Genomic DNA, 230,686 nt, shown 5'->3' with positions numbered 1-230,686 from the left:
TCTCGGCGACGTTGACAACGTCGATGGCGACCAGAGGGGTCTCTTCGAGAGGGGCGACGAAGTGGTCTCTCGAGCGCGGGGCGTCGGAGCCGAGCGCTTCGGGTGTGTCGATGATGTTATTTGACATAGCGGATCCTTGGGTCGAGCAGGCCGTACAGCAGGTCCACGACGAGGTTGACGACGAGGTAGATCAGCACCATCACGGTGACGAATGACACCACCGTGGGCCCCTCACCCCTGATGATGGCCTGATAGAGCGTATTGCCGACGCCCGGAACGTTGAAGATACCCTCGGTGACTGTCGCACCGACCAACAGGACTCCGAAGTCGGTGGCGAGGTACGTGACGACAGGAATCAGCGAGTTGCGCAGAATGTGCACCGGGATGATGCGCCGACGCCCGAGCCCCTTGCCGTACGCCGTGCGCACGAAATCGAGGCTCGACGTCTCGATCACCGATGATCGGGTCAGCCTGATGATCTGCGCAAAGCTGATGCTCGCCAGCACGATCGCGGGCAGGATGAGGTCGGCCAGCGGCGCATCGGGCCTGACCGTGGTTCGGGCCCAGCCCAGCTGGACCCCGAAGACGAACTGCGCGACGAAGGCGATGACGAAGATCGGCAGCGAGATCAGGATGAGACTGATCACCAGCGAGGAGTTGTCGAAGAGCTTGCCCTTGCGGAGGCCGGAGACCAGACCGACGAAGATTCCGGCGATGGTCTCGATGAGAAGGGCGATGATCGCCAGCCGGATAGTCACGGGGAAGGTTCGTGCGAGCACCTGGCTCACGGGTTCACCCGAGAACGAGATGCCGAAATTGCCCTGGAAGATGCCTGCGATGTAGCGGAAGTACTGGACCAGGAAGGGATCGTCGAGGTGGTACTGGGCGCGGAGCTGGGCGACGACGGCAGGGTTCGGGGTCTTGTCCCCGAAGAGTGCGACGATGGGGTCGCCCGGCATGGCGAAGACCATGAAGTAGATGAGGAACGTCGTTCCCAGAAAGACGGGTATCGCCTGCAGAACGCGGCGGAAGATGTAACCTGCCATAGCCTAACTGGCCTGGGCTTCGGGTTGGATGCGCATAGGGAGAAGTTGACCTTACTGTGACGGGCCACGGGCTTTCGAACAGGCTACTCGTTCGAAACCCCGCGGCCGGCATAACTGTCGGAATCACACTGCAGGGGCGGCAGCTCCTCGCCACCGCCCCTGCAGATGTCTGGGCTGGTGTTAGCCCTTGGTGATTTCGTAGTACAGCGGTACCGAGTTCCAGCCGAAGTGCACGTTCGACACTGCGGTGCTGAAGCCACCGGTCACGTTGGAGTACCACAGCGGGATTGCGGGCAGGTCCTTGAACAGGATGGTCTGGGCGTCCTGGTAGTCCTTGTTCGCTGTAGCGCTGTCGGTCTCCTGCGAGCCCTTGGCCAGGAGCGCGTCGAACGCGGGGTTCGAGTAGTCTCCGTCGTTCGAGCCGGCGTTGGTCGCGTAGATCGGGCCGAGGAAGTTGAACAGGCCGGGGTAGTCGGCCTGCCATCCGGTGCGGAACGCGGTCTGGATCGTGCGGTCGGTGATGGCCGTACGAACCTGCTTGAACGTCGGTGACGGTGCGCCCGAGGCGTCGATACCGAGGTTGTTCTTCAGGTTGTTCGAGACAGCGTCGACCCAGCCCTGGTGGCCACCGTCTGCGTTGTACGCGATCTGGAAGGTGCCGGTCCACGGTGAGATGGCGTCAGCCTCTGCCCACAGCTTCTTGGCGTCGTCGACGTTGTACTTCAGAACGTCTGAGCCCGAGATCGAGTCCGACCATCCGTCGATGACCGGCGACGTGAAGTCACTGGCCGGCGTGCGGGTGTCTTCGAAGATCACCTTGGTGATGGTCGCGCGGTCGATCGCCTCTGAGATCGCCTGGCGACGAAGCTGGCCTTCCTGGCCGCTGAAGTGAGCCAGGCGATCCGGAATGGTGAAGGACTGGAAGATCGCGGCCGGCTGGTTGACCGCACGGTCACCGAGGTCGGTCTTGTAGGTGGCGTACGCGCTGTCGGGGATCTGGTCGATCACGTCGACGTTGTTCGCCTGCAGGTCGGCGTACGCCGCGTCAGCAGTCGGGTAGAACGTGATGGTCAGGCCACCGTTCAGCGGCTTGCGGCCACCCGTGTAGTCAGGGTTCGACACGAGGTCGATCTTGACGTTGTGCTGCCAGGCGCCGGTCGAAGCCAGCTTGTACGGGCCGTTTCCGATCGGGTTCTCGCCGAATGCCTTCAGATCGGTGAACGCAACGCTCGGCAGCGGCATGAACGCCGTGTAGCCGAGGCGGAGCGGGAAGTCCGAGTGAGGCGCGGTCAGGGTGACCGTGAAGGAGGTGTCGTCGATCTTCTTCAGACCGGTGAGGGGTGAGTCTGCGTCGTAGCTGAAGCCCTCGATGTCTTCGAAGAAGTAGCTGTTCAGCTGCGCGTTGCTGAGGAGCGCGCCGTACTGCCAGGCATTGATGAAGGAGTCAGATGTGACGGCCTCACCGTTCGTGAACTTCTCGTTCGGCTTGAGCTTGATCGTGAAGGTGGTGGAGTCGGTCGTCGTGATGGAATCGGCGACATCGTTCTGCGGAGCGCCCTTCTCGTCGTAGTAGACGAGTCCAGCGAAGATGTTGTCCGTGATCTTGCCGCCACCGGTCTCGTTGGTGTTGGTCGGGATCAGCGGGTTCTGCGGCTCTGAGCCGTTCGTGGTGATGATCGCTGACGTGTTGGCACTCGCGGTGGGCGTGCTGCTGCCCCCGCTTGCGCATCCGGTGAGCACGAGCGCGCTGGCTGCTGCCAGAGCGACGACGCCCACTCCAATACGACTGATTCTCAAGGTTTCCTCCTGTGCAAACTGGGAATTTCGAACCTCGGCTCGTGGCCGAAGTCTCGAATCGAATGTGTCGCTCACGACGCGTGTGAAAGCCTCGCAAATCGGGCACGCTGAGGTGATCGGCGCGCTCGATGACTACCGAGTACCCTAAAAGGGGTAGAGCGAAGAACCAAATGCGTGTGAAAAAAGTTACATACTAGAAACTAAAATCACCGGATTGTTGTGCTCTTTGCACAATCTCTGCGAATTCATAGGTTTCAACGCAAGAAAGCGGCGGCATGAATCAAGCCCCTTCACCCGCCCAATCGGCCGACGAAGAGCCTCTCTCCGGTCGCGCCAGGTGGTGGTGGGAGATCGCCCTGGTACTGGGCGTTTCTCTCGGTTCCTCAGCCGTTTACTCGATAATCCAGATCATCGACCTGTCAACTCGGTCGACCCCGCTCGGCTCCCAGACCGCAACGATCAACAACAGCCTCAACGACCGTTCGGGGTTCGACCTGGCCTACCAGCTTGTCGGAATAGCGTTTGCAATCGTTCCTGTTCTGCTCGCCTTCTATCTGCTGCGGCAATCCGCCGTCAACCCGTTCATCCGCCTCGGATTCACGCGGAGCGAACCACTCAGAGACAGCGGGCGAGCACTGTTCCTGCTCCTCCTGATCGCGGTGCCGGGCCTCGCCTTCTACTTCCTCGGCCGGGCGATCGGAATAACGGTCGATGTGAAACCGGATGCCCTGAGTGACTACTGGTGGACCGTTCCCGTTCTCGTGTTGTCGGCGCTGCGCGCAGCGCTCACCGAAGAGCTGATCGTCGTCGGCTTTCTCTACGAGAGACTCCGCAGAATCGGCTGGGGCACCTGGCCGATCATCCTGGTCTCGGCAGCCCTTCGCGGCAGCTACCACCTCTACCAGGGCATCGGGCCGTTCATCGGCAACGTCGTGATGGGCGTCGTCTTCGGCTGGTTCTACACGCGCTGGGGCCGAACGGTGCCCTTGGTGATCACCCATTGGATTCTCGACATCGCGTCATTCGTCGGCTACGCCTGGGCCGTGTCGACTTTTCCCGGTCTGTTCGGCATCACGAAGTAGTCGCGTCACTGCGCGCCACCGGCGGGTCACTGACGGGTCAGTGACGGGTCAGTGACGTGTCAATAGACGCCTCGAGTGGGTGGGCGCCTGCGGGGCGCACGGCGAGCCAGTACCGCGCGGATGATCAACCCCACGATGCCGAGCCCGACCACCACCGCCGCTCCCACCAGCAGCAACGTCATCGTGTCACCGCTGATCCCGCGGGTCGACGGTGCGGCAGGAGCTGCCGAAGCCGTCTCGGTGAAGACGGGAACGGGCGGTGCGCTGGTGTGCGGCGACGCCACGGTGATGGTGATCACCGCCGTTGCGACTTCGTTCGCTCGCGAGGTGGCGAACGAGCAGAGCACCCCTGTCGTGCCGAGGGGAAACACCGCACCAGACGCCACCGGCTCCCCGGCGATTCCGCAGCCGACGAGAGAGAGACCCGTGGGAAGGGCCGGTTCGAACGACGCGGCCGCCCCGGTGCTGCCCGTGGCATCGACGTCGAGATGACCGGGCACGATGCCGGCGCCGGTGAAGTCCGCACCGACCACCCTTGCACCGGTGAAATCCGAGCCGGTGAGGGTCGCACCAGAGAATGTGGAAGCCTGCACGTCGGCACTCTTCAGGTTCGCACCCGTGAGATCGGCGCCGTCGAAATCGGACTGCGCCAGATGCTCGCCGCTCAAGTCAGCGCCCGCACACCTGCTGCCGCCAGCAACCGGGCCGTCGACGCTGCGGTTGATGACGCAGGAGCCGCTGGTGAACGCCTGGGCGCTGACAGCCGGCACGGCGAATACCGAGAAACCGCACACCGCAAAGGCGACCAGGGCCAGCACCCCGATCGCCCAGGCTGAGCGAGTCGAACCATTCATCTTTCGATCGTACTGTAGTGAGCCTGACTCGCTTTCGAGCACAGGACCCTGCTACCGAGCCGACACCCGCCTACTCGAATGCTTCAGGCGGCGGGCACGCACAGAACAGGTTGCGGTCGCCGTACGCCTGGTCGATGCGGCGCACCGGTGGCCAGTATTTGTGCCTGGCCTGGCCTGAAACCGGGAATACAGCTCGTTCACGCGAATAGGCGTGCGCCCACTCGCCCGTCGCGATGGCTGCCGCGGTGTGCGGAGCGTGCACCAGCGGGTTGTCGTCGACTGTCCACTCCCCTGCAGCCACGGCGTCGGCTTCGGCCTTGATGGCGATCATGGCGTCGATGAAACGGTCGATCTCCGGCAGGTCCTCGCTCTCGGTCGGTTCGACCATGAGCGTTCCGGCGACGGGAAAACTCATCGTCGGCGCGTGGAACCCGTAGTCGATGAGCCTCTTGGCCACATCGTCGACGGTGATCCCGGTGGCGTCGCGAAGGGGCCTCAAGTCGAGAATGCACTCGTGGGCGACCAGACCGTTCTCCCCGGCGTAGAGCACCGGAAAGTGATCACGCAGCCTGGCCGCCACGTAGTTGGCCGCGAGAACCGCAGCCTCGGTCGCCTTCTTCAGGCCGTCTGAACCCATCATCCGCACGTAGGCCCAGCTGATCGGCAGGATGCTCGAACTGCCGTACGGCGCAGCCGAGACCGCCCCGCCCCCGTGTTCGACGACGCCGCCGCCCGCCGTGGGATGCTCGTTCTTCTGGGCGAAGGCGTGGCCGGGTAGGAACGGTGCGAGGTGCGCTTTCGCAGCCACCGGCCCCACACCCGGCCCTCCTCCTCCGTGGGGGATGCAGAAGGTCTTGTGCAGATTCAAGTGCGACACATCTCCGCCGAACTCGCCGAAGCGAGCGAATCCGAGAACGGCATTGAGATTTGCACCGTCGACGTAGACCTGGCCGCCGGCTTCATGCACCGAGCGGCATATGTCCACGACATCGTGTTCGTAGACACCATGCGTCGAGGGATAGGTGATCATCAGGGCCGCAAGAGTGTCCGCATGACTGGCGATCTTCGCGCGCAGATCGTCGAGATCGACGTTGCCGAGCTCGTCACAGGCCACGACGACGACTGACATTCCCGCGAGTACCGCAGAGGCCGCATTTGTGCCGTGGGCGCTCGAAGGAATGAGGCATATCGTTCGACCGAGGTCACCCCGCGAGCGGTGATAACCGCGGATAGCCAGCAGTCCCGCAAGCTCGCCCTGGCTGCCGGCATTGGGCTGCAACGAGACCGAGTCGTACCCCGTCACCTCGGTCAGCCATGATTCGAGCTGGTCGATGAGCGAGAGATATCCTTCGGCATCTGCTCGGGGAGCAAACGGGTGGAGCCCTGCGAACTCTGGCCAGCTGACGGCCTCCATCTCGGTGACGGCGTTGAGCTTCATGGTGCACGACCCGAGCGGGATCATCCCCCTGTCGAGCGCGTAGTCATCGTCGGCGAGTCTCTTCAGGTATCGCATCATGCTGGTCTCCGAGCGATGCGAGTTGAAGACCGGGTGCGTGAGAAAATCGCTGGTCCGTTCGAGTTCGGCGGGGAGACTCGGCACAACCTCGGTGTACTCGGCGTGGCCGCGGGGAACGGCATCGAAGATTCTCGAAACGGCCTTCAGATCGACCCGCGAAGTGGTCTCATCGACCGACAGTCCCAGAGTGTCGTCGTCAACGACGTCGAACAGGTAACCCTGCTGGTGCGCGGTCGCCGCGATCGCGTGTGCCCGCCCGGCGACCCTGACACGAATCGTGTCGAAGAAGTCGTCGTGAAGGAGTTCGTAGCCTGCTGCGCGCAATCGGGTCGCGAGGCTTCGCGCCGAATCGTTCACCTCGGTTGCGATCGCGCGGAGCCCGTCGGGGCCGTGGTAGACCGCGTACATCCCCGCCATCACGGCGAGCAGCACCTGGGCTGTGCAGATGTTCGACGTCGCCTTCTCCCGGCGGATGTGCTGCTCCCTCGCCTGGAGGCTGAGCCGGTAGGCGCGATTTCCGTCTGCGTCGACGCTGACGCCGACCAATCGGCCGGGCAGCTGGCGCTCCAGGCCCTTGCGAACCGCCATGTAGCCGGCATGTGGACCGCCGAAACCCATCGGCACACCGAAACGCTGGCTCGTTCCGATGGCGACATCGGCTCCGAGCTCACCCGGCGAGGCCAGCAGTGTCAGGGCGAGCAGGTCGGCGGCGACCACCGCAAGAGCACCACCTGTGTGAGCGTGTTCGATGAGCGCGGCAGGGTTGAAGATGCGACCGGAGGCACCCGGGTACTGCACGAAGAGCCCGAACGCCTCTGGCAGCCCGGATGGCTCTGCCGTCGCCAATTCGATCTCGACGAGTTCGATACCCACGGCATCGGCCCGCGACGCCAGCAACGCCTTGGTCTGCGGAAACGAGTCTGCATCGACGATGAAGACCCGCGATGTCGACTTGCTGGCGCGGCGCGCGAGGAGCATGCTCTCGACCACGGCCGTGCCTTCGTCGAGCATCGAGGCGTTGGAGGTCTGGAGCCCGGTGAGTTCGGAGACCACCGTCTGGAAGTTGATGAGCGCTTCGAGCCGACCCTGCGAGATCTCAGGCTGGTACGGCGTGTAGGCGGTGTACCAGCTCGGGTTCTCAAAGACATTGCGCTTGATCACGGCCGGAGTGATCGTGTCGTAATACCCGAGCCCGATCATCGATCGGTTGACGGTGTTCAGCGAGGCAAGTGCGCGAAGTTCGGCGATCGTCTCACGTTCAGACGCGGGCAAAGGGATGACCGACTGTTCGCCCACATCAGCCGCGTGGATCGACGTCGGCACTGCGGCTTCGACCAGGCGGGTGACTGACTCATACCCGAGCAGGTCGAGCATGTGCGCCTGGGCCGAAGCGGTCGTACCGATGTGGCGATCGAGAAAAGGAAGGCTCATCAGGCAGAGGCTCCATCGTCGCCGGTCAGTGCCTGGTAGTCGGCGTAGCTCAGCAGCTCAGGCAGTTCGGTGAACTCCACCCGGATCAGCCAGCCCTCTCCGAAGGGGTCACTGTTCACGAGCTCCGGAGATTCCTCCACGGCGGAGTTCTTCTCCAGCACCACACCCGTCAGGGGGGCGAAGAGCTCCCCGACCGACTTGGTCGACTCGATCTCGCCGACGACAGCTCCATCGGCGATGGCAGAACCCTCGTCGGGCAGGTCGACGTACACGACATCGCCGAGCTTCTCGGCCGCGTACGCGGTGATGCCGATGGTGGCTCTGGTTGAGACGCCGTCTGCCGCAGCATCCAGACGCACCCATTCGTGCTCGGCGGTGAATTTGAGGTCCGAGTAGTCGGTCATGATCAGTCTCTCTTTCGGCGGTAGAAGGGCAGAGCGGTTACGGTGAGCGGCAATCGGGTGCCTCGCACATCGACCGAGAGCTCAGTGCCCTGCGCAGAGAACTGCGGGTCGAGGTAGGCCATGGCAACGGGAAACCCGAGCGTGGGCGAGAGCACACCGCTCGTGATCACACCGATGGGAGTGGTCGATTCCGTTGTTTCGAAGAGTTCATAGTCGGCGCGGGCGGCGCGCTTGCCAGCACCCCGGAGGCCGACCAGGACTCGAGCAGGATCCATCTCGCCGGCTCCCTGGTCGGCGGACTCACTGATCGCTTCGAGAGCTGCACGGCCGACGAAGTCCTCTTTGGCGAAGTTGACCACGCGCCCCAGGCCGGCCTGCGCTGGCCTGGTTGCCCGGCCCAGTTCGTGACCGTAGAGCGGCATGCCCGCCTCCAGGCGCAGGGTGTCGCGAGCGGCAAGCCCGGCGGGCACGAGGCCGAGGGGCACGCCCGCCTCTACGACGGCGTTCCAGAGCGCTTCGGCGCTGGCCACGTCGACGTAGAGTTCGAACCCGTCTTCGCCGGTGTAACCGGTTCGTGCGACGAGCAGCGGCTTGTTCGCGTAGCGGGCTGGGCGACACCAGTAGTACTTCAGGGAATCGAGCGGATGATCATCCACCGTGTCTGCATCGAATTCGATGCCCGCCGTGGCCTTCACGATCTCGCGCGCGGCAGGGCCCTGCACGGCGATGAGCGCAAGTTGGTCGCTCACGTCGCTGACCAGGACATCGAAGCCCGCGGCTCGTTTGAGCAGGGCGCCGACCGCAACAGCGTGGTTGCCGGCGTTGGCGACCACGAGGAATTCCGTTTCGCCCGTGCGGTAGGCGACGACATCGTCTATGATCCCGCCGTCGTGATCGAGCAGCAGGCTGTACTTCGCCTGCCCGACAGCGGTCGCTGAGAGCAACCCGGCGAGAGCGAAGTCGAGAAAAGCTGCAGCATCGGGCCCGGCGACACTGATCTCTGCCATGTGCGAGAGATCGAAGATGCCCGCTGCGGTTCTCACGGCACGGTGTTCGGCGAGGTCGCTGGTGTAGCGCACCGGCATCTGCCAGCCGGCGAAGTCGGTGAACGAGGCACCGGCAGCGAGGTGAACGGCATTGAGCGGCGAGAAGACGGGCTCGGGGCCTTCGTCACGAGCAGGGCCTTCGTCACGAGCGGGATTTTCGACACCAACGGGGGCTTCGGTCATGAGTTCTCCTGTTCATTTCCTGTGCGCCTGCGACGCTTCTGCGCGCTCAGGCAAAGAGGTCACGGGGCTCGGATGAACCCCGCAGACACTCCCCCTCTGTCATGGTGCCTGAGAGTTTCACCAGTGCCCTGGGTAAGGAGGGAGCTGATTTTCACCGTGGGCGAGCTCCCGCGCCGTTTGAGGTGCTGCGTTTTCAACAGCGGAGCCGCAACAGGGTGAGAGCTTCTTTTCAGAGTGGCCAGTTCGACGCGGTACACGGACCTGAGAGATTATCGGAGAGAATTGCTCCTTCGGTGCCCGGCACGACTGGTGCCCGGCTCTCCCGCGTCGACCTAATGGCCGGCAGTATTCAGTTGTGAAGCATTCAGATGCGAAATATTGAGACAACGCCTCGACGACAAATGGTGCTGCGGCCAGTTTAGCGGCCAGCCGCGAGGAGAACCTACGACCTGTTGTCGCCGTTGCCGTGTGTCGTATCGCCTCGCGTGTCGCCGGGAGCGTCAACTCCGGCATCGACTCGGCGTCGACGCATGGCGAACACGAGAACCGCCGAGAGCGCGCTGAGGCCACCGATACCCAGCACGATCGCCAGTGGCAGCGCAACATTCGACTGACTGCTCGAGTCCGCCTGGGCGACGCCGAGAACGGTCATGGTCGGCTCTGGAGTGGCTGCAGGTGAATCAGTCGAACCGGAGCCGGAGGATGCCGGTGACTGCGATGACATTGGTTCCGGTGTAGCCGCCTGGGCGAGAGTGGGTTCGGTCGTCGAGGGCTCACCCGACCACGCGTCATCGCACTCGGGCGCTGACGGGAATCCTGGCGCCGCTACGGTGACGCTGCTGGGCTGCCAGGTGAAGGTGTACGACCCAGAGACCGGATGCCCGTCAGAGGACGCCACCTGCCACGCAACCGTGTACTCCCCCGCTTCGCCGAGGGCAACGCCCGTCGACACAACGCTGCCGGCAACGACCACACAGCCGGATTCGTGGTGGTCGCCGTCGGCATCGGTCACCTGCACCGCGAAACCACCGAGCGACGAGTCGAGGGTGAGAAGCTCGTCACTGAAGGTCAGCACAACGGTGTCGAGGTGCTTCGAGACGATCTCTCCCGCGGAGGGGGACGACGTCTCGAGAACATCGTGGGCCAGGGCCAGCGGCGCGGAGCCTGCTCCGATGGCGACAGCGGCGAAAACGAGACCGGTCAGGAATCCGAGTGCGAGCCGACGCCGGGAAGCAGGGGAAGAAGTTCGCACTCCCCAACGATAACCGTCGCTCCGCTTGGGCCGAACGCGCTGCCCCAGATGCTCAGGTGACTGGCGGCTACGACGCGCGTGACCGTCCGAGCGCGCCACAGGCTGGAGTGACGCGCCGCCCTAGACCTTCACGATCATCTTGCCGATGTTGTCGCCGCGCATCATTCCGGTGAAGGCGTCGAAGGCGTGATCGATGCCATTGACGATCGTCTCGTCGAAGACGATCCTGCCCTCGGTGAGCCACGTCGTCATGTCGACAGCGAATTGCGGGGCGAAGTGACCGTAGTTCGTCATGGTGAAGCCCGTGATGGTCAGCCCTCGGGTCACGATGTTGCCCAGGAACCGCACACCCTTCTCCTCACCGGAGGAGTTGTAGGCGGAGATCGCGCCGCACACGGCAATGCGACCGCCGTCGTTCATCGAATTCAGGGCCGCCTCGAGGTGCTCGCCACCCACGTTGTCGAAATACACGTCGACACCGTCGGGGGCGGCCTTCTCCAGCTGGCCGATGACGTCGCCGTCCTTGTAGTTGAACGCTGCATCGAACCCGTACTTCTCGGTGAGCAGAGCCACCTTCTCCGGGGAGCCCGCGCTGCCGATGACGCGAGAGGCACCCTTCAGTCGGGCGATCTGCCCGACCATCGTGCCGACCCCGCCGGCCGCCCCCGAGACGAAGACGACGTCGCCCTCACGGATCTTCGCAATCTGCGTGAGACCGACCCACGCCGTGATGCCCGTGATCCCGAGAACACTCAGGTAGAGCGAAAGCGGCACGCCGGGAATGCGCGGTGCCGGGCGAAATGCCGACGCCGGGCCCTGGGCCACGTCGCGCCAGCCGAACTGGTGTTGCACTGTGTCGCCGACCGCGAGGGCCTCGGTGCGCGATTCGACGACGTGGCCCACAGCGGCACCCGTCATCGCTTCGCCGAGCGGAAACGGCGGCACGTAGGAGCGGCCTTCGTTCATGCGGCCCCGCATGTAGGGGTCGACCGAGAGGAACTTGTTTGCGACGCGAACCTCGCCCTCTGCCAACGCGGGCAACTCGATCGTCACTTTCTCGACGTTTGCAGAGGTGGGCTCGCCGCTCGGGCGGGAAACCAGGTTCCACTGTGTGCTGTGGGCTGGAGAGGTACTGGTTTCATAAGACATGCGAAGGCTCCTTGACGTGATGGGGATCGACGGGATGGTCGTTATTTTCCGAGTGCCGCGATGATCTGCTCTGCTGCTGCAGCAGACGACGCGGGATTCTGCCCGGTGTAGAGATTGCGGTCGACGACGACGTGCGAGCCGAACGGTTCCGCTGCCTTCGAGTAGATCGCCCCGTTCGACACGAGCCTGGTCTCGACGAGCCACGGGGCCACCTCTGCCAGGCCGTTCAGTTCTTCTTCGGCGTCAGAGAAGCCGGTCATCCGGTAGCCCGTGAAGGGCCACGAGCCATCGGCCGCGACTGCCGCGAACAGGGCGGCAGGTGCGTGGCAGAGCACACCGAGGGGGCGACCGGACGCCAGCGCCTCCGTCAGGATGCGACCGGAATCGGCATCAACAGAGAGATCTTCCATCGGGCCGTGGCCGCCGGGGTAGAACACGACGTCGAAGTCAGCCACGGTGACGTCGGTGAGCGGCACCGGCGACTTCAGCTCGGTGGAGATCGAGTCGAGGTACGCCTGAAGTTCAGTCACCCGCTCCTCGCTGCCCACGCCGCGCACGCTCAGGCTGTTCTGGTCGAACGTGGGGGCGACGCCGCCCGGGGTGGCAATGGTGATGTCGTAACGGGCTTCAGTGAAGAGCCTGTGGGGCTCAACCAGTTCTTCGGCCCAGACACCTGTGGGGTATTTGTCGCCGGTTGAAAGCGTCCAGTGATCGGACGCAGAGAGAACGATGAGTACAGAAGTCATGAAGGTGCCTCCAGCTTGATCACGAATGCGTGGCCGTCGAAATAAACGAACCACTTGGTTTGATTTTAGAAGAGAGCTAAGATCTTGTCAAACCAAATAGTTCGATTCACACCGATTACACGGAGGCGCGGGCACCCCGATGAGCGAACTCTCAACACGCCGTGAACAGCTTCGTGGTCGCGACACCCGAGAGCGTGTTCTTCTCGCCGCTGCTGCGGAGTTCACGGAGTACGGCGTCGCCGGCGCCCGAATCAACCGGATCGCCGAGCTCGCGCGCGCCAGCAAGGAACGCATCTACGCCTGGTTCGGCGACAAGGACCAGCTGTTCGACCAGGTCATGCAGCAGGCTCTGGATGACCTGTCGACCGTCGTTCCGATCGACACCGACCTCGTGGGCTACACCGTTCGTTTGCACGACTATTTCGCCGAGCATCCGCGTTCGCAGCGCGTCGCCGTGTGGGCGTGGATCCACGACTCCGGGCACCCTGACGACGTCTCGGCCCGTCGCACGGAGACCTACCAGCACAAGCTCGACGTGATCCGTCAAGCACAGGCGCTGGGGCTCGCCGACCCCGACTGGAACCCGGCCATCCTGCTCGGGCTGCTGCTGAGCACCGCCACCTCGTGGCTGATGGCCCCGGCCGAGATCCACGCCATCACAGACGGAGGCGACGACCCCGCGGCACGCCGCGCCGACGTCGAACGCGCCGCCGCGCAGCTGGTGCGGCCCCGCTAGCGGTACTGCTGGCCGCTGATGGTGCTGGAATCACTCCCTGAAATCGACCCGGAGCTCCTCTGCGGCCCGGTTCAGACGCTTGTCCCGCGTCCACAGCGAGGCTCCCGGAGTCAGGGCGACAGAGGCAAGCAGATGCACGTCGACCAGACTCAACCCCTTGCCGTGCAGGGAGAATCTCTCCACAAAGTCAAGGACCTCATCGTGCTCAGCGCACGCACTCAGCGGAAGATTCCGGAGCAAGCCCAGGAAGGTATCTCGATTGCGAATCGTACCCAGAGCAAGCTCACCGACAATCATTGGGTGCTGCACAACGGCAGTGCGACGCAACAGATGCAGAAGCTGTTCCTGCGGGCGATGCAGATGGTCGATCCAGATGGAGGTGTCTACGAGAATCACGACGAGACGACTTCAGGGAGCGGACCGGTCACGCCGTCCCGGAGTCGCCTCGGGGTCGCTGCCCCCGAGAAGCGCCAGCCTGCGCGCACTCTCGCGCTCGATGAGCGCTTCAAGCCCCTCCCGCACGAGCAGGGACTTCTCCGTCGTACCGGTCAATCGTCTGGCCCTGTCTAGCAGATCATCGTCGAGCGTGATTGTCGTTCTCATGAGTCGGCCTCCTGCATCAATTATGCAACCAAATGATGCCGAATTCTATGCGTACGCGGTCTTCTAACGCGCGGTCATCTAACGGGCGGTCATCTAACGGGCGGTCGTCTCACTGGCGGTCGTCTAACGAGCGGTCGTCTAACGAGCGGTCGTCTAACGAGCGGTCGTTAGACGGGCGGAGAGGACGCAGAATTCGTTGCCCTCCGGGTCGGCGAGAACGACCCAGCTTTGCTCACCCTGGCCGATGTCGAGCCGGGTTGCGCCCAGCCCGACGAGACGCCCGACCTCTGCAGCCTGGTCGTCGGGCACGAAGTCGAGGTGCAGGCGGTTCTTGACCGACTTCTGCTCGGGAACGTTCAGGAACAGCAGCGTCGGCTTCGAACCGTCGGGGTTCTGCAGCTCGACCCCGTCTTCGTCTTCATCGACGACCTCCCAGCCCAGCGCTTCAGCCCACCACTTCGACAGCGACGAAAAGTCTCGGCAGTCGACGATCAGTTCTTCCCATGAAAGTGTCATGGGAAAACGCTACGCCAGACCCCCGACAACAGTCACGCGCTCGACTCGGCCGTGTCGTCGATGGTCACGCTACGCGCAGGTCGATCTCGCCCGGAGCAGCCGCGTCAGACCCGAACACCAGGTAGCGGTTCGCGATCTTCTCGGTGAAGAACCGGTCGTGGCTGACCACGACGACGGCGCCCGGAAAGTGCTGGATCGCGCGCTCCATCACCTGGGTGCTTGCGAGGTCGAGGTGGTTCGTCGGCTCGTCGAGCAGCAGAACTGATGCACCCGAGAGAAGGCACTGGGCCATGGCGACTCGGGCGCGCTGGCCACCGGAGAGGCTTCCGATGCGCTGCTTGAGGTCGGCCTCCGAGAACTGGAACATCGACAGGAAGCGGCCGACCGACTTTCGCGTGGCGGTGAGCGCGAGGCTGTCGGGCAATGCATTGACTGCATGGGTGACGGTGTCGGTGTCGTCGAGTTCGGCGAGCATCCGGTTGTAAGAGACGACGGCCACGCCCTTGGGCCAGTCGACCGTTCCCGCATCGGCACGCTCTTCGCCGATGAGCACGCGCAGCAGGGTACTCTTGCCGCTGCCGTTGGAGCCCAGCACGACGATGCGGTTGCCGCGGCGGATCTCGAGCGTGAGGCCGTCGAAGAGCACCTTGTCGCCGTAGGACTTGTTGAGCGACTCGACCCGGCACAGCACGTCTTTCACGTGCAGACCGCCGTAGATCTCGGTGATAATCTGGTCGACGGGCCGGGGCGTACGGGCCTTCTTGATGGTCGAGAGCTGCTTGCCGAGGCTGCGGCTGGCGTTCTTCGCGGCCTCCCGCCGGTCGGAGATACCCTCTGACTCGAATGCGAGCAGTTCCGACTCGTGCACGAACTGCTGCTCGAGAGTCTTCAGCCTGAATTGCTTCTGGATGACGTACTCGTCGAAGTTGCCCGGGTACTCGTGCAGGTGGAAGTTCTCAAGCTCGATGATGCGGGTGACGACCGAGTCGAGGAACGTTCGATCGTGCGAGACGACGATGGCCGCGCCGCGGAAGTCGCGGAACCAACTTTCGAGCCACTCAACCCCGGCCACGTCGAGAAAGTTCGTGGGCTCGTCGAGCAGCAGCACGTCGGGCTTCTCGAGCACGATCTTCGCCAGCGCAGCCCGGTTGCGCCAGCCGCCAGAGAGGTCGTCGATGGGGCAGCTTCGGTGCGCCTCATCGAAACCCAGCGTCGAGAGAGCCGTGTCGATGTGTCGCTGGTAGTCCCAGCCATCCAGTCGCTCCATCTCCTCGAAGAGCGCTGCCTGGCGTTCGATGAGCGCGTCGAGCGCCGGGCTCGCCGACGAGTCGAGTGCGACTGCGGCATCGATATCGGCAAGCTCCGCCTCGATGTCATGGATGCCCGTGAAGAGGCCCTCGAGAACCTCCGTGATCGACTGCTCGCCATCGAGTTCCGAGAACTGGGAGAAGTAACCGAGTCTCAGGCCCGGTTCCAGCGTGACGGTACCGGAGTCAGGAGACACCTGCTCGAGGATGAGCTTGAGGAGCGTCGACTTACCCGAACCGTTGCGCCCGATCATCCCGACCCTGTCGCGCGGTTCGAGGCGGAAGAATGCCTCGCGGAGCACGGGTGTGCGCTCGAAGCTCACGCTGACGTCGTTCAGCCGTACGAGACTCATGGGCCGCCGATCTGTGGGGTGTGCGGCGCGAAAACGGCCTCCGTCAGGATACGCGGATGCGCTCTGGTTCGCGTGCCCACGCCGCCGCGCTCACACCATCGTGCGTCGCTTCGCAGTTCAGCAGCCTGTGCCGACCTGCTCGGAATCGACCGGCCAACGGATGTCGAGCACATCGCCCGGCTGCACGTTCAGCGGGTCTGAGCACGGGAAGTTCACTCTGACCACGTCATTGGTCTGCAGGTAGAACCGCGACGCGATCGCCAGCACCTGGTCGTAGGTAGCGACGACGTAGCGATACTCGTAGTCATTCACCTTCGTCGCCCGGCCCTTGGCGAACTCCTGTGGGCCTGTGTCGTCGACCACCGGCGTGTAGGCGGTGTTGCCGCCGTCTGTCTGGCCGCCCATCGCATTCGGCGCAGTCAGGGGCGGCGGCGGGGGCGGTGGCGGCGGTGTGGGGGTGGGGGTGGGAGTCCACGGCGGCGTATAGACGGTGACGGGCACGCGGGTGGGGAGCGTGGCATCGGGGGGTGAGAGATCAAGGCTCGCCGAGCATCCGGCAGCCGAGGCCAGTACGAGTACGGCCAGCAGCGATGCACGCGCACTCCGGGCGAGGTGCGCTCTGCTCAGGATGATCGGCATCCGTCCATCGTGCCCCGGCGCCCGCTTCGGCGCAGTCCCCTTTTGTGCCGACACTCCCGAGGCTCCGGGATGATCGGTGCGGAATTTCTGCTACCTAGTATTGCCAACTACCGGTACCTAGTGATACTTTTTACTGGTAGTCAGCATCGCTGAGTAGGAGACGGTGGTGCACCAGCATCGTCAGAAATCAAGAGCAGAACGAGAGGAAGACACATGCCAACAGCACCGGCCATCAGCGTGAAGGGCATCGAGAAATCCTTCGGGGACCTGCAGGTTCTGCGCGGCGTCGACTTCGACGTGGCCTCCGGGAGCATCTTCGCGCTGCACTCTCGCCGAACTCAGGGCGCTGCTGCCCGCCTCGACAGTCGAATACGTCGAGAAGCAGCCGTCCCTCGAAGAGGTGTTTCTCGCACTCGTCGGGGAGACGGCCGAGGCCGGGGGCGCACAGAACGACCAGCACGCAGACGGTTCACACGCCCCCGAAGGAAGGTAAACCCGATGACCACACACATTCTCGGCGACACCGGTGCCCTAGGCAACTGACCATGTGGATCGACAAACTCATCGGCGACCTCGGCGACAAGAAGAGCTATCTGGAATACAAGGCACGCGTGAAGCGGCTTCCTGCCGGGTATCGCGAAGCTGCCAAGGCGCTCGAGCGATACCTGATGTACATGGGTCCGAGCGATGACGGCAAGGCGCTCATCGCGATGCTCGATGATCTGGCCGAACTCTTCGAGCAGGCCGTTGCCGACGGAACGCCCATTCGCACGCTCGTCGGGGACGACCCCGCCGAATTCGCGGAGACCTTCCTCGAGAACTATGCCGGGGGCAGCTGGATCCGCAAGGAGCGCGCGCGGCTCGCCGAATCCATCAACAGCGCGGTCGCCGAAAAGGCCAGCTAGAGCTCCCAGAGGGCAGATATCGGGAGGCCGTAGAGGCCCGGGGCGTACTGACACCCCTGGTCTGCCGTGTTGAGAACGACACCCCCGATGAATCTGGAGCCTGCTTTGGCGGCAAGGGCCTGAAGCCCTGCGAAGTGATCAGATTTGAACGTCTTCGACGCCTTGACCTCAATGCCAAAAATCGTGCCATGGGCGAATTCGATGATGGCGTCAACCTCCAAACCATTTCGGTCTCGATAGTGAAAGAGTTCGAACTCCTCATCGCTCCACCCGGACTGCTTGATGAGTTCGCTAACCGCGAACGCTTCGATCAGACCACCAAGCTGATCCCCACCAACCACTGATGACAGCTGGGACTCCGATAGCCGTCCGAGCCGGAGCGCCAAGGCCGAATCGGAGATGAACGCCTTCGCACGGCCGACTTCTCGCTTTGTGAGGTTCGGGGTCCAGGGCGGCAGAGTCTCCACCAGAAACAGGGCTTCGACGAGATCGAAGTACCCGCTGATCGTCGAAGGTGGGATGTTAGCCTGCGTCGCAATGCGCGCCTTCACGAGTTCGCCCGCCTGGTTTGCCGCTATGAGCCGCAAGACTGAACGAAGCCGCTCCGGTTGTGTGTTCCGTCGAATTTCTGCAGCTTATCCCGCAGTTTCGCTGCCTCTAACTCGCAGGTTCGCTGCCACTAACTCGCAGATTCGCTGACCCCAACTCGTTGATTCGCTGATTCAAACTCGCAGGTTCGCTGGGTCAGAGGCGTGACCCCCGGCAGACAGACGTCTCAGTGCTCGCCCTTGATCACGAAGTACGAGCCGCGAATCGTTCCCGCTAATTTCGACTTCTGGCGGGCGAACTTGAACCGCGATTCCAGCTCTTCAGGGATCTCCATGCCGTCGGAGAGCTTGAAGCCGACCGCTCGCTTGCCCCCGTCTTCGACGCTGTACATCACGTTTATCGACAAGCCGGATTCGTAGAAGACGTACGCCATGCGAATGCCCTCCACTTCGAAGGAAGTCACCTCGAGTGGGCGAGAACCGATGACGATGTCACGCTCGTCGTTCAGGATGCCCGTCACCCACTCGAGCGTCGCAGGATCGTCATCAACCGAGGTGACCTCGAACACGTGGTCGTACTTGTTCTTGAAGTACCGTGCCTCGTTAGCGCGCAGGCCCGCAAGGGTGTCGGCGAACGGAGACGTCTCCAGCCCGACGGTTGAGACATTCTGGAAATCGACGACGTACGGCATGGTTCCTCCTGGTGTGCAACGCTGGCACCCCACGGTAGCGCGATCGCGACCACCGTCGCTTCTCCAAAGCTGCTCCGCTGAGCCACAGATGCTCGCTGAGCCAGAGATGCCTGGTCAGCCAGAGCGAGGGTCAAGCCACGTTACCGGCGGACTCGACCCAGCTGCGAACCCACGATGAGAAAGAACGCACCGAGACCGACGGCAAAGGCGCTCACGCCGAAGGCGAGCACCGAAGTCATCAGCGATGTACGAAGTGCTGCCCCCGTCGACAGCGACGAACTCTGTTTGCGCAGCTCGGTCTCCTCGGCACTGCCGGCCTCGACGCCCCGCAAGGCCTCACTGATGTCGGCGAAAGTGCGCCCGCCTGCACCACGCTCGGCGTTGCTCTTGATGACGAGCGCCTCGACGTAGGCGGTTGCCGGGCCCTTCACCGGTTTGCCCTTGAACCTGGGTGCGTTGCCGGGAACCGTGATCTTCTCATCGCTGAGCTGCTTGGAGACGGTGAGCCAGGCACTCGCGCCGACGGAAACGAACACCGAACCCGCAACGAGGGCAAGACCTCCGACGCGGCGAAGAGCAGAGGCAGTGGGCAGAGTCGTCATTGATCATCCTTTCGTAAAGCAGAACGCTTGAGACTACCCTGCCGCACTGGGTCCCTCAGTGAAACTCGACTCTGCCACGGGTGCGATTTCGTGATTCCCTCGAATATCGAGTGAGCGCACGTACCTGAGTCCGGAAAGGGCTGCGCGCGATCGCGGCGAAGACGCAACGATGCCGGCCTCCCTCGGAGACCGGCATCGTTTGGTGCGGAAGAACGAGCCCTAGAACTGGTTCATCGTGTTGTTCTCGCCGCCGGCCTTGAGGGCCGAATCGCCGGCGAAGTACTCCTTGTGGTTGTCACCGATGTCGGATCCGGCCATGTTCTGGTGCTTCACTGTGGCGATTCCCTCACGGATCTCGCGGCGCTGCACGCCCTTGACGTAGGCGAGCATGCCCTGGTCGGCGAAGTAGCCCTTGGCCAGGTCATCCGTCGACAGCGCAGCCGTGTGGTACGTGGGCAGCGTGATCAGGTGGTGGAAGATACCGGCCTGTGCCGAGCTGTCGCGCTGGAAGGTGCGGATGCTCTCATCGGCAACCAGCGCCAGTTCGGTGTCGTCGTACTCGACGCCCATGAGCTTGCTGCGGTCGTACGCCGAGACGTCTTTGCCCTCTTCGACGAAGGCGTCATAGGCCTGCTGGCGGAAGCTGGTGGTCCAGTTGAAAGACGGGCTGTTGTTGTAGACCAGCTTGGCGTTCGGGATGACCTTGCGAACCTCGTTCATCATTCCGGCGATCTGAGCGATGTGCGGCTTCTCCGTCTCGATCCACAGCAGGTCGGCACCGTTCTGCAGCGAGGTGATGCTGTCGAGCACGCAACGCTCCTCACCGGTTCCCTCTCTGAACTGGAAGAGGTTGCTGGGCAGTCGTTTCGGGCGCACGAGCTTGCCGTCACGCTTGATGACGACGTCGCCATCGCTGAGCCCCGCCTCGGGGATCTCCTCAACGTCGAGGAACGAATTGTACTGGTCGCCGAGGTCGCCGGGCGTGCGGCTCACAGCGAGCTTCTGCGTGAGGCCGGCGCCGAGCGAGTCGGTGCGCGAGACGATCACGCCGTTGTCGATGCCGAGTTCGAGGAACGCGTAACGCACCGCGTTGATCTTGGCGATGAAGTCCTCGTGGGGAACCGTGACCTTGCCGTCCTGGTGACCACACTGCTTCTCGTCGGAGACCTGGTTCTCTATCTGGAGGGCGCAGGCGCCTGCCTCGATCATCTTCTTGGCCAGCAGGTACGTGGCCTCCGGGTTACCGAAGCCAGCGTCGATGTCGGCGATGATCGGCACGACGTGGGTCTCGTAGTTGTCGATCTGCGCCTGGATGAGCTCGCTCGAGGTCTCGTCGCCCGCGGCGCGGGCGGCATCCAGTCTCGTGAAAAGCAGGTCGAGCTCACGGGCGTCGGCCTGGCGAAGGAACGTGTAGAGCTCCTCGATGAGCGCCGGGACGGCCGTCTTCTCATGCATGGACTGGTCAGGGAGAGGCCCGAATTCCGAACGCAGCGCAGCAACCATCCAGCCCGACAGGTAGAGGTAACGCTTGTTGGTGGTCTTGAGGTGCTTCTTGATCGAGATGAGCTTCTGCTGGCCGATGAAGCCGTGCCAGACGCCGAGCGACTGGGTGTAGACAGACGAATCAGCGTCGTACTCCGCCATGTCCTTGCGCATGATGTCCGCGGTGTACTGGGCGATCTGGAGGCCCGTGCGGAAGCGGTTCTGTGAGCGCATGCGGGCGACCGACTCGGGGCTGATGGCATCCCAGCTGCTGCCGGCTTCCTGCTTCAGCGCTTCGATCGCTTCGATGTCGTCCTGGTAGGCGGTCATGTTTCGTCCTTCGTTATGAGTGGGGCTGCGCTGTGTAGTGGCTTCAGCGCATATGACCACTCTGGGCAAAGAACACCCACCCATCAGGAGAATTCAGGGTTGAAGTTTCGCGGTACTTCTGCCGCATAGAAGAAACGCGATTCTTCTACTCAGAGAAGAAATAGCACTTGCGAGAAATCGCGAAGACGGGGATGGCGAGAACGTCATCCGTGACGGACATCAATTCAGATCGCGACATGGACCTCGACCGGGTCATTCTCGATCATGCGCCCTTCGGAGCCTCATCTCTCGCATGACCAGGAGTGTCACCGCAGCCACGTCGAGGACGATCAACGCACATCCCAACCAAACCCAGAATCGACCCAATGCGCATATTGCGATGATGGAAAAAACAACCACCACGGCCGAAGCCCAGCTGACCGGTGTCCAGAGGGGATCCCATACGAAAGCCTTCGCGCGGCCCGGCACGCCGTCGCCGGTGTTCATACGTTGAAGCGGAACTCCACCACGTTCCGACTCACCGTGACACGCTCGGGACGGCGATGATCTCCACCTTCACGCCCAGGGCCTCGTAGGTCTGTCTGGCCCGCGCATCGCGCGTCACAAGCACCGCTTCATGCTCCCGGGCCGCCAGCGCAACGAGACCGTCGTACGTTGCTCCACCCGAAACGCCGTTCCGCGCGAGTTCGCGATGGGACGTGCTCGTGGCTTCTGCGGAGAGCACGAAATGCTCGGGAAAGTTGTCGTCGATGAGCAGAACGGCGTCAGCGGGATCGACCCGCGAATCTCCCGGGAGGCGAGTCAGAACCGAGTAGGTCTCGACGAGGGCGTGTCCGCTGAGTCCAAGCACTCGGCCAGCGGCCCATGCAGAGACGACGTCGTGAGCGTCGTGTGCCTTCACCAGGAGCGGCACAGAGACACTTGTGTCAAGCGCGTAACGTGGCTGTGGATTCACCTTCGCCCGGAATCGATCAGTGCGAAAAGAACATCGTCTGAAACAGAGGTCTCTGAACTGGCCACCAGACGCCCGTCTTCACCCCGCTCCAACCGCGCAGTCCGCCCGCCCGGCGTCACCTGCAGCCCTCCACCATAGGGCGACACGTCTACTTTCGAACCCGGGCCAAGACCCAAGGCATCACGAAGGCTCTTCGGTAGAAGGAGTCTGCCGCCAGAATCAATCGTCGCTTCCATGGGAATAGCTTACCAATTGAGTCCCATATGTCCGGTGAATCTGAAATAAATGGCTCTCGCGTCAAACCATCGGTGCTTCGGGCCCGGAACAACTGCGGGCCGAGATGGCTACAAGTTGAAGCGGAACTCCACCTCGTTACGCCAAAGTTAGGCATTTGTGACCAAACGTGCCGCCGTGTACCTGCGTCAATCTAAGTCCGATCAGACAGGTGACGGCCCTGACCGTCAGCTTGAGCGTACTCGGCAGCTGGCGGACCACCGGGGGTGGACGGTGGCCGGGACCTACGTCGATGACGGTGTGAGCGCTTCCAAGGCACGCGGCGCTGGGACAGCCTGGGATCGCATGCTTGGAGACGCCAGAGGCGGGCTGATCGACGTGGTGATCGGGGTGGACCTCGACCGCCTGCTCCGCTCGACGCGCGACCTGAACACGCTAATCGACGCCGGGCTGCAAGTAGTCACGGTCGATGGCGAGATTGACCTGTCCACCGCTGACGGCGAGTTCCGCGCAACGATGCTCGCAGGCATCGCCAGGTTCGAGGTCCGACGCAAGGGCGAGCGCCAGACCCGCGCCAACACTCAGCGCGCCGCCAAGGGTGGAGTCCCCAAGGGTGTACGCCTGACCGGTTACACGACTAATGGCTCCGTCATCCCGCACGAGACGCGTCTCGTCCGGTCGCTTTTCGATGGGTTCTCCACGGGGTTGACGCTGCGCACGTTGGCGCGAGACCACGGGACCCCGACGCCCTCGCTGTCGGCACACATGACGCCCTCATCCGTGCGCACGATCCTGACCAATCCACGTTACGCAGGGCGGCGCGTGTACAAGGGTGAAGTCGTGGGCAAAGGTGATTGGAAGCCAATCGTGTCGGAAGAGTTGTTCGACAGCGTTGCGCGCCGTCTGGCGGACCCAGCTCGCAAGTCAAACCGCACCGGCTCCACGGCACGCAAGCACCTGGGCACGTCGCTCTTCCGTTGCGGTGAATGCGGTGACCACCCGACTGTGCGCACGGCTGGCTCGGGCGGGCGGTACTGGTGCCAGGTGTGCAGCATGGTGCGGACGATGACCCCCGTGGATGAGTTTGTGCTCCGGTTAGCGGAAGCCCGCCTAACTCAGCCGGATGCGCTTGCCGCGCTCACACCGGATGTCGAGACCGACCCGCTGCGAAACGAGCACGCCACGCTCGCCCAGCGCAAGGCTGACCTAGCTGGCCTCGTGGCCGACGGCACTCTGTCTCGCGCTGATGTGAAGGAAGCCGGCGACCGATTGAACGCGCGCCTGGCAGAGATCGACCGCCTGCTGCAAGCTGCTGACAGCCCCGTGGCCCTACTGAGCGAGGACGAGCAGTGGGCTGGCTTGGGCGCGCTGAACCTCGATCGGCAGCGAGCACTTATTGAGACCCTGATGACTGTCTGTCTACTACGCGCACCACGGGGCAGGAAGACGTTCGACCCCGATACGGTGTCCGTTACCTGGAAGGGTTAGTCGTGCACGACAACTGTGTCTGCAATCTTCGTCGCGACCTCTTCGGTGCTAACTAGGCTGGCAGGCACGCGGCTAGTGTGAGCGGCATGGAATGCATGGTGGACCGTTGCTGCGCAGCGCCGACTAGCCCCAGCGGGGACGAGCACTCGCCCGTGAACCATGACCTCGATCAACGCTACTCGCGTGGGAGCCGGTTTCCGGTGTCGAGGCGGAATGCATTCGCTCGGGCAAGTGATCTTCCAATGGGTGTGATGTAGTACCCATTTTCAGCGTTCCGATCCCACCAATCAGCGACAAGGCCAAAATTCGATAACGCACGAATTCGAGTCATCAGTTCTGCTCGCGCCGCGTCGTCCTGCTGACCCAAACCAAATTCCGACGCCGCTCGACTCATCACCGTCTGCACATATGCGTCCGGCTTGCCAGCGGCGCGAAGCACCTTCTCGAGCTCAACGACGCTCGTAACTCCGGTTCGGAAGTACCCCTGCTTCAACTCGTGAGGCACGACCAACACTGGCCAAGGTTCCTCAGCTAGCTCAGCGCCGACGAACTGGGGTATCGCCTCGGCAGTGACACCCGGAGCAATGTAGCCAACGAGTTGCTCGCCGTAGAACTGCTCCATCGTTTTCATTCCTCCAAGGGTGTTGCGGCGGACGGCGTTCAGCGCGTCCAGATGGTCAAGCCAATCTGTACCTTCGGGCAGGGGTCCATCGATGAGCGACGCGAAGATCGAGTCGAGGAGCTGGAGGCCCTGACCGACCACGGACCCCGTAGGCGTCCACTGCGCGACCGCATTGCAAACGGTTAGAGCCCGGAGGGCCTCGGCGTCCACGCGATCGACAATGTCGATTGCGCCGTCGATCCCAACGATGCGTGGGCGCTCGCGCGGGTTCTTTGCTCGATCGGTTAGCAACGCCGCCAGCATGTCATAGTCAGACGGGCGCTCGCTGGATGCCGCACCTTCCTGGGCCTTTCGGTACGAGCGGATAAAGGCGGGGTCCGCGAATGAATCGAGCGCGTCAGCATTGGATAGGTTCTTGATGACGCGTTGGTCAAGTTCTTCAACCCGAGCTTCCAGTATTTGGTGCGACTCGACCGCGAACTCCTCGACGACACGTCGAGCCGTGGCGATAGAAATCTCTTGCGCGCGCTCCTCGGTGATACCCACGTTGACTATGTAGTCGCCTGCGATCTGAACCTGTTTAGAGCCCTGTCCGCCCTTCTGGCTTTGCTCAGCCGTCATCTCGTGTTCCCTTTTGCATCGCGCCCGACCTGCACCTGCGTTGCACTGTTGCCAGCGTGCTGCTTCTGCTTCACCGTTGAACGCTTAGACATGATGCGCCACGTGACGGTGCTGCCCGCAGTACCCCCGAGAAGCAAGCCGATGATCATGGTGCCCAGCCCGTCAAAGAACCAGTCCACGAATCCCTCACTCCCGGGCGCCCTTCGCCCTCGCATCAGAATAGACGATCGCTCACGTGTGCCCGCTCAGCACGCAAGCGTAGGGTCGGAATCAGGATCACCGGTGCCTACCAACAAGGCGCGAGTTGGGCTCATCGAGCCGGGGGCGCGCCCTTGCTTCCTGTGGGTTTGTCGTATGTCGGCCATAAGCTGATTCATTACATGCCCGAAGGAGATCGCCGTGAAGCTCGTTGCCGTCACCGTTAAGAATTTCCGCAACTTTGTCGAAGCTCAGCGCGTTGAGATCGAGGAGGATGTGACGGTCTTGGTCGGCAAGAACGAGTCTGGCAAGACCACAGTTCTGAAAGCTCTCCACAGGCTGAATCCAGCCAACGGCGATAGTCGCAAGTTCGACCTGGTGACTGAATACCCCCGTTGGCGACTCGCGAAGGACCGACGAAACGACGACAACCTGTCCGCGACGTACCCCGTCGTCGCGGAGTTCACTCCCGAACACGATAAATGACTTTCACCTCGAGGCATGCGCGCTTCGCACCCGGCACGACCGCGGAGCGAGGCGGCTAGACGTTGAAGCTGAACTTTGTAGGCATCTAAGGCCGTAGCTGGCAATGCCTGACATTGCCTAGATTTCGCGGAACTGTCGCACTACCAGTCATTGCCATTGCTGGTCTAATGCGGGCGTACTGACGAATTTCTGACGAATCAACTATTCGACGGCAATCTACCCTCGTGCGAAGCATTGATCTTCTCCCGCAGTGCGAAACGGTTGCGTCTAGCATTGACGTTCTTAGCCCTGAACTGGGAAAGAAGATCCGACAGGAGGATGTAGCGGGCCCCGTCGTCGGGGATGCCCGGCATGCCCTGCTTCAGCCGCCGGTGGACCGCATGCGTGAACGGTTCACCCGTGCTTGCGCTGCACGCATGTTGAGGTACTTATCATCTTCCACAGGGAACCTCGCTCTCTGAAACGACTCTACACAAAGACAGCGAAATACGGTCCAGGTTCTTACTACACGCTCCCGCTCAGAATCATCTGCTTCATCCGGCCGTAGCAGCAGCCACACAGGCATCCGAACCGAGCCTGCGCGAGAAGGCAGCCCCTGCACTCATCGGCGGGCTCGTGGTCGGTGACTGCCGGCCGCGAACGGGATGGTTCCTTTTCGCCTCTACTGTCAGAGCATGGACCCACAACGCACTCTGCTTATTCTGCTGACGCTTGCTTCAGCACTGCTACCGCTAATCGGCCTAGTAGGGCTTTACCGCTCGGCGATGGCACAGCGCAAAGAGTATGACGCAGCAGCACCAAAATCCGGTGAGCACAACGCGATGACGATCGGGCAATTCAACGTCCTCGCCCAATCACAACATAGAGCGGTGGTGGAGCGACCCTTCGCTGCGAAAAGAGATCTCGTCTTGATCGGCGGCGGAATCGGACTAGCGGCCGCCGCGAGTATCTGGTCGTTGTTTGTATGATCGCCTCGTGACAGGGCCAGCCAACAAGTATCCAGCCCGCGAGGTCGGATCGAGTTTGATCGACTTCGTTGAGGCAAGCTTCGCGCTGTGCAAGGACATCCTTTTAGCCCCACCCTCGCCCGGCACTGAGGCCGAGAAGCAACTCGGCGCACAGTCTTCTCTCGCCGGACAGTGGGCGGGCTCCGCGCCGGTCCGAGAAGCGCAATACTCGGCCATTATGGCCATCGTGGCAGGTCTCGACCACGCAGACGTTTTCGCTCACGCCTTGCATGACGATATTGGCTCACTGGCATTAGCGACCGTGCAGCGCGGCGCCCTCGAGTCATTCGCGCGGGCCCACTGGATGCTCACTGCCGCAAATGAAACCGAGCTGGTACTGCGCTGGGCCTCCATGACCCTGAGCGAGATAGAAATCCATATGAGGCACTATGACGGCGCACAGTTCTACGTGAACGGAAAGCTAGCCACCGGGGAATCCATTGCCGCGATGGTCGGAAGGTACATTCAGAGCCTCACGGAGCGGGGTAAACGAGCCGACTATAAGCCGACACTGATCGCGCAGGAGTACGGCTCTCTGCTCGGCCCCGACGGTGTGCAGGTCTACTCCAGACTCTCGGCCATCGCGCATGCTCAGTCGTTCGGTATCGGCCAGATGCTTACCAGCACTAAAACCGAAACTGGCGGCACGCTTGAGATAGTCCTATCAGATCGGGACGCTCGCGAGTACGCCGAAGGGGTCTTCTCCATGACGCTCACGATCATCGACGAGCTCTGCGTCTACTACGGATGTTCACCGGCGCTCCATGACCCTTGGGTGGCACAACATGCACGCACGCTCGACACGATCACGAGAGCGCAGCAGCGACCGCCTTCCTCACCGAGAAGATCACAATAATCAGGTCACGGTGGGGCCAGGGTGGGTGCCAGTGTCGGTACGATTCGAGTCATGCAGTCACTAGAACAGATCCGCGCGATGAGTGACGACGAAGTGATCGCCCTCTACAACAGCATCGCACCGAGCACGAGTCCGGGTGTTTCTTTCTGGGCTGACGAGCTCGAGCGTCGATCACGTGAGCGCGCTACGGCAGCGAATACTCTGCTCGCCGCCGAGAGCCACCGATTGGCAAGGCGCAGCTACCGACTCACCTGGATCAGCTCCGGCACCTCGATCATCGCGCTGGTCGTCGCAATCATCGCGATCGTCACGGGCAAATAGCCCGAACCGCCACCGGGCACGAAGCCGACGAGCAGCAATTCGCAGTGCGAATCAGCGTCATTTCGATTTGGCGTGAGCGCGAATTCGCACAGAGAGAGAAAACTGCCACCCACCGGCGGGCTTGGCAGTCAATGCGGTTTGGGGGGTCACCCCCGGGGCCTGTTTGCCCGAAGGAATACAACGTCGTCATGGCCATGGGCATCCCTCTGATCGACTCGATAATCGTGCAGGTCGTAGACGACGGTGTGAAGGTGACTTTCCTCCTGGGGGGTCCTTCGATGCCATCGAGTGGATCGGTTACCGCTACGGTGTTGCGGTGCGCGGCCCGCTCGATGGCATCAGCAAGGAGTTCGCTGTTCGATTCGGTGTCTCAGATGAGCCGGCTCTGCAGGTGTGGGATCCGAGGGGGCAGGCGAACTATCGGGGTGCGGAGAAGATAGAGGCCTGCCCGGGCAACGTGACCGTGTTCTTTCGGGACGCCTCGCTGCACATAAAGCCAGGCGGACGGCTCACGGGCTTCTGCACCGTCGATGGGGTCGACTACAGCGGTGATATCGCGGTCACCTTGTTGCCTCCCGCGTGAGCTTATCTCAGACGGCATAAGACAGACGAAGAATGCCCCCAGCAGCCCGTCATGGCGGGTACTGGGGGCACGACTGTGGGGCAGCAGTGAATCTACTGTGGCATGGCCAGGTAGAGCGGTACGACGGGCGGCACGGGTCGCCCTGCGAGCAGGTCACGTACCTCTGCGGGTGTGTTGAGGCGGAGCCCGGTGGATGCCACAATGAGCCAGCCGATGCCCGCTGCAGGTTGGCGGCCGAGGTGGAACCGACCGTCGAATCCGCAGTTGCCTGCTGCTGCGAAGCAGATCGTGTAGTCGAAGATGATGTTCGGGTTGAAGGTGGGATCCTGACCGCGAGCGCTGAGCGACTCGAGCATGGTCGGTCAGTCGTTCAGAAGCCCGCTGAGGTTGATGCGGACGGTCGCGACTGATTCGAGGACGCTGATCTTCTGGCGGATCTCGCGCCAGATGGTGTGCGCCTCGAGGTCGTCGAGGTTGATGATGTCGGCCGCGGTAGTGTTCGCGGTGATGCCGAACGCCTGAGCGCCTCGCATGAGCACTGAAGCAGCCTCGTCGAACGAGCGACAATGATTTTTCGTCGATGCCGCCGTTGCGGAGCTGCAGAGTGGCCTATGTAGCGGCCTGTAGGCCGACGACCTCGCGGGCCTGCTGGTGGGCCGTAGCCGTTGCCGATCGCTGACGCTCGGTGCACGGCGACGTCCTGGGCGTAGGTGAGCACGATCGCGGCCGGCTGCGACATCTCGACGGTGCAGCACACGCTCGGGCACAGCACCCCCACCGTCAAACTGAACACCTACACGCACCTGTGGCCCGAGGCTGAGGACCGCACCAGGGCCGCGGCTGAAGGGCTAATGGCGCAGGTTTTCGATCCTGCTGAGAATGTGTGAGGAATGAAAATGCACTATCCGCGTAGATAAAGGGCTAGAGGAGCCAGCTAGACGTTGAAGCGGAACTCCACCACGTCGCCATCGTGCATCACGTATTCTTTGCCCTCGATGCGCACCTTGCCGCGGGCCTTGGCCTCTGCCATGGTGCCAGCCTCGACCAGGTCGTCGAACGAGACGATCTCGGCCTTGATGAAGCCCTTCTGGAAGTCGGTGTGGATGACTCCGGCGGCCTGCGGGGCCGTCCAGCCCTTGCCGATGGTCCAGGCACGGGTCTCTTTCGGGCCCGCCGTCAGGTAGGTCTGAAGGCCCAGGGTATCGAAGCCAATGCGGGCGAGCTGGTCGAGGCCGCTCTCCTCCTGGCCGGTCGACGCGAGGAGCTCAGCGGCGTCTTCGGGCTCGAGGTCGATGAGCTCAGATTCGAGTTTCGCGTCGAGGAAGATCGCCTTTGCGGGAGCAACCAAAGCGGCGAGCTCGGCGAGCCTGGCCTGGTCGGCGAGCACCGACTCGTCGATGTTGAACACGTAGATGAACGGCTTGGCGGTGAGAAGGCCGAGCTCTCGGATGGGCTCGAGGTCGATCTTCGAGTCGCTGGACAGCGGCTTGCCGGAGTCGAGAATCGCATGTGCGGCCTGCGCAGTCTGCAGCACGATCGGCTCGATGCGCTTCGTCTTGACCTCTTTCTCGTACCGGGCGAGCGCCTTCTCGAGGGTCTGCATGTCGGCCAGAATGAGCTCGGTGTTGATCGTCTCGAGGTCGCTCGCGGCGTCGACCTTGCCGTCGACGTGCACCACGTCGGGGTCGATGAACCCGCGCACGACCTGCGCGATCGCGTCGGCCTCGCGGATGTTCGCGAGGAACTTGTTGCCGAGGCCCTCCCCGACGCTTGCGCCCTTGACGATGCCGGCGATGTCGACGAACGACACCGGCGCTGGCAGCAGCTTCTCGCTGCCGTAGATCTTCGCGAGCTCGGCGAGCCGGGCATCCGGCAGGTTCACCACACCCACGTTCGGCTCGATGGTTGCGAACGGGTAGTTCGCCGCCAGCACCTGGTTCTTGGTGAGTGCATTGAACAGGGTGGACTTGCCCACATTGGGCAGCCCGACGATTGCGATAGTTAGAGCCACGGGGGTCTATCGTACCCGGGTCTGCCACGTGAGGCCGGTGCGCCGAGAAGAGCCAGGTAGACCGGCCTCGCTTCGACGCACGGGCCTCACGAACCGAGGCGATGGATGCCCGGGGGTCAGTTCTGCGGAAAACCGAGGTTGATGCCGCCGTGGCTGGGGTCGAGCCAGCGCGAGGTAATGGCCTTCTGGCGCGTGAAGAAGTGGAACCCGTCGGGGCCGTACGCCTTGCTGTCGCCGAAGATGGAGTCCTTGAAGCCGCCGAACGAGTAGTAGGCCACGGGCACCGGGATAGGCACGTTGATACCGATCATGCCGACTTCGACCTCGTTCTGGAAGCGACGTGCCGCTCCCCCGTCGTTGGTGAAGATCGCCGTGCCGTTGCCATAACGCGAGGCGTTGATGAGCTCGAGGCCCGCGTCGTAGGAGGGCACGCGAACGATCGACAGCACCGGGCCGAAGATCTCGTCTGTGTAGACACGCGACGACGTCGAGACGTTGTCGATCAGCGTCGGGCCGAGCCAGAAGCCGTCCGCATCACCATCGACGTCGATGCCGCGACCGTCGACGACAACCGTGGCGCCGTCTTCTGTGGCGATGTCGATGTAGGAGGCGACCTTGTCACGGTGCACCTCAGTGACAAGCGGCCCCATGTCGCACGAGCGTCGGCCGTCGCCCACCGTGAGGCCAGCAACGCGGGAGACGATCTTCGAGATGAGCTGGTCGGCCACAGGCTCGACAGCAACGACGACGGAGATCGCCATGCAGCGCTCTCCGGCCGAGCCGAACCCAGCATTCACGGCCGCGTCGGCTGCCAGGTCGAGGTCGGCGTCGGGCAGCACGAGCATGTGGTTCTTCGCGCCTCCCAGGGCCTGCACCCGCTTGCCGTGCTTCGTCGCCGTCTCGTACACGTACTGGGCGATCGGCGTCGAACCCACGAACGAGATCGACTTCACATCGGGGCTCGTGAGCAGGCCATCCACTGCCTCCTTGTCACCGTGCAAGACGTTCAGCACACCGTCGGGAAGGCCGGCTTCGGCGAAGAGTGCTGCGAGCCAGTTCGCCGACGACGGGTCTTTCTCACTCGGCTTCAGCACGACGGTGTTGCCGGCAGCGATGGCGATCGGGAAGAACCACAGCGGCACCATCGCCGGAAAGTTGAAGGGACTGATGACCCCGACAACACCGAGGGGCTGGCGCGTCGAATACACATCGACACCGGTACTCACGTTCTCGGAGTACTCGCCCTTGATGAGATGCGGGAACCCCGTCGCGAATTCGACGACCTCGAGGCCGCGGGTGATCTCGCCAGCAGCGTCGCTCAGCACCTTTCCGTGCTCCTCGGTGAGGATTTCGGCCAGCTCGCCGCGCCGTGCCGCCAGCAACTCGCGAAAGGTGAAGAGGATCTGCTGGCGCTTGGCCATCGAGGTGTCGCGCCAGGCCGGAAAGGCGGCTTTGGCCGAGGCGATGGCGGCGGCGATCTCTGAGGCATCGGCGAGGGCGACGCTCTTGGTCTGCACGCCCTTCGCCGGGTCGAAGACGGGTGCGGTGCGGCCACTGTTGCTGACGTGCTCCTGGCCGTCGATCCAGTGGTTGACGACGGGCAGGGGTGAAGTGACGTCTGACATGGTTCCTGATTCCTGGTTGAAGCGGTGCGGAGAGAAGCAGTTCGGAGATGTGAAGCGGTACGGATGAGTCGTGAGTGTCTGTGCGGCATCGCACACACGATCACAGGCTGGGCGGTGAACAATTCGTTCACCAACCCTATTGCGTGAACATTTCCAATGGATGATCGCGGCAGGCCGAGCCCGAATCACGCCAGTGTCGGGCCCCCCTGCGAGACTGGGGCGCATGGAGATCATCGTCACCCTCATCATCGGTCTGGTGGTCGGCCTCGCGCTCGGTTCGCTCGTCGGCTGGCTGCTGCGATCGCGTCGCGATGCCGCGTCAGGAGGCGGCGACGCCGCCGGTGCGGAGGCCCGCTTCGCCGAACTGGCCGACCTCAAGAGCCGCAGCGCTGCCGCAGAGGCAACCGCTGCCGCCCTGCGTGAGCAGATCGGCGCTGCCCGCGAACAGCTGGTCGAGGCGCGGGCCCAGACAGACGCGCAGCTTCTCGAGGCGCGAGCCCGGGTGATCGAGATGCGCGAACAGAGCGACGGCCAGCTCGTGCAGGCCCGCGAGCAGCACGAGAACACGCTGCTCTCGACCCGCGAGCAGTTCGCCGAGCGGCTCCGTCAGCAGGAGGCCCTGTTCCGCGAGCAGCTCTCCACGCAGGACGCACAGTACCGCGAGCAGATCCTCCAGCAGGAGGAGAGGCTCACCGAATTCCAGGCACGGCTTCACGATGTGCAGCAGGCCGAAGCCGAACGGGTCAAGGCCGACGGCAAGGTGCTGGTCGCACTGAGCCCTGTGCAGGAGAGCCTGCGGCTCGTTCAGGCGAAGGTCACAGAGCTCGAAGAACAGCGCCGGCAGCAGCACGGCGAACTGAGCCAGCAGCTGAAGTCTGCCACGGAGTCTGAGGAGCGTCTCCGCAACACGGCTGAGTCCCTCGCCTCTGCGCTCCGTTCGAACAGCACCCGAGGTGTCTGGGGCGAGACACAGTTGCGCAACGTCGTCGAGGCAGCGGGCCTGCTCGACCGGGTCGACTTCGAGACACAATCGAGTCTTACGAGCGACAACGGCGCGGGTCGACCCGACATGGTGGTACACCTGCCCGGCGGGAAGAACATCGCTGTCGACGCCAAGGTGCCGTTCAACGCCTACCTCGAGGCGAGCCAGATTCCTGCAACGGCGACCGGCGCCGAGGGCGCACGCCGCACTGAACTCCTGAAAGCGCACGTCAAGGCGGTGCGCGACCACATCACCACACTCGGCACAAAAGGCTATTGGGCTGGCCTCGACGCTTCTCCCGAGCTGGTGGTGGCGTTCATCCCCAGCGAGTCGCTCATCTCCACCGCCATGGAGGCCGACCCCAGCATCATGGACTTCGCGTTCAGCAAGCGGGTGGCACTGGTGTCACCGGTCACCCTGTGGTCGCTTCTGAAGACGGTGGCCTTCAGCTGGCAGCAAGATGTGCTCACACATGAGGCGAAGACCCTGTTCGACCTGAGCAAGGAGCTCTACTCGCGCCTGGCCGTCACGGCCACCCACATCGACAAGCTGGGAAGCACCCTCGATCGAACCGTGAAGCACTACAACGCGTTCATCGGTTCGTTCGAGCGCAACGTCTACTCCACGGCCCGCAAACTCAGCTCGCTCGACGAATCGATCGTGCTGAAGCCGCTCGAACCTGTCGAAGAGAATGCCCGCAGCCTCACCGCGCCGGAGCTGGTCGCCCAGCTCGAACTCGAAGACGACCTCGGCAGCGTCGGCGACATGTCAGAGCAGCCCCGCCTCATCTAGAGTCCTGGCGCTCAGAGCCACTTGTCCACTAGGTGGTCCGCCGTGATGCGACGGATGGTTCCCGAGTGCGAGCGCAGAACGATGCTCTCGGTGCGGATGATCGGGCCCAGGCGACGCACACCCTTCACCAGTCCGCCATCGGTGACACCCGTGGCGACGAAGAAGGTGTTGTCACTGGAGACGAGCTCGTCGGCTTCGTACACGTGGTCCATCTTGAGCCCGGCATCGATGCCGCGCTGGCGTTCCTCGTCGGAGCCCGGCTTGAGAATCCCCTGGATGAACCCGCCCAGGGCCTTGATCGCACAGGCCGTCACAATACCTTCGGGGCTGCCGCCGATGCCGACGCACATGTCGGTGCGGGTCTCGTAGCGGGCCGCGTTGATGCCACCCGCCACGTCGCCATCGAGCATCAGACGCGTGCCTGCACCAGCCGCCCGAATCTCCTCGATCAACTGCGCGTGACGAGGGCGGTCGAGCACAGCGATCTTCATCTCAGAGACGTCCTTGCCCTTCGCTTTCGCAAGAGCACGGATGTTCTCACCGATGGGCTTGCGAATGTCGATGACGCCGACACCCTCCGGGCCAGTGACGATCTTGTCCATGTAGAAGACGGTCGACGCATCGAGCATGGTGCCGCGATCGGCGACCGCCATCACCGAGATCGCATTCGGGCGCCCTGCAGCCGTGAGGCTCGTGCCGTCGATCGGGTCGACAGCGATGTCACAGGCCGGGCCGCGCCCGTTGCCGACGTGCTCGCCGTTGAACAGCATCGGCGCCTTGTCTTTCTCGCCCTCACCGATGACGACGACCCCGTCGAAGTTCACCGTTCCGAGCAGGAGCCGCATAGCATCCACCGCAGCGCCATCGGCAGCCAGCTTGTCGCCCTTGCCGATGTAGGGCCAGGCGCGAATCGCAGCGGCCTCTGTCGCACGGACGAGTTCGAGTGCGAGGTTACGGTCGGGGTGTTCGAGGTAGAGAGAGGGTGCTTCGGTGGTCACGATGAGTCCTTCTTCTTCAGTGGAGGGCTGTGGCGCACTCAGAGCGGGCGCCGGTCTGCTGTCTCTTACAGTACCGGTGGGGCACCCCCGCACGCGGGTCGCCGGTCTGCCTCGCTATGCTGGAAACCGACATCTGCCCGAAGGAGACTCATGCCCATCGCAACGCCCGATCAGTACGCTGAAATGCTCGACAAGGCCAAGACGAAGGGGTTCGCCTACCCGGCTGTGAACGTTTCGTCGTCCCAGACGCTGAACGCCGTGCTGCAGGGGCTCTCCGACGCCGGTTCCGACGGCATCATCCAGGTCACCACGGGCGGGTCTGACTACCTGGCCGGGCAGAAGGCCCAGGCCGCATCGGGAAGTGCCCGCGCAACCGGCGCACTCGCCTTCGCAGCCTTCGCGCACGAAGTCGCCAAGAACTACCCCATCACCGTGGCCCTGCACACCGACCACTGCCCGAAGAACGCACTCGACACCTTCGTGCTGCCCCTCATCGCTGCGTCTGAGGCCGAGGTCAAGGCAGGCCGCAACCCGATCTTCCAGTCCCACATGTGGGATGGCTCGGCTGTTCCTCTCGACGAGAACCTCGCCATCGCGCAGGACATGATCAAACGAACCGCCGCCATCAATGCCATTCTCGAGGTCGAGATCGGTGTTGTCGGCGGCGAAGAAGACGGCGTCAGCCACGACATCAACGAGCACCTGTACACCAGCGTGTCGGATGCCCTGGCCACCGTCGAGGCGCTCGGACTCGGTGAGAACGGACGGTACATGGCCGCGCTCACGTTCGGCAACGTGCACGGCGTCTACAAGCCCGGCAACGTCAAGCTGCGCCCGGAGCTCCTCAAGGAGATCCAGGACGGCGTCTACGCGAAGTACGCTTCGGTTCTCGGCGACAACACCAAGCCGTTCGACCTCGTCTTCCACGGTGGTTCCGGCTCCACCGATGCGGAGATCTCAGAGGCGGTCGCGAACGGTGTCATCAAGATGAACATCGACACCGACACCCAGTACGCGTTCACCCGCTCGATCGCCGACACGATGTTCCGCAACTACGACGGCGTGCTGAAGGTCGACGGCGAGGTGGGCAACAAGAAGGTCTACGACCCGCGCGCCTGGGGCAAGACTGCCGAGACCGCCATGGCGGCTCGCGTGATCGAGGCCACCCAACAACTGGGGTCTGCCGGCCATTCCGGTAACTGACGTGATCGCAGGGCCGGGCACCGGGCGAAGCCAGAGTGGCGAGTGACGTGGTAGACGAGAGGCCCAAGCCGAAGTACGGCGAGCTGGCTCCAGAAGGCTGGAGCTGGCAACCTCCCGCGCCACCACCGGGGTCGGATTCCAGTCAGGGACCCACGTCTTCCGACGGCGGGGCCGACTCCCGGCACGCTCAGCCCGGTCCGCACGCACCGCCCCCTGTTCCGTCGGGATCTCGCGATCCCTACGGCGCAACGTCTGCACCCGCTGGAGCACCACGACCGATACGCGCCGTTGATCTTTCGGTGACCAGCCTGCTGTTGTTCTTCGGGCTGCTCTTCTCGGCGAGCATGATTCCCGCGCTCTTCGATTTCAACACCGTGCTGATCCAGGCGGCCACAGCACAGGGCTACACCGCTTTTGCGCCGTCAGCCGCCGCAAACACGATGGGCATCGTCGCTGGTGTGGTGACGATCGTTCTGCAGCTCGTTTCGATCGTGGTCTCTGTTCGGCGCCTTTCTCGGCGAAAGCTCGCGTTTCCCGTGCCGATCCTTGTCGGCGTGGTGACGTTCGCCCTGTGGGTTGGAGCTATCACCTTCGCGTTCTTCAACGATCCCTCGTTCGTGCAGCAGATCACGGCACGGTGAACTGAAGAGTCCCGATCATCTGGTGCCACCACCTCGGCGAGTGATCGATCAGCCAGGTCGGGCTGTTCGTCTCACGCGCCGCGAAGGGCCTTGAGCCTGCTGAGGATCTCCGGAGCGGACCGGTCGACGATCGCGCCGCCGACACGAATTCCGATGACCGCGAGTGCCAGCCCCAGACAGATTCCGACCAGCAGGGCGAGCCAGCCCAGCAGGGCAGACCCGAAGACGATCGACGAGACGCCGAGCGCTGCCTCGGGAATGGTGAGCAACAGGAGGATTCCCCAGGTCGCAAACGAACTGAGTGCCGTTGTGAATCCGGCACCGGGAGCCGATTTGAAGGGGTTGTCACCCGATGCCGGCACCGGGATGATGATCCGCGCGCTCGTCACCGCCGTGAGCCCGATCCCCGAGAAGACGGCGCCCAGCGCCATTCCAGCGAGCGCCGGCAACAGCGGCCACGAGTTAGTGATCGCCACCGAACCGACGGTGAGCACGACGACGAAGGGAACAGAGACGATCGCGAGCGCTACGGCACGGCCGAGCCGATCATCCACCCCTCTGACGCCGTCGGCGACGTGGGTTGAAAAGGCGGTGCCGTCGTACGACAGGTCGGCGTAGGTTGCCAGTGACAGCAGGAAGGCGACAATCGGCCCCGTTGCATTGAAAAGAACGAACGACCCCATGTTGTTCGAGTAGAAGTACAGCAGCACGGGAATAAGGGGCACGACGATCAGCTGGCGCGCGTACCGCGGGTCGCGCACCCAGTAGCTGAGGGAGCGGGCAGCGACGGCACCCGCCGGCGTGGCGGGCAGAAGACCGAAGAAGCCGATCTTGCCCCGCGCTACCCGCTTGCCCGAACTCACCGGCGGTGTCTCCAGCGCGGTGGCCAGGCTTCTCGACCAGATGAGCGCCAGGGCGGCGAGCGTGGCGAGTGCGATCAGGAACTTGACCGCGGCGACGCCGAAGTCACCGACGGCAACGTCGGCGGGAACCGACCAGGCCGCGCCGAGGGGCGTCCAGCCCAGGATCCGGGCAAGGCCAGGCAGTGCATCCGTCGACTTTGCCACACCCCGCGCAATGCCGAAGCTGATCGGCCCGAGCAGAATCAGCGGAATGAAGACCAGGATGCCCGAGATCTCCCTGAATCGTCGCTTGGATGCGAGACTGACGCTGAGGGCCGTCACCATGCGTGACCCGACGACGCAGGTGAGTACGGCGATCACCGCGCAAACCACGGCTGCCACGGCAGCGAGCGGTGACCTGAACCACGTGGCCGTCGTCGCGAGCGCGGCGATCGACGTGATGATTCCGGGAACCCCGAGCACACCGGCCAGAGCCAGCCCGATGAGCAGTGTGCGCCTCGGTATCGGGTACTGGGCCAGCTTGGCCGGTTCGAGGGTCTGGTCGACGCCGACGGCGACGAGCGGCACAGCAATCCAGCCGAGCACGAGCGCAGAGCCAGCCAGCACGATGATCGTCGAAGCGAGTTCGACGGGCGCGAAGGCCAGCGCGACCAGGCCGAAGACGACGAAGGCGAGCACACCCAGCCCGTAGATGGCGCCGATGATGACGGCAACCAGTTGCCAGGTGCTGCGTTTGAGGGTGTTCGCGAGAACGCGGAACCTCAACCTCAGGAGTGTCGCAACCACTCGGGGCCTTCGGTGTGGTTGCGACCGCCGACGAGTTCGACAAAACGGTCTTCGAGCGACGAGTCGCCGCGGACATCGTCGACGGTGCCCGAAGCGAGAACCCGGCCCGCCTGGATCACGGCGACGTGGTCGCACATGCGTTGCACCAGGTCCATGACGTGGCTCGAGACGATCACCGTTCCGCCACCGGCGACGTAGTCGGTGAGAATGTCACGGATGTTCGCGGCAGACACCGGGTCGACCGATTCGAACGGTTCATCGAGCACCAGCAGTCGCGGCGCGTGCACGAGCGCACAGGCCAGGGCGATCTTCTTCGTCATTCCAGCCGAATAGTCCACGACCGGTGTGCCCGCCGCGCCTTCGAGGTCGAGAATTCGCAACAGGTCCCCGACCCGCTCGGCAACAGTCTCCCGCGTCATGCCGAAGAGCAGCCCGTTGTAGGTGACCAGCTGTTCGCCGGTGAGCCTGTCGAAGAGTTTCACGCCGTCGGAGAGGTTGCCGATCAGGTGTTTCGCCTCGAGCGGTTTCTGCCACATGTCGACGCCGAGAACAATGGCCTTCCCTGCATCGGGTCGCAGGAGGCCGGTGGCCATCGACAGCGACGTCGTCTTGCCCGCACCGTTGGGCCCGACGAGACCGTAGAACGAACCGACCGGAACAGTCAGGCTCAGGTTGTCGACAGCGAGCTTGTCGCCGAACGATCTACTGAGCCCACGCAGTTCGAGCGCGGCTGGTCGTGACTCCACTGGCACGCGATCACCCCTCCCCGGTTGTTGCCAGCCATCGTACGTCGGCTGACTGCCTGATGCCTCAGCTGCGGTTTCGCTGGCGCGTCTGGGCGACTGGCCCCGGATCAGCTGCGGTTTCGGCCACCGAGCGCACGATCATCCGTCTTGCCTGCGGAATCGTGTCGCAGTTCTTTCGGCAGCGAGAAGATCAGGTCTTCCTCGGCCGTCTGCACGGTCTCGATCTCGCCATAACCAGCACCGGCGAGGTCGTCGAGAAGCTCCTGCACGAGCACTTCAGGCACGGATGCTCCTGATGTCACCCCGACCGTGTTGACACCGTCGAGCCACTCCTGCTTCACTTCGTGCGCGTAGTCCACCCGGTAGGCAGCCCTTGCCCCGTACTCCAGCGCAACCTCAACGAGCCGCACGGAGTTCGACGAATTCGCCGAACCCACAACGATGACCAGGTCGCTGTCTTTGGCGACCTTCTTGATGGCCACCTGGCGGTTCTGGGTGGCGTAGCAGATGTCATCCGACGGCGGATCCTGGAGGTTCGGGAAGCGCGCACGGAGCCGTCTCACGGTCTCCATGGTCTCGTCGACCGAAAGCGTGGTCTGGGAGAGCCACACCACCCTGTCGGGGTCACGTACCACGATCGTGTCTGCCTCATCCGGGCTGCCGACGAGGGTCGTGTGCTCAGGGGCTTCACCGGCGGTACCCTCGACCTCTTCGTGGCCCGCGTGCCCGATGAGCAGGATCTCGAAGTCGTCCCTGGCGAACCGCACAGCCTCACGATGCACCTTGGTGACAAGGGGGCAGGTCGCGTCGATGGCGAGCAGATTGCGATCTGCGGCACCCTGGACGACGGCAGGCGACACTCCGTGCGCACTGAAGACCACATGAGACCCGGGTGGCACTTCGTCGACCTCCTCGACGAAGATGGCACCGAGTTTCTCGAGGGTGGAGACGACATGCACATTGTGCACGATCTGCTTGCGCACGTAGACGGGTGCGCCGTACCGTTCCAACGCCTTCTCGACGGCGACCACGGCCCTGTCTACTCCTGCACAGTACCCGCGCGGGGCAGCGAGCAGCACCTTCTTCTGGCCGTTGACGGGGGTATCCTTTAGCCTGTTGCGAACGCCGGGAATTCTCGGCATCGGCAGGCTGACGGTTGTGTTGCTCACCTGACGATTCTACGTGCCGGAGGTGCGCCCATGACCGATACCGCTGCAGCCCAGGGCTCCGCACCCACGTTTGAGAACCCGTGGCCGGTTGCACTCTTCTCCAGCAAGATCAAGGGCTACATCGATCGTCTCGGCACAGCATGGGTGGAGGGCGAGATCACGCAGTGGGGGGTCAGCGGCGGCAACGTCTACGGCAAACTCAAAGACACGAGCGAAGACGCGACGATCGGCTTCACCATCTGGTCGTCTGTGCGGGGCAAGATCCCGGCCGATCTGAAGCAGGGTGACCGCGTCATCGCGCTCGTCAAGCCGAACTACTGGCTGAAGGGCGGCACTCTCTCGATGCAGGTCTTCGAGATGCGGCACGTCGGCCTCGGCGACCTGCTCGAACGCCTCGAACGCCTGCGCCGCCAGCTGGCTTCAGAGGGTCTCTTCGATGCGTCACGAAAGAAACGCCTGCCCTTCCTGCCCGGTTGCATCGGCCTCATCACCGGTAAAGACAGCGACGCCGAGAAAGACGTGCTGCGCAACGCCCAGCTGCGGTGGCCGTCGGTCGCATTCAAGGTCGTCCACGCGGCAGTCCAGGGAGACCGGGTGCCGCGCGAGGTCACCGCTGCGCTGCTCGAGCTCGACGCAGACACCGACGTCGACGTCATCATCGTGGCCAGGGGCGGCGGCGACTTCCAGAACCTTCTCGGGTTCAGCGACGAGGGCGTGTTGAGGGCCGCGGCCGCGTGTTCCACACCGATCGTCAGCGCGATCGGGCATGAGGCTGACCGGCCACTCCTCGACGAGATCGCCGACCTGCGGGCATCCACACCCACCGACGCCGCGAAACGCGTCGTGCCCGACGTCTCAGAAGAGCTGAACAAGGTCGAGCAGGCCCGAGCCCGACTGAGCCTGCGCGTGACGGCCTTCGTGCGGTCGGAGATCGACCGGATCGAACAGGTGCGCTCGCGACCGGTTCTCACGAATACCTCGTGGATCATCGACTCCCGAAGCGAAGACCTCACCCGGTATGTCGCTCGAGGGGTCGAACTGCTGAACCGCACTCTCGAGAGAGCCAGCACGACTACGAGCGAGCTCAGCTCCCGGCTTCGAACGCTCTCGCCGCAGAGCACGCTCGACCGTGGTTATGCCATCGTGCAGTCCGAGAACGGCGGAGTTGTCAGACGAGCGACGGATGCCCCGCGGGGCTCGTCCCTCACAATCACCCTGTCTGCCGATGTACTCACAGCCCGCTCCGAGGGTCCGTCGGCCCCCGGCACTCGCCGGTAAGATTGGGCTCATGGCACAGTCACCAGCAACCGGTTCCTCGCCGACAGAAGCAGGCGCTGGGAACGGCGTGGCAGGGCTCAGCTACGAGCAGGCGCGCGACGAACTGGTCCAAGTCGTCAACGAACTCGAGCGCGGCGCGGCCACCCTCGAGCAGTCGCTCGAGCTCTGGGAACGCGGCGAAGCGCTCGCTGCCCGCTGCGAGGAGTGGCTGATCGGGGCAAAGACCCGACTGGATCGGGCGCGGGCCGCACAGAACCAGCAGGCACAGGGCGAATCCGCCAGGGCCGCGGAGTAGGTGCAGTCGGAGTGACGTCTGAGGCGATTCCCCCGCGCGGCAATTCCGCGCACGGCAAGACCCCGCGCGGGCAGAAACCACCGCGCGTCGTCGCCGAATTGGGCCGACCGGAGACCCTCGAAGAGACGCAGGCCCGAAAGGCCGAACAGTCGCGCAAGTACCGGGCGAACAAGACCATCAACAACCTGTGGTTGTCGATCCTGGTCTGTGTGGGCCTCGTGATCGTGATCGTGTTGCTCGTGCCGCGAGACGACTCGTCACACCTCCCCTCGGTCGACTTCCGCTCGGTCGCTTCGAGCGCGCAGGCGGCCTTCCCGGTTCCGGTTGCGGTTCCTGACGTGCCGGCGACATGGACTTCCAACGCCGCAGAGATCCGCACAGGCACCGACAATGTCGTCTCCTGGTACGTGGGGCTCATCACTCCGGCCAACAACTACGTCGGCCTCACCCAGGGCGTCAACGCCACAGACGGGTGGTTCGCCGACCAGGTGAAGGACTCCGCGGCTTCATCGACGACGACCATCGACGGCATCCAATGGACGGTCTACGACAACAGAAAGACAGCGAAAGACGTGGGAAACGTGAAATACGCACTGACGACCCAATCCGGAGCAACGACGTACCTCGTCTTCGGAGATGCCAGCGATTCCGAGATCGCCCAGGTGGCAGCTTCGATCAGCTCCAATGTCAGAGTGCAGCCTGAAACGATTCAATCCACGACGGCGGTGACGGCCAAGTGAGCATCTTCGACCCGAACACCACCTCGACGCCGTCCCAGGTCTGGGCCGAGATGGTCGAGGGCAATGAACGGTTCGTCTCCGGTGAGCCCGAGCATCCACGGCAGGATGTCGACCGGCGCAACCAGATCGCCGCAGCACAGACGCCGCGAGCGGCGCTCTTCGGGTGCAGCGACTCCAGGCTGGCCGCTGAGATCATCTTCGACAAGGGGCTCGGCGACCTGTTCGTGGTTCGCAACGCGGGCCAGGTGATCTCCGACTCCGTCGTCGGGAGCCTCGAGTACGCCGTCGGAGTGCTCGGGGTGCAGCTCATCGTTGTTCTCGGCCACGACGAATGCGGTGCAGTGCTCGCCGCCATCGCCTCGCAGGACCCGGAGACTCCTCCTCTGCCGCCGCACATCGCCAACCTGATCGACAAGATCGTGCCCGCGGTGCGGCTCGTCGCCTCGAAGGCAGCTGCCGATCATCCGGGTGACGCCCCCCTGTCCCTGGCAGACGTCGATGCCCATGAGGTGGGAAAGTACCACTTGCGCGACACCGTGGCCGAACTTCTCGAGACATCGGAGATGATCTCTGACGCCATCGCTGCGGGGCGGTTGGCGATCGTCGGGGCCAACTACCGGCTTGCCGAAGGGCGCGCGGTTCCCGACCTCGTCATCGGGTCGGTCTTCTGACCGACGCACCGCCAACCAAGAGACCTACCGAACACACCGAACACACCACCGCCGCGCAGTAGCGCCGGCGGAACGACGAAAGGAAGACCACGAAGTGGTGGAGAACACTGAGAACGCTCAGTTCCGGATCGAGCACGACACGATGGGCGAGGTGCGGGTTCCCGCAGCCGCCCTCTACGGCGCGCAGACCCAGCGAGCCGTCGAGAACTTCCCGGTTTCGGGCAGCGTGCTCGAACCGGCCCAGATCGCGGCACTGGCGCGCATCAAGAAGGCCGCCGCCCTGGCGAATGCCGAACTCGGCGTGCTCGACGTGGCCATCGCGGGGGCAATCGCGGCGGCAGCCGACGACGTCGTCTCCGGCGGTTATGCCGAGCAGTTCCCGATCGACATCTACCAGACCGGTAGCGGCACGTCGACGAACATGAACATGAACGAGGTGCTCGCAACGCTCGCGACGACCCGCCTGGGTTCGAAGGTTCACCCGAACGACCACGTCAACGCGTCCCAGTCGTCCAACGACGTCTTCCCGACCTCCGTGCACGTGGCAGTGACTGCCGCGCTCATCCACGACCTGATTCCTTCGCTGCACCACCTGGCCGAGTCGCTCGAGGTCAAGGCTGCACTGTGGGCCACCGCGGTCAAAGCCGGGCGCACCCACCTCATGGACGCGACCCCGGTCACCCTGGGCCAGGAGTTCGGCGGATACGCTGCGCAGATCCGACTCGGGATCGAACGGGTGGAAGGCACCTTGAAGCACGTCGCGGAGGTTCCCCTGGGCGGCACCGCCGTCGGAACCGGAATCAACACTCCAGCGGGTTTTCCACAACTGGTCATCCGCCTTCTCGCCGACGAGACCGGGCTGCCGATCACGGAAGCCCGCAACCACTTCGAGGCGCAGGGCGCGCGAGACTCCCTGGTTGAAGCATCCGGAGCCCTCCGAGTTCTTGCGGTCAGCCTGACGAAGATCTGCAACGACCTGCGCTGGATGGGCTCCGGCCCGAACACCGGCCTGGGCGAGCTCCACATTCCCGACCTCCAGCCCGGTTCCTCGATCATGCCGGGCAAGGTCAATCCGGTCATCCCCGAAGCCGTTCTGATGGTGTGCTCGCGTGTCATCGGCAACGACGCCTCCATCGCCTGGTCAGGAGCTTCGGGTGCATTCGAGCTCAACGTCGCTATCCCGGTGATGGGAACGGCGTTGCTCGAGTCGATCAGACTGCTGTCGAGCTCGTCCACCCTTCTCGCCGACAAGACTGTCGACGGGCTGCAGGCCAACCTCGAGAGGGCGCGCGCGCTCGCCGAATCGTCTCCGTCGATCGTCACACCGCTCAATCGCATCATCGGCTACGAGGCGGCGGCCAAGATCGCCAAGCACTCGGTCGCACAGGGGCTCACGGTGCGTGACGCCGTCATCGACCTGGGGTTCGTCGAGCGGGGAGAGGTCACCCTGGAACAACTCGACTCCGCCCTCGATGTCCTGTCGATGACACGGCCGCCGGAGGCTCGCTGACGAGAGATCGTCAACCAGCGGCAGACGGACCGCAGCGGCGGACGGGATTCAGCGAGCGAGAAGCGCTGAGCAGAACAAGGTGAGCAGGACGAAGTGAGCGAAACGAAGTGAGCGAGAAGAACTGGGCGGGCAACGTCACGTACCGTGCCGGCAAGCTTCGTCGACCTCGCTCGCTCGATGAACTGCAGGAGGTCGTCGGGCGAGCGACGACCCTCAGTGCGCTCGGTTCCCGGCATTCCTTCAACAGGATCGCCGACACCGCCGGCGAGCTCGTCTCACTGGACCGTCTCGAGCGCCCGATCGACATCGACTCAGAGACGATGACCGTGCGGGTCGGCGGCGGTGTGAAGTACGGGGTTGTCGGGCAGTACCTGCAGCAACAGGGGTATGCGCTCGCCAACCTCGCTTCCCTCCCCCACATCTCCGTGGCCGGGGCCATCGCGACGGCAACCCATGGCTCGGGAGACCTCAACCAGAACCTCTCGGCGGGCGTCAGGTCCATGCAGCTCGTTCAGGCCGACGGATCGCTTGTCGAGGTGGCACCGGGAGACGAGGACTTCGACGGCTATGCCGTGGCGCTGGGCGCCCTCGGCGTGGTCACAGAGGTCTCACTGGCGATTGTGCCCACCTTCGATGTCGCCACGAGTGTGTTCGAGCGGTTGCCGTGGCCGGTTCTCCTCGAGAATTTCGACGACGTCACACGGTCGGCCTACAGCGTGAGCCTCTTCACCCGATGGTCGGCCGACACCGTCGACCAGGCCTGGCTCAAGAGCAGGGTCGGTCGACGCGCCGACATCAATACCGTTGCGCAGACGACCGAAACGTTCTTCGGCGCGACACCGGCCAGGACCCGCTTGCACCCGCTTCCGGGTGTGTCGGCCGCTGCCTGCACCGAACAGCAGGGAATCCCCGGTCCCTGGGTCGACCGGTTGCCGCATTTCCGGCTCGACTTCACCCCGAGCAACGGCGACGAACTCCAGTCGGAGTTCCTGGTCGAGCGCCGACACGCCGTCGAGGCCTTCGAGGCCCTTCGGGCCTTGGGCGACCGGATTGACCCCGTGCTGCAGATCTCGGAGATCCGCACGGTCGCAGCCGACACGTTCTGGCTGAGCAGTGCCGGCGACAGGGAGAGCGTCGCACTGCATTTCACGTGGAAACCCCTGCAAACAGAGGTCGAGGACCTCCTGGTCGACCTCGAACGAGCCTTGGCTCCCTTCGACGCCCGGCCGCACTGGGGCAAGGTCTTCACTGCCCAGGCAAACAGCATCGCTCCGCTCTACGCGCACCTGCCAGACTTCGTGTCCCTGGCAGACCGTGTCGACCCCAACCAGAAGTTCCGCACCGATTTTCTGCGCGAGCGCGTCTTCGGGTTCTGAATCACGCTGACCCTCAGGCCCCCTGAACCACGGCGGACTGAATCACGGCGAACTGAACCACGGCGACCCAGAACCCCGTTAGAAGTGCTGGGCCGAACGGCAGCGTACGCCGAGATGACACCCGCATCGAAACGATCGCTCCACCACCAGCCACGGCGCAGGCAACACAAGCGGCGAGCAGGAGAGAAGCGGGTACCCGCCCGGGCGGCAATAGTGCCAGTGCGCCGGCGAGCAGCCCTGACAGCTTCACATCGCCCATGCCGATGACGCCGATCATCCGCAGCACCAGAAAGAGCGCCAGCGCCCCACAGCACGTCGTAACAGGCCCTCAGGGCGGCTGCGACTGTGTACGGCCCACGAGAGCGACGGCCAGAACGAGATAGCCCGGCATCACGAAGACATTCGGCAGTCGACGCCAGCGACAGTCTGACACGACCAGGGGCACGCTCACCACGACTAGGTAGGCGATCATCGCCCACCCTGACACAACACCGAAAACGATCATGCCGGTACGGTACGCCGTACTCAGGGTGCCGACCGGAAGTTATCCACAGCCCACTGACCCGCGGCGCTGTGGCATCCCTCAGACCAGATCTAAAGCGCGAGAGTCGGATCAGGCCCAGCCAGACCGGCTGCACCTTCAGACCCAGCCAGACCGCCTGAACCGTCCAGACGCGCCAGGCTCGTGCAATTCATGAAACGCGCCAAACGCGCCAAACATGCCAGACGCGCCGGCATGACCCAGCGCGTCTGGCACGCCTGTCAGGCGAGTTCGTTCGACTCCAGCATCTCGGTGACCAAGGCCGCGATCGCCGATCGCTCCGACCGCGTCAGTGTGATGTGCCCGAAGAGTGGGTGCCCCTTCAGCGTCTCGATCACCGAAGCGACCCCGTCATGCCGCCCGACACGCAGGTTGTCCCGCTGGGCGACATCGTGGGTGAGCACGACCCGCGAATTCGATCCGATACGCGAGAGAACAGTGAGCAGCACGTTGCGTTCGAGCGACTGAGCCTCGTCGACGATCACGAAGGCATCGTGAAGCGACCGGCCACGGATGTGCGTCAGCGGCAGCACCTCGAGAATGCCGCGCTCGACCACCTCATCGAGCACGTTCTGCGACACGAGTGAACCGAGCGTGTCGAACACCGCCTGCGCCCACGGGTTCATCTTCTCGGAGGCGTCGCCTGGCAGAAAGCCGAGTTCCTGGCCGCCGACTGCGTACAGCGGCCTGAACACCATGATCTTGCGGTGCTGTTGCTTCTCCAGTACCGCTTCAAGACCCGCACACAGGGCGAGAGCGGACTTCCCCGTACCGGCTCTGCCTCCCAGTGAGATGATCCCGACCTCAGGGTCGAGCAGCATGTCGATGGCAACGCGCTGCTCGGCCGATCGCCCGTGCAGGCCGAAGACATCACGATCGCCTCGAACCAGCTGGAAGCTGTGCTTGCCGGTCACCCGCCCGAGGGCAGAGCCCCGGTCTGAATGGATGACCAGCCCGGTGTTGATCGGCATCTTCTCGACGAGCGGGGTCTCCATACGCTCGTTCTCGTAGAGCTTGGACATGTCTGCTGCACTGAGCGTGATGTCGTCGAGCCCGGTCCAGCCGGAGTCGACGGCCAGCTCTGCACGGTACTCCTCGGCCGCAAGCCCAATCGAGGCGGCCTTGACCCTCAGCGGCAGATCTTTCGACACGACAGTCACGTCGAGCCCGTCGTTCGACAGGTTGAGCGCAACAGCGAGAATCCGCGAGTCGTTGTCCTGCAACTGGAGGCCGGACGGCAGCACCGACATGTTGGAGTGATTCAGCTCGACACGCAGGCTGCCCCCGGCATCGCCCACGGCGATCGGAAAGTCGAGTCGCTCATGGAGCACCCTCAGCTCATCGAGATTGCGCAGGGCCTGGCGCGCGAAATATCCGATCTCCGGGTCGTTTCGTTTCGACTCGAGCTCGGAGATGACCACCACAGGCAACACGACCGGATGCTCGGCGAACCGGAAGATGGCCTTCGGGTCAGACAACAAGACCGAGGTATCTAACACGTAGGTACGCTCGGTCTGGGCAGTGCGGGTCGAGGTGGACGTTTGAGTTTTCTGATCGGGCACAAGTACTCCAACCCCGGGCGGCGAAGCTCGCGCCCGGATCTCTTCCGGCGAAGCGGCCCCCTGGTCTCTTTCAAGACCCGGCTGGTATCGAAACGTACTTATGTGGCCGCTTCGATCAGGTGCCATACCTGATGACTACACGCTACGACCCTGGCGCCGATGCCCGGTTACGACACGCATCTTCGAAGATTAACGTTCTGTTACAGGGAGAACGACAGGATGAGTCCAGCTCAGCCGCCGAAACGCCGATGCCGTCTCGAGTAGTCGCGCAGCGCCCGCAGGAAGTCCACCTGGCGGATGTCGGGACCCAACGCCTCCATGAAGTAGAACTCGCTGTGTGCACTCTGCCAGAGCATGAAGTCGCTGAGTCTCTGCTCGCCCGAGGTTCGGATGACCAGGTCGGGGTCCGGCTGGCCGCTCGTGTACAGGTGCGCACCGATGAGGTCTTCGTCGAGGTTCGCCGCCAGGTCGTCGAGGCTGTCACCGGCCTCCTGGTGAGCTCGGATGATGCTGAGCATCGCATCCGCTATCTCCGTGCGCCCCCCGTACCCCACTGCGAGATTCACGTGCAGCCCCGTGTTGCCCGAGCTCTGCGTTTCGGCGTTCTCGAGCGCCTCGACGAGCCTCCCTGGCAGCCCGTCGTTGCTGCCGACATGCTTGATCCGCCAGTCACGGTAGTCCGACAGCTCATCCGCGAGTTGCGCGATGATCTCGATCAACTCGCTGAGTTCCTCTTCGCTGCGACTCTTCAGATTGTCGGTCGAAAGCAGGTACAGCGTGGCAACCGAGATACCGAGGTCGTCACACCATTCCAGGAACTCGACGACCTTCGCTGCCCCTGCCCGATGCCCATGCGCGGCCGTGGCGAGAAAATTCTGCTTGGCCCACCGCCGGTTGCCATCGATGATCATGGCGACGTGGTGCGGTAGTTCTCCCTCGTCGAGTTCGCGTCGAAGCCGCTTCTGGTAGAGCCCGTAGAGCAGCCCACGACCCGGGGAGTTCTGCCTGTTTCGCACGAGGCTACGCTACCGTCAGCGGAGACAAACTCCCAGCGGGGCCCTCAGGGCACCCCGATAGTCTGGCTGTATGCCAGATCAACCGGATGCTCCGCTCGCCGACCTCGAAGCTGAAGATCCGGGCGCTCCCATCCCCCACCTCCCGTTGCTCGAGGCAGCCGATGCCGATCATCCCGATGCCGACGCGCCCACCATCGTCACCGGATCTGCGCAACCGAGCGATGCAGAGGTGAAGCCGACATGGCGGGGCTGGATCCACGCCGTCACCTTCCCGCTCGCCATCGCGGCAGGCATTGTGCTCGTCACCGTGGCCCAGGGCTCGGCAGCGAAGACCAGCAGCGCGGTCTTCGCTCTCACCAGCCTGCTGCTCTTCGGCAACTCCGCCCTCTACCACCGGTTCAACTGGAAGCTGAAGACCAAACGGATTCTCAAGAGGATCGACCACGCGAACATCTTCCTGTTGATCGCCGGCACCTACACGCCGATCGCGGCACTCGCTCTCCCGACGGCCCAGGGCACGCTGCTACTCGTGCTGATCTGGGTGGCGGCCGTGCTGGGCATCGGGTTCCGCGTGTTCTGGATCGACGCCCCGCGCTGGCTCTACACGCCGCTGTACGTGCTCATGGGGGGCTCTGCCCTGTTCTTCACCGGCCAGATCTATGCCGCCAACCCTGCGACGATGATCCTCGTGCTGGTCGGCGGCCTGAGCTACACCATCGGCGCCGTGATCTACGGATTCAAGCGCCCCAACCCGGTGCCGGGAGTCTTCGGTTTCCACGAGATCTTCCACGCGCTGACACTGGTCGCGTTCGCCTGCCACTGGGTGGCCATCCTGCTCATCGCGGTGAACCCGCCGTACAACGCCTAGAACCCTGAAAGCCAGAGCCTAGAACCCTGAGAGCCAGAGTCAGACGGGTCTAACCCTTCTTCGGGCCGGGCAGGGAGCCACCGCCCGTGCTGCCGTTCCTGCCACCGCCCTTGCCCTTGCGCTGGGCTCCTGCGGCTGCGGCCGCCTCTTCGGCGTCGAGCTTCTCCTTCACCTGCTGTTTGAGATTGACGCGCCGGATGCGCCGGACCATGTCGATGATGAGAAGTACGGCGCCGACCGCCACGAAAAGGGTGATCACGAACCCGATCGTGCCGGGCGTCACCGTGTCGGGGTTGAACGTGGGGCTGGGCGAGGGCGTGCTGTCGTCTGCCAGAAACCCCAGCAGCGCGAGACCGATGTGCGTCACTCGGAAGCCCCACCCGTTTCGACGATCCCGGCGAAGAGGTCGGACTCGTACTCCTCCGCACCCGCGGGCACGGCCACCTTCGAGTCGACCAGCTGGTAGTCCTCGGTGGGCCAGGCCTTCTGCTGCAGGTCGATCGGCCAGAAGAAGAAAGCACTGTCGGGCGGCACCTGGCTCGCGTGGGCCAGCAGGGCCTCGTCGCGAACCTCGAAGTACTCACCCGCGGGCACCCTGGTGGTTGCGAGGTACGGGCTCTCGGTCATCCATCGCCTCATCTGCGTGAAGGACTCGAGCAGGGGGCTCTCGGGGTCGGTCTCGACAAGCAGGGTGTGGATCGATTGCATGCGCTGGTAGCTGAAGATGCGGTCATAGTAGAGCTTCGAGACCTGCCAGGGTGCGCCCAGCTCCGGATGCTGTGAGCCATCGGCCGCGACCCGGTAAGCCCGCATCGACACCTCGTGGCATCGGATGTGGTCGGGGTGCGGATACCCGCCGTTCTCGTCATACGTCAGCAGAACGTGCGGCCGGAACTCGCGGATGAGCTTCACCAGCGGAAGAACGCTGATCTCGACGTCGATTGCCGCAAAGGCGTTCGCGGGCAGTGGGTCGCCCTCGTCGGGGAGGCCGGAGTCGGCGTAACCGAGCCAGCGGTGCTGGAACCCGATCGCGGCCTGTGCGGCCTGCATCTCGTGGCGGCGAAGGCCAGCGATGTCGCGTTCGGCCCACGAGCGTGCCTCGAGCTGCTCGTTGAGAATGCTGCCGCGCTCGCCGCTCGTGCAGCTGACCACCATGACCTCGGCGCCGCGGTTCAGGTAGTAGGCATACGTTGCCGCACCCTTGCTCGATTCGTCATCGGGATGGGCGTGCACGGCCATGAGGCGAAGGGCCACGTGTTTCAACTCCTCAGCTGAGCGAACTACCCTAGTGATAGAGGTTGCGCGAAATGGGTTGGGCTGGATTCGGTCGGAGCGCAGAAGTTCTGCACTGACCCAGACTAATCGTTCGTTCGCAGCTCCCCGTTTCGAACAGGAAGACCCCGATACACCGGTGAGCGAAGACGAACTGAGCGAAGACGGGCCATTTGCCGCCTCATCAGAAGCCCTGGCCCCGTCGTCGACGCGCGCGCCCGCGTCGGACACCCGCGCAGAACGCTACGGGAGCACGCCGACGGCGAGACGCACGGGCCGGATCATCGCCCTCGCCTTCGGGGCAGCCGTGGTGGTGGTGATCGGCTCCTGGGTGGTCTGGGCCGGGCTCGATGGAGCGCGATCCACAGTGAACACACAGGACAAGGCGCACACCGTCGTGGATGATCGGCGCGTCGACGTGACGTTCGTCGTCGGGCGCGATCCGGGTGCGGCGGTGACCTGCGCCGTCGAGGCCCAGAATGAGGCACACGCGGTCGTCGGGTGGAAACTCGTCGATGTGCCCGCGTCGAAGCAACGCGACGAGCAGATCACCACTACTGTATTGACCACCGAGGGCGCAGTCACCGGTTTGGTCGACAGTTGTTGGCTGACATAGAATCTTCTCTTCACCCGGGCACGATGACGAGGCCCGGCCTGCTCGAAGCACCACAACACGAAACGTCGAATCCACGCTTCTGACCGGGAACCACAGACGGAACCACGGTCGAAGCCACGCCCCAAACAAGGGAGTTCCCATGGCCGATGAGACCCAGGTCAGCTGGCTCACGCAGGAAGCCTACGACCGTCTTGCGAACGAGCTCGAATACGCCTCGACGACGGGTCGCCAGGAGATCACCGACAAGATCCAGTCCGCCCGCGAAGAGGGCGACCTGAAGGAGAACAGCGGCTACCACGCCGCGAAAGACGAGCAGGGCAAGCAGGAGGCGCGAATCCGCTTTCTGACGAACCTGCTGAAGACCGCTCAGGTGAGCGCAGCGCCGGAGAGCCACGGCGTCGTCGTGCCCGGTACCGTCATCACCGCGATCATCGCCGGCGACGAGAGCGTGTTCCTGCTCGGCAGCCGCGAGATCGCCGGCCAGTCAGACCTCGACGTCTACTCGGAGAAGAGCCCGCTCGGCACCGCGATCATGGGCCTCGCTGTCGGCGATTCCACGACGTACGAGGCCCCGAACGGCCGTGCCATCACCGTGAAGGTCACTGCGGTCGAGAACTACACCGGCTGAACCAACTCCGACCACGCTCGCAACGCTGGTTGACTAGCTCCGCAGGGGCGTATCGAAACCCCCACGCAGACCGGTTTCGATACGGCCCCCTCCGCGGGCCTACTCAACCAGCGGTGAGCCGTGGCGGGTCAGTCCGTGTCGAGGCGCGGGTCGTAGCCCGCGTCGCGGAGCTTCTGCACGACCTGGGCCCGATGCTCGGGGCCACGCGTCTCGACGCTGAGTTCGAGTTCGACCTGGCTGAGCTGCAGCCCGCGGCCGTGCCTGGTGTGCAAGACCTCGATGACGTTCGCATTCGCTTCGGCGACGATCTCGGCCGTGCGGGCGAGTTGACCCGGGCGGTCAGGCAGCATGATCTTCAGCTTGAGGTACCGGTCCGACGCGGCCAGGCCATGACTGATGACCCTCTGCATGAGCAAGGGGTCGATGTTCCCACCCGACAGAATGACGACCGTCTTGCCCGTGCCGGTGACCTCCCCGGCGAGTATGGCAGCTACGCCCACCGCACCGGCCGGCTCCACCACAAGCTTCGCGCGCTCGAGCAGAACAAGAATGGCCCTGGCAATGTCGGCCTCGCTCACGGTGACGACCTCGTCGACGAGCTCACGGATGATCTCGAAGTTCAGAAGGCCCGGCTTGGCGACGGCGATCCCGTCGGCGATCGTCGCCGAGGTGCGGATCTCGGTCACGACGCCATTGGCCAACGAGACGGGGTACGCGGCAGCATTCGCCGCCTGCACACCGATCACCCGGATGCTGCGACCCTCGAGTGCCGCACGCTGCTTGAGCGCGCTGGCGACACCGGAGATCAGCCCACCACCACCGATCGGCACGATGATCGTGTCGAGGTCGGGTGCCTGGTCGAAGATCTCGAGCCCGAGGGTGCCCTGACCTGTGATGACATCCGGATGATCGAACGGAGGTATCAGCACGGCCCCTGTCGCCGCGGCATACTCGGCCGCCGCCTGCAGTGGCTCCTCCACGGTCGAGCCGCGCAGCAGCACGTCGGCCCCGTAGTCGCGCGTTGCCTGGAGCTTCGGCAGAGCGACGCCGAGCGGCATGAAGATCGTCGCCTTGATACCCAGCTCTCTCGCCGCGAAGGCAACACCCTGGGCGTGGTTCCCGGCGGAGGCAGCGACCACTCCCCTGGACTTCTCCTCGTCGCTCAGGCGAGACATCCGGTAGTACGCACCACGGATCTTGTACGAGCCCGTGCGCTGCAGGTTCTCGAGCTTCAGAAGAACATCGGAGCCGAGCACCTCGGCCAGGAACCGCGACGTCTCCATCGGGGTGGGTTGGGCCACTCGGGCCACCACGGTACGCGCAGCCTCGATGTCGGCCAGGGGAGGTATGGCTCGAACTGCCGGGGCTGTGGTTTCAGGCATCGGGTATCGGTTCTCTCGGTTCGGGTTTTTCTCGCCAGAGGCCGCTTGCTATGTACTTGATCATCACGTTCAGAACGGCGATGAACGGCACAGCAAAGAAGGCACCGGGGATACCAGCGATAATACTTCCCCCGGCGACCGCGAGCACGACGGCCAGCGGGTGGACCTTGACCGCGGTGCCCATGACGAGCGGCTGGAGCACGTGTCCCTCGATCTGCTGCACCAGCAGCAACACGCCCAGCATGATGAGAGCCACGACCCAGCCGTTGTAGATGAGGGCGATGAACACGGCCAGGGCCCCCGTCAGCACCGCACCGACCACAGGAATGAACGAACCGAGGAAGACCAGGACGGCGATGGGGATGGCCAAAGGAACCTGGAGGATCAGCGCGCCGAGACCGATGCCGACGGCATCGACGAATGCCACGAGGATCTGCACCCTGATGAAGCTCCGGAGGGTGTTCCAGCCCGACTTGCCGGCGCCGTCGACCGCGGCCCTGGCCCGCTTCGGAAAGACCCTGACGAGCCAGTTCCAGATGCCGGCGCCGTCGATGAGAATGAAGATCGTCGAGAACAACACCAGCAGTACTCCGGTCAGCACGTGGCCGACAGTCGTTCCGAGACTCAGTGCCCCACTGACGAGGGCAGAGCTGTCTGCTTGCAGCGCAGCCCAGGCCTGGCCGACGTAACCACTGATCTGGTCGTCAGAGAGCTGCAACGGTCCGTGCTTCAGCCAGTCGAGGAACGCATCGTACGACGCCGTGCTCTGCGTCTTGAGATCACCGTACCCGGAAGAGATCTGCGTGGCCACTAGAAACGCAAGCGCTCCGATAACGATGAACACCGTGAGCAGCGGCACGACGATGGCGAGCCACTTGGGCCACCCGTGCCGCACGAGAAAGTTCTTGAACGGCACCAATAGCGCCGAGAGGATGACCGCAACCAGCAACGGGATGACCACCAGACTGAACTGCGCGACAACGTACAGAAGCACAGCGAGAGCACCGGCGATGACGAGAATCCGCCACGCCCAGGCGCCCGCGATCTGCATTCCGGGCGGAACCGATCCGCTGGTTGAGGCGACAGACGTGGCCACCTGTGCCAGCGGTGCCAGTGACGATTCGGAGCTCTGACCCGTGCGCCGCACCGACGATCTCCTTCTCACGAAGAAACCAGAACGAGGCCGCAGATCGCCAGAGTTAGACATGCCTTCATTCTAGACAGCGGCACTGCACTCTCCCCGTGGCACCACCCCACAGGCCCCGCTGCGGCGTCAGGGGTGGCGGCTAGGCTCGCAGAGTGGTAACGACAGTCTCAGCGCCCCTCGCGCGGCGTATCGCCCTCGCGGCCCAGGGGTTCGGTGAGCCCGTTCGGGCAGCGAACAGCGTGCCGGCCACTGCGCCAGGCCTTCGCCGGTTGGCCCCGCTGGTCTCGAAACTCGGCCTCCTGCAGATCGACTCCGTGAACGTCTTCGAGCGAAGTCACTACCTGCCCGCCTTCTCCAGACTCGGGGTCTACGACAAGACCGAGCTCGACCGCCTGACCTCCGGCCCGCGAATGATCGAGTACTGGGCCCACGAGGCGTCGTTCATCCCCGTCACGACGCTGCCGCTGCTGACCTGGCGCATGCACGACTTTCGCGCAAAGAGCATCGCAGACGCCGACTCGTGGGCGAATGCGAACCCGAAGATGATCTCCTGGCTCCTGGCCGAGCTCGCCGAGAAGGGCCCCCAGCCGGCAAGCGCGATCGAGCACGAGTCCAACCGCCGCAACGGCCCCTGGTGGGGCTGGTCCGATGTGAAGGTGGGGCTTGAAACCCTGTTCCGCTGGGGCGACGTGGTCGCTGCAGGGAGGACCCGCTTCGAGCGCAACTACGGGTTGCCAGAACAGGTGCTGCCCCTCGAGATCCGAGACGCTGAAATCAGCCGGCCCGACGCGATCCGCGAACTGGTCTCCCTCTCGGCCAGGGCACACGGCATCGGCACCCTGGCCGACCTCGCCGACTACTTCCGGTTGAAGACGGCGGATGCCCTGCCCGCCATCCGCGGGCTCGAAGACTCCGGCGAGCTCCTACCGGTCTCGGTCGACGGCTGGGGCAAACCGGCCTGGCTCCACCGCGACGCGCGCCTCCCCCGGCGCATCACCGCGGCTGCCCTCCTCACCCCCTTCGACCCCGTCGTGTGGTTTCGCCCCCGCGCCGAGCGGCTCTTCGACTTTCACTACCGCATCGAGATCTACACCCCCGAACCGAAACGGGTCTTCGGTTACTACGTTATGCCGATCGTGCTCGACGACCGCATCGTGGGCAGGCTCGACCTCAAGAACGACCGCCAGGCCGGTGTGCTCCGCGTGCAGGCTGCCTGGGCAGAACCGCACCCGCCCGCCGACGCGCCCGCGCGCATCGCAGCGACACTGCGCGAGACGGCCCGCTGGCAGGGCCTCCCAGACATCACGGTCGCTCCGCGCGGAAACTTCGCTGCCGCCCTCACCGCCACCGTCGCCGCCGAGCTCCGTCAATCCTGAATCACGCAGGCAGCCAGACAGCCTCGCCACCAGATTCACGCCGCCCGTGAATCAGTCCCACGGGATTTATGGAGAGCGGCACAGCCGCGAGCCGCGAAGCGGCCATTTGCTCAGAACGAGCCGCCCATTTTCTGCAGGCGTTCGATGCGCTCGGGGATGGGCGGGTGCGTTGCGAACAGCTTCGCCATGAAACCGGGTTTCAGCGGGTCAGCGATCCACATGTGCGCCATGCTGGTCGACTGCTTCTGCATGGGCCTGCCATAGGCCTCGAGCTTGGCGAGAGCACTGGCGAGTGCCTCGGGGTGGCGGGTGGTCATCGCACTGGTTGCGTCAGCGAGGTACTCCCTCTGGCGAGATACGGCAAGCTGCACGACGGTGGCGATGATCGGAGCGATGATGGCGGCGACGAGCCCGAGCACCAGGATCAGCGGGTTGTTCCCGTTGTTGTTGCGCCCGAAAAATGCCATGCGCAAGAACATGTCGGCAATGATTCCGACGGCCACCACTAGGCCGTAGACGATCAGCGAGACGCGGATGTCGTAGTTCTGCACGTGACCCATCTCGTGGGCCATGACCCCTTCGAGTTCGGAGTCGGTCATGATGTCAAGGAGGCCCGTGGTCACGGCGACGACAGAGTGCTTCGGGTCGCGACCCGTCGCAAACGCATTCGGCGCCGGGTCGTTGATGATGTACACCTTCGGCATCTGCATGCCCGTGGTGATGGCGATGTTCTCGACCGTGCGCCAGAGCCTCGGGTTGTCTGACTTCTGGATCTCGATGGCACCGCTGGAGATCACCGCCTGGGAGGCCGCGAAGAAGTACTGGATGACCGCGAACACGATTGCGCCGACCAGGATGAACACCGTGAGGCTCACACTCCGATAGAGCGCGCCAGCCAGGTATCCGAGACCACCGATGATGAGAACGAACAGCACCAGGATGATGACGGTATTGCGCTTGTTCTGCGCTATCGCCTTGTACATGCGTTATCGCCTCAGTGCTTGATCAGTTTGTGCTCGGGGTTGTTGCGTTCAGGCCGCCCGGCGAGCGGGGGGTCGTCAGAACTGCACGCGCGGCGGCTCTGCGATGGCGGCCAGGTCGGCCACCTCAAAGAAGTCGCGGGCGGTGAAGCCGAGGCGCTTGGCGAAGACGTTGTTGGGGAACACCTTGATCTTGGTGTTCAGCTCGCGAACCCCGCCGTTGTAAAAGCGACGCGAAGCCTGCACCTTGTCTTCAGTGTCGACCAGTTCGGCCTGCAGCTGGAGGAAGTTCTGGCTGGCCTGGAGCTGTGGGTAAGCCTCAGCCACGGCGAAGATGCTCTTGAGGGCGGTCTGCATGTGGTTCTCGGCAACGGAGGCCTCTGCCGGCCCCTGCGCACTGAGCGTCTCTGCCCGAGCCTTGGTGACGGCCTCGAACACACCCTTTTCATGCGCTGCGTAGCCCTTCACCGTCTCGATGAGGTTCGGCAGCAGGTCGGCCCTGCGCTTGAGCTGCACGGTGATGTCGCTCCACGCCTCGTCGACGCGAACGTTCAGCGTGACCAGCGAGTTGTATGTCGCCCAGAGGTAGATGCCGATGATGACGACAAGTACCACGACAACGATCAGTGCAATTAGCCATCCCATGCCACCACTATAACTTCTGGGCGTGAATCATCCAGCCGAAACGTGGCAAGCTCCCAGCGTGCGGGCAGGCTGGGCTACAAGCGTGACTCCAATACTGACCGAAGCCATCCGAATGAACTCTTCGGAGTGCGGTCGAGGGTCGTGAAGTCGACGTGAACAAGACCGAATCGCTGGCTGAACCCCGCCGCCCACTCGAAATTGTCCAGCAGCGACCACACGTAGTATCCGCGCAGTTCCACGCCCTCTGCCGAACCTCCGACCGAGGTCGCCGCGAGCGCAGAGGCGATGTGGTTCGAGAGGTAGTCGATGCGGGCGTGGTCGGCGATCTGGGCGACGCCGGTTCGGGCGTCCAGTACCACCGCATCGCGGGAGCTCATGCCGCCTTCGGTGATGAACACCGGGGGCAGGGTGTCGCCATAGCGTTCGGCCAGTTCTGCCAGCGCGACAGCGAGGAACTCGGGAGCATTCGGCCACCTGAACCCGGTTGACTCGAACTCCGGCCAGGCTCCCAGGTGAAAGGGCAGCGAGGTCATCGCCGAGGCATCTCCGTCAGGCGACCCAACGCCCCCCGGCCCCGAGGCGATGCGGGTCGGGAAGTAGTAGTTGACCCCGTAGAAATCGAGCGGCTGGTGGATGATCGCCAGATCTGCTTCGTCGGCCTCGACCAGCGGCCGCAGCAGCCGGGCGAACTCGTCGGCCACCACCGGGTACGTACCGCGAAGCACGGCGTCCCCGAACATGTGGTTGTGCAGCACGTCGAACAGTCCGGCGAAGGCGACGTCATCGTCAGAACTGGTCACCGGCTGCACCGGCGAGTAGACGTTCGAGATGCCGATTCCGCCCGAGACGCCGGCAGCACGCAGCGCCTGGACGGCGAGACCGTGACCCAGCAGCTGGTTGTGCCCGGCGGCCACCGCGTCGAAGAGCAACGTGGTTCCGGGGGCGTGGATGCCGAGGGCGTAGCCGTTCAACATCACGGTCGCCGGTTCGTTGATCGTGACCCAGTTGGCAATGCGGTCGCCGAAGACCTCGCCGACCTCGTAGGCATAGTCGCCGAAGCGGTGCGCCGTGTCGCGGTTCAACCAGCTGCCACGCAGTTCCACCGGCGTGTCCCAGTGGAACAGGGTCGCCATCGGGCTGATGCCGGCCGCGAGCAGTTCGTCGAGCAGGCGGTCGTAGAACGCGACACCCTCGCGGTTCAGGGAGCCGGAGCCGCGGGGCTGAAGCCTCGGCCAGCCGAACGAGAAGCGGTAGGAGTCGATGCCGAGATCGGCCATCAGGGCGACATCTTCGCTCAGCCTGCCGTAGTGGTCTGCTGCCACGTCGGCATTCGCACCACCCAGGATACGACCGGGCTGGGCGGTGAAGTCGTCCCACACCGAGAGCTCACGCCCACCCTCATGCACGGCCCCCTCGATCTGGAAGGCGCTCGTCGCGACACCCACGACGAAGCGGGGAGGGAGCAGGCCGGCGAACGATTCGGCTTCGGCGCTCGACTGGTCGAGATCACGGGTGCGGCTCTGGGAGGAACGGCCGCTTGAGACACGGCCGTTCAGGCCCGCGGCGCGGTCACGGGTTCGGCGGGGATCGCCCTGCCGGGCATCCGGGCGCCCTGTACCTGACCCACCTGAACCTGACCCGCCTGGACCTGCGGCACCTGCTGAACCCGCATCGGTGCCGCTCACGCGCCCAGCACACGATCGAGGTAGGTGTTCGTGAAGAGCCGTTCGGGATCGAGCTGGTCACGCAGGGCGCAGAACTGCCCGAAGTGCGGGTAGACCTCGCCCAACGAGGCAGCATCACGGTAGTGCACTTTGCCCCAGTGCGGCCGGCCGCTGTGCGCCATCATGATCTCCTCGACTGCCCGAAAGTACTCCGCGGGGTTGTCGCGATAGAAACGGTGCACTGCAATGTACCCCGTGTCGCGGCCCGATGCGGTCGACAGCCACAGGTCATCACTGGCAGCGAAGCGCACTTCGACGGGAAACGAGATGCGCCAGCCGCGCCGTTCGATGAGCTCGTCGATCTCGCGCAGGGCGGCGGGTACATCCGCGGCAGGGATCGCGTACTCCATCTCGACGAAGCGAACCGTCCGTCGGGTGGCGAAGACCCGCGCCGAATGATCGGTGAATTCGCGTGTGCCCGTCAGCTTCTCGGCGAGACGATTGACCCTCGGGATGACCGCGGGAAACCGGGTTCCGGCCGTGCACGTTGCCCGGAACACCTGGTTGGCGACCAGTTCGTCGTCGAGAAGCCGTTTGAGCGGCGGCAGCGGGCGCCGCTCGGCTGACCCGGGCAACCGCGTGTTCGTCTTCGTGAGGGCCGTGCTCGTGTGCGGGAACCAGTAGAACTCGAAGTGGTCGGTGGCGGCGACACGAGCAGCCAGCGAGTCGAGCACGTCGGCGAGCGGTTCGGCCTTCTCGACCGCGTGCAGCACGAACGCCGGCACACACTGGAGCGTCACCTCGACAAGCACACCCAGGCTGCCGAGCCCGAGTGCCACAGCGGGCAGGAGCTCGGCGTTCTCTGTCTCGTTCACGACGAGCAGCGAGCCGTCCCCGATGACCAGCGCCGCACCCACGACCTGGGTGGCAATACCGCCGAACCGCGCGCCCGTGCCGTGGGTTCCGGTCGAGATGGCCCCGCTGATCGTCTGCCGGTCGATGTCGCCCAGGTTGGTCATCGCCAGGCCGAACGGCTGCAGCAGCGCCGGGATCCGGTGAAGGTTCGTACCCGCGCCGAGAGTCACACGCAGTCGTGCCGTATCGATGGAGACCAGCCCCGAAATCGCCGAGAGGTCGAGTTGAACGCCGGGGGCGACAGCGATACCGGTGAAGCTGTGGCCGGCCCCAACGGGCTTGATCGTGAGGCCGGAGCGCCCAGACGCGATGACTGCGCGCTGGACCGCGCCCACGCTGGCCGGTCGCTCCACCCGCAGCGGGGTGACCTGCTCGGTTCGGCCCCAGTTGCGCCACTTCGCGCCCGTGGCACTCACAGGAAGGCCTTCCCCTCGCCGCGATAGCTCGGCAACTCGGCGACAACCTGGCTGTGTTCGCCGGCGCGACCCTCTCCATCGGTACGCGTGTCGTCGACCAGGGCAAAGGAGTTGACGTGCTCTGAGAGCTCCCCTGATTTGGTGTGCCGCAACCACACACGATCGCCGATCTGAAGCGCCTCCGCGGCGGCACCGGAGAGCGGCGTCTGCACCTCCCCGGCCATCTCGCGGGCCTGCATTTCGAGGCCCAGCGGCCACGCGATCTCGGGCAGGCGATCGGGCTGCGAAGGTCCGGAGGCGATCCAGCCGCCACCCAGGAGTGTCGCCATCGCCGGGGTCGGCTTGCGCACGACCGACAGCGCAAAGGCCGCGGCCGGAGCCGGCCGGAACCGCGAGTAGGTGTCGAACAGGTGCCCACCGAACAACCCGCTGCCGGCGGCGATCTCGGTGACCGATTCGTCGACGGATGTGCTCTCGAGCGACCCCGTTCCCCCGCCGTTCACGAATTCGAGGTCGGCGACCTCACGCACCGCCTCGACGACCGCGCCCCGCCTGTCGGCAAGTTCCGCGATCGATCGGTGCTGCATCCAGTCGAGCACCCTGGCCCGGGCCGGGTTGCCGCGCGGGCGGTTGCCGACGCCCGCGATCTGCGCCTCGTACCCCATCAGGCCCACCAGCGTGAAACCCGGCCTCGCGGCGATCGCCTGCGCGAGCACCCGGGCCTGGCCCACGGTGAAGACCGGCGAGCGCCACACGCCGATGTGTCCCAGTGCCCTGGTGACGAACGAGGTGTCGAGTTCGATACAGACCCGGATGCTCGCCCTGCCCGTCGGCGGCACAACGCTGTCGACCAGATCGAGCTGCGCCACGTCGTCGATCATCAGCGTGACGCGGGAGGCCAGCCGATCATCCGCCGCCAACTGCGCGATGGCGGCACGGTCGACGCTCGGATACCCGACGACGACGTCGTCGATCGTCTCGGCCAGCCACAGTGCTTCGGGCAAGGTGTAGGCCAGAACGCCGGAATAGCCGGGCAGCGCGAGCACCGCGTCGAGCACCTCACGTACCCGGACGGACTTGCTGGCGACGCGGATGGGTTTGCCGTTCGCGCGGTCGAGCATGGAGAAGGCGTTGTACGAGAGCGCAGCAAGGCTGAGGGCGGCCAGCGGAGTGTCGAGGTGAGCCGTGGCCGCGCTGAGCCCGCCCCAGTACTTCGCGGGTTCGAGCCAGGGCTGGTCACCAGACCGGACAAGGGAGAGGGGCATCAGCGAACCGATTTCACTCGGGCGACGGCAAGAGCACCGGCGAAGGCGAACAGGGCGGAGAGAACGAACAGTGCGGCGAAACCGCCGAAGAGAGCGACGACCCCGGCACCCAGCAGAGGCGAAAGCGCCTGGGGCACAGCGGTGGCGATGTTCATGATTCCGAGGTCTTTGCCGCGGGTCACGGGGTCGGGCAGAACCTGGGTGGCGAGGGCCTGGTCGACGGCGAGGAAGCAGCCGTAGCCCAGGCCGAGCATCCCTGCTGCCACCATGGCCGCCGGCAGCGAGGGCACAAAAGCGAGGATGAGGGCAGCGACTCCCTGTACCGCGGAGGCGACGAAGACGAAGCCGCGCCGGTTCTCTAGCCGGTCGGAGAGGGCTCCCGCGCCCAGGGCTGCAAGAATCACGAACACCATGTAGATGAGAGTGAGTACGACGAGATCATCCTGGGCAGAACCGTCGTTCAGGCCGAACATCAGAAAGTACAGCAGCAGAGTGGTGCCCAGAGCGTTGCCGAAGTTGACCAGGATGCGGCTGAGCAGCGTCCAGCCGAAGTCGGGGAACCGTTTCGGGCTGATCCAGAAGCCGTCGACGAACTCACGGGCGGTGACGCGGGCTCGATCGGCACGCGGCAACACGGCATCGGGCATCCAGAGACAGAACGGGAGCACGAGCAGCACCAGCGCCACGGCCACGGCCAGGTACCCGGAGAACTGCGAGACGAAGAGTGTCGTGACGAGCACCAGCCCGAGGATGATGCCGATCGCTTGGGGTGCAGAGAGCCAGCCTGAGACGTAGCCGCGCTGGTTGATCGGCACCTGGTCGGAGATCGTCGCCGTGAGAGAGGCGGTCAGCACGCAGAAGCCGATGATGGCGAGCGTCCAGAAGACTCCGATACCCAGCAGCGACTCCTGGAGTCCGAGGAGCACGAGCGACGCGGCGAACAACACGGTGCCGCCGGCGATCCACGGGCGGCGGCGGCCGAACCGGGACGAGGTTCGGTCAGAGAGGGCGCCGGTCAGGGGGAAGACCAGGAGTGCTGCGACTCCGGCGATGCCGGAAATGATGCCGAACGCCACGACGCTGTCGACCCAGTACGAGGTGTGCAGCTGGTTCTCCACCTGAAGCGGCAGCAGAAGCTGGATCGGCGTGAGCTGCGCCATCCAGATGCCGAGCCAGGCTGCTGCGAACAGGGCGATCCACCCGCCGCCGACCCGTCTGGTCGGTTCGGTGAAGAGCCCGGTTATGGTGGCGTCGCTGAAGACTGAGTCGGGAGTCTGTGAACCCTCGCTCATGCTGCAACCGCCAACGCACCGAGTGAATCCGCGGCGAAATCGATGATGGCCAGGGCCGCAGCATCATCGCGGTTGACCAGCCAATTGAGGGTGAGACCGTCAGTGAGTACCACCAGAAAGGTCGCCAGTTCGGCAGTCGGCCTGGCCCAGGACAGTCCGGTGGAGCGAGCGGCCACATCGAGGGCCGATTCGGCGAGCGCGTAATACCGGTCGTACTGCGCCCGTGCGAGCGGTTCGAGCTCGGGCGATCGCATGGCGTATTGCGTGAGTTCGAACATTGCCTTCTCTCTGAGCGGATCGGCTTTCACCACGTCGAAGTACTGGATCAGCCCTTGGCGAATCGTGTCTCTCATCGAGACACCCTCAGGCTGAACAGCAGACAGAACCGCCTCCTCACCCTGGATGACGCGGCTGACCAGCTCCGCGATCAACTGGTCGCGCGATTCGAAGGCGTAGTGAAAACTCGCCAGCGATACTCCGGCCTCTGCCACGATGGCGCGGGTCGTGGCCCCCGTGACCCCGAGCCGGGCGATCACGGCGAGAGCAGCGTCAAGGAGGAGCTCGCGGCGTTCACTCACAGCAAGTCGGCCCACCAGATCACCTCTCCCCCGGGCAAGTGGGTCAGTTGACCCAGTTGACAGATTATGACCCACAGCGACTGTGTTGTCCACTGTTGGTTCCACGACGTGGTTCAGCGTCGCCCCGTGCAGAGCGGGTGCCCCATAGTCGATGCAACCGCATGGGTCTTTGACATTGACGGCATTACCTTGCTAAATGGAAGAACGTGACTGTTCTGAAATCAAGCACCGAGGGGCTGGCACCGGTTGTACCGGGGGCCGCTCGTTCGCGAGTCCAGATGCTCGCAGCACCGCTTCTCGCCATCACTCTCACGCTCGGCTTCACGCTTGCATTCACGATCGTCGGGGCCTCGCAACCCGCGACGGCGGCGACGGCCAGCCCGACACCGAGCCCCACTCCGAGTTCGTCCTTCTCGCCAACGTCAGCATCGACTCCCTCGCCCTCAGGGGCCCCCTCGCCGACACCCTCCCCGACCCAACCGCCCATTCAGAGCCCAGCGCTGTCGTCGCCGCGATCGGGTGCGCTTCTGGGCGGCCCGACCACAATCGAAGGCACTGCAGAGCCCCGAAGCAGCATCCAGGTGAGCAGCAGCACGCAGAGTGACCCACTCTGCATCAGCACTGCCTCGACCGCCGGCAACTGGAGCTGTGCGGCCCCGACCCTTCCCAGCGGACCGAACATCACGATTCGCGTCGTGCAACTGGTTCCGGGTTACGACAACTCCAGCGATGCTGTAACGGTGAACGTGCTGAATGCGCCGACCATCGCGTCCGGCTCCGGCACATCGCAGACGACCGGGTTCGGTACCGTCAGGGGCACGGCCTACCCCGGTGCGACTGTGACCGCCTCAGCTGGCTCGTACTCCTGCTCGTACGTCGCCGATGCCCTGGGTGGGTGGTCGTGCAACCTCGGTACCGACATTCCCAGCGGAACCCTCACCGCCCGGGCGACCCAGTCCACGTCGTTCAGTGGCACAGACTCCGACCCGAGTGCCGCGCTCACCCTGCAGGTCGATTCGGATGCTCCCGCTGTGCCCGTCGTACTGACTCCGGCCGCGGGTGCAACGGTACAGGCGAACAACGCCACCTTCACCGGCACCGGGGAGGGCGGTGCACTGGTCACCGTTTTCGCCGGCCCCTTCGCCGCCTGCACGGCCACAGTCCTGAATACGAGCTGGTCGTGCACCTCGACGGGCGTGCCTGTCGGCAGCTCTGCCGTCTCTGCACTGCAGCAGGATGCAGCGGGTAATGTCGGGCCGGAGAGCGCTGGCCACAGCGTGGTCTTCGCCGCGTCGACACCGTCGGCCACCCCCGGTGACGCCCAGACGGGCACCACTCCCACAGCGACGGCCCCCGGTTCGGCGGGAACTCCGCCGTCTTCCGGATCTGCGAGTCCTGGCGGCCCTGTTCCCGGCGCCTCGACAGCACCGGGAAGCACCAACCCCTCCAACGGAGGATCAGGCTCGGGATCGGGCAGCAGCTCATCTCCGGCGCCCGCCACACCCGGTGCAGGAGTGCCGGGCCCGGGTAGCGCCGCGCCGCCGCGTGGCGATGCGCGTCAGAATTCGGGCAACTGGGCCGCTTCCACCCCGTTCAGCTCGGCCGTTTCGCCCGTCTTCTCGGCGTCTTCTCCCGTGAACTGGTGGCTTGGATTGGTGCTCGCGATTCTGCTGATCGTGTGTGTCGCGGCCCCGGCGAGGCTGGTGTTCGGAGCCATCTCGCACTCCCGGACCAGTGGCCGCCTGGACAGCGATGGAGCGTCGCGCGGTAGTGACGCATCGCCCACCGGTGATGCGCCACATGACCGCCGTGGTCGTCTTGGCCTCACCGGCCGCAATCGCCCGCGAGACGGATTCGACACGGCTCCCGATCTCACTCTGAATCCCTGGATCCTTGCTGGTGCCGCCATCGTCGCCTCGGCGGCCATCGGCATGCTTTCCGGTCCCGTCGAGAGCCAGCCGGCGTACCTCCGCCTCCTGGCCGCCATGTGTGTCGCCAGCGCTGTGGTGAACATCGTCTCGGCGGTCATACCGAACCTGCTGGCTCGCCCTCTGTTCGGTACTCGCACGAGAATCAGCGACGGGATCGCCTTTGCTCCCCGCTATCTGCTGATTGCGGCCGCGGCGAGCCTGGTGTCCCGGCTTCTGAATCTCGAACCCGCTTTTCTGTTCGGTCTGGTGGTGACCGTCAGTGCAACGGGGTCACTGGGCACCCGAATGCGAGGCCAGCGCGGTCTTCTTCACATCGGTACCCTCCTGGTTCTGGGCTCAGTGGCCTGGGCAGTGGTCAGCCTGCTCCATCCCGATGCAGCTCTGATGACAGCCACCGCCACCGCCACCGCCACCACAACTACAGGCACAGCCGCAGCCGCCGCCACGACCGCAGGTGGAGCCTTCGTCGCCGAGGTCCTCAACACCATCGTGCTTGGTTCCTTCGGCGCTGCCGCAGTCATGGTTCTGCCGTTCGGCGGCCTGAGCGGGCGATCCTTGCTCGCCTGGTCCAAGCCGGTCTGGCTGGCGACGACGCTCACCACGGTGACGGTGTTCGGTGTGCTGCTCGCGACGAATCTGGAGCACCTCGCCCACCTCCCCGCCGCCGTCGGCCTGGTGCTCACCACGATCGGCTTCGCGGCGGTGAGCGTGTCGGTGTGGGCCTGGCTGAAGTTCATAGCACCGGCCCTGAAATAGGCGGCGAACCGCCTAAGGGCCCTGGCGAGGCGACCTCAGGCCCTGGCGCCCTGAATCCTCAGCCCTGGTCAGCCAGGGCCGAGCGCGCGAACGTCGCCCTCACGTCGAATTTCTCCGGTTTCCGCCGCGGGCATCTGCAGAACACGGCGCCATTGCGTCTCCGGCAGCTGGGCGCCTTCAACTACTGGTGGCTCGCGCACGCGGTCCAGGCACGCGTCGATGCGTTCGACCGCACCGGCGACGGCGAATGGCTGCACCTGGCTGAGGCCACCTACCGCAGACTGGTCCAGCGCAATCACGGGCGCCTGTTCAACGACTACTTCGATGACATGAGCTGGCTGGCGCTGGCCTCCCTGCGACTTCATGCGGCAACGGGGACACAGGGGTACCTCGACGATGCCCAGGAGCTCTGGCGCCACATCGACGGTTGGGGGTTCAACGCCACCTTCGGTCGCAGCGTCGGGTGGAGACGGCAACAACCCGACTACAAGAACGCACCGACCAACGGCAGCTTCGCTCTGGTTTCTGCCGGCTTGTTCCGGGTCACCGGCGATTCCGCCTACGCCACAACGGCCGATGACCTCTGTGGCTGGATCGAGTCTCGCCTGGTCGACCCACGAACCGGAATCGTCTTCGACGGGCTGGGCCGCACGGGTGACCAGACCGTCGACTCCGACTGGCGGTTCTCCTACAACCAGGGCCTGTACCTCGGGCTGCTGGTGGACTCTGCGGAACGACACCACAACCCCGGGCTTCTGAAGCGCGCCGTTCTCACCGCCGTGTCGACGATCGACCTCCTTGCTCCGAGTGGCGTGTTCGCCCTCGAGACGACGAGGCCGCGCGAACGCCGCGGAGGCGACGCCGGCTTGTTCAAGGGCATCTTCTTCCGTCATCTCGCCACGCTCGTCTCCCAGCTGGATCCCGCTGACCCCGATGCCCGGATGCTCGCGGTCTTCCTTCAGCAGAACGCTGAAGATCTCTGGCAGAACCTCTCGCCGACGCTCCTCTCCGGCGACGACTGGCAGAAACCGCCGGGCCGCACCACCTATCTCTCCACCCAGTTGAGTGCGGTGATCACCCTCGAGGCTGCGGCACGTCTCGAGCAGGAAGGCTGGTGACTGCGTCGATCACCGTGCGCCTGAGGATCGCTGTGGACAGAATCCGGGAATGACCGGCCACCGGCAGCTGGATGTTCTTCGCACCTGCCAACTCGCTGCCTTCTGGCACGTTCTGGTCGAAGGTGCCGAAGATCGAGACGATACGGGAATTGACCTCGGCCTCGCCGCTGAGGAACGTGACGGTCAGGTCGGCCGGGTCGAACTCCCTGATGCTCGGTATTCGCACGAGCCTGCCCCACACCGAACCGGAGAACGGCGTGTTGACGGCAACCAGGCCAGCAACACGGTGCTGCGGGTCACCCCTCATCATCAGGTATTTGCCGATCAGACCGCCTTTACTGTGGGCGACAATCACAACGTCGCTCAGGTCTTCGTCTTCGAGGAACTGCGCAACTCCGCTCGCCGTTTCGGCAATCGGATCGGTGTTCCGCCCCAGTTCCGGCAAGAAATACACGGGATGCCCGGCGCTCTTCAGGCCCGCACCGACACCGTACAGCGCGTGCCACCTCTCGAACACACCGGGGACCAGGACGATGGGCCTGGGCCTGTCAAATCGAATGGGCCCCCCAGATCGGATCGGCCCCTCGGGTTGCTTCGGTGACTCAGTGCCGTCGACCTTTCCAACCGCTTCGAAGGTGGTCGGAGTGCGGAACAGGCCGCGAAACTCGTCGATGACGTCATAGGCGTAGTCGAGCATCCAGAAGCCCGCTTTGGCCGCACGTCTCACGCGGTGACTTCCAGCCCCGGAACCTCGCCGATGGTCAGCAGCGCACCAGCGTAGGCGTCGGCGGGATCGGTGGCGCTGAAGGCCGCGAGCTGGCTGTCGACAAGGGTCTCGACGACATAGGAATCGGGCACGAAGGGGTGGGCCCCTTCATCGGCCGGGGCATCCGCCGACGAGCTGTCGACCCTGCGGAGGCACCGGAAGGCGGAGGCGAGCAGCGCCCGGAGCTGATGTTCTGCAGGCAACCAGAGAGCGTCGTCCAGCGCCACCGAGTCCAGGGCCCACTCCGTGGTGCCGTTGAAGCCCAGAACGGTGCCCGTTGAGAATTCCTGGGCCTCTATCGTCATGTCGCTGACGGTGAAGACATCGCCTTCGAAACCCGGGCGCTCGATGACGAACCGGTCTCCCGCAGTCGGTTGCCAGCGGAGGCCGGCGACCCGCAGTGCGCGGGCAAGCTGTGGGGAGATCATCCGTCAATTATTGCCCTTTCGTAACCGTATTGACACGGGCTGTATGTTGATCTGGTGGAAGACCAACGGCGCACCCCGGGATCACAGACTTCACTTCGTGAAGCCAACCGGGCTCGAATCGTCGACGCCATCAAGAAGCACGGGGGCCTGACGCAGGTCGAACTCGCGGGTGCCACCGGGCTCTCGCCTGCCACCGTTTCAAACATCGTCAAGGAGCTCTCGGCCTCGGGTCTGCTGCACACGGCACCGAGCACACGCAGCGGCCGCCGGGCCCAGCACGTGACCCTGGCGCACTCGATCGGCTTGTTCGTGGGTGTTCACTTCTCCACCAGGCACATGCGGATCGCGCTGGCCGATGCAGCGCACACCGTCGTCGCCGAGCATCACATGCCACTGGCCAAAGACCACCGCGCCGACAACGAACTCGACAAGACCACCCTTCTGCTTTCAGACATGCTCGAATCGGTCGACGCCTCGATGCAAGAGGTGCTGGGGGTCGGCATAGCGGTGCCTGCTCCGATGGATGTCGAGACGGGAACGACTGCGCGCAGCGGAATCATGCGCGGCTGGGACGGCGTCGCCGTGGCTGAGGTGATGGAACGCCGGCTGAAGCGGCCGGTTTTCGTCGACAACGCCGCGAACCTGAGCGCCCTGGCCGAATTCCGCCTCGGTGCCGCGCGGGGTAAGCGCAATTCGGTCACGCTCGACATCGGTGACGGGATCGGGGCCGGCCTGATTCTGAACGGTGCCGTCTTCCGGGGGCACAACGGGACGGCCGGGGAGTTCGGCCACACCACAATTCTCGAGAACGGACCCCTCTGCCGTTGCGGAAACCGGGGCTGCCTCGAAGCGATCGCCGGCGGCCCGGCAATCCTCGAGAGACTGAGGGATGACCTGGGTGCGCTGAAGCTCAACGACATCGTCGTTCGGGCAATGGCGGGTGAAACACTGTCGATGCGGGCAATCTCAGACGCCGGGCGGCACATCGGCGTCGCCGCAGCGAATCTCTGCAACCTCCTCGACCCCGAACGGATCGTCGTCGGAGGCGAACTGGCCCGAGCTGGCGAGCTCCTCCTCGGGCCCCTCCGCCATGCCGTCGAGCGCTCGATCATCGTCGGGCCGGAGCTGATGCCCGAAATCGTCCAAGGCCAGCTGGGCGCCCGCGCGGCGACGCTGGGAGCGGCCGTGTTCGCCGTCGACCAGGTGTCGATCATGGCCGAAGAAAGGAGTGCTTAAGTTGTTATCTAATCCTTGTCTTCAAGACTTGACGACAAGGTTGAATAGTGCCAAGCTCGCTCCAGTCGCCAAAGAGGGCGACCAAAACGGGAGGTTCCTCAATGAAGATCGCCACCACGAGAGCGGTCATAGCCACTGCCGCGCTCCTGCTCGCAGCCGGTTCGCTCACAGCATGTTCGAACGGTTCATCCAACAGTTCAGGCGCATCGACCGCCAACGCCTCGAGCGCGAAAATCGGTCTGCTTCTTCCTGACTCTGTCACCGCTCGGTACGAAAGTGCCGACAAGCCGTACTTCGAGGCGAAGGGCAAATCACTCTGCCCCGATTGCACGGTGCTGTACTCCAACGCCGACGGCGACGCCGCGAAGCAGCAGCAACAGGCTGAATCGATGCTCACCCAGGGTGTCAGCGTGCTGGTACTCGACCCGTTCGACGGCGAAGCAGCCGCTTCGATCGTCAGCGAGGCCAAGGCCAAGAACGTGCCGGTCATCTCCTACGACCGCCTCATCAACAGCCCCGACATCTCCTTCTACATCTCGTTCGACAACGAGAAGGTCGGCGAGCTCCAGGGCCAGGCCCTGGTCGACAAGCTGAAGAAGGACGGCGTTCCCGCCGGTTCCGGCATCCTGATGGTCAACGGTTCACCGACCGACAACAACGCCACTCTGTTCAAGAAGGGCGCACACTCGATCATCGACCCGTCGGGCTACAAGGTTCTCGCCGAGTTCGACACACCCGGGTGGGACCCGGCCAAGGCCCAGGACTGGGTTGCAGGCCAGATCACGCAGTTCGGTTCACAGATCACCGGTCTCTACGCGGCCAACGACGGCACCGCAGGTGGCGCCATCGCGTCGCTGAAGGCAGCCAACGTCAGCCCGCTTCCCCCGGTGACCGGACAGGACGCCGAGCTCGCCGGCATCCAGCGCATTCTTGCCGGCGACCAGTACATGACGGTCTACAAGGCACTCAAGCCCGAAGCAGAGCAGGCTGCAACGCTCGCTGTGTCGCTGGCCAAGGGTGAGACCGTCAAGGCCACGTCGACCACCAAGACGGCAGGTGGAGCGGAGATCCCCTCGTTCCTGCTCGTTCCGGCCGCCGTCACCGTTGACAAGATCCAGAGCACCGTCGTTGCTGACGGCTTCTACACCGTCGCGCAGATCTGCACCGCAGACTACGCAGCGGCCTGTGCTGCCAACGGCATCAAGTAGGTGAACAAACCCGGTCGGGGTGTGTACATGCACCCCGACCGGGTCTACTTTTGCGTCAAGGCTCGATCGCACAACCAGCGAACAGCTTCACCGCAGTTCACTTGACAAGAGTTCACTTCATCGCAGTCCAGCTTCACCGCAGTCCAGCTTCACCGCAGTTCACTGCATTCTGTTCACCGCACTTCAAAGGAGAAATCGTGACGATGAATTCTGCCGTCGCCGAACCGCGAGGCACCACGCGAGAGCCCGTTCTCTCGCTCAAGGGAGTGTCGAAGGGATTTGGTGCCGTCCGCGCATTGACAGACATCAATCTCGACATCTACCCCGGCGAAGTCGTCGCCATCGTCGGCGACAACGGCGCGGGCAAATCCACGCTCGTCAAGATCCTCGCCGGGGTGCACCCGCAGGATTCAGGAACCATCTCGTTCGACGGAGTCGAGGTGAGCATCCAGACCCCCACCGCTTCGCGCGCACTCGGCATTGCCACGGTCTTCCAGGATCTCGCCCTCTGCGACAACCTCGACGTCGTGTCGAACCTCTTTCTCGGCCGCGAGATCACCCGCGGCCCGTCACTCGATGAAGAAGAGATGGAACAACGCGCGTGGAGCCTGCTTCGCCAGCTCTCCGCGAAGATCCCCTCGGTGCGGATCGCCGTCGCCTCTCTCTCTGGCGGGCAACGGCAGACCGTGGCCATAGCGAGATCCCTCATCGGTGAGCCCAGCGTGGTCATCCTCGACGAACCGACCGCTGCGCTCGGTGTCGCCCAGACCGCCGAAGTACTGAACCTGGTGGAACGCCTGCGTGAACGGGGGCTCGGTGTTCTGCTGATCAGCCACAACATGGCCGATGTGCAGGCCGTCGCCGACCGCGTGGTCGTGCTTCGCCTTGGACGCAACAATGGTGACTTCCATGTTGCCGACGTGAGTTACGAAGAAATCATCTCGGCGATCACGGGTGCCACAGACAACGTGGTGACCCGGCGTGCCAGTGCCCACGCAAGCGCGGCCCCAGCTTCGCCCCCCGAATCGGCATCTGCTCCCTCTGCTGCTGCCCATGCAGCCGTTGCACCGAGCGAGGGCCGCTTGACCGAGCCCCTGCCTGACAACTCAACCGGTATCGACGAGGAGATCGACTGATCATGACTACCACACCCTCTTCTTCAGAGACTCCGATTTCAACGGAGACTCCGGCCGAGCGCGCCACCGACCTGCAGGACGAACGCCTAGTTCGAACCGAGGGCATCGGCGGCGCCGTGCTCGCCTTCCGCCAGCGCGTGCGGGGCGGCGACCTCGGTTCACTCCCTGTCGTCATCGGCCTGGTCGTCATCTGCGTGATCTTCCAGGTTCTGAACCCGAACTTCCTGTCGTCGAACAACCTCGTCAACCTCACGCTCCAGTGTGCGGCAGTGGGTACGATCTCCATCGGTATCGTGCTGGTGCTGCTGCTCGGCCAGATCGACCTCTCCGTCGGTTCTGTCAGCGGGCTGGCTGCCGCCATCCTCGGCGTCGGCCTCACGCAGCTGAAGTGGCCTGTCGCCCTGGCCATCATCGTTGCGCTCATCGTCGGTGCGGCGATCGGCTACCTCTACGGATTGCTCTTCACGCGATTCGGCGTACCGAGCTTCGTGATCACCCTGGCCGGTCTTCTCGCCTTCCTCGGGCTGCAGCTGAAGGTCCTCGGCCCGAACGGCTCGATCAACCTGCCGTACGATTCGTGGATCGTGCAGTTCGCGCAGGCGACGTTCCTGCCGCCGTGGGCCGCGTACGCCCTGTCGGTCATCGCCGCCGGAGCCCTGTTCTTCTCGGACTGGAACCGGGCACGTCGTCGCAAGAAGGCAGGCCTCTCGACCGGTGCCGTCTCGGTGATGCTCATCAAGGCCGTGGCCCTGCTGATCGTGCTGCTGCTCGCCGTCGCGTACCTCGCCACCGACCGCGGACTCGGTGCCATGTTCCTGCTGTTCGTGCTGCTGGTCATCATGATGAACTACTTCCTCACCAGAACCCGTTGGGGTCGCTCGGTGTTCGCAGTCGGTGGTTCGGTGGAGGCCGCCCGTCGAGCAGGTATCAGGGTCAACCGCGTCTACATCACCGTGTTCATCCTGTGCTCGAGCTTCGCGGCCCTCGGTGGCCTCCTCGCCGCAGCACGACTGACCAGCGCCAGCCTCTCGAGCGGCGGTGGTGACACCAACCTGAACGCCATAGCGGCGGCCGTCATCGGTGGAACGAGCCTCTTCGGCGGCCGCGGTTCTGCCTGGTCAGCACTGCTGGGTATTCTCGTGATCCAGTCGATCTCCAGCGGACTCACGCTGCTGAACCTCGACTCGTCCATCCGCTACATGATCACAGGCGCGGTGCTGCTGCTGGCCGTGATCATCGACTCCCTGTCGCGTCGCTCACGCGCCAGCCACGGCCAGGCATAACCGCTCCCCGGAGCCTTCCCGGAACGGAGTCAGCGACGAGCGGGTGGTGTGCTCACTCCACCCGCTCGTCGACAATTCCCACGAATCCGGAGCCGATGCCGTCATACTCACGCCTCGAGAACCCGGCAGCCAGCACCGGCAGCTCAGCGATGTCGTGGTAATCGCAGCTCAGGTAGGTGAAGGCCGGCCACCATTTCTTGGGCCTGGCGGCCTCGGTGAAGCCGCAGACCGTGCACACCAGCTGTACCCAGACGGGCTTCTTCCCGGTGCGATTGGCGCGCGACTGCACCAGCCACGGTGGCGGCGAGGCGTCGATGGCCTCGAAGTCCGCCTCGCTCATGCGCGCGGGCAATCCGTGGCGGTGGGCCATCTCGAGCGGAATATCGAGCCTCAGTGCTGCTTCTCGGCGAGTGATCATCGCCCACAACGATAGCCCCGAATGTAGCCTTGACTGGCAGGCGCAATCTCTGGGCCTCCGGGAGGACCGCATGTCAGACCCGACCTCAGACCCGACGAAGGTCACGAACCAACCCTCGCTGACGACGTCGACCGGGCGAATCTGGCTCGTGCTCGGTGGCCTGTTCGCCGGCATCGCCGGGGTGATGCTCTTCTCGCTGCGGTCGTTCTCGCCACCAGGGCTGGCCCTGTGGGCGCTCGTCGCCGTCGTTCTGTTGTACGTGGGCATGATCATCGTGCAATTGGTCACCCAACGCGGCAGGTTCAGGCTCGGGATGCTCGCGGGCCTCATGATCGTCATGGCCGTCGTCTCCCTACTGAGCGTCGTGGTCATCGCAGCAAGCCAGGTGCCGGCAGCCCGCTAGCATTGCGCAGCCCGTCAGCATTGCGCAGGCACAATCGGGGCGCTCCCAGCCTGTCGCCAGCTTGCTCATAGCTCCTGCCGTCAGACTCGGTCCATGCGCAAAATCGCCCTTCTTGCTGCGGCAACGGCCGTCGCTCTCGCACTGGCCGGCTGCTCGTCGTCGACCGCATCATCCAGTTCTTCCGGGACGTGCACGCTCACCGCCCCCGGCCCGAATTCGGCGGCGGTCACGGTCTCCGGTGCGCTCGACGCCCTCCCCACCACCGCCTTCACCACACCGCTCTCGACCACCAGCACGGAGCGCACGGTTGCAACAGTCGGAACCGGTGAGAAGGTCACTGACGGATCAGTAGCCACCGTGGACTTCACGCTCTACAACGGGGTCACCGGCGCTCAACTCTTCACGACGACCGACGCCGAGGTCGGGCCCCAGTCGGTCACCGTCGATGCAGCGAAGTTCCTCCCCGGGCTGGTCAAGGCCGTCTCCTGTGCCACCGTCGGCTCGCGCATCGTCGCGGTCGTTCCCCCGGCCGATGCCTGGGGTGCAAATGGCAACTCCACGCTGGGCGTTGCAGCGGCAGACACGGTGGTCTTCGTGATCGACGTGAAGTCCGTGGCGGCCGCATCGACCTCCACCCCGTCGCCGAGCTCCACACTCGATCCCAACATGCCGACCAAGGCGACCGGGGCGGCCCAGCCTGCACCAGAGGGATTCCCCACGGTGACCCTCGCCGATGACGGCACACCCACGGTGACGATTCCCACAACGCCCGCCCCGACGGCCCTCCAGATCGCCCTGCTCAAGAAGGGTGACGGCGAAACGGTCGCCGACGGTGACAGCGTCACCGTGCAGTACCAGGGAGTGATCTGGTCCACCGGCAAAGTCTTCGACCAGAGCTGGGGAAGCGGCCCGACCTCGTTCGCGACGGGGCAGGTCATCAAGGGATTCGCCGCAGCGCTCGTCGGCAACACGGTCGGCTCCCAGGTCATCGTCGTCATTCCGCCCGACCAGGGTTACGGAACTGCGGGCAACAGCACCGCGGGCATCAGCGGCACAGACGACCTCGTCTTCGTGGTCGACATCCTGGCAACGACCCACGCCTGAGGAGCCCACACAGTCGGTCTTCAGAACGAGAGTGACGGCTCGTCGTCGACAGACAGTGTGAGCACGGCCTGTTCGAAGAGTTCGTTCTGCTCGATGAGACGTTCGAGATCCCGGATGCGCGGGGCGATTCGTTCTTCGGAATCGTTGCCGACGAGATCGACAGCAGCGACAAGCAGCAGTCGCCCCGGCCCGACGAATTCCAGATGGAGGTACGTCACCCGGGCGATTTCCGGTCGCGCCAGCAGGAACTCGCCCGATCGGGCGACCAGTCGCTCTGGCGGGGTGAAACCGACCAGGTAACGCCTGTTCTGGTTGATCAGCCCGATGGCGACCACAGCGAGCAGAATGCCGATCAGGATCGATCCGATCGCGTCGAACGCCGGGTCGCCCGTCACCTGGTGGGCGAAGATTCCGCAGAATGCAATGAAGAGACCGAGGAGCGCCGCAGAATCCTCAGCGATCACCGCACGAAGCGTCGGATCGGAGCCACGAAGCACATAGTCGATGGGCTCGCGGCCGTAGCTGCTGGCCGTGCGCCGAGCCTTGAGCACCGACATCAGCAGCGAACCGCCCTCGAGTACGCCTGAGAGGCCCAACACCACATAGGCGATACCGAAATCCGTGACCGGGTCCGGGTCGAACAGCGACTGGACCCCGTGCATCACGGAGATCACCGCTCCCACCGTGAACACTCCGACAGCGGCGAGGAGCGACCAGACATAGGCCTCGCGGCCGAAGCCGAGTGGATGCCCGGCATCCTTGTTTTTCACCGAGCGCCGATCTGCAATGAGCAGGAAGATCTCGTTGCCCCCATCGGCCCAGGAGTGAGCAGCCTCGGCGACCAGGGACGCGGATCCGATGAGAAGGGCTGCAGCCGACTTGGCGAGCGCCACCAGGATGTTCGCGGCGAAGGCGATGACAACGATCATCCGGGCTCCCCCACCTCTTCAGATGCCCACGACTGTAGAGCTTCTCCTGCGCGCCCCAGCCTGCACGCCCCAGCCTACGGCGCCTCGCGCATCCGGTTGCCCTCTGGTACTCACACAGTGCTGTGGTGGCCCCGTGGTCGACCCCGTGCCGTCTGAGGCAGAGAATGGAGGAGTACGCAACGCTTCTCGAGAGGAAATCTGCTGTGGCTGCTCACTACGACGTCGTCATTCTTGGTGCTGGGCCCGGCGGGTACGTCGCGGCCGTTCGAGCTTCGCAACTGGGGCTGAAAGTGGCTGTCGTCGAACAGAAGTACTGGGGTGGGGTGTGCCTGAACGTGGGGTGCGTGCCGGCCAAGACCCTGTTGCGCAACGCCGAATTGGCCCACATCTTCACCAAAGAGGCCGATACCTTCGGAATCAGGGGCGACGTCACCTTCGACTACGGCGTCGCCTACGACCGCAGCCGCAAGGTCGCTGACGGCCGCGCCAAGGGCGTGCACTACCTGATGAAGAAGAACGGAGTCACCGAATACGACGGACGCGGTTCCTTCGCAGACGCGCGCACGCTCGACGTTGCCCTGACAAAGGGCGGGAGCGAACGGCTGACCTTCGACAACGCCATCATCGCTACAGGGTCCACCGTGCGGCTCCTGCCCGGAGTCGAACTCAGCGACAACGTCGTCACCTACGAGAGCCTGATTCTCGACCGCGAGCTGCCGAAGTCACTCGCCATCGTCGGCGGCGGCGCCATCGGCGTCGAGTTCGCCTACGTGATGGCGAACTATGGCGTCGACGTCACCGTCATCGAGTTCCTGCCCCGCGCCCTCCCCAACGAAGACGTCGACGTCTCCAAGGAGGTCGAGCGCAACTTCAAGAAGCTCGGAGTGCCAATCCTCACCTCGACCAGAGTCGAGAGCGTCGTCGACAACGGACTGGTGAACGGCAGCCCATCGGTCACCGTCAGCTATACCGACAAGAACGGAGTCGCCGGCTCGGTAGACGCAGAACGCGTTCTCATGTCGATCGGTTTCGCGGCCAACGTGACCGGATACGGGCTCGAGAACACCGGGGCCGAACTCACCGACCGGGGCGCCATCGCCGTCGACGACTTCATGCACACGAGCGTCGCGGGCATCTACGCCATCGGGGATGTGACAGCCAAGCTGCAACTCGCGCACGTCGCCGAGGCACAGGGCGTCGTCGCTGCCGAGACGATCGCCGGGGCCGAGACGATGTCACTCGGCGACTACCGCATGATGCCGCGGGCCACCTTCTGCCAGCCCCAGGTGGCGAGCTTCGGCCTCACGGAGCAGCAGGCTCGCGACGAGGGCTACGACGTACGCGTCGCGACGTTCCCGATGACGGCGAACGCCAAGGCCCACGCGCTTGGTGAGCCGAGCGGTTTTGTGAAGCTGGTCTCCGACGCGAAGTACGGCGAGTTGCTCGGCGGCCACCTCGTCGGGCACGATGTCTCCGAGCTTCTGCCCGAGCTGACGCTTGCGCAGAAGTGGGACCTGACGGCCTACGAACTGGCCCGCAACGTGCACACGCACCCGACCCTCAGCGAATCGATGCAAGATGCCTTCCACGGTCTGATCGGGCACATGATCAACATGTAGCTGTCAGGGTCGCTTCCTGCGCGCTGTCCACAGCAGATACCCGCTCAGGATGCTCGCCAGACCGACCCCGGCACCCATCAGTGGCCGTTCCCAGGCCTGCCAGCGTTGCCGATCGGTCGCGGCGAATTCGCCGACTCCCCTGATCAGGGCCGCAGCGATCACCCCGGCGACCAGTCTGTTGCCGATCACTTCGGCCCTGCCCACCAGTGGTTCGAGTTCCTTCGCACGCAGGTGCACCTCGAAGCCCGTGGTGTCGACGACGTCGAGCAGCGAGCGCAGACGGTCGGGCAGCTCGGCCCCGAGCTCCGCGACGCTCAGTCCCGCTTTACCCAGGTTCTTCACCACGGCCTTCAATGAGTACTTCTCTGCGAGGAGTTTCTGCGTGTACGGGCGCAGCGCCTCGCTGAGGGTGAATGCCGGGTCGAGCGTGACACCCATTCCCTCGACCATCACGAGCATCTTGACCAGCAGCGCGATCTCCTGCCGCAACTGCAGGTGGTTGTTCCGCAGAACCGCGACGAGTTCCGAGACAAGCGGGCCGATGTGCAGTTCACTGAGCGACAGATTGTGGTACTTGGCGAGAAAGCGCGTCAGATCGCCTTTCAATCGCACTCGGTCGACGTTCTCCTGACTGACGGAGAGGTTGACGACGGCGGTCGAGATCCTGCCGGCGTCGTTTCTGCCGAAGGCGAGCAGCAATGCCACAAGCCTGTCGCGAAGATCATCGTCGATCTCTCCGACCATGCCGAAGTCGATCAGGCCGATGGTGCCGTCGGGTTCGACGAACATGTTGCCAGGGTGCGGGTCGGCGTGAAAGAACCCGTCCTCGAGGATCATCTGGGCCACGGCGTCGACCGCCCGGTTGGCGAGCGCCCTCCTGTCGATCCCCGCCGCGTCGAGGGCTGCGACATCGTCGATGCGGATGCCCGTGACCCTCTCGATCGTGAGAACCCGCGACGTGGTCGTCTCCCAGCGGATCGCCGGAATGTGGATGCCCGGATTGCTGGCGAAGTTCTCGGCGAACCGTTCCGCGTTGTGGCCCTCGTGAAGGTAGTCGAGCTCGAATCGCAGCGACGTCGAGAACTCGTCGGTGATTCCCACGATGTTGAAGTCCGAGGCAGCGCTCCAGTGTCGGGAGGCCTGGACGGCAAGATTCTGCATGATCTCCAGGTCTTCGTTGACCTGGGCCACGATACCGGGTCTCCTGACCTTCACCACGAGAGCCATGCCGTCTTTCATCGTGGCGGCGTGCGCCTGGCCGATCGAGGCACTCGCCAGCGGTCGCGAAGTGAACGACGCGAAGACCTTCTCAGCAGGGTCGCCGAGTTCCTGTTCGATGGCATCACGGACCTCTTTCTCGGGCACGGGCCGCGCGCTGTCTTGAAGCTTCTGGAGCTCGGCGACATACGCCGGTGGCAGCAGGTCTGACCGGGTCGAGAGCAACTGGCCGAGTTTGACGAACGTCGGCCCCAGTTCCTCGAATGCCAGGCGAAGCTGCTGCGGACCCGTGTTCACATCGGTGCGACCCCCGGCGTGGGTGACCAGATTGGCCAGCTCGAACCTGTCCAGCCCGCTGGCCCCGAGAATGAACCCGAACCCGTGGCGGGCCAGAACTGCGGCGATCTGCCGGTAACGCTCGATGTGCGATGCAATTGCCACAGACCGGTGTCCTCCATCGTTGTCGAATTCACCCCTCCGTACGGGGGCTGCCACTTTCACAGTATCGGGCTGGAGGGCTGCTGCAGTAGATTGGGTTCTCAGCCTCCCGCGGTAGACCCCAGACCCTGGTTTCCAGACGAGTTCGACGAATCGAGCCCGAATGCCAACCAGTACTCGCATCGATGTGAACATCGCCGACCGTTCGCTTCGTCATCGCGGCGCCCCCGGACCAGGGGCCGGCACCGGTCTCGACACTGGCGCTCAAGCTGGCACTGGCACTGGCACTGGCACTGGCACTCACGGTGGCATGGCTACCCGTCTGGGTCCGAATGAGAGCCCGACGAGTTCGGTGCAGGGCCGACACTGGGCCTTCGGTGAGGTGTCGGTCAGTGACCTCGAGCTGGCCCCCGGCCGCGTCAACCCGTCGCTCCTCGACGCCACCTCGCGCATCCGCTCCCGCCTGAGCGTGATCTTCCTGCGAGCGGGCGACTTCACTGTGGAGTACGCGGAACGGCAGCTGCGGTTCATCGATGGGTCGGCAGCGTATCTGGCCGAACCGACGCATGTCGAAGCCTGGTCGGCTGTGACGAGCCACGTCACGATCGTGTCGCTGCCCCGGCAGATGCTGCAGTTTCGACCTGATTCTCGAAGTCGCGGTTCTCACGCTCCCGATTTTCACACTCACACTGCTCCTGCGCCGACGTTCCCGGCGCACGACTTCGGGGCGTTTGCGTACTCGGCGACGGTCAAGTCTCCGACCCTGTCGTTCGTGGTCGCTCTGATGGACGTCGTCAACGAGCACTCCATTCCTGCGGAACCCACGGCAACCGTGCTCACCCAGCTGGTCGGCGGGCTCTTCGAAGACGACGAGCGATCTGACACACCGGCGCGGGTCTCCGACCTGGGATTGCGCGCCCATGCCGAATCACTGATCGCTCTGGGTTCCGCCCGGCCGAGCTTCAACTCACGTTCCGTTGCCAGCCAGCTCGCTCTCACGCTCGCCCAGCTCGAAGCAGGTTTTCGGCGCACCGGAGCGAGAACATCCCCCGCCGACGCGATTCGCGATCGCCGCGCCATGATGGCGATGCTGGGCATGCAGTCCCCGGGCGATTCACCGATGACCCCGGAATCAGCGGCCCTGCACGCGGGATTCTCCAACGTTCGCGATCTGCAGCGCGCGATCAAGACTGCGTACGGCACCACCGTGAAGGAGATTCTGCTGGGCCAGGTGCCCGGCGAAGAGTAATCTTCCAGTCAGAGGTGTCGCCATGAGTCCACTCAGCGCCGAACGAGGCAGTACCGAATCAACTCGCGCAGCCGTGATCGTCGTCGGGGTGTTCCCCGGGCAACCTGACACGATCATCCACCAGGCCGCAGCCTTCGCCAACCGCTTCGCCGCAGCATTGGTCTGTGTGCACGTGGAGGTCGACCGCTACATCGTGCAGAGAAACGCCGACGGCACGGTGTATTCGGCGACAACCGACCCCGATCTCGCCGAAGACCGGGCGCCCGAGTTCCCTGCACGACTGCGCGCCCACCTCGCCTCCCTGCTCGACCCCACCGAGGTTCGCTGGCGCACGATGGTCTCTGCGGGTGACCCGGCCGATGCGCTCAGCCACATCGCAGAGGCGGTGGACGCTGTGGCTATCGTCGTCGGAACACACCGCCCCACCGCCCGCTCCTCCATCTCAGAGTTCTTCAACGGTTCGGTGGCGATCCACCTCGCTCACCGGCAGCGCCGCCCGATCATCGTGATTCCGACCGGGGACGGTGGCCAGGCGACGTTGAACGACCTCACGAGTGACTTTCGACCCTAGCGCCGCCGTCACATCCAGCGGAGTATGAAGTCATGCCGACCCAGGAACCATCCCCCCAGCTGTCCCCTCCCGAAGTCGGGGAGCCAGCGCATCGACCTCTCTTCGTCGTCGGCGTCGACGGCTCGCCCTCTTCGGTGAAGGCGCTGCGACACGCCGTGACCCTCGGTCAATTCCAGAACGCCCTGGTTCGAGCGGTGACCGTCTGGTCGTACCCGAACTCGTACACCCCCCTCCCGACCACCTGGTCGCCCGAAGACGACGCCCGAGAGATCCTCGCTGAGGTCACAGCGTCGGTGTTCGGCGATTCTGTACCGGAATGGTTCGAGCAGAAGACCCACGAAGGCACACCCGCTCGAGTGCTCATCGACGAGAGCGCGAACGCCGACATGATCGTCGTCGGCAGCAGGGGCCACGGCGGGTTCGCAGGGCTGTTGCTCGGTTCGGTGAGTTCGCAGTGCGCCGAGCATGCCGGATGCCCCGTGCTCGTCGTCCACGGAACCGACACGGTCTGACGACGAATGTGACCGTCACCCTGCGTGAAGCCGCTGGGCGTTCATCCGCCGAGATATGTGCAGAGGTCAGCGGGAGTGGGAGTGCCGAGTCGGGGCTCTCGTCAACCGAGGCCGCAACTCGGCTGCGGATGATCGGGCCCAATGCTGTGCGAACCCACAAGGCTCGTGCGTGGCCCCTGTTGTGGCAGCAGCTCCGGAGCCCCATTCTCATCCTGCTGTTCGTCACCGCAGCTGTGTCGCTGTTCCTCGGGGACGCGGCGAACTCCATCATCATCGGTGTGATTCTCGTCGTCAGCGTCGGGCTCGGGTTCGTCAACGAGTTCCGGGCACAGCTCACAGCCGACTCGCTGCACGACAAGGTCAGGCACACAGTCATCACTGTGCGAGACGGGCATGCACGACAGACCGACGTGGTCGACCTGGTTCCGGGTGATGTGGTGCGTGTCTCGGTCGGCACCGTCGTGCCTGCCGACATGCGACTGCTCACCAGCAAGGACCTCCTCTCCGACGAGAGCATCCTGACCGGCGAATCGCTGCCCGTAGCGAAAGACCCGGCGCCGGTTTCCGGCGACAGGGGAATCGAAGACCTTACATCGTGCCTGTTGATGGGAACGATCATCCAATCGGGCAGTGGCACGGGCGTCGTGATCGCGACCGGCGGAAACGCTGAATTCGGCAAGATCGCGCTCGGGCTCGGCACCCGTGCGCCCGTGACCGAATTCCAGAAGGGCCTCAGCCGGTTCTCTGTGCTGTTGCTTCAGGTCGCGATCGTGCTCACGACGTTCATCTTCATCGCCAACGTTCTGCTGCAGCGCCCGATCATCGAATCGCTGCTCTTCTCCCTGGCGATCGCCGTTGGCATCACGCCCCAGCTTCTGCCGGCTGTGGTGAGTACGAGCCTCGCCACGGGCTCGCGCATGCTCATCCGCAGGAAAGTACTGGTCAAGCGCCTCGTGTGCATCGAAGACCTGGGAGACATGGATCTGCTCGTGACCGACAAGACGGGCACACTGACCGAAGGCACGATCAGCTTCATCGAGGCGCTCAGCGTCGATGAGACCATCACATCGAAGGAACTGGTCGAGCTCGGCCTGTTGTCCACGGAGGTGGTGGGGCCCACGTTCGCCAACCACACAGGGGTCGGCGGCGAAGCACTGCTCACGGATCCGAACCTCATCGACGTCGTAGGGCTGAACTCGCTCGACGCGGCCCTGTGGCTTGCACCGGATGCCCGGGGCAGCGTGACAGGTGCGTTCACCCGCCTCGACCTCCTGCCCTTCGATCACGAGCGCCGAATGGTCAGTGCGCTCGTCGTGGGGCCCGCTGGCACACCCGGTGGCACACCCGGTGGCACAACGCGGATCGTGTCGAAGGGTTCGCCCGAAGACGTTCTGCGGCACTGCACGAAGGTGCCTGCCGGAGCGCAGGCCCTACTCGATGCCCAGTACAGCCAGGGGGCACGGGTCATCGCCGTTGCACAGAGGGATGCTCCCGGACTCGCGAGTGTCGATGCCGACGACGAGCACGACCTCACGCTGTCGGGCTTTCTCACGTTTCGTGACAAACCCAAAGCGGATGCCCGAGCTTCGCTCGAGCGGTTGGCGATGCTCGGAATCCAGGTGAAGATCGCGACCGGTGACAACGCGATCGTGGCCGAGAAGGTGTGCGCCGATCTCGGGCTCATCACCACCTACAGAAATTCAGGCAACAGAAATTCAGGCGACAACACTGCGGGCATCACCAGTGCGAGTACCACCACGGCAGGCACCATCACTGCGGGCACCACCACTGCAGGCACCACGCTTCTCGGTGAAGACATCGACGCCCTCAGCGATGCAGAGCTCGGCGAAGCCGCCCTGAAGGCGACCATCTTCGCCCGCGTCTCACCCGAACAGAAGGCCCGCATCATCGCCCAGCTCCGGCACCGCGGGCGTTCGGTCGCGTTCCTCGGCGATGGGGTCAACGATGCCCTGGCGCTTCACCAGGCTGATGTCGGCATCTCAGTCGAGACCGCCGCAGACGTCGCAAAGGATGCCGCCGACGTACTTCTGCTCGACAAGGACCTCGGGGTCCTCGCCGACGGGGTGATGGAGGGGCGACGGATCTTCGCGAACACGATCAAGTACGTCCTCATGGGCACCTCGAGCAATTTCGGCAACATGTTCAGCGCAGCAACCGCCTCTGTCGTTCTCCCCTTCCTGCCGATGCTGCCCGGCCAGATCCTGCTCAACAACCTGCTCTACGATTCGGGCCAGCTGGCCATCCCCACCGACCACGTCGACACGGAGCAGCTGCTTTCTCCTTCGCACTGGAACATCGCGTACATCCGGCGCTTCATGCTGCTGTTCGGGCCGATCAGTTCGCTGTTCGACTTCGCGACCTTCGCCCTCATGCTTTTCGTCTTCAATGCCTCCGAAGGCGAATTCCGTGCCGGGTGGTTCATCGAATCGATTGCGACGCAGACGCTGATCATTTTCGCGATCCGCACGCGCAGGGTCCCGTTCCTGCGGAGCCGACCCTCCGTCGCCCTGGTAGCCGCTTCGCTCGGCGTTGTCGCGCTGGGCGTCTGGCTACCGTTCTCCCCGTTCGCAGAGTTCCTCGGATTCGACACCCTGCCCGCCCCGTTCTTTCTCGCACTGCTCGGGATGATCGTCATCTACCTGTTCTTCGTCGAACTGGCCAAGCTCTGGTTCTTCTCCCGGGCCGCCCAGCAGTCGCCAGAGAGGGCATTGCGAGCACCGCGCCAACACGCCCACCCGTCCAGGATCTCCCGCCGCGCGGCACGCTTCACCTCGCGATCGCCCCGGTACTCCTCGAGAAAGCACGATATGATGACTTTATAAAGTCACACATTTACAACGCCGGACCCAGATCTTTCACACCCAGACCCGTAACACGCAGACCCGTAACACGCAGACCCATTCGAACCCAGACTCGTAACACCCAGACCTATTCAAACCCAGACCCCGTTTGAGGAAGCTCGCCACCATGTCAACCTTCTCCGCCACCGATCGCCCGCTCTATGAAGTGAAGGCGAACCTGTTCAAGGGGCTCGCTCACCCCGTTCGCATCCGAGTTCTCGAGGTGCTCCAAACCTCGCCCCACGTGTCCGTCGCGGCACTTCTGGCCGACACCGGCCTCGAAGCCTCCCATCTCTCCCAGCATCTCTCCGTGCTGAGGCGCCACAACCTCGTGGTCGCCGAGAGGCGTGCCAGCCAGGTGTTCTACAGCCTCGCGTACCCCCAGGTCAGCGATCTGCTGTCGATCGCGAAATCGTTGCTCGTCGAAGTACTGCAGAGCACCCAGCGACAACTCGCCGAGACGGTCAATGAAGAAGCAACTCGTTGAGATGCAAGTGACTGAGCTGAAAGCGACCGAGATGAAGATCGTGAGATGCAAGCCGTGAAGTACATCCGAACGCTCCTGCCGAGCTGGAGCGACTATCGCTCCGTCCGTCGCACGTGGCGCGGTGACCTGGTCGCGGGCATCACCGTCGGTATCGTGGCGTTGCCGCTGGCCCTCGCCTTTGGCGTGAGCTCCGGCGCGGGAGCCGGGGCGGGCCTCGTGACCGCTATTGTGGCCGGTGTCATCGCCGCCGTGTTCGGTGGCTCGAACATCCAGGTCTCTGGCCCGACCGGTGCAATGGTGGTCGTACTCGGCCCGATTGTCGTCTCGCACGGGGTGGGCGCAGTTGCGGTTGTGGCCCTCATGGCTGGTGTCGTGGTGCTCATCGCCGGGGCACTCAAACTGGGACGGGTGGTCTCGTACATTCCGTGGCCCGTGATCGAAGGCTTCACCCTCGGCATCGCCGTGATCATCTTTCTTCAGCAGGTACCCGCTGCCCTTGGAGCCAAGGCAGGGCCGAGCAGCAACGCGTTCGTCTCCGCCTTCGAGTCACTGCAGACGGTCAACCCGGCGACTCTGGGCTACTCGCTCGCGGCAGTCGCGATCGTCGCAGCGATCATGGTGATCGCCCCGCGCATCCATCGCCAACTGCCTGGCTCACTCATCGCGATCGTGATCGTGTCGGTCATCGCCGGCGTCGCGGCACTGCCGCTTGTTCGCATCGGGGTGCTGCCGAGTTCACTGCCCGTTCCGGGGCTGCCGAGCATCGACCCCACACAGCTCGGCGGGCTCGTCGGCCCGGCCCTCACCGTCGCCGCCCTCGCGGCCATCGAATCGCTGCTCTCTGCGCGGGTTGCGGCGTCGATCTCCGACACCGGCCCGTACGACGCCGACCGGGAACTCGTCGGCCAGGGGCTGGCCTCGATTGCCTCGGGATTCTTCGGAGGTATGCCCGCCACCGGGGCGATCGCCCGAACGGCGGTCAACGTGCGCTCCGGCGGCAAGACGCGGCTCGCAGCGATCTTACACGCCCTCGTTCTGTTGGCCGTCGTCTCGCTGGCTACGGGGGTCGTTTCCCAGATTCCGCTTGCCGCCCTCTCCGGCGTGCTGATGGTGACCGCCACGCGGATGGTCTCGATCAGCACGATGCGCAGCGTGCTCACCTCGACACGCTCCGATGCGGTGGTGTTCATCATCACAGCACTGATCACCGTCTCGTTCGACCTCATCATCGCCGTGGGTATCGGCATAGCGGTCGCTGCCTTCTTCGCCCTCCGGATGCTGGCGCAATCCGGAGGCGTGCATCGCGAAGAGCTGCCACCCCCCTCGCTTCCCGGCGACGAGCGCATCGCCCTGTTCCGCCTCGATGGTGCGCTGTTCTTCGGCGCAGCCGACCGGATGCTCGAACGGGTCAATGCCATCACCAACGTCACCGTGGTGATCATTCGCATGTCCCAGCTGCAGGTGCTCGACGCAACGGGTGCCCGCGTGATCGCAGAGATGGTTCACGCGCTCGAAAGCCGCGGGATCACCGTTCTGATCAAGGGCATCCAGCCGCAACACCTGAAACTCGCCACGCAGGTCGGCGTCATCAGTTCGCTGAGGCACCAGAATCACCTGTTCAACGACATCGACTCCGCCGTTGCCCACGCACGGGATCACGTCAATCGGGCCGCAGCCAGCCAGGTCGATCATCCGGTGCGCTAGAATTGGTACCCCCTAGGGGTATTCAATCCTCTTGATCCAGAAAGTGAAGGAGCTGTTCATGAGCGACATCCAGAACACCATCGACTCGATCACCGCCTCTGGATCGAATGAGACGCCAGCAGAGCACCACTTCGACGTCACCGGGATGACCTGCGCGCACTGCGTTGCCAGCGTGACGGAGGAGGTCTCCGAATTGCCCGGTGTGACGAACGTGACGGTCGAGTTGCACCCCGGAGAGGTTTCGCGGGTTGTCGTGGCAACCGGTACCCCCGTCTCCTCAGACGCCATCTCCCGCGCTATCGCCGAGGCCGGATATGCAGCGATTGTCAGCTCCTGATGATGCCTGAGCTTGGAGCCACCACAGGCGTCGCCGCTGGAGTCGCCGCAGGAGTCAGTGCGGGTGTCAGGGCGGGAGACAGGGCGGGAGACGTCGTGACACCAGACACACACACGACAGACGTCAGCCTCGACATCGCAGGGATGACGTGCGCCTCGTGTGCGACACGCATCGAACGCAAACTCAACCGCATCGACGGCGTCGAGGCGAGCGTGAACTACGCCACCGAGAAGGCTCGGGTGCACGCTCAGGGCGTGGAGACGTCGGCACTGATCGCGACGCTGATCACAGCTGTGCGCGACGCAGGCTACACGGCGACGGTGCCGGCACCTCCTCCGGCCGCGCGAACCCCCCGCCCCTTGGCTGATTCTCGCGAAGACTCTGGCGGCGAAGGCCCCGGCAGCGACGTCTCCGGCGGCGCTTCGGGCAGCGCTCCAGGCAGCGCTCCAGGAAGCGAAGATCTTCCAACACCGCGCGACCAGGCAACAGAGGAACTGCGTCACCGCCTCATCGTCTCGACCGCACTGACCGTGCCGGTGGTGCTGCTCTCGATGATCCCGATCCTGCAGTTCACCAACTGGCAGTGGCTCGCGCTCACACTCGCCGCGCCCGTCGTCGTGTGGGGCGCCTGGCCGTTCCACCGCGCCGCGCTCCTCAACGCCCGCCACGGTGCATCCTCGATGGACACGCTCGTGAGCGTCGGTGTGACGGCCGCGTTCGGGTGGTCTCTGTACGCGCTCTTCTTCGGCACGGCTGGCATGCCCGGCATGCACATGACCTTCACCCTGCTGCCCGGCGCGATTGGTGGGGCGGATTCTGGCATGGGTAGTGGCCCGTCTGAGATCTACCTCGAAGTGTGCTCGGCCGTGACTGTGTTCCTCCTGGCCGGCCGATACATGGAAGCCAGGGCGAAGAAACAATCGGGTGCAGCACTTCGCGCCCTGCTCGAACTGGGTGCCAAAGATGCGAACCTGCTCCGCGATGGCGTTGAGACTCGAGTTCCCGCAGCGTCGCTGATGGTGGGTGATACGATCGTCGTTCGCCCGGGCGAGAAGATCGCCGCTGACGGCCGCATCACGAGCGGCTCCAGCGCTGTCGACCTGAGTATGCTCACCGGCGAATCGGCCGCAGAGGACGTCGCGGTCGGCGACCGGGTCGTCGGCGCCACGGTCAACGTCGGTGGTCAGCTGGTGGTCGAAGTGACGCGAGTGGGTGCCGACACCGAGCTCGCGCGCATCGGTCGACTCGTCGAAGATGCCCAGACGGGGAAGGCGGATGCCCAGCGACTGGCTGACCGTGTCTCTGCCGTGTTCGTCCCGGTCGTCTTCGGCCTCGCTGTGGCGACCTTCGTGGGCTGGCTGCTCTTCGGCGGCACGCTGACTCTCGCCTTCACGGCGGCCGTCGCGACACTGATCATCGCCTGCCCGTGCGCCCTGGGACTGGCAACGCCGACAGCTCTGCTCGTCGGCACCGGTCGCGCGTCTCAGCTCGGCATTCTCATCCGTGGACCGCAGGTCCTCGAGCAGACGCGCACGATCGACACCATCGTTCTCGACAAGACGGGCACGATCACCACCGGGAAGATGGGGGTCACCTTCGTGACGCCCAGCGCCGGTACCTCGCGGGTAGAACTGCTGCGCAACGCCGCCGCCGTCGAACTCGGCTCAGAGCATCCTGTCGGCAGGGCCATCGTCGAGTACTCTGCTGCTGAAGACACAGCTGGTGGAGACACGGCTGCTGAAGACACGGCTGCTGAAGACACTGCGGGTGGAAACACCTCTGCTGGAGACACGTCGGCAATGACAGGTGGCGCACCAGAATCGTTCCTGTCAACACCCGGCCAGGGAGTCCAGGCGGTCGTCGGCGACACGCTGGTTCTGGCCGGCAAGGCAGGCTGGTTGACCGAGTCGTGGGCCATCGCGCTGCCCGCTGACGCTGCCGCAGCAATCAGCGACGCTGAATCGTCGGGCGTGACGGTCACCGCAGTCGCCTGGGATGGTGAGCTTCGCGGGATCATCGGCGTGCGTGACACCGTCAAACTGTCGAGCGCCGAAGCAATTCGTCGGTTCGGCGCGCTGGGCCTGCGCCCGGTGCTTCTGACCGGTGACAATGCCGGAGCCGCGGCTGCCGTTGCCGCCGAAGTGGGCATAACCGACGTCCACGCCGGTGTCACCCCGCAAGAGAAGCTGGCTGTGATCCGGCAGCTGCAATCAGACGGCCGAGTGGTGGCGATGGTCGGTGACGGCGTGAACGACGCTGCCGCACTCGCTGCCAGTGACCTGGGTATCGCGATGGGCGCCGGAACTGACGCGGCCATCGCCGCCAGTGACATCACCGTTGTGAGCGGGGACCTCCTGGTGGTCGGTGACGCAGTGCGGCTCGCCAGGCGCACGCTGGCCATCATCAAAGGCAATCTCTTCTGGGCCTTCGCCTACAACGTGGCCGCGATACCGCTGGCCATGCTGGGCCTGCTGAACCCCCTGCTGGCCGGCGCCGCCATGGCCTTCTCGTCCGTGTTCGTGGTGACCAACAGCCTGCGGCTGCGACGATTCGCCCCCTTGCCGAAACCCAGTGCCGAAACCCGTGGTCGACCAACACTGAGCGGCGCCTCACACGAGTAGGCTCACCCGGGTAGGCTCACAGCCATGACGACTCTCGACGGTGCTGTGGTTCTCGTGGTCGGGGCATCGGGTGGACTGGGTTCACGGCTCGCGTCGCGTCTCACCGCGGCCGGTGCAGTCGTGGTTCGCGGAGCGCGGAACCCACAGACACTAGCCGGACCAGACGCCTATCTCGCCGACCTCACTTCTCCCGGGGCCGCGGCAGCCCTCCTTCTCGCAGCCGAACAGGCGCACCCCGAGCATCTCGACGGCATCGTGATTGCAGCCGGAGCCGTGGCGTTCGGGCCGATCGGCGAACTGGCAGACGACACCCTCGACGAGCTCTTCGCGATCAACACTGCAGCTCCCATTCGTCTCATCCGCGGCGCAATCCCCCGGCTGGCGCAGTCAGCCGCAGCCGGTCGCAAACCGTTCATCGTCACGATCAGCGGCATCGTCGCCGAATCCCCCACGGCAGGAATGGCCGCGTACTCTGCGTCGAAAGCAGCGTTGGCTGCGTTTGTCCAGGCGGCGTCTCGCGAGTTGCGGCGGTCGGGCATCCGGGTCATCGACGCCAGGCCCGGGCACACGGAGACGGGCCTTGCCGGGCATCCGATCGCGGGCAGCGCGCCGGCGTTCGCACCGGGCCTGGATGCTGACACCGTCGCGGAGCGCATCATCACGGCGATCGTCGGAGACGAGAAAGACCTGCCGAGCACCGCATTCTGAGCGGTTTGGTTCGGGCCACAGCCCTAGTAGAGGTTCACAGCGCCCTTCACGCGGAGAGTCAGTGTGCGGCCGGGCCGGAACTCGCGCGCCTCGGCGGTGGCGAGCGTCACGGCTATCGTCAGGGCACCCGACGCGCCTGCACCGCCTGTGGATGCACCGCCTGTGGATGCACCGCCTGCGCGTGCATAACCTATCAGGGTACCGCCCGCATAAGTCTGAGGCCCCTGAGGTGCCGTTTCGGCAGCAAGTCGCAGAATGAGCTCCACATTGTCACCCGCGTAGTGCGCTGCGACGATGATGGCGTTCGGTGAGACGGTGTCGAAGTGCGCGGTCAGTTGACTCGGCCTGATCAACGCGCGAGCCGCACGATCCGTTCCCGCCCGGTGATCGTGCCGCACCGGTAATTCGCCGAGCGCACACGACACAACCCCTCGGCTTGGACTTGCGCTTGCACTCGCACCCGCACCCGCACCCGCACCCGCACCCGCACTTTCGCGTACCGTGCAGGGCAGAAGGACGGCCTCGCCGAGGAACATCGCCGTCTCCGCTGTCACCGGGCTGTCGAAGACATCGACCGGGGCTCCGGCCTGCACAATCGTTCCGCCCGAGATGACGGCAATCTGCTGGCCGAACGACAGCGCCTCCTCCTGGTCGTGCGTCACAAGGATGGTCGTGACCGCGCTGGCCTCCAAAGCGGCGATGACGGCCTGCCGAGTCTGGGCCCGAAGTCCCGTGTCGAGGGCACTGAACGGCTCATCGAGCAGGATCACCGAGGGCGAAGGAGCGAGCGCCCTCGCCAGAGCGACCCGCTGCTGCTGGCCGCCGGAGATCTCATGCGGATACCTGCTGAGCAGCGCGGCGTCGAGGGCGACCAACTCTGCTACCTCGCGGATACGATCGCGTGCAGAGGTACCTCGAGTCCCGCGATCAGTTCGGCCAGCGCGGGCGGCTCGATCAGGGTGGGCAGCACGATCAGGGTGGGCAGCGCGACCAGCGTGCGCCAGCCCGAAACTGATGTTCTGCTGCACGGTGAGGTGCGGAAAGAGGGCGCCATCCTGCGCCACATAGCCCACACCCCGGCGATGAGCGGCAACGAACGTCGAGGCGCGAGCCCCAGAAGCTGCGGATCCGCCAGCACCAGCTCCAGTACGACCGGCATCAGCACCAGCAACAGCACCAGCACGACCAGCGCCCTCAGCAGCACCTGTACCGGCACCATCCACACCTGAACCAGCAGCAGCAGAGACGACGGTGTCACCGAGGGCGATCTGGCCAGCATCCACCCGGTCGAAGCCCGCGATCAGGCGAAGGAGCGTGCTCTTACCACTGCCCGAGGCGCCGACGACCGCCGTGCGCGAACCTGCATCGACGGTGAGCGAGAGGTCGCGCAACACCCAATTGCCGCCGAGCGACTTGGAGACACCCGAGATGGTTAGTGAGGTCAACGGCGGGCACGCTTTCGGGATTGGGCGAACAGAATGGCCACGGCGGGCAGGGAGAGCACGATCAGCAGCACAGCATACGGGGCGGCATCAGCGTAGGCGACGGCCGAGGTCGCCGACCAGAACTGTGTCGCCAGCGTTCGTGTTCCGTTCGGTGCCAGCAGGAGTGTGGCCGTCAGCTCGTTGGCGGCCCCGAGCGCGACGAGAGCAGCCCCCGCACCGACCGCAGGTGCGATGAGCGGCAGCGTGACGCGAACGCGAGCCATCAACGGCGAGCTGCCGAGTGAACGCGCAGCCTCCTCGAGGGCAACAGGCGCCTGTGCGATGCCCGCCCGAAGGCTGACCAGGGCACGAGGCAGAAAGATGATGACATAGGCGAGCATCACGGTGAACGGGGTCTGGTAGAGCGCCGGCACCAGCCTGATCGTCACTGTGACGAGCGCGAGGGCGATGATGATCGCCGGAAGGCTGCTCGCCACATACGTCGCCCCCTCGAGAAGTCGCGACCCCCGGCTCGGGTGGCGCACCGAGAGCCACGCCACGGGCAACGCGAGCACAACCGTTGCGATCGCTCCCCCACCGGCGAGCACGACGGTCTGGATGATCGCCCCCGGCAACTCGCGCTGACCCCACGCATCGCCCACACTGAGCCACCTGGCAAGACTCGCCAGGGGCACTCCCAGCGCCAGGATCGCAAGAAGTACGAGTGCTACCAGGGCCACCGGCGCTGACCTCCCGAGCGCCAGCAGCGGGGCAGGGTGCGACGCGCCCGAACCCACACGAGCGTAGCGGGCACGACCCCTGGTCGAGGCTTCGACGACGAGCAGAACAAGGCACAAGACGGCGAGCACTCCTCCGAGCGCACTGGCCGCCGGACCGGCGAACGTCGACCGGTACTGCACCACGATGGCGGTGGTGAAGGTGTCGAAGCGGATGAGAGCGAAGGCCCCGTACTCCGAGAGCAGGTGCAGGGCGACAATGAGTCCCCCGCCCCAGATCGCCAGGCGCAACTGCGGGAGCACAACACTCGTGAAGACCCGCCACGAGCCGAGGCCGAGAGAGCGGGCCGACTCCTCCAGTGCCGGGTCGAGCCCCCTGAGAGTGGCCGCCGCCGGGAGGTAGACGAGGGGGTAATACGCCAGCGTCGCGATCAGGAGGCCGCCGCCGAGCCCGCCGATCGACGGCACAGCGCTCACCCAGCCGTAACTGCTCACGAAGGCGGGAATAGCCAGCGGAAGGGCCAGAAGCACTGCCCACACCCTCCTGCCGGGAAGCGTCGTTCGCTCGACCAGCCACGCACCACCCACACCGAGAGTGATGCAGAGCGGAACCCCGAGCAGCACCAGCAGTACGGAGTTCACGAGCAACTCGCCGACCTTGGGCCGAAAGACGAGCGGTGCCAGAGTCGGCCAGCCCACCTGGAACACGATCGAGATCACGTAGGCAACCGGCACCAGCATGATGGAGGCAATCACACACACGAGCGCGACGAGCAGTACCGGGGGTCGCTGACTGGAGCTTCTACCCGATGGTGGATGATCGCCGCGCTGCATTTCGGGCAACCCCCGGCCGATCGACGCTCGTAGTCGACAACAAGACCTCTCTTTGGTGCCCGTTCACTCTAGGGCTTCGCTGTACGAAACCAACTGCATGACCCAGAGACTGAGCCCAGCTAGATGAGCCCAGCCTTGGTCATCAGGTCGGTCACGTCTGAACTGTTCAGTTTCGAGGGGTCGATGGTCGGAGCATCCAGAGTCTCAAGCGCAGGCAGCGCAGGGTTCGGTGTCACGTCGCTGCCCACCGGGTACTCGAAACTCGTGCCGGTCTGCAGGATACCCTGGCCGGTCTTGCCGGTGATGAACTTCAGGAACGCCTGTGCTGCAGCCTGGTTCTTGCTCGATGCGAGCACTCCGCCGCCCGAAACGCTGACGAAGGCCCCGGGGTCGGCGTTCTTGAAGTAGTACAGCTTCGTGTTGGCGCTGTTCTCCTTGGTGCCGGCCTGGTCGATGAACCAGTAGTAGTGGTAGATCACTCCGAGCGGTACCTCACCGGCATTGACGGCCTTCATCACGGTGCTGTTGCCCTTGTACTCGCTGACGTTCTGCTTCATCGCTGTGAGCCACGCGAGGGTGGCGTCTGAGCCCTTCTCCGCCAGGAGTGCCGAGACGATCGCCTGGAAGTCGGCGCCGCTCGGCGACGCGGCCCAGCGACCCTTCCAGGAGGGGTCGGCGAGGTCGAGCAGCGACGTCGGCAGCTCGGCCTCGGTGATGAGCGAGGGGTTGTAGACGACAACGGTGGATCGAGCCGCGATTCCCGTCCACTTGCCCGTCGACGGCTGGTAGGCCGCCGGCACTTGCGCCAAGGTGGCCGCATCGACCGGAGCGAACAGCCCCGCGTTCTCTACGAGTGACATCGACGGCGAGTTCTCGGTCAGGAAGACATCAGCTGGTGACGCAGCACCTTCAGCGACGATCTGGTTGCCGAGTTCGGAATCATCGCCGTTCCGAAGCGTGATCGTGACGCCGGTCTCCGTGGTGAACTCATCGGCCCACGCTTGCGTGAGCTCCTCGTGCTGCGCGTTGTACACGGTGAGGTTCGTGCCAGAAAGGTCACCCGCTGCGCCGCTGGACCCGGCACTGGAGCCCGTCGACCCAGTGGTGCCTGCGCACCCCGAAAGAACAATCGTCAGAGCCAGCCCCCCGGCTCCAGCGGCGATGGCAGACAGGGGTAGGCGTTTCATGAGATCCTCTGGTTCGGGCCGCTTGTTGGGGCGACTCTGGTATGAGGTAAGCCTAACCTAAGCCACAATTGGAACCCAAGCGCTCAGGATGACCGGGGCCGGGATGCCCAGACAACTCACACTCCCGCCTGACCCGCCGGACCCGCCAGACTCCTGCCTGACTCCCGTCGCACTCCTTGATTCACACTAGAGTTGCGCGTGTGTTGCTCTGGTTCGAAAGGCACCCCCGCATCGCCGACGCGGCAATAGCCCTCGGCGCCCTCGTGATGCTCGGCGCGGCAGACCTGATTCGCGGCGGGGTCTCGGCGTTGCTCACAACCATCATCTTCGCACTGTCCGCGTTCTTCTGGCGAAGGATGCCCGGGCTCGGTCTTGCGGTGGCATGGGTCGGCGCTCTCGTGCAGATCTCCACCGTGGACGGCCTGCTGGCAGGCGACCTGCTCATTCTCGCCGCGGTGTTCGCAACCGGCCTCGCACAGAATCCCGCTGTCCGCTGGGCCGGACTCGCCTCGAGTGTGCTGGGTGGGGCGATTGCTGGAGCTCGCCTGGTGCTCTTCGCCCCCAGCGACCGCGCACCGATTCTCGACGACCCGTTCTACCGCGGCGTGTACTTCGTTCTCGCCAGCGCTGTGATCGCGGCCGCTCTTGCCCTGTTCTGGGCGCTGGGAGTTCTGGTCCGCAACCGCCGGGCCCAGTCGCAACAGCGCGCCGATCGCCAACGCGAGCGGATCCTCAGCGAAGCCCGGCTGGCCCAGGAGCGCGAGCGGGCCCTCCTGAGTCGCGAGATGCACGACCTCGTCGGCCACGCCCTCGCTGTCGTCATAGCCCAGTCCGATGGTGCCCGCTACGCGAAGGCGACAGACCCACACGCCGAGACGACCGCTCTGGCAACGATCAATCGGGCGGCGCGCGCGGCACTCGACGACGTCCACGAACTCCTCACCGTGCTGCGCGAACCCGGCGACGGCGCTCGGATGAATTCGAAGATCGCGGACCTCGACCTCCTCGTCTCGACTGTGCAGCAAGCGGGGCTCGACGTCGTCGTCACCGAGTCCGGTGCACGAGTACCGCTCTCCGCAGCCCACGAATTGGCATTGTTTCGTGTGTTGCAGGAATCCCTGACCAACGCCTTGAAACATGGTGGCCGAGGGACCCACGTCGACGTCACTCTCGACTGGCAGAGCGAGAGCATACGATTCGGTGTGCTCACTACGGAGTCGTCGCGCCCCACGTCGCATCCCACGACCGCAAACCCAGGGAACGAGCTCGGGGTCGAGGCCGAGGCCGAAAACACAACGGAACACAGGGCCGGTCACGGCTTGATCGGAATGAAGGAACGCATGCGACTACTCGACGGTTCGGTGACCGCAGTGCCCCGCACCGACCTCCCCGGATTTCAGGTCGTTGCCGTCCTGCCGTATCGGTCGAACGTATTTTCGACGCCTGGGGACGCCGGATGATCGCCCCCATCATTCGCGTCGGGCTCGCCGACGACCAACCGCTGTTCCGGGCCGGCATCGCCATGGTGATCAACTCGCAACCCGACCTCCGCGTGATGTGGGAAGCGTCAGATGGCTCCGAAGCCATCGCACTCATTGAACGCGAGCCGGTCGACATCGTCTTGATGGATCTCGAGATGCCGAGAATGGGTGGAATCGAAGCCATCCACGAAGCGTCCAGTGCATTCGATCGTGCTCGCGCGCATCCCGCTCACCCGCCTCTCCCCCGCTTCATCGTGCTGACCACTTTCGATCTCGACGACAAGACCTTTGAAGCGATCGACGCCGGAGCGAGCGGTTTTCTCCTCAAATCGACGGAACCCGAGTTCTTGCTGGCCGCCATCCGCACCGTGCATTCTGGCAACGCCGTGCTCGCGCCGAGCGCAACCGCCAACCTCGTACGACGGTTTGCCTCGCCTCGACACGTCGACCGAGACGAGGCCCTCACCTTGCTCACTCCCCGGGAGAAGGACCTGTTCGATCTCGTCGCCGCAGGCCTGAGCAACTCGGAGATCGCATCATCCCTCCATCTGAGTGAAGCAACAGTCAAGACGCACGTGAGCCGAATTCTGGGCAAGCTCGAACTCCGAGACCGCGTTCAGCTGGTGATCTTCGCGTACCACAACGGCCTCGTCTGAGCCGGCGGCGCGAATCGTCGCAAGCACAGATCGTCACAAGATCGTTTGGCTAGCGGAATCATCACATCGATGTACGGCAATCTTCCTCACTCCGACTGATTCGTGAGCGGGCAGCGTTCCCTAGCGTGGAAACATCACGTCATCCCGCAATGCCCCACCCCATACATGCCGGCCCACATCTGCGCCGCCCCACACCTGCCGGCCCACTCTGAGGAGACACACGCACATGAGCGAATCCCCGATTCCCACACACCGGTCGACACCAACCCCGGCCATCGCAGCGAGAGACATCGCAGCCAGAGACATCGCGGCGAGAGCCGTCGGCGTCAGCAAGATCTACGGAACCGGCGAAAGCCAGACCCGCGCCCTCGACAACATCGATCTCGACATCGAGGCGGGCTCCCTCACCGCCATCATGGGCCCGAGCGGTTCGGGCAAATCGACCCTGATGCATGTCTTCGCCGGGCTCGACTCCCCCACCCACGGCCGAATCAGCATCGGCGACACCGACATCACCGACCTCGACGACAACGCACTCACCCTGCTTCGCCGGCGAAGCCTCGGCTTCGTCTTCCAGGCCTTCAACCTCGTGCCCACTCTCTCGGTCATGAGCAATGTCACCCTCCCGTTCGAACTCGACGGCCGTCGCCCGAGCGCACTCGAACTCGCCTGGGTGCGTGAGCTGCTCGGCAGGCTCGGCATCGGGATGCTCGAGAGCCGTCGCCCGCATGAGCTCTCCGGCGGCCAGCAACAGCGCGTAGCGATCGCCCGCGCCTTGGCCATGCGCCCCCAGCTGGTCTTCGCCGATGAGCCGACCGGAAACCTCGACTCGAAGTCGAGCCGCGAAGTCCTGGGCCTGCTCAGAGACCTGACACGGGAATACCAGCAGACCGTCGTGCTCGTGACGCACGATCCCGTGGCAGCCTCGCACGCCGACCGAGTGATCTTCATCGCCGACGGGTCGATCGCCCACGATGTGCGCAGCGTGGATCTCGGCGCTGAACCCGCGAAAGCTCTCTCCGACATCATCCTGAACCTCGAGGTGAGCGCATGATCGCCCTCGCGTCCCGTGAGCTCTGGAACGGCGGGAAGCAGCACACCTCGAGCCTGCTCGTCGCCTTCATCACCTCGGTATTCGCGACGATGATGATCGAAATGGACATCGTGCTCCGCGTGCAGTCGGTCGGCGGCCAGTTCATCAAACACGGCTACGTGGTGCTCCTGCTCGACGTTCTCGACGTGCTCTTCTTCTTTGTCGCCGTGTTCGTCGCGTGCATTGTCACTGCGAACACCTTCGGCATCATCATGGCGGGCCGCGCCAGGCACATCGCGCTGATGAGGCTTCTCGGGGCCTCGGCAAGCACATTGCGCGGCGCGATCGCGATCGAAGGGGCCGTCGTGGGCTTCGTCGGCGCTGCCCTCGGCCTTGTGGTCGGGCTGCTCGTCACCCAGATCAGCTACGGAGCTCTCGTCACATCGGGCACCTTCGTCAACACGCCCATCAGCACGCTGTCTCCTCTGCTCGTCGCACCGGTTATCGTCGGCCTCGTGAGCACGACTGGCGCTGCCTGGTTCGGTTCGCGCAAGATTCTCGGCGTCTCGCCCATCGAGGCGACCGGTGCGACCCAGGAACCCCGAATCGTGATCGTCTCAGAGATACCCAGGCGACTCCGAACCCTCATCATCGTCAGCTTCTTTGGAGGAATCGCTCTCCTCATCGCAGGCGTCGCCATCGGGCTGAAGACGCCATTCGGCCTGCTCGTCGCGGCGCCCGGCGGTGCCCTCAGCTTCGTCGGATTCGTGCTCGGTTCGACCTTCTTCATTCCGGTCCTCCTGAAAGCGGCCGGGCGACTCACCGGCTCCTCAACCCCGAGCGTTCTTGCGAGCGCCAACGCCCTCCGATACCCCGCACGGTCGGCCCGGTCGACCATCGGTCTCGTCATCGGCGTCACCCTCGTCACTATGTTCTCGGTTGCCGGCCAGTCGTTCCTCGCCCAGACCGGCCCTGTCGCGGCTGGAGCCGATGCCGCAGACGCCGATGGAGATCGCGCCTTTCTGCAACTCACCATGGGCATCCTGACCGTTCTGATCGGGTTCTCGCTCGTGATCGCCGCAATCGGGCTCGTCAACTCGTTGTCGCTCAGCGTCATCCAGCGCCGTCGCGAGATCGGGCTCCTGCGAGCGCTCGGGTTCACGAAGCAGCAGGTTCGGATGATGATCCTCGCCGAGAGCATCCAGTTGACCGTCGTCGGCGGAGCGACGGGACTTGTTCTGGGCACCGTGTACGGCTGGGCAGGCGCACTCGCCGCAATTTCCAGCAACCACCACATCGGCGGGTTCTTCTGGCCGACTATTCCCGCGTGGATCATCCTCAGCATCGTGGCCGGCGCAATCGTTCTCGCGATCGTGTCGTCTGCAGTTCCGGCGCGCTCAGCGGTGCGGGTCTCCCCGGTGAGGGCACTCGCGATCGAATGAATACATGACCGCTCAAGCCCACGAGTTACTGGAAATGTGGGGCTTCGCAACTGGCAGTTCACGCGATCGGTTTCACGTCTACGGACCAGCGCCAACCCGGCTTCAAGACCAATCTCCCGATATCTCCCCCGGTCATGTTCAGAACCTCGGCCTGTCCATTCGGGAATTCTCGAACTTCGTCCGCCGAGGTGAATGAGCGATGCTCAACGGTGGTCATGATTGACCCACTAGATGCGGTGCAGTGACGGTCTGGGAAAGGCAGATGGTGTTTCCTTCGCTGTCTTTGAACCAGGCAGCGCGCTCGGTTCCGACGAGAGCGACTCCGTCTTCGGTCTTGAGTCCGGGGAAGTCATACTCTTCGAACGCGACACCGCGTGACCGGAGCTCGGCCATATCCTGGTCAAGCTGGCTGGATGACAGACCCATCTGCGTGCTGGTCGCTGTACCTGCGGACGGCGTCTCATAGAGCTGGAAAAGGTACCCCGACGGCCCCGAGTACGAGAGCATCCCGGGTTTCTCCATGGTTGGCTCGAGACCCAGAATGTCCCGGTAGAACTTACGCGCGCGCTCCAGATCATGGACTGGTAGAACGGTGTAGATCGAAAGTTGACCCAACATGGCGTGCCTCACATCCCGATTCTGGGCCGCCGCACTCGGTCGACGGCGACCTCGTGCCGACATTATAGCTCTGGGTTCACCAATTGACCAAGGATTTAGCGATCGTCATGGCCAGCGATTCCGTCCACGAGCGATGAAGGCATAGAGTCGGAGAAATGGACTGGCTTGCCGAGCTGTTACCCACGATCGTCGCCGTGGCAACTCTCGCATCCCTGGCTGTGGCGGTACTTTCCGTCGCGCAGGTTCCGCGGGCGACTGCGCCGATCAGGGCCATCCTGCGCGGTGCGCTCCAACTCGCCGCCCTGAGCGTCGTACTCAGCGGCATCATCGCCAATCCCGTGTGGGTCGCGCTCGGACTCGTCATCATGTTCTTCGCCGCGGTGCTCACGGCTTCGCGGCGCATTGCTGCGAACAGCATTCACGCAAGCAACATCCACACAAGCAGCATCCAGACAAGCACCATCCAGACAGGCAGCATCAGCGCGAACCATCAGCAAGTCGTGTCGGTCGCCATCGCCATGCTCACCGGCAACATCGTGGTGCTTGTGATCGTCTTCGCGACGGGTGCCATCGAGTTCTCGCCACGGTACGCCCTGGCGATCGGCGGAATCGTCATCGGCAACACCATGAGCATCGCCTCGCTCAGCGGCCGCGGCTTTCACACCTCGGTGCGCGATCATTGGGATGAGGTCGAAGGCTGGCTCGCCCTCGGTGCCCGGCCCATCGAGTCGACCCGCCAGTTGGCCCGAACAGCGATCTACTCGGCCCTGGTGCCCACGATCGACCAGACACGGACCACGGGAATCGTCGTGCTGCCCGGCGCATTCGTCGGAGCGATCTTCGGGGGCGCCTCACCGCTTGAGGCCGGCCGATTTCAGATCGTCGTGCTGGCGGGCATCCTCGCCGCGGGAACCCTCACCTCCGTCATATTGCTGCGGCTGATCGGCGCCGTGGCACTGAAACCCGAAGCCGAGACATTCGGACGCCGCGGAACAGTCGACTGAATCACGCAGTCATGCTCCGACGGCATGCCCACAGCTCGGGCAGAAGTGTGCGTCAGGCTTGTTCTTCGCGCCGCAGTTGGAGCAGTACATGAATTCGGAAACCGCCGTGTTCGACTCCGCCGTGTTCGACTCGGCCGTGATCGACTCCGCCGGAAGCGGAGAGCCGGGCGACTCGTCAGTTCGAGCATCCGTTGGGTTGGGTTTGAAGCCGACGGCGGTTGCAGAATTCGATGCGTCAGAGGAGGGGGCCACAGCTGGGACCTGCGGTGCCGCAGGCAAGGGTTCGGCAAGTGTAGGGTACACAGCAGTCGTCGGAGCCATTGCGGGCGCAGCCTGATACGTGGCAGGCGGTGCGGGCTCAGTGGCATACGCACCCGTTGGCGCTGCAGCATATGCTGTCGCGGCAGGCGGGTAGTGAGCCGGTTGCTGGGCGCCCGCACCTGTGAAGTCGGTACCGGTGACGCCTGAGGGCGACGCTGCAGCGTTCCTGCGCCGCCGACCGCGGAGGAGCACGAGGAGCACGACGACCACGAGAACAATGACGAGCACTATGACTGCCCCGACGATCAGCCAGATTACCCACCCGTTTGTGTTTTCCTGCGGGTACGCGGCGATGGCCTTGCTCTGATACTGCTGGGCTATGGCGTTGCTCGGTTGACGCGTGACAACATTCCCGAGGTCCGTCGCCGCGGCGTGGTACTGGCCGTTGAAGTACTCGTTCAGGCCCTTGCGGTAGCTCTGGTCGATATCGCTCAGGGTGTTCTTGACCCCGTTTCTGGCCAGCATCGCGGCAATCGTGTCTTGCGCCGTGGCGAAGTTCAGTTGCTGCGTGTCGTTCGACGGGCCGAAGCTGACCGTTCCGACGACGTCACCCTGGCCGTTGACCACGGGGCCACCGCTCATACCCGGGCTCATCGTGATACCGATCTGCGTGAATGGCCCTCCTGCGGTCTGCTGCCGGCCGCTCACTTCACCCTTGGAGAACGTGGGTTGCGGATTGCCACTCACGAGCGCTGTGACATTGCCGGGGTACCCGATCGCGTTGACCGTCTGCCCCGTCGTCGGCTGGTTCGCGGAGACCAGAAGTACAGGCAGCGGTGAAGTGGTGTCGATCTTGAAGAGGGCGGTGTCACCCTGGCTTATTGGCCGATCGTCCACCAGCACACCCGCGTAGCCGGCGGCATTGCTGCCGGTGATACTGATGGCCGGGTAGACCTGCATCGCAAGCTCGGGCGATGAACCGGTTGTCTGGCCCTCCACCGGCCAGTTGGCCTCGGCACCACCACTGATGAACGAAGTGACATCGGCGTCGGTGATCGTGCCCTTCGCCACCTCGTTGGCCAGGAACTGGTCGACAATCGCCGACTTTCCTTCGGCCACATCTGCACAATGGCCTGCAGTCACAATGTAACCGTCGGGGCTAGCCACAAATCCGCTGCAACTGAAGCCCGCGTCTATCTGGTCAGACCACGAGTACGATCCATCCGCCGTGGGATAGTTCACAAACCCCGTCCACGTTCCGCTGAGGTAGACGGTTCCGGCATCGCCGATCGCGGCGATCTGTTCCTGGGGCAGATCAGTGCCCGTATCGGCGCTGGCCGTAGCCACTCCGGTCCCGAGCAATACAGTCACTGTGATCAGACCCCCCACGAGAAAACCCGCCACGGGCCTGGAACTTTCTGCTGGTCGCCTGCCGTGCCAGCGACGCACACCACGATCACCCCGTGATGGTACTGAAATCTGTGCGGAACCCGTCTGGGACATGATTTGTCCTCATCCCCACCATCCAAGCTCTGACGACGACAGAGTCGGATGGCAGATGGTCCTCGGCGTCGCGGATACGATCAGTGGCGCCACAGTACCAACATGCTGGCAGTCGCGGAATCCCCCATTGGGGGAAAAGGCTGGCTTCCAACCATCGCCGTGACCATCGCTTTCGCTTCCGCTTTCGCTTTCGCTTTCGCCCAGCGACATATATCGTTGAGTATCGTTCGTCGTCCAGCCCGTCGTTTCCGGATGCCCGGTGAACGATCTTCAATTGGTTCGAAAAGGAGCTCATCATGACTGGTTCGTTCACGTCAGGCAGATTCGTCGGCGCCATCAACACCGACGGCGTGTGGGAGGCGATGGAACAGTTGCGCACGACATTCGACAAGCGCGTAGGAACACGCGTCGGTCGGGGCGACGTTCGCGAGGCAGTGCTGGCGCTGCTAGCGGAACAGCCGATGCACGGCTACCAGATCATCCATGAAATCGAGGAGCGCAGCGGCGGCCGCTGGAAGCCGAGCGCTGGTTCGGTGTATCCCACACTCCAGTTGCTGTCAGACGAGGGTCTCATCGAGGCAACTGAGTCGAACGGCCGCAAGACGTACACACTTACCGACGCTGGCCGCGAGAAAGTCGCCGCCAGCGATTCGACGACGTTCGGAGCGAACGAATCGACCGAGTCGAAAGACGGCCACCGGTTCACGGCTTTGCCCAAAGCTGGCGTCGAACTCGCACAGGCTGCAGCACAGGTGGGGCGCACGGGTTCACCTGAGCAGGTCAAACAAGCGGTGGCGGTACTGGAAGATGCGCGCCGACGGCTCTACGCGATCCTCGCCCAGGATTGACGGGGGTGCCGCCTGATAGTCAGGACCTGAAACATTCGATTCCCGGTGCCCGTGCAGGTCGCGCTCGCTACAGGCGCATATTGCGGTTCGCAGGCTGGAACCTCGCTGTCACGTGGTGGTACGAACTATTCCTCCCCCGCATCGGACTCACCAGCATCGCCGAGCGCACGCGGTCGAAACGCATGCGCCGTTTCGCGCAGCGGTTCCACGTGCTCGCTGTAGACCTTGGCGGGTTGATGATCAAGGTCGGGCAATTCATGTCCTCTCGACTCGATGTGCTGCCTCCGGAGATCACGAAGGAACTCGAGGGCCTACAAGACGAAGTACCACCTGTTCCGTTCTTGGCTATCCGCGCGCTCGCTGAGGCGGAGCTTGGCGTGTCGCTGGATCGTGCCTTCGCAATGGTCGACGAGACCCCGGTCGCCGCAGCGTCGCTCGGGCAGGCCCACCGGGCGATTCTCGGCCCACTCGATTCCGCCGACACCGGACTCCGCGGCGTCGTTCTGAAAGTGCAGCGCCCCGGAATCGACACCATCATCGAAGTCGACCTGGCGGCACTCCGCAGGGTCGGCGGGTGGCTCAACCATGTCCGACTCATTTCTGACCGGGTCGATATGCCCGCACTGGTCGAGGAGTTCGCGCAGACGAGCCTCGAGGAGATCGACTACCTGCACGAGGCCACGAGCTCCGAGCGTTTCGCCGCGGACTTCGAAGGCGACGATCGGGTGAGCGTGCCCGCAGTCGTCTGGGAACGCACCACACGGCGCGTCCTCACACTGGAAGACGTCACTGCGATTAAGATCACCGATACCGATGCCCTGATCGCGGCCGGCATCGACCCCGCAGAAGTGGCTCCCGTCTTCGCTGCGGTCATGTTCGACCAGCTGTTCACAAATGGGTTCTTCCACGCCGACCCTCACCCAGGTAACATCTTCGTCACGCCTGTGGACAAGACGGTGAATATCCCCGCAAACTCTCCTGCAGACTCACCTGCTAGTTCACCCGCAGACTTACCTGCAAGTTCTCCTGCAGGTGCCCCCGCAGCTGGCTTTCGCCCGTGGAAACTGACCTTCATCGACTTCGGCATGATGGGCGAGGTTCCGAGCAACACGCGAAGCGGCCTGCGAAAGATGCTGATTGCCGCGGCGTCCCGCGACGGCAAGGGCCTGGTGGATGCCGTCCGTGACGTGGGTGTGCTTCTCCCCTCCGCCGATACCACCGAGCTCGAGAAGGCGATGACCCAGCTCTTCGCCCGCTTCGGCGGCATGGGATTCGCCGAACTGCGCGAAGTGGATCCGCGGGAGTTCCGCGCCTTCGCCGAACAATTCAGCGACGTCGTTCGAACGCTGCCGGTCCAGCTTCCGGAGAACTTCCTGCTGATCATCCGGGCGATGTCGCTGGTCTCCGGCGTCTGCAGCGCGCTCAACCCCGCATTCAACCTCTGGGACTCCGTCGAGCCCTACGCCGCGAAGCTTCTGCGCGACGAAGGCGGAAACGTCGTGAAGGATTTCGCGAAGCAGGCCCTCGAGACCGCCGGAATCGCAGTACGCCTCCCGAAACGGCTCGACTCCCTCATCACCCGCTTCGAAGACGGCACCGTGGCAGTTTCGAGCCCTGCGCTCGAGAAGCGCGTCGCTCGATTGGAGCGCACGGCTCGAAGGCTGATCTCAGCACTGTTGTTCGGTGCTCTCGTGATCGCCGGAGCCGTGCTCCACGCCAGCGACGCGGTACTCGGTACCGTGCTCCTGGTCGGGTCGATCATCCCGCTGCTGCATGCCCTGCTCGCAGGTCGACGCGAACGCTGACGCCGTCATTCCTTAGCCATCGCTCCTCATCTGCCGAAGTCACACGGTTGCGGATGCAGAGCTGCGGAGCCAGAGTTGAGGAGACAGTGACGGGACGAGGAGACAGTGACAGGATGAGGAGACAGTGACAGAAGCAGCGTCAGAAGCAGTGAAGGGCCCGGCGAGCTACTTTCCGTCGATCGAGAAGAAGTACGGGCATCCGATGCAGTACTGGTTCGATCTGGTGGAACACGCTCCTGCTTCCAAACACATGGAGATCGTCACGTGGCTCAAGACCGAACACGGCATGGGACACGGGCACGCCAATGCCGTCGTCGGCTACGTCAGGTCGTTGCCTGGGAGTGAACCTCGGAGCGGGTGACACTTGATCTCTCCCCCACGCGCCGGAGTACCATTCAGTGAAATGCTGCCGAACCGCGTCCTCTGACGGCGTCCACAAGGATCGGGAGGACTTCCAGCGAAGGAGTGCTCATGGCCGGTCGATTCGTCTACTGGATGAATGTCTCGCTCGATCTCTTCATCGACAGTAAGACAGGCGAACACAACGACCTCGAAGGCCCCAAGTGGGTTCGTCTGAGCGAACAGTTGCACCTCGAGTTCAACTCCCGTGCCCGCGCTCTTTCGATGATGGTGCAGGGCCGGGTCGTCTACGAGATGATGGATCCGTTCTGGCCCGATGCGCGCACAGACGAATCGCTTCCTGCCTACGCCCGTGAATTCGGCGAAATCTGGACAAGTATGCCCAAAGTGCTCGTCTCGCGCACCCGTACGACGGCTGGGCACAACACTCGCATCATCGGCGGGGTTGGCGGCGTCGGTGCCGGTAACGGTGATGGCGACAGTCGCGGTGGCGGTGCCGGTGCCGGTGATGGCGCTGGTGGCGAGAGTGGTCCCGGCGTGGCCGGCAACGCGATCGCACAGCTCGCCGAGCTGCGTCAGCAGACGGAGGGAGACATCGGCATTGGCGGAGCGACTCTCGCGACGCAACTGCTGCAGGCCAACCTTCTCGATGAGTTGCTGCTTTTCACTCACCCGGTTGTTCTGGGAGTCGGCAGGCCGCTCTTCGACACGCTGGACCAGCCCCTCGCCGAACCCCTCCAGCTCGACCTCCTCGAACAGCGCAGTTTCGACCTCGGCGTGACGATGCATCGTTACGCAATTCGCAGAGTCTGATGCCTGGAATAGGCTGACAGACCCCAGTGAAGCCGACCGCCCCGCTCGGCTGGGTCGGCAACACAATGATCAGGCGGGAGGTACGGGCATTGCCGCTACTCCGCCCGGTCATCGAAGGCCTGGGCCAATCTGGTTCGGGACTTCGTCACGGGCATCCACCGACGATGCTTTGGGTCAATCCAGGGTGGTGCCTTGAGATGGGGCACGCCCGCGTGCATTCGGATCTCCCACCCCGAGTGATCGATGGTTCGGTGATGAAACCAGCACAACAACACGCCGTTGTCGGTGTGTGTCGGCCCTCCGTCGGCAAATTCGTCGACATGGTGGATCTCGCACCACGAAGCGGGCACCCGGCAGCCCGGAATCACGCAGCCGCCGTCACGAAGAGTGATTGCGCGACGCTGCCGGCCGTCGAAACACCGTTGCTCGGCACCCAAGCGGACTATGCGACCCTCGTCTGAAAGCACGACACGCTGCACACCACCGGAACACACCAGCTGGCGAACGGTACGGCCTGACACCGGGACGTCACTGCCTTCGATCCACCCAACCCCGGCGCCAGTTACGAGGTCGGACTCGCGAACACTGACCACAACGGACGCCGGTGCCCCGCCGATCGACGGGGTGTCTGCTGAGCGACTCGCACTGTCGAGGATCGAGAGGAAAACATCGTGTTGTTTCTGAACTCGCGACCTGTCGTCGGCAACAACAGTAAATTCTCCTGCTGCGATGGATTCTGCGTCTGCAGTATTGGCATCTGCTGTGTCGGCAGCATCAGTTGTATCAACACCCGTGGCAGCGACACCCGTGGCAGCGGCACATGCGGAATCGGCTGTCACTGCGTCGGTCGTCACTGCGTCGGTCGTCACTGCGTCGGTCGGGAAAGCGACCGCACTCGTCACAGGAGACAGATAGGCGTCGAACATTCTCTGCAACCGAGCAGCGGCCTCGGGCAGTAACACTCCGGAGAGCGGCACACCCGCAAAAGTCGCTCGACCCAGTTTGAGCGACCGATGGCACATAGCGCGCTCTTCGTCGGGTTCGACACCGTCGGGATCGATGACCAGGCGCCACACCGCAGCCTGCAACCGGAGATCATCGGCCATAGCCGGCACCGGACACTCCACGCTCGACCCGAGCGCTGCTGCCACCAACTCAACCTCGGCAGCATCGACGGCAATCTGATCTGCTCGCAACGAAGGAACAGACAGCCCATTCACGATGACGCTGGCAGCATCAAGGCAGACGTCGGCATTCTCAAGCGCTGAACCGAGGATCGAAAACCGGGCAGGCAAGGTCTGACCGGTCATCGATATCGCCGGCCGTACAGCCTCGCCCACCCGAACAAGCCTGGTTGCTGTCGCGGAGGACACACGGGTGATGCGCTGCAGCAGCTCGGCGGCGTTTCTGCACCCCTTACGTGCACTCAGGCGTTCGCCACCCAGTTGCGGGCGCGACCGATCGCCGATCTCCCCGGCGAGAGCGACCTCGATGGAATCGCAAGCCTGTCTGACCTCGGCCGCTGCCGCTGCAACACGCAGCAGTTCGTCATCGGCCAACGACACTACCGTCAACGACACCGCAGTCAGCGACCCTGCATTCGACGACCCTGCATTCAGCGACCCTGCATTCAGCGACCCCGGAGCAAGAGACCCTGCAGCAGGTGACCCCGCAGTCGACGAACCCGCAGTCGACGAACCGGCACTGAGACTCTCGCGACAGCGCCTCAGCAGCACGCAGGCGGCTTCGAGATCAGCGGTCAGCTGCTCTTCTCGCCTGTATGAATGAGGTTCGTTCATGAATCAATTTTCGCACATATGTTCGAGTAATTCTCACCATGTCGGCCCTTTTTCTGAATCTGTGGAGAACTTCGGCCCGACCTCCACTGTGCACTGGTGGCATGATCGTGCGATGAGCGATGTCGAAGTCACGCGCCTGGTCCGCGGCGATGAGGCACGTGCCGCGCGCACGTTCGCGATGATGGCCGCCGTGTTCGAAGAACCCAGCGATCCACTCGAGGATTCCTACCTCAACAACCTTCTGCGAAGTGATTCCTTCTGGGCAATCGCCGCATTCCTGGGCTCCGACGTGATCGGCGGCCTCACTGCTCACACGGTTCCCCTGACGCGAACTGCCCAGTCCGAGGTGTTCGTCTACGACCTGGCCGTGCACCACGAACACCGGCGACAGGGCATCGCAGCACGCTTGCTACACGAATTGCGCGTGACGGCAGCCCTCGAAGGCATTTACGACATCTTCGTCGTGGCCGACAACGACGATGTGGGCGCCCTCGACTTCTACCGGACACAGGAGGGCACAGGCACGCCCGTCACAATGTTCAGCTTTACAGAACCGCGAGCATCCTGAGCCCGTTGCTTCAGCCGCGCGAGCGCTCAGCCGCATCGCGCAGCAACCTCCCTCCCCCACCGCGACAGCAATACCAGCCTCCAGCATCCACCACATCCAGCACATCCAGCATCAGCAGCAGCCACCCCCTGCCATCTGCCATCGGCAGCCGACCACCGCAGCCAACCGCCGCAGCAAGCCACAGCCACCATTCGGACTACACCGCTAGCGTCGCAGTATGAAACGCGGCCCGATCGTCCCTGAGGTACCGAACCCCGGCCAGGAGTCCGTCTGGGACTACCCGCGGCCGCCCCGAGTCGAACCCTCCACCGAGCGAATCGTCATCGTCTTTGGCGGAGAGACGATCGTCGACACGACTGATTCGGTTCGTGTGCTCGAAACCAGCCATCCGCCCGTCTACTACCTGCCGAGGGTTGCGTTTCGCCCAGGTTCCCTGTCGGATGCCCGTGGCCAGTCATTCTGCGAGTTCAAGGGTCTGGCCGGGTACCTGTCGGTGCACGGTGGTTCGCAGACTGCCCCGAACGCGGCCTGGTACTACCCCGACCCAGCGCCGGGCTACGAGTCGCTCGCCAGCCGGGTCGCTGTGTACCCTTCGGCTATGCAGGAGTGCACCGTCGACGGCGAGGTCGTGACCAGCCAGGATGGTGACTTCTACGGCGGCTGGATCACCTCCCGCGTCGTCGGCCCGTTCAAGGGAGCACCGGGCACCCTCGGCTGGTAGTAAACCCCCAACCCGGAATCCTTCGACGATCGTGGCAGCCTGCGCCGAATCGCCCACTCCCGAAGATCGTGCATCGGGAACCGCCCTACCCTATTCGGACACTATAGGTATATGGGGGCAAGCGAATCAGACGAGCGGCAGGTGCTCGAGCGCGTGAACGCGGGCGACGCCGACGCATTCGGGGTGCTCTTCGACCTGCATCACGATCGCGTGTTCCGTCACGCCCTGCGCCTGACCGCCTCGGTGCACGATGCTGAAGATGTGACCGCGGTCGTCTTCCTCGAGGCATGGCGGCGGCGGGATTCGATGCGAGTGACCGACGGTTCGATCATCCCGTGGCTGCTGGTGACGACCAACTTCGTGTTCCGTAACTTCAGCCGATCATCCCGCCGCTACCGTGTCGCTCTCGAACACCTCCCGCTCCCTCAGGACACGCCCGATGACGCCGACGCGATCGACGAGCGACTCGATCTGGATGCCCGTCGGGCCGCTCTCAGACAGGCCCTCGCCCAGCTCCCCCGCCGCGACCAGGACGTCATCACACTGTGCCTCCTCGAAGAGCTCAGCACCGCTGAGGCCGCCGCGGCGCTGGGCATCGCCCAAGGAACAGTGAAGTCTCGCCTTTCCCGCGCCCGGGCACGGCTGACGGCACTCGTGCACGAACCAGCCACCACTCCGACGGGAGGAGAACGATGAACGACGAACCGACTTTCGACCCGAGGCGCAAGAGTGCGATTCGCGAGCTGGTCGTGACGACGGCTCGGGCATCGACTTCGGCATCGACTTCGACGTCGCGACAGGCCCGCGGCAAGCGCGTCGCCGTGATCGCGGCCTTGGTCGTGCTGGCGGTCAGCCTTTCAGGCGGTGTCGCCTACGCGCTCGGCACCGGTCTGTTCGCGCCGAACCCGGTTGTCAGTGCTGCGCCGACGACCAGTGAAACTCCGACGCCTGCCTCGGCCACGCCGAGTCCGATATTCACGCCGACCTCTACGTCGTCTACGCCCATCGTCGATGCCGCCGATCCCAGCACGTGGATCATCGGTTTCGATGGCGTCGGCCCGGTGAAGCTCGGGTCGACTCTCGAGAAACAACGCCGGACACTCCCCGCGTTCACCGACATCACCGATCCGTTGTGCGTCGGCGGATATCTGGAACTCCAGGCACTCACCGGCTTCGGACTCCTTTTTGTGAGCGGGGTTGATCAACCGACCAGTACTGCAGCAATCACATTCGCCACCGGCGGCACAAGGGTCACCGACAATCGGTCGACCACGCCAAAGACGACCGCGGGGATCGGCATCGATTCGACGAAAGAGGAACTGCTCGCGGCCTACCCGGGAATCGAGAAGACAGGGACGTACCAGAGCGACGACTACCCCTTTTACGGTCTCACCGATGGCAAAGGCGGGTGGATCGTCTTCGGCCTCCTCGACGACAAGGTCATCAGGATCCAAGTGGCCAACGAAGCGGTTATGCCTATCGAGAACGGCAGCGTGAAGACGATGCCCTCCGAGCGCTGCCCGGCCTGAGCCAACCCGAGCATCCCGCTCACCAGCGCTCCCCCAAAAAGCCCGATCGCTCAAACAGAAGGCCCTACATCCCCGCAGAAAAGGGGAAGTAGGGCCTTCGAGCCGAGTACCCCCAGAGGGACTCGAACCCTCACTGTGTCGATTTTAAGTCGACTGCCTCTGCCGATTGGGCTATGGGGGCAACCTGTGAAGGCTACTCTTTCGAGACGGCTCCACCAACGGCGACAGGCGCTCCGGCGGGTGCAGGATGCCCGGCAGGAGCAGCGGCGACCGCGGGCCGGGGGCGCGAGGCGAACTCTTCGAACGCCGCGCGCGGGTGAACGCGGGCTTCGAACGAGACGATGTCTCGGCCGAGGAAGAAGTTGTTCACCCAGCCCCAGATGACGCGGAACTTGCGCTCCCAGCTCGGCATGGCCAGGCCGTGGTACCCACGGTGCATGAACCAGGCCGGAAGGCCGGTGATGCCGATCTTGCCGGACTGGAAGGCACCGACACCGAGTCCGAGGCCGGCGACGGCGCCCGCGTTCTTGTGGAAGTAGTCCTTGACGTCTTCGCCACGCAGTTCGGCGACGAGGTTCTTCGCGAGCTGCTTGCCCTGGCGCACGGCGTGCTGGGCGTTCGGCACGCAGAAGCCACCGACTCCTCCGCCGGAGAGGTCGGGCACGGCTGAGACGTCACCAGCACCCCACGCATCGGCGACTACACCGTCATCGTTGATGACACGGAGGTCGGGCTGCAGGCGCAGGCGACCACGCTCTTCGATCGGGAGGTCGGTGTTCTTGAGCATGGGGCTGGCCATGACGCCGGCAGTCCAGACGATCAGATCGGATTCGAAGCTGTCACCGGTCGAGAGTTCGATGACCCCGCCGACGGCCGACTTGAGCTGCGTCTCGAGGTGGATCTCTGCGCCACGCTCTGCAAGATTCTGGATGACCCAGCCCGCCGTCTTCAGCGAGACCTCGGGCATGATTCGGCCCATTGCCTCGATCAGGTGGAAGTGCGTGTCTTCGAACGCGAGCTCGGGATACTTGTCGAGCAGTGCGCTGGCGAAGGAACGCATCTCTGCGAAGATCTCGATGCCGGCGAAGCCGCCACCGACGACGACGAACGTGAGCAGACGGTCGCGCTCGGGGCCTTCTGGCAGCTGCGAGGCCTTGTCGAAGTTGGTGAGGATGCGGTCACGAATGGCCGTGGCCTCTTCGATGGTCTTGAGGCCGATCGCCTCATCGGCAACACCCGGGATCGGGAAAGTGCGCGAAACGGAGCCGGCGGTGACGACGATCGTGTCGTATTCGAGTTCGTACGGCTCGCCGGCATTCGGGACGACGGTCACGACCTTGTCGGCGTGGGTGATCTTCTCGACCTTGCCCGCGATGATCTTCGTCTTCTTCAAATGACGACGGAGCGAGACGACGGCATGACGCGGCTCGATCGACCCGGATGCGACCTCGGGTAGGAAGGGCTGGTACGTCATATAGGGAAGCGGGTCGACAATCGTGACCTCGGCTTCGCCGGAACGCAGCGACTTCTCGAGCTTCCAGGCGGTATAGAAACCGGCGTAGCCGCCGCCGACGATCAGGATTTTGGGCACAGTAAAGGATCTCCTCAGTGAAGGTTCAGCCATTAGGCTACTACCTCCGCAGCGTGCGCCGGGACGGTTGGGAAGGGGTGCAGCTGCGGAGCTGTTCATTGGCCCGCACTGGCCTCTCTATACAGAATACTCCATGCATTGGCATATAAGCGGAGACCAGTCGCTTTTTGCCAACGCGAGGTCGCCGATCGGGTTGACTCCGGGGCCTGCGGCGAGCGCGTGGGCGGCGAGGGCGTGCAGGCATTTGACTCGTACCGGCATGCCCCCTGCGGAGATTCCAGCGATCTCATCGACCACCGCGATACTCTCGCGATTGGCGATGTACTGCTCATGTGCGGCCTGGTACTGGGAACGAATCTCATCGTCGGTCGCAAGGAGGTCCTGCAGCACGGGCATCACCTGAGTGGCCTCGAGGCCGGACATCGCCGCCGTCGCCGCGGGGTGGCTCAGGTAGTACAAGGTCGGAAACGGCGTGTTGTCATCGAGCCGTGGTGCTGTCGCCACCACCGTCGGCGCACCGCACACGCACCGCGCGGCGATCCCGAGCACATTGCGGGCCGGGCGCCCGAGCTGGGCCGAGACCGTAGCGATGTCTTTTGTGCTGGCCGGGTCGAAAGGAGGTGTTGTCATTTGGATGTTCCGTTGTTAGTACCCGTGTCAGCGCCGACGCTCGCGCCGAGTTGCTCGGGAGTCTGGTTGCTCAGCCCGGCGGTCATTCCTGACGCGAACAGTGACGCCAGCCAGTTTGTGTCGGTCGACTGGATGCTCGTACTCACCGGTGCCGCGGCCGCACCGCCCGTCGTGGTCGTGTCGTTCAGAATGAGAAAGCTCGTTTCTCCCGGCATGACGAAATACAGGCGATCACGGGCCAGCGCGCGAACATAGGCCGGGTCGCTCCATCTCGCGACGTCGGCGTTCAGCTCGGTGTTCTTCACCTGCGCCTGCTGGACCTGGCTCTGCAGGTCGGCGATCTGCTGCCGCTGCTCGAAGAAGGCACGCGCTCCGGGAGCCACGACGACGACGAACAGCACAAGCACGATGAGCATGAGTACGGTGAATCCAGATAACCGGATGCTGCGCAACCAGTTCGTCGAACCGGCCACACTGGCGGCCCCGGAAGTCACTCTGGTTGACGCGCCAGCGGTACTGGTGCCAGGGCCGCTTGAGGCACCGGTGACGCCCCTTGTCTTTCGCGGCTTGCCGGCGGCGGGCGAGGTGGACCGCGCTCCGAGAATGGGGGGCCGCATTGTGTGTACCTCGCTTTCGCTGGTTGAGTAACAGGTTTCGCCGCTACTCAACCAGCGACATCAACTACCGATATGAACTACCGATATCGACTACCGATTTCAGCTGCGGGTTTCAGCCCTTGAAACGCGGGAACGCCGAGCGACCCGCGTACACGGCACCCTCAGCAAGCTCTTCTTCGATCCTCAACAGTTGATTGTACTTAGCGACCCGCTCGCTTCTGGCAGGCGCACCGGTCTTGATCTGACCCGAGTTGGTGGCGACCGCGAGGTCTGCGATCGTGGTGTCTTCAGTCTCGCCCGAGCGGTGCGACATCATCGTGGTGTAACCCGAACGCTGCGCGAGCGAGACGGCATCGAGGGTCTCGGTGAGCGTGCCGATCTGGTTGACCTTGACGAGCATCGAGTTGCCTGCGCCGAGCGAGATGCCCTTGGCCAGGCGAATGGGGTTCGTGACGAAGAGGTCGTCGCCGACGATCTGGACCTTGCCGCCAATGGAGGCTGTGAGGTGCTGGTAGCCCTCCCAGTCGTCTTCTTCGAGCGGGTCTTCGATCGAGACGAGCGGGTAGTTTGCCAGCAGGCCTTCGAAGTACGCGCTCAGTTCGACGGCGCTGGTGGCCTTGCCCTCGAACTGGTAGGCACCGTCGCGGTAGAACTCGCTCGCTGCGACATCCATCGCCAGGGCGATGTCTTTTCCGGGGGTGAAGCCGGCCTTGGTGATGGCTTCGAGAATGAGGTCGAGCGCGGCAGCGTTACTCGAGAGGTTCGGCGCGAAGCCACCCTCGTCACCGAGGCCGGTCGACAGGCCCTTGGCACTCATGAGCGACTTGAGGGCGTGGTAGGTCTCGACTCCCCAGCGGAGGGATTCGGCGAACGAGTCTGCACCGATCGGAGCGATCATGAACTCCTGGATGTCGACGTTCGAGTCGGCGTGCGAGCCACCGTTGATGATGTTCATCATCGGAACGGGAAGCACGTGGGCGTTCGGACCACCGACGTACCGGAACAGCGGCAGGTCGGCGGAGTCTGCTGCAGCGCGTGCGACCGCGAGGGAGACACCCAGGATGGCGTTCGCGCCCAGGCGGCTCTTGTTCTCGGTGCCGTCGAGAGCGATCATGGCGCCGTCGACGAGGCGCTGGTCGCTCGCCTCGAAGCCCTCGAGGGCCGGGCCGAGCTCGTCGATGACAGCATCGACGGCCTTCAGGACACCCTTGCCGAGGTAGCGGCTCTTGTCGCCGTCGCGCAGTTCGTAGGCCTCAAAGGCTCCGGTGGAGGCACCGGACGGAACGGCAGCGCGGGATACCACGCCGTCGTCGAGCAGAACCTCGACCTCGATGGTCGGGTTTCCGCGCGAGTCAAGAATCTCGCGGGCGCCTACGGCTTCGATCAATGCCACTGGATAGTCTCCTTGGGTTGGTGAGAACGAACGGGTCACGATGGCGGACGACGAGGGATTCGATCATCCGCGGCCTAGTCTAACGAACCGCCGCAAACCACCGGGGTCGCAGGCGCCCGACGCTGTGCAGAGCCGGGGCGGGGGGCCGAATGTGAGGGAGGGCAGCACAGGCCGTCTGCGGGGAACGAGGTGGTGAAGTGTCGACGCGAAGTGTCTACGCAAAGTGTCGATGCAAAGTGCCTACGCTGCGAGTTCCTGTACCCCGATGCGATCGCCGATGAGGTCGGTGGCCTCGGCGAGCACGCCGAGTTCGCGGGTGGTCAGGTCGGCGAACAGCGGTTCGAGAGCGGCGCCGAGGCGGTAGCGCCAGTCGTTCAACGCATTCTGGCCCTTGGGAGCGATGGCGATCTGCCAGGCCCTGGCGTCAGAGCTGTCAGCGATGCGTTTGATCCACTCCACCTCGTTGAGGTTTGCAACGATCTTGGTCATCGTGGGCTGGCTCACGCGGCTGGCCAGAGCCAGCTCGCCGATGCGCATCGGGCCTGCCGAGGTGAGGACGCTGAGCGTTCGCCACGCTGCCGGTGAGGTAGATTCTCCTGTGGCCTGGGCTGCAAGACGGGTGAGGCGGTGGGTGACCGTGACGAGGTCACCGAGAAGCGTGCTGAGTTCGGGTGTGGTGAGTTCGGGTGTGCTGAGATCGAATTGGTTGTTCACTTAAGTAATTGTATAGCCGAACTAAGTAACATCGCCATTCGAGGCTGATTTGGCCGAGCTGATTTGGCCGAAACGTCCTCAGATCGCCTTCACGTCGAGGTCTTCCACGGAGTGCGTCCCAGCCCCGACGAACGCAAACGAGGTGTACCCGCCCGCGGCCGCACGATCGAGCTGCGCCTTAGTATTCTTGATGCGCCGCTCGAGCCTGACCCGAGTGCCTGCCGCGACGAGCTGGGACTTGAGGCCCACGAGCTGGGCGGCCGACGCTTCGGAGTCGTGGAGGAGCAGCAGGGCATCCGTCACCCCCGCGTCTTCGGCCTGCAGCAGGTCGACGATGCGCTCGAAGCCGATCGAGAAGCCGCACGCAGCAACGTCGGTGCCGAGAAAACGGCCGATCATGCCGTCGTAACGCCCGCCTCCGCCGAGGGAGAAGGCGAAGTCGGGGTGGGCGATCTCGAAGATCGTGCCGGTGTAGTAGCCCATTCCGCGCACCAGGAACGGGTCGAACTGCAGTTTCGACGGGTCGACAGAGTCGGCGAGGCTCGCGAGGTCAGCGATGAGGGCCTCGTCGACACCCGAGGGCAGCGCTTTGGTGATGGCCCGTACGCCGAAGGGGTTGAACTCGCGCGTCTGGATGCGGTGGAAGAACGCGTCGAGGGCGTCGACGGCCGCCGGGGTCGCCCCGCGCTCGCGCAGTTCGGCGACAACCCCGCCTTGACCGATCTTGTCGAGCTTGTCGACGGTGATCAAGACCTGTGGATGCTCGGCAGCAGCAAACCCGAACACCTCGAGCATCGCGGTGAGCAGCCGGCGGTCGTTGATGCGGATGGTGCAGTTCTCGAGCCCGAGTGCGTCGAGCGTGGCGAGCGTGGCCGTGATGATCTCCGCCTCGGCCAGGAGGGTCGGCTCGCCGATGATGTCGATGTCGCACTGCACGAACTGGCGGTACCGGCCCTTCTGCGGCCGTTCTGCGCGCCAGACGGGTGCGATCTGGATGGCGCGGAACACGGCGGGGAGTTCGGCGCGGTGGCTCGCGTAGAACCGGGCGAGCGGCACAGTGAGGTCGAAACGCAGGCCGAGGTCGGCGAGCTGCTGGGCGTCGTCGGCCGCGGCGGCCGCTTCGATGGCGGCCGTGGGAATGGCCCGTTTGAGCACGCTGAAGCTGAGCTTCTCGTTGTCGCCACCGAGGCCGGAGTGCAGGCGCTCGATGTCCTCCATCACCGGGGTCTCGATCTCGTCGAAACCATGGGTGGTGTACGAGCGGCGGATGATACCGAGCGCGCGCTCCCTGGCCGCCTTCTCGGCGGGCAGGAAGTCGCGCATGCCGCGCGGCGGGGTGATTGCGTGGGCCATGCGCTCAATTCTGCCAGCCCGCGAGCGCGGCACCCGCCGTGCAGGCCGCGCGCCCCGCGGCAGCCGAGGGGACTTCGGGCGGAGCACGTCGAATGCGCAGCCGCCTACGCTGCCACCGTGGCCCAGCTCCGCCCGAAGTCCCGTTGGATGGCGATCAGGGAGAGCAGGTGAAGGAGCACCGGGCCCGAGGTGTTGCTCCCGGGGCAGTGGGCGAGTCGAGACGCGCGGCCGATCGAGCGCCTGCTGCGGCTGCCGCGGCACCTGGGCCCGGGAGGTCAGTCTGAGGCGGGGAGACCCACGATGCCCGCGTCGAAACGATCGTTCGGGGCTGCGGAGGTTCGGGCATCCGATTCGGCCTCACGGATCTCGTCCTGCAGGCCGCGGAGAGTCGAGCGCAGGGCGCGTTCGGCATCGAGCCCCTGCGATTTCGCCGATGCGACGATGGCGAGCAGCAGCGGCCCGAGTTCGTCTTCGGTCGACATCGGGATGATCGGCGGCGCCGCCTCGTCGAGCACGCCGATCTTGTGGGCCTTGCCGAGCAGCTTGTCGGCGAGGGCGAGCGAGGGCATTCCGAGCGGGATTCCGTCGAGAACGCTGGTGCGACCGGGTTTCTCGACGGCTTTGAGGTCGTCCCAGATCGCGACCACTGCGTCGGCGGTCTCGGCCACCGTGTCGCCGAAGACGTGGGGGTGCCGGCCGACCATCTTCACGGTCATGTGGGCCGCGACATCCTGGATGTCGAACTCCTCTCCCGGAGTCTGGGCGGCGAGGTCGGCGTGGAAGACGACCTGGTAGAGCACGTCGCCGAGTTCTTCGAGGAGGTCTTCGCGAGTGCCCGACTCGATGGCGTCGACGAGTTCGTGGGTCTCCTCGACGAGGTATTTCACGAGCGACTCGTGCGTCTGCTCGGCGTCCCACGGGCATCCACCCGGTGCGCGCAGCCGGGCCGTCACGGCGATCAGTTCGTCGAGTTTCGACGGCGCGTCGGGCTGGGCCGGCTGCGATGCATCCGAGGACTGCGCGTCATTCTCGGCGTCTGGGTCGTTCACGGCGTCGGCGTCATTCACGGCTTCTGGCGCATTCGAGGCATTCGTCGGGTTCGAGAAAAGTGGAGTGGTCACTGCGGTTCACCCATCGATCGGTGTGGCATCGCCCCGAAGCCCGGGGTGAGGTGCGCGCCGGTCAGTGGCGTGCCCCCTTTCGATAGACTGTAATCGGTGCGCCGGGAAGTCTGGTCGGCAAGAGCTATCAGCCACGGTTGAAGCGGGGCTCGCTCGTGCAGAGCGAGAATTTCGCCACGGCCCGACGACAGGACACCCCCAGCCATGAGCATCTTCCGATCAGAACGCAACTCGGCGGGGCTTCTGCTCGCTGCCGCAGCCCTCGGCCTCATTCTCGCCAATACGAAGGCGGGTGCCGGCCTGCTCGAGGCGAACGACGCACACATCGGGTTCCCGACCTTGGGGCTCGACCTCTCGACGGGCCACTGGATCAGCGACGGCCTGCTCGTCATCTTCTTCTTCATCGTGGCCGTCGAGTTGAAGTACGAACTCGTCGCGGGTTCGCTCAACTCACCGACGAAGGCGATCCTGCCGGCCATCGCCGCGCTCGGCGGGGTCGTTGTGCCCGCGGGCATCTACCTGCTCCTCAACGCCGGGGGCCCGTATCTCGGCGGCTGGCCCATCCCCACAGCCACGGACATCGCCTTCGCGCTCGGCGTGCTGGCGATCTTCGGCAGAGCGCTTCCGACGAAAGTGCGGGTGTTCCTGCTCGCGTTGGCTGTGCTCGATGACCTCGTCGCCATCCTGATCATCGCTTTCTTCTTCACGACCTCGCTCAACCTGCTGGCCCTGGGCGGTGCCATTCTCGGGGTCGTCGTGTTCGGCGCCCTCAGCCAGCTCCTGAGTGGTCGGCTCCTGGGCCGGATGCTCGGCACTGCCCCGACCGGTGCGCTGAAGGTGATCCTCTGCGCTTTCATGGTCCTCGTCGCCATCCTCACCTGGGACTTCATGTACCAGTCCGGAGTGCACGCCACGATCGCCGGGGTCGCACTCGGCCTCGTCATGGCGAGAAAGCCCGGCGCTTCGGCCGCGCACGCCCTGCAACCCTGGTCGAACGCCGTCGTACTGCCATTGTTTGCGTTCTCGGCGGCGTTGGTTGCGATTCCCTCCGTCGGCATCGCCGAGCTCAGCCCGGCGTTCTGGGGCGTTCTGGTCGCACTGCCGGTGGGCAAGCTGCTCGGCATCACCCTGGCCGGGTGGATCGGGGCGCGGACGGTCGGGCGATCATCCGATGCGTCGTCGTTGCTCTCGCTGAAAGACCTGGTCATGGTCGGTGGCCTCGGCGGCATCGGCTTCACCGTCTCGCTGCTGATGAACGAACTGGCCTTCGCCGGGGTGCATGAGGTCGCCGACGAGGGAACCATCGCCGTGCTGCTCGGCTCAGGCGTCTCAATTGTGGCCGCTGCCATTCTGGTGAGTATGCGCTCACGGGCATACAAACGCGAGCGCGTTGCCGGCCGCACGACCGCACTCGTCGAGTAGTCCAGCCAGCGGCGTGGAGGCACCCCCGAGCTGTCCGACCCGCCGTAGAGGGTAGCGTGAACGAGTGACCGTGCCGCTGAGACCCTTCCGAGCATCCGGCGACAGCAGGGCACCCGGTGGCCTCACAACGCTGTGGCCGGTCGGCATCGTGGTCATCGGGCGCGCCTGCCAGGAGATCGGGGCGTCGTTCGCGGTCGTGCTGTTCCCCCTCGTGGGGGCACTCGGCATGGTGGGGCTTCGCCTGGGGTTCTCGGCGATCATCCTGCTCGTCGTGTGTCGCCCGAAGCTGCGCGGCCACACCGGGCGCGACTGGATGATCGTGGTCGCCTACGGCGTGGTGCTTGCGGGCATGAACATGCTCTTCTACCAGGCCCTCGACCGCCTGCCGCTGGGCACGACGGTCACGATCGAGGTGCTCGGCCCGCTCGTGCTGTCGGTGGTCGTCGCACGGCGGGCCTCTGCGTGGCTCTGGGCGGTGCTCGCGTTCGCCGGGGTCGCCCTGCTCAGCCAGGGTGGGGCTGGCACCCTCGACCCGGTCGGCGTCGCGTTCGCGGCGGGTGCCGGGGCGCTGTGGTCCGGATACATCCTGTTGTCTGCGCGGGCCGGGCAGCGGTTCGCCCAGCTCGATGGCATCGCCATCGCTATGACTGTCGGCGCGATCGTGTCGCTGCCCTTCGGCATCGTGTCGACGGGAGTCGCTCTGTTCCAGCCGACCGCGCTGCTGCTCGGGCTCGCGGTCGCGGTGCTCTCGTCGACCATCCCCTACGCGTTCGAACTGCTCGCGCTGCGGCGCCTGCCAGAGGCGACGTTCTCCATCCTGATGAGCCTCGCGCCTGCGATTGCCGCGCTGGCCGGCCTGGTCATCCTCGGGCAGGCCTTGAGCTGGGTGGAGGCCGTCGCGATCGCGCTCGTCATCGCGGCGAGTATCGGTGCGGTGCGCTCGGCCGCCCGGTTCGCCCGCCGCCCCAGTCCCGTTCCCGCCGAACCCCTCCCCTAGGCAGCCGTCACCTGGGCAGCCGCCCCCTCAGCCACTCTCGCCGGCCCCACTCCCCCGTGCGCCACTCCCGCCGGCCCCATTCCCCCGTGCGCTGCTCCGCCGTGAGGGCTGATTCCCGCTGCGGCGCCCGACACTCTGCCAGCGGCGGGTATCCACGGAACAGTCCCTGCGCTCCGTCGCGTGCACGGTGCACGTGCCCTCGAGTGTGGACTGTTCCGTCGAGGCGCGTTCCGCCGAACAGTGCCAGACGATGGCCGCAGTGTGGGCGGGCCCAGTCGACGATGAGATCAGTCGACGGTGGGATCAGTCGACGGTGGGGTCAGTCGAGGGTCAGTCGGCGCAGCGTCAGTCGCCGGCGGGAGCCGTGACTGCAGAAGCCGGTGCAGCGGCCGGGGTCGCCGGTGGCGGGAAGATCGCCGCGAGCAGGCTCTCGACCCAGGCGATGAGGTCGGCGTCAGGCAAGGGATGCCCGTTCACGACCGGCATCGGAACGCTCACGGCAGCAGCCGACGCCAGGTATTTCGCGTTGGGGTACATGCGCTTCAGCCGCACCTGGATCGAGTCGGCCAGGTTCGCCGGGGCGACTCGCAGGTTCGACCCCATCGCGACGACCTCGCTGAGCCCCGTGCGCTGGGCCAGGCGGCGCAGTTTCGACACGGTGATGAGGTTCGTGACCTGCTCCGGCGGCTCGCCGTAGCGGTCGATGAGCTCCTCGAGCACCTGGTCGATCTGGCCGTCGGCCGCAGCCGGCGACGAGGCGGTCGACAGCTTCTGGTAGGCCTCCAGACGCAGGCGCTCGCTGTCGACGTACTCCTCGGGGATGTGCGCGTCGACGGGCAGTTCGAGCCGGAGTTCGGTCTGGCCCTCTGCGACATCACCCCGGAAGGTCGAGACGGCTTCGCCGATCATCCGGAGATAGAGGTCGAAGCCGACACCGGCGATGTGGCCGGACTGCTCGCCGCCGAGCAGGTTGCCGGCGCCGCGGATCTCGAGGTCTTTGAGCGCGACCTGCATGCCGGAGCCGAGTTCATTGTTCGCTGCGATGGTCGAGAGCCGGTCGTGCGCCGTCTCGCTGAGGGGTTTGTTCTCGTCGTAGAGGAAGTAGGCGTAGGCCCGCTCACGCCCGCGACCGACCCGCCCCCGGAGCTGGTGCAACTGCGAGAGCCCGTACTTGTCGGCACGGTCGATGATGAGCGTGTTGGCGTTCGGGATGTCGAGGCCGGTCTCGATGATGGTGGTCGAGACGAGAACGTCGAACTTGCGCTCCCAGAAGTCCACGATGACCTGTTCGAGCACGTGCTCAGGCAGTTGGCCGTGTGCAACGGCGATGCGGGCATCCGGAACCAGCTCGGCGATATGCGCGGCGACCCGGTTGATCGATGAGACCCGGTTGTGAACGAAGAAGATCTGGCCTTCGCGCAGCATCTCGCGGTGGATGGCGGCCGCGATCTGCTTGTCGGAGTTCGGCCCGACGTAGGTCAGGATCGGGTGCCGGTCTTCGGGCGGGGTGGCGAGGGTCGACATCTCCCGGATGCCCGTGACCGCCATCTCGAGAGTGCGAGGGATCGGCGTGGCACTCATCGAGAGGATGTCGACGTTGGTCTTGAGCTTCTTCAGTTTCTCTTTGTGTTCGACACCGAAACGCTGCTCTTCGTCGATAATCACGAGCCCCAGGTCTTTGAAGACCATGGATTCGGTGAGGATGCGGTGGGTGCCGATCACCATGTCGATTGTGCCGTCTGCGAGGCCCTTGATGGTCTCGCGGGCCTCCTTCTCGGACTGGAATCGGGAGAGGGCGCGGGTGTGCACGGGGAAGCCCGCGAAGCGTTCGCTGAAGGTCTCGAGGTGCTGGCGGACAAGCAGGGTGGTCGGCACGAGCATCGCAACCTGCTTACCCTCCTGGATGGCCTTGAACGCGGCGCGCACGGCGACCTCGGTCTTGCCGAAGCCGACGTCGCCGGCGAGCAGGCGGTCCATGGGGATGGGCCGCTCCATGTCGGCCTTGACCTCGTCGATCGTGGTGAGCTGGTCGGGGGTCTCGGCGAACGGGAACGCCTCTTCGAGCTCGCGCTGCCAGGGTGTGTCAGGCCCGAACGCGTAGCCCTTCGACGCCATGCGCGCCGAGTACAGCTTCACCAGTTCGACGGCGATATCGCGAACGGCCTTGCGCGCCTTCGACTTGGCCGCCGACCAGTCACTGCCACCCATCTTCGAGAGCGCGGGCGCTTCTCCCCCGACGTAGCGGGTGAGCAGGTCGAGCTGGTCGGTGGGTACGTAGAGCTTGTCGCCGGGGTACCCGCGCTTGGACGGCGCGTACTCGATGAGCAGGTATTCACGCGTGGTCTTCACGGGGTTGCGGCCACCGCTGGAGACCTCGCGCTGGGTGAGCTCGATGAACCGGCCGATGCCGTGCGTCTGGTGCACGACCACGTCGCCGGTCTTCAGCTGCAGGGGGTCGACGACGTTCTTACGGCGGGTGGCCAGCTTCTTGACCTGGCGCGCGTCATACCCCGCACTGCGGCCGTAGAACTCGTTCTCGCTGATGAGTGCGAGCTTGGTCTCCGGCAGCTCGAAGCCGCTCTCGACGGTGGCCTTGACGAGGTAGGCGATGCCGGGCTCCACGTCGGACGGGAACTCGTCGACGATACGCGCCGGCAACTCGTGTTCGCCCAGCACGTCGGCCGCACGCTCGACGAGGCCCGAGCCGCCCGCGACGACGGCGACGCTCCAGCCGTCACGGAGGCGCGCCGCAACGTGCTCGAGGGCACCGTCGACGTTGCCCTGGAAGCTGGGTACAGCATCCGCCGCGATTCTCACGTAGTGGGAGTCGGCATCGACGATGGCCTGCAGGTGCTCGTCAATGGATGATGTACCGCTGTCGAATGTCGAGAGGGTCCACCACGGGCGGCCAGGGCCGGCGGCATCACGCAGCGCGTTGAGGGTGATGAACTCGCCCGAGGCCAGGTCGATCGGAGCTTCGGCTCCGGCGGTGGCGGCGTTCCACGCGGCGGAGAGGAACTCGCGGTTGGTCTCGGTGAGGCTCACCGCGCGGCTGGCCACGCGCTCGGGGGCGATGACGGCGATCGCCGCGCCCTTCGGCAGGTAGTGGGTAACGGTGACCAGGCGATCGAGGAGGGCGGGCGCGAGGCTCTCCATACCCTCGACCGGGATGCCCTGGCCGATCTTCTCGAGCATGCCGGCGAGGCTCGGAAACTCGTGCTGCATCTCACGGGCACGCTGTTTCACGCCCTCGCTGAGCAGCAGTTCGCGGCTCGGCGGCAGACTCACCTCGGCAAGCGAGAGCTCGAGTGAGCGCTGGTCGGCAACCGAGAAGGCGCGGATCTCCTCGATCTCGTCGCCGAAGAAGTCGACCCTGACCGGATGCTCCGAGACGGCCGGGAACACGTCGAGAATGCCGCCGCGCACGGCGAACTCGCCCCGGCGGGTGACCATGTCGACGCGGGAGTACGCCAGTTCGACGAGCCCGGTGGTGAGCTGGGCGAGGTCGTAGCCACGCCCTCCCTTGACCAGGAGTATGGGTTTCTGGTCGGTGAGGTTGTCGGCGAGCGGCTGCAGTGCAGCGCGCACGGAGGCGACGACGATGAGCGGGCGTGGTCGTGCGGGCCCAGCCGATGGAGCAGCACCCGCCTTTCTGGCGCCCTTCGCCCGCGAAGGAGCTTGTGCCGGCTCTTCGGCCTGCGCAGGCACGCCCGCCGCATCGGCCGCCTTGGTTTGAGCATCCCATTCGGCGAGCTTTCGCAGCGCGGCGATGCGCTTGCCGACGATCTCGGCGCTCGGGCTCAGCCGCTCGTGCGGCAGCGTCTCCCACGCAGGGAACTCGAGCACATCGGCGCCGGGAGCGAGCGAATCCAGGCTCGCACGGAGACTCTCGGAATCGCGGCCCGTTGCCGTGACGACAAACAGTACCTGCGGGAGTTCGTTCTCTGCCCGCCTGCCCAGCAGTGCGGCCAGCAGCGGCGCCCGAAGCCCGTCTGTGAGCGAGAAATCAGCGTCACGGCCGGCCTGCGCGAGGGCGTTGTCGAACGTCGAGGCGCGCGAAAGCGCAGCGATCAAGCCCTGAAGTATCACCGCACAAGTCTACGGTCCCCCTCCGACACTCGCCCTCCGCTCCCCATTCCGACGATTGGTGGACAGGGGACAAGCTCAGGCCGGCGGCGGCGCGTGGTAACGCTGCTGGGCGGCGGTGAGCCCGTCGGCGGCGATCAACTCGACCGCGTCGGCCGCGTCGGCGAGGATGTTCGGCAGAACCCCGCGCTCCGTCGACGTGAAATCGCGCAGCACGAAGTCGGCGGCACTCTGGCGACCGGGAGGACGCCCCACCCCGACCCGCACCCGTGCGAAGTCGCCCGTGCCGGTCGCAGCCGCGATGTCCCGAATGCCGTTGTGGCCGCCGTGCCCCCCGCCGAACTTCAGCCTGAGGGTATCGAACGGGATGTCGAGCTCGTCGTGCACCACGATCAACTGCGACGGTGGCAGGGAGAAGTAGGCGAGCAGGGCGGCGACGGGCCCACCGGAGTTGTTCATGTAGCTGTTCGGCTTCGCGAGCACGAAGCGCGGCCCTCCCGGAATCATCCGGCCCTCCGCTACGCGCGCATTCGTGCGCGCGACGGCCTTGAATGATGAAGAGAGGCGCATAGCCAGCTCGTCGAGCACCATCTGGCCCACATTGTGCCGGTTGCCGGCATACTCCGGCCCCGGGTTGCCGAGTCCGACCACCAGCCACTGGTCGTCACTTGCCACCACGATCACCGAACCCTTCTGCTCCCGCACACTACCCCCCGGCACACTATCCCTCGGCACACTACACATCTGATGGGCACGCGGTGAGGGTGCACTGCGCATCAGGCCGCACAACACAAACGTGCCGTGGCGATCGAGGCCGCCACGGCACGTTTGAATAAAGCTGCGAATCTACGAGATCAGGCGGGCGTCGGAGCGTCGGACGTCGAGGCGTCTCCGGCCGAGAGGCTGTCGCCCAGGTCCTGCTCTTCAGGGATCGAGACAGCCACGATCAGCTGGTCCTCGTCGCCGATGAGAACAGCACCCTCGGGCAGTGCGATGTCCTTGGCGAGGATCTGGGTGCCGGCCTCGGCACCTTCGATGTTCACGATGACGCGCGTCGGGATGTTCGTGGCCAGCACCTCGAGCAGCAGCGAGAAGGTGTCGAGGTCGGCGGTGGCGCCGGAGACAGGCTCACCTTCGACGTGCACGGCGACCTCGACCTGAACGCGCTCGCCCTTTCGGACGACGATGAGGTCGAGGTGCTCGATGATCTGGCGTACGGGGTCCTTCTGGACATCCTTCACGAGGGCGAGCGTCTCTTTGCCCTCGATGTCGAGCTCGATCAGAGCGTTCGACTTACGGATGAGCAGGAACACCTCGTGGCCCGGCAGGCTCACGTGCTGCGGTTCAGCACCGTGGCCGTAGATCACTGCGGGAATCTTGCCGGCGGCGCGGAGCTTGCGTGCCGCACCCTTGCCGAATGAGTTGCGGGTCTCCGCAACGATCTTGTTGTCGTCAGCCATGATTTTTCTCCTCACGGGTCGGTATGCCTCGGGAGCACACACCCGCGTAAATTGTGTGGGTTGGGAATTTTCAACTCGAACGCGCCTGAATCGGTGAAGACTCAGAGGAGACACGTGAGGAAAGACGTAAAGCCTCGTCCACCGCGTCGATTACGGATGCCCGGCAGACGTTCGCCGAAGATGACGTCGATCTGGCAGCGGCATCCCTCGCCGAAGTTCAGTGTGTGAGTCTACACGCCAGGCCGCCGCGGCGCGACCTCGCGCGTCGCCTCAGGCACGTAAGGAGATCAACCAGGCGTCGAGGCCCATGCTCGCCGCGTAGAGCACAGCGAGAATGACGTAACCGATGACGTTGCGGCGCGTGCCGACGCCGGGCTTGTGCCACCAGTCGAACACCCTGAAGATCCAGGGAGCCACGAACCAGCCCAGCAATTGCGTGCTCACCACGTTGCCGATGAAGAGGCTCGCCCAGAACGGTACCCCGTTCGCCTCGAGCAGCGGCGCGCCGATGAAGTACCCCCAGAGAAACACGATCGGGTACAGCACCAGAAGCACGAGCAGGTTGTCTTTGAAGATCGTGGCGCGGCTCTGCCGGCCAGCACCCCAGAAGTCGAAGCCGTAACTCGACCGGCTCACCCGCATCTGCGAGTTGAATGCCTCCCCCTCCTTCACCAGCTTCGTGCGCACCGACGATGTCTCCCAGGCCGTGAGGCTCGCGTCGCTGTCGAAACTCAGGATGACCGTCCAGTCGTCCTGCACACCCGGGGTCGGCCGCTCGACCTTGTGCCCGAGAAATCCGGGGAAACTGGCTTCAGCGGCCGAGATCCTGCGCTGCCAACTGAGGAACGCCGTCTCGTCGGCCGGCTCGACATGGCTCGTCACGATGAGCGAGGCGGCGCGAGGAGCCTGGTTCTCCGACTCGGTGACGAGGTGGATGTCCTCGTGCCCCACGAAGTGGTCTTTGATCTCCTCGAACAGGGCCGTGCGCTCGGGGCTCTGCAGCCAGCGCCGCGCGGAGTCGGCGTTCACGAAGCGCTGCACCAGCACCCAGTCCACCTGCGTGGGCGGCGAGGGTTCGATCACCCGCCGGTCGATGAACCCGGGCCATGCGGCCAGCACCGCGCCCAGCTTCTTCTGCCACGCCCGGTAGGTCTCGTCGCTTCCGGGCAGAACGCGGCGTTCGATGATGAGCGAGACGACGGGCCCCGTGGACAGCTCGCCCGACGGCTCTGTTGCGGGCACCGGCGCAGGCCCCGTTCCCGCGGACACGAGTTACAGGGCCGGGTCGAAGTGACGGGCAAAGGTCGATGCGACAGCATCCGCTCGCTGGTACGCCTTCTCGCCCATGACCCAGGTCTCGGCGACGGCACGCTCGTCGCCCACGATCATGACGCCGAACAGCATGTTCGCGGCGTCATCCACGGTCACCGGGTCCCCGCCGTCGGCGATGAGCTCGGCATGCCAGTCGGAACCGGGAGGGCCCGCCTTCCAGTCGAGGGCGACGAAGTCGGCCTCCTTTCCGATGTCGAAGCTGCCGACCTTGTCGTCGATGTAGAGACCCTCTGCTCCGCCCAGGGTGATCGAGTAGAACGCCCGGAAGGCCGACAGTTTGTTGCGCTCGGACTCGGCCGCGTTCATCCGTGACGGGTCGATACTGCCGTCGAGAACGGTGTTGTTGATCATGCCCACCTTGTAGGCGCCGTCGAGAACCGCGAGCATGCCGAAGCGGTTGCCGCCGCCCATGTCGGTGCCGAACGACATGCGAACGCGCATGTCGGGGTCTGTCGCCTTGCCCAGGCGAAAGAGCCCACTGCCGAGGAACAGGTTGGAGTGCGGGCAGAAGGTCACTGACGCGTCGGAGTCGTGAATGCGCTTGAACTCGTCGTCGGAGAGCCACACCGCGTGGCCGCCGCTGAACTTCGGGCCGACGAGGTTGTACTTCTCATAAACGCCGAGGTAGTCGTCGCACTCGGGGTGCAGCGCCAGCACGCCGCGGATCTCGTGTGGGTTCTCTGAGATGTGCGTGTTGACCCAGACATCCGGATGCTCGGCCTTCAGTTGCTCGCACTTCTGCATCTGTTCGGGGCTCGACCCGAAGGCGAACCTCGGGGTCACCGCGTAGAGGTTGCGGCCGACGTTGTGGTATTTCTCGATGAGCGCCGTGCTGTTGGAGTAGAAGCTCTCCGGGGTGTCGGCGAAATAGTCTGGCGCGTTCTGGTCGATGCCCGTGAGACCGGAGATGACACGCATGTTGCGCCGGGTGGCCTCCTCGAAGAACTCTTCGGTGCAGACCGGAGCCGTGCTGGTGAACGCCTGCACCGTGGTCGTGCCCGAGGCGAGGATGTTGTCGAAGAAGCGCACAGCGCCGTCCCTGGCGTACTCACGGTCGGCATAGCGGGCCTCTTCGGGGAACACCCATTTCTGAAGCCACGGCAGCAATTGCAGGCCGAAGGCACCGAGCACGCGGGTCTGCGGAAAATGGATGTGCCCGTCGATGAAACCGGGCGTGATGATGCGGTGCTCGATGTGTGTGGTGGACACATCGGGGTACAACGGGCCCACCTCGTCGAAGTCGCCGAACGCGACGATGATGCCATCGTCGATGACAAGTAGTCCGTCGGAGACGAAGCGTGCCGACGACTCTTCGTCACCGACGTGCTTCCAGGGGTCGTCGGTGAAGTCGAAGAACGTTCCCCTGATGGCCTTTGTCGTCACTGGTCTGCCTCTCGTCATGAGCCCGCGCTGGTGTCAGCTAAGGGTACTGGTCAAACCGCTACGCTTGAAAGGGCACAAATCTGGAGGAAGAATATGGCTGAATCAAGCGTCGCAACCGCAAACATCGGGGTCGTCGGGCTTGCTGTGATGGGCTCGAACCTGGCACGCAACCTGGCCAGCCGGGAGGGCAACACCGTGGCGGTGTACAACCGCTCACCGGAACGTACGACCCTTCTCGTCGACGAGCATCCTGAGGCCGGTTTTGTGGCCAGCGAGAAGATCGAGGATTTCGTCGCCTCGCTCCAGAAGCCGCGCACCGCCATCATCATGGTGCAGGCCGGCAAGGGCACCGACGCGGTCATCTCCCAGCTCGCCGATCTCTTCGAAGAGGGCGACATCATCGTCGACGGCGGCAACGCGCTGTTCACCGACACGATCCGCCGCGAAGAGGCCGTGACTGCAAAGGGAATCCACTTCGTGGGCACCGGCATCTCGGGAGGTGAAGAAGGAGCCCTCAAGGGCCCCAGCATCATGCCCGGCGGCTCGGTCGAGTCGTACAAGACCCTCGGGCCCATTCTGCAGTCGATTGCGGCCATCGCCGAGGGCGAGCCGTGTGTCACCCACGTGGGCACCGGCGGCGCGGGCCACTTCGTCAAGATGATCCACAACGGCATCGAGTACGCCGACATGCAGCTCATCGCCGAATCGTACGACCTGCTGACCAAGATCGGCGGCCTCACCCCCGCTGCCGCGGCAGAGGTCTTCACCGAATGGAACTCGGGCGACCTCGAGTCGTACCTCATCGAGATCACCGCTGAGGTCCTGAAGCAGGTCGACGCCAAGACGGGCAAGCCGTTCGTCGACATCGTGCTCGACCAGGCCGGCTCCAAGGGAACCGGCGTCTGGACCGTGCAGAACGCACTCGACCTGGGCGTACCCGTCGGCGGCATCGCCGAAGCCGTTTTCGCCCGCGCCGTTTCGAGTCACCCCGAGCAGCGTGAGGCGGCGCAGGCCGTCATCACCTCCCGCCCGACGCCGGTCGAGGTCGGCGACTCGTTTTCCGACGACGTGAATGCCGCCCTCTACGCCTCGAAGGTCGTCGCCTACGCTCAGGGTTTCGACGCGATCATCGCCGGGGCCGAGAAGTACGGCTGGGAGATCAACAAGGGCAACATCGCGAAGATCTGGCGAGGTGGGTGCATCATCCGTGCGCAGTTCCTCAACCGGATCGTCGAGGCGTACGACAAGAACCCCGGGCTCAAGACCCTGCTCGCCGACCCGTACTTCGCCTCTGCTGTGGCGAACGGCGAAGCGGCCTGGCGTCGGATCGTGTCGACGGCGGCCCTCTCGGGCATCCCCGTTCCCGGGTTCTCGTCGGCACTCAGCTACTACGACTCGCTCGCTTCGAAGCGCCTGCCGGCGTCTCTCGTGCAGGCCCAGCGCGACTTCTTCGGAGCGCACACCTACAAGCGCGTCGACCTGCCGGGCACGTTCCACACACTCTGGTCGGGTGACCGCACCGAGATCGAATCCGAGGGCAGCTCGCACTAGGGTTCGACTCACCGACAATCTGGCAGCGCCCGCTGCACTCGACGCCCCGCTTCCCGTCTCGATGGGCAGCGGGGCGTCGTGCGTGGCGCGTCTGCGCAGCACTGCCGTGCGAAATCGTTATTCGCCAGACTTCGATGTCCCATTCGCGCGGCGCATACTGTGATGATGACGAGCGCAACACCTGGCGACCGGGCCCACCTCGACGTGGGTCGCCCCATGAGTGGCACGTGGGCATGGCGTGCGGGTGACAGGAGACGGCAGAAGCGCGCATGAGCGAGTACTACGACGAACCCGAACTCGCCGGGTACGAGCCACACGAGCGGCCACTGCGGAGCGCTCGCACAGTGCACCTGATGAGGGCTGCCGTGATCGTGGGGATCGTCGCGCTGGTTCTGCCGGGCATCCTGACCACCTACAGCCTCGCGAAGGCGACGGCCGAAGCAGCGTGTGCAGCGAGCGTGGCCTCGCTCTCACCGAGCGCGCGCGGGTCGAAGGCGAAGTTCGAGCTGTTCGGCCCGGGCGGCGTGGGCTGGCAGTGCTACACCGTGGGCGCCTATGGCGGCGACAAGAAGCCCGTCGCGCCGCTGGGGTTGATCCCGTCGTTCCCGACGCAGACGGTGCCCAGCGTCACCAGTTGACAGGCATCAGCTGACCGGCAGCAGCTGACGGTCAGCGGCCGACAGTCAGCGGCCGAGGCGCGACTTGACCTCGATGAGCGACGGGTTGGTCGCGCTCGATCCGTCGGGAAACAGCACAGTCGGAACGGTCTGGTTGCCGCCGTTCAAGGCTTCGACCAGGGCTGCGGTGCCCTCGACCTCTTCGATGTTGACCTCGGTGTAGGCGATGCCGTCTTTGGTCAGCTGGGTCTTCAGACGGTTGCAATAGCCGCACCACGATGTGGAGAACATGGTGATGGTGTCGGCAGCAGGGAGAAATTCGGCGGTGGCGGTCATGATGGGGTCAACCCTGTTATGAGCGTGAATATTTCCGTTCGCGGCTTACCAGCTGAGGTCACGCGTCGCCGTCGAACATCGAGGTCACAGAACCGTCGTCGAAGACCTCGTGGATGGCGCGGGCCAGCAGCGGGGCGATCGGCAGCACCGTGAGCGTGGGGAACCGCTTCTCTTCGGCGATCGGCAGCGTGTCGGTGACGACGACCGCGTCGATGAAGTCGGACTGCAGAATCTCCGATGCGGGGTCGGAGAACACGGCGTGGGTCGCGGCGACGATGACACCCTTGGCTCCGGCGTCTTTGAGGGCCTCCGAGGCTGCGACAATCGTTCTACCCGTGTCGATCAGGTCATCGACGAGCAGGCACCAGCGGCCGCTCACGTCACCGACGATCTCGTGAACAGAGACGTGGTTGGGTACCAGGGGGTCGCGACGCTTGTGGATGATCGCCAGAGGTGTGCCGAGCTTGTCAGACCAGACATCGGCCACCCGTACGCGGCCCATGTCGGGCGAGACGACGGTGAGCTGGCTGAGGTCGAATGTCTCACGGATGTGCTGCATGAGCACCGGCATGGCGAAGAGGTGGTCGACCGGGCCGTCGAAGAAGCCCTGGATCTGTGGGGCGTGCAGGTCGACCGACATGATGCGGTCGGCTCCAGCGGCCTTGAACAGGTCGGCGACGAGGCGCGCCGAGATCGGCTCGCGGCCGCGGTGCTTCTTGTCCTGGCGGGCGTAAGGGTAGAACGGGGCCACGACGGTGATGCGTTTGGCTGAGGCACGCTTCAGCGCATCCACCATGATGAGCTGCTCCATCAACCACTCGTTGATCGGAGTGGAGTGCGACTGGATGACGAACACGTCAGATCCCCGCACACTGCCGTTGAAGCGAACGTACAGTTCACCGTTGGCGAAGGTGTGGCTTGTCGTGCTGATCAGACCCGTACCGAGTTCGAGGGCGATTGCCTCGGCGAGTTCCGGGTGTGCCCGGCCACTTGCCAGTACGAGGTGTTTCTCGCCGTTCGACGTGATCTCAGCCACTTAGTCTCCGATTTTCTCAGCGTCGGGCGCTGAATCTGTTGGATTGATACCTGCGGGAGGGGAGGCGATGATCGCCGGGCCGGAACCGGATTGCTCCGCCGCCTGGGCAGCGACGTCGGCAGCGCTGCCGGCGCGATGTTCCGCCACCCATCCTTCGAGGTTTCGCTGTGGAGCAACGTTCATAGCCAGCGATCCGGCTGGCACATTCTTGCGAATGACCGTGCCTGCACCGCTGTACGCTCCGTCGCCAATTCTAACCGGGGCCACGAAGACGTTGTGCGACCCGATGCGCACGTGGGCACCGACCTCTGTCTCACTCTTCACGACGCCGTTGTAGTTGGCGAAGATCGCGCCGGCCCCGATGTTGGTGCCGACACCGATGTGTGCGTCGCCCACGTACGACAGGTGCGGCACCTTGCTTCCCTCGCCGATCTGGGCATTCTTCGTCTCGACGAAGGTGCCGATCTTGCCGTTGTCACCCAGGATCGTGTTGGGTCGAAGGTACGCGAACGGGCCGACGGATGCCCCGGCCCCGATCACCGAGAGCGTGGCGTCAGTGCGTTTCACGATCGCACCCTCGCCGACCTCGCAGTCGACGAGAGTCGTGTCGGGGCCCACGATCGCACCACGGGCAATCGTGGTGGCGCCGCGGATCTGCGTGCCCGGCAGCAGGGTGACATCGGGTTCGAAGGTCGACTTGAGGTCGATCCACGTCGTGGCCGGGTCTTGAACGGTGACGCCCGCCAATTGCCAGGTGCGAACGATGATCGCGTTCATCTTCGCCGCGGCCTCGCTCAGCTGTGCACGGTCGTTGATGCCGGCGACCAGCCAGGAGTCGGCAACAGGCAACACGTTGACCTCGGAACCGGCCTTTCGCAGAAGCTCGACGACGTCGGTGAGGTACTTCTCACCCTGGGCATTGTGAAGCGTGAGTTTCGGCAGGAGATCACGAAGTTCTGCGACACCGAAGAGGTACACCCCGGCATTGATCTCCGAGATCGCAAGCTCACTCGGCGAGGCATCGCGGTGTTCGACGATGCGGTCGACCCTGCCGGCACCATCTCCCTCTGACGCCGACCTGAGGATCCGCCCGTAACCGGAGGCGTCTTCGAGAAACGCAGAGAGCAGCGTCGCCGACGCGCCGGAACGCCTGTGTTCGGCAACCAGCCCGGAGAGTGTCTGGACATCGAGCATCGGGGTGTCGCCATTGATCACGAGCACGTCGCCAGCGAACCCGGCCGGCAACGCGAGAACGGCCAGTTCGACGGCACGGCCGGTGCCGGGAACGTCGTCCTGGTCGACGACGAGGCCATCTGGCAGCTCGTCGACGATGACGGACACGAGCTGATCACGTTCGTGCCGCACGACCGCGACGGTGTACGCAGCATCCAGCTCCCTGGCCGTGGCGAGCACGTGACTGACGATCGGAATTCCCGCCAGTGTATGCAGGAGCTTGGGCGTCTCCGATTTCATGCGGGTTCCCTGGCCTGCGGCCAGGATGATGATCGCGAGCGTGGAGTCGGTCACGTGTTTCTCCCTGTCTCCTGAGCGGCACTGCTGCAGCCCGTATGGCAAAATACTGCTCCGCCTCCAGGATTCGAACCTAGTCCTAACAGCTCCAAAGGCTGTCGTGCTGCCGTTACACCAAGGCGGATCACACGAAACCCTGGGCCGCGTGCAGTAAACAAGTCTGCCAGAGCTTCGGGGGTCGCGCGTCGCACAAACGGAATCTGCACACACAGATTCGAGGAGTTGACCACCAGCTGTCGACCGCGCGGACGGCATTCCGGCTCCCGCACGGCGCCCCGGTGGTCAAGGCGCAGCCAAGAAGATGCCAAGAACTTGGATAATGGAATATGCCCGAATCGGAATCTGCAGACTCAGTCGACCTCATCGTTGGCGCGTGGCAGCGGGAACGGCCCGATCTGGACTTCGAGCCCCTCCAGGTGCTGTCGCGGGTGTGGCGGCTTTCCCGCAACCTCGATCGTGCCAGGCGCGCCTCATTCGGTACGAGCGATCTCGACTCCTGGGAGTTCGATGTGCTCTCGGCGCTCCGCCGGGCGGGTTCGCCCTACCAGCTCAGCCCCAAGGCGCTGCTCGAGGAGACTCTCGTATCGTCGGGCACGATGACGAACCGCATCGATCGGCTTGTGGCACGAGGGTTGGTCGAACGTCGCACCTCGCCCCACGACGGCCGGGGCATCCTCGTCACCATGACGACAGACGGCCTCGCCCGGGTCGACGCCGCGATCGCCGTGCTGGTCACCTCTGAGTCGACGCTCCTTTCTGGTCTGAGCAGACCAGAGCAGGAGCGCCTCGCCGGGTTGCTGAGAAAACTGAGTACAACGCTCGAACTCTGAGTCGGCAGTACTGGGCCGGCAAACGCTGGGCCGGCGAACCCTGGGCCAGCAGACCCTGGGCCAGCCAGCCCTGGCCCAGCCAGCTCTAAGCCAACAGTTCCGACAACTCGAGCCAGCGCAGCTCCAGGTCGCTGAGCGTGTTCTGCACCCCGTCGAGCTCAGCAGAGAGAGCGGCGAGCCCCGGATAGTCGCCCTGGTCGTGACTGGCCATGCGCTCGTGGATCTGGGCGACCTGAGTGCCGTACTTCTCCAGTCGACGGTTCACCGAGGCGAGTTCCTTCTGTGCCGAGCGCAGTTCGGCCCCACCGAGGGCCGGCTTCGCGGTCGCCGCGCCGGGTGAGCCTGTCTTCGGGGCCTCACTGCTCGACCCGCGCGAGGTATTGCGCTGCTGCAGCGCACGGACCTCGAGGTACTGGTCGACGCCGCGAGGCAGATGGATGAGTCCGCCCTCGATCACCGCGTACTGGTTGTCGGTGACGCGCTCCAGCAGGTACCGGTCGTGCGAGACGACGAGCAGTGTGCCGGGGAACGTGTCGAGCAGATCCTCGATCGCAGCAAGCATGTCGGTGTCGAGATCGTTGGTGGGCTCATCCAGAATCAGCACGTTGGGCTCGCTCAGCAGAATGAGCAGCAACTGCAGGCGGCGCTTCTGGCCGCCGGAGAGGTCTTTCACGGGAGTCGACAGCTGGGCGCTGGAGAAACCGACCCGCTCGAGCATCTGGCTGGGCGTCATCTCCTTGCCACCGCTGACGTAGGTGCTGCGCTGCCGACCGATGACCTCGCTCACCCGGTCGTTCAGAATCTCGTCGAGCTCGAAGAGTTGCTGGGTGAGAGTGGCGACCTTGATGGTCTTGCCCCGCTTCACCCGGCCCGTCGTGGGTTGCAGAGTGCCGGAGACGAGGCTCAGCAGGGTGCTCTTGCCCACTCCGTTCACGCCCAGGATGCCCGTGCGCTCGCCCGGCGCGATCCGCCAGGTCACATCGTGCAGCACCCGTTTCTCGCCCGCGTTGCCGTTGTAGACGACAGAGATGTTCTCGAGGTCGACGACGTCTTTGCCGAGGCGCTGCATGGCCATCGAGGCGAGCGAGATCGAGTTGCGTGCCGGGGGTTCGTTCTCGATCAGCGCGTTGGCCGCCTCGATGCGGAACTTCGGCTTCGCCGTACGGGCGGGGGCTCCGCGGCGAAGCCAGGCCAGCTCCTTCTTCATGAGGTTCTGGCGCTTGCCCTCCATCGTTGCGGCCATCGTGTCGCGTTCGACGCGCTGCAGGATGTACGCGGCGTAGCCGCCCTCGAACGGCTCGACTAAGCGATCGTGCACCTCCCAGGTCGCCGTGCAGATCTCGTCGAGGAACCACCGGTCGTGCGTCACGACCACGAGCCCACCGGAGTTCGCCGACCAGCGTCGGTTGAGGTGACCGGCGAGCCACGCAATGCCCTCGACGTCGAGGTGGTTCGTCGGTTCGTCGAGGAAGATGATGTCGTGGTCGCCGATGAGCAGGGCCGCGAGCGCCACCCGGCGACGCTGCCCGCCGGAGAGGTCGGCCACGCTGGATTCCCACGGGATGTCGCTGACGAGGCCTGCGATGACGCCGCGAACGATGGGGTCACCCGCCCAGACGTGCTCGTCGATGTCACCGACGATCGACCGGCCCACGCTCAGGGAGTCGTCGAGGGTGTCTGACTGGTCGAGCATGGCGAGGGTGACGCCGTTACGACGAGTGACACGCCCTGAATCTGGCTCGAGCGTGCCGGCCAGGAGCTGCAGGAGGGTCGACTTGCCGTCGCCGTTGCGCCCGACGATACCGACGCGGTCGCCTTCGTTGATGCCCAGTGTCACGTCGTCGAAGATCACGCGGGTCGGAAATTCGAGGTGGAGGGACTCGGCCCCCAGTAGATGTGCCATTACTCAAGTTGACCACAGGTTCGGCTGGACGTTCACCGGAGGCCGGTGCAAGGGGCCCCGTCAGGCCCGAAAGAGTGCGCAGAGAGCGGGGCAGTGATCGAGCAGCGAGCGGACAGTGAGGAGCAGCCAGGGTGCGCACAGAGGGTGCGTGGCCGAGGCCGTGTGGTTCAGCCTGCCTCGGCGCCGTTGACGACCCGGGCTCCGTGCACGGGGCCGGTCGCTCGCACGACCTTGTGACGGGCCGAGCTGAGGGCATACTGCAGGTCGAGAGCACTGTCGGAATCCGCAGCGAGGAAGGCGACGGTCGGGCCAGAACCCGAGACGATTCCCGCGAGGGCGCCACTGGCTTCACCGAGTTCCAGCACAGCGGCCAGTTGGGGCGCCAGGTGAAGCGCTGGCGCCTGCAGGTCGTTGTGCATCGATTCGGCGAGCATGTGTGGGTCGCCGGCGCGCAGGGCCTGAAGCACGTCGGCGTCGACGGAGGGCTGGGTCTGGGCCGGAAAGATGTCTTGTGCGTGACGGTCGCGGTGCCGGTCGAGTTCGCGGTACACGTCGGGCGTGCTCGAACCGAATTCTGCCAGGGCGAGAACCCACTGGAACTGGCCCTTCGCCAGCGCAGGGCTCAGCTGGTCGCCGCGGCCGGTGCCGATAGCCGTACCGCCGGTGAAGGCAAAGGGCACGTCGGCGCCGAGCCGGGCAGCGAGGGTGACGAGCTCTTCGCGACCCAGCTCTGTGCCCCAGAGGGTGTCGCAGGCGAGGAGGGTGGCAGCAGCATCCGCCGACCCACCGCCCATTCCGCCGGCGATGGGAACGTTCTTGGCGATCTCGAGGCGCACGCCGCCCCGGAATCCCGCCTTGTGCGCCAGCATTCTGGCGGCCCGGATGGCGAGGTTCGATCCGTCGGTGGTGAGCGTGGAGGTGTCGATGCTGCCGGTGAACGACACCGAGAAGTCGTCAGCGGGATAGGCGCGCACGTCTTCGTATAGCGACACCGCCTGGTAGGCCGTGGCGACATCGTGATAGCCGTCTTCCATGACAGCGCCCACCTTGAGGAAGACGTTGATCTTGCCGGGTGCCCTGACATGGATCGCCTGGGAGCCCGCGTTCGCCGTCATAGATTTAACCTAGCTCACTGCCAGCGTGTGTCATTCCGCTCACGGTCAGGTGCTCGTGCTGGTGCTGCTCGGGGCCTGCAGCGCTCGGGTTGCGCTCACTCCAGCGCGGCGCGGGTCTCGGCGATGGCGAGAAAGTCACGCACGGTCAGCTGTTCGCCGCGCGCTGTCGGGTCGAGGCCCGCGACGGTGATGATCTCCGACGCCGACTGCGCACTGCCGAACAACCCGGACAGCGCCTGGCGCAGCATCTTGCGGCGCTGCTGGAACGCGGCATCCACGATCTCGAATGTCGAGAGACGCAGCTCTTCACTGGCAAGGCTGGTGGGAGATCGCTCGAATGCGACCAGGATCGAGTCGACGTTGGGCACCGGCCAGAACACCTGCCGACTGACCTGCCCCGCAGTGCGCCAGGTGCCATACCACGCGGCTTTGACACTCGGGCCACCGTAGATCTTCGACCCGGGTTCTGCGGCGATACGAAGGCCTACTTCGGCCTGCACCATGACGACGCCGGAGAGAATGCTCCAGAAGTGCTCGAGAAAGTGCAGCAGCACAGGCACGGAGACGTTGTACGGCAGGTTGGCGACGAGCCGTGTCGGGGCGCCGGGCAGGCTCTGGATGCGCAGGGCATCATCACGGATGACGGTGAGCTTCGCATCGGGCTGCAGCAGGCTGACGGTCAGAGGCAGCTGTTCGGCGAGCCGCTTGTCGATTTCGACCGCGATCACCTCCGCGCCCATCTCGAGGATTCCGAGCGTGAGGGAGCCGAGACCGGGCCCGACCTCCACCACCGTCTCGCCCGGTTGCACCCCAGCGATGCGGACGATGCGGCGCACGGTGTTGCCGTCGATGACGAAGTTCTGGCCGAGCTTCTTGGTCGGTGTCAGGTTCAGCAACCCGGCAAGGTCGCGGATCTCGGCGGGGCCCAGCAGCGCCGCCTTCTCATCGGCCATCACGCGTCCAGAGCGGGGAGAACGACGGGCTCCGCGTCCCACGAGCCGTAGACGAGTTCGGTGTTCGAGGAGATCTGCGCTGCCAGCATCGAGGAATCGGTACCGAGGTGCTCGGCCATCGCCCGGAGCGTGTACGGAAGCAGGTATGGCGCGTTCGGCCGGCCCCGGTTCGGCATCGGCGTCAGGAAGGGCGCATCGGTTTCGACGAGCAACAGCGACCGCGGGCAGACTTCGAGGGCTTCGCGCAGGTTGGCGGCGTTCTTGAACGTCACGGTGCCGGCGAACGACATGTACCAGCCGTTCTCGGCGCAGATGCGGGCCAGCTCGGCGTCACCCGAGAAGCAGTGGAAGACCGTGCGCTCCGGTGCGCCCACGCGCTTCAGCGTCGCGATGACCTCGCTGTGGGCATCCCGGTCGTGGATCTGCATCGCGAGGTTGTTCTCTTTGGCGATTTCGATGTGGGCTTCGAACGAACGATACTGCGCAGCGATGGCCGTGTCACCAGATGTTCGGAAGAAGTCGAGCCCGGTCTCACCGATCGCGGCCACCCTGGGCCGCGTGGCGAGTTCGGCGATGACCGCCAGTGCGTCGTCGAGGCCGCCAGCGAGGTCGTACACGGGAGCCTCGTTCGGGTGCAGGGCGACGGCCGCGAGCATCCGTGGCTCCCTGAGCGCTTGTTCGGCCGACCACCGAGAGGTCTCGACGTCGCCGCCCACCTGCACGACGCCTCGCACGCCGACACTGGATGCCCGGTCGAGGTGTTCGCGATACGAGAGCGGATGGTCGCCTGGGCCCACGCTCGCCGGTTCCGACGCGCCGGGGACCGGCGTGGCGGCCGAGCGAGTGGGGACACTGATCTCGAGGTGCGTGTGGTTGTCGTAGACCGGAACGGTGAGGGCCTGCGGCAGCGGTGGGTACGTCAGGTCGCGGCCGGGTGACGCGTCGCGCTGGCGGATGTACGGGGAGTCGCCGGTCATGGCGCGGTGGCAGGGGCAGGCTTTGCAGCAGCAGGAGTTGCAGCAACAGGAGTTACAGCAACAGGAGTTGCAGCAACACTGGCACCGGCTGGCGCAGTGGCAGGGCCGTCTGCGCCTTCGATGTTCTCGATCCGGGGGAAGAGCGGCTCCAGCGGCCAAACCTTGCCGTCGGTCTCCCAGTGGTAGGCCGTGCGGATGGGTACCGCTGTGATCTCGCCGACGCCGCCGAGCGACTGCCAGAGCTTTGCCGTCGCTTCGGGAATGACCGGGGAGAGCAGCACCGCCAGTGTGCCGAGCCCGCGCACGGCCGTGAACAGCACCGTCTGCAACCGGTCGGCCAGTTCGGGCTTCTTGGCCAGCGCCCACGGCTCCTGGCTGGTGATGTATCCGTTGAGCTCGTCGACGAGCTCCCAGATCGCCGAGAGGGCCTCGTGGATGGCCAGGCGTTCAATGGCTGCGTCGGCCTCATCGACCACGCGTCGCTCGACGGTGCGCACGCGCTCGTCAGCGCCCTCGGAGATTCCGGGATTCGGGATGTCGCCGTCGAAGTACCTCGTGACCATGGCGATCACCCTCGATGCGAGGTTGCCGAAGCCGTTGGCCAGCTCGGCCTGGTACCGGGCAGAGAGGTCTTCCCAACTGAACGAGCCGTCCTGGCCGAAGTTGATGGCGCTCATGAAGTAGTAGCGGAACGCGTCGGAGCCGAAGGTGTCGGTGATCTGGTTCGGAGCGATTCCGGTCAGCTTCGACTTCGACATCTTCTCGCCCCCCACCAGCAGCCAGCCGTGGCCGAAGACCTGCTTGGGAACGGCGAGCCCCGCCGCGAGCAGCATGGCGGGCCAGATGACGGCGTGGAACCGGGCGATGTCTTTACCGACGATGTGGGTCGCCGGCCAGAGCGAAGCGAACTTCTCCTCGTCGGAGCCGTAACCCGCGGCCGTGATGTAGTTCAGCAGCGCGTCGAACCAGACGTAGACGACGTGGCTGTCGTCCCACGGTACCTTCACGCCCCAGTCGAACGTCTGACGGCTGATCGAGAGGTCGGTCAGCCCGCGCTTCACAAACGCCACGATCTCGTTGCGCACGCTCTCGGGCTGGATGAAGTCGGGATTCGACTCGTAGAGATCGAGCAGCGGCTGGGTGAAGTCGCTCATGCGAAAGAAGTAGTTGCGCTCCTGCAGCAGTTCGACCGGGATCGAGTGGATGGCACAGACCTGCTGGCCCTCGTAGGGGCCGGTGCCGTCGAGCAGGTCGCCGGGCTGCTTGTACTCCTCGCAGCCCACACAGTAGGCACCCTCGTAGTCGCCCGTGTAGATGTAACCGGCGTCGAAGAGCCGCTGCAGGAAGAGCTGCACGTTGACCTCGTGCCGGGCATCCGTCGTTCTGATGAAGTCGTCGTTCGAGATGTCGATCGTCTTGAGCAGGGGCTGCCACGCTGTTTCGACCAGGCGGTCGGCCCACTCCTTGGGCGAGACGCCGTTCGCCGTCGCCGTGCGCAGGATCTTCTGGCCGTGCTCGTCGGTGCCGGTCAGGAACCACGTCGGGTCGCCGGCCTGCCGGTGCCAGCGCGCGAGCACATCAGACGCCACCTCGGTGTACGCGTGACCGATATGGGGCACGTCATTGACATAGAAGATGGGCGTAGTGATATAGAACGAGGAGCCGTCAGACATAAGGTTCATCTTAAGCGGTCGAGCCACGGGCCGCCGCCGTGTTACCGAACTGTGGGCAGGGACCAATCGACTCGTCCTGTGCACGATGAGCTTGCGCGCGGCCACCACCGGGTGAACTGCATATGCATCTCAGCGCCGGGACTGCAACGCCGCTTCGTAGAGGTCGCGCTTGCTGAGCCCGGTCGCCTCGGCAATGGCGGCCGCAGCATCCTTGAGCCGGGTCCCGTCGGCCACCAATTCGAGCACCTGCGCGACACCGGTCGCCAGGTTGACCTCGAGCGGCTCAGCTCCGGCGACGACGAGCACGATCTCGCCTTTCACACCGGCCTCCGCCCACGGCACCAGCGAGGCCGCTCCCCCGCGCTTGACCTCTTCATAGAGTTTGGTCAGCTCACGGCAGACAGCTACCCGTCGCTCGTCTCCCAGAACGCTGGCGATGTCTACCAGTGATGCGGCCAGTCTGTTGGGCGACTCGAAGAAGACCATCGTCCGGTGTTCGCGTACCAGGTCGCCCAACGCGCCGAGCCGATCACCCTGCTTTCGTGGCAGGAATCCCTCGAAGGTGAACCGGTCGGTCGGTAGCCCGGAGATCGCGAGCGCCGAGACAACCGCTGACGGGCCCGGGATGATCGTCACGCCGACGCCCGCCGCAACCGCGGCCTGCACGAGGTGGAAGCCGGGGTCGGAGACGGTCGGCATTCCGGCATCGCTCATGACGACGAGGTCGGCCTCACGGGCCGCTTCAACCAGCTCGGCCGCCTTCTCGCGTTCGTTGTGGTCGTGCAGGGCCAGCAGCCGGGGCCGGTTCTGGATTCCGAGGGCACGCAGCAGTTTCGCTGTTACTCGCGTGTCTTCGCACGCGACCGTCTCCGCTGCCTCCAGCGTCTCGATGAGGCGCGCCGACGCATCCTTCAGGTTGCCGATGGGCGTCGCCGCGAGGATGATCATCTACCCAGTCTGCCCGACACACCCCCTCCCCGGCACTTCGGTCGCCCGACACCCCGCCTGCCAGAGACACCGGCTGCCAGAGACATCGGTGTCGGGCGCGGAGTCGACAACAGCAACTCCACAGAACAGTCCACGCGGGGGGGCACGTGCAGTGTGCACGCCACGACCCGTGTGGACTGTTCCGTGGCGGCGGTTCGGGCACGCGGGCCTCTCTCCGCAGGCACAGGATGCCCGTGGGCTGAACAGGCTCGCGGCTCGCGGTGGGTAGCATGGGGCGGGTGAGCCTTGCGACCGACTCAGAACCGCCCGCGCCGGCCGGCATCGACGCGCCAGCGCACGCCGAAGCCCACTCTGCCGGACACCACGCTGCCGAACCCCGCGGCAGCAGGCTCGACGCCTGGTGGGGTCGCCTACTCAGCACGCCGGGCAGACAACGAGCGTGGCGCTGGGGTGGACCGCTCGCCGTGACCCTGCTGGGCGCGATCCTGCGGCTCTGGAACCTGGCCGACCCGCACAGCCTCGTCTTCGACGAGACCTTCTATGTGAAAGACGCCTGGTCGCTGCTGCACCTCGGTTTCGAGGGCGCTTGGCCGTCGGGTGCCGACACCTCGTTCAATGCCGGCGACGTGAACACGTACACCAACACCGGCTCGTATGTGGTGCACCCGCCGCTCGGCAAGTGGATCATCGCGCTCGGCATGGCGGTCTTCGGCGCCGAGAACAGCTTCGGCTGGCGCATCTCGGTCGCCGTGTGCGGAATTCTCGCGGTTCTGCTCATCGCAATGATCGGCACGAAACTCTTCAAGTCGACGCTCCTCGGTACCATCGCCGGGTTCCTGTTCGCGATCGACGGGCATGCCATCGTGATGAGCCGGGTGGGGCTGCTCGACGGCATCCTGATGCTCTTCCTCCTGCTCGGGTTCGGGGCCATTCTCCTCGACCGCGAGTGGCACCTGCGACGGCTGACCGAGTGGATGGTCGCACGCGAAGCCGAAGGCCGGGAACCGACCTGGGGCCCGACGCTCTGGTGGCGACCCTGGCTCATGGCGGCCGCGGTTGCCTTCGGGCTTGCCAGCGCTGTCAAGTGGTCCGGCCTGTTCTTCCTCATCGGCTTCGGGCTCTACTCGGTGCTGGTCGATGCACTGGCCCGCCGCCGGGTGGGCCTGCCGTTCTGGATCAGCGCGGCCATCCTGAAACAGGGCGTCGCCAACGTCGTGCTGATGGTTCCGCTCTATCTGGCGAGCTACCTCGTCACCTGGATCGGATGGTTCACAACGGCGGGCGGGTACTACCGCAACTGGGCGCAGACCGACGGTCAGCCGTGGACGGGGACACTCAGCTGGGTGCCGCTGGTCATCCAGAACTTCTGGCACTTCGAAGTCTCGGTCTACAACTTCAACGTGAACGAGCACGACCCGCACCCCTACGCGTCGAACCCACTCACGTGGCTGTTCATGATCCGGCCGACGCAGATGTACGTGAACACCACCACGGGCGGCACCGGCGGCTGCGGCGAAGACACCTGTTACGCGAACATCACCTCGGTCGGCAATGCGGCGATCTGGTGGGCCGCGACCGCGGCGATGTTCTACCTCGTCTACCGGCTGATCCGCAAGCGCGAGTGGCAGGTGGGGCTCATCCTGATGGGCATGGTCGTCGGGTACCTGCCTTGGCTGATGTACATCAACCGCACGATCTTCCAGTTCTACACGATCGCGTTCGAGCCGTACATGATCCTCGGGCTCACCTTCGTGATCGGGCTCGCACTCGGTTCCCGTGACGACCCGCGGCGAAAACGCACGGCCGCCTTGATTGTGGTCGCGGCCTATCTGATACTCGCCTCACTGGTGACGGTGTTCTTCTACCCGGTGTGGACGGCGCAGCCGATTCCCGGCTGGCTGCTCACACTGCACTACTGGCTGCCTTCGTGGCGGTAGCAGGCCCCGTGCCGGTGGCTGGGCCGCAGAGCAGGTCGCCCCGCTGGCTGGCTGGCATACTGGTCGCCGGGGTCGCGGCAGCGGCAGCATTCGGGTTGCACAGTCTTTTTCCGGCCGTACCGCTGCTGACCGCTGCGGTGGGTCTAGGCATGGTCGTCGGCCAGATCCCGGCAAGCCAGCGGATGCTCGACACCACGCTGAAGCCGGGAATTGCCCTCTCGGCCCGCCGTCTGCTGCGCCTCGGAATCGTGCTGCTCGGCCTGAAGCTGTCGCTCGTCGACATCGCGGGGCTCGGCTGGCCGACCATCGTGGTGATCGTGCTGATCGTCGGCATCACGTTCGCCGCGACCCTGGGTCTCGGAAAGCTGCTTCGCCTGCCTGGTACGCAGCCCATTCTGATTGCCGCCGGGTTCTCCATCTGCGGAGCCTCCGCCATCGGCGCGATGAGTGCCGTGACGCGCAGTAAAGACGAAGACCAGGCCACCCCCGTCGCCCTGGTGACGCTCTGCGGCACGCTGGCGATCTTCATACTGCCCGTCCTGCGCATTCCGCTCGGGATGAGCCCCGAAGACTTCGGGCTCTGGGTCGGCCTGAGCGTGCACGACGTCGGCCAGGTCGTCGCGACCGCCCAGATCGCAGGGCCGGCGGCTCTCGCGGCGGCCGTGGTCGTGAAGCTCACCCGCGTGCTCACCCTCGCGCCGATGGTCGCCATCGTCGGGCTGGTCGAGCGTGGCCGAGACAGGAGGGCCGACAGGCGCGCACTCGCTCTCGACGCCGATGCTGTACCCGTCGTCCGAGCTAGACGCCCTCCCATCGTGCCGCTCTTCATCGCAGGGTTCCTGTTGGCCGTGCTGATCCGCACCTTCGTGCCCCTGCCCGACGCGGTGCTATCGGCGGCCGACTCCCTTCAGACCACCCTGCTGGCGATGGCGTTGTTCGCACTGGGGTCGAACATCCGTTTCGCCGCCCTCGCCCGCACCGGATGGCGTGCGCTGATCGTCGGCCTGGCCTCGTGGGCGTTCATCGCGGGCCTTTCACTGGCGGCAGTGTACCTGCTGCGCTGAATTCACTTGCTTGTGTGACGTGAGGCGTGGGGGTTTCGATACGCTGCGCTACTCAGCCAGCGACACCTCCGCAACTCCACCGCCGGTGCGCTACTCAAGCAGCGACCGGGAGGCACTCGCTGGCTGAGTAGCACGCAGTGCGTATCGAAACCCGCCGGCGTCAATGCGAGACGCTCGACTCCTCGCGGGCGACCCAGGCCGCCACGAGTTCGCGCTTCAGGACCTTGCCCGAGGGCCCGAGCGGCAAGACCTCGACGATCTCGAGATGACGCGGGTACTTGTAGGCCGCAACGTCGTCGCGCACGAACTCGAGCAGTTCGTCGACGGTGGCCCGGGCATCCGCCACCAGCACCACCGATGCCACGATCTCCTGGCCGTGGGTCTCGTGCGGAACGCCGTAGACAGCGACCATCTGGATCTCGGGGTGCCTGGCCAGAACTTCTTCGACCTCACGCGGGTAGACGTTGTAGCCGTTTCGCAGGATCATGTCTTTGGTGCGGTCGACGATCGTGAGGTACCCGTCATCGTCTTTGCGCCCGAGGTCGCCGGTGCGGAACCAGCCGTCGACCATCACCTTCGCCGTGTCTTCGGGCCGGTTGTGGTAGCCGTTCATGAGGTTGTGGCCACGGATAACCAGCTCACCGAGCTCGCCGGCGGGCAGCAGCACGATCCGGTCGTCGACCTCGGCGTCGGCGATCTCGACGTCGACACCCCAGATCGGCGTGCCGATCGTTCCGGGTCGCGGAGGCACCCCGACCATGTTGAAGGTCGCGACCGGAGACGTCTCGGTGAGCCCGTAGCCCTCGTGGATCTCGGTGCCGAACTGCTCACGGAACCGGTCGATGACGGCGACCGGGATGGCGGCGCCCCCCGAGATGCCGTAGCGCAGCGGTGGCCGGTCGGTGCTGCGGGAGGCGGCGTCGAGTAGGGCGATGTACATCGTCGGCACACCCATGAAGATCGTGCACTTCTGCTCGTTCATCACCTGGAGCGCAGTGTCGCCTGTGAACTTCGGCACCATGACGAGCGTCGCCCCTGCCCGGAAGACGGTGTTCATGGTGCAGGTCTGGCCGAAGGTGTGGAACAGGGGAAGTGCCCCGAGAACGCGGTCGTCTGCCCGCATGTCGAAGGTGGTCAGCAGCGAGACGTTCACCTGCTCGACGAGAGCCAGGTGTGAACCTTCCGCCCCCTTCGGCGTGCCAGTGGTGCCGCTGGTGTACAGGATCGTGGCCGTGTCGAACGGGTCACGCTGCACGTAGGTCTCGATCGGCACGGATGCCCGAGCTTCGTCTTCGAGGCGCGCAGGCAACTCGGGGCTGGCCTCCGGCAGCAGCACGGAGATGACGGGCACGCCTGCGAGTGTCGCTCCCTTCGCGCCCTCACCCAGCAGAGGAGCAGCACAGACGAGCAGCTGGGCTCCGCTGTCGCGCAAGACGTACTCGATCTCCTTCGCCTTCAGGAGCGCGTGGATCGGCACCACGACACCGCCGAGGGCGAGCACGGCGTAGTAGACACGAGGGAAGTCGGCCACGTTCGGTATGAGCATGGCGACGGGTGTGCCCGGCCCGACCCCGCGGTCGCGGAGGGCGCCGGCGTATTGGCGGGTCTGTTGCCAGAGCTCGGCATAGGTGGTCTCGGTCGGCCCGACGACCAAAGCGACGTTCGTGGGCATTCTGCGTGCCGTCTCGACAAGGATCGAGGCAACGGAAACGGTGGCAAAACCTGCGCTCATCTGAGGGCTTCCTTCGGTCGTCATTGACTTTCGATCAGTGTAATCGCCGTGGCTGTGCAGAGGCAGGGACTTGACTCCTACGGCTCAGGCGCGCCACAGCAGAGATTTGTTACCGTTCAAGTCTGGAGCCGCTCGAATCCCGCCATGCCTCTACTACCGTTGAGCCATGGTCTTGCAGCGTGTCTGACGCCACGCACGCGCTCGGCTGTCGCTGCGAAGTGTTACGTCAGAATTCCTTGCGCCACAGATGTTCGCCATGCCTCTACTACCGTTGAGCCATGGCAGATCGCGAATACGGCTTCAGAACTCGGGCAATCCACGCAGGCAACATTCCTGACGCGGTGACGGGTGCGCGGGCCCTGCCCATCTACCAGACCTCGGCCTTTGTGTTCGACGACACCGAAGACGCCGCGGCCCGGTTCGCGCTGCAGAAGTACGGCAACATCTACAGCCGGCTCGCGAACCCCACGGTGGCCTCGTTCGAGGAGCGGGTAGCCAGCCTCGAGGGCGGCCTCGGTGCAGTGGCCACTGCCAGCGGCCTCGCGGCGCAGTACATCACCTTCGCCTCGCTCGTCGGCACCGGCGACCACATCGTCTCGTCGGCCAACCTCTACGGCGGCAGCATCACCCAGCTCGACGTGACTCTGCGCCGCTTCGGGGTCGACACCACCTTCGTGAAGAGTTCTGACCCCGCCGACTACGCGGCGGCGATCACCGACAAGACCAAGTTGATCTTCGCCGAGACCGTTGCGAACCCCTCGGGCGAGGTCGCCGACATCGAAGGCCTCGCCGACGTCGCTCACGCGCACGGCATTCCCCTCATCATCGACTCGACCATCGCCACGCCCTACCTCAACCGCCCCATAGAGTGGGGTGCCGACATCGTCATCCACTCAGCCACGAAGTTCTTGGGCGGCCACGGTACGACGCTCGGTGGCGTCGTCGTCGAGAGCGGCCGCTTCGACTGGCACAGCGAGAAGTTCCCTCTGTTCGGCGAGCCAGTTCCGAGCTACGGCGGCCTGCAGTGGTCGGGCAACTTCGGTGAGTACGCCTTCCTCACCCGCCTTCGGGCAGAGCAGCTCCGTGACATCGGGCCGTCCCTCGCCCCGCATTCGGCGTTCCTGCTCGCCCAGGGTGTCGAGACGCTCCCGTTCCGCATGCAGGCGCACGTCGACAACGCGCGGATCGTCGCTGAGTGGCTCGACGCCGACCCCCGCGTCGAGTTCGTCAACTGGGCAGGCCTGCCCGGGCATCCACACTACGAACGCGGCCTCAAGTATCTGCCCAAGGGCCCCGGCTCAGTCTTCAGCTTCGGCGTCAAGGGCGGCCGGGCGGCGGGCAAGACCTTCATCGAGTCGGTCGACCTGGCCAGCCACCTCGCAAACATCGGGGACGCCAAGACGCTGGTGATCCACCCCGCCTCCACCACGCACGCGCAGCTCACGGAGCTACAACTGCTCGAGGCGGGTGTTCTGCCCGGAATCGTGCGCCTGAGTGTCGGAATAGAAGACCCCGAAGACATTGTTTATGACCTTGACCAGGCTTTGGCCCAAGCAACGGAAGGCAAGTGATGACTGTCACCGACACCGCAACTGCTGCCGGCACTGACGCGGGCCCCAGCTCCGACGCGGGCACCGGCGCAGACGCAGGCACCATCACTGCCCAGTTCGCGAACGGCCTCACCTGCGACGTGCCGTCGAGTTCACCGCTTGCGAAGCTGCTGAAGTCGCAGCGAACCTGGGTCGGGCCCACGGCCAAAGAGCGCCTCCAGATTCTGCGCAGAGCGAAGTCGATCGCCATCGTCGGCGCCTCACCGAACGCTGCCCGTTCGAGCTACTTCGTGGGCACCTACCTTCTGCAGTCGAGCGACTACCGGGTCTACTTCGTCAACCCGAACGCCAGCGAGATCCTGGGGCAGAAGGCCTACCCCGACCTCGCCTCTCTGCCAGAGGTTCCCGACATCGTCGACGTCTTCCGCAAGGCGAGCGACATTCCCTCGGTCATCGACGACGTGCTTACCAGCGGCGCGAAGACCATCTGGATCCAGCTCGGCATCTGGAACCAGGATGCCGCCCTCTACGGTGAGAGCAAAGGCCTGACCGTCGTGATGGACCGCTGCATCAAGGTCGAACACGCCCGGTTCAACGGCGGCCTGCACCTGCTCGGCTTCGACACCGGCCAGATCACGGCCCGTAAGAGCCTGCGCTGACAGCACCCGGACGCGGCTGATGGCTCTGTGAAGCTGTGAGGCACTCTTCCGACGCGCCGAGGTAGCGCCTTCCGGACAGCGTGTGATATTCCGCTCACGTGGTGCTCGAAGCGCGCGAGCGCGCCACTGTGAACAGGTCGTTACGGACTTGTGACTTTCTGTTGCAACGCACAGCCACCCGAGCCCATGGGCAGCTAGCGTTGAAGACGTGACCTTCCCAGCCGCACCGACACAGACCCTCCCGGGCAGTGGCTCCCCCATCGTGGCGACCCCGACTGTGTCGACGCAGTGGCTCTGCGATCACCTGGGTGGCGAATCGCTGGTCGTGCTCGACGCCAGCGTTCTCTCGGCACAGGGGCCCGGTGGGTTGCCCCTGTGGCTCAGCGGCCGAGGCGACTTCCTGGATGCGGGCCACATTCCCTCAGCGGAGTTCGCCGACCTGATCGATGACTTCTCCGACCCCGGCGCTCCTTTCGCGTTCACAAAGCCCACTGCTGCCCAGTTCGAAACCGCTGCGGCGACAGTCGGCGTGCGGGCGTCTTCACGGGTTGTCGTCTACGACAGCGGGCGTGGGCAGTGGGCAGCCCGAGTCTGGTGGCTGTTCCGCTCGTTCGGCTTCGACAACATCTCCGTGCTCGACGGCGGCTTCACCAAGTGGACGGCCGAAGACCGCCCCACCGCGACCGGCTTCGCAGAACCTGTGCCGGCACCACCTGTTCTGACCGAGCCTGCGCCGGCAGAGTTCAGGGCGAGGGAGCTGCCCGGGTTCTGGGTCGACAAGACCCTCGTCGAATCCATTGTCAGTCGGCAGACGGATGCCCTACTGATCTGCGCCGTGTCACCCCGTGAATTCGAGGGTCACACCGGCAACTGCTCTCGGCTCGGGCACATCCCGGGCAGCTCGAGCCTGCCGTCCGCGCAGGTCATCAACAGCGAGACCAACACTCTTCTGAAGCCTGATGCACTCCGTGCGGTCTTCGCTCCGGTGCTGGCAGGGCGAAGCACTCCGATGCAGTCGATCGTCGTCTATTGCGCAGGAGGAATTGCCGCAGCGCTCGACGCGCTCGCACTCGCCGTCATCGGCGAGACGAGTGTCGCCCTCTACGACGGATCACTGAACGAGTGGGCCGACGACCCCAAGGCGGTGCTCGTCTAGAGTCCTCCGCTCGCCGGGCATGTGGTGTTCGATCAGCACTACGCTTTCGAGCGGATCCTCGCGTCCGTCAGGTTGGTCGCGCTCGCTCAGCGACCCGCGCGTGCCCGATCGGTCGCCGCGAGCTTCGCCATGATCTCCAGAGCCGCTCCGAATCCGATCGGGCGCTGCAGGGCATCCTCGGCCACGGAGGCGAGCGACTGGCGGACCGCCTCGATGTAACGACCCTCACCTGTTGCGAAGTAGAGCGCACAGGCCGCACTCGACACGGCGGAAAGTCCCGACGGGTAGGCACCCTCGGAGACATCACCCTCGATCAGGAGCCCGTGCGCGGCGAGCACCGGGTCGCCGGCACCGGGCGCGATGAACGGAAGCCGGCGCTCAGCCGTGGCTCCCACTGCCTTTCCCTTTCCCTCTCCCGCTCGCGCCGAAGGTGCCTCACTCATCGTGCTGTCGACCAGCTCGCGGCCGACCCGCAGGTACCTCTCATTACCCAGAACAGACCCGAGCTGGAGCAGGGCGTCGGCGAACATCCCGTAATCCTCGAGGATCGCCGGCGCGGCAGAAAGCTGGCTGCCCAGCGAAGCCCGCGCGAGGGTTCCATCGGCGCGCAGATGGTGATCGAGCACATAGTCCGCGGCCAACGCCGCAGCACTCAGCCACTGGTGATTGCCCAAAGCCGCGCCCGCGTGCGTGAGGGCCGAGATGGCGAGTCCGTTCCACCCGGTCAGCACCTTGAGGTCGAGCTTCGGCGGAGTCTCCCCCGACCGTGCTTCGGCGTCGAGTGCGTAGTAGCCGCCCTCGCTCTGCTGACCGGCGACAACGCTTTCAGAGTCCTGCGCCGAGGCGAACCCTCCGCCGTCGATCTGCATCGTCGTGAGCAGGAACGATGCGATGCCTGCTGCTGCATCGGCAGCCCTCTGCCCAGGCGACCTGCTTTCGCCGCCCGGGCCCCCGGCCTTCTGCGCAGCCGTCGTGTACGCGTCGAGCAGCAGCGCGTTGTCGTACAGCATGCGCTCGTAGTGCGGCTCGCTCCAGTCGGAGGCCGTCGCGTAGCGGAAGAAGCCACCCTCGACCGGGTCGCGGAGCGGAGAGGCCGCCATGGCCTTGAGGGCGCGGTCGGCGAGCGGGGCATCCATCGCCTGCAGGAACTTCAGCACCGGTGCAACCGGGAACTTCGGAGCACCCCCGAAGCCACCATGAATGGCGTCTTCGTAGGCGTCGAGCTCGAAGACGACCTGCGCCAACTGGGCGGGGGTGGGGAGGGCTTCGCCAGTGCCCGAGGCGGTCTCGCCGTCTTCATGGCCCTCATCGTGCTCGGCATTCTCGGCATGCTCGGCATGCTCGGTATTCTCGCTGTGCTCACCGTTCGCCGCCGCGGCGAGCGCTTCGGTGAGCTGCCGTGCGGTCGACTCGACTTCTTCGCGTCGGTTGGCCCAGGCATCCGCCACGGCGCCGAGCACCTGCCCGAACGAGGGGTTGCCCTGCACCGGGACCGGTGGCGAATACGTGCCGGCGAAGAACGGCTTCGCGTCGGGCGTGACGAACACGTTCAGCGGCCAGCCGAGGTTCTGAGTGAATGCCCCTGCAGCTGCGAGGTACACCGCGTCGACCTCCGGATGCTCTTCCCGGTCGACCTTCACAGCGACGAACCCGCGATTCAGCACGTCCGCGAGGTGTGGGTCACTGAAACTCTCGCGTGCCATCACGTGGCACCAGTGGCACGTGGAGTACCCGATCGACACGAGCACCGGCACGTCGCGCCGGGCGGCCTCGGCGAATGCGGGCTCACCCCACGGGTACCAGTCAACAGGGTTTTCAGCGTGCGAACGGAGGTACGGGCTGATCGCGTCGCCCAGTCGATTGGCCATCAGGCAAGCCTACGCGTGGCTTCGGCCTGGCGGGCGGCTCGCGCACGCGCGAGCGCCCCGCTGCGCTCCGAGCTGACGCGACACGCCCCACCCCGGGCATCCACAGGGCGTGTCGCGTCCGCACGATGCCTTCTGTATTCGCACGCGCAGGATGCCCGGCCAGCCGTAGACTGGAGCGCTGATGAATGCCGAGTCGATCTATTTCCCGCCCGAGCTGCCCGTCAGCCAGTTGCGCGAGGAGATCGCACGCACGATCGCCGCGAACCAGGTCGTGATCGTTGCCGGCGAGACCGGCTCCGGCAAGACGACCCAGCTGCCGAAGATCTGCCTGACGCTTGGCAGAACGAGCATCGGGCACACACAGCCCCGGCGCATCGCGGCACGCACGATCGCCGAACGCATCGCGGAGGAACTCGGTCAGGAGGTCGGCGACCGCGTGGGCTACCAGGTGCGCTTCACCGACACGGTGGGGCCGAACACGCAGATCAAGCTGATGACCGACGGCATTCTGCTGAACGAGATCCACCGCGACCGACTGCTGACCAAGTACGACACGATCATCATCGATGAGGCGCACGAGCGCAGCCTCACCATCGACTTCCTGCTGGGGTACCTGCGCCAATTGCTGCCCAAGCGCCCTGACCTCAAGGTGATCGTCACCTCGGCCACCATCGACCCCGGTAGTTTCTCGCGGCACTTCGGCGGGGCGCCGATCATCGAAGTGTCTGGGCGCACCTACCCGGTCGAGGTTCGCTATCGCCCACTCGTCGCCGACGGGGAGAGGGGCGACGACGTCGATGACGACAGCGATGATGACAGTGACGATGGCAGCGACGACTCCGGGGCAACCCCTGCACGGCGCACGGCGAACGGCGGCAGCAACACGCGTTCGGGCGGGGCCCCGAATGGCAGAACCGCGCCGCGGCCGGCAGTGAATCGCGACCCTCTCGACGCTGTGAACGAAGCCCTCGACGAGCTCGCCCGCGAGGGTGACGGCGACGTGCTGGTGTTCTTCTCCGGCGAGAACGAGATCCGGGATGCTGAAGAGGCCATCCGCGGGCGCCTCAACTCGGGTGGGGGTGGGGCTCTCGGTGCGGCGACCGAGGTTCTGCCGTTGTATGGCCGGCTGTCGTCGGCCGACCAGCACAAGGTCTTTCAGAAGTCGTCGGCCCCGGGCATCCGTCGCCGCATCGTGCTCGCGACCAACGTCGCGGAGACGAGCCTCACGGTGCCCGGAATCAAGTACGTCATCGACACGGGCACGGCCCGCATCAGTCGCTACAGTGTGCGATCGAAGGTGCAGCGGCTGCCGATCGAGGCCATCTCGCAGGCGTCAGCGAACCAGCGCGCGGGCCGGAGTGGGCGCACCAGCGACGGCATCTGCATCAGGCTCTATTCCGAGGAGGACTATCTGGCGAGGCCTGAGTTCACCGAGCCGGAGATTCTGCGCACCAACCTGGCCGCCGTCATCCTGCAGATGATCTCGCTGGGCCTTGGCGACATTGCGAGCTTTCCGTTTCTGCAGCCGCCGGATTCGCGCGGCATCAAAGACGGCCTGGACCTGCTGAGCGAACTGGGAGCGATAAATTCTCCGAGCGACGCGAAGCGCGGCACCGCGAACGCAGTGCCGACACTCACCCGCGTCGGCCGCGACCTCTCACGCATGCCGATCGAGCCGCGGTTCGCCCGCATGGTCATCGAGTCGAAGAACCACGGTACGAGCCGCGAAGTCATGATCATCGTGTCGGGCTTAACGGTCCAGGATCCGCGCGAACGCCCGCTCGAACGCCGCCAGCGGGCCGACGAGCTGCACGCCCGGTTCACCGACGTCACCAGCGACTTCCTCTCGCTGCTCAACCTCTGGAACTACCTCGAGGAGAAACAGCGCGAGCTCTCCTCCAGCGCCTTCCGCCGGCTCTGCAAGGCCGAACACCTCAACTACGTGCGGGTGCGCGAGTGGCAGGATGTCTTCCGGCAGCTGCGCCAGCTCAGCAAACCGCTGAACCTCACGCTCGGCGATCCCTCGGTCAACCCCGACGGCATCCACCGTTCGATTCTCTCCGGCCTGCTCTCGCACATCGGCTTGAAAGATGCGGCGAAGAAGGACTATGTCGGCGCGCGTCAGACCCGGTTCAGCATCTTCCCCGGGTCTGCCCTGGCGAAGAAGCAGCCCAATTCGGTGATGAGCGCAGAGCTGGTCGAGACCAGCCGCCTGTTCGCGCGCATGAACGCGACGATCGACCCGGCGTGGGCAGAGGCGCTCGCTGGCGATCTCTGCAAGCGCACGTACTCCGAGCCGCACTGGGAGAAGAAGCAGGGCGCCGTTGTCGCGTACGAGCGGGTCACCCTCTACGGCGTGCCCATCGTTCCCAAGCGCCGGGTGCAGTTCTCGCGGGTCGACCCCGCTTACGCGCGAGAGCTGTTCATCCGCCACGCCCTCGTCGAGGGCGACTGGGAGTCGCAGCACGCCTTCGACCGCGACAACCGGCGCTTCCGTTCCGAACTCGCCGAGATCGAGGAGCGCAGCCGCCGCCGCGATCTGCTGCTCGACGACGAGGCCGTGTTCGAGTTCTACGACGCGAGAGTTCCCCGCGAGGTGAACACCGCCCGCAGTTTCGACGGTTGGTGGAAGAAGGCGAAGTACGACACGCCAGAGCTGCTGACGATGACGCTCACCTCGCTGGTTCCCGAAGGCGCGCCCGAGATCGACGAGGCGAAGTTCCCGGCGACCTGGCAGCAGGGCGACCAGCAGCTCGCTCTCTCGTACCGCTTCGAACCGGGCACCGAAGACGACGGCGTGAGTGTCACCGTTCCGCTCACCCTGCTACCCCGTCTCGAGCCCTCTGGCTTCGAATCGCAGGTGCCGGGGTTTCGCGACGAACTCGTGACCGCGCTCATCCGGTCGCTGCCCAAGAATCTCCGCAAGAACTTCGTGCCGGCGACCGACTGGGCGAAGAAGCTGCTGCTCGAGCTGCCGGGGTACGACGGGGCCAGCGCTGGATCAGAGGTTTCAGCAGGCTCAGCCTCGTTCGTCGCCGCGCTGGCCGCGGTCATGTCGCGACTCGCCTACACACCCGTCACGGCAGCCGACTTCGACCTCACGCGCATTCCTTCCCACCTCTCGGTCTCCTTCCGGGTGGTGGATGATCGGGGCAAGACGCTCGCGGCCTCGAAAGACCTCGGCTCGTTGCAGAGCCGGTTCAAGGGGGCCGCCCGCGAGAGCGTGGCCCGGGCATCCGGCGCCGTCGCGAGTTCGATCGAACGCCGCGGCATCACCACCTGGGACTTCGACGAGCTGCCGCAGCACCTCGACACGAAACAGCCGGGCAGTGTCATCCGCGCCTACCCGGCGATCGTCGATGAGAAGACCTCGGTGGCGATCCGACTGGTGACGACGCCGGCCGAAGCCGCACGGCTCACCCCGGCCGGCGTTCGGAGGCTGTTGCTGCTGGGAGTGGCCTCCCCCGTCTCCTACGTTCGCGAGCACCTCAGCCAAAACGAGAAACTGGTTCTGGCGACAAGCCCGTACCCCAGCATCCAGGCGCTCTTCGACGACTGCTTGCTCGCGGCGGCCGACCACGTGCTGCAGGCTGCACACCCAGACGGCCGGGTCTTCACGCGCGCCGAATTCGAAGCCGCACGCGACACCCTCTCGTCGAGCATCATCGACCTCATGTACCAGACGGTCGCCACCGTCGCCACGAGCCTCACGAAGGCCAGGGACGCCGAGCGCGCCCTCAAGAAGGTCACCAGCGTGACGCTGCTGCCCGCCCTCGCCGACGCTCGGAGCCAGCTCGGAAACCTCGTCTTCGCCGGATTCATCGCCTCGATGGGCATCGACCAGCTGCGCAACCTGCCGCGTTACCTCACCGGGATCGAGCAGCGCCTGCAGAAGCTGCCCGACGCTCCCGCACGCGACCGGGCGTGGATGACGGAGGCCCAGAATGCGACCGCACGCTATGAGTCCGCCGGTGGTGTGCTGCCGCTCCCTCTCGACGCCTGGCTGACCATCGGGGCTCCGGTGGTGAAGGCGCGATGGATGATCGAAGAACTCCGTATCAGCCTCTTCGCCCAGTCGCTCGGCACAGCCGAGCCTGTCTCGCTGCAACGGATAGTGAAGCTCTTGGGAACATGAAGCGACGCTTCAGAATCACCGGACGGGCGTAACCGTCCAACCGGTACACTTAACTGCTTGTGAGCACTTATTCGAGCCTTCTGAAAACCCGCGGCGTGGGGCGCATCATGGCCGCCCAGCTCGTCGCCCGGTTTCCGTTCGGCATGCTCTCGCTCGCCTTCCTGCTGCACATCGAGCACGTTCACAACTCCTACGGCTCGGCCGGGCTGGTGCTCGCCGCGCTATCGATCGGCCAGGCCATCGCCGGGCCTCTCACCAGCAGGCTGATGGGCCGCTGGGGAATGCGGCCGGTGATCTCGGGCACGATCGCGGTCTGCGCCGTGGCGATCACCTCGATCGCCCTCATTCCGATGACGATCCCGGTCACCATGGTCGTCGCACTGGTCGCCGGCCTGACCATGCCGCCGATCCAGCCGGCCGTTCGCACCATCTATCCCAAGATGGTCAACTCGCGCCAGCTCACCCCGCTCTTCTCGCTCGATGCCTCCGCCCAGGAGATCATCTGGGTCGTGGGCCCGGTGATCACGACGTTCGCCGCGACGCAGATCAGCACGGTCGCAGGCATCCTTCTCGCCGTGGCGTTCCTCGTCGGCGGGGGTGCCTGGTTCCTCGCGAGCCCCGAGCTCGGGCGAGTACGCATCCCGCGCAGTCGGCGCCGAATCGGCGCCGTGCTGGCGAAACCCTCCGTGCTGCTCGCAACAGTCGTGGGGTTCCTGCTCGTCGCCGCGTGCGCCTCCATCGAGGCTGGCGTCGTGTCGACCTTCGGCCACGACGGCCCGCAGGCCGGCATCGTTCTCGCCGTCTTCGCCATCGGCTCGCTCGTGGGCGGGCTCGCGCTCGGTCACGTTCCGATCGGCCCGTGGGCGCTCGCCCGGCGCATGTTCATCGTCTTCGCAGGAACGGCTGTTGCTGCGTTCTCGCTGAACATCTGGTGGCTCTCGATCTTTCTCTTCCTCGCCGGAGTGGGCATCGCGCCGGCCCTCGCAGTGATGTTCTCGATCGTCTCCTCGAGCGTGCGCTTCAGTGAAACCGCCGAGGCCTACGGCTGGGTCGGCACCGGCCAGCTCATCGGTGCGGCGCTCGGTTCGGCCGTCGCGGGGTTCCTCATCGACTCACAGGGGCCGACAGGGGCGTTCATCGCCGCCGCCGCCCTCGCGCTGGCCGGCTTCGCCGTTCCCCTTCTGGGTAAACGCTGGCACCCCGACCTCCGGGGCAAGGACGCGAGCCCGATCCCCGACACCGAGCCGATCGAGACGGTCACCAGCTGAGGTCAGTCAGCGAGACGACGATCGGGCGCGGCCTGGTCAACACGTCCGGGCCGGATAATTGAAGGATGACACCCACGCCTTCTGTGCCCCGCATTCCGCTGAACGACGGTTCGAGCATCCCGCAGCTCGGCCTCGGGGTCTACAAGGCCACCGACGCAGAGACGATCGATGCCATCGCGGTCGCGTTCGAGCACGGGTACCGGCACATCGACACGGCGACACTCTATGACAACGAGAAGGGCGTCGGCGAGGCCGTCAAGCGCAGTTCACTGCCCCGCGGCGAACTCTTCATCACGACCAAGGTCTTCAACGACCAGCAGGGCTACGACCAGGCCCGACGGTCGTTCGACGCGAGCCTCGAACGCCTGCAGCTCGACTACGTCGACCTCTTTCTCATCCACTGGCCGGCTCCAAGGCAAGACCTCTACGTCGAGACCTGGCGCGCACTCGAGAAGATCCAGGCCGACGGTCTGGCCCGCTCGATCGGCGTCTCGAACTTTCACCCGCACCACCTCGAGAGGCTCGCGGCAGAAACAAGCGTTGTGCCGAGCATCAATCAAGTGGAGCTGCACCCGTGGCTCCCCCAGGCCGAGACACGGGCCTACGACGACGCGCACTCGATCGCGACAGAGGCCTGGTCGCCTCTCGCGCGTGGCCGGATTCTCGACAACCCGGTTCTCGACGCCATCGCGGCGAAGCACGGAAAGTCGCCGGCCCAGGTCGTGATCCGCTGGCACCTGCAGCTCGGCAACGTGGTGATCCCCAAGTCGGTGACGCCCTCGCGAATCGCGGCGAACATCGACGTCTTCGACTTCGTGCTCGACGCCGAAGACCTGGCCGCGATCGGCACTCTCAACAGCGGCGAGCGCACCGGCAAGGACCCCGACGACTTCGACTGAACAGCGTTTCCTGCACTGACTTATGGAGCGCCTGCGTCACCAGCGCGAGTGGATGCCCGCCCGGAAGTGCCGGTCGTAGATCTCCTTCACACCGGCGTCGAAGGCAGCTCCGAGGTGCCCGACCGAACCCGCTGCTGCGTTGTTCACGGCCTGGGCCGGGTTCCGCGCGCCAGGAATGACGCTGCTCACACCCGCCTGCTGGGCAACCCACGCGAGTGCGGCGGTGGCAGGGCTCATACCTGCCGGCACCAGGTGCGCGAATTCCTGGGCAGCAGCCAGGCCGGTTTCGTAGTCGACGCCCGAGAATGTCTCCCCCACGTCGAACGCACTGCCGTCGCGGTTGTAGTTGCGGTGGTCGTTCGCCGCGAACGTCGTGGCGGCCGTGTATTTTCCGCTCAACATGCCTGATGCCAACGGCACCCGGGCGATGATCCCGACCCCTGCGGCCGCGGCGGCTGGCAGCACTTCGTCGAGAGGCTTCAGCCGAAAGGCGTTCAGAATGATCTGGATGGTCGCGGTGCCCGGCCGAGCGATCGCATCGAGCGCCTGTGAGGCCGTCTCGACGCTGAAACCATAGTTCGAGATGACCTCGTCAGACACCAGGGTCTCGAGGGCGTCATAGACCTCGTCACTCCGGAACACCTCAGAGGGCGGGCAGTGCAGCTGCACGAGGTCGAGCGTCTCGACACCGAGGTTGCGCCTGGATCGGTCTGTCCACTCGCGAAAGTTCTCGAGCACGTAGTTCTCGGTCAACTGCTCCTTCCGTCGGCCCATCTTCGTGGCGACGGTGATCGAATGCCCCGGATGCGCGGCGAGATACGTGCCGATCAGCTGCTCACTGCGGCCATCGCCGTAGACATCTGCAGTGTCGAAGAAGGTCACGCCGGAGTCGACGGCCGCATCGAGAACCGCCAGGGCATCCGCTTCGTTCACCTCGCCCCAGTCTGCGCCGAGTTGCCAGGTGCCGAGGCCGATGACCGAGACGGTGCGGTGGGTTCTGCCGAGTTCGCGGTATTCCATGGAGAAAGACTATGCCTCTGCGCGTCTGCTGGCACGCGCGCGTAACGACCGCATCACGAGCCGGTGAACATCGCATAACCATCCACCGTTTCACACCGACATCACAGCAGTCAGTCAATACAGTTGCCCCATGAATCGAAGAATTCTCGCGATCGCCACTGCCGCCACTCTGACTGCTCTCGCACTCAGTGGATGCTCGGCTCTGTCCGGCTCGAACTCGTCGGGGTCATCCGGCAGCTCTGGTTCCTCGGGTACATCGGGCACAGAGGCAGGGCCCGCGATTGTGGCGCCCGGCGCCGGGTCTGCAGACAGCGCAGCGGGCGGCAGTGCACCCGGCAACGCACTCACGCTTCCGAGCACCCAGGTGATCACCACCGGCTCCATCACACTCATCGCCGACGACCCGGCAGCTACGGCAGACCAAGCCGTTACGATCGTCGAAGCCGCAGGCGGCCACGTGGACAACCGGAGTGAATCGCAGGGCAACTCCGGCGGCCCGGGCATCATCATGCCGCTCGATTCGGTCGACCCGATGGGAACCGTTCAGGGAAAATCGTCTTCGATGAGTGAAGGCCAGGCGGGTGCGCGGGCCGATCTGACGCTTCGAATCCCCAACGCACAGGTCACCGAGGTTGTCGACGCGCTGAAGAAGCTCGGCACGGTCGGCTCGGTCTCGATCTCCTCCACCGACGTCACCACGCAGGTCGCCGATGTCAAGGCGCGAATAACCGCGCTGCAGACCTCCGTCGACCGCCTGCTCGACCTCCTGACAAAGGCGACGACAACGACCGACCTCATCGCACTCGAGTCCGCTCTCTCCCAGCGGCAGGCCGAGCTCGACGGATTGAAGGCCCAGAGCTCAGCCCTGGCCGACCAGGTCCAGTACGCCTCTGTCACTCTCACGATCACCAGCCACAGCGTGCTTGCAACGGGAGCACCGAACGACTTCTGGGGCGGACTGGCCGCAGGCTGGTCATCGCTGGTCGCGGGTGTCGCCGGCGGGCTCGTTGTGCTCGGCATCGCACTGCCGTGGCTTCTGGTGATGGCCCTGGTGGCCGCGATAGTGCTGCTGGTCATCCGGTTCGCCCGTCGCCGCTCACGCACAACGACGAACTGAGGCGCCCAACCCGTTCGGGAATCTTCGGAGCCTTGCCAGTGTTGGCAGTCTCGTAGGCACACGCAGGGCTGATAACCACAGCCACTCAGTGCAGTGCCCCGCAGGGAGACATACATGAGCAAGATCTACGTAGAAATCGAGAACGAGTACGGCGAACTCGCCCGGTACAAGCACCACCTGAACGGTCGCGGGTTCATCTCGGCGACGTCGGCAGTGCACCCGACCGCGTACATCGAATCGTCGGCGTTCGTCGAGCCCGACGCGCAAATCGGCCAGGGCGCCTGGATCGGCGCCGGCAGCTGGATCGATCGCGGTGCCGTCATCGGCGCAGGAGTCTTCATCGGCGCCAACGTTCACGTCGGGCAGGATGCCCGGATCGGCCGTGGCTCGAAGATCGGCAGCCACACCCGAATCGGCGACCGCGTCGTCGTCGCCGACAGCTCACTCGTGGCGCACGACAGCGTCCTTGCCGATGACACCCAGCTCCCGAGTTCGCCGGCAGGGCGCGGCAGTGCCAGCCGGAACGTGGGCCGGGACACCGGGTTCGCCAAGGCCGCATAACAAGCGGGCACAGCCCGGCAATTCGTCGCGCGTGAGCTTATGCTGATCACCATGCGATTGCTCTTTGTGATTCTGCGGGTGATTGTGGCCCTTGCCATCGGTGCCGCCATCATCGCCCAGCTCGCCAAGACGGTGTCGATCGCCTTCGACGCGAACCCGGCCAGCGTGGGCTTCGTCGTTGTCAACTTCTTCAGCTTCTTCACGGTCGACTCGAACGCGGCGAGCGTCGTGGTGCTGCTCGTCGGCGCCGTGCTGGCGATCAGGCAGGGAGGGCTCGGTGGCGGCTCGGGCTATTCAGACCCGCTGCTCTACACGACTGTTCGCGCCTCCGTCGTCACGTACATGGTGACCACAGGGATCGTCTACAACCTGCTGCTTCGAGGCATCGCGCTTCCGCAGGGAACGACCGTGGCGTGGTCGAACGAGATCCTGCACGTGGTCGGCCCGATCTACCTGCTGCTCGACTGGCTGTTCGCCCCGGGTCGGGTACCGCTCGACTGGAAGCGCCTGTGGGCGATCATCGCGTTCCCCGTGGCGTGGGTCGCCTACACGCTCGTACGGGGGCCCCTCGCAATCGACCAGGCGACAGGCAAGCAGTGGTACCCGTACCCGTTCCTCAACCCGACGACCTCGGCGGGAGGGTACGCGTCGGTCGCCTTCTACGTCGTGTTGATCGCCGTGGTGATCAGTGCGATCGGAGCAGGCGCCATCTGGGTGTCGCGCAGGCAAACCAGACACGCACCAGTGGCAAAGTAGTTAGAATAGAGCAAGTATCAGGTCGGAGAGCAGACACAAGCGAGCAATGTTAGGGTCTAAAAATGCCTGAATCCAGCGCTGAACCGGTCGCCGCCACACTGCCGATCTCTCGTGACGACGTGGCCGAACGCCTGACCCTGGTTGTCAGCCGGCTGAGCCGGCGCATCCGCCCGGTCGGTGATGAACTGAGCCACGGGCTTCTGTCGGCCCTGTCGAGCGTGAAGAACTCCGGCCCGTTGCGTCCGAGCGATCTGGCCCGACTCGAGAATGTTGCTGCACCCACGATGACCCGGATTGTCGCTGACCTCGAGCAGCGTGGACTCATCGAACGCACCGCAGACCCCGTCGACGGCCGTTCGTTCCTGCTGCGCGCAACGGCCAGCGGCCTCGGCACCGTTGCCGAAGCCCGATCCTCGCGGACCGAACGCGTCGTCGCCATGCTTTCTGAGCAGAGTGACAGTGCCATCGAAACGATCGCCGCCGCACTCCCCGCGCTCGAAGCTGCGGCTGCAGGGCGTAACTGACAGGCCCACCTGTCGGTCTCTTGCTCTGCATGGATCGCTGGTGCGCGCGCGCCAGCAGAACGCGTAGGACTGCTGGATCGCCTTGTGTCAGTCGACGATCTCGCCTGTCATCGGGTCGGCATTCCACCCGCTGAAACCGTCATTTCCCCGCTCCAACGGCTCGATGAGCGTCGCGTCTGCGCTGTCGAGGGTGCGCGAATTGTTGACCCGGCGATCGACAGGGTAGGTTGTGATCGTCGACGCGACCGCCGTCGAACTCCGGTCGAGCAGGTCGAGAATCGCCCCCTGACCGGCACTGTTCGCCTCGATCTTTCGCGGGTCGAGCCACGAGTCCCACACGTCAGGCGTCAGGAAGACCGGCATGCGGTCGTGCACCTCTCCCGAAGCATCGCGGGCCTCCCTCGTGATGATCGTGAAGGTCACCGCCCACTCGTCGCCGACCTTTCGCGCACTGTAGAGCCCGGCGGCCGCGAGCAGACGACCAGCACTGGTGGGCTCCGCCGTGGCACCGGCACCAGCACCGGCACCGGCGTGAATGAAGTAGGGCTGCTTGCCGTCAGCGACTGCCTGCCATTCGTAGTACCCCGTCATCGGCACAAGGCAGCGGCTCGAGGCGAACGCGCTGCGGAACATGCCGTTCGTCGCCACCGACTCCAGCCGCGCGTTGATCGGTGCGGGCCCACCCGGTTTCGCCCAGGCCGGCTTGAGTCCCCACGCCGCGATCTCGATCTCACGGTAACCGCCGTCATCCTCACTGCGTGAAGCCCCAGCGCCTGAAGCATCTCTGCCAGAAGCAGAATCACCAGCAGCAGAATCACCAGGCCTCGATCCCTTGCGCTGCCGGATGATCGGCGCGACATCGGTCGGAGCCACACTGTAGCTCGGCCGCCAGTCCTCGGCGCGCCCACCCCTGGCAACAAACTCCAGAATGAGGTCGTCGGTCTCCTTGTTCATCGCAAATCTGCCGCACATGGGTGGCCATGCTACTCCGAACCGGAGCGGCATGGCCGGACTCTAGCTCGCGGCCCGCAGCCAGGCCGCACGCTGCAGGGCGAGAATCCGCACGACCGACTCGTCGATCTGGGCTTCATCGATCTGACCCGACTGCACAGCGGCGATGATCGCAGCCACCGACGGCGCCATGTCGATCGCGCTGTTGTAGAGCAGTATGTCGTTGCCTGCAGCAACCGCCCGCACGGCGTTCGCCGCCTGGTCGGAGTATGCAGGGTCACCTGAATCCTGCAGCATGAGCATGTCGTCAGTGATGGCGACTCCCGTGAACCCGAGCTCTCCGCGCAGAATCTCGTGCCAGCGCACTGAGAGAGAAGCGGGGGCCGAGTCGACGGCGGTGTAGGCGAGGTGCCCGAACATCACCAGCGGAGCACCCGCGGCGATCCCGCTTCGAAAGGGCGGGGCATCCTGCGACTGCCACTGGGCGAACGAAATGCCAGTCGACGGGATGCTCGTGTGCGAGTCCGCCGCCGTCTCGCCGTGGCCCGGAAAGTGCTTGAGCGTCGCGAACACCGAACCGTTCTGCGCAGCGACCGACGCGCCGACACGGTCACTGGCCGACGCAGGGTCAGTACCCAGCACACGATCGAAGATGAACGAGCCCGGGTCAGAAGTCACATCGGCCACAGTGCCGAAATTGACGGAGATCCCCGACCGTTCCAGAAGCGCAGCACGCTGGGTGAACGCATCTGTGGTCGCTGCTACCGGCAGGGATTTTAGGCGATCGGCGCCGGCGAAGCCGTCTTCTGGAAGACGGGTGACGTCGCCACCCTCTTCATCGACGGCGATGAGCGGCTTCAGACCCGTCGCGAAACCCAGGCCGGCGAGCTGGCCCAAGAGTGCGGCGGCCGTTGCCGGAATGTTCGAGCCGAGAAGCAGGAGCCCGCCTGGGCGATTTCCTGCGAGATACGCCTGCATGGGCGCAGGATCGGTACCCGGCAACTGCACCATGAACAGAGTCGAGACCTTGTCTGCCAGGCTCATCGATCGCATGCGGGTATCGGCATACAAGCGGTCGAGTTGCTCGGGCGTCGCCGCGGAGGTGGCCTCCCGAGCGGCTCGGCCCGACGATGCGGTGGCTGAAGAGTCCCCCGCAGCAGGAACGACAGCGGTGGCCGCCGGTGATGTGGTGGGTGACACTGCCGCGGTTGACACTGTCGTTGTTGACCCTGTCGTTGTTGACACTGTCGTTGTTGAAACTGTCGTCGACGAACTCGTCGAACACCCGGCGAGCACCAGGAGCCCACAGATGGCGACCGGAACAGCAGCACGCCTCAACACAGCAGCACGCCGCAACACAGAAGCACACCGCAACACAGACCTGCCCAACACACACCCACGAAACACAGACTTGCCCAACACACACCCCCAAAACACAGACGCGCGCGAGCCAGTCTCGTGCCAGCCGGGTCTGCCGATCATCCGCTGCTTTCTGCCTCACGATGCCGCGCCGAGAGTTCGAGGTAGGTCTCAGCGTTGTGCCGGATGCCCTGCTGCTCTTCGGTCGTGAGCTCGCGCCTGACCTTGCCCGGTACGCCCGCGACGAGAGAGCCGGGCGGAATGACGGTTCCCTCGAGGATGAGCGCACCGGCGGCGATCAGTGACCCCTCACCGATGACGGCCCCGTTCAGCACGGTGGCGTTCATGCCGATGAGGCAGTTGTCGGCGACAGTGCAGCCGTGCAGTACCGCTCCGTGACCCACGCTGACGCCGGCACCGATCGTCGTGGCAAAACCGGGGTCACCGTGCACGACCACGTTGTCCTGCAGGTTGCTGCCCTCGCCGAGGCTGATGCCAGAACGGTCGGCGCGCACCACCGTGCCGTAGAAGATGCTCGAGCGTGCTGCAGCCGTGAACTGACCGATCACGGTCGCGTTCGGGGCGGCCCAGGCAGAAGCGTCGATGACCGGGGTGTGACCTGCGAAGGTGATGATATTCATGAGACCGGGCCTAACCATGCATTGGCGACGGTCGAGTGCGCTGACTCGCCGTCGGAGGGGTGAAAGATTCCCGCGACGACATCGCGGTACAGCCGGCCGAGCTCACTCGACGACGCCATCGTAGACCCGCCAGACACCCGGAGCGCCTGGTCGACCACGAACCGGGCGTTCTCGGTTGCTCGAACTTTCAGGCCGACGAGCCGCGGAAACCACTGGCGACCATGATCGGCAAGCGAATCGACGTCACGCGCGAGCGCATCGATCTGCGGGTAGATCCCGTCTTGCGCAATCGCGGCGTCGGCGACCTTCCAGCGAATGTCAGGGTCGGAGGCGTAGCTGCGGCCGTCGTTCTTCATCGACGTTCGCCGATGGGCTGCCTCGACAGCAAGGGCCAATGCCCTCTCACCGATACCGGTGTACACGGCGGCCAGCAGAATCTCGAAATTGGCGAAGATCGCGAAGATCAGCGGGTCGGCACTCGGCCCGGCCGGAAGCATTCGTACCACGCGCGTCGCCGGCACGAAGGCACCGTCGAGAATGGTGGTCGAGCTCTGTGTCGCGCGCATGCCGAGCGCGTCCCAGTCGTCGACGATCTCGTAACCGGGGGTGTCGCGCGTGATGAAACCGTGCACGAGCATCGGATGCCCGGGGTCGGAGTCGTCGAGCCCGAAGATACCGAGCCGCGTCCACGCCGGCGAGAGTGAGGTGAAGATCTTGCGGCCGAAGTAGCGGTAGCCGCCGTCTGCCTGCGGCTCGGCCCTCGTCGTCGACCCGAACAGCACCAGGTCGTTGCCCGCCTCGCTGTTGCCGAAGGCGAAGAGTTCCCCGTGGGCGGCCTCGTCGAGCACGAAGGCGAGCGAGTCGTCACCCCGATCGAGCAGGGTCTTCGCGACGCCTGTCCAGACCAGGTGCATGTTGATCGCCAACGCGGTCGCAGGTGCAGCTGTGGCCAGCCTGGTCTGCTCCTTCGCCACCTGCTCGAGCCCGAAGCCCAAGCCACCACGCTCGATGGGCGTGAACATGCGGAGGTAGCCGGCCTCGCGCAACTCGTCGAGGTCGTCGAAGAAGAAGCTGTTGCTCGCGTCGTACCCGGCCGCACGCGACCGGATCCGTTCGATCAGCTCGTCACTGAGAATACTCACCCGCCAAGACTACGGCGTGCACTCCGTGCGCTGGCCCGGTGGGTGGCACCCTGAACGAGGGTTCGTCGGCGAAGATAGGACCATGTCACTGCCGATCGAAGACTATGCACTCATCAGCGACTGCCACACAGCAGCCCTCGTCGGGCGAGACGGCAGCATCGACTGGCTGTGCCTGCCCCGCTACGACTCCCCCTCCACGTTCGGTGCCCTGCTGGGCGACGAGAGCCACGGGCGGTGGATGATCGCCCCCACCGACCCGTCGGCGCACTCCCGGCGTGAATACCTCGGCAACACCTTCATTCTCAGCACCATCTGGACGACCCCCACCGGGGTGGTGGAGGTCACCGACTTCATGCCCCACGGCGACCGGAGGGCCGACCTTGTGCGCCGCGTGAAGGGCATTGCCGGCAGCGTCGAGATGACCGTCGACCTGCGCATCCGATTCGCGTATGCCACGGCGATACCGTGGGTGCGCCAGGTGGAGGAGCCTCGTGCCGAGGGCCGGGGTACTGACGCGCGCGGCACTGACGCTGCTAGCACTGACGCCGATAGCACTTCCACCACCACCGGCCCTCGCGCAACACGCTCGCTGCTGGCCGTTGCCGGCCCGGACGCCCTTCTGTTTCGAGGAGCAGAACTGAGCCCGAAGGGCCACTCGCACCGCCGGGACTACACCGTACGGGAGGGTGAAACGGTCGACATGGTCATGACCTGGTACCCCTCACACCGGCCGATTCCGAAGCCCGTCGATGTCGACAAGGTGCTGGCTGAGACGGCTGCCTGGTGGGAGGACTGGGGCACGAACAGCACGAGCAACGGGGCCTACTCCTCAGCGGTGGTGCGCTCGTTGCTGGTCCTGCGGGCCCTCACCCACGAAGACACCGGTGGAATCGTTGCCGCAGCAACGACGTCGCTTCCCGAGGCCTTCGGGGGCGAACGCAACTGGGACTACCGCTATGTCTGGTTGCGGGACGCCTCCCTCACTCTCATGGTGCTTCTCGACCACGGCTTCATCGAGGAGGCGAGCGGCTGGCGGCAGTGGCTGTTGCGCGCGATCGCCGGGGACCCCGCCGATGTGCAGATCATGTACGGCCTGCAGGGTGAGCGTTACCTGCCGGAACACACCATTCCTAGCCTGCCCGGCTACCAGGGTGCCTCACCCGTTCGGGTCGGAAACGGGGCAGTGAGCCAGTACCAGGCCGATGTCATCGGCGAGGTCATGGTGGGCCTGCACCAGTCGCGCGTACACACCGTTCGCGAGACGAACGAGGCCTGGGCGCTCCAACGCGCACTGCTCGGGTTCGTCGAAACCAATCTCGATCGAGCAGACAGTGGTATCTGGGAGATCCGTGGTGCCAACCAGTTCTTCACCCACTCCCGAGTGATGATCTGGGCGGCGCTCGACCGAGGTGTGCGAGGCGTCGAGGAGTTCGGGTTGCGTGGCCCTGTCGAGACCTGGCGCCGCCTGAGGGAGCAGGTTCGATCCGAGATCGAGAGCAAGGGCGTCGACGCGGCAACGGGCGCATACACGCAGGTATTCGGAGGCACTGAGGTCGACGCCTCGCTGCTGCAGCTCGCGCAGGTCGAATACTGCGCCTACGACGACCCTCGCATGTTGGCGACAGTGGCAGTGATCGAGAAGACGCTGCTGCGGGACGGGCTCCTGATGCGGTACCGCACAGAGACCGGTGTCGACGGGCTGCCTGCCGGCGAGCATCCATTTCTGGCGTGCTCGTTCTGGCTCGTCGAGCAGTACGCCCGGTCGGGCAGGGTCGATGACGCGACGGCCCTCATGGACCGACTGCTCGCCCTGCGCAACGACGTGGGCCTGCTCTCGGAGGAGTACGACGTCACCGGCCACCGGCAGGCCGGAAACACCCCCCAGGCACTCTCGCACCTCGCGCTCGTGCGGGCCGCCGACGCTCTCACCTGGGCGAGCGCGGCGGGCGCCTTGAACAGGCGCTCGCTCTAAGCGCGGCGCGTCTCCCGCGGCGGGCGCCTTGAACAGGCGCTCGCTCTAAGCGCGGCGCGTCTCCCGCGGCGGGCGCCTTGAACAGGCGCTCGCTCTAAGCGCGGCGCGTCAACCAACACCCACGCCGGTTGAGTAGCCCACAGACGAATCGGCTCGGCGCAGCGTCAGGGCTTCTTGTACTCCTCGCCCGTCTCGGGGTCGACGGCCGTGGCACCCGGCGGCAGGTTGAACAGGTCGGGTGCGATCACAACCGGCCGATCGCCGGAGTCTGGCAGGCCGAGCCTCGCGACGAAACCGTCTGTGGTGGCGAGAACGAGGTCATCTGATCGCTTCTCGAGCGTGAGGCCACGGAAGAAGTCGGGCGAACGCGCCCACCAGACGATCATGACGACCACGCCGATCAGCATGGCCCCGATTCCCACAACTGCCACCGCACCGATGCCGAAGATCGTCACGTTGTCGCCGTTGTCATCGGCGAGCCACTCGGGCTGCGCATAGTTGTACAGGCCGAAGACGAACACGGCGGCGAGCATCAGCCCACCGAGCAGCGGCACCACGCCACGCATGATGAAGTTGCGGAACGAGGTCGTGAGCGTCTTGCGGTAGAACCAGACGCAGGCGAAACCGGTGAGCCCGTAGTAGAACGCGATCATGAGGCCGACCGAGCCGATCAGGGCCGACAGTAGTGAGGGGCTGATGAAGGTGAAGATCAAGTAGAAGACGACCGAGATGATTCCCATGGCGACCGTCGCCCAGGTCGGGGTGAGGAACTTCGGATGGATGCGCGCGAACTTCTGCGGGATGGCCTTGTAGGCGGCCATCGAGAGAGCGGTGCGGGCCGTCGGCAGAATCGTGGTCTGCGTCGACGCGGCGGCCGAGGTCAGGATCGAGGCCGCCAGCAGCAGCATCATGATGTGGCCGAGCACGCTGTCGCCGAAGAGCTGGGCGCCGATCGCGCTGAAGACGTCGCTGGCATTGTCAGGGTTGCCGAGGCCCACGCCATCGGTGCCGACGCCCGCGAAAGCGACCGATGCGGTCGAGACGATGGCGTAGGTCGCGAGCAGCAGCAGGGTCGAGATGACGGCCGCGCGGCCCGGCGTCTTGCCCGGGTCATCGCTCTCCTCGTTGCAGGCGACCGCCGTGTCCCAGCCCCAGTAGATGAAGATCGCCACGAGCATCGCCGGCGCGATCACGGTCCCGAAGTCGAGCCCCGTCGGCAGGAACCAGTCGAGCTGCGGAACCAGGGAGTACGACTCCGCGTTACCGGAGTAGACCCGAACGAGTGCGACAACGGCGAAGACGACCAGGATGATCACCTCGAAGCCGAGCAGGAAGTACTGCAACCGGGCGGAGACCTCGATGCCGCGGTAACAGATGTAGGTCATGATGGCGATCCACGCGACACCGACCACCGTCGACCAGAAGACGTCGTTGGACAGGTCGGCAACTCCGGTGAGCCCGAGGTCACCGAGGAACGTGAACGAGTACGACCCCGCGATCTGGGCGAGGTTCGCCATCACGATCACGTCGGCAGCGATGATGCCCCAGCCGCCGAGCCAGCCGGTCTTCGGGCCGAAGGCCCGTGCGGCCCAGGTGAAGGTCGTGCCGCAGTCGGGTTCCGCCTTGTTGAGTTCCTGGTATGAGACGGCAATCAGGTACATCGGCACGAACGCCAGCAGAACGATGGCCGGGGCCTTCACTCCCGCGAGGAGCGCCCCGCCGCTGGCGATGATGAACCCGAGGCTGGCCGCGAGGCTGTACGCCGGGGCCGTCGACGCCATGCCGACGACGATGCTCGAGACCAGCCCGAGTGAACCTGTCTTCAGGCCCTTCTCACCGGCTCCGGCGCCGGTACCCGGGCCTCCCCCTGGATTTCCCCCTGAGCCCGCCCCCGAACCACCCTGTGCTGAAACCGCAGTCATTGTCATTCCGCCGTTCTCGTGAGGAGTCGCGCCCTGCCACTGCTGCATCCGGATCCTGTTTGTGCCAGGGCCCGATTCTTCAATGCCAGCTGCTTAACGGCTCAGTTATTCCCCCGAGAGTAGTGGTAAACCCGCCAACAGCGACAGAGGCAGGAACACGGCTCGCCGATCATCCGCTGTACTCGCCTGAGCACTGATGGCCCGGATGATCGCCCGCACGGCCTCGACCAGCTCCGCTCGCTCGTCTGCGCCGGTCTCGCCAGCACCCTGACGGGCGAACTGTTCGCGCTCAACGGCCGTCAGTAAGGCGGCAACTGGCTCGTGGGGCATGCGGTAGACCGCCGCCAGGCGATTCGCGAAGGCACGTGCCGTCTCGGAGTGCGACACCTCCATACGGTAGTCACTCGCCGTGTCGCACACCTCGCTCCAGCCCAGCGACGCCGGGTTCGGGGCTCGCATCATCGCTGACAGCCGCCGGCGGCGCCTCAGTCTCCGCACGGTCGCAGGAGCAAGGGCAGCAAGTGCAACGACGAGCGTCACGGCCAGGGCGATCAGCCACGCGCGCCCCTGCGATTGCGCCTGGGCCTGGGCCTCGATCACCGGGTTCGAGGCCGTGTCCTTCTCCGCGACGGGCTTCGGCGTCGTCGGAGTCAGGGCACTGCCAGCGCTGTCACGGGCGGGCGAACCGGCCCCGGTGATCGCGTAGCTGGGCAACGAATAGTCGGGCGGCACGATCCCGAGCCCGGGCGTCGGTTCGAAGGCCAACCACCCGATGCCCTCGAACCACAGTTCCGGCCAGGCGTGCAACTGGTCGCTGAAGACCTGGAAGGTCGACGTGCCGTCGGCGTTGTGCTCACTCGCCTGGCCGGGGTGGTAGCCGATGGCGATGCGTGACGGGATTCCGAGGGTGCGCGCCATCACCGCCATGGCCGACGCGAAATGGATGCAGTAGCCGCTCTTCGCCGAGAGAAAAGTCGCCACCGCGGCGAAGTTTCCTCCGTCGTAGTGACCTTCGACCGGTGCGGTCACCGAGTACTGGAACGCGCCGGAGGTGAAGTACCGCTGCAGCGACACTGCCTTGTCGTACGGGGTCGCTGCCGACGCCGTCACGAGCCGCGCGGTGTTGCCGATGACGGGAGCGATGTCGCGGGGAAGGGCAGTGAAACCGGCGATTGCACCCGGCAGCGGGCCTGTCGCCGCCGCAAGCTGGGCTGCGGTGGGCGTCACCTCGAGGCTTGACACCGTGTAGTTCTGACCGAGGGAACCCGCCCCCTGACCGGTCAGGGTGAGGCTGCCGGGCGTCAGGATCCAATCGCCGGTCAGCCCGGTGATGCCGGTTGCCGGGTAGGGAACCGGCACCCAGTCACTCCGTAGTCCGCTGACCGAGACCGTGGTGGTGACGGCACTGGTCGCGACATCGGGTGCGAGACCCGTCGGTGCCTGGTACCCGGCTTCGAGCGGGTGCGCTGTGCCTGCGGTCTCCGGCTCCCACGGCCCGTCGATCAGGGAGCTCAGGGTCACCAGCTGCAGGTAGAGGCCGTCTGCGGACGTCGTGGTGTACGTCAGCGCGAGGAGCGGATTCGAGCGGCGCAGATCCTGGCTCAACTGGATGCTCGGATCGACTCCGCTGGAATAGACCGACGCCAGTTGGCCCCGGGTCGGTGCCTGGAACGACTCAGGGGTCAGCCCAGGGGTGAATGCGGGCAGAGCCACAGCGATCGTCATCGCAAGCGCTCCTGACGCCAACGCCCGGAGGCCGGTGTGGCCTCGTCTTCCGCGCGGTCGGTGCACCAGTCTCCCCCACGCCCACAACAGCGCAAGATAGACCGCGGAGGTGGAAACGAAGAGCCACACGTCGAGATCCTGTTGGTGCACGGCATAGGGCACTGCGAAGACGGCCATGCTCACGAAACCGGCCAGGGCGGGCATCCGGAGGGCGAAGACCAGGGCATCGGCCAACAGCGCCAGCAGGCCTACGGAAACGGCCAGCAGCAGAACGATCGGCTGCACGGGATCAGCGGGAATGCTTTGGACCGCGATCGACTCCCCGGCTGCGGTGAGGCCGGATCGCAGGGCACGGGCCGTTTCGATGGTCGGAACGAAACCCGCCCAGGCGGTACCGGGTGCGAACACCACGGTGATTCCGATCATCCAGGCCAGCAGGGCTGCGATGGAGGCGGCAAGGGAGGAGAGGAAAGCCGGCAGCGGGAGCAGCCGCACCAGTGCCGCAGAACCGAGGACCAGGGCCACGAACACGACCGTGCTCCACCACCAGTTGTCGCCAGCGAGGAGTGCAGACAATCCGCCGACCGGAAGAATGATCAGCACGAACAACACGAGACTGAGCACACCCAGACTGGCTCTCGACGCGAGACGCCCGCGGCCGCGAATGGGCGAGCGCTCCGTGTCGTGCCGAGTGCCGTGCGAGCCCTGCGGGGGGTGCGGATGCCCGTGCGCGCGATGATCGGAGGACTGAGGCAGGCGCGGGCCGGGCGTTGACGGGCCGGGCGCCGGTGCCAGGGTCGTCACTGTATTGCCGTCACTGTATTGCCGTCACAGTCTTGCCCGTCACAGTCTTGCCCAACACAATCTTGCCTGTCACAGTGTCAGCCGCTCGCCACTGCTGGTCCCCCACACCGATGACGGTGCGTCGTCACTCGAGACGATCTGGGCGACCCACCCGGAGTCTTCGAGCACATCGCGAAGCGCCACGGCCCAGTCGGGATCCCGGCGCGCTTCTCGCCCGCCAGATGCTTCTCGCTTGCCGGGCTCTGCGCGCCCACCAGGCCCCACATGCTCGCCCGGCACGACGATGACCGCTACAGCACTCGACGCCAGCCGAGCGGCCACCGCCAGGGTCTGGGTCGAGGTTGCCCCGAGCCGGCCCACCACAGCAAAGAGCGGCGGAGCGTCGCCGGCAACGGAGTCGTCGCGAGTCACCGCATGACGGAAGTCGACATCGACGGCGTCGACGAGGTCGGCCTGTGCGGAGTGAAGCAGAAGAGCGTGTTCGCCGGGGAGATCGGCGAACGTACCGGCCGAATCCGGTTCGAATTGCCGACCCTCAGGGTGAGCGCTGTCCACCACGCGCACGTGGAATCCTTCTTCGAGCAGATGCACCCCGATCGACGCGGCCATCGAGACTGCCCATTCGAACTCCGGCGACCAGGAGCCGCCTCCCTGGTGTTCACGCCCAGAGCGGCCAGAGACAGAGCGCTGTTCAGAGACAGAGCGATAACTCTGCCGCGACGAATCGAGAATGACGACGGCATGCTGGTCGTTCTGCTGGTCATCCTGTCGAACCATGAGTTCACCGAACCGCGCCGTGGCAGACCAGTTCACCCTGCGCATCGAGTCGCCGGTCTGGTACTTGCGCGAGATGACGTCGTGTTCTCCCCCGCTGCCGAGTTGTCGGGACTGCTGGGCGGCGCCGGAGCCAGCCGCCAACCGCAATGCTCCTCTCGGCAGCGGAACGATAGACGGCGTCACGGTGAGCACATCGGTGGCGCCAACGGATGCCCGGCGGTAGGCCATGCCGAAGGGATCCACGAGCAGCAGTACCAGTGGCCCGATCGCATGGTGACCCCGATGCGTGGCATTCCGTTCGTAGCTCAGGGCGTGGGCAGTGGGGGCGTCGGATCGGCTGGAGCGGAATCCGCGAAGAAGTGGCAGCTCGGCAGGCTCACTGGGTGCCAGTGGCGCCTCGGCCGAATCCGACCAGCTGGCCTCCGGCGCCGCACGCACCCCTTCGTTCCGGAGCGTCAACCGCACCGTGACGAGTGATCCTGCTGGAGCGAGTTCCGGCTGGAACCGACGCTCCACAGTCAGAGGCAGGCGGTACAGCGAGACACTGGCGAGGCCGATGAGTGGAAGGGCAAGCAGAAACAACGCGACGAAACTGAATTCCCGGTGCTGCAGAACCTGCATCACCACGAAGAACACGACGGCGACGCTCACGAAACCCCAGCCACGGAGGGTCAGGCGCGGGAGCTTCGACATGGCAACTCGCCTACGCCATCCTGGTGGCCACGAGGGGAACCGGGGTGCTGGAGACGATTCTTCGCAGCACATCGTCGACCGCCCGGGCGCTGCCCCCGCGATTGTCGGCGAGCGAGCGACGGGTCAGAAGCACGCGATGAGCCAGAACCGGCACCACGAGCGCATCGATGTCATCGGGCAGAACATAGTCGCGGCCATCCAGAGCGGCCGTCACCTTGGCTGCACGCACCAGGTGCAGTGTCGCCCTCGGGCTGACGCCAAGACGGATCTCGGAGTCCCGACGGGTTGCCTGGGCGATGTTCACGGCATACTGCTCGACGGCCGGCGACACGAAGACGCTTCGCGCGGTCTCGATCATCGACTGGAGTTCTGTGCGGGTCACCACTGCCTCGATCTGTTCGAGTGGGCTCACCAGTTCACGATTGTGCAGCATGGCGAGTTCGGCCCTGGCATCGGGGTACCCCATCGACACCCGCACCATGAACCGGTCACGCTGCGCTTCTGGCAGGGCATAGGTGCCCTCCATCTCGATCGGGTTCTGCGTCGCCACCACGCTGAAGGGTGCCTCGAGAAAGTAGGTCTGGCCGTCGATGGAGACCTGCCGCTCCTCCATGCATTCGAGGAGGGCGGACTGGGTCTTCGGAGACGCCCGGTTGATCTCATCGGCGATCACGATGTTCGCGAACACCGCCCCCGGTTTGAATTCGAACTCCCGCTCATGCTGGTTGTAGATCGAGACACCCGTCACGTCGCTCGGCAGGAGGTCGGGCGTGAACTGGATGCGACTGACGGTGCAGCCGACAGAGCGGGCGAGCGCTTTGGCCAGAGTGGTCTTGCCCACACCAGGAACGTCTTCGACGAGCAGATGACCTTCTGCGAGGAGCACCACGAGCGACAGGGTGGCCACTTCGGTCTTGCCGTTGATGACCTTCTGCAGGTTCTCCAGAATCGCCGAAGCCAGCCTGTCGAACTCGGCGAGCGTCGAATCCGGCGTGTCATCAGCTCGTGGTTCGCTCATCGAAACTCCCTCGTCTGGCTGCGCGTGCTCTTGCTTCTCCACACCGCCGCGTGCGCACGATTGTAGCCTGCAATTCTGACGGCGGGATCTGTCTCTGTGAGGGCTTGCGCGTACACTCCCTCCCATGAGCCTGAGCGCATTCGACCTCTTCACCATCGGTATCGGGCCGTCGAGTTCCCACACCGTGGGGCCGATGCGCGCCGCCTCCAGTTTCGTCGCCCGGCTCCGCGACGATTCCCTTCTTGCGCGCACGGCCCTCGAGCGCACGGCCCTTGATCGCACGGCACGGGTGCGAGTCGATCTCTTCGGGTCGCTCGGGGCCACCGGCCATGGGCACGGCACGATCAAGGCCGTCATTCTCGGCCTGCAGGGTGAGGAACCCCAGCTCGTCGACCCCACCACCGCCGATGCCAAGGCAGAACGCTCCACGACCGAGGGCATCCTGGAGCTCGGCGGCACGCGGGCGATCGCCTTCTCCTGGAGGGATGACATCGTCATGCACCGCCGTGAACGGCTCGACTTCCACACCAACGGAATGAGGTTCAGTGCGTTCGATTCTGCTGGCACACCTGTCGAGGTGCGCGAGTACTTCTCGATCGGTGGAGGCTTTGTGCTCGACCAGGACGAGACAGGAAACCGCAGGCTCATCCCTGACCCGACACCCGTCGCACATCGATTCGGCAGCGGCAACGAACTTCTCGCCCTCTGCGAGGAGACCGGCCTACGGGTGAGCGACGTGATCCTCGCCAACGAGCGCAGCTGGCGGAGCGAGGTCGAGATCCGCTCCGGGCTCCTGCACATCTGGGACGTGATGCAGCAGACCATCGAACGCGGCAGCACCTCGACGGGCATCCTTCCGGGCGGCCTCAAGGTGCGTCGACGCGCAGCTGTGCAGCGCAGCCAGCTCGAGCAGAACCCGAATCCTGACGACCCCCTCAGGGCCATGGAGTGGGTCACTCTCTTCGCCCTCGCTGTGAACGAGGAGAATGCTGCGGGTGGACGCGTGGTCACGGCACCCACGAATGGTGCTGCCGGCATCATCCCTGCAGTGCTGAAGTACTACACGGACTTCGTACCCGGCGCTACCGAAGACGGCGTCGTACGTTTTCTGCTCACGGCAACCGCGGTCGGAATCCTGTTCAAGGAGAACGCGTCGATCTCCGGCGCCGAGGTCGGCTGCCAGGGCGAAGTGGGCTCGGCCTGTTCGATGGCAGCCGCCGGCCTCACCGAGGTGCTCGGCGGCACACCCCGGCAGGTCGAGATGGCAGCGGAGATCGGCATCGAGCACAACCTGGGTCTCACCTGCGACCCGGTGGGCGGCCTGGTGCAGATTCCCTGCATCGAACGGAACGCCGTCGGTGCGATCAAAGCGATCACGGCCGCGAGGATGGCCATCCGTAGCGATGGTGCCCACCACGTCTCGCTCGACCAGGCCATTCTCACCATGCGACAGACCGGCGCCGACATGAAGGACATGTACAAGGAGACCGCGCGGGGCGGACTAGCGCTGAACGTGGTGGAGTGCTGAACGTGGTGGAGCGCTCAAATCCGTCGATCATTCTGGCCCGCCACGCAATAGAGTGATGCCACACGAACAGCGCACCGACGCGCTGGCCGCCACATCCACCACGCAGGGGTGAGAGCGGGCGTGGGTCAGAGCGGGCGTGGGTAAGAGGGGGCGTTGACTGATGGGTCTTCTGCTTTACGGAAGCCCCGGCATCGAGATCAAGTTCGATGACCGGGCACTGCAGCACCTCCAGATCGTCATCACCGCGAAGCTTCGCAGGCACGAGAGCTTCGTCTTCTCCTGGAACGATGCCCCCGAAACAGGAAGTGGTCGCAGTTCCATCTGGCTCGACCCCAGCAGCACCCTGTGCTACCGCTATTTCGGGTCGCGGATCCCCTCGATCAACAGGGAGTGGGTCGACGCATTGATGGAGTCGGCGAACAGTGGCAGCGGCCTGAACTTCCTGCCGGAACCCCCTGCGCACCACATGGGCCACGTGCTGTCTGAGACTGAGGTGCGCGATCACCACCTGAACTGAGGCCGGGACGAACTGCTTCGCCCTAGCTGAGGCTCGGGTGGGCCCAAAGGCCCGAATTGCATAGCCGCCCCGAGAGTAGTCTGGCCGCACGAGGGCTGGAGAACACACATGAACCCAGAGACGGCAAGGGCCGACAACGCCCACGGAGGGGAGTCACCTCTGCCGGTCATCCATGCCCGCGGGCTCGTCAAACGATTCGGCCGGGTGACCGCACTCGACGGCCTCGACCTGAGTGTCGCCCCCGGCGAAGTGCACGGATTCCTCGGACCGAACGGGTCTGGCAAGTCCACGACCATCCGCATCCTGCTCGGCCTCGCCCGCGCCGACGGTGGCAGCGTCGAGGTCTTCGGCGAGGACCCGTGGGCGGCGGCCGTCTCGCTGCATCGCCGCATCGCCTACGTTCCGGGTGACGTCACCCTCTGGCCGAACCTCACCGGCGGCGAGGCGATCGACCTGCTCACCCGCCTCCGCGCCGTTCGCGGTCCCGGGCATGGGCACGGGCATGCGCATAGGCACGGGCACGTGCACGATTCGGCCGCACGAAGAACCTCCGACGAGCGTGACGCCGTGCGCCGACGGGATGCCCTCATCGACGCGTTCGATTTCGACCCGGGCAAGAAGGGCCGCGCCTACTCGAAGGGCAACAGGCAGAAGGTCGCCCTCATCGCCGCCTTCGCCACCCCAGCCGAGCTCTACATTCTCGACGAACCGACGTCGGGGCTCGACCCGGTGATGGAGTCGGTGTTCGCCCGCGAAGTCACCCGGGTCACGAACGACGGCGCCGCCGTGTTGCTGTCCAGCCACATCCTCTCCGAGGTCGAAGAGCTCTGCGACAGGGTCACCATCATCCGGGCAGGTGCGACCGTCGAGACCGGAACGCTCGCTGACCTCCGTCATCTGACGCGCACCGAGGTCTCGTTCTCCTCGGCAGGCATGACGGATGCCCGGCTCGCCACCCTGACGAACGTCCACGATCTGCGAACCGCCGACGGCCGCGTGTTCCTCACCGTCGACTCGACGCAGCTCGTCGCGGCTCTCCCCCAGCTGGCCGATCTCGAGGTCACCGGACTGACGATCGCACCGCCGTCGCTCGAGGAGCTCTTCCTGCATCACTACGGCGACGCCCCGGCCGCACCGCCCGCACTGGCCCAGCCGTGAACAGCGTCGAACAACAGCTCAAAAGACACGTCGAACGACAGCTCGAACGAGAGTCGGTCGGCATCCTCTTCGCCCAGAGGGCCAGGCGCGACCGCGTGCAGCTCATCATCTGGATCGCGGGAATCAGCCTGCTCGCCTATGCCTCGCTCGCCTCCGTCAACACCACTTTCCCCTCAGCGGTGAGCCGCGTCAGCATTCTGCAGGTTGCCACCGCAAATCCTGTTCTCCTCATGCTGCGCGGGCTTCCTGACGGCATCTCGAACGGCGGATTCGGGGTCTTCGAACTCTTCTCCTTCCTGGGCCTTCTGGCCGGCTTCATGAGCACGTTCCTGGTCACCCGCCATACGCGGGCAGAGGAGGAATCCGGTCGCGCCGAACTCATCGGCGCGACTCCTGCGTCGCGCCGCGTTCCCACCCTCGCAACCCTGGTCCTCGCGACGGGCGCGAACCTCGTCCTCGGCATCGCCGTGGCCGTGGGCTATCTGGCGGCCGGCGGCAACCCGGAGAACGTCGTGAACTCGAGTGACCCGTCTGCGGCGGGGGCGGAGAATGCGACCGCGCTCCAGGCTCTGGCCGACTCCCTCACCTCGACGTCACCCACGCCGTCGTCAGCGGTGTGGGGCTCAGTCCTGGCCGGGGCCAGCGTGGCCGGGGTGGGGCTCACCTCGATGGCTGTGGCGCTCATCGTTTCCCAGCTCGTCAGCACATCGAGGGGCGCCAACGGCATCTCGGCAGCTTTCGTCGGCTTCGCCTACCTCGCAGCCGGGATCGGCAACGCAACCGGTGCTGTCTCACCCGACGGCACCGCGGTCGCCGCGGCCTGGCCCGTCTGGCTCTCGCCGATCGGCTGGGGCCAGCAGACCCATCCGTTCACCCAGCCCACGGCCCTGCCGCTGCTGCTCGATGTCGTCGTGGTTGCGGGCCTAGTCGCTCTGGCGCTCGTCGTGCAGTCCTCGCGTGACGTCGGGGCCAGCCTCTTCGCGGCCCGAACGGGTCGCACCACGGCCCACAGCTGGCTCTCCGGCCCGACAGCCCTGGCCTGGCGCCTGCACTGGCCGACGATCACCGGCTGGGCACTGGGCTCCGCCGTACTCGGGGCAATCGTCGGCACGCTGGGCCCGGCCATGCTCTCCGCCGTGTCGACCGACTCGTCGATCACCGCCGCGCTGAAGCTCATAGCGCCCGGTGACACGAACGACGTCATGAAGATGTTCATCTCCGCAATCTTCGGCTTCGCCGGCATCCTCGCGGCGGGGAGCGCCATCCAGTCGATCATCCGGTTACGCCAGGAGGAGGCCAGGGGTACCGCCGAACTCGTGCTTGCGTCAGCTGTCTCGCGTGTGCGTTATCTCCTGGGCTACCTCAGCGTGGGTCTTGCCGCCGTCGTCATCGTGCTGCTGGCCGCGGCGATTCCGGCCGCCCTGCTGCTCAACGGTTCCGGGTACCCCGACGCGTGGCAGAGCATCCTCCTGAGCACTGTGGCCCAGCTACCGGTCGCTCTCGTGTATCTCTGCGGTCTCGCCCTGGTCTTCACGCTGCTGCCCCGCGCGACAGCAGCGATCGGCTGGGGCACTCTGACGGCAGGAATCGTTTTCGGACTGTATGGCGCGGCACTCGGGCTCCCCGAGTGGTTGCGCAACACCTCGCCCTTCACGCACACCCCTGTGACCACGGGCTCCAACACCGACTGGACAGGCGGTATCTGGATGCTCGTGCTCTCCCTCCTCGCAGCCCTGGCCGCACTGGCGTTGATGCGCCGCCGCGAGCTGCAGTAGTCTCGCGGGCTGCAACAGTCTCCCGGGCCCGCCGTGGTCTCGCAGACACCCGTGGTCTAGCAGGCCGCCGTGCTGTCACAGGCCGCCGTGGTCTCGTATGCTGCGGTGCGTCCCGAGACCACTGTGCCCTCCTGCCGGCACTGCCCTGTTACCGTGGAGCCATGCCCGACACCCGCCAGCCCGGCCTCCTTCTCGTCACCGGCGGCGCCGGGTTCATCGGCTCGCAGATCGTGACGCAGGCGCAAGCTGACGGCTGGCGCGTGCGGATGCTGGACTCCCTGCGCTCCGACGTGCACCCGCCCACCAGCGGCTCCAGCGAGCAGTTCGATCCTACTGTCGAGTTCGTTCACGCCGACATCACCGACCCCCAGGCGGTGGCGGATGCCCTGCAGGGCGTCACGGCCGTCTGCCACCAGGCAGCGAAGGTGGGTCTCGGGGTCGACTTCGCCGATGCGCCGGACTATGTGGCCACCAACGAGCTCGGCACTGCGGTGTTGCTCGCCGCAATGGCCCGGCTGGGCATCCATCGCCTCGTTCTGGCTTCGTCGATGGTCGTATACGGCGAGGGAAGCTACACGCGGAGTGACCTGACTGGTATCGCAGCAACAAGCACTGCAGCAGCCAGCACTGCAGCAGCCAGCACTCAGGCAAGCAGCGTCACGATCCGCCCACCGGCCCGGCTCGTCGCCGACCTCGAGGCCGGGCGCTTCGACCCCATCGACCCGGAGACCGGTCAACCGCTGCTCCCCGCGCTGATCTTCGAAGACGACCCGCTCGACCCCCGCAACGTCTACGCGTCGAGCAAGCTCTCTCAGGAGTACCTCGCGGCCTCGTGGGCGCGCACCACGGGTGGCCACGCGATCGCGCTCCGCTACCACAACGTCTATGGCCCCGGTATGCCCCAGAACACTCCCTATGCCGGAGTCGCGTCGCTGTTCCGGTCGGCGATCGAGCGTGGTGAGGCCCCACAGGTCTTCGAAGACGGAGGCCAGCGACGGGACTTCGTGCACGTCGTCGATGTCGCGCGCGCCAACCTCGCGGCGCTCGCTCGCACGGCCTCTGCCGACTCTCCCGGATTCCGCGCCTACAACGTCGGCAGTGGAACCGTTCACACCATCGGCGACCTCGCAGCAGCCCTCAGCCGCAACTCCAGGGGGCTCCCCCCTGTCATCACCGGGCAGTTTCGGCTGGGCGACGTTCGGCACATCACCGCATCGTCGGATCGGCTTCGGGTCGAGCTGGGCTGGACACCGTCGGTGGAGTTCGAGGCGGGCATGCGGGAGTTCGCGACGGCTCCCCTCCGTGCGGCCGTGCAGCCTCCCACCGCGCCTGATTCTCTCGCACCCAGGACCCCTGCGCAGGCAACGTCTGCCGCGCACTCGACCAGTGTCGACGTCATCTTCCCGTGCCTGAATGAAGCCGCAGCCCTCCCCTGGGTCCTGGGCCGGCTCCCCGAGGGCTATCGCGCGATCGTGGTCGACAACGGATCGACCGATGGCTCCGCAGACGTCGCACGCGCCCTCGGTGCCCTCGTCATCACCGAGCCCCGTCGTGGGTTCGGGTCGGCCGCCCACGCGGGCCTGCTTGCCGCCACCGCCGAGCTCGTCGCCTTCTGCGACGCTGATGCGTCGATGGATCCGGCAGAGCTCCCCCGACTGGTCGCCCCAATTATCGAAGGCAGGGCCGACCTTGTTCTCGGACGTCGCAGGCCGACGGCGCGCGGCAGCTGGCCGGTTCACGCCCGGGTCGCGAACCGTGCACTCAGCACCCTCATCCGGGTGCGTGCCGGCATCCACCTTCACGATCTGGGCCCAATGCGCGTGGCGCGCCGCGAGCAGTTACTCGCCCTCGCGCTGGAAGACCGACGAAGCGGCTACCCTCTCGAAATGGTCCTCCGCTCGAATGCCTCCGGTCACACCATCCTCGAGCTCGACACCTCCTACTCGCCTCGCGTGGGCATCTCCAAGGTCACTGGTACCGTTCGCGGAACCATCAGCGCGATCTCCGACATGTCGGCGCTGCTCGCCCAGGTGAAGAAGCCGCGTTGAGGAGCCACTGCGTGTCCTCGACAAGACTGTGCGTTCGCTGAACGCAGCATCCACCCCAACCCATCCAACCCCCACGCGGCTCCGAACAAAGCGTGCAGGGGTGCTGACCGAGCAACTCCTGACACCACACTGAACTCTTCCCGCGCGTTCCCGATGCGAGAGGACGTTTCCGAGAATGGAGTCGCAGATGCTCACGATCATCGTCATCGCCAAGGAGTGCCTGCCCGGCAGGGTCAAGACCCGGCTCACGCCCGAACTCTCGTTCGAGCAGGCCGCCGCCGTGGCATCCGCCAGCCTTGCCGACACCCTCGACGCGATTCGAGCAGTGCCCGCGACCCGGAGAATCCTGGCCTTCGACGGCCGGCCCTCGTATGCTCCCGCCGAAGCGCACGGCTTCGAGATCATTCCCCAGGCAGACGGCGACCTGTCGGATCGCCTCGCCGCCATCTTCGACCAGTGCAGCGGGCCCACCCTGCTGGTCGGGATGGACACGCCCCAGGTCAATCGCCAGGTACTGGAGCCGGCCCTCGGCGACTGGAGCGGCGAACTCGACGCCTGGTTCGGCTTTGCGAGCGACGGAGGATTCTGGGCCCTCGCCCTGGCCGACCCCGACGGATCACTCATCCGAGGCGTACCGATGTCTCGGCCCGACACCGGGCGCCTGCAGCTCGAGCGACTGCTCGACGCCGGGCTCCGCGTGAAACTCCTGCCCGTGCTGACTGACGTCGACACCGTCGACGACGCTGCAGAAGTGGCCGAAATCGCGCCAGACGGGCGGTTCGCTGAGGCTGTCTCCCGAGCGTTCGCAGACAACCTGGTCGGTGCTCGTAGCGCCGCCGCGGCCTGATCGTGAGCATCACAGCACTGGTCGCACGCACGCCGGCACCGGTTGCACCGGTTGCCACCTTCGGCTCCGGTGGCGGCGATCCGTATGCGAGAGCGCTTCGAAGCGAGGGCCGTCTTCGCCTCGTACGTCAGGGAGCCGCATCAGGCGATGCAGACACCGCCTCCACCTCCTCCTCCACCGACACCACAACAACCACAACCACAACCACCCTCGACATCGCTCGCTGGCTGGCCAACGCCGACGCCACCGACATGAGTCTCATCGAAGAGGGCACAGGGCCGCTCCTTGACATCGGCTGTGGCCCAGGCCGAATGGTGCGTGCCGCGTCGGGCGTCGGCTATCGAGCCCTCGGCATCGACGTCTCGCAGGCCGCAATCGACCTGGCCTCGAGTTCAGGGGCTTCCGTTCTGAGGGCCAGTGTCTTCGATGAGCTTCCGCTCGAAGGCCGATGGATGACCGCCCTCCTCGTCGACGGCAACATCGGCATCGGCGGCGACCCCTCGCGCCTGCTTGCCCGTTGCGCCCAGTTGCTCGCTCCTGCGGGATGCGTGCTCGTCGAGGTGGAGAACGACCCTGCAGCCGACAGGAATTTCGACTGCACGGTCATCAGCGACGACGGGCACGCCAGCGACACGTTCCCCTGGGCCGAAATCGGCAGCCACGCGCTCGCCTCCCGCTCGGCGCAGGTGGGCCTGCGCCTGGTCGAATCGTGGAGCAGAGACGGCCGGAGCTTCTGCCGTCTGATACCCGCGCACTGATACCTGCAAACTGAGGATCTTCGTAGAATCCCCCGAGACAACCGATCAATTGCAGTCAATTGACACGCTCGTACGGCACCATGGTGAACTAACGACTCTGTCAAGCAACGATAGTGTCACGAAAGAATCGATCTGCCATTCACCGACAGGTCGATTCCACCGTCTCACCTGACTGCAGCGAAAGGTTTCTCGGCCGGCCCCCATGACCCACCACGACCAACCGCTGAAGCACAGCCGGCGAGCCCCGCAGAATCCGTTCGCCACTGTCGGCAGAATCGCCCTGGCCATCATCGTCGTTCTGGCGGTGAGTTCGACCTCCGTCGCAGCGATTGCCGTCTGGCAGACCGTGGGCCGAATCAAGCCGGGCATCCAGCTGGCCCAGCTCCCCGGTTCCACCGGCGTGGCCGTGCCGAGCGTCGGGGCCATCGAGGGCGAAGTCAACCTTCTTCTCGTGGGCACAGACACCCGAACGAACCAGGGCGGGGCGTTCTCCGACTCCGCCAACCAGGATGCGAGCTCGGGTCTCGGCAACAACGACGTCACCATGCTGCTTCATGTCTCGGCCGACCACACCAACGCCACGGTCGTGAGTTTTCCGCGCGACCTGATGGTGCCGGTGCCCGAGTGCCCCGACCCGAGCGGTGACGGTTCGACTGTGGATGCGACCGATCTCGCCATGTTCAACACCACACTTTCGCGCGGCGGCCTCTCGTGCACTGTGCTGACCGTCGAGAAGATGACGGGGCTCACGATTCCCTACGCCGCAGAGATCAGCTTCGACGGCGTCATCGCCATGTCGAACGCCGTCGGCGGAGTCACCGTCTGTCTCGCCACCGACGTCACCGACTCCTTCACCGGCCTCGATCTGAAGGCCGGAAACCAGACTCTCGTCGGCGACCAGGCCCTCGCCTTTGTGCGCAGCCGCCACGGTGTCGGCGACGGCAGCGACCTCGGGCGCATCAGCAACCAGCAGGTGTTCCTCTCGTCCCTCATGCGCAAGATCACCAGCGCCGGCGTGCTCACCAACCCCCTCACGCTCTACTCCCTCGCCAACGCGGCCGTCACGAACATGCAGCTCTCCACGACGCTCACCGACCCGACGGCGATGGTCGCCATCGCCCTCGCGCTCAAGAACATCAGTCTCAGCAGCATGGTCTTCGTCCAGTACCCCTCGGTGACAGATCCGGATGACGTGAACCGCGTCATCCCGAACAAATCGGCCGCGCTGCTGCTGAATACGGCGCTGCAGAACAACCAGCCGATCAGCCTGACCGGCGGCACCGGTGTCGCTGCAGAAGCCGACCCGTCCAGCACGAGCACGCCGACTCCCACCTCCACGGCCGATGCCACCGGCACCCCCACCGACTCAACCACTGGCACTGCCGCGCCGACGGACACGCCCACCCCGACCCCGAGCTCCACCGTCGTCTCCCTGCCGACGTCGGTCAGCGGCCAGACGGCAGCAGAGCAGACCTGTACGGTCGGCAACAATTAGGGCGTGTCTCGCGGTGAGTTCTTCGCCGTGTTGTCTGCCGGGTTGTTTGCCGAGTCGTCTGCCGGGTCGTCTGCCGGGTTGTTTGCCGAGCGCCGCGCGTAGACGACACTGGTGATCGCTGTCACAGCTGCGATCACGATCCACATCAGCCCAAGCCTCAGGCCGTAGTCCGACGGCAGGATCGTGGGGTTAGCGGTGCCCAGAGTCTTCGCATAGATCTCCGGCACGACGACGAGCGTGAGAATCGCGCCGACGATGACCGCACCCTGGACGATCAGCAGCACCCCGCGCCACACGCGGCGCGACTGGGCTGAGTGCGATTGCGCAGAGGAAGAAACAGACGCAGACGCTGGTCTCCGGCTGGCTCGTCGCACCAGCACGCTCGCCACGAGCACGAGGGGTGAGAGAACGGCGTCGTGCAGAATGATGGCCCCGAGCATCCAGAGGCCCACGCCGACGATCTGCACCGGGCTCTGCTTCGAGACCATCACCACGGCACCGAGAACGAGGCCGAGAACTCCGGCCCCGATCAGGATCGGGCGAGCGACGGTCATCGCTTTCGAAGACCGTGTGGCCATCGAACGTCCCACGGAATCGCTGTTCACAGCGCGCGAGTCCGCACTCATCACAGCACCTCCAGTGTGCTCAGCCACTTGGTCTGCAGCACGCCGGGCCGACCCGGAGCGATCATCCGCGCCGGGAACCCGTGGTCGATGTCGAGGGTCTCGCCGTTCAATTCGAGAGCAACAAGGGTGGACGGGTCACCCACGTACTCCGATCCCATCTGGGTCACGCGGTACCCGCCTTCCTTCTCGAGGCTCGTGATCCTGAGTGCCTGGCTGCCGGCCGCGGCGTCGTTGCCGACCACCTTCGCGACCAGCTCACTGAGACGCACGCCGCGCCAGGTGGCCATCTGGCTCCAGCCCTCCACACACGAGATGGGGAGGTCGACGGTGGTCTGCGGCAGGGCGAGCAGTTCCGCCCGGGTGAATCTCAGCGACTGGCTGGCGTTCGAGATGGTGAGCGCCCAATCCTGATTCATCGCGGTGCTGGTGACCTGGGCGGCGGCGGCGGTGCGGTTGACGGGCACCGCCTGCGGACCGATGCCCTTGACCCGGGGGGCGAAGGCATTCAGCGGGCTCAGCCACGCGAACGACTGCCCCGCCGTCAGTACCACCACGGCGGCGACCCCGGTACCGATCGTCGCAAGAAAGGCGCGGCGTCCGACGGGGTGCGGTTGGTGCGAAGGAGGCGCATCCGAGGAAAACGCCAGGTCCGGATCCTCGCCCGACCCGCCGTGCTCGGGTGCTGGCCGAGTCTGGTCCGCGGGCAGGGCGGGCTCTGGGGCCGGCCCGTCGATCCACGCGAAGATCCGCCCGGTGACCCCCGACACGGCACGGGCGCCGGGCACCGCAGCCAGACGGGAGGGCAGCGCGTCGATGAGCGGAGCATCCATCGTGTCTCGCTCGTCTTCGGTGAACGCGAGCTCTGGCGCGTAGCCGTCACGCTTTCGCCAGTACTGCGCGATGATCGGCAGCTTGACGCCGATGTGAATGGCCAGCGAACCGATGATCACGAACGAGAGAGCGAAGTGCACCTCGCGAAAACCGAACGGCCACGGGTAGAACTGGTACGTGTTGAGCAGGCCGATCGTGATCTCCACCAGCGACGCCCCGACGAAGAGGGCGATGGATGCCCGTTCCAGCACCGACCCGAGGCCGGTGATCGCGGGGGTCTCGAAGAGTTTCGGAAAGACGGTGTAGAGCTTGGCCAGAATCAACGGGAAGCAGGCGATGCCCGCGGTGATGTGCAGCCCCTGGCTGAACTGGTAGAGCTGGGCAGGACTGGTGGCGAAGTGCATCCACGGCAGCGGCTCCTGCAGGAAGTGGCTGTAGAGGCCCGTTGCGAAGCAGATCAGAAAGGCGCTGGCGAGCAGGCGACCGATGACGACGGCCAACCGGGGGTTGCGGGTGGGTGCGGCGACCGCACGTTGCATGTTCAACAGCACCCATCTCATGCACGGTGTTCGGAGCGGCGCTCCGTATCGGTGGGTGGCGCGTGCTAAACGTCGCGATTCAGCGCGGATGCGATGATTGCCGAGTGCACACACCTGCGGCAGCTGTCGTCGTCAACGACCGGCGAGCGATCATTCGAACAGGCATACTGGCACTCCTTCTCGCACTGATGGCTGGCGCTACGGCTCTGATGGTCGGCACGTTCGGGTACTTCGACCCTGCCAGTCCTGCAGCATCGACTGTGAGCGGGCAGGGTGTGGTCTGGGTGACGGCCGCGCTCTGGCTGCTCTTCGCGGCAGCGCTCTGGATAGTTCGAAAGGTGCCGGCACGCGCCGCAATCGTTCTCGTGCTCGCGGGCTCCGCCCTGCTGAGTGGCGCGGCGCTCGCGGGGCCACCCAACACCAGCACGGACTCGGCGCGCTATGCGTGGGACGGCATCGTCCAGAATCAGGGCATCTCGCCGTACGCCCACACGCCCGCCGATGATGCGCTCGCTCCCTTCCGCACATCGTGGCTCTTTCCCGACGCGGTGCCAGACAACGACAGCCACCCCCAATGCGAAGGGCCCCGAATCGAGCGCACGATCAGCGTTCCCTCCTTCACCGTTCTCTGCACGGCCATCAATCGCCCCCAGGTTCACACCATCTACCCCCCGGTAGCCGAGCTGTACTTCGCCGGAGTCCGGTTCGTCGTCGACCCGTCTGTCGAATACTGGCCGTTCCAGGTCACCGGCGCCCTCATCTCGGTTGCCATCTCGGGCCTCCTGGTGCTGACGCTTCTCCGTCGGAGGATGAATCCCCGCTGGGCGGCGATCTGGGCGTGGAGTCCGTTCGTCGCAGCCGAAGCCGTCACGAATTCGCACGTCGATGCACTGGCCGCTGTCCTGCTCCTGGCAGCAACGCTCCTGGTTGCCCGGTCTGCCCTGGCTGAGCAGGCGCGACACACAAGCGACGTGGATGCCCGGGGCGGGAGTGGTTCTCCATCGTGGCCAGGGGTGCACAGACGGCAGAACGTCGTACGCAGCGTGCAGGTGATCGCGGGCGGAGTGCTGTTCGGTCTCGCCGTCGCTGTCAAGCTGGTGCCGGTCATCGGCGCACCCGCTCTTCTCGGCCGACACCCCTTCAGAGTGGCCATCCCTGCCGCTTTCGCGTTCGTTGCGGTGTACGTCCCCTACGTTCTGGCAACGGGAATCGCGGTGATCGGGTTTCTGCCGGGCTACCTCTCCGAGGAGGGCTATGACGACGGCAGCCGCTTCGCACTGCTGTCGATCATCCTGCCCGGCTCTGCCGCCCTGGTTGTCGCTGCAGCGGTACTGCTGGTCACGGCTGTGTTGGTCTGGCGCCGAACGGACCCCGCAAACCCGTGGCTGGGGCAGGTTGTCATGATCGGCACCACGCTCCTGGTGGTGACGCCGCACTACTCCTGGTATGCCCTATTGCTCGTGCCGTTCATCGCACTCAGCGGTCGCTGGGAATGGCTGGCCGTTCCTGCTGCGCTCACGGCCGGGCTGCTGGTGCCCACGCTCCTCGTCGCTCGCGTGTCGTTCTCCCTGGCGATCGTCGTCGTGCTGGCCGGTCTCGCCCACCGCACCTACCGTCAGCGAGTGTATGGCCGCGCGCCCGCGTCCGCGCCGGTTGAGTAGCCCGCAGGGCACATCGAAACCCCGGCGAACCTGAGAGCCAGCTGAGTAGAAAAACCGATACCAACCCGATTCGGGGAGGGAACCGAACTCATAGCGTCAGGCAATCACACCGACAAACCAGGTTCCTCACGGCACCGGATCTCCTGTGAGAGGGCGACTTGTTCGCACGGCTCACAGCGGTATTCGGCGTGCGCGGAACACCTACAGAAACGGAATCTCTCATGCGCAAGCTCACCACCGCTGTTCTGGCCGTCGCCGCAACCGGCGCACTCGCCTTCTCGCTCGCCGCCTGCTCGTCAACCTCGAGCACGACCAGCTCCTCGCCGGCCGCATCGACGTCGTCGACGCCCACCCCGGTCGCCTCGATTCCCGCCCTCAGCGGTGTCGACACCGAGGTCACCGTTGACGCAGGCTTCCTCGCAGCCCTCAAGACACTCGGCCTCACGCCGGGCGTGGTGGGAACCGCAACGCTCTCCAGCGCCGGCGTGCTCGCCTTCCCGATCACCGGTGGCAACGTGAAGTACTACGACCCGTCGCAGTCCTACCGCCCGTACGTCCAGGGCAGCATCAAGCACGAGGGTTCGGGCCTCAGCCTCTCCGCCGGCGGCACCGAGGTCGACCTGACCAACTTCACCATCGACCCGGGCACCTCGAAGCTCTACGGTGATGTGTCAGCCAACGGCGCTTCCGTCGTCAAGCAGGCCTTCCTCTTCGACCTCGACGGTTCGACGCTGAAGCCCCTGCAGACCGGCCCGAACAACACGGCCATCCTCGAGGGCACCACGGTTCACATCTCCGCTGATGCTGCTGCCCTGCTGAACAAGACCTACAACACCACCGCCGTCAAGGAAGGCCTCCTCGTCGGAGTCGCCAAGATCACGGTCAACACCAAGTAGTTCGCTTCTCGCTTCATTCGCAGCATTCACAGATGGCCTCCCCGCCTCGCGGGTGGGCCATCTGTGCGTTAAGGCCACCACATCTGCAGATTCCGCCGCCCGAAAGAATTCAAGCCGGACTTTTGCTTCATCTGAAAGCAATTCACGGCCAATCTGTTGCGTCACGCCAAGGATTCCCGCGTCTGGATCAGAGGCACTTTCTGGGTGTGTTAAGACTTGATACACAGCAACCACTCCCAGCACCTCCCAGAGAAAGAGTCACGCCTATGCCTTCATCGCTGAATCGCGCATCACTGGCCCGCACACGACTGGCCCGCACACAACTGGCCCGCACACGACTGATCGGCGTGACCGCGGCTCTCGCTGCGTCGGCCTTCGTGCTTGCCGGCTGCTCCGGCGGTTCGACCACCACGTCGGGAGCGACGGCGAGCGCCATCACCATCGGCACCACCGACAAGATCACCACGCTCGATCCGGCAGGTTCGTACGACAACGGCTCATTCGCCGTCATGAACCAGGTCTTTCCCTTCCTCATGAACAGCCCCTACGGCAGCCCCGATGTGAAACCCGACATCGCAGAATCGGCCACCTTCACGTCGCCGACGGAGTACACCGTCAAGCTCAAGACTGGTTTGAAGTTCGCCAACGGCGACGACCTCACCTCGTCTGACGTCAAGTTCAGCTTCGACCGCCAGCTCGCCATCGCCGATGCGAACGGCCCCTCCTCGCTGCTCGGCAACCTCGAAAGCACTGCGGCACCGGATGCCACGACCGTCGTCTTCACCCTGAAGCAGCCCAACGACCAGACCTTCGCCCAGGTGCTCTCGAGCCCGGCTGGCCCCATCGTCGACGAGCAGGTCTTCTCCCCCACCGCGCTCACCAACGACCAGGACATCGTCAAGGGAAACGCCTTCGCAGGCCAGTACGTGATCTCGAGTTACGACTTCAACAACACCATCCAGTACAAGGCGAACCCCAACTACCAGGGCCTGCTCGGCGCAGCCAAGACAGCCACGGTCAACGTCAAGTACTACGCAGAGTCGGCGAACCTCAAGCTCGACGTGCAACAGAACAACATCGACGTGGCGTTCCGCAGTCTGTCTGCCACCGACATCGACGACCTCAAGAAGAACACCAAGGTCAAGGTCGTCGACGGCCCCGGCGGCGAGATCCGGTACATCGTCTTCAACTTCAACACGCAGCCCTTCGGTTCGACCACAGCAGAAGCCGATCCTGCGAAGGCTCTTGCCGTTCGCCAGGCCGTCGCCGACCTCATCGACAGGGATGCGATCGCCACGCAGGTCTACAAGGGCACCTACACGCCGCTCTACTCGTACGTTCCCGCCGGGCTCACGGGTGCGACCGACGTTCTGAAGGGGCTCTACGGAGACGGCAGCGGCAAACCGAGCGCAGACAAGGCGAAGTCGACCCTCGCTGCCGCCGGAGTCACCGGCAAGGTGACCCTAAACCTGCAGTACGCCACCGAGCACTATGGCCCGTCGTCCGGTGACGAGTACGCACTCATCAAGGACCAGCTCGAATCGAGCGGTCTCTTCACCGTGAACCTCCAGTCCACGGACTACGTGCAGTACTCGAAGGACCGCGTCAAAGACCTGTACCCGGCGTACCAGCTCGGCTGGTTCCCCGACTACTCCGACGCAGACAACTACCTGACGCCGTTCTTCTCGAAGGACAACTTCCTTGCCAACCACTACGACAACACCGCGGTGCAGGACGAGATCATCCAGCAGGTCGGCGAGACCGACCAGGCCAAGCGCACCTCGGAGATCGAAGACATCCAGGCCAAGGTTGCGGCCGACCTGTCCACGATCCCGTTCCTGCAGGGCTCGCAGGTTGCCGTCGTCGGCTCGACCGTGAACGGAACCTCCGACACGCTCGACGCCTCGTTCAAGTTCCGTTACGGCGCCCTCTCCAAGGGCTGAGTTGAAGCCTGGCTACAACCGTCTGGTGTGAGTGGGGCGGCCCGATTCGTCGGGTCGCCCCACGAGCATGATCAGTCAGACCCGAACGAGAACCCGAACCCGAATTCCCGATCCCCGATTGGCACCGATGACAGCGACGATATCGACCATGGGTCCTGAGTCACCCGGCTCACCCACGCCCGGCACCTCGGCCGTCAGCCCGCGGTCCAAGTCGGCGGGTGGCGGGCTCGGCCGCTACATCGTCGTACGGTTCCTGCTGATCATCCCGACCATCTTCATTCTCGTCACACTGGTCTTCTTCCTGATGCGCTCGACAGGCGACCCGATCACGGCCGCGCTCGGCGGCAGACTGAGCGGCGCGCAGCTCCAGGAGCGGATCCACGCTGCGGGCTATGACCGGCCCATCCTGGTGCAGTACTTCGAATATCTCGGTCAGATCGTCACCGGCAACTTCGGCACGAGCATCAGCGACAACCGGCCGATAACGACAATTCTTCTGACCTACGGCGTCGCCACCCTCGAGCTGGCGTTCTACGCCCTCATCGTCGCCTTCATCGTCGGCATTCCCCTCGGAATGCTCGCGGCCTATCACCGAGACAAGGGGCAAGACGCCGCGCTCCGCGTCTTCGCCATCCTCTGCTACGCAACGCCGGTGTTCTTCGCGGGCATTCTTCTGAAGCTGGTGTTCTCGGTGTGGCTGAATGTTCTGCCGGTGGCCGGCCGGGCATCCACCAGCTCAGAGCTTGCGATGCAGTTCCTGCCCACCAAGACGGGTATCTACCTGATCGATGCCTTTCAGACCGGCGACCCGGCCGTCATCGCTGACGTTCTGAGCCACGCCGTGCTGCCCGCCATCACCCTCGGGCTCCTCACGGCGGGCATCTTTCTGAGGCTGGTTCGCACCAACGTCATCGGAACCCTCTCGACCGACTACGTCGACGCGGCCCGCTCCCGGGGTGTGAGCGAATACCGGCTCGTGCGAAAGCACGCCTACAAGCCGGCACTGATCCCGATCATCACCGTGATCGGGCTGCAGATCGCCCTGCTGCTCGGCGGTGCCGTGCTCACCGAGTCGACCTTCGAATGGAAGGGCCTCGGCTTCCAGCTCGCCCAGTACCTCGCGGCTCGCGACTTCGTCGCAGTGCAGGGCATCGTCGCCCTGCTGGCGGTGATCGTCGCGCTGACCAACTTCATCGTCGACGTCATCGCCGCGCTGATCGACCCGAGAGTGAGGTACTGACATGGCTGCCAGCAAACGCCTCTTCTCAGGCCTACCCGTCGTGCACCAGCTCCGGCAGAGCGTCGGCCTGCAGCGAGGGATGCTCGTCGCCGGCCTGATTCTCACGGCAGTCTTCATCGTGTGCGCCGTGTTCGCCCAATGGATAGCCCCCTACGGTTTCGCACAGCTGAGGGGCCCGGACGGCCCCTTCGGCGCCCAGCTGCCCCCGAGCCCCGAGCACATCTGGGGCACGACGGTCGGCGGCTACGACGTGTTCTCCCGGGTCATCTGGGGAGCACAGACGGCGCTCGAGGTGATGGTGGTCGCGGTCATCCTCTCGATCTTCGCCGGAGTGCTTCTGGGACTCGTTTCCGGGTATTTCGGCGGCTGGCTCGACCGGATCCTCGTCGTTCTGGCAGACGCGATCTACGCTTTCCCGTCGCTGCTGCTCGCGATCGTCATGTCGATCGTGATCTCCGGGGGCCAGTCGAGCCTGTACGGCGGTATTCTCGCCGCCGCCATCTCGATCACCGTCGTCTACATTCCGCAGTACTTCCGGGTGATCCGCGCGGAGACGGTGCGCATCAAGGGCGAGGCATTTGTCGAATCGGCCAAGGTCATGGGCGCTTCGAACACACGCATCATGGTGCGGCACGTACTCCGCAACTCCACCAGGACGCTTCCACTCATCTTCACGCTCAACGCCTCTGAAGCCGTTCTCACACTCGCGGGGCTCGGCTTTCTCGGCTTCGGAATCGAACCGACTTCTGCCGCAGAATGGGGTTACGACCTCAACAAGTCACTCTCGGATGTGACGAGCGGCATCTGGTGGACCGCCGTGTTCCCAGGGCTTGCCATCGTGCTGTCGGTGCTCGGCGTCACGCTCGTTGGCGAGAGCCTGAACGACCTGGCCGACCCGCGCCTCCGCGGTCGCCGCGCCGTGGCCGCTGCCGCCGGCGACGTCGCCCAGACCTCCGTGGTTCCCGGAGGTTCGCTCGATGCGGGCCCAGGCGGGCTGGGCGGGCTCGAAGGTGGAGCGCTGTTCGATGACAGCGCCGAAGCCGTTCACACAGAAGGTGGGCGGAAATCATGAATGCGCGGGATCTCCAGAACCAGAATCAGAATCAGAATCGGAATCAGAATCAGAATCGTGAGGCAGGGCCAGGCGACAACCGGCCTGTCGTCGACATCCGCAACCTCGAGGTCTCCTTCGCAACCGACGCCGGTGCCATCAAAGCCGTCGACGGAGTGAGTCTCTCGGTCGCAGCCGGCGAGGTGCTCGCGATCGTCGGAGAGAGCGGCTCCGGCAAGACCGTCACGGCGAAGACGATCCTCGGCCTCCTCCCCGAGACCGCGACTGCGCGCGGTGCCGTAATTCTTGCCAGGCGCGGCGGCAACGCCAATCGGGACACTGTCACGAACGACGTGATCTCGCTGTCGAAGAAACAGCTGCGGGGCATCCGTGGCTCTGACGCCGCGATGGTCTTCCAAGAGCCATCGACGGCGCTCAACCCCGTCTACACCGTCGGCTGGCAGATCGCCGAGGGGCTTCGCGCGCACGGAAAGTACTCACGCGCCGAGGCGAAGGCGAAGGCCATCGAGATTCTCGGTCGGGTCGGAATACCCGACCCCGATACGAGGGTGAACTACTACCCGCACCAGTTCTCGGGCGGCCAGAAGCAGCGCGTCGTCATCGCGCAGGCCCTTGTTCTCGACCCGGGGCTCATCGTCGCCGATGAACCGACAACGGCCCTGGATGTGACGGTGCAGGCCGAGATCCTCGACCTCCTGCGTCGATGCCGGGACGAGTTCGGCACCGCCATCGTGCTGATCACTCACAACATGGGCGTCGTGGCCGACCTCGCCGACCGCGTAGCGGTCATGTACCAGGGCAGAGTCGTCGAAGAGGCCGACGCTGTGACGTTGTTCTCGAACCCGAAGAACGAGTACACGAAATCCCTGTTGGCGTCGGTTCCCCACGTCGGCCAGGGAGCCCTGCAGACCGCAGAACGCGCCTCTGCCCGCCTGGCAGATTGGCAGGATGCCACCCCTGTCGTGGTTGCAGACCAGCTCGGCATCCAGTACCCCGGCCGGCTCGGTCGAGGCGGATTCGTCGCCGTCGACGGCGTCAGTTTCGAGATCCGTGCGGGCGAAGTGCTCGGCCTGGTCGGCGAGAGCGGATCGGGAAAGACCACCATCGGCCGCGCGATAGCCGGTCTCACCCGGGTCACCGGTGGGTCACTCACCGTGCTGGGACACGAGATGAACGGCGTTCGCGAACGAACGTTCAAGAAGTCACGGCGCGACATCGGGTTTGTCTTTCAGGACCCGGCGTCGAGCTTCAACCCGCTGCTCACCATCGCCGAGTGCGTCGCAGAACCGTTGATCGTGCACGGCGTCGCACGCAACCCGGGCGATGCCCGCAGACGTGTCGACGAGCTCCTCGAGGCCGTGCAGTTGCCGAAGGCCTTCGGTGACCGCTACCCGCACGAGCTGAGCGGCGGCCAGCGCCAGCGCGCCAGCCTCGCCCGCGCCCTGGCCCTTGAACCGACCCTCCTGATCGCCGACGAGCCCACGTCTGCGCTCGATGTCTCCGTGCAGGCCAGGGTGCTCGAGCTCTTCGCCGAACTGCAACGCGAATTCGGGTTCGCCGCACTGTTCATCAGCCACGACCTCGCCGTTGTCGACCTGCTCGCCGACCGGATCGCCGTGCTCTACAAGGGCAAGCTGGTCGAAGAGGGAACAGGCGCCGAGGTACTCGGTGCCCCCCAGCATCCCTACACCCAGCGCCTCCTCGCGTCACTGCCCGTTCCCGACCCGATCGAGCAGGCAAAGCGGCGGGATGCCCTGCGAGCCCTGCGCGCAGCCGAGTAGCGGGCGGCATACCCGTACGGGTCAGCAGAGACATCAGCAGAGACATCAGCAGAGACATATGGGTCAGAATGTAAGGGCGAACACCCACTCTGAACGCAGAATCGAGAAGTTCCGTGAGTAGCAGCCCCATCATTGGCAACTCAACAAGCAAGCGAGTGCAGCTGGGTTCACCCGGCGAGTACTTCGAAGCGTACCTCGCGTCTCCAGACCTCCCTGCCACCCAGATCAAGGGCGCGGTCATCGTCATCCACGAGGTCTGGGGTCTCGTCGATCACATCGAAAGCATCGCCGATCGCTATGCCGCCGAAGGCTACATCGCGCTGGCTCCCGACCTGATGGGCGCCCTGGCGGTGAGCGCCGAAGACGCCTCCGTGCTGCAGCAGCAGTTGTTCGCAGAAGACCCCGAGGTGCGCACTGCGGCCCAGCCACGACTGCGTGAGCTGATGGCCCCCGTCGCTGTTCCGGAGTTCGCCGCCTCGGCCATCACAAAGCTCGTCCAGTGTGTCGACTACCTCGAAGCACTGCAGGGCGTCGACGGCCGGGTCGGCGTCACCGGCTTCTGCTTCGGAGGCAGCTACGCGTTCAGTCTCGCGGTCGCCGATTCGAGGGTCCGGGCATCCGTGCCGTTCTACGGTTACGCCAACTTCACCAACGAACTGCTCAGAGAGATCGACTGCCCAGTGCTCTATTTCGTCGGCGAAGACGACCACACGCTGTTCTCCGCGGTGCCAGCGCTCTCCACGCAGATGAGGGAATCCGGTGTGGATTTCGAGGCCGTCAGTTACCCCGGTGCCGCACATGCGTTCTTCAACGACTCGAACCCGGCTGCCTACCGTGAAGGGCCGGCCGCCGACTCCTGGGTGAGGAGCCTGGAGTTCTTCGCTTCACATCTCCCTGCTGACATCTCCCCGGCTGACACCTCCCCCGCAATGTGAAGCGCCGCGATGCCCGGTCGAATTGAACACCAACCCGAGCCACAGGGCGAGTCCCGGCTCGATTCTGAGCTCGATTCTGCGCTCGATTCTGCGCTCGAACCTCGACCGGAGCCCACGCCGCAACCCGCAACGCGACACAGCGACCCTCGCCGAGCATGGCACTCCGCCAGCAGCTCAGCCAGAAGACTCCTCGGCAAGACACTGAAACCGCCGGTTCCCCTCGACCCGGATGCGGCCGAGATCGCAGCGGCGACGAAGGACACAGCGATCCTCACAATGCTCCGCACTCTCGGAGTGGCGATGCTCGCGTCGAGCCAGGCCACCAACGACGTCGAATCGACGCTGTACGAGATCGCCGCGACCTACAAGCTGACGGGCATCCGGATCGCCGTCTTGCCCACCATGGTCATCCTGCAGCTCGATGCCATCGCCGGACCCGGCGAAAGCCCGGTGACGGGGTCGATCTCGCTCGAGACCGGGGCGCAACGCATCGTGCTCGGCCACACCGATTCGCGCCACCAGCGCGGTCCCGGTTCTGGTGCTGGTGTGCCCAGACCAGGTGCGCCCAGACCCGGCGAGCCGGGGATCGCCCGCGCGGGCCGCACCGACCTCGACACCGTCTCGACGGTTTCGATCCGGCTCGACCAGGCCGCAGCGATCGAGCGGCTCGTGAACGATGCACGCAGAGGCACTCTGAATCCCGACGATGCGCTCGACCGTCTCGCCGCGATCAGGGCAGCGCCGCCGCGCTTCGGGCCATGGATGACCGTGCTGGGCCACACCGTGCTCTGTCTCGGTTTCGGGCTGACGCTGAATCCCACCGTCGCCGCACTGCCTGCCTACGTTCTACTGGGTGCGCTGGTTGGTGTGCTGCTGTTGCTCGGCCGACGCCTGCCCACAGTGGCGAGCGCGATGCCGGTGTTCGCGGCGTTCATCGTCACCGTCGTCACCTCTCTCTTTCTCGCAAATGCCGTCGGCGACGACCCACTGAAGCTCATCGCCCCGGCGCTGGTGAGTTTTCTGCCGGGGCTCACACTCACGGTTGCGTCGATCGAGCTCACCAGCAATCAGATCATCGCCGGGGCGAGTCGGATCGTCTACGGTGTGGCGCAGTTGCTCCTGCTTGCATTCGGAGTCATCGCCGGTCTCACGGTGACAGGCAACGTCACCGTGACGACGACGGGCCAGACCCTCGGCTGGTGGGCACCACTGGTGGGCGTAGCCTTCGTCGCGGTGGGCTTCCTGCTCTTTCTCTCAGCACCTCCCCGCGCACTGCTCTGGATCGTGGTTGCGCTGTTCGCATCGTATGGTGCCCAGGCCCTCGGCGCCATCGTCATCGGGCCCGAGCTGGCAGGGTTCGTCGGAGCTCTCGTCGTCGTGCCGCTCAGCCGCTTCTTCGCTCAATTCAGAACGGCGCCGCCCGCGACCGTCATGATGCTGGCCTCGTTCTGGCTGCTGGTGCCCGGCGCCCTGGGATTCATCGGGATCAACGAGGCCGCTGCGCAGACGGCTGTGAGCGGGGCTGCAGCCAGCGTCTCCACTCTCGTGACGACGGCGCTCTCGTTGTTCTCCATCGCCCTCGGCATCCTCGTGGGCACCGGCCTCACCCGCGACTTCGACAAGGCGAAGCGCCGTCGCGGCTGAGCCGGTGTTCTCCTGGACCGAGCGGAACTCAAAGCGAAGCTCACCCCTCTGCAGATCGCACGTGGGCGGCGGGCATCCCCGCAGCAGGAGTCATTCGACCTGGGGCACCAGGAACGCGTCGTTCACCAGACCTCGCACCCGAGGCAGCAGATCTGCGACCAACTCGGTCTCGTCCGCCTCGAGCAGGTGCGCAAGCGCCCCGATGATCTGGCCGAGAGCCAGGTCACCGTCGCATGCCCCCACCAGCGCCGCGAGCGCCGTATCCAGCGACACCGAGCGGGCGAATCCGCTTCCCTGTCGAAGCGTCATCACCGTGGGGTTCTCCTGGCCGGGCCAGTAGTGTCGCTCCTCGGTCACATCGTGTGCGTAGGTGACGGTCGAGCCGAGAAGCGCGTTGTCTGACTGCGCCGACTGCCAGTCGAAGCCCGCAAGGCTGGCCTCGAAGTACTGGCCGAGACCCGCAGGGTTCGAGCCGCGCGCGTCGGTGAGCCGTTCGAAACGGCGGAGGCGTGCGGCGTTGGTGCCTGAGGTGCTGGTGCCTGAGGTGCTGCTACCAGCGGTGCTCCTACCCACAGTGCTCCTACCCGCAGTGCTGCCACCCGAAGGCGGGGCGGCCCTTCGCCGCAGCAGCACGTAGCCGAATCCCACGCTCTTCACACTCCTGGAATCGAAATCGTCGAGCCAGGCCGCATAGAGTTCGTCGAATTCCTGTGTGCCCGGCCGCGTGCCACCATCACGAATCCACGTCTCTGCGTACTGCGCGGCATCCTGCAGTTCTCGCTCGATGACCCACGCGTCGAGATTCGTCTCGCTCGTCCACGCGCTCACCCGGTCGAGACCGTCAGAGGGCTCGACTGCACCTCCAGCTGCGCCTGCTCCCGCACTTCCCTCTCCGCCTGCGCCTTCGTTTGCGTTTGCGTTTGCGTTTGCGTTTGAACCTGCACCCGCACCCGCACCCGCACGATATTCCCAGTTCCCCAGCAGCTGGGCGACACCACCCTCTGCGAGGTGCTGCTCAGCCCCCCGGATGACCGCCGCAACCAGCGCGTCACCCACCAGCCCGGCATCCCGGTACTCATACAGCGGCACACCCTCCGTCCGCGGCGTGATGACGAACGGCGGATTCGACACGATCTGATCGAATCTCTCCCCCGCGACCGGCTCGTACAGGCTCCCGAGCCGGAATTCGATGTTGTCGATCGCGTTGAGCTCGGCGTTCAGCGCCGCTAGTTCCAGCGCCCGGGCCGAGATGTCGGTCGCCACCACCCGTTCGGCGTGTCGCGAAGCGTGCATGGCCTGGATGCCGCACCCCGTACCCAGATCGAGCACGCTGCCGACGTGGGTCGTGAGCATCAACCCGCTGAGGGTCATGGATGCTCCACCCACCCCCAGCACATGATCCACATCCAGCGGCCGCCCGAGCGCCGTCTCCCCCAGATCCGAGACGATCCACCAGCTCCCCGCCCCGAAGTTGTCGACAAAACTGTATGGACGAAGGTCGAGCCGCGCTGACACGAAGGCATGGTCGCCGGGCGCCGACTGGCCAGACGCAGGACCCACCAAGCCCAGCTGCTCAGCACCCCGGGATCCGAGCTGCGGAAGAGCATCATCCAATTGCTCGCGCGAGACCGGAACGTTCAGAACGAACACCGCGGCCAGCGTCTCCGCCTTCGACTGCACAACACCGTCGACCCGGCGCCGACGCAGCGCCCGAACGGCTGGCAACCTCTGCCCTCGAAAGAGCGCTGCGGCCGCCTCCTCCCCCCACAGCTCCCCCACAGTCTCAACGGTGAACGAGGAGGTGATCAGGTCTCGGCGCAGTCGGGCAATCAAGGGTGAACTCACCGATCCATTCAACTGCATCAGCACGGCCGGTGCGTCCCCTACAATCGACCCATGTACGCGGACGATGCCCCTTCTGCCCAGGCCGGCTACTCCCTCACACCCCAAGCACGCAAGCTCGGACTCAAACCAGCGATGCGAGTCTGCCTCGACGAAGCACCTCCCGGCTGGATGCTCGATTCTCCTCCGCCCGGCCTGCAATCAGTGCGCGTTCCCGTTCCTGCCGACCTGGTCGTTTCGTTCTTCAGGCATGCCACCGAACTACCCGATCGGCTGCCGGCACTCTCAACGAGCATCTTCCCCGCCGGAGCGCTGTGGATCGCCTGGCCCCGCAAGGCAGCCGGTCACACAAGTGACCTCGGCGACAGCGTGATCCGCGAAGCCGCGCTCACCTTCGGCATTGTCGACGTGAAGGTGGCCGCTCTCGACTCCGATTGGTCAGCGCTGAAATTCGTCTGGCGCGTGGAGAACCGAGTTCCGTGACACTGTCGGCGGCCTGCCTTAGGGTCTCTCCATGAAGCATTCAATTGTTCCTCCGTATCTTCTGGCCAAGATCGCCCAGGCCGACGAGCACGGAATGGCCGTTGCCGCCGCCGCCGCGCGGCGCGCACTTGAGGGCACGGAGCCCCTGCACGAAGAGCGCCGCCTCCACGCAACGGAGGTGCAGCAGTCCATCGCCAGCACTCTCCGTTCGACAGCGCAATCGACGGCCCAATCGACGGTCCGATCGAGCGCTCACCCGGCTATCCCCCCGGTCGTGCACCACGTCGTCCCCCCGGTCGTGCACCGCACGATCTTCGACGCCCAGGGTGCCGAAAAGCTGCCCGGCAAAATCGTTCGCCGCGAGGGTCAATCGGCAACGGCAGATGTGACGGTCACCGAGGCGTACGACGGCCTCGGAGCTACTTTCGACCTCTTCAGCCAGGTGTTCGGGCGTGACTCGATCGACGGCAAGGGCCTGCCCCTGCTCGCCACGGTGCACTACGGGCGCGGCTACGACAATGCCTACTGGGACGGCGAACGAATGGTGTTCGGCGACGGTGACGGCGAAGTCTTCGGCCGTTTCACCGCCTCCGTCTCGGTGATCGGTCACGAACTGGCCCACGGTGTCACCCAGTTCAGCTCCGGGTTGGCCTACGAGGGCCAGTCCGGCGCCCTCAACGAGTCGTTCTCCGACGTGATGGGGGTGCTGGTCGAGCAGCACCAGAAGAACCAGACCGCCGCAGAAGCCAGCTGGCTCGTCGGCGAGGGGCTCTTCACCCCCGCAGTGCAGGGCACTGCGCTCCGGTCGATGACTGCTCCCGGCACGGCATACGACGACGACGTGCTCGGCAAGGACCCGCAGCCAGCCGACATGGCGCACTACGTGAAGACGACCGACGACAACGGCGGGGTGCACCTGAATTCGGGCATCCCCAACCGGGCTTTTTCACTCGCCGCCCTGGAACTCGGCGGCTTCGCCTGGGAGCGCGCAGGCCAGATCTGGTACGACACCATGACAGCAGCGAGCGCGCCCACCCTCCTGCCTGCCGCTGCCGACTTCGCCACCTTCGCCAGAGCGACCGTGGGGGCCGCAACTCTCCGCTACGGAGCCGCTTCACCAGAGGCAGACGCCGTTGGCGCAGCATGGGTGAAAGTGGGAGTCTTGAAGAGTGGTTCACACACCTGAAACCCCAGAGACCCGTGCCCAACCGCCTGAGGCTCCGAAGCTTCGAGTCTCCATCGTGCGCTCGGGCGGTTTCGCGGGCCTGAACCGCACCTGGACAGCAGAGGCGACCAGCGAAGCCGATATCAGCGCCTGGAGCGCTCTGCTCGATCAGTGTTCTTGGCGCGGGGCCGACACCCCCGGCGCAGGCGCGAGTGTCGGCCCCAATGCCGGCCCCAGCGCAAGCCCTGTCCCCGACCGCTTCAGCTACCGAATCAGCGTTTCAGTCTCAACCAACAACACAGCCTCGACGAACGACACAGTCTCGACCAACAACACAGTCTCAACCACCAATACAGTGCAGCCGGAGCGCAGTGCCGTGTTGGCTGAATCCGAACTCAACGGCCCCTGGCGTCAGCTGCTCGACCGTGTGCAGAGCGCCGAATAAATAAAGAACGAGCGCCGAACAAATACAGCCATGTTTCGGGTTCGTGAAGGTTTGTGTGCGATTCGCCCGCCGGCACCTCGACGCTGCCAGTATCTCGAATGTGATCACCTCTGACGACGAAAACGACCACCTCGACACCTCCGACGCCATCGCACCCCACGTGGTCGTCCTGTTCGGCGCAACCGGCGACCTCGCACGGCGAAAGCTGATCCCCGGCCTCGCGCACCTCATTCTGTCGTCGCTGGCCCCGAGCATGCCCTGGCCGAAGCCGTGCGCGACGCAGAAGACCTGCTCGGGGCAGGCGCTAGGCGACTGCACTACCTGAGCGTTCCGCCCAAGGCCGCCCTCGCGGTGGTGCGGATGCTGTCCGACGCCGATCTCGTCGACCACTCCCGCATCATCATGGAGAAGCCTTTCGGCACCGACCTAGCGAGCGCCGTCGAGGTCAACGCCAAGCTGCACGAGACCTTCTTCGAGAACCAGATCTTTCGGATCGATCACTTTCTGGGCAAGGAGCCTGCCCAGAACATCCTCGCGTTCCGTTTCGCCAACGGGCTCTTCGAACCCATCTGGAACCGAAACTTCATCGCGCACGTGCAGATCGATGTGCCAGAGACACTCGGCCTCGATCGGCGCGCAGAGTACTACGAGTCAACCGGTGCCTTCAAAGACATGGTCGTCACGCACCTCTTCCAGATTCTCGCGTTCATGGCGATGGAGCCACCGACTGCTCTCGAACCGCGGGCGATCAGCGAGGAGAAGAACAAGGTCTTCCGCTCGATGCGGCCGATCGACCCGGATGCGAGGCGACCACACGCTGTGCACGACCGCAGAGGGCATCGAGCGCCTCTGGGAGATCTCCAGACCACTGCTAGAAGACCCACCTCCCGTGCGCACGTACGCGCCCGGGACCTGGGGGCCGAACGCCATCCACCAGCTGATCGCCCCGAACGCCTGGCGGCTGCCGTTCGAGCGCGCGTGGCGGCCCTCGAAACAGTAGGGCCAGAACCAACGTTAGCCAAAACCACCAGGGCAGCAGGAACGACAGCCCGAGCTACGCCGGCTCGTCGTCCGCCAGCGCGTCGAGCGTCTGGATCACCGAGTCGAGCGCGTTCAGCAGGTTGTGGATCGACTGGCGCTCAGGGGTGTCTGCTTCGAACTTCTGGATGTCGTACGCAGCAAGACTGGCGTGTTCGCGGGCGGTCTTCAGGTAGGCCTGTGCTTTGAGGTTGGACATGGTGCCACTGTATGCCTGCCTCGCGGGCAGTGGAAGTGACTTTGTGCCCGAATAAACTCTCCCTATGCCAGCTGCCCGGCCACGCCCCCAGCCACCACTTGCGAGGCTTCGCCTGCGCCCAGTGCTTCCGAGAGACAGACACGAGGCCCACCGGGCCGCGAGTTCGCTCGAACTGTTCTTCGATCTCGTCTTCGTGGTCGCCGTCTCCTTCGCATCCGTGTCGCTGCATACGCTCGAGGTCGAGCATCAGGCCTGGTCGGGACTGCTCAGCTACGCCATGGTGTTCTTTGCCATCTGGTGGGCCTGGATGAACTTCACCTGGTTCGCCACCGCCTTCGACAACGACGACTGGCTCTACCGGGTCACGACGATCGGGCAGATGGCCGGAGTGCTCGTCCTGGCGGCCGGGGTGCCGCAGTCGATGGAGCACGGAGACTTCGCACTCATCACCTTCGGTTATGTGATCATGCGGTTGGCCATGGTCAGCCAGTGGATCCGAGTCGCAGCAAATTCGCCCCGGTTCCGGATGACCGCACTCAAGTACGCCGCTGGCATCACCGTCGTCCAGCTCTTCTGGGTGCTGCGGCTGCTGTTGCCCGCTGAACTCGGCGTGCTGAGTTTCCTCGTGCTGGTCGCCGCGGAGGTTCTCGTTCCGATCTGGGCTGAACGCAAGACCGTCACGCCCTGGCACAGCCATCACATCGCAGAGCGGTACGGCCTGTTCACCCTGATCGTGCTCGGTGAGGGGCTGCTGGGCTCAGCCAACGCCATCATCAACGGAATGACAGATTCCGAACACGTTCTGCCCCTCATCGTGCTCGCGGCGAGCGGCCTCATCGTGGTCGCCGGCATGTGGTGGATCTACTTCGCGGTGCCTCAGCACTCGCGCCTGGGCAACCTGAGCCAATCGCTGAAATTCGGGTACTCGCACTATTTCATCTTCGCCGCCGCCGGTGCGGTTTCTGCGGGTATCGAGGTAGCAGTGGAGTTCTACGCCGGCCACACCGAACTCACCAGTACCGCCGCGTCGCTCACCTTCACCCTTCCCGTTGCGGTCTTCATCCTCGGCGTGTGGGCACTGGCGATCCGGCCGCGGAACCCTCTTGTTCGCGCACGCCGAACGGTCAACACGATCATCCCGGTCGCCGCGGTACTCATCGCTGTGAGCGCGTACACCCCCTGGTCAGCGATCATGACGGCCGCCATCGTGGTGCTGATCGTGATGACCCTTGTCGTGACGACCACTGACGAAGCTGAGACAGCTGAAGCAGCTGAAGCAGTTGAAACGGCTGACTGAACGGGAACGATATGGGCCGCCCCGCTGTTGTAACGGATATGACAGTTCCTGCTGAGCACATCGCTCTCTCTGTGCTCGACCTCGCCCCCATCGCACCCGGGCAGTCCGCCCGCGACAGCTTCGCCGCCAGCGTGGCACTGGCACAGACGGCAGAGAAACACGGCTACCGGCGCGTCTGGTACGCCGAGCACCACAACATGGCATCGATCGCGTCATCGGCCACGAGCATCCTGATCGGGCATGTCGCAGGCCAGACCTCGACCATTCGGCTCGGTGCCGGGGGAATTATGCTGCCGAATCACGCCCCCCTCACTATCGCCGAGCAGTTCGGCACCCTGGCGACCATGTACCCCGACCGTATCGACCTCGGCCTCGGCCGCGCCCCCGGCAGCGATCAGGTCACGATGCGGGCAATGCGCCGCGACGCGCAATCGTCAGACCAGTTCCCCGAGGACGTGCTCGAACTCCAGGGCTACCTGAGAGGCGAATCGCGTGTGCCCGGTGTGCAGGCCGTTCCCGGGGCCGGTACCGATGTGCCGCTCTACATTCTCGGGTCGTCGCTCTTCGGCGCCCAGCTCGCGGCCGCGTTCGGTCTGCCGTACGCCTTCGCTTCGCATTTCTCACCGGATGCCCTGCACGAAGCAGTCGCGATCTACCGCCGTGATTTCACCCCCTCGCGGCAGCTGGCCGAACCGCACGTCATCGCCGGCGTCAACGTCATCGCCGCCGATGACAGAGCGGATGCCCAGCAGCAGTTCATCACCACCCGCCGCGCCCGCGTTCGGGGAATGCTGTCACGTGGACCAGGCGGTGGATCAGTTGCTGGCCCGGCAACAGAGTACAGCGACGAGGAGATCGACCAGTTCCTGACCACCCCGAACGGCCGCGGCATCGCGAACATGATGAAGTACACCGTTGCGGGAACTCCCGACGACGTTCGCGATTACCTCGAGGCATTCGCGGTGTCAGCGCAGGCCGACGAACTCATCATCGGCTTCCAGTCGCAGAACATCGCCGACCGTCTTCGCTCCGTCGAGCTCACAGCCAACGCGATGCTGGGTGTCGCGGCTTAGGAGTTCGCTTCACGATTCCCTGTTTCAGGCGTCTGATTTCAGGCGCCTGTCTTCAGGCGCCGGTCGTCACACGTCGACCTTCACACGTCGACCTTCACACGTTCACGAACCTTTCGACGTATGCGTCGATCTCAGCGCGGTACACCGCCTTGTCTTCGTCGCTGAGCCAGGAAGCATCGAAGGAATTCCTGGCCAACGCCACCACGTCATCGAGGCTGAGGTCCGCCTTCTCGACAAGAGCGACATAGTTCTTCGCGATGTAGGCACCGAAATATGCCGGGTCGTCGGAGTTCACGCACACCAGAGCGCCCTGTCGCAGGAGCTGGACGATTTCGTCGGCCTTCATGTCTGCTGTGACAAAACTGTTCGATACGGGGCATGTGGTGAAACCGACCCCCCGTTCGATAGCGAAGGCGACGAGCGCCGGGCTCTCGACGATGTTCGTGCCGTGGTCGATACGGTCGACGCCGATGTCTTCGAGCACCTGTCGGATGTTCTCGATGCTGCCGAGTTGGTCGATGTCGCAGTGCATGGTGAGTTTCAGACCCTCTGCCCTGGCGAGCTCGAACACGGGCTGGAACTTCACCGGAGGATTCTCTCGCTCATCGGAGTCAAGGCCCACCCCGATGAGGTGTTCCTTGAACGGCAGAGCTTCACGCAGCGTCTCGAGCGCGCTCTCGGCGGAGAAGTCACGCAGAAAGCAAAGAATGAGCGCCGCAGACACCCCGAGTTCAGCGGCGTCTCGCGCGGCGCGCGAGTAGCCGAGAATCACGTTCGCGATCGGCACCCCTCGTGAGGTGTGCGCCTGCGGATCGAAGAACGCCTCAACCCTCCGGACCCCGTCGGCCGCTGCCCGGACGAAATAGGCCGCGGCCAGGTCGTAGAAGTCCTGTTCCTCGACGAGCACCTCCATCGCTGGGTAGTACACCGCAAGAAAGCTGGCCAGCGAATCGAACTGATAGGTCGCCCGCACCTCCTCCACAGTGTTCTGGCCGATGTCGACGCCGTTACGCCGCGCAAGGGCGAGCTTGAGTTCCGGCTCCAACGTACCTTCGAGGTGCAGATGCAGCTCGCACTTGGGCAATCCGACGAGAAACTCGGGGGTGACGGTTGAAGTATTCGACATGAACGGTGTGCCTTTCGATCGGATTCGCTCGCGACGCTAGCACCCCGAAATATCGGCCGTGTTGCGTGCGTGTTGCTGTGTGTGAATCGAAAAGGGTGAATCGATGAGGTGAATAGCTCATGTTGGGGATGCGCTTTCCCGCCGAATCTGCCAGAGTGATCTCCCAGGGCAAACATGAGGAGATGTCATGACACTGGACAAGAAGCAACAGACGACGAAGAAACGGATGATCTGGCTGATCTCCGGGGTGGCTGCGCTTGTGCTGGCGGGTCTGGTGATCACCGTGATCGTCCTCCAGCAGAACACCTCGAAACCACCCGCGACTGCGAGCACTTCACCGGCAAGCTCATCGCCTTCAGGCAGTTCCGCTCCCTCGACATCACCGACTGCTGGGCCGACACGGCGATCAACCCCCGCGGCACCAGGGTCGACTGCGCCGACATCGCAGTCATCGTCTGGTTCAGCGTCCACGCCCGCCGTCACCTCGTTCTCTGTGTCGCCCACCACCGTCACCTGCTCCACCGGAGGGCCGGGCACGAGCGGATTCCAGAGCACACCTCTGCACATCACTTGGACAAGCACCGGCGGAAAAGAGGCGTGGATCGGCGTTGACACCTCTGACGCCCAGGCTGCACCCTACGCGGGCCCGCTTGCGCCCGGATCGGGTTCCTTCGACGATCTCGTGTACGGCTGCCCTGACAGCCATAGCTACACCGTCACGATTGTCGGCGACAATGGGGAGAAGGCCAGCTCGTCTGTCACGGTGAACAACAACGGCGATCACTGAGGCCAGCCAGCACACCAGCACGCCAGAAGGTGCATGCCCATCAATCGAAGCCGGGCCCCGGCTGCGATTTCCTGTTCTGTCAGCCCAGACAGGAAATCGCTCGGCTCTTCACGCTCGCTTCTTCAACCGTTGTGGCTATTCGACCACGACGATAATTCGAACAATGTGGTCGGCGCGTTTTCAAAGAATGCCCCGAGTTATCAAAGAATCAAGGACGCTCTTCACTGTGCTGCGAACCACGGTTACCCACGAACGGCACTGTATTAGAAAATAAGCCTGTGTGAGACAAAAGCCTGTATGAGACACAAGCCTGTATGAGACACACGCCTGTATGAATACAGGTGAATGTCTAACCAATGCGGAGCGTGAGAGTTCGAGGCAAGCCTCGGCGGTGTTGTGGCGTCTTGCATCCAGTGAGGGGTTTCTCCCGCAGGTGTTCTGCAGTCAAGCTAGTCTGCAACCAAGCACGCATGGAGAACACTAACACACATTCTGGTTGAACAGAGAATCGCTCGTCACGGCCACTCGCCCGCCAAAGTCAATCCCGTGTGAAAACTCGGCGAGTCTGGCAGAGTGAGACAAAGGTGAGGGGCAGTCATGAGCCGTGCATCCATCAGCCGTGCATCGATCAGGCGTGATTCGATCAACCGCGCAGCCACCAACCGGGTGGCCACCAACCGTGCAGGCACCAACCGGGTGGCGCGACGGGCCAGAGCCTGCGTTGTCGCCGTGCTTGTTCTCAGCCTCGTCAGTGCCTGTGTCGGCTCTCCCCCAGGCCCCTCACCGAGCACGAATGCCGCGGCGCACCTCACTCGCACCGATCTCCAAGCGTCAGGTATCACCATTGTGAATGCCGAATCCGAGGTGACCGGGCCCGTCACCTCGTTGACGCTCACCGGGCTCCAGGCAGATCGGCTCATCGCCGAAGCGAATGCCGGGGCTGGTCTCTCTGGAAGGGATATCGACGCTCTGGCGCCAGTTGCGACGGGCTTGCCACCCGCAAGTTATCTGGTCGCGTCGTATGTGAACGACAGCGGTCTTGTGGGAGCTTCCGTCGCGAAAAGCCTGATCGAGCCGGGCGCCGACTTCACTCACGCGCAAGGCATCGTGTTCCCGACTGCCGTGATCGCCCTCCTCGTTTCCGACCTGATGACTGCAGCAGCAGCCGCGGATTCATTCACACCGACTCCCTCCGGTCTGGGCATGGGCACGAGCTCGGGGATCAAGGGCGCTGCTTACCTGCCGGGCCGCGTGGTCCAGAGCAGCATGCTGCAGAACAGCATGCTGCAGAACAGCATGCTCCAGGCACCTACTGGCCCCTGCAGCACGGTCACGAATTTTCTCTCGTCGAGCATCCAGGGCCTGTTCGACGTTCTCCGCGTCATTCCCGGCGTCATCGGGGCCATCGACGCACTCGGACCTTTCGGGAAGGTCCTCAGCGCTCTCATCAACGGGGCAATCGGCCTCGCGCAGGGAGTTGTCGAAGGCGTGGTCTCTGTGGTGACGCAACCGGTACTCGATGCGATGCGCTTCGCGCTTTCAGGGCTGGGCATCGCTTCACTCGTGCTGAGCTACTTCACCAACGAGAAACTGCTGATCAAGCCCCAACCGAGCGATCATCTGCCGTTTTCGGTCGACCCCGGTGCGACAGTGCGCGGGACCTTCATCGCCTCTGCGTTGTCGCTCACCACAGACTGGCCGGCCGCCCTTGTCGACTGCGCAAACGTGAGCGGTGCGAAGATTCCCGAGCTCATGAAAGCTGGCGACACGGCGACCTGGGCGCAGTCCAGCGGTGCTGACCTCATCACACCGGACTCGCTCACGTCGACCGTCGGGTCAGACAAGACAACCACGATGACGTTCTCCACTGGGCACGAAGACGCCGAGACGGCAAAAGGCCCCGAGCTCACTACGGCGTCCCGGGTCACAGTCAGTATTCCTCGCAAGGAGGTCGGCGACTTCCTCGACCTCGCGACGAACGAGATCGGGCTGGTCAAGAGCAATCTGCTCGCGAAGATCCCGTCGCCACTCCGAGGGCTCGCTTCGACGGCGCTCGGCACCATCATCGACCCGATCGTGGCGTCAGTGAAATCATCGATTTCGGGCAGCGTCGGCGGCATCCTCACACTGAAAGGCGACGGGATGATCTGGGTCATCCACCACGCGCCGAAAGAGCCGACGCCCACCCCGGGGCCGACCCCAGCCACCGCACCGACGCCATCCGATGACGGCTCCGGGGCCTTCTGCGAGCAGTTCAACGCACAGGTCACCATCGCTGCTGCTGCGCTGCCCGGTCTGAGCGACGCCTTCGGCTGGGCTCGCGATTTCGGTGCCGGCCTGCAGTCGATCACCGCGAAACCACCCGCATCGATGTCCTCCGACTTCACCATCATCGTCGGCTTCTACACGCTGGTCGGCACCCTCACGATCCAGAACACTCAGCCCGTAGCAGACTACGTCGCCGCAAACGACATCGATGGCGCCAGGGTTCGTGTCTGGCAGACCTGCAAATCGCCCCAACTCGACCTCTCGCTGTGAGTGTGGATCACGCTGTGAATGTGGATCACGCCGTGAATGTGGATCACGCTGCGAAGTGAGATTACTTTGAGGGGTTGGGTGTGAAGGTGTGGCCGAGCGCGGTCGACAGGGCTACGAACATCCGTGTTGCCGGAGACGAGCACACCGCCGTCCGCGGATCGTCCGTCAGCACGGCTGACACCTCGCAATCGCCAGAGGGGATGTCACTGTTCGTCTGCACCACAACAGTGGTGTCTGTGGTCGTGTCGTAGAACAGGCTGGTGTTGTACCCGGGAAGCTCGCCGGTGTGCCCCACCCACCCTCCGATGCATCCCAGGGCGATCCCGTACCCGGCAGCACCGGGGAACGACGTCAGGCGTTCGGTCTGGCTCGCCGTTTCGAGCAGGCCCTGGCCCGTGGCAAGGGCCCTCCCATAGGTGAGCAGATCTGGCGTGTTCGAGATCATCTCGCCGGCGGTGAAGCCCCAGGCAGGGTTCCAATTGGTTGCGTTGCTCGGTGCGGAGGGTGTCGCAAATCGCCTTGAAGCGTGAAACCCTGGGCGTATGGCTCGGGCATGACCGTCTGGTCACCGGGCCACGACGTGCTCGTCAGGCCAAGGGGTTTCAGGATGCGCTGCGCATACACGTCTGAAACCGGCTCATCAGTGACTTCTTCGATGACCAGTCCCAGGAGAACGGTGTTGGTGTTCGAGTAGTTGAACTTCTCGCCCGGCGCAAAGATCGGGGACTTCTCGACGCCCGCGGCAACCAACTCCGTCGGCGTGAAGATCGTCTCAGGCTTGGCGAAGTACACGTCGGTGAACGAGGAATTCATGGTGTAGCTTGCAATGCCGCTGGTCATCGAGGCGAGCTGGCGCAGGGTGATCTGGTCGCCATTCGGAATGCCGGGGATGTACTTTCCGATCGTGTCATCGAGCGAAAGCTTCTTGTCTTCAGCCAGCTGCATCAGCAACGTACCGGTGAACGTCTTTGTCACTGAGCCGATTCGAGTGTGCATGCCCACCTCCATCGGTGCGCCCGTCGACGGATCGGCCACGCCGTACGCCGCCATCCAGGTGCCCTGCGGCGTGCGCACTCCGACGATTGCCCCTGGCGATGCCGCTTCCGTGAACGACGAGCGGGCAGCCGCGTCCAAAGAAGCAGTGAGGCCCATTGGCAAGACGGAGCTGGTCATCTGGGACGTGGGTTGGCGGTTGACAACCGAAGCGACATCGGAGACGCACGTCGAGGCGGCGGAGGCCGGAGTTGAGGGGACCGTCTGGGCAGAACCTTGCGCACACGCGCTCAAGGCGAGACCCAGCGCCACGACTAGCCCGGCAACAGCCGGGGCGGAAGACCATCTCTGCGCGGTCGATCGCTTCATTGCGGCACCCTCTCATGTGGTTCACGCTTCAGCGCGTTCCCGAATTATATTGGCGGCGCCCAACCCCCGTCATCTGGCCAGGGCGAGCAATTCACCCGCCTAGACTGAAACTTGGATTTGAGAGCGCTCTCAAACTCGGGCTCGAGCGAGAGCCCCACCACCACACAGCCGAACGGCCGAACGGCCCAACAGCCAAACAGCCAGAGAGCCGGGTAGCCGGGTAGCCGTTCAGACCAACGGTCAATGAGACCAACGGACAAACAGACCAACGGACAAACAGACCAACGGACAAACAGAGACGGGCAGGAGACGCGTGACAGCCACGATCCAGGTCGAAGGCATCGCGCCAACCACTCTCGCCACGCCCCGCGTGCGACGCGACATCCAGGGACTTCGTGCCGTGGCCGTCATCGCGGTGATACTCGATCATCTGCTCCACTGGCCCAGCGGAGGTTTCGCCGGAGTCGACGTCTTCTTCGTGATCTCGGGCTTCCTGATCACCGACATGCTGTTTCGAAGGCATGAGACAACCGCCACGAACTCGTTCACAGCCTTCTACGGCCGCCGAATCCGCAGAATCGTTCCCGCCGCCGTGACTGTTCTCGTCGTCACCACGGCGCTCGGCTTCCTCCTGTTCAACCGCGGCAGGGCCCTCTCGACGCTCCTGGATGCCGTCTTCGCCTTCTTCTTCGTCTCGAACTGGCATTTCGCAGCGACGGGCACCGACTACTTTCAAGCCGGAGACTCACTGTCTCCCCTGCAGCATTTCTGGTCCCTGTCCCTCGAGGAACAGTTCTACCTTGTTTGGCCCGTGCTCATTCTGGGTTGCCTAGCCCTCGGTTCGCGGCTCACTCAGCGTGGCCACGGACGACTGATCGCCGGGATCGTGGTGACCACCGTCGTCGTCATCTCTTTCGCGTTCAGCCTCGCCGAGACTGCGGCTCACCCCACGGAGGCGTACTTCTCGACATTCTCGCGTGCGTGGGAGCTGGGTGCGGGGGCACTTCTTGCCATCTGCGCACCCCTCTTCGCCAGGCTGCCACGCGCATTCTGCGTTCTTCTCGCATGGGTGGGGTTGATCATCCTGCTTGCGTCGCTCTTCGTCATCAACGACACTCTCCCGTTCCCCGCACCGTGGGCAGCGTTACCCGTGGGGGCGACGCTACTGGTCATCGGCTCCGGAATCCGAGGGTCGAAAACGGGGCTCTTTCCTCTCACGAACGCCCTGAGTGTGTTTGTCGGGAATCTCTCGTATTCGCTCTACCTCTGGCACCTTCCAGTGATCGTGTTCGCGCTGCTCCTCCTCCCAGCTCCAACACTCGAGAACGCCCTGATCATCGGCGGGCTCATTCTGGCGACATCTCTGATTTCATACTTCCTGATCGAGCAACCCTTGCATCGATCGCCCTGGTTGAAAAGATTCGGGTCGCAGACGGGCGGGTCGCAGGCGGGCGCCCAATTCGACGGAGATGATCTGCGTGGTGGTAAGCGCGCAGCCCGAAATGCAGCGTGGCAGGAGTGGAGGGACCGTTTCGGCACCCAGTTCATCCTGTCGGCAGTCGGCCTCGTTGCGTTGGTGGCGGTCATCGCCGTGTCGGTCGAGGTCTCGCTTCGCGATGCACCACTGCCCGGATCACCGATCGCCACCAGTCTCGCCGTTCCCGACCAGGATCCAACCGTCGCACTGCAGGCGCAATTGGCTGCAGCGGCTTCGTCATCATCGTGGCCGACTGACCTGTCGCCGTCGCTCGACGATGCGATTTCGCGCACATCGAGCGACAGCCCGGCGAGCGCCTGTTTCGCGGTGGGAGACACGCCGAACTTCGACGAGTGCACGTGGGGCAGTCACAGCGCCCCGAATCACCTGTATCTCGTGGGCGATTCGACGGCGCTGGCCTACGCTCCCGCATTCAAAGAAATCGCCGAAGCAAGCGACGGCTTGTGGCAGATCACGACAGTCGGGCTGTACGGCTGCCGGTTCACCGAGGTGTTGGTGCAGAACGACGGGTCTGGGGTGATGGATTCATGCACCCAGCGAAAAGACGACATCGCTGCGAAGATCGCTGCGGACGCACCCCGACTGGTGGTCGTCTCGAATGCCTTCGCCCTCGGCACGTCGAGCGTCGGCACGCCTCTCAGTGTCGGCGACATCACCTCATCCACCTCCGCGGAGAGTGCAAAGTACAACGCTGCGGGCCGCGTGGTCTACCTAGCCCCACCACCTCTCGGCACTGATCTCGGACGCTGTTACTCCCAGGTGTCGAGCCCGCAGGACTGCAACGCCGGTATCGACCAGGCCTGGCAGGACTTTGCTGCCGCCACCGATGCAGCCGCGACTGCCGACGGAGACCACTTCGTCACCTCACTGCCGTTCAGCTGCTCGAACGGCGTGTGCCCGGCCTTCGCCGGAACCCTGCCGACGAAGTACGACTCGGTGCACCTCACGGCGGAATACTCGGCACACATCGGCCCGGTCATCCTGCAGTCTCTCGTCGCCCTCGGTCTGATGTGACGCGTGCTGTTTGCGCCAGCACAAATCGCACCAGCCAGCACGGATCGCACCAGCCAGCATAAATCGCTCCAGCCAGCACAGATTGTTTCACGGGTTGCACCGGGGCGCACGATCTCGATTCATTGCAGGCGGGTTCGACGTTGAGTGCAGGGCCGTGGCACTTGCCTCCAATCGACACTCGGCGGCGGGATGATGGGCGGCACCCCCTCGCGCACGACAAGTCGCCATTCTGATTTGTGCACATTTGCATGGTGAAAATGACAGAGCAGTACACCATTGTCGATATCGGTGCGCACAGGACCGTGATGCTCACTGAGCCAAGGCGTTATGTGGTGCGTTTCGGCCCATGACGGCGGTCGTTCGCAGCCTGGCCACACGCATCCGCCGTCGCGCACTGCAAGGGCTCGATTCTGCGCGGCGGTGAACAGGCGACGGGTCTTGCCGTGCTGCATCACTCGGCCGTTCTCACCCAGGAGAGTAGTGATGACGTCACTGTGGCACAGCAATTGCTGAACTGTCGACACAGGCACAGGTTCGATGAGACCATCGATCCAGCCCACACCCCGCCCGCTCAGGATGTCAGACATCGTCGCGTGCACGTTCACAGTTGGCCTGGCCCCGTTGAGGCGCGGCATCTCGGGTAGACCGGCAGCCTTGACGAGCAGTTCGGTGAACCCGTCGAGCAACTGCTGCGGCCTCGAGCGCGGGTCAGCAAACAGGCTGCCCGAGCCCGCTACGGTTTCGACGCCCGCCCTGGTATCTGCGCCCGCCCTGGTATCTGCGCCCCCTCCGGCATCGGCGCCTGCACCGATATCGGCATCAAGCATTGCACCAACCACTGACATTCACTCATCTATTGCGTGACGGCAAGGAACGAGCGGAAGCCTTGCTGCGCACGTGTCACGCCGCAGCACCAGAGACGGTGGATAGACGAAGCGATCACGTCAACTCCGAGGCTGCGTCACCGGCGTCAGCTGCGTCAGCTGCGAACTCGTGTCAACTGCGAAAGCCCCCCGAGGAGCAACGTGAGGCCGAATTCGAACGCTGCTGTGCCGTCTACCGGGCTCGCCCCACCCCCAGTTGCGAGCACGTCACTCGCGGATTCGGGATGAACTGCATAGCCAGGCGCCACGACCCCCAGACTGTCGGCCTGCAGTCTCTGCTGCTCGTGCCAGACATGGCCGAGCAGGTAGTGCAACAGGGCGGACGCCGATGCCTCGCTTGCCTGCACATCGAACCCCCCACTGGCGATTGCCGCCGCCAACCGACAGTGCGCTTCGCCTGCTCCAAGTCCAAGCGCCAGGGTGCTCGACACCACTTCGGCACTGTCTCGATACGCGAGCAGCGCGTCACGCAGGGCCAACGCCTCTGCCCTGGTTGTCACGTGCCAGGATGCCCGTTCTGAGGCCCTGGTGCCCAGGCCATCCCCAGCAGCCTCTGCTACATCTCGCACCCGCGCCCCCGCGATGATCCGGTCGGCGACCGCAGCCAGAAGCGCCTGCTTGTTGTCGAAGTGCCAATACAGAGCACTCGGTTGCACGTCGAGTTTCGCCGCAAGTCGACGCATGGTGAGGTCGGGCAGGCCGAATTCGTCGAGGATGCCGAGTGCAGCATCCACCACATCGGCCCGGGAGTGACGGGTCGACTTGGCAGTCGTTGCAGGCTCATCGTTCATCGTGGCTAGTCTATCAGCTATCATGAACACTGTTCAGGTGAACACTGTTCAGGTTACCGTTTACCGTGTGGAAACTGGCCGGGTCACCACTGGCCGGGTCACCACTGGCCGGGCGGACACAGGGCAGGTGAACACTGTTCAGCTGAATACTGTTCAGCTGAATACTGGCCAGGATGTCTCGTCTCACCACAACGCAGCAGGAGCTCACGATGGCCCGACAGGCCCGCAACAACACCCACATCACCACACGCATCACCACCCGCGACATCACCAAGATCGCCGTCTTCGCCGCGATCATCGCCGTGCTGGGCATCCCGAGCGCGATTCCCGCGTTCAATGGCGCAGTACCCATCACCGCGCAGACTCTGGGAGTGATGCTCGCCGGAGCGATTCTCGGTTCGTGGCGCGGTGCGGCCGCCGTGACCGTCTTTGAGGTGCTCGTGCTGATCGGCCTTCCGCTGCTCTCGGGTGGCCGCGGTGGCGCCGGCGTCTTCGTGGGCCCCTCGGCGGGCTACCTCATCGGGTGGATCGTCGGCGCTTTCGTGATCGGTGCCATTGTGCGCGGCGACCGCATCAAACCGACCTGGCAGCGCACAGCTCTCGGCTGCGAGGTCGGAGGCATCGTCGTGGTCTACGCAATCGGCATCCCCGTCCAGGCGTTTGTGCTCGGCCTGCCGCTGGGTTCTGCTGCCGTGTCAGCGCTCGCGTTCCTACCGGGCGACCTCATCAAGGTCGTCGTCACGACGATCATCACCATGGCGCTCTGGCGCGCGTATCCGCGAGCGTTCGGGAGCGGAGTCCGCAAGCCTGTGTCGATGAGCGTGTGACGACAAGCACGTGACGACAAGCGTGTGACGACGACCCTGAACACCAACCGACTGGCTCTGGTCTGCGGGTCGCTCGAACTCTCCGAAGCCCAATTGCGAGCCCGTGTGTCATCGCGCGCGGCAAGCCTGCTCGAGAATCGGCGACCGGATGCTGTGACCTGCGTTGATCGGGCCGCGCGAGTCGCGCGCCTCGTTCCGATCAGGCACACCGACCCGGTGGAGACGATCGTCGAGACCCTGGCCGTGCGCGAGATCGGCGACGTTCCTCTGGTCGGTGACGATCGCTGGTCAGACGAGTATTGGGCCCACGTCCGGAAGCAGGTCGGTCAGTTCGACATCGACGCTGGCATCGCGTGGGCGGCGTTCAGCTCGGGAAGCAGCGGCACACCACGGGTGATCATCCGGTCGGCCTCGTCGTGGTCTGGGTCGTTCTCTGCGGTCGGAGATCTGCTGGAGCTCAGCGAGAGCGACGTTGTCTATCTCCCTGCCCCTCTGGTTTCATCGATGTCGCTGTTCTCCGTTGCGCACGCGCGCGCAACGGGTGCCGCGCTCATCGTGCCGCGCAACCATTCCGTCGCCGTGAGCGATCTCGGACAGGCCACACTCGCGCACTGCACGCCACACGCGCTCCGAGCGATCGTCGACGCCATCGAAGGGGGCGCGAACCACCGGCTGCGAGCGGCACTCGTCGGCGGGGCAGCACTTGACCCGGATCTACGCCTCCGCGCCGAAGTCGCTGGAGTGCACGTCGTCTCGTACTACGGGGCCGCGGAACTCTCGTTCGTGGCGGTCGATGTCGATGGCCGCGGGCTCCGGCCGTTTCCCGGTGTTGAGACCCGGATGGAGGCAGGCAGTGCGGCGGGCGCCGGCGACATCCACAGCGGCAACAGCAACAGCAACAACAACAACAACAACAACAACAACAACAACAACAACAACGCCGGAAACGGCGCCGGCAACGGCGCCGGCCGTGACACTCCGGGCGGCGTGCTCTGGGTGCGATCGCCCTACTTCGCGGCCGGATACCTGAGGACACCACCAGCACCAGCACCAGCACCAACACCAACAACAACAACAACAACAACAACAACAGCAGCAACAGCAGCAGCCCCAGCCGGCGGTGCCCTGAATCGTGACGATCAGGGCTGGGCCACGGTCGGCGACGTCGTCGAGCTGGATTCCGATGGCCGAATGCTGTTTCGCGGGCGTCTCGACGGTGCGATACTGTCAGCGGCCGCAACGGTGATCCCCGAAGACGTCGAGTCTGCCCTCCGCACGATCGCAGGAATCGACGATGCAGTGGTCTTCGGTCTGCCGCACTCCGGTGCCGACTCGCTTGTCGCGGCGCTTATCGAGCTCCCGGCAGGCTCCCCCCGACCGAGAGTACGCGATCTGAGAGAACAAGCCGAACAACGGATGAGCCTCACACATCTGCCCAGACGCTGGTATGTCACCGACCGACTGCCCCGGAATTCCGCGGGAAAACCCTCGCGCTCACAGATTCGTGTCGACGCCATAGACGGAAAGCTGGAGCGCCTTGACTGACGCTGCTAGCACTGCTGACGCTGCTGGCGCACACCGCGCATCCTGGCCCGTCATCGTCGCCGCACGCCGCTCCCCCATCACAACGAAGGGCAGGGGCCTGGCCGGAGTCACGGCTGACGAGCTGGCCGCGCCGATCATCCGGTCGTGTGTCGACGATGCCCACCGCGCGACAGGGTTGCAGCTGGAGATCGCTGACGTTCTGTTGGGCAACTGCATGGGTCCGGGTGGAAACGTAGCCCGCTCTGCTTCACTTGCGGCAGGTCTCGACGTCGTTGTGCCGGGGATGACACTCGACAGGCAGTGCGGCAGCGGCCTGTCGGCCATCATCTCGGCCGCGGAATCGATCCGCGCTGGTGACAATCGCATGATCATCGCAGGAGGCACCGAGAGCGCCTCAACCGCACCACTCCGGATTCAGGATGGAAGGGTCTACGCGCGAGCGCCGTTTGCACCCACGGGCTTTCCCGACCCGGAGATGGGCCCGGCCGCCGAGGCACTCGCCCGAATCGTCGGTATCGACCGTGCGGCACAGGATGCCTATGCCGAGCGCAGCCACCGGCTGGCCGTGGCGGCCACTCAGGGTGGAGTGTTCGGCCAGGAGATCGTCGCAGTCGGCGGCATTCAGGCTGACGACGGCCCACGCGCGGGCATCTCCGCGTTGCTCGGTCGATTCGTACCCCTCTATCCCTCGGCCGAGGAGGGCCTGGCGTCTGGCGGGGGGAGCCGCAGCTCCGTGACGGCAGGCAACTCCTGCAGGATCAGTGACGGAGCAGCCGCGGTCGCACTCGTCCCTGCGCACGCACGCGGCACGGCACCCGGCCTGGCACTGCGGGCGCACGCAACAGTCGGCTGCGACCCCGCCCTCCCCGGGATCGGGCCCGTCGGCGCCGTCGACCGCCTGCTCGCCGACGCAGGGTTGACCATCGCGGACATCACTGCGTTCGAGATCGTCGAAGCCTTCGCGGCGCAGACCCTGGTTGTGCTTCTGGCGCTCGGGCTGGCCGAACTCACGACGGGCGAGCCCGACGACCTCCGCGCTACGACGCTCCGAGTGGATGATCGTGTCTGCTCAGATGGCGGCGCCCTCGCCCTCGGCCACCCCTGGGGCGCGAGCGGTGCCGTCGGGGCCGTGCGGCTCTTCTCACGGCTCGTACGAGCAGGCGCGCCAGCCGGAACGCTCGGCATCTCGACTGCCGCGATCGGCGGAGGAATGGGTGTTGCAGCGCTCTTCGAGGTGGTGCGGTGAGCGAGCAACCACAGGGCGAGCAGCCGCAGGGCGAGCATCCACGGGGCGAGCAAACGCAGGGCGAGCATCCACAGATCGTGTTTGACGACGTGTCCGTCGAATTCGGCGACCGCCCGGCGCTGACGAACGTGTCGGTGCTGCTGAGCCAGAAACGAATCGCCGTGATCGGCTCGAACGGCTCGGGCAAGTCGACCTTCGCGCGCCTGCTCAATGGGCTTGTCACACCCACCTCAGGCTCGATCCGGGTGCACGGACTCGACCCGGTGAAGCAGGGCAGAGACGTGCGCCGCACGGTCGGATTCATCTTCAGCAACCCCGACGCCCAGATCGTGATGCCCACGGTCGCCGAAGACGTCGCCTTCTCGCTGCGTGGTCGTCTGCTTCACGGTCGCAAGCTGAGCCGCATCGAGGTTGCCGACCGTGTCGCCGAAGCGCTCGAGACCTTCGGCCTGACTCAGCACGCCGAAGCCCCGGCCCACAGCCTCTCAGGTGGGCAGAAACAGCTTCTCGCCCTCTGTGCCGTGCTCATCACCGAACCCAGCCTTGTGGTCGCCGACGAACCGACGGCGCTGCTTGATGCGGCGAACACCCGCAGGATCAGCGCCCATTTGCTCGACACGCTGCCCCAGCAGGTCGTGCTTGTCACTCACAACATGGCGCTCGCCGCCCGCTGCGATGTCGCGATCCGGTTCGAGGGCGGCCGACTGGTGGACCTCGGTGAGCCGGCGGCCGTCATCGACAGCTACGCCAGGGACCACGCATGATCTCGCTGTATCGCCCGGGGTCGAGCCTTGTGCACCGCGCACCGGCCGGCCTGAAAGTGCTTCTCTTCGCCTGCTTCGCGATCGCCGTCAGCGTGCTGGCCGGCAGCGCGTGGGCAGGCAGCGGGTGGTCAGGCGGCGTGTGGTCAGGCGGCGTGTGGTCAGGCAATGGGTGGTCAGGCAACGGGTGGAGCCTGCCTGTCGCCGCAGCCATCACCGTTGCCGCCTATCTCCTCGCCGGATTCGGAGCCAGGGAGATCGTGGCGCAGGTGCTCGCCGTCCGGTGGGTCGTGGTGGTCATGCTCGTCACGCAGCTCATCTTCGTGCCGTTCGCGACCGCCGCAACGACGACGGGTCGTGTTCTGACCGTGATCGTGATGGCCTCGCTCATCACACTGACCACACGCATCCCCGACCTGCTCGACTCCACCGAACGGGCACTCGGCCCGTTCACCAGATTCGGCGTCAACCCCCGGGCGATCGGTTTGTTGCTCGCCCTCACGATCACCACGATCCCGGTGATTGCGGGGTTCGCCGGCACGATCCGCGAGGCCCAGCGGGCTCGGGGCGTTCCGGTTCGCCTGGGCACGTTCGTCGTACCGCTGCTGGTCATGTCGCTGAAACACTCCGACGACCTGGCCGATGCGCTGGCCGCCCGCGGCCTGGAGTGAGAGTGGTGTTATGGGCCAGAACGTATGAAAAAAAGGGCCCGCTCGACGAGCGGACCCTTTTTGTCGTTGTGGAGCTAAGGAGATTCGAACTCCTGACCTCCTCGATGCGAACGAGGCGCGCTACCAGCTGCGCCATAGCCCCTCAAAACAACTCGCTCAGACTACCACGGGAGCGAGTCCGCCCCAAACGACGACCGACCCACGTGACCGGCGGAATTGCAGGATTCATCGTGCCGTTGGTGCCTCTGGTAACGCTAGCCGGCCCGTCGACGCGCAAGCACCTGATCGACGTCGAGTGCACCGGTTTCGGCGTCATCGATGATGCCCATGCGACTGAATCTGCTCGAAGGGGCCGTGGAAGCGGGGGGTGGCGATGGCACCCACGGGGTCTCGCCAACTCCGTTGGTTTCAGCAGACTCGCCGGCCTGACCAGTCGCTCCGGCGGAATCGAAATCAATGGTCCCCGCCTGTGCAGCACGAAGCGCCTGCTCGGCCTGGGCGGCAGCGGCACGAAGAACCTCTTCAGCCTGGAGGGCAGCTCGCTCGGCATCGCTGAGGCTCGGCGCACTGCTCACGAAATGGCGCTGGCCGGCACGACCGGCATACAGCGGCTTGGGTAGGGGCACGGGCGTCCAGGAGCTGCCGTCGTTGTCGACGGCCGACCCTGAGCCCGAGGCATCGGTCGAGAGTCCTTCGTTGTTCGATTCCGCCGAATCGGCGTACTCGTTGAACTCTGCGCCGTTGAACTCTGCGCTGTCGACCACTGCGCCGTCATGGTCGAACGACGACGAAGCGGCACCAGAGCTTCCCCGCCCCGCTTGTGAAAGACGGCCACGCCCGGCCGACGAACCTGAACGGCGCGACGCTACTGCCGCAGCATCCATGGCAGAACCGGGAAGCCGAAGCGCTCGGCCGTCTTTCGCCAGCCTGCCGAGGCGCGTGACACACAGCAGGCCCGCAAGCAGGCCGACGACGAGGATGATCCAGGTACCGTTCACGGCGATCTGCACAGCACCGAGCACGGAGACAACGAGTGAGAGCACGAGAATGCCGGTTGTGACGGCACGGGATTTACGGATGTGCGCCGCAGCACGCACGGCGGGAGGAGTGTTCTGCACGGTGACCTTCTTGAGCAGGCGCTGCTGTTCGACGACGCTCCGGGCGCTCGCTTCGACTCGCACCTCGTCGGGCACTTCGCTGGTCTCAGCAAGAATGCGCAGGGTCTGCTGCAGCCGGACGACGTTGCGCTCGGTGGCGAGGTATTCGTTCCGGCGAAACCAGGTGGGCAGCAGGTAGATCAGCCAGAGCACGGCGGCGAGGCCGATGATGAGGCCCCCGCCCAGCCAGTCTGATGTCATGGGTCTACGGTATGAGCCGAAATGCCGTATCTGCCTGAGGCTGGAGCGCGTGTCGCTCATACGCGGCACTCATCGCTCAACTCACCGCGGCCTTCACCCCGGCCTTCAGCGCGGGCGTGTTGCAATCGGCGTCTGCGCCTCACGTCGGTCATGCTCCGGCACACTCCCTTGACCGGCGGGCACCGAGCCTTCCTTCCACCGCCTCAGCACGCCGACGGGTAGCTCTTCACCGACCAGCGCGAAGCAGAAGTGGTCCCGCCAGTCGCCATTGATGTGGATGTAGCGACGTCGCAGCCCCTCGTAGCGAAAACCCAGCTTCTCGACCACGCGCAGGCTCGGAGCGTTCTCCGGCCTGATGCAGATCTCCATACGGTGAAGGCCCACCGAGAAGAAACAGTGGTCGGTGGCGAGCGCGACCACCGTCGGAGTGATGTTCAGCCCGGCGAATCGCTCTGCCACCCAGTAGCCGATGCTGGCGGAAGACACCGACCCGTAGCTGATCGACGACACGTTCAGCTGACCGGCGAGTTCACCCTGGTATTCGATGACGAACGGCAGGCCATAGCCCGCGCGGGCATTCTGTTGCAGTGACCGGATGCTCGCCCGGGTGTCGAATGCCATCGGAGCGTTCGGGCTGGTCGCCTCCCACTTGCGCAGCCACGTGCGATTGGCGATGAGCTCGTTCTCGAGTGCCTTGGAATCACGGATGCGGATGGGACGAATGCCAATGGCACCCTCGGCGAGGCTGGGAACGAACATAGGCAATGATAATCAGCTACGCGGCCCGGCCGGGCGCAATTCGCCCGGCCGAAGCCACACAGTCAGAGCCGGTCGGCCATCGAGTTCTGCGCGCGTCACAGCTCTTCGGCGAATTCCTTGATCCACGGGCGCAGGTCTTTGCCGAGGTCTTCACGATCAGTCGCAAGCCGGATGATCGCCTTGATGTAGTCGAGCCGGTCACCAGTGTCGTAACGACGCCCACGGAACACGACGCCGTAGACCCCGCCGGCGATGGGCCCGGCGATCATCGTCTGCAGAGCATCCGTCAGCTGGATCTCGCCACCCTTGCCTGGTTTGGTATCCTCGATCACGTCGAAGACCTCAGGGCACAGCACGTAGCGGCCGATGATGGCGTAGTTCGAGGGCTGGGTGCCCGGCTCCGGCTTCTCGACGAGGCCAGTGACGCGCACGACGTCGGTCTCGTCGGTCTCCTCGACCGAGGCGATGCCGTAGAGGTGCGCCTGGGAGGGCTCGACCTCCATGAGAGCGATCACGCTGGCCTGGCGCTCATCCTGCACGTCGAGCATCTTCGTCAGCAGGACGTCCCTGGCATCGATCAGGTCGTCACCGAGCATCACCGCGAAGGGCTGGTGCCCCACGTGCGACTTGGCACGCAGTACGGCGTGTCCGAGACCCTTCGGGTCTCCCTGGCGTACGAAGTGGACGTCGGCGAGCTGGCTTGCCTCGGCGACGAGAGCGAGCTTCTTGTTGTCGCCCTTCGCCTCCAGAGTGTGCTCGAGTTCGGTGTTGCGGTCGAAGTGGTTCGCGAGCGCATTCTTGTTGCGCCCGACGATCATGAGCACGTCGACGAGGCCCGCCGCAACGGCTTCTTCTACGACGTACTGGATGGCCGGCTTGTCGACCACGGGCAGCATTTCTTTGGGCAGGGCTTTGGTGGCGGGAAGGAAACGAGTCCCCAGTCCGGCCGCAGGAATCACAACTTTGGTGATAGATGAGGTCATGGGTCAAACAATATCCAAAATTGGCCCCCCTCTAGGGGACCCGCCGAAACACTGGTGTTACAAAACTGCACGTAAAATCGAAACATGCTGTCGGAGACGAGCAACATCAAGCGCGCTCTGCGCGCCGAGCTCCGTGAGCGACGGCGAATCCTCACAACCACCGAGCGCGAAGAGGCAACGGCTGGCTTCACCGCCCACCTCATCGCCCTCACCAGCCAGCACAAGGCACGCAGCGTGGCGTGTTATCTCTCCGCCCCGAACGAGCCGAACACGCGCCCGTTCCTGAACTGGGCCTTCGCGAATGGCGTTCGCACCCTGCTCCCGATCACCCGTGAAGACGGGCTGCTTGACTGGGCCCACGGCGATGGCGAGACCGAGACAGAGGGACTGTTCGGCATGCCTGAGCCTGTCGGTGAACTTCTCGGCCCTATCGCCATCAACGATGTCGACCTCATCATCGTCCCGGCGGCCGCCATCGACGGCACCGGAATGCGCATGGGCTGGGGCCGAGGCTACTTCGACAAGACGCTCGGGTCGATGCAGAAGTGCCCGCCCGTCTTCGCCGTGATCTACGACGACGAACTGCTCGACTCCGTGCCTCGCGAAGTGCACGACGAGCCGGTCAACGGGGTCGTCACGCCGACGCGCATCGTGACGTTCTAGTTCCAACCACTCCGTAACTCTGCACCACAGCCCCACACCCCACACCCCACACCCCCAACTCTGTTCGAACCAATCTGGAGAGCGTCACGTGCCTACCTATTCCTACCGATGCACCGAGTGCGAGAACGCCTTCGACATTCAGCAGAGCTTCACCGACGATTCACTGACTGTTTGCCCAGCGTGCGGCGGGAAACTCCGCAAGGTGTTCAGCCCGGTCGGCATCACCTTCAACGGTTCGGGCTTCTACCGCAACGACTCTCGGGCGACCAAGAGCTCGTCTGACAGGGCGAACAAGTCCGAGGGCAGCAAGTCTGAAAGCAGCAAATCTGAGGGCAGCAAGTCCGGTGAGAAGAAGTCCGAGAGCGGTTCAGGCTCATCCGGCTCGAGTTCTGGCTCTGGCTCTGGCGGTTCAGGCTCCTCCTCCTCCTCCTCCTCCGCCTCCTCCCCCTCCACCGCTTCAAGCGCGTCGAAGTAAGGCTTCACTGTGATCAAAGGTTTCAAAGAATTCATCCTGCGCGGCAACGTCATAGACCTGGCCGTCGCCGTGGTCATCGGTGCCGCATTCACGGCGGTCGTCACGGCGATCGTCACGGGCATCTTCAACCCCCTGATCGCTGCGCTCTTCAGCGCTGAAGCCCTGAACGACGCGTTCCAAGTGCAGATCGGTGCCAGCACTCTCAAGTTCGGACTCGTGCTCGGCGCGATCATCCAGTTCCTGCTTGTCGCTGTCGTCGTCTACTTCGTCTTCGTGCTGCCTATCAACCACCTCAAGAAGGTGTCGTTCTTCAAGAGCAAACAGAATCCGGCCGAAGAGGTGGTCGCCGAGGCTCCGCCCACCGACCTCGAGCTGCTCGCCGAGATCCGCGATCTGCTCGCCGCGGCGCAACGGCCGAACACAGTCGCAGGCGTAGGTACAGGTGTAGGTACAGCGGAAGCTCCGAGAGCTCCAGGTCACCCGTGGCCCAACGAGTGACCCTCCACCCGTGACGCACGAACCAGCATTGCCTGTCAGGCGCGTCGGGCGTCGCCGCGTGCAGACCGAGCCCGTAGACGGTTCGGATGCCCGGCCCCAGTCAGCCGAGACCCTCCGGTCGAATCTCGCCGTCGTCAAGGCCGCGGAAGACACCGACGACACCCGAGATGCGACAGCACCGGGTGCGGGCCCGAACGACGACAGGCTGAGGGCAGACAAGCCGCCGCACTGGTAGGGCGCGCTCATGCACGCGCCAAGCACACGCTATACAGCTATACAGCTATACAGCTATACAGCTATACAGCTATACAGCTATACAGCTATACAGCTATACAGCTATACAGCTATACAGCTATACAGCTACACAGCTACACAGCTACACAGCTACACAGCTACACACAGCTACACACAGCTACACACAGCTACACACAGCTACACACAGCTACACAGCAGCGAGCTGGCGCACCCCGATGACAGTGGCGATCCTGGTGGCGACAGCCTCGGGGTCGGTGAACAGCTCGAAGCTGTGCACACGGAGGTAGTGCCAGCCGAGGCGCTTGAGCATGTCGGGGCGCAATCGCAGTGACTCGCGGAGGCTCATCGAGTGCACAACCGAGTCGGTCTCGACGGCAACGGCCCGGCCCTCGTAGGAGGCGACGAGCGTGAGCTTGCCGCGGTGTTCGAACGCTACTTCGAGCCCGCGGGCACCGAGGCGCCGTGCGAGGTCGATCAGCAGGGCATCCCCGGGGCTTGAGAAGGTGTCAGGGGTCGGCCCGTTCTCAGCCTCGGTGAGGATCTGGCGAAGCGTGACGACGCCGAAGTTCATTCGCTCTTCGTCGATATCGGCGGGTTTGAAGCAGCTCACGATGTCCATCGACCGTCGAGCCCGCGTCATGCCGATGGCGAGGAGGCGTTCGCCGCCCGGTTTCGCGAGGGCCCCGAAGTTGGTCAACACCCTGCCGTGCGGGGTTCGACCGTAACCCACCGAGAAGATCACGCGGTCGCGGCTCTGCGCCACCGACTGCTCGAGCGTGGCGACCATGAACGGCTCTGCCCTGTCTTTCAGGATGAAGTCGCTGAGGTCGCTGCGCTTGGCGAACGCCGACAGCACAGCCTGCTGCACGCGCACGGCATGCTTTGCACTGGCCGTGATCACCATGAGCGATTCGCGCGGGTACTTCTGGGCGTGGTCCATGACGAGCCAGACCACCCGTTCGACCTCGGCATCGACGCTCTCGACGGCCCCGGTCTCGCTGTCGGGCATGCCGCCGGCACCCTCGAGGTAGTGCAGCGTGAGGCTACCGTGGCCGAGATAGGTGCCCGCCCAGGGCAGGGAATCGATCTTACCGTTGTAGAAACGGTGGTTGACGAGTTCGGCGAGGTCTTCTCCACCCGCACGGTAGCTGCGGGTAAGCGACAGGGTCGGCACGAGTTCGGCGAGGCGAGCCAGAGCGGAGTCGCTGGCCAGTTCTTCGACCGAACGCTCTTCAACCGAACGGGTGTCGGCGACGCTCGACCGTGGGGCGGGCTGTACGACTGCAGGCACGGCGATCTCGAAGCGCGACGGCGTCTGGGTGACGGGGTCGCCGAAGGCGATGACCTGCCTGGCCCGGCGGATGGCCGCCGCATTCTCCGCAAGGGTCGTCGCGCCAGCGTCGACGAGCACAACCGCATCGAAGACGATGTCGTCGCTGATCTCGGCGACTTCATAGGGCGAAGCGAGCCAGATCGGTGCGAGCACCTTACTGAGGTACGGGGCCGCTCGCTGGAGGGTGACGGAATCGACGACGTCGGTGCGAAGCAGAGACTTGAGCGACGCTGCCTCATCGGCATGGTCGGCAACACCGACACTCCACGTCTCGGCCAGCTGCCAGGCCAGGATCTGACCGCTGACGGAGGCATGCGCCTCGTCCACGAGCCTGAAGTCCGCTTCGAGCCGGTCGAGAATTCCGGTGTTCGCACCCAGCAGCGCGCGGTCGTTGGCGAGCATCTGCTCGAGAACACTCTGCCACCAGGCGAGTTCGAGTTCGTCGGCAACTGCGCTCTCTGGCACGTGCCGCTGCGAGAGGTCGGTGAGCAGAGGGTCGAGCGCCAGCTCGCGGAGCGTGTCAAGCAGCGCCGTACGCTCCTGCAGGTTGGCCAGCACCTCAGAGTCTGCCGCGAGGGCATCGAGCAGGCCGATCAGTTCGCCGATCGGAAGTTCGTTGAGCTGCCGTGCCGTGCCGAGTGTGCCGAGCGGAACATCCAGCCGCAGGAGGTCTTCATTCACCCGCTGGAACGCGACCTGCACATCGGCAAGTCCAGTCGGTACCTCGGGAGGGATGCCCGCAGCGGCATACCGGTGCCACAGCACACGTTGTTGCTGGATGCGCCGCAGGGAAGCATTGATGTCGCCGACATGAACGCCGGGCCTGACATATTCCTTGGCGAGGCTGCGCAGACGGCGGCGACTGGTGCCGGTCATCTGGGCGGAATCACGGCGCGGGCCGGTGGCAGCGATGATGTCGGTGAGCGACCGGTCGAACACGACGGGCAGGAACTTGTCGAGCGTCTCGCGGATGTCGAGCAGCAGGCGCAGGTACGAACCCAGCTCGGAGACCGTGGTGAACTGTCGCATGTGCGTCTGCCCGATGAGTTCATAAGCTCGCGTCAGCAGGCTGGGAAGGTCGGTGCGGTGCACTCGTTTGGCCGTGTTGTGCGCGTTGGTCGCATCTTCGGCCGAGTCGAACGACGCGCCGTACCACGGTGAATCGTCGGGGCCATAGCGGAACTCGCCGAGCGCCGCGGCCTTGATCAGGGTCTTTGCCGCCCGGCTCCGGCCCGAGGCCAGCGCCTCGAGCGATTGCCTGTCGAGGCGCGCGGTGGTCGCCGGCGGGTGAGGCAGGAGGGAGAGGCGCGCGAGTTCGCGCAGCGAGTCGAGCACCGACACCTTCAGCAATGGGTCGACGCGGCTGAGTGACCCGCGATAGTCGAGCAGCACGTGACGGAGCCGTACGAGTGCCTCGTCGACGTCGGCCACGTGAGGCTGTGTCGCCTTCTCGTTGCGCCCGATCGACTGGATGAGGTCGCGGCGAAGGGTACGCGGCGAAACCGCGATACCGGGCAGCCCGACGTCAGTGAAGCGCCTCGCGATCCCACGGAGA

General features: G+C 64.9%; 210 protein-coding genes, 3 tRNA genes, 3 pseudogenes and 2 riboswitches (2 of these 218 cut by a window edge). Of the genes and pseudogenes, 111 read left to right on the top strand and 105 right to left on the bottom strand.

Going from position 1 to position 230,686, the window contains the following annotated elements; translation table 11 throughout:
• The 3 genes from JOE66_RS06845 to JOE66_RS06835 all read right to left on the bottom strand — a co-directional run.
• Positions 1 to 127: the start of an ABC transporter permease gene (locus tag JOE66_RS06845; RefSeq protein WP_205107951.1), read on the bottom strand. Its footprint begins 860 nt before the window's first position; 127 of the gene's 987 nt are visible here — the first part of the coding sequence; the start codon lies at positions 125 to 127; its stop codon lies beyond the left edge, outside the window.
• Positions 117 to 1,046, bottom strand: a complete 930-nt coding sequence (locus JOE66_RS06840) for an ABC transporter permease (protein WP_205107949.1) — start codon at positions 1,044 to 1,046, stop codon at positions 117 to 119. The genes JOE66_RS06845 and JOE66_RS06840 overlap by 11 nt, the downstream gene beginning before the upstream one ends.
• 180 nt (positions 1,047 to 1,226) lie before the next feature.
• Positions 1,227 to 2,843 (bottom strand): peptide ABC transporter substrate-binding protein, encoded by a 1,617-nt coding sequence (locus JOE66_RS06835; RefSeq protein ID WP_205107947.1) that lies wholly within the window; start codon positions 2,841 to 2,843, stop codon positions 1,227 to 1,229.
• A 275-nt stretch (positions 2,844 to 3,118) separates the two neighbouring features.
• On the opposite strand from JOE66_RS06835, the gene JOE66_RS06830 reads away from it, so the two are divergent.
• On the top strand, positions 3,119 to 3,925 hold the full coding sequence (locus JOE66_RS06830; protein ID WP_205107945.1) for a CPBP family intramembrane glutamic endopeptidase: 807 nt from the start codon (positions 3,119 to 3,121) through the stop codon (positions 3,923 to 3,925).
• A gap of 59 nt (positions 3,926 to 3,984) precedes the next feature.
• On the opposite strand, the gene JOE66_RS06825 is transcribed toward JOE66_RS06830, so the two are convergent.
• The 7 genes from JOE66_RS06825 to JOE66_RS06795 form a co-directional block, all read right to left on the bottom strand.
• Positions 3,985 to 4,779: a pentapeptide repeat-containing protein gene (locus JOE66_RS06825; protein WP_205107943.1), complete on the bottom strand. Its 795-nt coding sequence runs from the start codon at positions 4,777 to 4,779 to the stop codon at positions 3,985 to 3,987.
• A 70-nt stretch (positions 4,780 to 4,849) separates the two neighbouring features.
• Complete coding sequence (gcvP, locus tag JOE66_RS06820; protein ID WP_205107942.1) at positions 4,850 to 7,726, bottom strand: aminomethyl-transferring glycine dehydrogenase; 2,877 nt, start codon at positions 7,724 to 7,726, stop codon at positions 4,850 to 4,852.
• Complete coding sequence (gene gcvH / locus JOE66_RS06815) at positions 7,726 to 8,130, bottom strand: glycine cleavage system protein GcvH (RefSeq protein ID WP_205107940.1); 405 nt, start codon at positions 8,128 to 8,130, stop codon at positions 7,726 to 7,728. Before gcvH ends, gcvP begins: the two co-directional genes overlap by 1 nt.
• A 2-nt stretch (positions 8,131 to 8,132) precedes the next feature.
• Positions 8,133 to 9,359 carry a glycine cleavage system aminomethyltransferase GcvT gene (gene gcvT, locus JOE66_RS06810; RefSeq protein ID WP_205107938.1) on the bottom strand — a complete coding sequence of 409 codons (1,227 nt, stop codon included), beginning with the start codon at positions 9,357 to 9,359 and terminating at the stop codon, positions 8,133 to 8,135.
• A gap of 86 nt (positions 9,360 to 9,445) precedes the next feature.
• Positions 9,446 to 9,597: riboswitch (glycine riboswitch) on the bottom strand.
• A 1-nt stretch (position 9,598) separates the two neighbouring features.
• Positions 9,599 to 9,694: riboswitch (glycine riboswitch) on the bottom strand.
• Between the two features lie 107 nt (positions 9,695 to 9,801).
• The gene (locus JOE66_RS06805) at positions 9,802 to 10,611 is read right to left on the bottom strand and encodes a copper resistance CopC family protein (protein ID WP_205107936.1); all 810 of its coding nucleotides are present in this window, start codon (positions 10,609 to 10,611) and stop codon (positions 9,802 to 9,804) included.
• A gap of 120 nt (positions 10,612 to 10,731) precedes the next feature.
• Positions 10,732 to 11,760 (bottom strand): NADP-dependent oxidoreductase, encoded by a 1,029-nt coding sequence (locus tag JOE66_RS06800; RefSeq protein ID WP_205107934.1) that lies wholly within the window; start codon positions 11,758 to 11,760, stop codon positions 10,732 to 10,734.
• Positions 11,761 to 11,801: 41 nt separating this feature from the next.
• Complete coding sequence (locus tag JOE66_RS06795; RefSeq protein WP_205107932.1) at positions 11,802 to 12,506, bottom strand: type 1 glutamine amidotransferase domain-containing protein; 705 nt, start codon at positions 12,504 to 12,506, stop codon at positions 11,802 to 11,804.
• A gap of 139 nt (positions 12,507 to 12,645) precedes the next feature.
• Between JOE66_RS06795 and JOE66_RS06790 the strand changes: the two genes are divergently transcribed.
• Positions 12,646 to 13,242, top strand: coding sequence for a TetR family transcriptional regulator (locus tag JOE66_RS06790; RefSeq protein WP_205107930.1), 597 nt, complete (start codon positions 12,646 to 12,648; stop codon positions 13,240 to 13,242).
• A 30-nt stretch (positions 13,243 to 13,272) separates the two neighbouring features.
• Here the strand turns inward: JOE66_RS06790 and JOE66_RS17805 are convergent, their stop codons facing one another.
• From JOE66_RS17805 to JOE66_RS06765, 5 genes are all read right to left on the bottom strand, one after another.
• Entirely contained in the window at positions 13,273 to 13,638 is a 366-nt protein-coding gene (locus JOE66_RS17805; protein ID WP_205107928.1) for a PIN domain-containing protein, read from the bottom strand.
• Between the two features lie 12 nt (positions 13,639 to 13,650).
• Positions 13,651 to 13,845, bottom strand: coding sequence for a type II toxin-antitoxin system VapB family antitoxin (locus tag JOE66_RS06780; RefSeq protein ID WP_205107927.1), 195 nt, complete (start codon positions 13,843 to 13,845; stop codon positions 13,651 to 13,653).
• A gap of 153 nt (positions 13,846 to 13,998) precedes the next feature.
• Positions 13,999 to 14,361, bottom strand: a complete 363-nt coding sequence (locus JOE66_RS06775; RefSeq protein WP_205107925.1) for a VOC family protein — start codon at positions 14,359 to 14,361, stop codon at positions 13,999 to 14,001.
• Between the two features lie 64 nt (positions 14,362 to 14,425).
• Positions 14,426 to 16,021 carry an ABC-F family ATP-binding cassette domain-containing protein gene (locus JOE66_RS06770; protein ID WP_205107923.1) on the bottom strand — a complete coding sequence of 532 codons (1,596 nt, stop codon included), beginning with the start codon at positions 16,019 to 16,021 and terminating at the stop codon, positions 14,426 to 14,428.
• A 117-nt stretch (positions 16,022 to 16,138) separates the two neighbouring features.
• Entirely contained in the window at positions 16,139 to 16,660 is a 522-nt protein-coding gene (locus tag JOE66_RS06765) for a hypothetical protein (RefSeq protein ID WP_205107921.1), read from the bottom strand.
• 325 nt (positions 16,661 to 16,985) lie between these two features.
• Here JOE66_RS06765 and JOE66_RS17800 point away from each other — a divergent pair.
• Both JOE66_RS17800 and JOE66_RS06760 read left to right on the top strand, forming a co-directional pair.
• Positions 16,986 to 17,153: pseudogene (locus tag JOE66_RS17800) on the top strand (ABC transporter ATP-binding protein); the annotation flags it as partial.
• A gap of 52 nt (positions 17,154 to 17,205) precedes the next feature.
• Entirely contained in the window at positions 17,206 to 17,565 is a 360-nt protein-coding gene (locus tag JOE66_RS06760) for a DUF1048 domain-containing protein (RefSeq protein ID WP_205107919.1), read from the top strand.
• Here the strand turns inward: JOE66_RS06760 and JOE66_RS06755 are convergent.
• The 6 genes from JOE66_RS06755 to JOE66_RS06730 all read right to left on the bottom strand — a co-directional run bounded on the left by JOE66_RS06755 (position 17,562) and on the right by JOE66_RS06730 (position 22,410).
• Positions 17,562 to 18,191, bottom strand: coding sequence for a DUF4143 domain-containing protein (locus JOE66_RS06755; protein WP_307827281.1), 630 nt, complete (start codon positions 18,189 to 18,191; stop codon positions 17,562 to 17,564). The genes JOE66_RS06760 and JOE66_RS06755 overlap by 4 nt on opposite strands.
• Positions 18,192 to 18,340: 149 nt before the next feature.
• Positions 18,341 to 18,805: a DUF8821 family protein gene (locus tag JOE66_RS06750; RefSeq protein ID WP_205107915.1), complete on the bottom strand. Its 465-nt coding sequence runs from the start codon at positions 18,803 to 18,805 to the stop codon at positions 18,341 to 18,343.
• Positions 18,806 to 18,945: 140 nt separating this feature from the next.
• Positions 18,946 to 19,407: a hypothetical protein gene (locus tag JOE66_RS06745; RefSeq protein ID WP_205107913.1), complete on the bottom strand. Its 462-nt coding sequence runs from the start codon at positions 19,405 to 19,407 to the stop codon at positions 18,946 to 18,948.
• A 219-nt stretch (positions 19,408 to 19,626) separates the two neighbouring features.
• Positions 19,627 to 21,219: an isocitrate lyase gene (locus JOE66_RS06740; protein ID WP_205107911.1), complete on the bottom strand. Its 1,593-nt coding sequence runs from the start codon at positions 21,217 to 21,219 to the stop codon at positions 19,627 to 19,629.
• Positions 21,220 to 21,736: 517 nt separating this feature from the next.
• Positions 21,737 to 22,174, bottom strand: coding sequence for a type II toxin-antitoxin system VapC family toxin (locus JOE66_RS06735; protein WP_205107909.1), 438 nt, complete (start codon positions 22,172 to 22,174; stop codon positions 21,737 to 21,739).
• Positions 22,171 to 22,410, bottom strand: a complete 240-nt coding sequence (locus tag JOE66_RS06730; RefSeq protein ID WP_205107907.1) for an AbrB/MazE/SpoVT family DNA-binding domain-containing protein — start codon at positions 22,408 to 22,410, stop codon at positions 22,171 to 22,173. The genes JOE66_RS06735 and JOE66_RS06730 overlap by 4 nt, the downstream gene beginning before the upstream one ends.
• A gap of 157 nt (positions 22,411 to 22,567) precedes the next feature.
• On the opposite strand from JOE66_RS06730, the gene JOE66_RS06725 reads away from it, so the two are divergent.
• Entirely contained in the window at positions 22,568 to 23,896 is a 1,329-nt protein-coding gene (locus JOE66_RS06725; protein WP_205107906.1) for a recombinase family protein, read from the top strand.
• Positions 23,897 to 24,071: 175 nt separating this feature from the next.
• On the opposite strand, the gene JOE66_RS06720 is transcribed toward JOE66_RS06725, so the two are convergent.
• Together JOE66_RS06720 and JOE66_RS06715 are read right to left on the bottom strand one after the other, a co-directional pair.
• Positions 24,072 to 25,139, bottom strand: coding sequence for an LPO_1073/Vpar_1526 family protein (locus JOE66_RS06720; RefSeq protein ID WP_205107904.1), 1,068 nt, complete (start codon positions 25,137 to 25,139; stop codon positions 24,072 to 24,074).
• Positions 25,136 to 25,318, bottom strand: a complete 183-nt coding sequence (locus JOE66_RS06715; RefSeq protein WP_205107901.1) for a hypothetical protein — start codon at positions 25,316 to 25,318, stop codon at positions 25,136 to 25,138. The genes JOE66_RS06720 and JOE66_RS06715 overlap by 4 nt, the downstream gene beginning before the upstream one ends.
• Positions 25,319 to 25,538: 220 nt before the next feature.
• Here JOE66_RS06715 and JOE66_RS06710 point away from each other — a divergent pair, with 220 nt between their 5' ends.
• From JOE66_RS06710 to JOE66_RS06690, 5 genes are all read left to right on the top strand, one after another.
• Positions 25,539 to 25,823: an AAA family ATPase gene (locus JOE66_RS06710; RefSeq protein ID WP_205107899.1), complete on the top strand. Its 285-nt coding sequence runs from the start codon at positions 25,539 to 25,541 to the stop codon at positions 25,821 to 25,823.
• Between the two features lie 674 nt (positions 25,824 to 26,497).
• A complete protein-coding gene (locus JOE66_RS06705; protein WP_205107898.1) occupies positions 26,498 to 26,791 on the top strand; it encodes a hypothetical protein in 294 nt (97 codons plus the stop codon).
• Between the two features lie 7 nt (positions 26,792 to 26,798).
• A complete protein-coding gene (locus JOE66_RS06700) occupies positions 26,799 to 27,686 on the top strand; it encodes a hypothetical protein (RefSeq protein ID WP_205107896.1) in 888 nt (295 codons plus the stop codon).
• A gap of 51 nt (positions 27,687 to 27,737) precedes the next feature.
• Positions 27,738 to 28,007, top strand: a complete 270-nt coding sequence (locus tag JOE66_RS06695; protein WP_205107894.1) for a hypothetical protein — start codon at positions 27,738 to 27,740, stop codon at positions 28,005 to 28,007.
• A gap of 316 nt (positions 28,008 to 28,323) precedes the next feature.
• Positions 28,324 to 28,590, top strand: coding sequence for a hypothetical protein (locus tag JOE66_RS06690; protein WP_205107892.1), 267 nt, complete (start codon positions 28,324 to 28,326; stop codon positions 28,588 to 28,590).
• A 92-nt stretch (positions 28,591 to 28,682) separates the two neighbouring features.
• Here the strand turns inward: JOE66_RS06690 and JOE66_RS06685 are convergent, their stop codons facing one another.
• Both JOE66_RS06685 and JOE66_RS06680 read right to left on the bottom strand, forming a co-directional pair.
• Positions 28,683 to 28,946: a hypothetical protein gene (locus JOE66_RS06685; protein WP_205107891.1), complete on the bottom strand. Its 264-nt coding sequence runs from the start codon at positions 28,944 to 28,946 to the stop codon at positions 28,683 to 28,685.
• A gap of 6 nt (positions 28,947 to 28,952) precedes the next feature.
• The gene (locus JOE66_RS06680) at positions 28,953 to 29,123 is read right to left on the bottom strand and encodes a hypothetical protein (protein WP_205107889.1); all 171 of its coding nucleotides are present in this window, start codon (positions 29,121 to 29,123) and stop codon (positions 28,953 to 28,955) included.
• A 177-nt stretch (positions 29,124 to 29,300) separates the two neighbouring features.
• Between JOE66_RS06680 and JOE66_RS06675 the strand changes: the two genes are divergently transcribed.
• Positions 29,301 to 29,477, top strand: a complete 177-nt coding sequence (locus JOE66_RS06675) for a hypothetical protein (RefSeq protein WP_205107887.1) — start codon at positions 29,301 to 29,303, stop codon at positions 29,475 to 29,477.
• A gap of 47 nt (positions 29,478 to 29,524) precedes the next feature.
• On the opposite strand, the gene ychF is transcribed toward JOE66_RS06675, so the two are convergent.
• Together ychF and JOE66_RS06665 are read right to left on the bottom strand one after the other, a co-directional pair.
• Positions 29,525 to 30,601, bottom strand: a complete 1,077-nt coding sequence (gene ychF / locus JOE66_RS06670; RefSeq protein ID WP_205107885.1) for a redox-regulated ATPase YchF — start codon at positions 30,599 to 30,601, stop codon at positions 29,525 to 29,527.
• Between the two features lie 116 nt (positions 30,602 to 30,717).
• On the bottom strand, positions 30,718 to 32,226 hold the full coding sequence (locus tag JOE66_RS06665) for a CoA-acylating methylmalonate-semialdehyde dehydrogenase (RefSeq protein WP_275576812.1): 1,509 nt from the start codon (positions 32,224 to 32,226) through the stop codon (positions 30,718 to 30,720).
• Positions 32,227 to 32,449: 223 nt separating this feature from the next.
• On the opposite strand from JOE66_RS06665, the gene JOE66_RS06660 reads away from it, so the two are divergent.
• Complete coding sequence (locus JOE66_RS06660; protein WP_205107883.1) at positions 32,450 to 34,000, top strand: DNA recombination protein RmuC; 1,551 nt, start codon at positions 32,450 to 32,452, stop codon at positions 33,998 to 34,000.
• An 11-nt stretch (positions 34,001 to 34,011) separates the two neighbouring features.
• On the opposite strand, the gene glpX is transcribed toward JOE66_RS06660, so the two are convergent.
• Positions 34,012 to 34,998 (bottom strand): class II fructose-bisphosphatase, encoded by a 987-nt coding sequence (gene glpX, locus JOE66_RS06655; RefSeq protein ID WP_205107881.1) that lies wholly within the window; start codon positions 34,996 to 34,998, stop codon positions 34,012 to 34,014.
• A 150-nt stretch (positions 34,999 to 35,148) separates the two neighbouring features.
• Here glpX and fbaA point away from each other — a divergent pair, with 150 nt between their 5' ends.
• Positions 35,149 to 36,201: a class II fructose-bisphosphate aldolase gene (fbaA, locus tag JOE66_RS06650; protein WP_205107879.1), complete on the top strand. Its 1,053-nt coding sequence runs from the start codon at positions 35,149 to 35,151 to the stop codon at positions 36,199 to 36,201.
• Positions 36,202 to 36,236: 35 nt separating this feature from the next.
• Complete coding sequence (locus JOE66_RS17190) at positions 36,237 to 36,842, top strand: DUF6264 family protein (RefSeq protein WP_307827088.1); 606 nt, start codon at positions 36,237 to 36,239, stop codon at positions 36,840 to 36,842.
• Between the two features lie 71 nt (positions 36,843 to 36,913).
• Here the strand turns inward: JOE66_RS17190 and JOE66_RS06640 are convergent, their stop codons facing one another.
• The 3 genes from JOE66_RS06640 to JOE66_RS06630 all read right to left on the bottom strand — a co-directional run bounded on the left by JOE66_RS06640 (position 36,914) and on the right by JOE66_RS06630 (position 40,379).
• Entirely contained in the window at positions 36,914 to 38,491 is a 1,578-nt protein-coding gene (locus tag JOE66_RS06640; RefSeq protein ID WP_205107875.1) for a transporter, read from the bottom strand.
• Complete coding sequence (locus tag JOE66_RS06635) at positions 38,473 to 39,243, bottom strand: ABC transporter ATP-binding protein (protein ID WP_307827087.1); 771 nt, start codon at positions 39,241 to 39,243, stop codon at positions 38,473 to 38,475. Before JOE66_RS06635 ends, JOE66_RS06640 begins: the two co-directional genes overlap by 19 nt.
• A 101-nt stretch (positions 39,244 to 39,344) precedes the next feature.
• Positions 39,345 to 40,379: a 4-hydroxy-3-methylbut-2-enyl diphosphate reductase gene (locus JOE66_RS06630; protein ID WP_205111687.1), complete on the bottom strand. Its 1,035-nt coding sequence runs from the start codon at positions 40,377 to 40,379 to the stop codon at positions 39,345 to 39,347.
• Between the two features lie 57 nt (positions 40,380 to 40,436).
• On the opposite strand from JOE66_RS06630, the gene xseA reads away from it, so the two are divergent.
• The 6 genes from xseA (at position 40,437) to JOE66_RS06600 (ending at position 46,276) form a co-directional block, all read left to right on the top strand.
• Positions 40,437 to 41,684, top strand: coding sequence for an exodeoxyribonuclease VII large subunit (gene xseA, locus JOE66_RS06625; RefSeq protein WP_205107873.1), 1,248 nt, complete (start codon positions 40,437 to 40,439; stop codon positions 41,682 to 41,684).
• Positions 41,685 to 41,694: 10 nt separating this feature from the next.
• The gene (locus tag JOE66_RS06620) at positions 41,695 to 41,979 is read left to right on the top strand and encodes an exodeoxyribonuclease VII small subunit (RefSeq protein WP_205107871.1); all 285 of its coding nucleotides are present in this window, start codon (positions 41,695 to 41,697) and stop codon (positions 41,977 to 41,979) included.
• An 11-nt stretch (positions 41,980 to 41,990) separates the two neighbouring features.
• The gene (locus JOE66_RS06615; RefSeq protein ID WP_307827086.1) at positions 41,991 to 42,719 is read left to right on the top strand and encodes a DUF4245 domain-containing protein; all 729 of its coding nucleotides are present in this window, start codon (positions 41,991 to 41,993) and stop codon (positions 42,717 to 42,719) included.
• 50 nt (positions 42,720 to 42,769) lie between these two features.
• Entirely contained in the window at positions 42,770 to 43,390 is a 621-nt protein-coding gene (locus tag JOE66_RS06610; RefSeq protein WP_205111683.1) for a carbonic anhydrase, read from the top strand.
• Between the two features lie 94 nt (positions 43,391 to 43,484).
• Positions 43,485 to 44,900: a class II fumarate hydratase gene (locus JOE66_RS06605; RefSeq protein WP_205107869.1), complete on the top strand. Its 1,416-nt coding sequence runs from the start codon at positions 43,485 to 43,487 to the stop codon at positions 44,898 to 44,900.
• A gap of 107 nt (positions 44,901 to 45,007) precedes the next feature.
• Positions 45,008 to 46,276, top strand: a complete 1,269-nt coding sequence (locus JOE66_RS06600) for an FAD-binding protein (protein ID WP_205107868.1) — start codon at positions 45,008 to 45,010, stop codon at positions 46,274 to 46,276.
• Between the two features lie 13 nt (positions 46,277 to 46,289).
• Here JOE66_RS06600 and JOE66_RS06595 read toward each other — a convergent pair whose 3' ends face one another.
• From JOE66_RS06595 to JOE66_RS06580, 4 genes are all read right to left on the bottom strand, one after another.
• Positions 46,290 to 46,553, bottom strand: a complete 264-nt coding sequence (locus JOE66_RS06595) for a hypothetical protein (protein WP_205107867.1) — start codon at positions 46,551 to 46,553, stop codon at positions 46,290 to 46,292.
• Between the two features lie 51 nt (positions 46,554 to 46,604).
• Positions 46,605 to 46,781, bottom strand: a complete 177-nt coding sequence (locus JOE66_RS06590; RefSeq protein ID WP_205107865.1) for a hypothetical protein — start codon at positions 46,779 to 46,781, stop codon at positions 46,605 to 46,607.
• 257 nt (positions 46,782 to 47,038) lie between these two features.
• Positions 47,039 to 48,379, bottom strand: coding sequence for an RNA 5'-3' helicase PhoH2 (gene phoH2, locus JOE66_RS06585; protein WP_307827085.1), 1,341 nt, complete (start codon positions 48,377 to 48,379; stop codon positions 47,039 to 47,041).
• A gap of 230 nt (positions 48,380 to 48,609) precedes the next feature.
• Positions 48,610 to 49,395, bottom strand: a complete 786-nt coding sequence (locus JOE66_RS06580) for an isoprenyl transferase (protein WP_205107860.1) — start codon at positions 49,393 to 49,395, stop codon at positions 48,610 to 48,612.
• 70 nt (positions 49,396 to 49,465) lie between these two features.
• On the opposite strand from JOE66_RS06580, the gene trhA reads away from it, so the two are divergent.
• Positions 49,466 to 50,263: a PAQR family membrane homeostasis protein TrhA gene (trhA, locus tag JOE66_RS06575; RefSeq protein ID WP_205107858.1), complete on the top strand. Its 798-nt coding sequence runs from the start codon at positions 49,466 to 49,468 to the stop codon at positions 50,261 to 50,263.
• Between the two features lie 49 nt (positions 50,264 to 50,312).
• Here the strand turns inward: trhA and JOE66_RS06570 are convergent, their stop codons facing one another.
• Positions 50,313 to 50,630: a hypothetical protein gene (locus JOE66_RS06570; protein ID WP_205107856.1), complete on the bottom strand. Its 318-nt coding sequence runs from the start codon at positions 50,628 to 50,630 to the stop codon at positions 50,313 to 50,315.
• On the bottom strand, positions 50,627 to 51,517 hold the full coding sequence (gene mca, locus JOE66_RS06565; RefSeq protein ID WP_372435480.1) for a mycothiol conjugate amidase Mca: 891 nt from the start codon (positions 51,515 to 51,517) through the stop codon (positions 50,627 to 50,629). Before mca ends, JOE66_RS06570 begins: the two co-directional genes overlap by 4 nt.
• Before the next feature lie 157 nt (positions 51,518 to 51,674).
• Here mca and JOE66_RS06560 point away from each other — a divergent pair, with 157 nt between their 5' ends.
• Together JOE66_RS06560 and greA are read left to right on the top strand one after the other, a co-directional pair.
• Positions 51,675 to 52,151 carry a DUF4307 domain-containing protein gene (locus tag JOE66_RS06560; RefSeq protein WP_205107854.1) on the top strand — a complete coding sequence of 159 codons (477 nt, stop codon included), beginning with the start codon at positions 51,675 to 51,677 and terminating at the stop codon, positions 52,149 to 52,151.
• Positions 52,152 to 52,290: 139 nt separating this feature from the next.
• Positions 52,291 to 52,779 (top strand): transcription elongation factor GreA, encoded by a 489-nt coding sequence (gene greA, locus JOE66_RS06555; RefSeq protein ID WP_205107852.1) that lies wholly within the window; start codon positions 52,291 to 52,293, stop codon positions 52,777 to 52,779.
• A gap of 128 nt (positions 52,780 to 52,907) precedes the next feature.
• Here the strand turns inward: greA and ilvA are convergent, their stop codons facing one another.
• On the bottom strand, positions 52,908 to 54,161 hold the full coding sequence (gene ilvA / locus JOE66_RS06550; protein WP_205107850.1) for a threonine ammonia-lyase: 1,254 nt from the start codon (positions 54,159 to 54,161) through the stop codon (positions 52,908 to 52,910).
• Complete coding sequence (locus tag JOE66_RS06545; RefSeq protein WP_205107848.1) at positions 54,154 to 55,368, bottom strand: AI-2E family transporter; 1,215 nt, start codon at positions 55,366 to 55,368, stop codon at positions 54,154 to 54,156. Before JOE66_RS06545 ends, ilvA begins: the two co-directional genes overlap by 8 nt.
• Positions 55,369 to 55,460: 92 nt before the next feature.
• Between JOE66_RS06545 and JOE66_RS06540 the strand changes: the two genes are divergently transcribed.
• On the top strand, positions 55,461 to 56,684 hold the full coding sequence (locus tag JOE66_RS06540) for a winged helix-turn-helix domain-containing protein (protein WP_205107846.1): 1,224 nt from the start codon (positions 55,461 to 55,463) through the stop codon (positions 56,682 to 56,684).
• Positions 56,685 to 56,794: 110 nt separating this feature from the next.
• Here JOE66_RS06540 and JOE66_RS06535 read toward each other — a convergent pair whose 3' ends face one another.
• The 7 genes from JOE66_RS06535 to JOE66_RS06505 all read right to left on the bottom strand — a co-directional run bounded on the left by JOE66_RS06535 (position 56,795) and on the right by JOE66_RS06505 (position 64,439).
• Complete coding sequence (locus JOE66_RS06535) at positions 56,795 to 57,667, bottom strand: M48 family metalloprotease (RefSeq protein ID WP_205107844.1); 873 nt, start codon at positions 57,665 to 57,667, stop codon at positions 56,795 to 56,797.
• A 75-nt stretch (positions 57,668 to 57,742) separates the two neighbouring features.
• Entirely contained in the window at positions 57,743 to 58,309 is a 567-nt protein-coding gene (locus JOE66_RS06530; protein ID WP_205107842.1) for a LemA family protein, read from the bottom strand.
• Positions 58,310 to 58,383: 74 nt separating this feature from the next.
• The gene (locus JOE66_RS06525; RefSeq protein WP_307827084.1) at positions 58,384 to 59,994 is read right to left on the bottom strand and encodes a glycoside hydrolase family 1 protein; all 1,611 of its coding nucleotides are present in this window, start codon (positions 59,992 to 59,994) and stop codon (positions 58,384 to 58,386) included.
• The gene (locus tag JOE66_RS06520; protein ID WP_205107839.1) at positions 59,991 to 61,304 is read right to left on the bottom strand and encodes a D-arabinono-1,4-lactone oxidase; all 1,314 of its coding nucleotides are present in this window, start codon (positions 61,302 to 61,304) and stop codon (positions 59,991 to 59,993) included. Before JOE66_RS06520 ends, JOE66_RS06525 begins: the two co-directional genes overlap by 4 nt.
• The gene (locus JOE66_RS06515; protein ID WP_205107837.1) at positions 61,301 to 62,569 is read right to left on the bottom strand and encodes a type III PLP-dependent enzyme domain-containing protein; all 1,269 of its coding nucleotides are present in this window, start codon (positions 62,567 to 62,569) and stop codon (positions 61,301 to 61,303) included. Before JOE66_RS06515 ends, JOE66_RS06520 begins: the two co-directional genes overlap by 4 nt.
• Positions 62,569 to 63,861, bottom strand: a complete 1,293-nt coding sequence (locus JOE66_RS06510; RefSeq protein WP_205107835.1) for an MFS transporter — start codon at positions 63,859 to 63,861, stop codon at positions 62,569 to 62,571. The genes JOE66_RS06515 and JOE66_RS06510 overlap by 1 nt, the downstream gene beginning before the upstream one ends.
• On the bottom strand, positions 63,858 to 64,439 hold the full coding sequence (locus JOE66_RS06505) for a TetR/AcrR family transcriptional regulator (protein ID WP_205107833.1): 582 nt from the start codon (positions 64,437 to 64,439) through the stop codon (positions 63,858 to 63,860). Before JOE66_RS06505 ends, JOE66_RS06510 begins: the two co-directional genes overlap by 4 nt.
• A 206-nt stretch (positions 64,440 to 64,645) precedes the next feature.
• Here JOE66_RS06505 and JOE66_RS06500 point away from each other — a divergent pair, with 206 nt between their 5' ends.
• Both JOE66_RS06500 and JOE66_RS06495 read left to right on the top strand, forming a co-directional pair.
• The gene (locus tag JOE66_RS06500) at positions 64,646 to 67,126 is read left to right on the top strand and encodes an Ig-like domain-containing protein (RefSeq protein ID WP_205107831.1); all 2,481 of its coding nucleotides are present in this window, start codon (positions 64,646 to 64,648) and stop codon (positions 67,124 to 67,126) included.
• Entirely contained in the window at positions 67,087 to 68,244 is a 1,158-nt protein-coding gene (locus JOE66_RS06495) for a glycoside hydrolase family 76 protein (RefSeq protein WP_205107828.1), read from the top strand. Before JOE66_RS06500 ends, JOE66_RS06495 begins: the two co-directional genes overlap by 40 nt.
• Here JOE66_RS06495 and JOE66_RS06490 read toward each other — a convergent pair.
• Complete coding sequence (locus JOE66_RS06490; RefSeq protein ID WP_205107826.1) at positions 68,201 to 68,971, bottom strand: esterase/lipase family protein; 771 nt, start codon at positions 68,969 to 68,971, stop codon at positions 68,201 to 68,203. The genes JOE66_RS06495 and JOE66_RS06490 overlap by 44 nt on opposite strands.
• Positions 68,968 to 69,438 (bottom strand): pilus assembly protein CpaE, encoded by a 471-nt coding sequence (locus tag JOE66_RS06485; protein ID WP_205107824.1) that lies wholly within the window; start codon positions 69,436 to 69,438, stop codon positions 68,968 to 68,970. Before JOE66_RS06485 ends, JOE66_RS06490 begins: the two co-directional genes overlap by 4 nt.
• A 54-nt stretch (positions 69,439 to 69,492) precedes the next feature.
• On the opposite strand from JOE66_RS06485, the gene JOE66_RS06480 reads away from it, so the two are divergent.
• The 4 genes from JOE66_RS06480 (at position 69,493) to JOE66_RS06465 (ending at position 74,301) form a co-directional block, all read left to right on the top strand.
• Positions 69,493 to 70,674: an ROK family transcriptional regulator gene (locus tag JOE66_RS06480; protein WP_205107822.1), complete on the top strand. Its 1,182-nt coding sequence runs from the start codon at positions 69,493 to 69,495 to the stop codon at positions 70,672 to 70,674.
• Positions 70,675 to 70,775: 101 nt separating this feature from the next.
• A complete protein-coding gene (locus JOE66_RS06475) occupies positions 70,776 to 71,882 on the top strand; it encodes an ABC transporter substrate-binding protein (RefSeq protein ID WP_205107820.1) in 1,107 nt (368 codons plus the stop codon).
• A gap of 203 nt (positions 71,883 to 72,085) precedes the next feature.
• A complete protein-coding gene (locus tag JOE66_RS06470) occupies positions 72,086 to 73,018 on the top strand; it encodes an ATP-binding cassette domain-containing protein (RefSeq protein ID WP_205111677.1) in 933 nt (310 codons plus the stop codon).
• A 2-nt stretch (positions 73,019 to 73,020) separates the two neighbouring features.
• Positions 73,021 to 74,301, top strand: a complete 1,281-nt coding sequence (locus JOE66_RS06465) for a sugar ABC transporter permease (RefSeq protein WP_205107818.1) — start codon at positions 73,021 to 73,023, stop codon at positions 74,299 to 74,301.
• 52 nt (positions 74,302 to 74,353) lie between these two features.
• Here the strand turns inward: JOE66_RS06465 and JOE66_RS06460 are convergent, their stop codons facing one another.
• A complete protein-coding gene (locus JOE66_RS06460; RefSeq protein WP_205107816.1) occupies positions 74,354 to 74,719 on the bottom strand; it encodes a hypothetical protein in 366 nt (121 codons plus the stop codon).
• A 70-nt stretch (positions 74,720 to 74,789) separates the two neighbouring features.
• Here JOE66_RS06460 and JOE66_RS06455 point away from each other — a divergent pair, with 70 nt between their 5' ends.
• Both JOE66_RS06455 and JOE66_RS06450 read left to right on the top strand, forming a co-directional pair.
• Entirely contained in the window at positions 74,790 to 75,122 is a 333-nt protein-coding gene (locus JOE66_RS06455) for a hypothetical protein (protein WP_205107813.1), read from the top strand.
• A gap of 93 nt (positions 75,123 to 75,215) precedes the next feature.
• Complete coding sequence (locus tag JOE66_RS06450; protein ID WP_205107811.1) at positions 75,216 to 76,226, top strand: FKBP-type peptidyl-prolyl cis-trans isomerase; 1,011 nt, start codon at positions 75,216 to 75,218, stop codon at positions 76,224 to 76,226.
• Between the two features lie 20 nt (positions 76,227 to 76,246).
• Here the strand turns inward: JOE66_RS06450 and JOE66_RS06445 are convergent, their stop codons facing one another.
• Complete coding sequence (locus JOE66_RS06445; protein ID WP_205107809.1) at positions 76,247 to 77,155, bottom strand: cation diffusion facilitator family transporter; 909 nt, start codon at positions 77,153 to 77,155, stop codon at positions 76,247 to 76,249.
• 203 nt (positions 77,156 to 77,358) lie between these two features.
• Between JOE66_RS06445 and lpdA the strand changes: the two genes are divergently transcribed.
• The gene (lpdA, locus tag JOE66_RS06440) at positions 77,359 to 78,774 is read left to right on the top strand and encodes a dihydrolipoyl dehydrogenase (RefSeq protein WP_307827082.1); all 1,416 of its coding nucleotides are present in this window, start codon (positions 77,359 to 77,361) and stop codon (positions 78,772 to 78,774) included.
• 3 nt (positions 78,775 to 78,777) lie between these two features.
• Here lpdA and JOE66_RS06435 read toward each other — a convergent pair whose 3' ends face one another.
• A complete protein-coding gene (locus JOE66_RS06435; RefSeq protein WP_307827081.1) occupies positions 78,778 to 80,433 on the bottom strand; it encodes an ABC1 kinase family protein in 1,656 nt (551 codons plus the stop codon).
• A 160-nt stretch (positions 80,434 to 80,593) separates the two neighbouring features.
• Between JOE66_RS06435 and JOE66_RS06430 the strand changes: the two genes are divergently transcribed.
• The 9 genes from JOE66_RS06430 to JOE66_RS06390 all read left to right on the top strand — a co-directional run bounded on the left by JOE66_RS06430 (position 80,594) and on the right by JOE66_RS06390 (position 91,480).
• Entirely contained in the window at positions 80,594 to 81,679 is a 1,086-nt protein-coding gene (locus JOE66_RS06430; protein WP_205107805.1) for a helix-turn-helix domain-containing protein, read from the top strand.
• Between the two features lie 22 nt (positions 81,680 to 81,701).
• The gene (locus JOE66_RS06425) at positions 81,702 to 82,250 is read left to right on the top strand and encodes a universal stress protein (protein WP_205107803.1); all 549 of its coding nucleotides are present in this window, start codon (positions 81,702 to 81,704) and stop codon (positions 82,248 to 82,250) included.
• Between the two features lie 32 nt (positions 82,251 to 82,282).
• On the top strand, positions 82,283 to 82,762 hold the full coding sequence (locus tag JOE66_RS06420; protein ID WP_205107802.1) for a universal stress protein: 480 nt from the start codon (positions 82,283 to 82,285) through the stop codon (positions 82,760 to 82,762).
• Positions 82,723 to 85,605: a cation-translocating P-type ATPase gene (locus tag JOE66_RS17185; RefSeq protein ID WP_239518246.1), complete on the top strand. Its 2,883-nt coding sequence runs from the start codon at positions 82,723 to 82,725 to the stop codon at positions 85,603 to 85,605. Before JOE66_RS06420 ends, JOE66_RS17185 begins: the two co-directional genes overlap by 40 nt.
• Positions 85,606 to 85,750: 145 nt before the next feature.
• Positions 85,751 to 86,110 carry an ArsR/SmtB family transcription factor gene (locus JOE66_RS06410; protein ID WP_205107800.1) on the top strand — a complete coding sequence of 120 codons (360 nt, stop codon included), beginning with the start codon at positions 85,751 to 85,753 and terminating at the stop codon, positions 86,108 to 86,110.
• Between the two features lie 45 nt (positions 86,111 to 86,155).
• Complete coding sequence (locus tag JOE66_RS06405) at positions 86,156 to 87,814, top strand: SulP family inorganic anion transporter (protein WP_205107798.1); 1,659 nt, start codon at positions 86,156 to 86,158, stop codon at positions 87,812 to 87,814.
• A 58-nt stretch (positions 87,815 to 87,872) separates the two neighbouring features.
• The gene (locus JOE66_RS06400; RefSeq protein WP_205107796.1) at positions 87,873 to 88,151 is read left to right on the top strand and encodes a heavy-metal-associated domain-containing protein; all 279 of its coding nucleotides are present in this window, start codon (positions 87,873 to 87,875) and stop codon (positions 88,149 to 88,151) included.
• A gap of 2 nt (positions 88,152 to 88,153) precedes the next feature.
• Positions 88,154 to 90,772: a heavy metal translocating P-type ATPase gene (locus tag JOE66_RS06395; RefSeq protein ID WP_275576811.1), complete on the top strand. Its 2,619-nt coding sequence runs from the start codon at positions 88,154 to 88,156 to the stop codon at positions 90,770 to 90,772.
• 24 nt (positions 90,773 to 90,796) lie between these two features.
• Positions 90,797 to 91,480 carry an SDR family NAD(P)-dependent oxidoreductase gene (locus tag JOE66_RS06390; RefSeq protein WP_205107794.1) on the top strand — a complete coding sequence of 228 codons (684 nt, stop codon included), beginning with the start codon at positions 90,797 to 90,799 and terminating at the stop codon, positions 91,478 to 91,480.
• A gap of 23 nt (positions 91,481 to 91,503) precedes the next feature.
• Here the strand turns inward: JOE66_RS06390 and JOE66_RS06385 are convergent, their stop codons facing one another.
• The 3 genes from JOE66_RS06385 to JOE66_RS06375 form a co-directional block, all read right to left on the bottom strand.
• Positions 91,504 to 92,925: an ABC transporter ATP-binding protein gene (locus JOE66_RS06385; protein ID WP_205107792.1), complete on the bottom strand. Its 1,422-nt coding sequence runs from the start codon at positions 92,923 to 92,925 to the stop codon at positions 91,504 to 91,506.
• Positions 92,922 to 94,475, bottom strand: a complete 1,554-nt coding sequence (locus tag JOE66_RS06380) for an ABC transporter permease (RefSeq protein WP_205107790.1) — start codon at positions 94,473 to 94,475, stop codon at positions 92,922 to 92,924. Before JOE66_RS06380 ends, JOE66_RS06385 begins: the two co-directional genes overlap by 4 nt.
• Before the next feature lie 119 nt (positions 94,476 to 94,594).
• Positions 94,595 to 95,662 (bottom strand): iron ABC transporter substrate-binding protein, encoded by a 1,068-nt coding sequence (locus JOE66_RS06375; RefSeq protein WP_205107788.1) that lies wholly within the window; start codon positions 95,660 to 95,662, stop codon positions 94,595 to 94,597.
• Between the two features lie 200 nt (positions 95,663 to 95,862).
• On the opposite strand from JOE66_RS06375, the gene JOE66_RS06370 reads away from it, so the two are divergent.
• The 4 genes from JOE66_RS06370 (at position 95,863) to JOE66_RS06355 (ending at position 100,274) form a co-directional block, all read left to right on the top strand.
• Positions 95,863 to 97,122, top strand: a complete 1,260-nt coding sequence (locus JOE66_RS06370; RefSeq protein WP_205107786.1) for a sensor histidine kinase — start codon at positions 95,863 to 95,865, stop codon at positions 97,120 to 97,122.
• Positions 97,119 to 97,799, top strand: coding sequence for a response regulator (locus tag JOE66_RS06365; RefSeq protein WP_205107784.1), 681 nt, complete (start codon positions 97,119 to 97,121; stop codon positions 97,797 to 97,799). The genes JOE66_RS06370 and JOE66_RS06365 overlap by 4 nt, the downstream gene beginning before the upstream one ends.
• 226 nt (positions 97,800 to 98,025) lie before the next feature.
• The gene (locus JOE66_RS06360) at positions 98,026 to 98,853 is read left to right on the top strand and encodes an ABC transporter ATP-binding protein (protein WP_205107782.1); all 828 of its coding nucleotides are present in this window, start codon (positions 98,026 to 98,028) and stop codon (positions 98,851 to 98,853) included.
• A complete protein-coding gene (locus tag JOE66_RS06355) occupies positions 98,850 to 100,274 on the top strand; it encodes an ABC transporter permease (RefSeq protein ID WP_205107780.1) in 1,425 nt (474 codons plus the stop codon). The genes JOE66_RS06360 and JOE66_RS06355 overlap by 4 nt, the downstream gene beginning before the upstream one ends.
• A gap of 213 nt (positions 100,275 to 100,487) precedes the next feature.
• On the opposite strand, the gene JOE66_RS06350 is transcribed toward JOE66_RS06355, so the two are convergent.
• Positions 100,488 to 100,892: a VOC family protein gene (locus JOE66_RS06350; RefSeq protein ID WP_205107778.1), complete on the bottom strand. Its 405-nt coding sequence runs from the start codon at positions 100,890 to 100,892 to the stop codon at positions 100,488 to 100,490.
• A 155-nt stretch (positions 100,893 to 101,047) separates the two neighbouring features.
• On the opposite strand from JOE66_RS06350, the gene JOE66_RS06345 reads away from it, so the two are divergent.
• The gene (locus JOE66_RS06345) at positions 101,048 to 101,896 is read left to right on the top strand and encodes an ABC transporter permease (protein WP_205107776.1); all 849 of its coding nucleotides are present in this window, start codon (positions 101,048 to 101,050) and stop codon (positions 101,894 to 101,896) included.
• A 9-nt stretch (positions 101,897 to 101,905) separates the two neighbouring features.
• Here the strand turns inward: JOE66_RS06345 and JOE66_RS06340 are convergent, their stop codons facing one another.
• Entirely contained in the window at positions 101,906 to 103,528 is a 1,623-nt protein-coding gene (locus JOE66_RS06340; RefSeq protein ID WP_205107774.1) for a trypsin-like peptidase domain-containing protein, read from the bottom strand.
• A gap of 428 nt (positions 103,529 to 103,956) precedes the next feature.
• On the opposite strand from JOE66_RS06340, the gene JOE66_RS06335 reads away from it, so the two are divergent.
• The 4 genes from JOE66_RS06335 to JOE66_RS06320 all read left to right on the top strand — a co-directional run bounded on the left by JOE66_RS06335 (position 103,957) and on the right by JOE66_RS06320 (position 107,486).
• On the top strand, positions 103,957 to 104,508 hold the full coding sequence (locus JOE66_RS06335; protein ID WP_205107772.1) for a PadR family transcriptional regulator: 552 nt from the start codon (positions 103,957 to 103,959) through the stop codon (positions 104,506 to 104,508).
• Positions 104,505 to 106,313 (top strand): ABC1 kinase family protein, encoded by a 1,809-nt coding sequence (locus JOE66_RS06330; RefSeq protein ID WP_372435479.1) that lies wholly within the window; start codon positions 104,505 to 104,507, stop codon positions 106,311 to 106,313. The genes JOE66_RS06335 and JOE66_RS06330 overlap by 4 nt, the downstream gene beginning before the upstream one ends.
• Positions 106,314 to 106,437: 124 nt before the next feature.
• Positions 106,438 to 106,674: a DUF4287 domain-containing protein gene (locus JOE66_RS06325; protein WP_205107768.1), complete on the top strand. Its 237-nt coding sequence runs from the start codon at positions 106,438 to 106,440 to the stop codon at positions 106,672 to 106,674.
• 110 nt (positions 106,675 to 106,784) lie between these two features.
• Positions 106,785 to 107,486 (top strand): dihydrofolate reductase family protein, encoded by a 702-nt coding sequence (locus JOE66_RS06320; RefSeq protein ID WP_205107766.1) that lies wholly within the window; start codon positions 106,785 to 106,787, stop codon positions 107,484 to 107,486.
• A 95-nt stretch (positions 107,487 to 107,581) separates the two neighbouring features.
• Here the strand turns inward: JOE66_RS06320 and JOE66_RS06315 are convergent, their stop codons facing one another.
• Entirely contained in the window at positions 107,582 to 109,285 is a 1,704-nt protein-coding gene (locus JOE66_RS06315) for an HNH endonuclease signature motif containing protein (protein WP_205107764.1), read from the bottom strand.
• Between the two features lie 112 nt (positions 109,286 to 109,397).
• On the opposite strand from JOE66_RS06315, the gene JOE66_RS06310 reads away from it, so the two are divergent.
• The 4 genes from JOE66_RS06310 to JOE66_RS06295 all read left to right on the top strand — a co-directional run bounded on the left by JOE66_RS06310 (position 109,398) and on the right by JOE66_RS06295 (position 112,103).
• Positions 109,398 to 109,853, top strand: a complete 456-nt coding sequence (locus tag JOE66_RS06310; RefSeq protein WP_205107763.1) for a GNAT family N-acetyltransferase — start codon at positions 109,398 to 109,400, stop codon at positions 109,851 to 109,853.
• 217 nt (positions 109,854 to 110,070) lie between these two features.
• Positions 110,071 to 110,574 (top strand): DUF427 domain-containing protein, encoded by a 504-nt coding sequence (locus tag JOE66_RS06305; RefSeq protein ID WP_205107760.1) that lies wholly within the window; start codon positions 110,071 to 110,073, stop codon positions 110,572 to 110,574.
• 111 nt (positions 110,575 to 110,685) lie between these two features.
• The gene (locus JOE66_RS06300) at positions 110,686 to 111,270 is read left to right on the top strand and encodes an RNA polymerase sigma factor (protein WP_205107758.1); all 585 of its coding nucleotides are present in this window, start codon (positions 110,686 to 110,688) and stop codon (positions 111,268 to 111,270) included.
• Positions 111,267 to 112,103 carry a hypothetical protein gene (locus tag JOE66_RS06295; RefSeq protein ID WP_205107756.1) on the top strand — a complete coding sequence of 279 codons (837 nt, stop codon included), beginning with the start codon at positions 111,267 to 111,269 and terminating at the stop codon, positions 112,101 to 112,103. Before JOE66_RS06300 ends, JOE66_RS06295 begins: the two co-directional genes overlap by 4 nt.
• 107 nt (positions 112,104 to 112,210) lie before the next feature.
• On the opposite strand, the gene JOE66_RS06290 is transcribed toward JOE66_RS06295, so the two are convergent.
• The 8 genes from JOE66_RS06290 to JOE66_RS06255 form a co-directional block, all read right to left on the bottom strand.
• Positions 112,211 to 112,284, bottom strand: a tRNA-Leu gene (locus tag JOE66_RS06290).
• 12 nt (positions 112,285 to 112,296) lie between these two features.
• A complete protein-coding gene (locus tag JOE66_RS06285; RefSeq protein ID WP_205107754.1) occupies positions 112,297 to 113,694 on the bottom strand; it encodes an NAD(P)/FAD-dependent oxidoreductase in 1,398 nt (465 codons plus the stop codon).
• Positions 113,695 to 113,811: 117 nt separating this feature from the next.
• Positions 113,812 to 114,324, bottom strand: coding sequence for a DUF501 domain-containing protein (locus JOE66_RS06280; RefSeq protein ID WP_205107751.1), 513 nt, complete (start codon positions 114,322 to 114,324; stop codon positions 113,812 to 113,814).
• Positions 114,321 to 114,941: an FtsB family cell division protein gene (locus JOE66_RS06275; RefSeq protein ID WP_205107750.1), complete on the bottom strand. Its 621-nt coding sequence runs from the start codon at positions 114,939 to 114,941 to the stop codon at positions 114,321 to 114,323. The genes JOE66_RS06280 and JOE66_RS06275 overlap by 4 nt, the downstream gene beginning before the upstream one ends.
• Positions 114,942 to 115,053: 112 nt before the next feature.
• Positions 115,054 to 116,334 carry a phosphopyruvate hydratase gene (eno, locus tag JOE66_RS06270; RefSeq protein WP_205107747.1) on the bottom strand — a complete coding sequence of 427 codons (1,281 nt, stop codon included), beginning with the start codon at positions 116,332 to 116,334 and terminating at the stop codon, positions 115,054 to 115,056.
• 240 nt (positions 116,335 to 116,574) lie between these two features.
• Positions 116,575 to 117,048, bottom strand: a complete 474-nt coding sequence (locus tag JOE66_RS17180) for a MarR family winged helix-turn-helix transcriptional regulator (RefSeq protein ID WP_205107745.1) — start codon at positions 117,046 to 117,048, stop codon at positions 116,575 to 116,577.
• A gap of 78 nt (positions 117,049 to 117,126) precedes the next feature.
• Positions 117,127 to 118,401 (bottom strand): histidine--tRNA ligase, encoded by a 1,275-nt coding sequence (gene hisS, locus JOE66_RS06260; protein WP_205107743.1) that lies wholly within the window; start codon positions 118,399 to 118,401, stop codon positions 117,127 to 117,129.
• 275 nt (positions 118,402 to 118,676) lie between these two features.
• On the bottom strand, positions 118,677 to 119,522 hold the full coding sequence (locus JOE66_RS06255) for a nucleoside triphosphate pyrophosphohydrolase (protein ID WP_307827079.1): 846 nt from the start codon (positions 119,520 to 119,522) through the stop codon (positions 118,677 to 118,679).
• 204 nt (positions 119,523 to 119,726) lie between these two features.
• On the opposite strand from JOE66_RS06255, the gene JOE66_RS06250 reads away from it, so the two are divergent.
• Entirely contained in the window at positions 119,727 to 120,944 is a 1,218-nt protein-coding gene (locus JOE66_RS06250; protein WP_205107741.1) for a Na+/H+ antiporter NhaA, read from the top strand.
• A 130-nt stretch (positions 120,945 to 121,074) separates the two neighbouring features.
• Positions 121,075 to 121,941 carry an EamA family transporter gene (locus JOE66_RS06245; protein ID WP_239518542.1) on the top strand — a complete coding sequence of 289 codons (867 nt, stop codon included), beginning with the start codon at positions 121,075 to 121,077 and terminating at the stop codon, positions 121,939 to 121,941.
• A 345-nt stretch (positions 121,942 to 122,286) separates the two neighbouring features.
• Here JOE66_RS06245 and mfd read toward each other — a convergent pair whose 3' ends face one another.
• The 5 genes from mfd to guaD form a co-directional block, all read right to left on the bottom strand.
• A complete protein-coding gene (mfd, locus tag JOE66_RS06240) occupies positions 122,287 to 126,030 on the bottom strand; it encodes a transcription-repair coupling factor (protein WP_205107739.1) in 3,744 nt (1,247 codons plus the stop codon).
• 75 nt (positions 126,031 to 126,105) lie between these two features.
• Positions 126,106 to 126,732 carry an aminoacyl-tRNA hydrolase gene (gene pth, locus JOE66_RS06235; protein ID WP_307827078.1) on the bottom strand — a complete coding sequence of 209 codons (627 nt, stop codon included), beginning with the start codon at positions 126,730 to 126,732 and terminating at the stop codon, positions 126,106 to 126,108.
• Positions 126,733 to 126,881: 149 nt separating this feature from the next.
• The gene (locus tag JOE66_RS06230) at positions 126,882 to 127,487 is read right to left on the bottom strand and encodes a 50S ribosomal protein L25/general stress protein Ctc (protein WP_205107735.1); all 606 of its coding nucleotides are present in this window, start codon (positions 127,485 to 127,487) and stop codon (positions 126,882 to 126,884) included.
• Positions 127,488 to 127,757: 270 nt separating this feature from the next.
• Positions 127,758 to 128,729, bottom strand: a complete 972-nt coding sequence (locus JOE66_RS06225) for an antibiotic biosynthesis monooxygenase (protein ID WP_205107733.1) — start codon at positions 128,727 to 128,729, stop codon at positions 127,758 to 127,760.
• A gap of 30 nt (positions 128,730 to 128,759) precedes the next feature.
• Complete coding sequence (guaD, locus tag JOE66_RS06220) at positions 128,760 to 130,202, bottom strand: guanine deaminase (protein ID WP_205107731.1); 1,443 nt, start codon at positions 130,200 to 130,202, stop codon at positions 128,760 to 128,762.
• A gap of 93 nt (positions 130,203 to 130,295) precedes the next feature.
• On the opposite strand from guaD, the gene gnd reads away from it, so the two are divergent.
• Together gnd and JOE66_RS06210 are read left to right on the top strand one after the other, a co-directional pair.
• A complete protein-coding gene (gene gnd, locus JOE66_RS06215; protein WP_205107729.1) occupies positions 130,296 to 131,753 on the top strand; it encodes an NADP-dependent phosphogluconate dehydrogenase in 1,458 nt (485 codons plus the stop codon).
• A 269-nt stretch (positions 131,754 to 132,022) separates the two neighbouring features.
• Positions 132,023 to 132,391 carry a hypothetical protein gene (locus tag JOE66_RS06210; RefSeq protein WP_205107727.1) on the top strand — a complete coding sequence of 123 codons (369 nt, stop codon included), beginning with the start codon at positions 132,023 to 132,025 and terminating at the stop codon, positions 132,389 to 132,391.
• A gap of 45 nt (positions 132,392 to 132,436) precedes the next feature.
• On the opposite strand, the gene JOE66_RS06205 is transcribed toward JOE66_RS06210, so the two are convergent.
• The 4 genes from JOE66_RS06205 to JOE66_RS06190 all read right to left on the bottom strand — a co-directional run bounded on the left by JOE66_RS06205 (position 132,437) and on the right by JOE66_RS06190 (position 135,396).
• Entirely contained in the window at positions 132,437 to 132,706 is a 270-nt protein-coding gene (locus JOE66_RS06205) for a mycoredoxin (RefSeq protein ID WP_205107725.1), read from the bottom strand.
• 58 nt (positions 132,707 to 132,764) lie between these two features.
• A complete protein-coding gene (locus JOE66_RS06200; RefSeq protein WP_205107723.1) occupies positions 132,765 to 133,742 on the bottom strand; it encodes a ribose-phosphate diphosphokinase in 978 nt (325 codons plus the stop codon).
• Complete coding sequence (gene glmU / locus JOE66_RS06195) at positions 133,743 to 135,269, bottom strand: bifunctional UDP-N-acetylglucosamine diphosphorylase/glucosamine-1-phosphate N-acetyltransferase GlmU (RefSeq protein ID WP_205107721.1); 1,527 nt, start codon at positions 135,267 to 135,269, stop codon at positions 133,743 to 133,745.
• 55 nt (positions 135,270 to 135,324) lie between these two features.
• Positions 135,325 to 135,396, bottom strand: a tRNA-Gln gene (locus JOE66_RS06190).
• A gap of 202 nt (positions 135,397 to 135,598) precedes the next feature.
• On the opposite strand from JOE66_RS06190, the gene JOE66_RS06185 reads away from it, so the two are divergent.
• A complete protein-coding gene (locus JOE66_RS06185; RefSeq protein ID WP_205107719.1) occupies positions 135,599 to 136,102 on the top strand; it encodes a MarR family winged helix-turn-helix transcriptional regulator in 504 nt (167 codons plus the stop codon).
• A gap of 85 nt (positions 136,103 to 136,187) precedes the next feature.
• Here the strand turns inward: JOE66_RS06185 and JOE66_RS06180 are convergent, their stop codons facing one another.
• The 6 genes from JOE66_RS06180 to rsmI form a co-directional block, all read right to left on the bottom strand.
• On the bottom strand, positions 136,188 to 138,005 hold the full coding sequence (locus tag JOE66_RS06180) for an ABC-F family ATP-binding cassette domain-containing protein (protein ID WP_205107717.1): 1,818 nt from the start codon (positions 138,003 to 138,005) through the stop codon (positions 136,188 to 136,190).
• A 167-nt stretch (positions 138,006 to 138,172) separates the two neighbouring features.
• On the bottom strand, positions 138,173 to 139,120 hold the full coding sequence (locus JOE66_RS06175; protein WP_205107715.1) for a 4-(cytidine 5'-diphospho)-2-C-methyl-D-erythritol kinase: 948 nt from the start codon (positions 139,118 to 139,120) through the stop codon (positions 138,173 to 138,175).
• Between the two features lie 95 nt (positions 139,121 to 139,215).
• Positions 139,216 to 140,073: a 16S rRNA (adenine(1518)-N(6)/adenine(1519)-N(6))-dimethyltransferase RsmA gene (gene rsmA / locus JOE66_RS06170; protein WP_205107713.1), complete on the bottom strand. Its 858-nt coding sequence runs from the start codon at positions 140,071 to 140,073 to the stop codon at positions 139,216 to 139,218.
• Positions 140,073 to 141,050: a TatD family hydrolase gene (locus tag JOE66_RS06165; RefSeq protein WP_205107711.1), complete on the bottom strand. Its 978-nt coding sequence runs from the start codon at positions 141,048 to 141,050 to the stop codon at positions 140,073 to 140,075. The genes rsmA and JOE66_RS06165 overlap by 1 nt, the downstream gene beginning before the upstream one ends.
• The gene (metG, locus tag JOE66_RS06160; RefSeq protein ID WP_205107709.1) at positions 141,047 to 142,723 is read right to left on the bottom strand and encodes a methionine--tRNA ligase; all 1,677 of its coding nucleotides are present in this window, start codon (positions 142,721 to 142,723) and stop codon (positions 141,047 to 141,049) included. Before metG ends, JOE66_RS06165 begins: the two co-directional genes overlap by 4 nt.
• Positions 142,724 to 142,852: 129 nt before the next feature.
• Positions 142,853 to 143,671, bottom strand: coding sequence for a 16S rRNA (cytidine(1402)-2'-O)-methyltransferase (rsmI, locus tag JOE66_RS06155; protein WP_205107707.1), 819 nt, complete (start codon positions 143,669 to 143,671; stop codon positions 142,853 to 142,855).
• Positions 143,672 to 143,949: 278 nt separating this feature from the next.
• Here rsmI and JOE66_RS06150 point away from each other — a divergent pair, with 278 nt between their 5' ends.
• Together JOE66_RS06150 and JOE66_RS06145 are read left to right on the top strand one after the other, a co-directional pair.
• Positions 143,950 to 145,608, top strand: a complete 1,659-nt coding sequence (locus tag JOE66_RS06150; RefSeq protein ID WP_307827077.1) for a dolichyl-phosphate-mannose--protein mannosyltransferase — start codon at positions 143,950 to 143,952, stop codon at positions 145,606 to 145,608.
• 8 nt (positions 145,609 to 145,616) lie between these two features.
• Positions 145,617 to 146,672: a YeiH family protein gene (locus JOE66_RS06145; protein ID WP_372435508.1), complete on the top strand. Its 1,056-nt coding sequence runs from the start codon at positions 145,617 to 145,619 to the stop codon at positions 146,670 to 146,672.
• A gap of 160 nt (positions 146,673 to 146,832) precedes the next feature.
• On the opposite strand, the gene JOE66_RS06140 is transcribed toward JOE66_RS06145, so the two are convergent.
• Positions 146,833 to 148,404, bottom strand: coding sequence for a long-chain-fatty-acid--CoA ligase (locus JOE66_RS06140; protein ID WP_205107703.1), 1,572 nt, complete (start codon positions 148,402 to 148,404; stop codon positions 146,833 to 146,835).
• A 278-nt stretch (positions 148,405 to 148,682) separates the two neighbouring features.
• Here JOE66_RS06140 and JOE66_RS06135 point away from each other — a divergent pair, with 278 nt between their 5' ends.
• The 3 genes from JOE66_RS06135 (at position 148,683) to JOE66_RS17610 (ending at position 151,769) form a co-directional block, all read left to right on the top strand.
• On the top strand, positions 148,683 to 149,975 hold the full coding sequence (locus JOE66_RS06135; RefSeq protein ID WP_205107701.1) for an O-acetylhomoserine aminocarboxypropyltransferase/cysteine synthase family protein: 1,293 nt from the start codon (positions 148,683 to 148,685) through the stop codon (positions 149,973 to 149,975).
• 146 nt (positions 149,976 to 150,121) lie between these two features.
• Positions 150,122 to 150,613, top strand: a complete 492-nt coding sequence (locus JOE66_RS06130; protein ID WP_239518535.1) for a CoA-binding protein — start codon at positions 150,122 to 150,124, stop codon at positions 150,611 to 150,613.
• Positions 150,614 to 150,821: 208 nt separating this feature from the next.
• Positions 150,822 to 151,769: a sulfurtransferase gene (locus tag JOE66_RS17610; RefSeq protein WP_205107697.1), complete on the top strand. Its 948-nt coding sequence runs from the start codon at positions 150,822 to 150,824 to the stop codon at positions 151,767 to 151,769.
• An 86-nt stretch (positions 151,770 to 151,855) separates the two neighbouring features.
• Here the strand turns inward: JOE66_RS17610 and JOE66_RS06120 are convergent, their stop codons facing one another.
• Positions 151,856 to 153,637, bottom strand: a complete 1,782-nt coding sequence (locus tag JOE66_RS06120) for a thioredoxin domain-containing protein (RefSeq protein ID WP_205107695.1) — start codon at positions 153,635 to 153,637, stop codon at positions 151,856 to 151,858.
• A 181-nt stretch (positions 153,638 to 153,818) separates the two neighbouring features.
• Between JOE66_RS06120 and hrpA the strand changes: the two genes are divergently transcribed.
• The 3 genes from hrpA to JOE66_RS06105 all read left to right on the top strand — a co-directional run bounded on the left by hrpA (position 153,819) and on the right by JOE66_RS06105 (position 159,939).
• Positions 153,819 to 157,772 (top strand): ATP-dependent RNA helicase HrpA, encoded by a 3,954-nt coding sequence (gene hrpA / locus JOE66_RS06115; RefSeq protein WP_205107693.1) that lies wholly within the window; start codon positions 153,819 to 153,821, stop codon positions 157,770 to 157,772.
• Between the two features lie 59 nt (positions 157,773 to 157,831).
• Positions 157,832 to 159,040: an MFS transporter gene (locus tag JOE66_RS06110; RefSeq protein ID WP_205107691.1), complete on the top strand. Its 1,209-nt coding sequence runs from the start codon at positions 157,832 to 157,834 to the stop codon at positions 159,038 to 159,040.
• 65 nt (positions 159,041 to 159,105) lie between these two features.
• On the top strand, positions 159,106 to 159,939 hold the full coding sequence (locus JOE66_RS06105; protein ID WP_205107689.1) for an aldo/keto reductase: 834 nt from the start codon (positions 159,106 to 159,108) through the stop codon (positions 159,937 to 159,939).
• A 36-nt stretch (positions 159,940 to 159,975) separates the two neighbouring features.
• Here JOE66_RS06105 and JOE66_RS06100 read toward each other — a convergent pair whose 3' ends face one another.
• On the bottom strand, positions 159,976 to 160,959 hold the full coding sequence (locus JOE66_RS06100) for an aldo/keto reductase (protein WP_205107687.1): 984 nt from the start codon (positions 160,957 to 160,959) through the stop codon (positions 159,976 to 159,978).
• 130 nt (positions 160,960 to 161,089) lie between these two features.
• On the opposite strand from JOE66_RS06100, the gene JOE66_RS06095 reads away from it, so the two are divergent.
• The 4 genes from JOE66_RS06095 to JOE66_RS06080 all read left to right on the top strand — a co-directional run bounded on the left by JOE66_RS06095 (position 161,090) and on the right by JOE66_RS06080 (position 163,917).
• A complete protein-coding gene (locus JOE66_RS06095) occupies positions 161,090 to 162,076 on the top strand; it encodes a DUF4349 domain-containing protein (protein ID WP_205107685.1) in 987 nt (328 codons plus the stop codon).
• Between the two features lie 114 nt (positions 162,077 to 162,190).
• Positions 162,191 to 162,637 carry a transferase gene (locus JOE66_RS06090; RefSeq protein WP_205107683.1) on the top strand — a complete coding sequence of 149 codons (447 nt, stop codon included), beginning with the start codon at positions 162,191 to 162,193 and terminating at the stop codon, positions 162,635 to 162,637.
• 51 nt (positions 162,638 to 162,688) lie between these two features.
• The gene (locus tag JOE66_RS06085; RefSeq protein ID WP_205107681.1) at positions 162,689 to 163,393 is read left to right on the top strand and encodes a Pr6Pr family membrane protein; all 705 of its coding nucleotides are present in this window, start codon (positions 162,689 to 162,691) and stop codon (positions 163,391 to 163,393) included.
• 62 nt (positions 163,394 to 163,455) lie between these two features.
• Positions 163,456 to 163,917, top strand: coding sequence for a MarR family winged helix-turn-helix transcriptional regulator (locus tag JOE66_RS06080; RefSeq protein WP_205107679.1), 462 nt, complete (start codon positions 163,456 to 163,458; stop codon positions 163,915 to 163,917).
• A gap of 87 nt (positions 163,918 to 164,004) precedes the next feature.
• Here the strand turns inward: JOE66_RS06080 and JOE66_RS06075 are convergent, their stop codons facing one another.
• The 4 genes from JOE66_RS06075 to JOE66_RS06060 form a co-directional block, all read right to left on the bottom strand.
• Positions 164,005 to 164,889 carry an SOS response-associated peptidase gene (locus JOE66_RS06075; RefSeq protein ID WP_205107677.1) on the bottom strand — a complete coding sequence of 295 codons (885 nt, stop codon included), beginning with the start codon at positions 164,887 to 164,889 and terminating at the stop codon, positions 164,005 to 164,007.
• 42 nt (positions 164,890 to 164,931) lie between these two features.
• Complete coding sequence (locus JOE66_RS17175) at positions 164,932 to 166,068, bottom strand: glycoside hydrolase family 3 N-terminal domain-containing protein (RefSeq protein ID WP_307827076.1); 1,137 nt, start codon at positions 166,066 to 166,068, stop codon at positions 164,932 to 164,934.
• A 278-nt stretch (positions 166,069 to 166,346) separates the two neighbouring features.
• Positions 166,347 to 166,868, bottom strand: coding sequence for a gamma carbonic anhydrase family protein (locus JOE66_RS06065; RefSeq protein ID WP_205107674.1), 522 nt, complete (start codon positions 166,866 to 166,868; stop codon positions 166,347 to 166,349).
• Positions 166,865 to 168,010 carry an acyl-CoA dehydrogenase family protein gene (locus JOE66_RS06060; RefSeq protein ID WP_205107672.1) on the bottom strand — a complete coding sequence of 382 codons (1,146 nt, stop codon included), beginning with the start codon at positions 168,008 to 168,010 and terminating at the stop codon, positions 166,865 to 166,867. Before JOE66_RS06060 ends, JOE66_RS06065 begins: the two co-directional genes overlap by 4 nt.
• An 82-nt stretch (positions 168,011 to 168,092) precedes the next feature.
• On the opposite strand from JOE66_RS06060, the gene JOE66_RS06055 reads away from it, so the two are divergent.
• Positions 168,093 to 169,982: a glycoside hydrolase family 15 protein gene (locus JOE66_RS06055; protein ID WP_205107670.1), complete on the top strand. Its 1,890-nt coding sequence runs from the start codon at positions 168,093 to 168,095 to the stop codon at positions 169,980 to 169,982.
• Positions 169,983 to 170,146: 164 nt separating this feature from the next.
• Here the strand turns inward: JOE66_RS06055 and JOE66_RS06050 are convergent, their stop codons facing one another.
• The 4 genes from JOE66_RS06050 to JOE66_RS06035 form a co-directional block, all read right to left on the bottom strand.
• Positions 170,147 to 171,910: an APC family permease gene (locus tag JOE66_RS06050; protein ID WP_239518242.1), complete on the bottom strand. Its 1,764-nt coding sequence runs from the start codon at positions 171,908 to 171,910 to the stop codon at positions 170,147 to 170,149.
• Between the two features lie 99 nt (positions 171,911 to 172,009).
• Complete coding sequence (locus JOE66_RS06045) at positions 172,010 to 174,433, bottom strand: transglutaminase TgpA family protein (protein ID WP_205107668.1); 2,424 nt, start codon at positions 174,431 to 174,433, stop codon at positions 172,010 to 172,012.
• Positions 174,434 to 174,502: 69 nt separating this feature from the next.
• On the bottom strand, positions 174,503 to 175,903 hold the full coding sequence (locus tag JOE66_RS06040; protein ID WP_205107666.1) for a DUF58 domain-containing protein: 1,401 nt from the start codon (positions 175,901 to 175,903) through the stop codon (positions 174,503 to 174,505).
• A 10-nt stretch (positions 175,904 to 175,913) separates the two neighbouring features.
• Positions 175,914 to 176,921: an AAA family ATPase gene (locus JOE66_RS06035; protein WP_205107664.1), complete on the bottom strand. Its 1,008-nt coding sequence runs from the start codon at positions 176,919 to 176,921 to the stop codon at positions 175,914 to 175,916.
• A 124-nt stretch (positions 176,922 to 177,045) separates the two neighbouring features.
• On the opposite strand from JOE66_RS06035, the gene JOE66_RS06030 reads away from it, so the two are divergent.
• The 9 genes and pseudogenes from JOE66_RS06030 (at position 177,046) to JOE66_RS17460 (ending at position 187,047) form a co-directional block, all read left to right on the top strand.
• On the top strand, positions 177,046 to 178,449 hold the full coding sequence (locus tag JOE66_RS06030) for an L-serine ammonia-lyase (protein WP_205107662.1): 1,404 nt from the start codon (positions 177,046 to 177,048) through the stop codon (positions 178,447 to 178,449).
• Positions 178,450 to 178,609: 160 nt separating this feature from the next.
• The gene (locus JOE66_RS06025; RefSeq protein ID WP_205107660.1) at positions 178,610 to 178,966 is read left to right on the top strand and encodes a DUF7882 family protein; all 357 of its coding nucleotides are present in this window, start codon (positions 178,610 to 178,612) and stop codon (positions 178,964 to 178,966) included.
• A gap of 108 nt (positions 178,967 to 179,074) precedes the next feature.
• The gene (locus JOE66_RS06020) at positions 179,075 to 180,124 is read left to right on the top strand and encodes an ABC transporter ATP-binding protein (RefSeq protein ID WP_205107658.1); all 1,050 of its coding nucleotides are present in this window, start codon (positions 179,075 to 179,077) and stop codon (positions 180,122 to 180,124) included.
• Positions 180,121 to 181,899 carry an ABC transporter permease gene (locus JOE66_RS17605; protein WP_205107656.1) on the top strand — a complete coding sequence of 593 codons (1,779 nt, stop codon included), beginning with the start codon at positions 180,121 to 180,123 and terminating at the stop codon, positions 181,897 to 181,899. Before JOE66_RS06020 ends, JOE66_RS17605 begins: the two co-directional genes overlap by 4 nt.
• 161 nt (positions 181,900 to 182,060) lie before the next feature.
• Positions 182,061 to 183,209 (top strand): annotated as a pseudogene (locus JOE66_RS17795) (NAD-dependent epimerase/dehydratase family protein); the annotation flags it as partial.
• The gene (locus JOE66_RS17790; protein ID WP_372435507.1) at positions 183,210 to 183,947 is read left to right on the top strand and encodes a glycosyltransferase family 2 protein; all 738 of its coding nucleotides are present in this window, start codon (positions 183,210 to 183,212) and stop codon (positions 183,945 to 183,947) included. It abuts the pseudogene before it with no gap.
• A gap of 187 nt (positions 183,948 to 184,134) precedes the next feature.
• Positions 184,135 to 184,794, top strand: a complete 660-nt coding sequence (locus tag JOE66_RS06005) for a TIGR04282 family arsenosugar biosynthesis glycosyltransferase (protein WP_205107654.1) — start codon at positions 184,135 to 184,137, stop codon at positions 184,792 to 184,794.
• A gap of 2 nt (positions 184,795 to 184,796) precedes the next feature.
• The gene (locus JOE66_RS06000; RefSeq protein ID WP_307827074.1) at positions 184,797 to 185,552 is read left to right on the top strand and encodes a class I SAM-dependent methyltransferase; all 756 of its coding nucleotides are present in this window, start codon (positions 184,797 to 184,799) and stop codon (positions 185,550 to 185,552) included.
• A 202-nt stretch (positions 185,553 to 185,754) separates the two neighbouring features.
• The gene (locus JOE66_RS17460) at positions 185,755 to 187,047 is read left to right on the top strand and encodes an LCP family protein (protein ID WP_205107652.1); all 1,293 of its coding nucleotides are present in this window, start codon (positions 185,755 to 185,757) and stop codon (positions 187,045 to 187,047) included.
• Here JOE66_RS17460 and JOE66_RS05990 read toward each other — a convergent pair.
• Both JOE66_RS05990 and JOE66_RS05985 read right to left on the bottom strand, forming a co-directional pair.
• Positions 187,044 to 187,625 carry a hypothetical protein gene (locus JOE66_RS05990; RefSeq protein WP_205107650.1) on the bottom strand — a complete coding sequence of 194 codons (582 nt, stop codon included), beginning with the start codon at positions 187,623 to 187,625 and terminating at the stop codon, positions 187,044 to 187,046. The two genes, JOE66_RS17460 and JOE66_RS05990, sit on opposite strands and share 4 nt — an antisense overlap.
• Before the next feature lie 47 nt (positions 187,626 to 187,672).
• Positions 187,673 to 189,043: a molybdopterin-dependent oxidoreductase gene (locus JOE66_RS05985; protein ID WP_239518241.1), complete on the bottom strand. Its 1,371-nt coding sequence runs from the start codon at positions 189,041 to 189,043 to the stop codon at positions 187,673 to 187,675.
• 104 nt (positions 189,044 to 189,147) lie between these two features.
• On the opposite strand from JOE66_RS05985, the gene JOE66_RS05980 reads away from it, so the two are divergent.
• From JOE66_RS05980 to JOE66_RS05945, 8 genes are all read left to right on the top strand, one after another.
• Positions 189,148 to 190,704 carry a glycosyltransferase 87 family protein gene (locus JOE66_RS05980; protein WP_205107646.1) on the top strand — a complete coding sequence of 519 codons (1,557 nt, stop codon included), beginning with the start codon at positions 189,148 to 189,150 and terminating at the stop codon, positions 190,702 to 190,704.
• Positions 190,705 to 190,925: 221 nt separating this feature from the next.
• Positions 190,926 to 191,600 carry a hypothetical protein gene (locus tag JOE66_RS05975; protein ID WP_205107644.1) on the top strand — a complete coding sequence of 225 codons (675 nt, stop codon included), beginning with the start codon at positions 190,926 to 190,928 and terminating at the stop codon, positions 191,598 to 191,600.
• Positions 191,601 to 191,866: 266 nt separating this feature from the next.
• Entirely contained in the window at positions 191,867 to 193,543 is a 1,677-nt protein-coding gene (locus JOE66_RS05970; RefSeq protein WP_205107642.1) for an ABC transporter substrate-binding protein, read from the top strand.
• A gap of 148 nt (positions 193,544 to 193,691) precedes the next feature.
• The gene (locus tag JOE66_RS05965; protein WP_239518240.1) at positions 193,692 to 194,783 is read left to right on the top strand and encodes an ABC transporter permease; all 1,092 of its coding nucleotides are present in this window, start codon (positions 193,692 to 193,694) and stop codon (positions 194,781 to 194,783) included.
• A 1-nt stretch (position 194,784) separates the two neighbouring features.
• Positions 194,785 to 195,855 (top strand): ABC transporter permease, encoded by a 1,071-nt coding sequence (locus tag JOE66_RS05960; RefSeq protein ID WP_205107638.1) that lies wholly within the window; start codon positions 194,785 to 194,787, stop codon positions 195,853 to 195,855.
• Positions 195,852 to 197,636, top strand: coding sequence for a dipeptide ABC transporter ATP-binding protein (locus JOE66_RS05955; protein ID WP_205107636.1), 1,785 nt, complete (start codon positions 195,852 to 195,854; stop codon positions 197,634 to 197,636). Before JOE66_RS05960 ends, JOE66_RS05955 begins: the two co-directional genes overlap by 4 nt.
• Positions 197,637 to 197,749: 113 nt before the next feature.
• A complete protein-coding gene (locus JOE66_RS05950; protein ID WP_205107634.1) occupies positions 197,750 to 198,571 on the top strand; it encodes a dienelactone hydrolase family protein in 822 nt (273 codons plus the stop codon).
• Positions 198,572 to 198,580: 9 nt separating this feature from the next.
• Entirely contained in the window at positions 198,581 to 200,215 is a 1,635-nt protein-coding gene (locus tag JOE66_RS05945; RefSeq protein ID WP_205107632.1) for a threonine/serine exporter family protein, read from the top strand.
• A 90-nt stretch (positions 200,216 to 200,305) separates the two neighbouring features.
• Here JOE66_RS05945 and JOE66_RS05940 read toward each other — a convergent pair whose 3' ends face one another.
• Entirely contained in the window at positions 200,306 to 202,078 is a 1,773-nt protein-coding gene (locus JOE66_RS05940; RefSeq protein WP_205111667.1) for a DUF7059 domain-containing protein, read from the bottom strand.
• A gap of 33 nt (positions 202,079 to 202,111) precedes the next feature.
• On the opposite strand from JOE66_RS05940, the gene JOE66_RS05935 reads away from it, so the two are divergent.
• The 6 genes and pseudogenes from JOE66_RS05935 (at position 202,112) to JOE66_RS17585 (ending at position 205,150) form a co-directional block, all read left to right on the top strand.
• Positions 202,112 to 202,540, top strand: a complete 429-nt coding sequence (locus tag JOE66_RS05935; protein ID WP_205107630.1) for a DUF3052 family protein — start codon at positions 202,112 to 202,114, stop codon at positions 202,538 to 202,540.
• 31 nt (positions 202,541 to 202,571) lie between these two features.
• On the top strand, positions 202,572 to 203,726 hold the full coding sequence (locus JOE66_RS05930) for a M4 family metallopeptidase (RefSeq protein WP_205107628.1): 1,155 nt from the start codon (positions 202,572 to 202,574) through the stop codon (positions 203,724 to 203,726).
• Positions 203,710 to 204,150, top strand: coding sequence for a protealysin inhibitor emfourin (locus JOE66_RS05925; RefSeq protein ID WP_205107626.1), 441 nt, complete (start codon positions 203,710 to 203,712; stop codon positions 204,148 to 204,150). The genes JOE66_RS05930 and JOE66_RS05925 overlap by 17 nt, the downstream gene beginning before the upstream one ends.
• A 55-nt stretch (positions 204,151 to 204,205) precedes the next feature.
• Positions 204,206 to 204,475, top strand: coding sequence for a hypothetical protein (locus JOE66_RS17595; RefSeq protein WP_307827072.1), 270 nt, complete (start codon positions 204,206 to 204,208; stop codon positions 204,473 to 204,475).
• Positions 204,421 to 204,909: pseudogene (locus tag JOE66_RS17590) on the top strand (glucose-6-phosphate dehydrogenase); the annotation flags it as partial. The gene JOE66_RS17595 and the pseudogene JOE66_RS17590, both read left to right, overlap by 55 nt.
• A gap of 40 nt (positions 204,910 to 204,949) precedes the next feature.
• Positions 204,950 to 205,150 carry a hypothetical protein gene (locus JOE66_RS17585; RefSeq protein ID WP_239518239.1) on the top strand — a complete coding sequence of 67 codons (201 nt, stop codon included), beginning with the start codon at positions 204,950 to 204,952 and terminating at the stop codon, positions 205,148 to 205,150.
• A gap of 54 nt (positions 205,151 to 205,204) precedes the next feature.
• Here JOE66_RS17585 and JOE66_RS05915 read toward each other — a convergent pair whose 3' ends face one another.
• Positions 205,205 to 205,387 carry a hypothetical protein gene (locus tag JOE66_RS05915; RefSeq protein WP_205107624.1) on the bottom strand — a complete coding sequence of 61 codons (183 nt, stop codon included), beginning with the start codon at positions 205,385 to 205,387 and terminating at the stop codon, positions 205,205 to 205,207.
• Between the two features lie 121 nt (positions 205,388 to 205,508).
• Here JOE66_RS05915 and JOE66_RS05910 point away from each other — a divergent pair, with 121 nt between their 5' ends.
• Positions 205,509 to 206,684, top strand: a complete 1,176-nt coding sequence (locus JOE66_RS05910; protein WP_307827071.1) for a low temperature requirement protein A — start codon at positions 205,509 to 205,511, stop codon at positions 206,682 to 206,684.
• 38 nt (positions 206,685 to 206,722) lie between these two features.
• Positions 206,723 to 207,757 carry an LLM class flavin-dependent oxidoreductase gene (locus tag JOE66_RS05905; protein ID WP_205107621.1) on the top strand — a complete coding sequence of 345 codons (1,035 nt, stop codon included), beginning with the start codon at positions 206,723 to 206,725 and terminating at the stop codon, positions 207,755 to 207,757.
• Between the two features lie 94 nt (positions 207,758 to 207,851).
• Here the strand turns inward: JOE66_RS05905 and add are convergent, their stop codons facing one another.
• On the bottom strand, positions 207,852 to 208,883 hold the full coding sequence (add, locus tag JOE66_RS05900) for an adenosine deaminase (protein ID WP_205107619.1): 1,032 nt from the start codon (positions 208,881 to 208,883) through the stop codon (positions 207,852 to 207,854).
• Between the two features lie 187 nt (positions 208,884 to 209,070).
• Between add and JOE66_RS05895 the strand changes: the two genes are divergently transcribed.
• Positions 209,071 to 209,670, top strand: coding sequence for a hypothetical protein (locus tag JOE66_RS05895; protein ID WP_205107617.1), 600 nt, complete (start codon positions 209,071 to 209,073; stop codon positions 209,668 to 209,670).
• 597 nt (positions 209,671 to 210,267) lie between these two features.
• Positions 210,268 to 212,208, top strand: a complete 1,941-nt coding sequence (locus JOE66_RS05890; RefSeq protein WP_205107615.1) for a hypothetical protein — start codon at positions 210,268 to 210,270, stop codon at positions 212,206 to 212,208.
• A gap of 61 nt (positions 212,209 to 212,269) precedes the next feature.
• Here JOE66_RS05890 and JOE66_RS17785 read toward each other — a convergent pair whose 3' ends face one another.
• Both JOE66_RS17785 and JOE66_RS17780 read right to left on the bottom strand, forming a co-directional pair.
• Positions 212,270 to 212,653, bottom strand: coding sequence for a serine hydrolase (locus JOE66_RS17785; protein ID WP_343886067.1), 384 nt, complete (start codon positions 212,651 to 212,653; stop codon positions 212,270 to 212,272).
• Positions 212,650 to 213,258: a serine hydrolase domain-containing protein gene (locus JOE66_RS17780; protein WP_343886272.1), complete on the bottom strand. Its 609-nt coding sequence runs from the start codon at positions 213,256 to 213,258 to the stop codon at positions 212,650 to 212,652. The genes JOE66_RS17785 and JOE66_RS17780 overlap by 4 nt, the downstream gene beginning before the upstream one ends.
• Here JOE66_RS17780 and JOE66_RS17135 point away from each other — a divergent pair.
• Complete coding sequence (locus JOE66_RS17135) at positions 213,203 to 213,673, top strand: hypothetical protein (RefSeq protein WP_239518929.1); 471 nt, start codon at positions 213,203 to 213,205, stop codon at positions 213,671 to 213,673. The two genes, JOE66_RS17780 and JOE66_RS17135, sit on opposite strands and share 56 nt — an antisense overlap.
• Positions 213,674 to 213,883: 210 nt before the next feature.
• Positions 213,884 to 216,082, top strand: a complete 2,199-nt coding sequence (locus JOE66_RS17580; protein WP_205107611.1) for an acyltransferase family protein — start codon at positions 213,884 to 213,886, stop codon at positions 216,080 to 216,082.
• 119 nt (positions 216,083 to 216,201) lie between these two features.
• Here the strand turns inward: JOE66_RS17580 and JOE66_RS05870 are convergent, their stop codons facing one another.
• Together JOE66_RS05870 and JOE66_RS05865 are read right to left on the bottom strand one after the other, a co-directional pair.
• Positions 216,202 to 216,909: an HNH endonuclease signature motif containing protein gene (locus JOE66_RS05870; protein ID WP_205107609.1), complete on the bottom strand. Its 708-nt coding sequence runs from the start codon at positions 216,907 to 216,909 to the stop codon at positions 216,202 to 216,204.
• A 152-nt stretch (positions 216,910 to 217,061) separates the two neighbouring features.
• Positions 217,062 to 217,757, bottom strand: a complete 696-nt coding sequence (locus tag JOE66_RS05865) for a TetR family transcriptional regulator (RefSeq protein ID WP_205107607.1) — start codon at positions 217,755 to 217,757, stop codon at positions 217,062 to 217,064.
• A gap of 209 nt (positions 217,758 to 217,966) precedes the next feature.
• Between JOE66_RS05865 and JOE66_RS05860 the strand changes: the two genes are divergently transcribed.
• Genes JOE66_RS05860 through JOE66_RS05840 form a run of 5 tightly spaced genes read left to right on the top strand, consistent with a single transcriptional unit; the run spans position 217,967 to position 222,807 of the window.
• Positions 217,967 to 218,584, top strand: a complete 618-nt coding sequence (locus tag JOE66_RS05860) for a biotin transporter BioY (protein ID WP_205111665.1) — start codon at positions 217,967 to 217,969, stop codon at positions 218,582 to 218,584.
• A gap of 24 nt (positions 218,585 to 218,608) precedes the next feature.
• Positions 218,609 to 220,129 carry an AMP-binding protein gene (locus tag JOE66_RS05855; RefSeq protein ID WP_205107604.1) on the top strand — a complete coding sequence of 507 codons (1,521 nt, stop codon included), beginning with the start codon at positions 218,609 to 218,611 and terminating at the stop codon, positions 220,127 to 220,129.
• The gene (locus JOE66_RS05850) at positions 220,122 to 221,375 is read left to right on the top strand and encodes a thiolase family protein (RefSeq protein ID WP_205107602.1); all 1,254 of its coding nucleotides are present in this window, start codon (positions 220,122 to 220,124) and stop codon (positions 221,373 to 221,375) included. Before JOE66_RS05855 ends, JOE66_RS05850 begins: the two co-directional genes overlap by 8 nt.
• Positions 221,372 to 222,139 (top strand): energy-coupling factor ABC transporter ATP-binding protein, encoded by a 768-nt coding sequence (locus tag JOE66_RS05845; RefSeq protein ID WP_372435478.1) that lies wholly within the window; start codon positions 221,372 to 221,374, stop codon positions 222,137 to 222,139. The genes JOE66_RS05850 and JOE66_RS05845 overlap by 4 nt, the downstream gene beginning before the upstream one ends.
• Positions 222,136 to 222,807 (top strand): energy-coupling factor transporter transmembrane component T family protein, encoded by a 672-nt coding sequence (locus JOE66_RS05840; protein WP_205107600.1) that lies wholly within the window; start codon positions 222,136 to 222,138, stop codon positions 222,805 to 222,807. Before JOE66_RS05845 ends, JOE66_RS05840 begins: the two co-directional genes overlap by 4 nt.
• Positions 222,808 to 222,876: 69 nt before the next feature.
• Here JOE66_RS05840 and JOE66_RS05835 read toward each other — a convergent pair.
• From JOE66_RS05835 to galU, 4 genes are all read right to left on the bottom strand, one after another.
• Positions 222,877 to 222,949, bottom strand: a tRNA-Ala gene (locus JOE66_RS05835).
• 112 nt (positions 222,950 to 223,061) lie between these two features.
• Complete coding sequence (locus JOE66_RS05830) at positions 223,062 to 224,165, bottom strand: hypothetical protein (RefSeq protein ID WP_205107598.1); 1,104 nt, start codon at positions 224,163 to 224,165, stop codon at positions 223,062 to 223,064.
• Positions 224,166 to 224,270: 105 nt separating this feature from the next.
• Complete coding sequence (locus tag JOE66_RS05825) at positions 224,271 to 224,924, bottom strand: GNAT family N-acetyltransferase (protein ID WP_205107596.1); 654 nt, start codon at positions 224,922 to 224,924, stop codon at positions 224,271 to 224,273.
• 95 nt (positions 224,925 to 225,019) lie between these two features.
• Positions 225,020 to 225,907, bottom strand: a complete 888-nt coding sequence (galU, locus tag JOE66_RS05820; protein WP_205107594.1) for a UTP--glucose-1-phosphate uridylyltransferase GalU — start codon at positions 225,905 to 225,907, stop codon at positions 225,020 to 225,022.
• Positions 225,908 to 225,991: 84 nt separating this feature from the next.
• Between galU and JOE66_RS05815 the strand changes: the two genes are divergently transcribed.
• From JOE66_RS05815 to JOE66_RS05800, 4 genes are all read left to right on the top strand, one after another.
• Positions 225,992 to 226,570 carry a 5-formyltetrahydrofolate cyclo-ligase gene (locus tag JOE66_RS05815; protein ID WP_205107592.1) on the top strand — a complete coding sequence of 193 codons (579 nt, stop codon included), beginning with the start codon at positions 225,992 to 225,994 and terminating at the stop codon, positions 226,568 to 226,570.
• Positions 226,571 to 226,658: 88 nt separating this feature from the next.
• The gene (locus JOE66_RS05810) at positions 226,659 to 227,045 is read left to right on the top strand and encodes an FmdB family zinc ribbon protein (RefSeq protein ID WP_205107590.1); all 387 of its coding nucleotides are present in this window, start codon (positions 226,659 to 226,661) and stop codon (positions 227,043 to 227,045) included.
• A gap of 9 nt (positions 227,046 to 227,054) precedes the next feature.
• On the top strand, positions 227,055 to 227,543 hold the full coding sequence (gene mscL / locus JOE66_RS05805; RefSeq protein WP_307827070.1) for a large conductance mechanosensitive channel protein MscL: 489 nt from the start codon (positions 227,055 to 227,057) through the stop codon (positions 227,541 to 227,543).
• A 10-nt stretch (positions 227,544 to 227,553) separates the two neighbouring features.
• Complete coding sequence (locus JOE66_RS05800; protein WP_205107588.1) at positions 227,554 to 227,778, top strand: hypothetical protein; 225 nt, start codon at positions 227,554 to 227,556, stop codon at positions 227,776 to 227,778.
• Positions 227,779 to 227,985: 207 nt separating this feature from the next.
• Here JOE66_RS05800 and JOE66_RS05795 read toward each other — a convergent pair whose 3' ends face one another.
• On the bottom strand, positions 227,986 to 230,686 hold the 3' portion of the coding sequence (locus JOE66_RS05795; RefSeq protein ID WP_239518238.1) for an AAA family ATPase. The gene runs 1,088 nt beyond the window's last position; only the last 2,701 of its 3,789 coding nucleotides appear in the window; its start codon lies beyond the right edge, outside the window; the stop codon is at positions 227,986 to 227,988.

The sequence above is a fragment of the Subtercola frigoramans genome (genome assembly GCF_016907385.1).
Taxonomy (GTDB): Bacteria; Actinomycetota; Actinomycetes; order Actinomycetales; family Microbacteriaceae; genus Subtercola; species Subtercola frigoramans.
The sequence above is the reverse complement of the archived record's forward strand: the minus strand, read 5'-3'. Positions and strand labels throughout refer to the sequence as shown.

Bases quoted from the DNA above. Each gene is read 5' to 3' on its own strand.
- JOE66_RS17585 (WP_239518239.1), top strand. From the start codon at position 204,950: ATGCGAGGCGACCACACGCTGTGCACGACCGCAGAGGGCATCGAGCGC.
- JOE66_RS06360 (WP_205107782.1), top strand. From the start codon at position 98,026: ATGAGCGAATCCCCGATTCCCACACACCGGTCGACACCAACCCCGGCC.
- JOE66_RS06120 (WP_205107695.1), bottom strand. From the start codon at position 153,637: ATGGCCAATCGACTGGGCGACGCGATCAGCCCGTACCTCCGTTCGCAC.
- JOE66_RS06425 (WP_205107803.1), top strand. From the start codon at position 81,702: ATGAGTCCACTCAGCGCCGAACGAGGCAGTACCGAATCAACTCGCGCA.
- JOE66_RS06375 (WP_205107788.1), bottom strand. From the start codon at position 95,662: ATGAAACGCCTACCCCTGTCTGCCATCGCCGCTGGAGCCGGGGGGCTG.
- JOE66_RS17185 (WP_239518246.1), top strand. From the start codon at position 82,723: ATGCCCCGTGCTCGTCGTCCACGGAACCGACACGGTCTGACGACGAAT.
- JOE66_RS06760 (WP_205107919.1), top strand. From the start codon at position 17,206: ATGTGGATCGACAAACTCATCGGCGACCTCGGCGACAAGAAGAGCTAT.
- JOE66_RS06790 (WP_205107930.1), top strand. From the start codon at position 12,646: ATGAGCGAACTCTCAACACGCCGTGAACAGCTTCGTGGTCGCGACACC.
- JOE66_RS17135 (WP_239518929.1), top strand. From the start codon at position 213,203: ATGCCCACCTCCATCGGTGCGCCCGTCGACGGATCGGCCACGCCGTAC.
- JOE66_RS06740 (WP_205107911.1), bottom strand. From the start codon at position 21,219: ATGACCGCCTACCAGGACGACATCGAAGCGATCGAAGCGCTGAAGCAG.
- JOE66_RS06745 (WP_205107913.1), bottom strand. From the start codon at position 19,407: ATGACGACTCTGCCCACTGCCTCTGCTCTTCGCCGCGTCGGAGGTCTT.
- JOE66_RS06450 (WP_205107811.1), top strand. From the start codon at position 75,216: ATGCGCAAAATCGCCCTTCTTGCTGCGGCAACGGCCGTCGCTCTCGCA.
- JOE66_RS06530 (WP_205107842.1), bottom strand. From the start codon at position 58,309: ATGGGATGGCTAATTGCACTGATCGTTGTCGTGGTACTTGTCGTCATC.
- gcvP (WP_205107942.1), bottom strand. From the start codon at position 7,726: ATGAGCCTTCCTTTTCTCGATCGCCACATCGGTACGACCGCTTCGGCC.
- JOE66_RS06055 (WP_205107670.1), top strand. From the start codon at position 168,093: ATGTCACTGCCGATCGAAGACTATGCACTCATCAGCGACTGCCACACA.
- JOE66_RS05895 (WP_205107617.1), top strand. From the start codon at position 209,071: ATGACACTGGACAAGAAGCAACAGACGACGAAGAAACGGATGATCTGG.
- JOE66_RS06275 (WP_205107750.1), bottom strand. From the start codon at position 114,941: ATGCGGCCCCCCATTCTCGGAGCGCGGTCCACCTCGCCCGCCGCCGGC.
- JOE66_RS06310 (WP_205107763.1), top strand. From the start codon at position 109,398: ATGAGCGATGTCGAAGTCACGCGCCTGGTCCGCGGCGATGAGGCACGT.
- JOE66_RS06455 (WP_205107813.1), top strand. From the start codon at position 74,790: ATGTCAGACCCGACCTCAGACCCGACGAAGGTCACGAACCAACCCTCG.
- JOE66_RS17460 (WP_205107652.1), top strand. From the start codon at position 185,755: ATGACCCACCACGACCAACCGCTGAAGCACAGCCGGCGAGCCCCGCAG.
- JOE66_RS06680 (WP_205107889.1), bottom strand. From the start codon at position 29,123: ATGCGAGGCGCTCAGGCGTTCGGCATCACCGCGAACACTACCGCGGCC.
- JOE66_RS06720 (WP_205107904.1), bottom strand. From the start codon at position 25,139: ATGACGGCTGAGCAAAGCCAGAAGGGCGGACAGGGCTCTAAACAGGTT.
- JOE66_RS17785 (WP_343886067.1), bottom strand. From the start codon at position 212,653: ATGATCTCGAACACGCCAGATCTGCTCACCTATGGGAGGGCCCTTGCC.
- JOE66_RS05960 (WP_205107638.1), top strand. From the start codon at position 194,785: ATGGCTGCCAGCAAACGCCTCTTCTCAGGCCTACCCGTCGTGCACCAG.
- JOE66_RS05965 (WP_239518240.1), top strand. From the start codon at position 193,692: ATGGGTCCTGAGTCACCCGGCTCACCCACGCCCGGCACCTCGGCCGTC.
- JOE66_RS06420 (WP_205107802.1), top strand. From the start codon at position 82,283: ATGCCGACCCAGGAACCATCCCCCCAGCTGTCCCCTCCCGAAGTCGGG.
- JOE66_RS06595 (WP_205107867.1), bottom strand. From the start codon at position 46,553: ATGATCGGCGTCATCGGCATGGGCGATGTGAAGCTGTCAGGGCTGCTC.
- JOE66_RS06005 (WP_205107654.1), top strand. From the start codon at position 184,135: ATGCTCACGATCATCGTCATCGCCAAGGAGTGCCTGCCCGGCAGGGTC.
- JOE66_RS06620 (WP_205107871.1), top strand. From the start codon at position 41,695: ATGGCACAGTCACCAGCAACCGGTTCCTCGCCGACAGAAGCAGGCGCT.
- JOE66_RS06825 (WP_205107943.1), bottom strand. From the start codon at position 4,779: ATGAATGGTTCGACTCGCTCAGCCTGGGCGATCGGGGTGCTGGCCCTG.
- JOE66_RS06475 (WP_205107820.1), top strand. From the start codon at position 70,776: ATGAAGATCGCCACCACGAGAGCGGTCATAGCCACTGCCGCGCTCCTG.
- JOE66_RS06300 (WP_205107758.1), top strand. From the start codon at position 110,686: ATGGGGGCAAGCGAATCAGACGAGCGGCAGGTGCTCGAGCGCGTGAAC.
- JOE66_RS06065 (WP_205107674.1), bottom strand. From the start codon at position 166,868: ATGAATATCATCACCTTCGCAGGTCACACCCCGGTCATCGACGCTTCT.
- JOE66_RS05865 (WP_205107607.1), bottom strand. From the start codon at position 217,757: ATGAACGATGAGCCTGCAACGACTGCCAAGTCGACCCGTCACTCCCGG.
- JOE66_RS06320 (WP_205107766.1), top strand. From the start codon at position 106,785: ATGGCCGGTCGATTCGTCTACTGGATGAATGTCTCGCTCGATCTCTTC.
- JOE66_RS06095 (WP_205107685.1), top strand. From the start codon at position 161,090: ATGAATCGAAGAATTCTCGCGATCGCCACTGCCGCCACTCTGACTGCT.
- gcvH (WP_205107940.1), bottom strand. From the start codon at position 8,130: ATGACCGACTACTCGGACCTCAAATTCACCGCCGAGCACGAATGGGTG.
- JOE66_RS06230 (WP_205107735.1), bottom strand. From the start codon at position 127,487: ATGGCTGACGACAACAAGATCGTTGCGGAGACCCGCAACTCATTCGGC.
- JOE66_RS06020 (WP_205107658.1), top strand. From the start codon at position 179,075: ATGAACCCAGAGACGGCAAGGGCCGACAACGCCCACGGAGGGGAGTCA.
- JOE66_RS06025 (WP_205107660.1), top strand. From the start codon at position 178,610: ATGGGTCTTCTGCTTTACGGAAGCCCCGGCATCGAGATCAAGTTCGAT.
- JOE66_RS06180 (WP_205107717.1), bottom strand. From the start codon at position 138,005: ATGGCACATCTACTGGGGGCCGAGTCCCTCCACCTCGAATTTCCGACC.
- fbaA (WP_205107879.1), top strand. From the start codon at position 35,149: ATGCCCATCGCAACGCCCGATCAGTACGCTGAAATGCTCGACAAGGCC.
- JOE66_RS06535 (WP_205107844.1), bottom strand. From the start codon at position 57,667: ATGTACAAGGCGATAGCGCAGAACAAGCGCAATACCGTCATCATCCTG.
- JOE66_RS05990 (WP_205107650.1), bottom strand. From the start codon at position 187,625: ATGGCCACACGGTCTTCGAAAGCGATGACCGTCGCTCGCCCGATCCTG.
- JOE66_RS06030 (WP_205107662.1), top strand. From the start codon at position 177,046: ATGAGCCTGAGCGCATTCGACCTCTTCACCATCGGTATCGGGCCGTCG.
- JOE66_RS06305 (WP_205107760.1), top strand. From the start codon at position 110,071: ATGAAACGCGGCCCGATCGTCCCTGAGGTACCGAACCCCGGCCAGGAG.
- JOE66_RS06545 (WP_205107848.1), bottom strand. From the start codon at position 55,368: ATGTCTAACTCTGGCGATCTGCGGCCTCGTTCTGGTTTCTTCGTGAGA.
- JOE66_RS05940 (WP_205111667.1), bottom strand. From the start codon at position 202,078: ATGCAGTTGAATGGATCGGTGAGTTCACCCTTGATTGCCCGACTGCGC.
- JOE66_RS06175 (WP_205107715.1), bottom strand. From the start codon at position 139,120: ATGACGGCGAACGCGGGCTCCCAGGCGATCCATGTCAGGGCACCCGGC.
- JOE66_RS05970 (WP_205107642.1), top strand. From the start codon at position 191,867: ATGCCTTCATCGCTGAATCGCGCATCACTGGCCCGCACACGACTGGCC.
- JOE66_RS06470 (WP_205111677.1), top strand. From the start codon at position 72,086: ATGAATTCTGCCGTCGCCGAACCGCGAGGCACCACGCGAGAGCCCGTT.
- JOE66_RS06140 (WP_205107703.1), bottom strand. From the start codon at position 148,404: ATGAGCGCAGGTTTTGCCACCGTTTCCGTTGCCTCGATCCTTGTCGAG.
- JOE66_RS06705 (WP_205107898.1), top strand. From the start codon at position 26,498: ATGGACCCACAACGCACTCTGCTTATTCTGCTGACGCTTGCTTCAGCA.
- JOE66_RS06485 (WP_205107824.1), bottom strand. From the start codon at position 69,438: ATGATCTCCCCACAGCTTGCCCGCGCACTGCGGGTCGCCGGCCTCCGC.
- JOE66_RS06135 (WP_205107701.1), top strand. From the start codon at position 148,683: ATGGCAGATCGCGAATACGGCTTCAGAACTCGGGCAATCCACGCAGGC.
- hisS (WP_205107743.1), bottom strand. From the start codon at position 118,401: ATGGCCCACGCAATCACCCCGCCGCGCGGCATGCGCGACTTCCTGCCC.
- JOE66_RS06400 (WP_205107796.1), top strand. From the start codon at position 87,873: ATGAGCGACATCCAGAACACCATCGACTCGATCACCGCCTCTGGATCG.
- gnd (WP_205107729.1), top strand. From the start codon at position 130,296: ATGGCTGAATCAAGCGTCGCAACCGCAAACATCGGGGTCGTCGGGCTT.
- JOE66_RS06035 (WP_205107664.1), bottom strand. From the start codon at position 176,921: ATGAGCGAACCACGAGCTGATGACACGCCGGATTCGACGCTCGCCGAG.
- JOE66_RS06395 (WP_275576811.1), top strand. From the start codon at position 88,154: ATGCCTGAGCTTGGAGCCACCACAGGCGTCGCCGCTGGAGTCGCCGCA.
- JOE66_RS06765 (WP_205107921.1), bottom strand. From the start codon at position 16,660: ATGCCGATCATCCTGAGCAGAGCGCACCTCGCCCGGAGTGCGCGTGCA.
- JOE66_RS06795 (WP_205107932.1), bottom strand. From the start codon at position 12,506: ATGACTTCTGTACTCATCGTTCTCTCTGCGTCCGATCACTGGACGCTT.
- JOE66_RS06205 (WP_205107725.1), bottom strand. From the start codon at position 132,706: ATGACCGCCACCGCCGAATTTCTCCCTGCTGCCGACACCATCACCATG.
- JOE66_RS06050 (WP_239518242.1), bottom strand. From the start codon at position 171,910: ATGACAATGACTGCGGTTTCAGCACAGGGTGGTTCGGGGGCGGGCTCA.
- JOE66_RS06085 (WP_205107681.1), top strand. From the start codon at position 162,689: ATGCGATTGCTCTTTGTGATTCTGCGGGTGATTGTGGCCCTTGCCATC.
- greA (WP_205107852.1), top strand. From the start codon at position 52,291: ATGGCCGATGAGACCCAGGTCAGCTGGCTCACGCAGGAAGCCTACGAC.
- JOE66_RS06695 (WP_205107894.1), top strand. From the start codon at position 27,738: ATGCAGTCACTAGAACAGATCCGCGCGATGAGTGACGACGAAGTGATC.
- JOE66_RS06465 (WP_205107818.1), top strand. From the start codon at position 73,021: ATGACTACCACACCCTCTTCTTCAGAGACTCCGATTTCAACGGAGACT.
- JOE66_RS06335 (WP_205107772.1), top strand. From the start codon at position 103,957: ATGACTGGTTCGTTCACGTCAGGCAGATTCGTCGGCGCCATCAACACC.
- JOE66_RS06665 (WP_275576812.1), bottom strand. From the start codon at position 32,226: ATGTCAGACGTCACTTCACCCCTGCCCGTCGTCAACCACTGGATCGAC.
- JOE66_RS06355 (WP_205107780.1), top strand. From the start codon at position 98,850: ATGATCGCCCTCGCGTCCCGTGAGCTCTGGAACGGCGGGAAGCAGCAC.
- JOE66_RS06630 (WP_205111687.1), bottom strand. From the start codon at position 40,379: ATGCCGAGAATTCCCGGCGTTCGCAACAGGCTAAAGGATACCCCCGTC.
- JOE66_RS06075 (WP_205107677.1), bottom strand. From the start codon at position 164,889: ATGTGCGGCAGATTTGCGATGAACAAGGAGACCGACGACCTCATTCTG.
- galU (WP_205107594.1), bottom strand. From the start codon at position 225,907: ATGACCTCATCTATCACCAAAGTTGTGATTCCTGCGGCCGGACTGGGG.
- JOE66_RS06515 (WP_205107837.1), bottom strand. From the start codon at position 62,569: ATGCCCCTCTCCCTTGTCCGGTCTGGTGACCAGCCCTGGCTCGAACCC.
- metG (WP_205107709.1), bottom strand. From the start codon at position 142,723: ATGTCTGACGGCTCCTCGTTCTATATCACTACGCCCATCTTCTATGTC.
- JOE66_RS06185 (WP_205107719.1), top strand. From the start codon at position 135,599: ATGCCCGAATCGGAATCTGCAGACTCAGTCGACCTCATCGTTGGCGCG.
- JOE66_RS06610 (WP_205111683.1), top strand. From the start codon at position 42,770: ATGGTCGAGGGCAATGAACGGTTCGTCTCCGGTGAGCCCGAGCATCCA.
- JOE66_RS05945 (WP_205107632.1), top strand. From the start codon at position 198,581: ATGCCCGGTCGAATTGAACACCAACCCGAGCCACAGGGCGAGTCCCGG.
- JOE66_RS06685 (WP_205107891.1), bottom strand. From the start codon at position 28,946: ATGCTCGAGTCGCTCAGCGCTCGCGGTCAGGATCCCACCTTCAACCCG.
- JOE66_RS05915 (WP_205107624.1), bottom strand. From the start codon at position 205,387: ATGTCCAACCTCAAAGCACAGGCCTACCTGAAGACCGCCCGCGAACAC.
- JOE66_RS06775 (WP_205107925.1), bottom strand. From the start codon at position 14,361: ATGACACTTTCATGGGAAGAACTGATCGTCGACTGCCGAGACTTTTCG.
- rsmA (WP_205107713.1), bottom strand. From the start codon at position 140,073: ATGGCCGATGAGAAGGCGGCGCTGCTGGGCCCCGCCGAGATCCGCGAC.
- JOE66_RS05830 (WP_205107598.1), bottom strand. From the start codon at position 224,165: ATGACATCAGACTGGCTGGGCGGGGGCCTCATCATCGGCCTCGCCGCC.
- JOE66_RS06080 (WP_205107679.1), top strand. From the start codon at position 163,456: ATGCCTGAATCCAGCGCTGAACCGGTCGCCGCCACACTGCCGATCTCT.
- JOE66_RS06390 (WP_205107794.1), top strand. From the start codon at position 90,797: ATGACGACTCTCGACGGTGCTGTGGTTCTCGTGGTCGGGGCATCGGGT.
- rsmI (WP_205107707.1), bottom strand. From the start codon at position 143,671: ATGATCATCCTCGCGGCGACGCCCATCGGCAACCTGAAGGATGCGTCG.
- JOE66_RS05905 (WP_205107621.1), top strand. From the start codon at position 206,723: ATGACAGTTCCTGCTGAGCACATCGCTCTCTCTGTGCTCGACCTCGCC.
- JOE66_RS06460 (WP_205107816.1), bottom strand. From the start codon at position 74,719: ATGATCACTCGCCGAGAAGCAGCACTGAGGCTCGATATTCCGCTCGAG.
- JOE66_RS06040 (WP_205107666.1), bottom strand. From the start codon at position 175,903: ATGTCGAAGCTCCCGCGCCTGACCCTCCGTGGCTGGGGTTTCGTGAGC.
- JOE66_RS06105 (WP_205107689.1), top strand. From the start codon at position 159,106: ATGACACCCACGCCTTCTGTGCCCCGCATTCCGCTGAACGACGGTTCG.
- JOE66_RS06350 (WP_205107778.1), bottom strand. From the start codon at position 100,892: ATGTTGGGTCAACTTTCGATCTACACCGTTCTACCAGTCCATGATCTG.
- JOE66_RS17780 (WP_343886272.1), bottom strand. From the start codon at position 213,258: ATGGCGGCGTACGGCGTGGCCGATCCGTCGACGGGCGCACCGATGGAG.
- JOE66_RS05975 (WP_205107644.1), top strand. From the start codon at position 190,926: ATGCGCAAGCTCACCACCGCTGTTCTGGCCGTCGCCGCAACCGGCGCA.
- JOE66_RS06730 (WP_205107907.1), bottom strand. From the start codon at position 22,410: ATGGAAGCGACGATTGATTCTGGCGGCAGACTCCTTCTACCGAAGAGC.
- JOE66_RS06345 (WP_205107776.1), top strand. From the start codon at position 101,048: ATGGACTGGCTTGCCGAGCTGTTACCCACGATCGTCGCCGTGGCAACT.
- JOE66_RS06280 (WP_205107751.1), bottom strand. From the start codon at position 114,324: ATGACAACACCTCCTTTCGACCCGGCCAGCACAAAAGACATCGCTACG.
- JOE66_RS06830 (WP_205107945.1), top strand. From the start codon at position 3,119: ATGAATCAAGCCCCTTCACCCGCCCAATCGGCCGACGAAGAGCCTCTC.
- ilvA (WP_205107850.1), bottom strand. From the start codon at position 54,161: ATGCCTGAAACCACAGCCCCGGCAGTTCGAGCCATACCTCCCCTGGCC.
- xseA (WP_205107873.1), top strand. From the start codon at position 40,437: ATGACCGATACCGCTGCAGCCCAGGGCTCCGCACCCACGTTTGAGAAC.
- JOE66_RS05930 (WP_205107628.1), top strand. From the start codon at position 202,572: ATGAAGCATTCAATTGTTCCTCCGTATCTTCTGGCCAAGATCGCCCAG.
- JOE66_RS06750 (WP_205107915.1), bottom strand. From the start codon at position 18,805: ATGCCGTACGTCGTCGATTTCCAGAATGTCTCAACCGTCGGGCTGGAG.
- JOE66_RS06100 (WP_205107687.1), bottom strand. From the start codon at position 160,959: ATGGAATACCGCGAACTCGGCAGAACCCACCGCACCGTCTCGGTCATC.
- JOE66_RS06365 (WP_205107784.1), top strand. From the start codon at position 97,119: ATGATCGCCCCCATCATTCGCGTCGGGCTCGCCGACGACCAACCGCTG.
- JOE66_RS06295 (WP_205107756.1), top strand. From the start codon at position 111,267: ATGAACGACGAACCGACTTTCGACCCGAGGCGCAAGAGTGCGATTCGC.
- JOE66_RS05870 (WP_205107609.1), bottom strand. From the start codon at position 216,909: ATGCTTGATGCCGATATCGGTGCAGGCGCCGATGCCGGAGGGGGCGCA.
- JOE66_RS06590 (WP_205107865.1), bottom strand. From the start codon at position 46,781: ATGATCGTTTTCGGTGTTGTGTCAGGGTGGGCGATGATCGCCTACCTA.
- JOE66_RS06840 (WP_205107949.1), bottom strand. From the start codon at position 1,046: ATGGCAGGTTACATCTTCCGCCGCGTTCTGCAGGCGATACCCGTCTTT.
- JOE66_RS06410 (WP_205107800.1), top strand. From the start codon at position 85,751: ATGTCAACCTTCTCCGCCACCGATCGCCCGCTCTATGAAGTGAAGGCG.
- JOE66_RS06315 (WP_205107764.1), bottom strand. From the start codon at position 109,285: ATGAACGAACCTCATTCATACAGGCGAGAAGAGCAGCTGACCGCTGAT.
- JOE66_RS05860 (WP_205111665.1), top strand. From the start codon at position 217,967: ATGGCCCGACAGGCCCGCAACAACACCCACATCACCACACGCATCACC.
- JOE66_RS06770 (WP_205107923.1), bottom strand. From the start codon at position 16,021: ATGAGTCTCGTACGGCTGAACGACGTCAGCGTGAGCTTCGAGCGCACA.
- JOE66_RS06210 (WP_205107727.1), top strand. From the start codon at position 132,023: ATGAGCGAGTACTACGACGAACCCGAACTCGCCGGGTACGAGCCACAC.
- JOE66_RS06165 (WP_205107711.1), bottom strand. From the start codon at position 141,050: ATGACCGGCGACTCCCCGTACATCCGCCAGCGCGACGCGTCACCCGGC.
- JOE66_RS06800 (WP_205107934.1), bottom strand. From the start codon at position 11,760: ATGTCTTATGAAACCAGTACCTCTCCAGCCCACAGCACACAGTGGAAC.
- JOE66_RS05815 (WP_205107592.1), top strand. From the start codon at position 225,992: ATGCTGTCGGAGACGAGCAACATCAAGCGCGCTCTGCGCGCCGAGCTC.
- JOE66_RS06250 (WP_205107741.1), top strand. From the start codon at position 119,727: ATGAGCATCTTCCGATCAGAACGCAACTCGGCGGGGCTTCTGCTCGCT.
- JOE66_RS06510 (WP_205107835.1), bottom strand. From the start codon at position 63,861: ATGAGCGAGGGTTCACAGACTCCCGACTCAGTCTTCAGCGACGCCACC.
- JOE66_RS06090 (WP_205107683.1), top strand. From the start codon at position 162,191: ATGAGCAAGATCTACGTAGAAATCGAGAACGAGTACGGCGAACTCGCC.
- JOE66_RS05890 (WP_205107615.1), top strand. From the start codon at position 210,268: ATGAGCCGTGCATCCATCAGCCGTGCATCGATCAGGCGTGATTCGATC.
- JOE66_RS06405 (WP_205107798.1), top strand. From the start codon at position 86,156: ATGCAAGCCGTGAAGTACATCCGAACGCTCCTGCCGAGCTGGAGCGAC.
- JOE66_RS05955 (WP_205107636.1), top strand. From the start codon at position 195,852: ATGAATGCGCGGGATCTCCAGAACCAGAATCAGAATCAGAATCGGAAT.
- JOE66_RS05985 (WP_239518241.1), bottom strand. From the start codon at position 189,043: ATGCAACGTGCGGTCGCCGCACCCACCCGCAACCCCCGGTTGGCCGTC.
- trhA (WP_205107858.1), top strand. From the start codon at position 49,466: ATGCCAGATCAACCGGATGCTCCGCTCGCCGACCTCGAAGCTGAAGAT.
- gcvT (WP_205107938.1), bottom strand. From the start codon at position 9,359: ATGACCGAAGCCCCCGTTGGTGTCGAAAATCCCGCTCGTGACGAAGGC.
- JOE66_RS06780 (WP_205107927.1), bottom strand. From the start codon at position 13,845: ATGAGAACGACAATCACGCTCGACGATGATCTGCTAGACAGGGCCAGA.
- JOE66_RS06430 (WP_205107805.1), top strand. From the start codon at position 80,594: ATGCCAACCAGTACTCGCATCGATGTGAACATCGCCGACCGTTCGCTT.
- JOE66_RS06445 (WP_205107809.1), bottom strand. From the start codon at position 77,155: ATGATCGTTGTCATCGCCTTCGCCGCGAACATCCTGGTGGCGCTCGCC.
- JOE66_RS06660 (WP_205107883.1), top strand. From the start codon at position 32,450: ATGGAGATCATCGTCACCCTCATCATCGGTCTGGTGGTCGGCCTCGCG.
- hrpA (WP_205107693.1), top strand. From the start codon at position 153,819: ATGAATGCCGAGTCGATCTATTTCCCGCCCGAGCTGCCCGTCAGCCAG.
- JOE66_RS06380 (WP_205107790.1), bottom strand. From the start codon at position 94,475: ATGCAGCGCGGCGATCATCCACCATCGGGTAGAAGCTCCAGTCAGCGA.
- JOE66_RS05825 (WP_205107596.1), bottom strand. From the start codon at position 224,924: ATGTTCGTTCCCAGCCTCGCCGAGGGTGCCATTGGCATTCGTCCCATC.
- add (WP_205107619.1), bottom strand. From the start codon at position 208,883: ATGTCGAATACTTCAACCGTCACCCCCGAGTTTCTCGTCGGATTGCCC.
- JOE66_RS05935 (WP_205107630.1), top strand. From the start codon at position 202,112: ATGTACGCGGACGATGCCCCTTCTGCCCAGGCCGGCTACTCCCTCACA.
- JOE66_RS05840 (WP_205107600.1), top strand. From the start codon at position 222,136: ATGATCTCGCTGTATCGCCCGGGGTCGAGCCTTGTGCACCGCGCACCG.